At 71.7% G+C, this 226,069-nt stretch carries 206 protein-coding genes, 4 tRNA genes, 11 pseudogenes and 1 riboswitch (2 of these 222 only partly in view); of the genes and pseudogenes, 126 read left to right on the forward strand and 95 right to left on the reverse strand.

The genetic code is table 11. The features are described from left to right. Positions 1-528: the 3' portion of a response regulator gene (locus tag ACQP0N_RS00820; RefSeq protein ID WP_433116763.1), read on the forward strand. The gene continues 114 nt to the left of window position 1, outside the view; the window shows 528 of its 642 coding nt (coding positions 115-642); its start codon lies beyond the left edge, outside the window; it ends in the stop codon at positions 526-528. Between the two features lie 22 nt (positions 529-550). Here the strand turns inward: ACQP0N_RS00820 and ACQP0N_RS00825 are convergent, their stop codons facing one another. The 3 genes from ACQP0N_RS00825 to ACQP0N_RS00835 all read right to left on the reverse strand — a co-directional run bounded on the left by ACQP0N_RS00825 (position 551) and on the right by ACQP0N_RS00835 (position 4,031). Then, positions 551-2,113 carry an AMP-binding protein gene (locus ACQP0N_RS00825; RefSeq protein WP_433116765.1) on the reverse strand — a complete coding sequence of 521 codons (1,563 nt, stop codon included), beginning with the start codon at positions 2,111-2,113 and terminating at the stop codon, positions 551-553. A 249-nt stretch (positions 2,114-2,362) separates the two neighbouring features. Next, positions 2,363-3,577, reverse strand: a complete 1,215-nt coding sequence (locus ACQP0N_RS00830; protein ID WP_433116767.1) for an acyl-CoA dehydrogenase family protein — start codon at positions 3,575-3,577, stop codon at positions 2,363-2,365. Position 3,578: 1 nt separating this feature from the next. Further along, positions 3,579-4,031, reverse strand: coding sequence for an SCP2 sterol-binding domain-containing protein (locus ACQP0N_RS00835; protein ID WP_355048433.1), 453 nt, complete (start codon positions 4,029-4,031; stop codon positions 3,579-3,581). 68 nt (positions 4,032-4,099) lie between these two features. Between ACQP0N_RS00835 and ACQP0N_RS00840 the strand changes: the two genes are divergently transcribed. Further along, complete coding sequence (locus ACQP0N_RS00840) at positions 4,100-4,738, forward strand: TetR/AcrR family transcriptional regulator (protein ID WP_355048432.1); 639 nt, start codon at positions 4,100-4,102, stop codon at positions 4,736-4,738. Here the strand turns inward: ACQP0N_RS00840 and ACQP0N_RS00845 are convergent. Then, positions 4,713-5,366 carry a DedA family protein gene (locus ACQP0N_RS00845; RefSeq protein ID WP_433116771.1) on the reverse strand — a complete coding sequence of 218 codons (654 nt, stop codon included), beginning with the start codon at positions 5,364-5,366 and terminating at the stop codon, positions 4,713-4,715. The genes ACQP0N_RS00840 and ACQP0N_RS00845 overlap by 26 nt on opposite strands. A 170-nt stretch (positions 5,367-5,536) precedes the next feature. Between ACQP0N_RS00845 and ACQP0N_RS00850 the strand changes: the two genes are divergently transcribed. Both ACQP0N_RS00850 and ACQP0N_RS00855 read left to right on the forward strand, forming a co-directional pair. Further along, the gene (locus tag ACQP0N_RS00850; protein WP_433116773.1) at positions 5,537-6,718 is read left to right on the forward strand and encodes a sensor histidine kinase; all 1,182 of its coding nucleotides are present in this window, start codon (positions 5,537-5,539) and stop codon (positions 6,716-6,718) included. Beyond that, on the forward strand, positions 6,715-7,356 hold the full coding sequence (locus ACQP0N_RS00855) for a response regulator (RefSeq protein WP_433116775.1): 642 nt from the start codon (positions 6,715-6,717) through the stop codon (positions 7,354-7,356). The genes ACQP0N_RS00850 and ACQP0N_RS00855 overlap by 4 nt, the downstream gene beginning before the upstream one ends. Before the next feature lie 21 nt (positions 7,357-7,377). On the opposite strand, the gene ACQP0N_RS00860 is transcribed toward ACQP0N_RS00855, so the two are convergent. The 7 genes and pseudogenes from ACQP0N_RS00860 to ACQP0N_RS00890 form a co-directional block, all read right to left on the reverse strand. After that, a complete protein-coding gene (locus ACQP0N_RS00860; RefSeq protein ID WP_355048429.1) occupies positions 7,378-7,998 on the reverse strand; it encodes a DedA family protein in 621 nt (206 codons plus the stop codon). Between the two features lie 56 nt (positions 7,999-8,054). After that, positions 8,055-9,316: pseudogene (locus ACQP0N_RS00865) on the reverse strand (adenylosuccinate synthetase). Continuing rightward, positions 9,313-10,272, reverse strand: a complete 960-nt coding sequence (locus tag ACQP0N_RS00870; protein WP_433116777.1) for a hypothetical protein — start codon at positions 10,270-10,272, stop codon at positions 9,313-9,315. The pseudogene ACQP0N_RS00865 and the gene ACQP0N_RS00870 overlap by 4 nt, the downstream one beginning before the upstream one ends. A 10-nt stretch (positions 10,273-10,282) precedes the next feature. Beyond that, complete coding sequence (locus ACQP0N_RS00875; protein WP_433116779.1) at positions 10,283-11,248, reverse strand: serine/threonine protein kinase; 966 nt, start codon at positions 11,246-11,248, stop codon at positions 10,283-10,285. Next, a complete protein-coding gene (locus ACQP0N_RS00880; protein WP_433116781.1) occupies positions 11,245-12,000 on the reverse strand; it encodes an NUDIX hydrolase in 756 nt (251 codons plus the stop codon). The genes ACQP0N_RS00875 and ACQP0N_RS00880 overlap by 4 nt, the downstream gene beginning before the upstream one ends. An 88-nt stretch (positions 12,001-12,088) precedes the next feature. After that, positions 12,089-13,138, reverse strand: coding sequence for a MaoC/PaaZ C-terminal domain-containing protein (locus tag ACQP0N_RS00885; RefSeq protein WP_433116783.1), 1,050 nt, complete (start codon positions 13,136-13,138; stop codon positions 12,089-12,091). After that, positions 13,138-14,484: a 3-oxoacyl-ACP reductase gene (locus ACQP0N_RS00890; RefSeq protein WP_433116785.1), complete on the reverse strand. Its 1,347-nt coding sequence runs from the start codon at positions 14,482-14,484 to the stop codon at positions 13,138-13,140. Before ACQP0N_RS00890 ends, ACQP0N_RS00885 begins: the two co-directional genes overlap by 1 nt. Positions 14,485-14,539: 55 nt before the next feature. Here ACQP0N_RS00890 and ACQP0N_RS00895 point away from each other — a divergent pair, with 55 nt between their 5' ends. From ACQP0N_RS00895 to purB, 6 genes and pseudogenes are all read left to right on the forward strand, one after another. Then, a complete protein-coding gene (locus tag ACQP0N_RS00895) occupies positions 14,540-15,832 on the forward strand; it encodes an acetyl-CoA C-acetyltransferase (protein WP_355048422.1) in 1,293 nt (430 codons plus the stop codon). A gap of 15 nt (positions 15,833-15,847) precedes the next feature. Then, positions 15,848-15,991 (forward strand): annotated as a pseudogene (locus ACQP0N_RS00900) (AsnC family transcriptional regulator); the annotation flags it as partial. A 405-nt stretch (positions 15,992-16,396) separates the two neighbouring features. Then, complete coding sequence (locus ACQP0N_RS00905) at positions 16,397-17,395, forward strand: glycosyltransferase family 2 protein (protein WP_433116787.1); 999 nt, start codon at positions 16,397-16,399, stop codon at positions 17,393-17,395. Positions 17,396-17,423: 28 nt separating this feature from the next. Further along, positions 17,424-19,478, forward strand: coding sequence for a hypothetical protein (locus ACQP0N_RS00910; RefSeq protein ID WP_433116789.1), 2,055 nt, complete (start codon positions 17,424-17,426; stop codon positions 19,476-19,478). Then, on the forward strand, positions 19,436-19,780 hold the full coding sequence (locus ACQP0N_RS00915; RefSeq protein WP_433116791.1) for a hypothetical protein: 345 nt from the start codon (positions 19,436-19,438) through the stop codon (positions 19,778-19,780). The genes ACQP0N_RS00910 and ACQP0N_RS00915 overlap by 43 nt, the downstream gene beginning before the upstream one ends. A 74-nt stretch (positions 19,781-19,854) precedes the next feature. Beyond that, positions 19,855-21,279: an adenylosuccinate lyase gene (gene purB, locus ACQP0N_RS00920; protein ID WP_433116793.1), complete on the forward strand. Its 1,425-nt coding sequence runs from the start codon at positions 19,855-19,857 to the stop codon at positions 21,277-21,279. Between the two features lie 163 nt (positions 21,280-21,442). On the opposite strand, the gene ACQP0N_RS00925 is transcribed toward purB, so the two are convergent. Both ACQP0N_RS00925 and ACQP0N_RS00930 read right to left on the reverse strand, forming a co-directional pair. Further along, entirely contained in the window at positions 21,443-22,006 is a 564-nt protein-coding gene (locus ACQP0N_RS00925; RefSeq protein ID WP_355048415.1) for a YbjQ family protein, read from the reverse strand. 23 nt (positions 22,007-22,029) lie between these two features. After that, the gene (locus ACQP0N_RS00930) at positions 22,030-22,713 is read right to left on the reverse strand and encodes a S1 family peptidase (protein ID WP_355245595.1); all 684 of its coding nucleotides are present in this window, start codon (positions 22,711-22,713) and stop codon (positions 22,030-22,032) included. Between the two features lie 356 nt (positions 22,714-23,069). Here ACQP0N_RS00930 and purS point away from each other — a divergent pair, with 356 nt between their 5' ends. Genes purS through ACQP0N_RS00950 form a run of 4 tightly spaced genes read left to right on the forward strand, consistent with a single transcriptional unit; the run spans position 23,070 to position 27,534 of the window. Continuing rightward, positions 23,070-23,333, forward strand: coding sequence for a phosphoribosylformylglycinamidine synthase subunit PurS (gene purS / locus ACQP0N_RS00935; protein ID WP_007454310.1), 264 nt, complete (start codon positions 23,070-23,072; stop codon positions 23,331-23,333). Continuing rightward, the gene (gene purQ, locus ACQP0N_RS00940) at positions 23,330-24,013 is read left to right on the forward strand and encodes a phosphoribosylformylglycinamidine synthase subunit PurQ (RefSeq protein WP_355048413.1); all 684 of its coding nucleotides are present in this window, start codon (positions 23,330-23,332) and stop codon (positions 24,011-24,013) included. The genes purS and purQ overlap by 4 nt, the downstream gene beginning before the upstream one ends. A gap of 55 nt (positions 24,014-24,068) precedes the next feature. Further along, positions 24,069-26,774 (forward strand): phosphoribosylformylglycinamidine synthase subunit PurL, encoded by a 2,706-nt coding sequence (gene purL / locus ACQP0N_RS00945; protein WP_433116796.1) that lies wholly within the window; start codon positions 24,069-24,071, stop codon positions 26,772-26,774. 4 nt (positions 26,775-26,778) lie between these two features. Continuing rightward, entirely contained in the window at positions 26,779-27,534 is a 756-nt protein-coding gene (locus tag ACQP0N_RS00950; RefSeq protein ID WP_433121342.1) for a 2-phosphosulfolactate phosphatase, read from the forward strand. Between the two features lie 258 nt (positions 27,535-27,792). Here ACQP0N_RS00950 and ACQP0N_RS00955 read toward each other — a convergent pair whose 3' ends face one another. Continuing rightward, positions 27,793-29,847: a carboxypeptidase-like regulatory domain-containing protein gene (locus ACQP0N_RS00955; RefSeq protein WP_433116798.1), complete on the reverse strand. Its 2,055-nt coding sequence runs from the start codon at positions 29,845-29,847 to the stop codon at positions 27,793-27,795. Positions 29,848-30,007: 160 nt separating this feature from the next. Here ACQP0N_RS00955 and ACQP0N_RS00960 point away from each other — a divergent pair, with 160 nt between their 5' ends. From ACQP0N_RS00960 to amcA, 5 genes are all read left to right on the forward strand, one after another. Next, the gene (locus ACQP0N_RS00960; protein ID WP_357132134.1) at positions 30,008-30,361 is read left to right on the forward strand and encodes a sterol carrier family protein; all 354 of its coding nucleotides are present in this window, start codon (positions 30,008-30,010) and stop codon (positions 30,359-30,361) included. A gap of 168 nt (positions 30,362-30,529) precedes the next feature. Further along, positions 30,530-32,068 carry an amidophosphoribosyltransferase gene (gene purF, locus ACQP0N_RS00965; RefSeq protein WP_433116800.1) on the forward strand — a complete coding sequence of 513 codons (1,539 nt, stop codon included), beginning with the start codon at positions 30,530-30,532 and terminating at the stop codon, positions 32,066-32,068. Positions 32,069-32,130: 62 nt separating this feature from the next. Then, entirely contained in the window at positions 32,131-33,285 is a 1,155-nt protein-coding gene (purM, locus tag ACQP0N_RS00970) for a phosphoribosylformylglycinamidine cyclo-ligase (RefSeq protein ID WP_355048408.1), read from the forward strand. Positions 33,286-33,411: 126 nt separating this feature from the next. Continuing rightward, a complete protein-coding gene (gene amcB / locus ACQP0N_RS00975) occupies positions 33,412-34,515 on the forward strand; it encodes a cyclophane-forming radical SAM peptide maturase AmcB (protein ID WP_433121344.1) in 1,104 nt (367 codons plus the stop codon). After that, positions 34,484-34,723, forward strand: coding sequence for a multiple cyclophane-containing RiPP AmcA (gene amcA, locus ACQP0N_RS00980; RefSeq protein ID WP_355048407.1), 240 nt, complete (start codon positions 34,484-34,486; stop codon positions 34,721-34,723). Before amcB ends, amcA begins: the two co-directional genes overlap by 32 nt. Positions 34,724-34,865: 142 nt before the next feature. On the opposite strand, the gene ACQP0N_RS00985 is transcribed toward amcA, so the two are convergent. Both ACQP0N_RS00985 and ACQP0N_RS00990 read right to left on the reverse strand, forming a co-directional pair. After that, the gene (locus ACQP0N_RS00985; protein WP_007454329.1) at positions 34,866-35,081 is read right to left on the reverse strand and encodes a DUF3073 domain-containing protein; all 216 of its coding nucleotides are present in this window, start codon (positions 35,079-35,081) and stop codon (positions 34,866-34,868) included. A gap of 302 nt (positions 35,082-35,383) precedes the next feature. Beyond that, entirely contained in the window at positions 35,384-36,466 is a 1,083-nt protein-coding gene (locus ACQP0N_RS00990) for a Glu/Leu/Phe/Val family dehydrogenase (protein WP_433116802.1), read from the reverse strand. Between the two features lie 194 nt (positions 36,467-36,660). On the opposite strand from ACQP0N_RS00990, the gene ACQP0N_RS00995 reads away from it, so the two are divergent. Together ACQP0N_RS00995 and ACQP0N_RS01000 are read left to right on the forward strand one after the other, a co-directional pair. Further along, a complete protein-coding gene (locus tag ACQP0N_RS00995) occupies positions 36,661-37,500 on the forward strand; it encodes a hypothetical protein (protein WP_355048405.1) in 840 nt (279 codons plus the stop codon). 251 nt (positions 37,501-37,751) lie between these two features. After that, positions 37,752-37,961: a BldC family transcriptional regulator gene (locus ACQP0N_RS01000; protein WP_007073996.1), complete on the forward strand. Its 210-nt coding sequence runs from the start codon at positions 37,752-37,754 to the stop codon at positions 37,959-37,961. Between the two features lie 80 nt (positions 37,962-38,041). Here ACQP0N_RS01000 and ACQP0N_RS01005 read toward each other — a convergent pair whose 3' ends face one another. After that, complete coding sequence (locus tag ACQP0N_RS01005) at positions 38,042-38,434, reverse strand: PPOX class F420-dependent oxidoreductase (protein WP_355048404.1); 393 nt, start codon at positions 38,432-38,434, stop codon at positions 38,042-38,044. Positions 38,435-38,487: 53 nt separating this feature from the next. Between ACQP0N_RS01005 and ACQP0N_RS01010 the strand changes: the two genes are divergently transcribed. Then, positions 38,488-39,267 (forward strand): class I SAM-dependent methyltransferase, encoded by a 780-nt coding sequence (locus ACQP0N_RS01010; protein WP_433116804.1) that lies wholly within the window; start codon positions 38,488-38,490, stop codon positions 39,265-39,267. A 45-nt stretch (positions 39,268-39,312) separates the two neighbouring features. Here ACQP0N_RS01010 and ACQP0N_RS01015 read toward each other — a convergent pair whose 3' ends face one another. Continuing rightward, positions 39,313-39,603 (reverse strand): hypothetical protein, encoded by a 291-nt coding sequence (locus ACQP0N_RS01015; RefSeq protein WP_355048402.1) that lies wholly within the window; start codon positions 39,601-39,603, stop codon positions 39,313-39,315. A gap of 177 nt (positions 39,604-39,780) precedes the next feature. On the opposite strand from ACQP0N_RS01015, the gene ACQP0N_RS01020 reads away from it, so the two are divergent. Both ACQP0N_RS01020 and ACQP0N_RS01025 read left to right on the forward strand, forming a co-directional pair. Beyond that, the gene (locus ACQP0N_RS01020; protein ID WP_433116806.1) at positions 39,781-40,638 is read left to right on the forward strand and encodes a 3-hydroxyacyl-CoA dehydrogenase family protein; all 858 of its coding nucleotides are present in this window, start codon (positions 39,781-39,783) and stop codon (positions 40,636-40,638) included. Next, positions 40,635-41,378, forward strand: a complete 744-nt coding sequence (locus ACQP0N_RS01025) for an enoyl-CoA hydratase/isomerase family protein (protein WP_433116808.1) — start codon at positions 40,635-40,637, stop codon at positions 41,376-41,378. The genes ACQP0N_RS01020 and ACQP0N_RS01025 overlap by 4 nt, the downstream gene beginning before the upstream one ends. Positions 41,379-41,444: 66 nt before the next feature. Here the strand turns inward: ACQP0N_RS01025 and ACQP0N_RS01030 are convergent, their stop codons facing one another. Beyond that, the gene (locus ACQP0N_RS01030; protein ID WP_433116810.1) at positions 41,445-42,788 is read right to left on the reverse strand and encodes an ABC transporter substrate-binding protein; all 1,344 of its coding nucleotides are present in this window, start codon (positions 42,786-42,788) and stop codon (positions 41,445-41,447) included. Positions 42,789-42,943: 155 nt separating this feature from the next. Here ACQP0N_RS01030 and ACQP0N_RS01035 point away from each other — a divergent pair, with 155 nt between their 5' ends. Beyond that, positions 42,944-43,333, forward strand: coding sequence for a hypothetical protein (locus ACQP0N_RS01035; protein WP_357132105.1), 390 nt, complete (start codon positions 42,944-42,946; stop codon positions 43,331-43,333). 39 nt (positions 43,334-43,372) lie between these two features. Here ACQP0N_RS01035 and ACQP0N_RS01040 read toward each other — a convergent pair whose 3' ends face one another. Then, on the reverse strand, positions 43,373-43,822 hold the full coding sequence (locus ACQP0N_RS01040) for a hypothetical protein (RefSeq protein ID WP_433116812.1): 450 nt from the start codon (positions 43,820-43,822) through the stop codon (positions 43,373-43,375). Positions 43,823-43,950: 128 nt separating this feature from the next. Here ACQP0N_RS01040 and ACQP0N_RS01045 point away from each other — a divergent pair, with 128 nt between their 5' ends. After that, complete coding sequence (locus tag ACQP0N_RS01045; protein WP_433116814.1) at positions 43,951-44,655, forward strand: DUF2786 domain-containing protein; 705 nt, start codon at positions 43,951-43,953, stop codon at positions 44,653-44,655. A 93-nt stretch (positions 44,656-44,748) separates the two neighbouring features. Here ACQP0N_RS01045 and ACQP0N_RS01050 read toward each other — a convergent pair whose 3' ends face one another. Further along, complete coding sequence (locus tag ACQP0N_RS01050; RefSeq protein ID WP_355048395.1) at positions 44,749-45,273, reverse strand: SRPBCC family protein; 525 nt, start codon at positions 45,271-45,273, stop codon at positions 44,749-44,751. A gap of 164 nt (positions 45,274-45,437) precedes the next feature. Between ACQP0N_RS01050 and ACQP0N_RS01055 the strand changes: the two genes are divergently transcribed. Together ACQP0N_RS01055 and ACQP0N_RS01060 are read left to right on the forward strand one after the other, a co-directional pair. Continuing rightward, on the forward strand, positions 45,438-46,607 hold the full coding sequence (locus ACQP0N_RS01055) for a hypothetical protein (protein ID WP_433116816.1): 1,170 nt from the start codon (positions 45,438-45,440) through the stop codon (positions 46,605-46,607). Positions 46,608-46,806: 199 nt separating this feature from the next. Continuing rightward, a complete protein-coding gene (locus tag ACQP0N_RS01060) occupies positions 46,807-47,133 on the forward strand; it encodes a hypothetical protein (protein WP_433116818.1) in 327 nt (108 codons plus the stop codon). Positions 47,134-47,470: 337 nt separating this feature from the next. On the opposite strand, the gene ACQP0N_RS01065 is transcribed toward ACQP0N_RS01060, so the two are convergent. The 8 genes from ACQP0N_RS01065 to ACQP0N_RS01100 all read right to left on the reverse strand — a co-directional run bounded on the left by ACQP0N_RS01065 (position 47,471) and on the right by ACQP0N_RS01100 (position 53,053). Then, positions 47,471-47,544 (reverse strand) — tRNA-Phe (locus ACQP0N_RS01065). A 99-nt stretch (positions 47,545-47,643) separates the two neighbouring features. Then, positions 47,644-47,717, reverse strand: a tRNA-Asp gene (locus tag ACQP0N_RS01070). A 31-nt stretch (positions 47,718-47,748) separates the two neighbouring features. Beyond that, positions 47,749-47,821: transfer RNA gene (locus ACQP0N_RS01075), tRNA-Glu, on the reverse strand. A gap of 143 nt (positions 47,822-47,964) precedes the next feature. Continuing rightward, the gene (locus ACQP0N_RS01080; protein WP_433116819.1) at positions 47,965-48,771 is read right to left on the reverse strand and encodes a polysaccharide deacetylase family protein; all 807 of its coding nucleotides are present in this window, start codon (positions 48,769-48,771) and stop codon (positions 47,965-47,967) included. Between the two features lie 75 nt (positions 48,772-48,846). Beyond that, positions 48,847-49,791 (reverse strand): MerR family transcriptional regulator, encoded by a 945-nt coding sequence (locus ACQP0N_RS01085; RefSeq protein ID WP_433116821.1) that lies wholly within the window; start codon positions 49,789-49,791, stop codon positions 48,847-48,849. Next, positions 49,781-50,404 carry an isopentenyl-diphosphate Delta-isomerase gene (idi, locus tag ACQP0N_RS01090; protein WP_433116823.1) on the reverse strand — a complete coding sequence of 208 codons (624 nt, stop codon included), beginning with the start codon at positions 50,402-50,404 and terminating at the stop codon, positions 49,781-49,783. The genes ACQP0N_RS01085 and idi overlap by 11 nt, the downstream gene beginning before the upstream one ends. Beyond that, a complete protein-coding gene (crtI, locus tag ACQP0N_RS01095) occupies positions 50,401-51,882 on the reverse strand; it encodes a phytoene desaturase family protein (RefSeq protein ID WP_433116825.1) in 1,482 nt (493 codons plus the stop codon). Before crtI ends, idi begins: the two co-directional genes overlap by 4 nt. A 28-nt stretch (positions 51,883-51,910) precedes the next feature. After that, positions 51,911-53,053, reverse strand: a complete 1,143-nt coding sequence (locus tag ACQP0N_RS01100; protein WP_433116827.1) for a polyprenyl synthetase family protein — start codon at positions 53,051-53,053, stop codon at positions 51,911-51,913. A 64-nt stretch (positions 53,054-53,117) separates the two neighbouring features. Between ACQP0N_RS01100 and ACQP0N_RS01105 the strand changes: the two genes are divergently transcribed. Together ACQP0N_RS01105 and ACQP0N_RS01110 are read left to right on the forward strand one after the other, a co-directional pair. Then, positions 53,118-54,041, forward strand: a complete 924-nt coding sequence (locus ACQP0N_RS01105; protein ID WP_433116829.1) for a phytoene/squalene synthase family protein — start codon at positions 53,118-53,120, stop codon at positions 54,039-54,041. Then, positions 54,038-55,363 carry a cryptochrome/photolyase family protein gene (locus ACQP0N_RS01110; RefSeq protein WP_433116831.1) on the forward strand — a complete coding sequence of 442 codons (1,326 nt, stop codon included), beginning with the start codon at positions 54,038-54,040 and terminating at the stop codon, positions 55,361-55,363. Before ACQP0N_RS01105 ends, ACQP0N_RS01110 begins: the two co-directional genes overlap by 4 nt. Here the strand turns inward: ACQP0N_RS01110 and ACQP0N_RS01115 are convergent, their stop codons facing one another. After that, entirely contained in the window at positions 55,364-56,440 is a 1,077-nt protein-coding gene (locus ACQP0N_RS01115) for a serine hydrolase domain-containing protein (protein WP_433116833.1), read from the reverse strand. It abuts the gene before it with no gap. 89 nt (positions 56,441-56,529) lie between these two features. On the opposite strand from ACQP0N_RS01115, the pseudogene ACQP0N_RS01120 reads away from it, so the two are divergent. The 9 genes and pseudogenes from ACQP0N_RS01120 to ACQP0N_RS01160 form a co-directional block, all read left to right on the forward strand. Beyond that, positions 56,530-57,514 (forward strand): annotated as a pseudogene (locus ACQP0N_RS01120) (dihydrolipoyl dehydrogenase family protein); the annotation flags it as partial. Positions 57,515-57,627: 113 nt separating this feature from the next. Next, positions 57,628-58,005: pseudogene (locus ACQP0N_RS01125) on the forward strand (NAD(P)/FAD-dependent oxidoreductase); the annotation flags it as partial. A 101-nt stretch (positions 58,006-58,106) separates the two neighbouring features. Continuing rightward, positions 58,107-59,111: a LacI family DNA-binding transcriptional regulator gene (locus tag ACQP0N_RS01130; protein ID WP_433116835.1), complete on the forward strand. Its 1,005-nt coding sequence runs from the start codon at positions 58,107-58,109 to the stop codon at positions 59,109-59,111. Positions 59,112-59,405: 294 nt separating this feature from the next. Beyond that, positions 59,406-60,785 (forward strand): ABC transporter substrate-binding protein, encoded by a 1,380-nt coding sequence (locus ACQP0N_RS01135; protein WP_433116837.1) that lies wholly within the window; start codon positions 59,406-59,408, stop codon positions 60,783-60,785. Positions 60,786-60,868: 83 nt separating this feature from the next. Next, complete coding sequence (locus tag ACQP0N_RS01140) at positions 60,869-61,828, forward strand: carbohydrate ABC transporter permease (protein WP_355048381.1); 960 nt, start codon at positions 60,869-60,871, stop codon at positions 61,826-61,828. A gap of 11 nt (positions 61,829-61,839) precedes the next feature. Continuing rightward, the gene (locus ACQP0N_RS01145) at positions 61,840-62,727 is read left to right on the forward strand and encodes a carbohydrate ABC transporter permease (RefSeq protein WP_433116839.1); all 888 of its coding nucleotides are present in this window, start codon (positions 61,840-61,842) and stop codon (positions 62,725-62,727) included. A gap of 149 nt (positions 62,728-62,876) precedes the next feature. After that, positions 62,877-64,487 carry a glycoside hydrolase family 13 protein gene (locus ACQP0N_RS01150; RefSeq protein WP_433116841.1) on the forward strand — a complete coding sequence of 537 codons (1,611 nt, stop codon included), beginning with the start codon at positions 62,877-62,879 and terminating at the stop codon, positions 64,485-64,487. Between the two features lie 147 nt (positions 64,488-64,634). Then, on the forward strand, positions 64,635-67,556 hold the full coding sequence (locus ACQP0N_RS01155) for a discoidin domain-containing protein (RefSeq protein WP_433116843.1): 2,922 nt from the start codon (positions 64,635-64,637) through the stop codon (positions 67,554-67,556). A gap of 134 nt (positions 67,557-67,690) precedes the next feature. After that, positions 67,691-71,395: a discoidin domain-containing protein gene (locus ACQP0N_RS01160; RefSeq protein WP_433116845.1), complete on the forward strand. Its 3,705-nt coding sequence runs from the start codon at positions 67,691-67,693 to the stop codon at positions 71,393-71,395. Between the two features lies 1 nt (position 71,396). Here ACQP0N_RS01160 and ACQP0N_RS01165 read toward each other — a convergent pair whose 3' ends face one another. Beyond that, a complete protein-coding gene (locus ACQP0N_RS01165) occupies positions 71,397-72,197 on the reverse strand; it encodes a crotonase/enoyl-CoA hydratase family protein (protein WP_433116847.1) in 801 nt (266 codons plus the stop codon). Between the two features lie 183 nt (positions 72,198-72,380). Between ACQP0N_RS01165 and ACQP0N_RS01170 the strand changes: the two genes are divergently transcribed. Then, positions 72,381-73,235, forward strand: coding sequence for a DUF2231 domain-containing protein (locus tag ACQP0N_RS01170; protein WP_433116849.1), 855 nt, complete (start codon positions 72,381-72,383; stop codon positions 73,233-73,235). A gap of 477 nt (positions 73,236-73,712) precedes the next feature. Here the strand turns inward: ACQP0N_RS01170 and ACQP0N_RS01175 are convergent, their stop codons facing one another. From ACQP0N_RS01175 to ACQP0N_RS01230, 12 genes and pseudogenes are all read right to left on the reverse strand, one after another. Further along, positions 73,713-75,080, reverse strand: a complete 1,368-nt coding sequence (locus tag ACQP0N_RS01175) for a LysM peptidoglycan-binding domain-containing protein (protein ID WP_433116851.1) — start codon at positions 75,078-75,080, stop codon at positions 73,713-73,715. Between the two features lie 14 nt (positions 75,081-75,094). After that, positions 75,095-75,541 carry a pilus assembly protein TadG-related protein gene (locus ACQP0N_RS01180; protein WP_433116853.1) on the reverse strand — a complete coding sequence of 149 codons (447 nt, stop codon included), beginning with the start codon at positions 75,539-75,541 and terminating at the stop codon, positions 75,095-75,097. Then, positions 75,538-76,005, reverse strand: coding sequence for a TadE/TadG family type IV pilus assembly protein (locus ACQP0N_RS01185; RefSeq protein ID WP_433116855.1), 468 nt, complete (start codon positions 76,003-76,005; stop codon positions 75,538-75,540). The genes ACQP0N_RS01180 and ACQP0N_RS01185 overlap by 4 nt, the downstream gene beginning before the upstream one ends. Then, entirely contained in the window at positions 76,002-76,448 is a 447-nt protein-coding gene (locus ACQP0N_RS01190) for a TadE family protein (RefSeq protein WP_433116856.1), read from the reverse strand. The genes ACQP0N_RS01185 and ACQP0N_RS01190 overlap by 4 nt, the downstream gene beginning before the upstream one ends. Positions 76,449-76,453: 5 nt before the next feature. Beyond that, positions 76,454-76,657 (reverse strand): hypothetical protein, encoded by a 204-nt coding sequence (locus tag ACQP0N_RS01195; RefSeq protein ID WP_357132005.1) that lies wholly within the window; start codon positions 76,655-76,657, stop codon positions 76,454-76,456. Positions 76,658-76,681: 24 nt separating this feature from the next. Further along, positions 76,682-77,551 (reverse strand): type II secretion system F family protein, encoded by an 870-nt coding sequence (locus tag ACQP0N_RS01200; RefSeq protein ID WP_433121346.1) that lies wholly within the window; start codon positions 77,549-77,551, stop codon positions 76,682-76,684. Positions 77,552-77,588: 37 nt separating this feature from the next. Further along, positions 77,589-78,535 (reverse strand): annotated as a pseudogene (locus ACQP0N_RS01205) (type II secretion system F family protein). Further along, a complete protein-coding gene (locus ACQP0N_RS01210) occupies positions 78,496-80,037 on the reverse strand; it encodes a CpaF family protein (protein ID WP_433116859.1) in 1,542 nt (513 codons plus the stop codon). Before ACQP0N_RS01210 ends, ACQP0N_RS01205 begins: the two are co-directional and overlap by 40 nt. Beyond that, a pseudogene (locus ACQP0N_RS01215) lies at positions 80,027-80,826 on the reverse strand (ParA family protein). The gene ACQP0N_RS01210 and the pseudogene ACQP0N_RS01215 overlap by 11 nt, the downstream one beginning before the upstream one ends. 2 nt (positions 80,827-80,828) lie before the next feature. Beyond that, positions 80,829-81,486, reverse strand: a pseudogene (locus ACQP0N_RS01220) (SAF domain-containing protein). Between the two features lie 34 nt (positions 81,487-81,520). Continuing rightward, complete coding sequence (locus tag ACQP0N_RS01225; RefSeq protein WP_433121348.1) at positions 81,521-82,396, reverse strand: hypothetical protein; 876 nt, start codon at positions 82,394-82,396, stop codon at positions 81,521-81,523. Positions 82,397-82,428: 32 nt separating this feature from the next. Beyond that, positions 82,429-82,995, reverse strand: coding sequence for a hypothetical protein (locus ACQP0N_RS01230; protein ID WP_433116861.1), 567 nt, complete (start codon positions 82,993-82,995; stop codon positions 82,429-82,431). 631 nt (positions 82,996-83,626) lie between these two features. Here ACQP0N_RS01230 and ACQP0N_RS01235 point away from each other — a divergent pair. Beyond that, entirely contained in the window at positions 83,627-84,376 is a 750-nt protein-coding gene (locus ACQP0N_RS01235; protein WP_433121350.1) for a prepilin peptidase, read from the forward strand. A gap of 4 nt (positions 84,377-84,380) precedes the next feature. Here ACQP0N_RS01235 and ACQP0N_RS01240 read toward each other — a convergent pair whose 3' ends face one another. Next, positions 84,381-85,007, reverse strand: coding sequence for a phosphatase PAP2 family protein (locus ACQP0N_RS01240; protein ID WP_433116863.1), 627 nt, complete (start codon positions 85,005-85,007; stop codon positions 84,381-84,383). Between the two features lie 101 nt (positions 85,008-85,108). Continuing rightward, complete coding sequence (locus ACQP0N_RS01245) at positions 85,109-85,603, reverse strand: hypothetical protein (RefSeq protein WP_433116865.1); 495 nt, start codon at positions 85,601-85,603, stop codon at positions 85,109-85,111. A 143-nt stretch (positions 85,604-85,746) separates the two neighbouring features. On the opposite strand from ACQP0N_RS01245, the gene ACQP0N_RS01250 reads away from it, so the two are divergent. From ACQP0N_RS01250 to ACQP0N_RS01260, 3 genes are all read left to right on the forward strand, one after another. Then, the gene (locus tag ACQP0N_RS01250) at positions 85,747-86,544 is read left to right on the forward strand and encodes an SAM-dependent methyltransferase (protein ID WP_433116867.1); all 798 of its coding nucleotides are present in this window, start codon (positions 85,747-85,749) and stop codon (positions 86,542-86,544) included. A 74-nt stretch (positions 86,545-86,618) separates the two neighbouring features. Continuing rightward, positions 86,619-87,515: a bifunctional helix-turn-helix transcriptional regulator/GNAT family N-acetyltransferase gene (locus ACQP0N_RS01255; protein WP_433116869.1), complete on the forward strand. Its 897-nt coding sequence runs from the start codon at positions 86,619-86,621 to the stop codon at positions 87,513-87,515. 161 nt (positions 87,516-87,676) lie between these two features. Beyond that, positions 87,677-88,576, forward strand: coding sequence for a CDP-diacylglycerol diphosphatase (locus ACQP0N_RS01260; protein WP_433116871.1), 900 nt, complete (start codon positions 87,677-87,679; stop codon positions 88,574-88,576). Between the two features lie 10 nt (positions 88,577-88,586). Here ACQP0N_RS01260 and ACQP0N_RS01265 read toward each other — a convergent pair whose 3' ends face one another. From ACQP0N_RS01265 to ACQP0N_RS01275, 3 genes are all read right to left on the reverse strand, one after another. After that, positions 88,587-90,503, reverse strand: a complete 1,917-nt coding sequence (locus ACQP0N_RS01265; protein ID WP_433116873.1) for an ABC transporter permease subunit — start codon at positions 90,501-90,503, stop codon at positions 88,587-88,589. Between the two features lie 101 nt (positions 90,504-90,604). Next, entirely contained in the window at positions 90,605-92,035 is a 1,431-nt protein-coding gene (locus ACQP0N_RS01270; RefSeq protein ID WP_433116875.1) for an extracellular solute-binding protein, read from the reverse strand. Positions 92,036-92,476: 441 nt separating this feature from the next. Continuing rightward, a complete protein-coding gene (locus ACQP0N_RS01275) occupies positions 92,477-93,247 on the reverse strand; it encodes an IclR family transcriptional regulator (RefSeq protein ID WP_433116876.1) in 771 nt (256 codons plus the stop codon). A gap of 144 nt (positions 93,248-93,391) precedes the next feature. Between ACQP0N_RS01275 and ACQP0N_RS01280 the strand changes: the two genes are divergently transcribed. The 7 genes from ACQP0N_RS01280 to ACQP0N_RS01310 all read left to right on the forward strand — a co-directional run bounded on the left by ACQP0N_RS01280 (position 93,392) and on the right by ACQP0N_RS01310 (position 98,857). Next, the gene (locus ACQP0N_RS01280) at positions 93,392-93,961 is read left to right on the forward strand and encodes an NADAR family protein (RefSeq protein ID WP_433116878.1); all 570 of its coding nucleotides are present in this window, start codon (positions 93,392-93,394) and stop codon (positions 93,959-93,961) included. A gap of 67 nt (positions 93,962-94,028) precedes the next feature. Continuing rightward, entirely contained in the window at positions 94,029-94,493 is a 465-nt protein-coding gene (locus ACQP0N_RS01285) for a DIP1984 family protein (RefSeq protein WP_433116879.1), read from the forward strand. 312 nt (positions 94,494-94,805) lie between these two features. Next, the gene (locus ACQP0N_RS01290) at positions 94,806-95,357 is read left to right on the forward strand and encodes an RNA polymerase sigma factor (RefSeq protein WP_433116881.1); all 552 of its coding nucleotides are present in this window, start codon (positions 94,806-94,808) and stop codon (positions 95,355-95,357) included. Beyond that, positions 95,354-96,160 (forward strand): hypothetical protein, encoded by an 807-nt coding sequence (locus tag ACQP0N_RS01295; protein ID WP_433116883.1) that lies wholly within the window; start codon positions 95,354-95,356, stop codon positions 96,158-96,160. Before ACQP0N_RS01290 ends, ACQP0N_RS01295 begins: the two co-directional genes overlap by 4 nt. A gap of 11 nt (positions 96,161-96,171) precedes the next feature. Further along, positions 96,172-96,969, forward strand: coding sequence for an ATP-binding cassette domain-containing protein (locus ACQP0N_RS01300; RefSeq protein WP_433116885.1), 798 nt, complete (start codon positions 96,172-96,174; stop codon positions 96,967-96,969). Continuing rightward, positions 96,966-98,288 (forward strand): hypothetical protein, encoded by a 1,323-nt coding sequence (locus tag ACQP0N_RS01305; RefSeq protein WP_433116887.1) that lies wholly within the window; start codon positions 96,966-96,968, stop codon positions 98,286-98,288. Before ACQP0N_RS01300 ends, ACQP0N_RS01305 begins: the two co-directional genes overlap by 4 nt. Then, the gene (locus ACQP0N_RS01310) at positions 98,285-98,857 is read left to right on the forward strand and encodes a hypothetical protein (protein WP_433116889.1); all 573 of its coding nucleotides are present in this window, start codon (positions 98,285-98,287) and stop codon (positions 98,855-98,857) included. Before ACQP0N_RS01305 ends, ACQP0N_RS01310 begins: the two co-directional genes overlap by 4 nt. A gap of 39 nt (positions 98,858-98,896) precedes the next feature. Here the strand turns inward: ACQP0N_RS01310 and ACQP0N_RS01315 are convergent, their stop codons facing one another. After that, positions 98,897-99,223 carry a hypothetical protein gene (locus ACQP0N_RS01315; RefSeq protein WP_433116891.1) on the reverse strand — a complete coding sequence of 109 codons (327 nt, stop codon included), beginning with the start codon at positions 99,221-99,223 and terminating at the stop codon, positions 98,897-98,899. Positions 99,224-99,469: 246 nt separating this feature from the next. Here ACQP0N_RS01315 and ACQP0N_RS01320 point away from each other — a divergent pair, with 246 nt between their 5' ends. Beyond that, the gene (locus ACQP0N_RS01320) at positions 99,470-99,982 is read left to right on the forward strand and encodes a hypothetical protein (protein WP_433116893.1); all 513 of its coding nucleotides are present in this window, start codon (positions 99,470-99,472) and stop codon (positions 99,980-99,982) included. 87 nt (positions 99,983-100,069) lie between these two features. Then, on the forward strand, positions 100,070-100,576 hold the full coding sequence (locus tag ACQP0N_RS01325) for a DUF4760 domain-containing protein (protein WP_433116894.1): 507 nt from the start codon (positions 100,070-100,072) through the stop codon (positions 100,574-100,576). 85 nt (positions 100,577-100,661) lie between these two features. Here the strand turns inward: ACQP0N_RS01325 and ACQP0N_RS01330 are convergent, their stop codons facing one another. Both ACQP0N_RS01330 and ACQP0N_RS01335 read right to left on the reverse strand, forming a co-directional pair. Continuing rightward, positions 100,662-101,129, reverse strand: a complete 468-nt coding sequence (locus ACQP0N_RS01330) for a hypothetical protein (RefSeq protein WP_433116896.1) — start codon at positions 101,127-101,129, stop codon at positions 100,662-100,664. A gap of 268 nt (positions 101,130-101,397) precedes the next feature. Continuing rightward, positions 101,398-101,469 (reverse strand) — tRNA-Lys (locus tag ACQP0N_RS01335). Positions 101,470-101,690: 221 nt separating this feature from the next. On the opposite strand from ACQP0N_RS01335, the gene ACQP0N_RS01340 reads away from it, so the two are divergent. Then, positions 101,691-102,773, forward strand: coding sequence for an NAD-dependent epimerase/dehydratase family protein (locus tag ACQP0N_RS01340; RefSeq protein WP_433121352.1), 1,083 nt, complete (start codon positions 101,691-101,693; stop codon positions 102,771-102,773). Between the two features lie 79 nt (positions 102,774-102,852). Here ACQP0N_RS01340 and ACQP0N_RS01345 read toward each other — a convergent pair whose 3' ends face one another. The 7 genes from ACQP0N_RS01345 to ACQP0N_RS01375 all read right to left on the reverse strand — a co-directional run bounded on the left by ACQP0N_RS01345 (position 102,853) and on the right by ACQP0N_RS01375 (position 108,904). Next, entirely contained in the window at positions 102,853-104,007 is a 1,155-nt protein-coding gene (locus ACQP0N_RS01345; protein ID WP_433121354.1) for a hypothetical protein, read from the reverse strand. Between the two features lie 168 nt (positions 104,008-104,175). Then, on the reverse strand, positions 104,176-104,925 hold the full coding sequence (locus tag ACQP0N_RS01350) for a ZIP family metal transporter (protein WP_433116898.1): 750 nt from the start codon (positions 104,923-104,925) through the stop codon (positions 104,176-104,178). A gap of 42 nt (positions 104,926-104,967) precedes the next feature. Continuing rightward, positions 104,968-106,158 (reverse strand): GNAT family N-acetyltransferase, encoded by a 1,191-nt coding sequence (locus ACQP0N_RS01355; protein ID WP_433116899.1) that lies wholly within the window; start codon positions 106,156-106,158, stop codon positions 104,968-104,970. Between the two features lie 54 nt (positions 106,159-106,212). After that, entirely contained in the window at positions 106,213-106,905 is a 693-nt protein-coding gene (locus ACQP0N_RS01360) for an ABC transporter permease (protein ID WP_433116901.1), read from the reverse strand. Further along, positions 106,902-107,747, reverse strand: a complete 846-nt coding sequence (locus ACQP0N_RS01365) for an ATP-binding cassette domain-containing protein (RefSeq protein WP_433116903.1) — start codon at positions 107,745-107,747, stop codon at positions 106,902-106,904. Before ACQP0N_RS01365 ends, ACQP0N_RS01360 begins: the two co-directional genes overlap by 4 nt. After that, positions 107,744-108,082 (reverse strand): PadR family transcriptional regulator, encoded by a 339-nt coding sequence (locus tag ACQP0N_RS01370; protein WP_422737777.1) that lies wholly within the window; start codon positions 108,080-108,082, stop codon positions 107,744-107,746. The genes ACQP0N_RS01365 and ACQP0N_RS01370 overlap by 4 nt, the downstream gene beginning before the upstream one ends. 102 nt (positions 108,083-108,184) lie before the next feature. Continuing rightward, entirely contained in the window at positions 108,185-108,904 is a 720-nt protein-coding gene (locus ACQP0N_RS01375; RefSeq protein WP_355048343.1) for a PP2C family protein-serine/threonine phosphatase, read from the reverse strand. Positions 108,905-108,966: 62 nt separating this feature from the next. On the opposite strand from ACQP0N_RS01375, the gene ACQP0N_RS01380 reads away from it, so the two are divergent. Beyond that, the gene (locus tag ACQP0N_RS01380; protein ID WP_433116905.1) at positions 108,967-109,989 is read left to right on the forward strand and encodes a LuxR C-terminal-related transcriptional regulator; all 1,023 of its coding nucleotides are present in this window, start codon (positions 108,967-108,969) and stop codon (positions 109,987-109,989) included. A 7-nt stretch (positions 109,990-109,996) separates the two neighbouring features. Here the strand turns inward: ACQP0N_RS01380 and ACQP0N_RS01385 are convergent, their stop codons facing one another. Next, a complete protein-coding gene (locus ACQP0N_RS01385; protein WP_433116907.1) occupies positions 109,997-110,557 on the reverse strand; it encodes a helix-turn-helix domain-containing protein in 561 nt (186 codons plus the stop codon). Between the two features lie 57 nt (positions 110,558-110,614). On the opposite strand from ACQP0N_RS01385, the pseudogene ACQP0N_RS01390 reads away from it, so the two are divergent. Continuing rightward, positions 110,615-111,861: pseudogene (locus ACQP0N_RS01390) on the forward strand (benzoate/H(+) symporter BenE family transporter). Between the two features lie 85 nt (positions 111,862-111,946). On the opposite strand, the gene ACQP0N_RS01395 reads toward ACQP0N_RS01390, so the two are convergent. The 4 genes from ACQP0N_RS01395 to ACQP0N_RS01410 all read right to left on the reverse strand — a co-directional run bounded on the left by ACQP0N_RS01395 (position 111,947) and on the right by ACQP0N_RS01410 (position 113,913). Then, positions 111,947-112,315, reverse strand: a complete 369-nt coding sequence (locus ACQP0N_RS01395; RefSeq protein WP_433116909.1) for a hypothetical protein — start codon at positions 112,313-112,315, stop codon at positions 111,947-111,949. Positions 112,316-112,371: 56 nt separating this feature from the next. After that, positions 112,372-112,623 carry a hypothetical protein gene (locus ACQP0N_RS01400; RefSeq protein ID WP_355048337.1) on the reverse strand — a complete coding sequence of 84 codons (252 nt, stop codon included), beginning with the start codon at positions 112,621-112,623 and terminating at the stop codon, positions 112,372-112,374. Positions 112,624-112,704: 81 nt separating this feature from the next. Further along, a complete protein-coding gene (mscL, locus tag ACQP0N_RS01405) occupies positions 112,705-113,178 on the reverse strand; it encodes a large conductance mechanosensitive channel protein MscL (RefSeq protein WP_433116911.1) in 474 nt (157 codons plus the stop codon). A 39-nt stretch (positions 113,179-113,217) separates the two neighbouring features. Then, positions 113,218-113,913 carry a FadR/GntR family transcriptional regulator gene (locus tag ACQP0N_RS01410; protein ID WP_433116913.1) on the reverse strand — a complete coding sequence of 232 codons (696 nt, stop codon included), beginning with the start codon at positions 113,911-113,913 and terminating at the stop codon, positions 113,218-113,220. Positions 113,914-113,963: 50 nt separating this feature from the next. On the opposite strand from ACQP0N_RS01410, the gene ACQP0N_RS01415 reads away from it, so the two are divergent. After that, positions 113,964-115,238 (forward strand): MFS transporter, encoded by a 1,275-nt coding sequence (locus tag ACQP0N_RS01415; RefSeq protein WP_433116915.1) that lies wholly within the window; start codon positions 113,964-113,966, stop codon positions 115,236-115,238. Positions 115,239-115,251: 13 nt separating this feature from the next. Here the strand turns inward: ACQP0N_RS01415 and ACQP0N_RS01420 are convergent, their stop codons facing one another. Beyond that, complete coding sequence (locus ACQP0N_RS01420) at positions 115,252-115,608, reverse strand: STAS domain-containing protein (protein ID WP_007454464.1); 357 nt, start codon at positions 115,606-115,608, stop codon at positions 115,252-115,254. 166 nt (positions 115,609-115,774) lie between these two features. On the opposite strand from ACQP0N_RS01420, the gene ACQP0N_RS01425 reads away from it, so the two are divergent. The 11 genes from ACQP0N_RS01425 to ACQP0N_RS01475 all read left to right on the forward strand — a co-directional run bounded on the left by ACQP0N_RS01425 (position 115,775) and on the right by ACQP0N_RS01475 (position 127,022). After that, complete coding sequence (locus ACQP0N_RS01425) at positions 115,775-116,635, forward strand: STAS domain-containing protein (protein ID WP_433116917.1); 861 nt, start codon at positions 115,775-115,777, stop codon at positions 116,633-116,635. Further along, positions 116,635-117,045, forward strand: coding sequence for an STAS domain-containing protein (locus ACQP0N_RS01430; protein ID WP_355048333.1), 411 nt, complete (start codon positions 116,635-116,637; stop codon positions 117,043-117,045). Before ACQP0N_RS01425 ends, ACQP0N_RS01430 begins: the two co-directional genes overlap by 1 nt. After that, a complete protein-coding gene (locus ACQP0N_RS01435) occupies positions 117,042-117,461 on the forward strand; it encodes an anti-sigma regulatory factor (protein WP_425729187.1) in 420 nt (139 codons plus the stop codon). The genes ACQP0N_RS01430 and ACQP0N_RS01435 overlap by 4 nt, the downstream gene beginning before the upstream one ends. Then, a complete protein-coding gene (locus ACQP0N_RS01440; protein WP_433121356.1) occupies positions 117,458-118,465 on the forward strand; it encodes a SpoIIE family protein phosphatase in 1,008 nt (335 codons plus the stop codon). The genes ACQP0N_RS01435 and ACQP0N_RS01440 overlap by 4 nt, the downstream gene beginning before the upstream one ends. Continuing rightward, on the forward strand, positions 118,462-119,832 hold the full coding sequence (locus ACQP0N_RS01445) for a sensor histidine kinase (protein WP_433116920.1): 1,371 nt from the start codon (positions 118,462-118,464) through the stop codon (positions 119,830-119,832). The genes ACQP0N_RS01440 and ACQP0N_RS01445 overlap by 4 nt, the downstream gene beginning before the upstream one ends. Positions 119,833-119,834: 2 nt before the next feature. Then, positions 119,835-121,373 carry a SpoIIE family protein phosphatase gene (locus ACQP0N_RS01450; protein WP_433116922.1) on the forward strand — a complete coding sequence of 513 codons (1,539 nt, stop codon included), beginning with the start codon at positions 119,835-119,837 and terminating at the stop codon, positions 121,371-121,373. 222 nt (positions 121,374-121,595) lie between these two features. After that, the gene (locus ACQP0N_RS01455; protein WP_433116924.1) at positions 121,596-122,132 is read left to right on the forward strand and encodes a PadR family transcriptional regulator; all 537 of its coding nucleotides are present in this window, start codon (positions 121,596-121,598) and stop codon (positions 122,130-122,132) included. Next, on the forward strand, positions 122,129-122,830 hold the full coding sequence (locus ACQP0N_RS01460; protein ID WP_433116926.1) for an ABC transporter ATP-binding protein: 702 nt from the start codon (positions 122,129-122,131) through the stop codon (positions 122,828-122,830). The genes ACQP0N_RS01455 and ACQP0N_RS01460 overlap by 4 nt, the downstream gene beginning before the upstream one ends. After that, a complete protein-coding gene (locus ACQP0N_RS01465) occupies positions 122,827-124,353 on the forward strand; it encodes an FtsX-like permease family protein (protein WP_433116928.1) in 1,527 nt (508 codons plus the stop codon). The genes ACQP0N_RS01460 and ACQP0N_RS01465 overlap by 4 nt, the downstream gene beginning before the upstream one ends. Before the next feature lie 114 nt (positions 124,354-124,467). Beyond that, on the forward strand, positions 124,468-124,899 hold the full coding sequence (locus ACQP0N_RS01470) for a hypothetical protein (protein WP_433116930.1): 432 nt from the start codon (positions 124,468-124,470) through the stop codon (positions 124,897-124,899). 14 nt (positions 124,900-124,913) lie between these two features. After that, a complete protein-coding gene (locus ACQP0N_RS01475) occupies positions 124,914-127,022 on the forward strand; it encodes a bifunctional polysaccharide deacetylase/glycosyltransferase family 2 protein (protein ID WP_433116932.1) in 2,109 nt (702 codons plus the stop codon). A gap of 55 nt (positions 127,023-127,077) precedes the next feature. On the opposite strand, the gene ACQP0N_RS01480 is transcribed toward ACQP0N_RS01475, so the two are convergent. Further along, the gene (locus ACQP0N_RS01480; protein ID WP_433116934.1) at positions 127,078-129,174 is read right to left on the reverse strand and encodes a S9 family peptidase; all 2,097 of its coding nucleotides are present in this window, start codon (positions 129,172-129,174) and stop codon (positions 127,078-127,080) included. Between the two features lie 96 nt (positions 129,175-129,270). Here ACQP0N_RS01480 and ACQP0N_RS01485 point away from each other — a divergent pair. Further along, a pseudogene (locus tag ACQP0N_RS01485) lies at positions 129,271-129,750 on the forward strand (FAD-binding oxidoreductase); the annotation flags it as partial. 942 nt (positions 129,751-130,692) lie between these two features. Here the strand turns inward: ACQP0N_RS01485 and ACQP0N_RS01490 are convergent. Continuing rightward, entirely contained in the window at positions 130,693-132,762 is a 2,070-nt protein-coding gene (locus ACQP0N_RS01490) for a SpoIIE family protein phosphatase (protein WP_433116936.1), read from the reverse strand. 252 nt (positions 132,763-133,014) lie between these two features. On the opposite strand from ACQP0N_RS01490, the gene ACQP0N_RS01495 reads away from it, so the two are divergent. Together ACQP0N_RS01495 and ACQP0N_RS01500 are read left to right on the forward strand one after the other, a co-directional pair. After that, the gene (locus ACQP0N_RS01495; RefSeq protein ID WP_433116938.1) at positions 133,015-137,382 is read left to right on the forward strand and encodes a HAMP domain-containing protein; all 4,368 of its coding nucleotides are present in this window, start codon (positions 133,015-133,017) and stop codon (positions 137,380-137,382) included. Continuing rightward, entirely contained in the window at positions 137,379-137,933 is a 555-nt protein-coding gene (locus ACQP0N_RS01500; RefSeq protein ID WP_355048322.1) for a response regulator, read from the forward strand. Before ACQP0N_RS01495 ends, ACQP0N_RS01500 begins: the two co-directional genes overlap by 4 nt. On the opposite strand, the gene ACQP0N_RS01505 is transcribed toward ACQP0N_RS01500, so the two are convergent. Beyond that, a complete protein-coding gene (locus ACQP0N_RS01505) occupies positions 137,925-138,422 on the reverse strand; it encodes a GbsR/MarR family transcriptional regulator (protein ID WP_433116940.1) in 498 nt (165 codons plus the stop codon). The genes ACQP0N_RS01500 and ACQP0N_RS01505 overlap by 9 nt on opposite strands. A gap of 90 nt (positions 138,423-138,512) precedes the next feature. Here ACQP0N_RS01505 and ACQP0N_RS01510 point away from each other — a divergent pair, with 90 nt between their 5' ends. Together ACQP0N_RS01510 and ACQP0N_RS01515 are read left to right on the forward strand one after the other, a co-directional pair. Continuing rightward, positions 138,513-139,409, forward strand: a complete 897-nt coding sequence (locus ACQP0N_RS01510; protein ID WP_433116942.1) for an ABC transporter ATP-binding protein — start codon at positions 138,513-138,515, stop codon at positions 139,407-139,409. A gap of 86 nt (positions 139,410-139,495) precedes the next feature. Beyond that, positions 139,496-141,079: an ABC transporter permease gene (locus ACQP0N_RS01515; RefSeq protein WP_433116944.1), complete on the forward strand. Its 1,584-nt coding sequence runs from the start codon at positions 139,496-139,498 to the stop codon at positions 141,077-141,079. Between the two features lie 136 nt (positions 141,080-141,215). On the opposite strand, the gene ACQP0N_RS01520 is transcribed toward ACQP0N_RS01515, so the two are convergent. Next, entirely contained in the window at positions 141,216-141,551 is a 336-nt protein-coding gene (locus ACQP0N_RS01520) for an STAS domain-containing protein (protein WP_357133747.1), read from the reverse strand. Between the two features lie 143 nt (positions 141,552-141,694). Between ACQP0N_RS01520 and hemL the strand changes: the two genes are divergently transcribed. From hemL to ccsB, 6 genes are read left to right on the forward strand one after another with little or no spacing between them, the layout of a single operon-like run. Further along, positions 141,695-143,032, forward strand: coding sequence for a glutamate-1-semialdehyde 2,1-aminomutase (gene hemL / locus ACQP0N_RS01525; protein WP_433116946.1), 1,338 nt, complete (start codon positions 141,695-141,697; stop codon positions 143,030-143,032). 6 nt (positions 143,033-143,038) lie between these two features. Beyond that, complete coding sequence (locus tag ACQP0N_RS01530; protein WP_355048316.1) at positions 143,039-143,686, forward strand: histidine phosphatase family protein; 648 nt, start codon at positions 143,039-143,041, stop codon at positions 143,684-143,686. Then, positions 143,686-144,255 carry a TlpA family protein disulfide reductase gene (locus tag ACQP0N_RS01535; protein ID WP_433116948.1) on the forward strand — a complete coding sequence of 190 codons (570 nt, stop codon included), beginning with the start codon at positions 143,686-143,688 and terminating at the stop codon, positions 144,253-144,255. The genes ACQP0N_RS01530 and ACQP0N_RS01535 overlap by 1 nt, the downstream gene beginning before the upstream one ends. Beyond that, positions 144,255-145,082 (forward strand): cytochrome c biogenesis CcdA family protein, encoded by an 828-nt coding sequence (locus ACQP0N_RS01540; protein WP_433116950.1) that lies wholly within the window; start codon positions 144,255-144,257, stop codon positions 145,080-145,082. Before ACQP0N_RS01535 ends, ACQP0N_RS01540 begins: the two co-directional genes overlap by 1 nt. Beyond that, positions 145,079-146,734, forward strand: a complete 1,656-nt coding sequence (gene resB, locus ACQP0N_RS01545) for a cytochrome c biogenesis protein ResB (protein ID WP_433116952.1) — start codon at positions 145,079-145,081, stop codon at positions 146,732-146,734. Before ACQP0N_RS01540 ends, resB begins: the two co-directional genes overlap by 4 nt. Beyond that, positions 146,734-147,708 (forward strand): c-type cytochrome biogenesis protein CcsB, encoded by a 975-nt coding sequence (gene ccsB / locus ACQP0N_RS01550; RefSeq protein ID WP_433116954.1) that lies wholly within the window; start codon positions 146,734-146,736, stop codon positions 147,706-147,708. Before resB ends, ccsB begins: the two co-directional genes overlap by 1 nt. Positions 147,709-147,777: 69 nt before the next feature. Here the strand turns inward: ccsB and ACQP0N_RS01555 are convergent, their stop codons facing one another. Both ACQP0N_RS01555 and ACQP0N_RS01560 read right to left on the reverse strand, forming a co-directional pair. Then, the gene (locus tag ACQP0N_RS01555) at positions 147,778-149,145 is read right to left on the reverse strand and encodes a hypothetical protein (protein WP_433116956.1); all 1,368 of its coding nucleotides are present in this window, start codon (positions 149,143-149,145) and stop codon (positions 147,778-147,780) included. Positions 149,146-149,408: 263 nt separating this feature from the next. Next, the gene (locus ACQP0N_RS01560; protein ID WP_433116958.1) at positions 149,409-149,885 is read right to left on the reverse strand and encodes a MarR family winged helix-turn-helix transcriptional regulator; all 477 of its coding nucleotides are present in this window, start codon (positions 149,883-149,885) and stop codon (positions 149,409-149,411) included. Positions 149,886-149,944: 59 nt separating this feature from the next. Between ACQP0N_RS01560 and ACQP0N_RS01565 the strand changes: the two genes are divergently transcribed. The 3 genes from ACQP0N_RS01565 to ACQP0N_RS01575 all read left to right on the forward strand — a co-directional run bounded on the left by ACQP0N_RS01565 (position 149,945) and on the right by ACQP0N_RS01575 (position 151,598). Next, complete coding sequence (locus ACQP0N_RS01565) at positions 149,945-150,499, forward strand: carboxymuconolactone decarboxylase family protein (RefSeq protein WP_433116960.1); 555 nt, start codon at positions 149,945-149,947, stop codon at positions 150,497-150,499. A gap of 140 nt (positions 150,500-150,639) precedes the next feature. Then, positions 150,640-151,419, forward strand: coding sequence for a helix-turn-helix domain-containing protein (locus ACQP0N_RS01570; protein ID WP_433121358.1), 780 nt, complete (start codon positions 150,640-150,642; stop codon positions 151,417-151,419). Continuing rightward, on the forward strand, positions 151,410-151,598 hold the full coding sequence (locus ACQP0N_RS01575) for a DUF397 domain-containing protein (RefSeq protein ID WP_433116962.1): 189 nt from the start codon (positions 151,410-151,412) through the stop codon (positions 151,596-151,598). Before ACQP0N_RS01570 ends, ACQP0N_RS01575 begins: the two co-directional genes overlap by 10 nt. 108 nt (positions 151,599-151,706) lie before the next feature. Here the strand turns inward: ACQP0N_RS01575 and ACQP0N_RS01580 are convergent, their stop codons facing one another. Continuing rightward, positions 151,707-152,525 (reverse strand): alpha/beta fold hydrolase, encoded by an 819-nt coding sequence (locus ACQP0N_RS01580; protein WP_433116964.1) that lies wholly within the window; start codon positions 152,523-152,525, stop codon positions 151,707-151,709. A 464-nt stretch (positions 152,526-152,989) separates the two neighbouring features. Here ACQP0N_RS01580 and ACQP0N_RS01585 point away from each other — a divergent pair, with 464 nt between their 5' ends. Then, on the forward strand, positions 152,990-154,447 hold the full coding sequence (locus tag ACQP0N_RS01585) for a menaquinone biosynthesis decarboxylase (RefSeq protein WP_422737811.1): 1,458 nt from the start codon (positions 152,990-152,992) through the stop codon (positions 154,445-154,447). Continuing rightward, positions 154,447-155,358 carry a menaquinone biosynthesis prenyltransferase MqnP gene (gene mqnP, locus ACQP0N_RS01590; protein ID WP_433116966.1) on the forward strand — a complete coding sequence of 304 codons (912 nt, stop codon included), beginning with the start codon at positions 154,447-154,449 and terminating at the stop codon, positions 155,356-155,358. Before ACQP0N_RS01585 ends, mqnP begins: the two co-directional genes overlap by 1 nt. On the opposite strand, the gene ACQP0N_RS01595 is transcribed toward mqnP, so the two are convergent. Continuing rightward, the gene (locus tag ACQP0N_RS01595; protein WP_433116968.1) at positions 155,355-156,323 is read right to left on the reverse strand and encodes a terpene synthase family protein; all 969 of its coding nucleotides are present in this window, start codon (positions 156,321-156,323) and stop codon (positions 155,355-155,357) included. The two genes, mqnP and ACQP0N_RS01595, sit on opposite strands and share 4 nt — an antisense overlap. Before the next feature lie 160 nt (positions 156,324-156,483). Between ACQP0N_RS01595 and ACQP0N_RS01600 the strand changes: the two genes are divergently transcribed. Further along, the gene (locus ACQP0N_RS01600; protein ID WP_355048303.1) at positions 156,484-157,113 is read left to right on the forward strand and encodes a UbiX family flavin prenyltransferase; all 630 of its coding nucleotides are present in this window, start codon (positions 156,484-156,486) and stop codon (positions 157,111-157,113) included. Positions 157,114-157,184: 71 nt separating this feature from the next. Here the strand turns inward: ACQP0N_RS01600 and ACQP0N_RS01605 are convergent, their stop codons facing one another. After that, a complete protein-coding gene (locus ACQP0N_RS01605; RefSeq protein ID WP_007454516.1) occupies positions 157,185-157,451 on the reverse strand; it encodes a BldC family transcriptional regulator in 267 nt (88 codons plus the stop codon). A 269-nt stretch (positions 157,452-157,720) separates the two neighbouring features. On the opposite strand from ACQP0N_RS01605, the gene ACQP0N_RS01610 reads away from it, so the two are divergent. Together ACQP0N_RS01610 and ACQP0N_RS01615 are read left to right on the forward strand one after the other, a co-directional pair. Continuing rightward, a complete protein-coding gene (locus ACQP0N_RS01610) occupies positions 157,721-158,179 on the forward strand; it encodes an Lrp/AsnC family transcriptional regulator (protein WP_357133716.1) in 459 nt (152 codons plus the stop codon). A gap of 22 nt (positions 158,180-158,201) precedes the next feature. Further along, on the forward strand, positions 158,202-159,293 hold the full coding sequence (locus ACQP0N_RS01615; protein WP_357133714.1) for a PLP-dependent cysteine synthase family protein: 1,092 nt from the start codon (positions 158,202-158,204) through the stop codon (positions 159,291-159,293). Positions 159,294-159,306: 13 nt separating this feature from the next. Here ACQP0N_RS01615 and ACQP0N_RS01620 read toward each other — a convergent pair whose 3' ends face one another. The 5 genes and pseudogenes from ACQP0N_RS01620 to ACQP0N_RS01640 form a co-directional block, all read right to left on the reverse strand. Continuing rightward, a complete protein-coding gene (locus tag ACQP0N_RS01620; RefSeq protein WP_433121362.1) occupies positions 159,307-159,927 on the reverse strand; it encodes a putative glycolipid-binding domain-containing protein in 621 nt (206 codons plus the stop codon). Continuing rightward, on the reverse strand, positions 159,924-162,092 hold the full coding sequence (locus ACQP0N_RS01625) for a DEAD/DEAH box helicase (RefSeq protein ID WP_433116972.1): 2,169 nt from the start codon (positions 162,090-162,092) through the stop codon (positions 159,924-159,926). Before ACQP0N_RS01625 ends, ACQP0N_RS01620 begins: the two co-directional genes overlap by 4 nt. 269 nt (positions 162,093-162,361) lie before the next feature. Continuing rightward, a complete protein-coding gene (locus tag ACQP0N_RS01630) occupies positions 162,362-162,760 on the reverse strand; it encodes a hypothetical protein (protein ID WP_433116974.1) in 399 nt (132 codons plus the stop codon). Further along, positions 162,733-164,070 (reverse strand): hypothetical protein, encoded by a 1,338-nt coding sequence (locus ACQP0N_RS01635; protein WP_433116976.1) that lies wholly within the window; start codon positions 164,068-164,070, stop codon positions 162,733-162,735. Before ACQP0N_RS01635 ends, ACQP0N_RS01630 begins: the two co-directional genes overlap by 28 nt. 112 nt (positions 164,071-164,182) lie before the next feature. Beyond that, positions 164,183-165,735: pseudogene (locus ACQP0N_RS01640) on the reverse strand (C40 family peptidase). Positions 165,736-165,972: 237 nt separating this feature from the next. Between ACQP0N_RS01640 and mqnE the strand changes: the two are divergent. The 4 genes from mqnE (at position 165,973) to ACQP0N_RS01660 (ending at position 168,472) form a co-directional block, all read left to right on the forward strand. Next, the gene (gene mqnE, locus ACQP0N_RS01645; RefSeq protein ID WP_433116978.1) at positions 165,973-167,142 is read left to right on the forward strand and encodes an aminofutalosine synthase MqnE; all 1,170 of its coding nucleotides are present in this window, start codon (positions 165,973-165,975) and stop codon (positions 167,140-167,142) included. Positions 167,143-167,165: 23 nt separating this feature from the next. Further along, a complete protein-coding gene (locus ACQP0N_RS01650; protein WP_433116980.1) occupies positions 167,166-167,603 on the forward strand; it encodes a hypothetical protein in 438 nt (145 codons plus the stop codon). 38 nt (positions 167,604-167,641) lie between these two features. After that, positions 167,642-167,920 (forward strand): DUF4229 domain-containing protein, encoded by a 279-nt coding sequence (locus ACQP0N_RS01655; RefSeq protein ID WP_357133704.1) that lies wholly within the window; start codon positions 167,642-167,644, stop codon positions 167,918-167,920. Positions 167,921-167,998: 78 nt separating this feature from the next. Further along, positions 167,999-168,472: a hypothetical protein gene (locus ACQP0N_RS01660; RefSeq protein ID WP_433116982.1), complete on the forward strand. Its 474-nt coding sequence runs from the start codon at positions 167,999-168,001 to the stop codon at positions 168,470-168,472. 120 nt (positions 168,473-168,592) lie between these two features. On the opposite strand, the gene ACQP0N_RS01665 is transcribed toward ACQP0N_RS01660, so the two are convergent. Beyond that, on the reverse strand, positions 168,593-169,930 hold the full coding sequence (locus ACQP0N_RS01665; protein ID WP_433116984.1) for a C39 family peptidase: 1,338 nt from the start codon (positions 169,928-169,930) through the stop codon (positions 168,593-168,595). A gap of 212 nt (positions 169,931-170,142) precedes the next feature. Here ACQP0N_RS01665 and ACQP0N_RS01670 point away from each other — a divergent pair, with 212 nt between their 5' ends. From ACQP0N_RS01670 to ACQP0N_RS01685, 4 genes are all read left to right on the forward strand, one after another. After that, positions 170,143-172,023 carry a M14 family zinc carboxypeptidase gene (locus ACQP0N_RS01670; RefSeq protein WP_433116986.1) on the forward strand — a complete coding sequence of 627 codons (1,881 nt, stop codon included), beginning with the start codon at positions 170,143-170,145 and terminating at the stop codon, positions 172,021-172,023. Positions 172,024-172,110: 87 nt separating this feature from the next. Beyond that, a riboswitch (cobalamin riboswitch) is annotated at positions 172,111-172,175 on the forward strand. A 110-nt stretch (positions 172,176-172,285) separates the two neighbouring features. Continuing rightward, the gene (locus tag ACQP0N_RS01675) at positions 172,286-173,215 is read left to right on the forward strand and encodes an ABC transporter substrate-binding protein (protein ID WP_433116988.1); all 930 of its coding nucleotides are present in this window, start codon (positions 172,286-172,288) and stop codon (positions 173,213-173,215) included. Positions 173,216-173,369: 154 nt separating this feature from the next. Further along, positions 173,370-174,404, forward strand: coding sequence for a FecCD family ABC transporter permease (locus tag ACQP0N_RS01680; protein WP_355048767.1), 1,035 nt, complete (start codon positions 173,370-173,372; stop codon positions 174,402-174,404). Then, positions 174,401-175,189 carry an ABC transporter ATP-binding protein gene (locus ACQP0N_RS01685; RefSeq protein ID WP_433116990.1) on the forward strand — a complete coding sequence of 263 codons (789 nt, stop codon included), beginning with the start codon at positions 174,401-174,403 and terminating at the stop codon, positions 175,187-175,189. The genes ACQP0N_RS01680 and ACQP0N_RS01685 overlap by 4 nt, the downstream gene beginning before the upstream one ends. A 115-nt stretch (positions 175,190-175,304) precedes the next feature. Here ACQP0N_RS01685 and ACQP0N_RS01690 read toward each other — a convergent pair whose 3' ends face one another. The 7 genes from ACQP0N_RS01690 to ACQP0N_RS01720 form a co-directional block, all read right to left on the reverse strand. After that, a complete protein-coding gene (locus tag ACQP0N_RS01690; RefSeq protein WP_433116992.1) occupies positions 175,305-176,069 on the reverse strand; it encodes a VOC family protein in 765 nt (254 codons plus the stop codon). A 95-nt stretch (positions 176,070-176,164) separates the two neighbouring features. Then, positions 176,165-176,902 (reverse strand): ABC transporter permease, encoded by a 738-nt coding sequence (locus tag ACQP0N_RS01695; protein ID WP_355048290.1) that lies wholly within the window; start codon positions 176,900-176,902, stop codon positions 176,165-176,167. An 11-nt stretch (positions 176,903-176,913) separates the two neighbouring features. Further along, a complete protein-coding gene (locus tag ACQP0N_RS01700) occupies positions 176,914-177,861 on the reverse strand; it encodes an ABC transporter ATP-binding protein (protein ID WP_433116994.1) in 948 nt (315 codons plus the stop codon). Then, positions 177,858-178,184: a transcriptional regulator gene (locus ACQP0N_RS01705; RefSeq protein ID WP_433116996.1), complete on the reverse strand. Its 327-nt coding sequence runs from the start codon at positions 178,182-178,184 to the stop codon at positions 177,858-177,860. Before ACQP0N_RS01705 ends, ACQP0N_RS01700 begins: the two co-directional genes overlap by 4 nt. After that, positions 178,181-178,822, reverse strand: coding sequence for a transporter (locus ACQP0N_RS01710; protein ID WP_433116998.1), 642 nt, complete (start codon positions 178,820-178,822; stop codon positions 178,181-178,183). The genes ACQP0N_RS01705 and ACQP0N_RS01710 overlap by 4 nt, the downstream gene beginning before the upstream one ends. Before the next feature lie 232 nt (positions 178,823-179,054). Next, on the reverse strand, positions 179,055-181,400 hold the full coding sequence (locus ACQP0N_RS01715; RefSeq protein WP_433117000.1) for a HelD family protein: 2,346 nt from the start codon (positions 181,398-181,400) through the stop codon (positions 179,055-179,057). Between the two features lie 362 nt (positions 181,401-181,762). Then, on the reverse strand, positions 181,763-183,013 hold the full coding sequence (locus ACQP0N_RS01720; protein WP_433117002.1) for a DUF222 domain-containing protein: 1,251 nt from the start codon (positions 183,011-183,013) through the stop codon (positions 181,763-181,765). 390 nt (positions 183,014-183,403) lie between these two features. On the opposite strand from ACQP0N_RS01720, the gene ACQP0N_RS01725 reads away from it, so the two are divergent. Continuing rightward, on the forward strand, positions 183,404-184,255 hold the full coding sequence (locus ACQP0N_RS01725) for a menaquinone biosynthetic enzyme MqnA/MqnD family protein (RefSeq protein ID WP_433117004.1): 852 nt from the start codon (positions 183,404-183,406) through the stop codon (positions 184,253-184,255). A 294-nt stretch (positions 184,256-184,549) separates the two neighbouring features. On the opposite strand, the gene ACQP0N_RS01730 is transcribed toward ACQP0N_RS01725, so the two are convergent. Beyond that, positions 184,550-185,512 (reverse strand): hypothetical protein, encoded by a 963-nt coding sequence (locus ACQP0N_RS01730; protein WP_433117006.1) that lies wholly within the window; start codon positions 185,510-185,512, stop codon positions 184,550-184,552. Further along, positions 185,512-186,498, reverse strand: a complete 987-nt coding sequence (locus ACQP0N_RS01735; protein ID WP_433117008.1) for a hypothetical protein — start codon at positions 186,496-186,498, stop codon at positions 185,512-185,514. Before ACQP0N_RS01735 ends, ACQP0N_RS01730 begins: the two co-directional genes overlap by 1 nt. Before the next feature lie 371 nt (positions 186,499-186,869). On the opposite strand from ACQP0N_RS01735, the gene paaA reads away from it, so the two are divergent. From paaA to ACQP0N_RS01860, 25 genes and pseudogenes are all read left to right on the forward strand, one after another. Beyond that, the gene (paaA, locus tag ACQP0N_RS01740; protein WP_433117010.1) at positions 186,870-187,946 is read left to right on the forward strand and encodes a 1,2-phenylacetyl-CoA epoxidase subunit PaaA; all 1,077 of its coding nucleotides are present in this window, start codon (positions 186,870-186,872) and stop codon (positions 187,944-187,946) included. Beyond that, positions 187,943-188,230: a 1,2-phenylacetyl-CoA epoxidase subunit PaaB gene (gene paaB / locus ACQP0N_RS01745; protein ID WP_433117012.1), complete on the forward strand. Its 288-nt coding sequence runs from the start codon at positions 187,943-187,945 to the stop codon at positions 188,228-188,230. The genes paaA and paaB overlap by 4 nt, the downstream gene beginning before the upstream one ends. Beyond that, positions 188,227-188,952 carry a 1,2-phenylacetyl-CoA epoxidase subunit PaaC gene (gene paaC, locus ACQP0N_RS01750; protein ID WP_433117014.1) on the forward strand — a complete coding sequence of 242 codons (726 nt, stop codon included), beginning with the start codon at positions 188,227-188,229 and terminating at the stop codon, positions 188,950-188,952. The genes paaB and paaC overlap by 4 nt, the downstream gene beginning before the upstream one ends. Then, a complete protein-coding gene (gene paaD / locus ACQP0N_RS01755) occupies positions 188,949-189,455 on the forward strand; it encodes a 1,2-phenylacetyl-CoA epoxidase subunit PaaD (RefSeq protein WP_357123493.1) in 507 nt (168 codons plus the stop codon). Before paaC ends, paaD begins: the two co-directional genes overlap by 4 nt. Next, complete coding sequence (gene paaE / locus ACQP0N_RS01760) at positions 189,452-190,561, forward strand: 1,2-phenylacetyl-CoA epoxidase subunit PaaE (protein WP_433117016.1); 1,110 nt, start codon at positions 189,452-189,454, stop codon at positions 190,559-190,561. Before paaD ends, paaE begins: the two co-directional genes overlap by 4 nt. A 184-nt stretch (positions 190,562-190,745) precedes the next feature. Next, entirely contained in the window at positions 190,746-191,936 is a 1,191-nt protein-coding gene (gene mqnC / locus ACQP0N_RS01765; RefSeq protein ID WP_355048277.1) for a cyclic dehypoxanthinyl futalosine synthase, read from the forward strand. A gap of 364 nt (positions 191,937-192,300) precedes the next feature. Continuing rightward, complete coding sequence (locus tag ACQP0N_RS01770) at positions 192,301-193,548, forward strand: LPXTG cell wall anchor domain-containing protein (protein WP_433117019.1); 1,248 nt, start codon at positions 192,301-192,303, stop codon at positions 193,546-193,548. 189 nt (positions 193,549-193,737) lie between these two features. Further along, complete coding sequence (locus tag ACQP0N_RS01775; protein WP_433121364.1) at positions 193,738-194,385, forward strand: demethylmenaquinone methyltransferase; 648 nt, start codon at positions 193,738-193,740, stop codon at positions 194,383-194,385. Positions 194,386-194,476: 91 nt separating this feature from the next. Beyond that, a complete protein-coding gene (locus ACQP0N_RS01780) occupies positions 194,477-194,701 on the forward strand; it encodes a hypothetical protein (protein WP_355048274.1) in 225 nt (74 codons plus the stop codon). Between the two features lie 139 nt (positions 194,702-194,840). After that, positions 194,841-196,118, forward strand: a complete 1,278-nt coding sequence (locus tag ACQP0N_RS01785) for a geranylgeranyl reductase family protein (RefSeq protein WP_433117021.1) — start codon at positions 194,841-194,843, stop codon at positions 196,116-196,118. Between the two features lie 135 nt (positions 196,119-196,253). Beyond that, a complete protein-coding gene (locus ACQP0N_RS01790) occupies positions 196,254-196,619 on the forward strand; it encodes an NADH-quinone oxidoreductase subunit A (RefSeq protein WP_007454588.1) in 366 nt (121 codons plus the stop codon). A 14-nt stretch (positions 196,620-196,633) separates the two neighbouring features. After that, positions 196,634-197,311: a NuoB/complex I 20 kDa subunit family protein gene (locus ACQP0N_RS01795; protein ID WP_007454590.1), complete on the forward strand. Its 678-nt coding sequence runs from the start codon at positions 196,634-196,636 to the stop codon at positions 197,309-197,311. Beyond that, the gene (locus ACQP0N_RS01800) at positions 197,308-198,045 is read left to right on the forward strand and encodes an NADH-quinone oxidoreductase subunit C (RefSeq protein WP_355048272.1); all 738 of its coding nucleotides are present in this window, start codon (positions 197,308-197,310) and stop codon (positions 198,043-198,045) included. The genes ACQP0N_RS01795 and ACQP0N_RS01800 overlap by 4 nt, the downstream gene beginning before the upstream one ends. 55 nt (positions 198,046-198,100) lie before the next feature. Continuing rightward, positions 198,101-199,426, forward strand: coding sequence for an NADH-quinone oxidoreductase subunit D (locus ACQP0N_RS01805; RefSeq protein ID WP_355048271.1), 1,326 nt, complete (start codon positions 198,101-198,103; stop codon positions 199,424-199,426). Further along, on the forward strand, positions 199,423-200,634 hold the full coding sequence (gene nuoE, locus ACQP0N_RS01810) for an NADH-quinone oxidoreductase subunit NuoE (protein ID WP_433117024.1): 1,212 nt from the start codon (positions 199,423-199,425) through the stop codon (positions 200,632-200,634). Before ACQP0N_RS01805 ends, nuoE begins: the two co-directional genes overlap by 4 nt. After that, positions 200,631-201,947, forward strand: coding sequence for an NADH-quinone oxidoreductase subunit NuoF (gene nuoF, locus ACQP0N_RS01815; RefSeq protein WP_433117026.1), 1,317 nt, complete (start codon positions 200,631-200,633; stop codon positions 201,945-201,947). Before nuoE ends, nuoF begins: the two co-directional genes overlap by 4 nt. Positions 201,948-202,002: 55 nt before the next feature. Next, positions 202,003-204,494, forward strand: a pseudogene (locus ACQP0N_RS01820) (NADH-quinone oxidoreductase subunit G). Next, entirely contained in the window at positions 204,491-205,843 is a 1,353-nt protein-coding gene (gene nuoH, locus ACQP0N_RS01825) for an NADH-quinone oxidoreductase subunit NuoH (RefSeq protein ID WP_433117028.1), read from the forward strand. The pseudogene ACQP0N_RS01820 and the gene nuoH overlap by 4 nt, the downstream one beginning before the upstream one ends. 1 nt (position 205,844) lies before the next feature. Continuing rightward, positions 205,845-206,486 carry an NADH-quinone oxidoreductase subunit NuoI gene (gene nuoI, locus ACQP0N_RS01830; RefSeq protein ID WP_355048266.1) on the forward strand — a complete coding sequence of 214 codons (642 nt, stop codon included), beginning with the start codon at positions 205,845-205,847 and terminating at the stop codon, positions 206,484-206,486. Continuing rightward, a complete protein-coding gene (locus ACQP0N_RS01835) occupies positions 206,483-207,253 on the forward strand; it encodes an NADH-quinone oxidoreductase subunit J (RefSeq protein ID WP_433117030.1) in 771 nt (256 codons plus the stop codon). Before nuoI ends, ACQP0N_RS01835 begins: the two co-directional genes overlap by 4 nt. Continuing rightward, positions 207,250-207,549 (forward strand): NADH-quinone oxidoreductase subunit NuoK, encoded by a 300-nt coding sequence (nuoK, locus tag ACQP0N_RS01840; RefSeq protein WP_355048264.1) that lies wholly within the window; start codon positions 207,250-207,252, stop codon positions 207,547-207,549. Before ACQP0N_RS01835 ends, nuoK begins: the two co-directional genes overlap by 4 nt. Before the next feature lie 12 nt (positions 207,550-207,561). Further along, complete coding sequence (gene nuoL / locus ACQP0N_RS01845; RefSeq protein ID WP_355048263.1) at positions 207,562-209,487, forward strand: NADH-quinone oxidoreductase subunit L; 1,926 nt, start codon at positions 207,562-207,564, stop codon at positions 209,485-209,487. Between the two features lie 64 nt (positions 209,488-209,551). Beyond that, on the forward strand, positions 209,552-211,087 hold the full coding sequence (locus tag ACQP0N_RS01850) for an NADH-quinone oxidoreductase subunit M (protein ID WP_433117033.1): 1,536 nt from the start codon (positions 209,552-209,554) through the stop codon (positions 211,085-211,087). After that, positions 211,084-212,637, forward strand: a complete 1,554-nt coding sequence (gene nuoN, locus ACQP0N_RS01855) for an NADH-quinone oxidoreductase subunit NuoN (protein ID WP_433117035.1) — start codon at positions 211,084-211,086, stop codon at positions 212,635-212,637. The genes ACQP0N_RS01850 and nuoN overlap by 4 nt, the downstream gene beginning before the upstream one ends. Positions 212,638-212,727: 90 nt before the next feature. Continuing rightward, a complete protein-coding gene (locus tag ACQP0N_RS01860) occupies positions 212,728-213,813 on the forward strand; it encodes a polyprenyl synthetase family protein (protein WP_433117037.1) in 1,086 nt (361 codons plus the stop codon). A 109-nt stretch (positions 213,814-213,922) separates the two neighbouring features. On the opposite strand, the gene ACQP0N_RS01865 is transcribed toward ACQP0N_RS01860, so the two are convergent. Beyond that, complete coding sequence (locus ACQP0N_RS01865; protein ID WP_433117039.1) at positions 213,923-215,104, reverse strand: MFS transporter; 1,182 nt, start codon at positions 215,102-215,104, stop codon at positions 213,923-213,925. 154 nt (positions 215,105-215,258) lie between these two features. Here ACQP0N_RS01865 and ACQP0N_RS01870 point away from each other — a divergent pair, with 154 nt between their 5' ends. Then, positions 215,259-216,041 (forward strand): IclR family transcriptional regulator, encoded by a 783-nt coding sequence (locus ACQP0N_RS01870; RefSeq protein WP_357123556.1) that lies wholly within the window; start codon positions 215,259-215,261, stop codon positions 216,039-216,041. A gap of 80 nt (positions 216,042-216,121) precedes the next feature. Here ACQP0N_RS01870 and ACQP0N_RS01875 read toward each other — a convergent pair whose 3' ends face one another. After that, entirely contained in the window at positions 216,122-218,248 is a 2,127-nt protein-coding gene (locus ACQP0N_RS01875; protein ID WP_433117041.1) for a PhoX family protein, read from the reverse strand. A gap of 236 nt (positions 218,249-218,484) precedes the next feature. Between ACQP0N_RS01875 and ACQP0N_RS01880 the strand changes: the two genes are divergently transcribed. After that, positions 218,485-218,979 (forward strand): sigma-70 family RNA polymerase sigma factor, encoded by a 495-nt coding sequence (locus ACQP0N_RS01880; RefSeq protein WP_433121366.1) that lies wholly within the window; start codon positions 218,485-218,487, stop codon positions 218,977-218,979. Continuing rightward, the gene (locus ACQP0N_RS01885) at positions 218,976-219,698 is read left to right on the forward strand and encodes an anti-sigma factor family protein (RefSeq protein ID WP_355048256.1); all 723 of its coding nucleotides are present in this window, start codon (positions 218,976-218,978) and stop codon (positions 219,696-219,698) included. The genes ACQP0N_RS01880 and ACQP0N_RS01885 overlap by 4 nt, the downstream gene beginning before the upstream one ends. 168 nt (positions 219,699-219,866) lie before the next feature. Here ACQP0N_RS01885 and rarD read toward each other — a convergent pair whose 3' ends face one another. The 4 genes from rarD to eccE form a co-directional block, all read right to left on the reverse strand. Beyond that, entirely contained in the window at positions 219,867-220,784 is a 918-nt protein-coding gene (rarD, locus tag ACQP0N_RS01890) for an EamA family transporter RarD (RefSeq protein WP_433117043.1), read from the reverse strand. A gap of 17 nt (positions 220,785-220,801) precedes the next feature. Further along, complete coding sequence (locus ACQP0N_RS01895) at positions 220,802-221,278, reverse strand: GNAT family N-acetyltransferase (RefSeq protein WP_433117045.1); 477 nt, start codon at positions 221,276-221,278, stop codon at positions 220,802-220,804. A 108-nt stretch (positions 221,279-221,386) separates the two neighbouring features. Further along, positions 221,387-221,773, reverse strand: coding sequence for a phage holin family protein (locus tag ACQP0N_RS01900; RefSeq protein ID WP_355049298.1), 387 nt, complete (start codon positions 221,771-221,773; stop codon positions 221,387-221,389). Positions 221,774-221,927: 154 nt separating this feature from the next. Then, positions 221,928-223,640 carry a type VII secretion protein EccE gene (gene eccE / locus ACQP0N_RS01905; RefSeq protein WP_433117048.1) on the reverse strand — a complete coding sequence of 571 codons (1,713 nt, stop codon included), beginning with the start codon at positions 223,638-223,640 and terminating at the stop codon, positions 221,928-221,930. Positions 223,641-224,175: 535 nt separating this feature from the next. On the opposite strand from eccE, the gene ACQP0N_RS01910 reads away from it, so the two are divergent. Both ACQP0N_RS01910 and ACQP0N_RS01915 read left to right on the forward strand, forming a co-directional pair. After that, on the forward strand, positions 224,176-224,496 hold the full coding sequence (locus ACQP0N_RS01910; RefSeq protein ID WP_355049296.1) for a WXG100 family type VII secretion target: 321 nt from the start codon (positions 224,176-224,178) through the stop codon (positions 224,494-224,496). Between the two features lie 20 nt (positions 224,497-224,516). Continuing rightward, positions 224,517-224,810 carry a WXG100 family type VII secretion target gene (locus ACQP0N_RS01915; protein ID WP_357123578.1) on the forward strand — a complete coding sequence of 98 codons (294 nt, stop codon included), beginning with the start codon at positions 224,517-224,519 and terminating at the stop codon, positions 224,808-224,810. An 85-nt stretch (positions 224,811-224,895) separates the two neighbouring features. Here the strand turns inward: ACQP0N_RS01915 and mycP are convergent, their stop codons facing one another. Beyond that, positions 224,896-226,069 carry the 3' portion of a type VII secretion-associated serine protease mycosin gene (gene mycP, locus ACQP0N_RS01920; RefSeq protein WP_355049294.1) on the reverse strand. It continues 44 nt past the right edge of the window, so the window shows 1,174 of its 1,218 coding nt (coding positions 45-1,218); its start codon lies off the right edge, out of view — the gene reads right to left on this strand; it ends in the stop codon at positions 224,896-224,898.

Genomic DNA, 226,069 nt, shown 5'->3' on the forward strand with positions numbered 1-226,069 from the left:
GCGGTGGAGGCCTCGGTCCGACTACGCCCCGACGTGGTGCTGATGGACCTGCGGATGCCGGGCGTCGACGGGATCAGCGCCACCGAGCGGATCATGACGCTGCCGTCGCCGCCACGGGTTCTGGCCCTCACCACGTTCGACCTGGACGACTACGTGACCGGCGCGCTCCGGGCCGGCGCGGTCGGCTTCCTGCTCAAGTCGACGTCGCCCGACGATCTGCTCGCCCTGGTACGGGTGGCGGCGGCCGGGCACACGGTGCTCTCCGCGGTGGCGGCTGACCGCCTCGTCGCGCAGACGGCGCGGAGCCAGCGTGCCCGTGACCTGCTTCTGTCGCTCACCGAGCGCGAGGTGGAAGTGCTGGAGAGCCTCGGGGCCGGCCGATCGAACCAGCAGATCGCCCGCCGCCTGCACCTGTCCGAGGCCACCGTCAAGGGCTACGTCTCCCGGCTCCTGGTCAAGCTCGGTTGCGCCAACCGGACCCAGGCGGCGCTGCTGGCGCAGGAGGCGGGTCTGGGCCCACGTCGGTGAGGCCGTCGGCGCACCCGGCTGATCAGCCGTAGTAGCGGCGCAGCTCGCGCGCGAGGACCTTGCCGGTGGCGTTGCGGGGCAGGTACTTCACGTAGACCACGTCCCGGGGTACGGAGTAGCGGGCCAGGTAGTGCCGGACGTACTCGCGGACCGCCTCGGGGTCGAGCGTCTCGCCGGGGTGCAGGGCGAGGAACGCGGCCAGTCGCTGGCCGTACTCGGGGTCGGGTACGCCGATCACGGCGGCCTCGCGTACCTGCGGTAGCTGGGCGAGCAGGTCCTCCACCTCGGACGGGAACACGTTCTCGCCCCCGGAGACGATCATGTCGTCGGCCCGGCCGTCCACGAAGAGCAGCCCGTCGGGGTTGAGCCGGCCGAGGTCGCCGGTGTCGAGCAACCCGTCGCGGGTCTCCCGGGTGGCACCCGAGGTGTAACCCTCGAAGAGCATCTCGTTGCCGACGAAGATGCGCCCGACCTGCCCCTGCGGCACCGGTTGGCCGGCGTTGTCGAGCAGTTCCAGTCGGGTGCCGTGCGGTGGCCGGCCGGCCGTGGTGGGTGCCTGGCGCAGGTCCGCCGGGTTCGCGATGGACGCCCAGGAGACCTCGGTGGATCCGTACAGGTTGTAGAGGACGTCCCCGTACGCGTCCATGAACTTCGGTGCGAGCCCGCCGGGCAGGGCCGATCCGCTGACCGCGACGACCTTGAGCGTGGGGCGCGGGTCCGGCGGGGGCACCTCCAGCAGCCGCTGGAGCATCACGGGTACGGCGAAGAGGGCGTCGCAGCGGTGGGTGACCAGGGCGGCGAGCGTGGCGGCCGGGTCGAAGCGGCGGTGTAGCACGATGGTGGCCCGCAGCGCGAAGCACACCTGGAGCGCGGCGAATCCCCAGGTGTGGAAGATCGGGGCGGCGATCAGCACCCGGTCCTTCGTGTGCAGGGGTATGCGGTCGATGATGGACACGAGCGGCCCGAAGCCGCTGGGTGTGGGACGGCGGGCGCCCTTGGGAGCGCCGGTGGTGCCCGAGGTCAGCACGATGATCCGGCCGTCGCGTTCCGGCGGGTGCAGCTCGCCCGGTAGCGCCCCGGCCACCAGTTCCTCACGGGCACGCTCGTCGAGGCGGGGCAGTTCGGCGGGCAGGCCGAGGACCCGTTCGGCGAACTCGTCGTCGTGCACCAACAGCCGCAGCCGTTGTTCCTCGGCGACGGTCGCCAGTTGGGCGGCGGAGAGGCCCGTGTTGACGAGCACCGCGTCGACGCCGAGCAGCGTCGCCGCGACGATCGTCTCGATGAGTCCGTGGTGGTTGCGGCAGAGGACGCCGATCCGGTCGCCGGGTTGTACGCCGAGCCCGGCCCGCATCGACCGGGCCATCCGCTCAGCCCGGTCGAGGAGTGCCTGGTAGGTCAGCTCGCCGCCGTCCTCGTCGATGATCGCCGGTCGTCCGGGGTCGCGGGCGGCCGCCTGGCGTAGTTCGCCGGCGAGGCTCCATCCCCAGGTACGCAACGCGTTGAGCTGCGAGGCGATCCGGACCGGGCGGCCCGGGGTGAGCAGACCGCGACGGGTCAGCGTGGTGACGACGAACGGCAGGTCCATGCCGCAGACCTCCTTGGGGGTGGTACGCGGACAGCCCCATCCGGCGGGGCGTCTTCCTTGATCATGCACCCGACGCGCCGGGCGGCCCAGCCGACGTCGGCGTGGGGTGACGTAGTCGGCACGGTTAGGCAGGAGCAAGATCGCCGGGTACGGGTCTGGCGGCACCGACCTGGGCACGCGCCGACCGGTCGGGCCGCCGGCCGGAGCGGCCGCCGACCCGACGCTGGTCGGGGCGCGAGGAGCGGAGGGTCAGCGGATCTGCATGCCGGAGATCGCTCGGGAGATGACCAGTCGCTGGATCTCGGACGTACCCTCGAAAATGGTGTAGATCTTGGCGTCGCGGTACCAGCGCTCGACCGGGTGGTCGCGCAGGAACCCGGCGCCGCCGAGCAGTTGTACGGCCTTCTCGGTGACGGACACCGCGACCTCGCCGGCCTTGAGCTTCGACATCGAGCCCTCGCCCGCGGTGAACGGGCGGTTGTTGCGGCCCATCCAGGAGGCCCGCCAGACCAGCAGTCGCGCGGCGTCGATCTCCATCCGCATGTCGGCCAGCGCGAACGCGACGGCCTGGTTCTCGATGATCGGCCGTCCGAACTGGACCCGGTCCTTGGCGTAGTCGAGGGCGTACTCGTAGGCGGCGCGCGCCACGCCGAGTGCCTGCGCGCCAACGGTGGGTCGGGTCAGCTCGAAGGTACGCATCGCGGCCTGCCCGGTGGCGCGTTGCCCGGAGCGGGCCCGGGCCAGGCGTTCGTCCAGGGCGTCCTTGCCGCCGAGCAGGCAGCGGCCGGGCACGCGTACCTCGTCGAGGAAGACGTCGGCGGTGTGTGACGCGCGCAGGCCGAGCTTGCGCAGCTTGCGGGTCGCGGCCAGGCCGGGCGTGCCCGGCGGTACGACGAACGCCGCCTGACCGCGCGAGCCGAGCGTGGGATCCACGGAGGCGGTGACCACGTGCACTCCGGCGATGCCGCCGTTGGTGGCGTACGCCTTCTGGCCGGTGAGCACCCACTCGTCGGTGGCCTCGTCGTGGACGGCCCGGGTGCGCATCGCGCTGACGTCGGAACCGGCCTCGGGTTCGCTGCTGCAGAACGCGGCGACGGCGGGCGAGTCGACGTCGCCGAAGCACTGCGGCACCCACTCGACCAGCTGGTCCGGGGTGCCGGTGCCGTAGATGGCGGCGACGGCGAGCGAGGTGCCGAAGATGCTCAGGCCGATGCCGGCGTCACCCCAGAAGAGTTCCTCGCTGGCGATGGGCAGGGACAGTCCGGTCGGGTCGGCCCAGCAGGTGGCGAGGAACTCGAAGCCGTAGAGGCCGACCTTGGCGGCCTCCTGGATCACCGGCCACGGGGTTTCCTCGCGTTCGTCCCACTCGGCGGCGGCCGGGCGCACGACCTCGGCGGCGAAGCCGTGCACCCAGTCGCGTAGATCCCGCTGTTCCTCGTTCAGGTCGAGCGAGAACTCGGCCATGTCAGGCCTTGGGGATGTCGAACAGGTTGGCGATGTTGGCGGCGAGGCCGAGGTCGCCCTTCGCCTTCAGCTTGCCGGTCATGAACATCATGACCGGGTTGGCGCCGCCGGAGACGATCTTCAGGAACTCGACCGGGCCCATGGTGAGGCTGAGCTTCGGGTCGTGCTGCGGGGTCTCGTTCACCTCGCACTTGCCGTCGGCGATGGCCACCTCGTAGGTGTCGCTGCCGCCGTCCGGGCGACCGGTGATGATCCAGTGGATGACCGCGTTGGTGGAGCCGGCCCGGTCCGCGCGGAACAGCGACGGCATCCGGCCGAACACCTCACCGAGGACCTTGCCGCGCAGCTCGCCGGCCATCACCTGGGCGATCTTGTCGTCCGGGGTGGACTTGACCAGCTGGGCGAACTCCTTGGGCCCGACGTTGGCGAAGTTGGCCGGGTCGAAGTCAGTCATGAGACGCGCCTTCCGGAAGATTTGGCTACTCGTGCGTAACCCTACGCACGAGTAGGTATGCTCGCAAGGTGTCCACGCCTCCCGCGTTCAAGCGCCTGCCGCGCGCCGTACGCGAGCAACAGATGCTCGACGCGGCCGTGAAGGTCTTCTCCCGGCGCGGCTTCCACGCCGCCAGCATGGACGAGATCGCGGAGGACGCCGGCATCTCCAAACCCATGGTGTACGCGTACCTCGGCACCAAGGAGGAGCTCTTCGTCGCCTGCCTGCACCGGGAGGGGACCCGGATGATGCAGGCCATCGCCGGTGCCGCCGCCCCCGACCTGCCGGCCGACGAGCGGCTGTGGCGTGGGCTGAAGGCGTTCTTCGGCTTCGTGGGCGCACACCGCGACGGCTGGGCGGTGCTCTACCGGCAGGCCCGCGGCGAACAGCCGTTCGCCGGTGAACTGGCCACCATGCGCGCCCGGCTGGTCGAGGTGGTCGCCGGGATGCTCGACCACGCGCTGCGCGAGGAGGGTCGCGAGATCGCGCCCACCGACCTGGAGGTCGTCGCGTACGCCCTGGTCGGCGCGACCGAGTCGCTGGCCGACTGGCTCGCCGACCACCCGGAGGCCGACCCGGAGAAGACGGCCACCCGGATGATGAACGTGGCCTGGCTCGGCGCCGCCCAGCTTCTGCACGGCGTCACCTGGCGTCCGCCGGTCGACTGACGGCCTCGGCGGAGAAAGCCTCGGTGTCCGGCGTCGCACGGCGGCGGTTGCGCAGCCAGCGGGCCACCTCGACCACCACCGTCACCGTCAGGGCCAGGCCCAGACCGAGCAGGAGACCCCGGAGAGGGTCCTGCTCGAACGCCAGCCCGCCGACGTAGCCGACGAGCGCCGAGTAGAGCCCCCACGAGCCGGCGGCGAGCGCGTCGAAGGCCAGGAAACGTCGCCGGGGGAACCGCACCGCACCCATGGTGAGGGTGACTGCGGTCCGGCCGCCCGGTACGTAGCGGGCCACGGTGAGGATCAGACCACCGCGCGTCGCGATGCCCCGACGGGCCCGGTCGATGGCCCTTGCGCGTCGGCCGTCGGGCGGCAGCCGGCCGAGCAGTCGCGCTCCGCCGCCCCGCCCGATGGCGTACGAGACGTGGTCGCCGACGAGCGCCCCGGCGGCGGCCACCAGGATGACCGCGGGCAGGTACGGCGTTCCCGAGGCGGCGAACACCCCGGCCGTGATCACCGCCGTCTCGCTCGGCACCACCGGAAAGAAGCCGTCGAGCACCGCGATCGCGAAGAGCGCCAGGTACACCCAGGGCGAGGACATCGTGTCGTGCAGCAGGTCGAGCAGATCCATGATCCTGATGCTGCTGTCCGGGGCGGCCCCCGCCATCGGCCAGTGGTCAGGCGGGCGACACTACTTAGGTAGCTGTCGGCCCGGACGACGACTCAGGGTGTTCCCCCACCGCACCCCCGTCCTGTGCCGTGAGGCGGGCCGGCCCGTCCACCAAGCCCTACGCTCGCTGCGTGGCATCCACCACCGTCACCGTCCGGCGGGCCCTCCAGCGGTACGCCCCGGTGCGGCTCGCCGTCCGGCGGTACGCCTCGCTGCTGCTCGCGGTCGTGGTCGGGGGAGCGGTGTGGGCCAGCGCCGCGGGTGACCTCGGGGTCCGCTCGCCCCTGCCGGGCGTCGTCACGCTGGTCCTCGCCGTCGCCTCCGGCTGGGCCAGCGGCGCCGTCCGTACCCGTCGCTGGCCGTTGTTCCTGGTCGCGGCGGTCGGTTGGCTGGTGCTCGCGGCCGCGGCGGCCGGGGTGGTCGCCTCGTACCAGGCGGGGGTGCGGCTGCGGGGCCGCCGACTCGCCGGCTACCTCGTCGGCGTCGCCGTGGTGCTCGGCGGTGGGGTCGTCGTCGGGCAGCAGGTGGGCGGCGTACGCCGGATCACCACCGCCACCACCGGCAACGTGCTTCTGCTCGCCGTCTGCCTGGTCGGGCTCCCGTTGCTCTTCGGCCTCTGGATCCGTGCGCGTCGGGACACTCTCGCCGCTCTGCGGGACCGGGCCGAACGGCTGGAGCGCGAGCGGGAGGCCCACGCCGACCGGGTCCGCGCCGAGGAGCGGACCCGGATCGCGCGGGAGATGCACGACGTGGTGGCGCACCGGGTCTCGCTCATGGTCGTGCACGCCGGGGCCCTGGAGGTGACCGCCGCGAACCCGGCGACCGTCGAGACCGCCGCGCTCATCAGGACGACCGGCCGGGCGGCGCTCACCGACCTGCGTGAGGTGCTGGGTGTCCTCCGACAGGCCGAGGCAGCGGTGTTGCCGGAGCGAGGGCTCGACGCGCTGGACGAGCTGATCGGGGAGTCCCGTGCCGCCGGTCTGCGGGTGTCCCGGGAGGACGAGGGCGCGCCGACCGCACTACCCGCGACGTTGGGGCGCACCGCGTACCGGGTCGTCCGCGAGGCGTTGACGAACGTGCGCAAGCACGCGGCCGACGCGGAAACGGTCGTTCGCCTGCGCTTCCTCCCCGACGGGCTGGAGGTCGTCGTGCGCAACGGTCCGTCGGCGGGCGGGCCGGAGCTGCCCGGTGCCGGGCAGGGCCTGCTCGGGCTGCGGGAGCGGGTGGAACTGCTCGGCGGGCGGCTGGACGCGACGCCCGTCGACGGCGGTTTCCTGGTCCGGGCCCTGCTCCCGCTGGTGGGTGTGGCGTGATCCGGGTGCTGGTCGTCGACGACGAGCAGCTCGTCCGCACCGGGCTGCGGCTGATCCTCGAGGCGGCGAAGGACATCACCGTGGTCGGCGAGGCGGCGAACGGGGCCGGCGCGCTGGAGCAGGCCCACCGGTTACGCCCCGACGTGGTGCTGCTCGACGTGCGGATGCCGGGCGTGGACGGGCTGACCGTCGCGCCGGAGATGGTCGCCGCCGGCCCGAAGGTGATCATGCTGACCACCTTCGACCTCGACGAGTACGTGCACGGGGCGCTGCGTGCCGGTGCGGTCGGCTTCCTGCTCAAGGACACTCCGCCCCACGAGTTGGCCGCCGCCGTCCGTACGGTGGCCGCCGGGCACGCGATGCTGGCCCCGACGGTGACCCGGCGGCTGATCAGCTCGTTCGCCGAGCGAGGGCCGGCCCGTCGGGACGCGGCTCGCGAACGGCTCGCCGCGCTCACCGGACGGGAGCTGGAGATCGTGCGGGAGGTGGCACGCGGGCACGGCAACGCGGAGATCGCCAGGCGGCTGACGATGAGCGAGGCCACCGTGAAGGCGCATGTCAGCCGGGCGCTGGCGAAACTGCACGTGGGCAATCGAGTGCGGTTGGCGATCCTGGTGCACGACGCCGACCTGCTGTGACGTCCGGAGGACGGGCGGCGATCACCGGCGGGAGGCCGCGCGCCGGTGTGCCTGGCGGCGCAGCCACCGGATCCCCTCCAGGCCGAAGGTGATGACGAGGGAGACCCCCACCCCGACCAGTACGCCCTTCACCGGATCCCGCTCGAAGGCCAGCCCGCCGAAGTATCCGAGCAGGCCGCAGTACACGGCCCAGGTGAACGCCCCGATGCTGTCGTAGAGCAGGAACGCGCGGCGGGAGTAGCCCACCGCGCCCATGGTGAGGGTGACGGCGGTCCGGCCGCCCGGGACGTACCGGCTGGTGGTCAGGATCATTCCGCCCCGGCGGTCCACCGCGCGGCGGGCCCAGTCGGAGCTGGCCCGCCGACGGCTGCCGTCGGGCAGCCGGGCCAGCCGGCTCGCACCGCCGCCGCGCCCGATGGCGTACGAGATGTGGTCGCCGACCAGCGCGCCCACGCCGGCGCTGACGATCACGAGGGTCAGGCTGGGGTGACCGCCGCTGGCGGACAGCACCCCGGCGGTGATCACGGCGGCCTCGCCGGGCACCGCCGGAAAGAACGCGTCGACCGCGGTGAGGCCGAAGATCACCAGGTACACCCATGGCGAGGTGACCGTCCCACGGAGGAGGTCGAGCAGGGCGTCCATCCCCCCATGCTCGCCGGGTACGACCGGCCCGGTGGCCGAGTCGCCGGAAGACGCCCTCAGCGCGTGCCGATCAGTGCCGGGCGGTTGAGCAGCGGACCGCACGGGATCTTGTCGTCGGCGGTGGGCCCGTGCGAGGTCAGCACCACCGGCGTGGCCAACTCCGCGCCCACCGCCCCGGCCCAGTCGGCCGGAGCCTCGTCGTACACCGGGCGGGACCGCAGCAGCCGGTCGGTGAGCGCGGCCTGCCGGTCCAGGTCGCCGGGCGGGCCGGGGTGAGCCGGTCGCCGGTGTCGTAGCGGCGGCAGATCCGCAGGTCGGGGCCGGCGAGGTCGAGGTGGGTCAGCGCGAGGCCGTCGACCCCGCCGGCCGCCGCGAGGGCGTACCGGTGGGCGACGGCGTCGAAGTGGCCGAACCGGAACCGACCCTGCCACGGGTTCGTCGGGTTGTGCCGGTCGACGAAGGGCAGTGCCGGGTCCTCGGTCACCAGCGGGCCGGGACCGTGCCGGGTGGTGACGGTCCGCAGCACGCCGATCCGGGTCAGCTCGCCCGCCTGTCCCGCCTCGGCGAGCAGACGGTCGGCGTTGGTGAACGTGGTGGTGCTCCACGTCGTGTACGGGTGGAAGCCGTGCCACTCGTCGAGCAGCGCGCCCTGCGCGCCCTCGAAGACGCAGGTCCCCGAGCGCAGCGCCCCGGCGAGCCAGGTCCGGTCGACGATGGCGACCCGCTCCGCGAACCCGGTGTACGCGGGCAGGCAGTCGTCGACCGGCGGCGCGTCCAGCGGGCCGAGTTCGGCGGTCAGCCGGTCCCGCAGAATCGTCAACCGGCGGCGCAGCAGGGCGGGATGCCGGCAGTCGCCGACCCGGGGCGCGTCGTCCGGGTGGGCGAGGCCGTACGCGACGGTCTCGCCCACCCCCAGCCCGCAGGAGCCGTGCCGGTCGGCGCCCCGGGCGATCTCGCGGGCCCGGTTGGCGGCCCGGTGGTACGGGGTGGCGAGCAGCGCCTCGGAGTCGACGGTCAGCCGGTCCAGCGCGTCGGGCACCCCGACCGTGGCGAGATGGTCGGCCTCGGCGGCCAGGGCCAGCGGGTCCACCACCACGTGCCGGGAGAGGTGCGTCCCGACGCCGGGGTGGAACGTACCGGCCCCGAACTGGGCGAACGTGTGGTGCCGCCCATCGCGCAGGACGACGTTGTGTGCCGCCTGCGCGCCCCCGTTGAAGCGGACCACCGTGTGCACCGGGCGGGTGGCGCAGAGCCAGTCCACGACGGTGCCCTTGCCCGCGTCGCCGTACCCGAGGTCGACCACCGCCACGTGTCTCACAGCCTCCTCACCCCGGTGGTGGTGTCGCGGAACGCCGGCAGCGTCGACACCTCGGCCCGCCGACCCCGGCCGAGGCGGGCCAGCGCCTTGGAGACCGTCCCGGTGGCACCGGAGCCGGCGCGGTCCAGGTGGCGCAGGCCCTCGTCCAGGTCGATGGCCTGCTCACCGAGGCCGATGGTGACCGCGATGGTCTCGCAGACCGCGTCCAGGTCGTCGAGCACGACGGCGTTCTGCCCGAGCAGGTCCCGCCAGAAGTCGAGCACCTTCGTGTTGCCGGCGTAGCTGCTGCCGGCGGGGAGCAGGTAGTAGGTGTCCCACCGCCGGGTCACCTCGTCGACGATCTGGCGCAGCGCCACGTCCTCGCCGAGGTCGTCACCGATCAGCCCGGCCACCTCCCGCGCCTTGACCCGCTGGTACGCCAGTTCGTCGCCGATGACGAACAGGTAGCCGCGCCGGCCGCGCTTCTCCCAGTTGTCGGTGACGGTGTGCCGGGCCATGAAGTACAGGGCCAACTCGTACGACTCGCTCATCTGCCCGCCGCCACCACCTTCGAGGACGATCCGGCCGAGGTCGTCGTCCATCCGGTTGTCCGACTCGAACTGGCCCACCTGCAACGGCACCCGGTCGCAGGTGGCGTCGCCGATCGCGCCGAACATGATCTGCGGGTCGCTGGCGTAGCCCTGCCGTTGCAGCAGCCCGAGCAGTTGCGGCAGCTTGGTCTGCAGGACACGCGGCACCATGCGCATCGAGCCGGTCACGTCGAAGAGCACCGCGACGGGCGTCGAGTGGGGGTGTTCGGCGGAGTCGCGGCTCTCCCGGGTCGCGTCGCGGGGGTCGAGCGCGGGGTGCACGGTCCGTGCCCCGCTGTCGCTGTAGGAGAACGCGCTGCGGCCGGTGGAGCGCCGGTAGCGGTCGGCGGCGTCGTACACGTCGGTGGACCAGGTTCCACTGCCCATGACAGCTCCTCTAGAGGGTGAAGGGTCGGAAGGTGCGTGGGCCGTAGAGCCGGTCCAGCACCTGGTCGAGTTCGCGCAGCAGGACCCAGGCGTCGTCGGGCCGGCCGCGCAGGGAGGTCTGCCGGCAGCCCTGCGCGAAGGCGTCCAGCTCACGAGGCACGCGCGGTCCCATCAGCCAGCTCATGCATCCGCTGGCCATCGCGAGGTCGGTGCCCGGACCGCAGGGCCGCCTGCGCAGGACCTCCTGCGGGTACCAGTCCTCGTGGTCCGGCACCAGCGCCGGGACCCTGCTGCCGGCCGGGGCCGAGAAGCACCAGTCGACGAGCACCACGCCGTGGGCGTCCGGTTCGATCAGCACGTGTCGCGGCAGCACCGCTCCGTGCACGATGCCCGCGCGGTGGGCCAGGCCGAGCGCCACCAGCAGCCGCCGCCACATCCAGGCCGCGTCCCGGGCGTCCAACCCGTCGGGGTACGCGCGCCGCACCGCGTCGAGGTCGTGCAGGCCGGGCGCGGTGGCGAGCACGTTGATCCGGCGTTCCGCGCCGGTCGCGGTGTCGCGGTGCGCGAATTCGTCGACGAGCCGGGGCACGTACGGCAGGTAGCGCGGGTCGCCGCGCTCGGCGATGGTGTGCAGGGCGTGTGCCTCACGCGCCATCAGGTCGTTGTCGGTGGGCCGCCGGGGGAGCTTGAGCAGCCGGTTGTCGCCGACGTCGTACAGGTCGGCCAGGTCGCCCGAGTGCGCCGGCGTGCCGAGCCGGTAGTCGCCGAGGACGGTCGTCCGCCGGGCCTGCCACCGGGTCGTGACGTGGACGAACGCGTCGAGGGCGTCGGCGCGTACCCCCGGGTCTGTCGGCAGCCGGTCGGGGTGCAGGGCCGCGACCAGCTCGCGGTAGCGGCGGGCCGGCTGGTCGGCGCCGAACAGCTCGGCGTCGGTGCGGGCGGCCGTGACCAGGTCGATGGCCTCGGCGGTCCTCATCGCACCGTCTCCTCGCGGGCCGGTCGCAGCAGCGCCGGGTGCAGCAGCCGGGCGTCGCCGGCCCGGTAGAGCCGGGCGCGGGGGCCGCCCCGGGCACCGCCGCGCTCGGTGCTCGCGCCGGTGCTCTCCACGAAGCCCGGCACGGAGAGCACCTTGCGGTGGAAGTTGCCGGCGTGCAGCGGGTGACCCCAGACCGTCTCGTAGACGGCCCGCAGCTCGCTGATGGTGAACTCGGCGGCGAGGAAGCGCGTGGCGAGCGGGGTGTACTCCAGCTTGGACCGGGCCCGCTCCAGCGCGTCGTCGATGATCCGGCCGTGGTCGAAGGCGAGCTGCCGGCTGGTCAGCGCCGTGACCGGCAGCCAGATCGCCTCGTCGGCGTCCGAGCCGGCGGCGGCGTCCGGCAGGTCGGGGGCGAACGCGAGGTGGGCGATCGAGACGACGCGCATCCGCGGGTCGCGGTCGGGAGCGCCGTAACTGCCCAACTGCTCCAGGTGTACGCGGCGCAGCTCCTCGCCGCCGAGCCCGGTCTCCTCGGCCAGCTCCCGTCGCGCGCCGGCGGTCAGGTCCTCCTCGGGGCGGACGAACCCGCCGGGCAGCGCCCAGTGCCCCGCGAAGGGTGCCTGGCCACGCCGGATGAGCAGCAGGTGCAGTTGGCCGTCGCGAATGGTCAGTGCCACCACGTCGACGGTCACGGCGACCGCCGGGTAGTCCCGGGGGTCGTACGCGGCCAGGAATTGCTGCTCGTCAACCATGTCTCTCTCAATCTGAGAACATCTCGCTGTGAGAACAACTTAGCGCAGACGTGTGCCCCTGCCAACCCCTTGGATCGGCAGGGGCGCGTCAGCGCACGAGACCCACCAGGTGCGGCCGGCCGCCCGAGTCGTGCAGGGCGAACCCGTCGTCCGGCAGGAGGGCGAAGTTCACCGTGCTCGGCAGCGGTACGGGCAGCTTGAAGGCCACCTCGACGGTGTATTCGTCCGGCAGCCGCGTCTCGAGCGCGGCCAGGCATCGCGCCTTGCTCCACATGCCGTGCGCGATCGGTTGGCGGAAGCCGAACAGTCGCGCGCCGAGCCGGGAGGTGTGGATCGGGTTGTGGTCCCCGGAGACGCGCGCGTACTCGGTGCCCACCCGGGGCTCGACCCGCCACCGGGCGGTGGCCGTGGGCGGTGTCGGACGTTCGCCCCGCTCGCGGCCGCCGGGTGTGCGCTCGCGGCCCAGGTACGTCGAGACGCCGCGCCAGACCTCCTCCCCGTCGACCGAGCCGACCAGCACCACGTCCACCTGCCGCCCCCGGTCGTGCGGGCGCAGGTCCTGGGCGTACGTGGTGAAGTCGAGGGTCTCGTCGGCGGTGATCGGGCGATGGATGGTGATCCGGTTGCCGACGTGCACCACGCCGGTCAGCGCGATGGGGAAGCCGGGCGTGGTCATCAGCCGCAGGGCCAGCGGAAAGCCCAGGATGTGCGGGTACGTCCCGGGCAGCCGGTCGGTGAGCCGGAACCCGCACACCCGGTCGTAGTCGGCCAGGTGGGCCCGGTCGACCCGCACGCCGCGAACGGCGAGCTCGACCGCCGGCAGGTCGTTGCTCTTCCGCCCCCGGCCCAGGCCCGGCAGCGCGCCGAGCGCAGCCCGCCGGTAGAGCGCCCCGGCGGCCGGCATCCGGGCCAGCTCGACGAGCTCGCGGCCACCCGTGCCGGCCGGCCCGTGGCCGCTCAGGTCGGTGGTCACCTCGGTTGCCGACGCGCTCAGGTCGTGTGTCTGCTCGACGCTCGGGTCGGCGTCGGTGGACTCCGGCCGGCGGATCGCGTCCAGGGTCTCCCGCGACAGGATCTCGGTCGGGCCCTCGATCAGCTCGTGGACCGACAGGTCGTCCGGCTCTCTCTTGCGGCCCATCACGCCCCCAGCAGGCTCTGGCCGCAGACCCGGACCACGTTGCCGCTGATCGCGCCGCTGGCCGGCCAGGCCAACCAGCCAATCGTCTCGGCCACGTCCACCGGCAGCCCGCCCTGGGCCAGGCTGTTCATCCGTCGGCCCGCCTCGCGGACGACCAGCGGGATGCGGGCGGTCAGCCGGGTCTCGATGAAGCCGGGCGCCACGGCGTTGACGCTGATCCCCCGGTCGCGCAGGGCCGGGGCGAGAGAGTCGACCAGGCCGATCACGCCGGCCTTGCTGGTGGCGTAGTTGGTCTGACCCCGGTTGCCGGCGATCCCGGCGATCGAGGACACCCCGATGATCCGCCCGCCGGCCGGGATCAACTCCCGTTCCAGCAGTACGTCGTTGATCCGCTCCTGACTGGACAGGTTGACGTCGATGACCTGGTCCCACCGGTCGGCGTCCATCCGGCCGAGCGTCTTGTCGCGGGTGATGCCGGCGTTGTGCACCACCGCGTCGACGCGCCCGTGCCGGCTGGCCAGGTAGTCGGCGAGCCGGGTCGGCGCGTCCGGGGCGGTCAGGTCGAGTTGGAGCGCCGTACCGCCGATGTCGTTCGCCACGGCGGCGAGGGCGTCGCCGGCCGCCGGTACGTCCAACGCGACCACCTGGGCGCCGTCGCGGGCGAGGACCCGGGCCAGGGCCGCGCCGATTCCCCGGGCGGCCCCGGTGACCAGCACGACCTGCCCGTCCAGCGGGCGGTTCCAGTCGGCCGGGGCGGTCGCCGTGCCGGTGCCGACCCGGACGACCTGCCCCGAGACGTACGCGGACCGGCCGGACAGCAGGAACCGGAGGGTCGCTTCGAGGCTGGTGGCGTCACCGTCGCGAGCCACCTGGACGAGCTGGGCCGTGCTGCCCCGGCCGAACTCCTTGCCGATGCTGCGGACCAGCCCTTCCAGGGCCCGCTGGGCGGTCGCCTCGCGCGGGGTCGGGCACTCACCGGGCGGGGTGCCGAGCACGATCACCCGGCCGCTGGGCAGCAGGGTGCGGGCGTGCGGGTGGAAGAAGTCGTAGAGCTGGCGCAGTTGCGTCGAGTCGGTGATGCCGGTCGCGTCGTACACGAGAGCGCCGAAGCGGTCCTCGGCAGCGGCCGTGCCGGTGTCGCGCAGCTCGACCCCGGCGGCGGTCAGGATCGTCCGGACCGGCTCGGCGAGTCGGCCGCCGTCGGCCGCGCCGAGCAGCGCCGGGCCGGTCAGCAGCGGGTCGCCGGTCTGGTGCCGGCGCAGTCGCGGCGGATCGGGCAGCCCGAGACGCTTCACCAGCGTGCGGCCGGCGGCCGATTGGACGAAGCTCGCGTACCTGTCGGTCATGGGCGTAGCCTACTGGCGAGTAAGGTTCGAGCAACACTTGGCGAGGAGGCGGATCGTGCAGAGCATCCGGAGGGTCGCGGTCATCGGGGGCAACCGCATCCCCTTCGCCCGTTCCAACTCCCGCTACGCCGACGCGTCCAACGCCGACCTGCTCGGCGCGGCGCTGGACGGTCTGATCGCCCGGTACGGGCTGGCCGGGCAGCGGGTCGGCGAGGTGGTCACCGGAGCGGTGCTCAAGCACTCCCGCGACTTCAACCTCACCCGCGAGGTGGTCCTCGGGTCCCGGCTCGACCCGCACACCCCGGCGTACGACATCCAGCAGGCGTGCGGCACCGGCCTGGAGGCCGCGATCCTCGTCGCCAACAAGATCGCCCTCGGTCAGCTCGACGTGGGCATCGCGGGCGGCGTCGACACCACCTCCGACGCGCCCCTCGCGGTCAACGAGGACATGCGCCGTACGCTGCTCAAACTCAACTCCGCCCGCACGGTCGGCCAGCGGCTGAAGATCGCCGCGAAGCTGCGCCCGCTCCAGCCGTTCAAGCCGGACATCCCCCGCAACGCCGAACCGCGTACCGGCCTGTCCATGGGGGACCACGCCGCCCAGACCGCGCTGCGCTGGCAGATCGACCGGCGCTCCCAGGACGAGCTGGCACTGCGCTCGCACCAGCGGCTCGCCGCCGCGTACGACAAGGGCTTCTTCGACGACCTGATGACGCCGTACCTGGGCCTGACCCGCGATCAGAACCTCCGCCCGGACACGAGCGTGGAGAAGCTCGGCGCGCTCAAGCCGGTCTTCGGCACCCGCGGCCCGGACGCCGAGCAGGCCACCATGACCGCCGGTAACTCGTCGCCGCTCACCGACGGCGCGTCCACCGTGCTGCTGGCCAGCGAGGAGTGGGCTGCCGCGCACAACCTGCCGGTGCTGGCCTGGTTCAGCTGGTCCGAGACGGCGGCCGTCGACTTCGTACACGGCGACGAGGGGCTGCTGATGGCCCCCGCGTACGCGGTGCCCCGGATGCTGGCCCGCGCCGGGCTCACGTTGCAGGATTTCGACTACTACGAGATCCACGAGGCGTTCGCCTCGCAGGTGCTGGCCACCCTCGCCGCCTGGGAGTCGCCGGAGTTCTGCAAGGACCGGCTCGGCCTGGACGCCCCGCTGGGCGCGATCGACACCGACCGGCTCAACGTCAACGGATCGTCGCTGGCCGCCGGGCACCCGTTCGCCGCCACCGGAGGGCGGATCGTCGCCACGCTGGCCAAGCTGCTCGCGGAGAAGGGCAGCGGACGCGGGCTGATCTCCATCTGCGCGGCCGGCGGCCAGGGCGTGACGGCGATCCTGGAGCGCTGAGCCAGCCCCGCCGCGATGTCCCAATGTCTCTTGTCAAGAGGCATTGGGACATGCGCCCCGTCCGTGCTCGGTCACTGGGCGCTGCTGCGCGAGTTGCAGGCCGACGCCCGGCTCTCCTTCAGCGAGCTGTCCCGCCGGGTGCACCTGTCGCCACCTGCGCCCCACCCGCGCCCATCCGCGCCGATCTTGCACTTCCTGTTGCCGAAATACGAGGAATGCCCCCGTGTGCCGCGACAGCAAGTGCAAGATCGCGGGGGTCCAGCCGCAGCCCGGGCCGATCATGGAGTCGTGGTGGGTAGATGGTTCCTGAGTGCACCTTTTGTGAGGCACCACAACTCCATGATCGACACGCGGGGGCGGGCGGGGGCGAGCGGCGGGGGCGTGGCCCGCCATTTTGGAGCGTGGGGCGCTCGATCGTCCCTTACCGGGGTGACCGCCAGCAGGCGTTAACGGACTGTTCAGCAGGCCGTCCGCAGGCGGTGGGTTTACCACGCGACGGTGATCGCTGCCGCGTCCTCGACGCGGCGCTGATCACTCCTGCGTGCGGAACGGGGCCGTATCTCCATGGAGTCCGTCGTCCCCGGGACGACCACCCTGTCGGTGGTCATCCCGATGTTCAACGAGACCGCTGTCATTCCGGCCCTGGTGGCCCGACTGCGGCCGGTGCTCGACGCGCTCGGCGTCGACTACGAGGTGGTCGCCGTCGACGACGGCAGCGCCGATGACACCGTGTCGGTGCTCTTCGACCACGGCCGGGACTGGCCGCAGTTGCGGGTGCTCCGGCTGCGGCGCAACAGCGGTCACCAGGCGGCGTTGACGGCGGGCCTGCACCGGGCCGTCGGCCGGTGGATCGTGAGTCTCGACGCCGACCTCCAGGACCCGCCCGAGGCCATCGCCGAGATGCTGCGGGTGGCCCGGACGGACGGTGTGGACGTGGTCTACGGCGTCCGGGCAGATCGCAGCACCGACACCATCTTCAAGCGCAACACCGCCCGCGCCTATTACTGGGTGATGCGGCGGATCGTGGGCGCCGACCTGCCGGCCCAGGCCGGTGACTTCCGGCTGCTCAGCCGGGACGTCGTCGAGGTGCTGCGGCGGCTGCCGGAACGTGCGCCGGTCTACCGCCTGCTGGTGCCGTCGCTGGGCTTCCCGAGCGCCGAGGTGCGCTACACCCGCGCGGCGCGGGCCGCCGGGGAGACGAAGTACCCGCTGCGCCGGATGGTCGCCCTGGCCTGGGAGAGCACGGCGAACTTCTCCGCCGCCCCGCTGCGCCTGGCCACCTGGCTGGGGATGTCGAGCTTCCTGCTGTGCCTCGCGCTGATCGCGTTCGGAATGGTCGCGCACGTGTCCGGCACCACCATTCCCGGCTGGACGTCGATGTTCGTCGCGGTGCTGCTGCTCAGCGGGGTGCAGTTGGTCTGCCTCGGCCTGCTCGGCGAGTACGTGGGGCGCATCTACGCCACCGTGCAGAACCGTCCCGCGTTCCACGTCGGGTTCGACTCGGCGCAGACCGCGGCGGAGGCCCTGACCAACCTGCCCACCGTCGCTACCCGCCGTGACTGAGCGCGCCGCCGTGACTGAGCCGGTCGCCGTGACTGAGCCCGTCGTCGTGGCTGACCGGGAGACGTCCCCGGCACCGGACGCTCCCGCCAGACCGTCCCGCCAGATCGCCGGCCGTGCCCTGGCGGCGCTGCCCTGGCTGGTCGTCCTGGCCCTGCTGCCCGTCGCGTGGTGGCGGGTCGGCGTCGGGGTCCACGACATCGCCGGCTACGTCGCGTACTGGGCGGGCGCTCTCGTGCTGCCCGGCACGCTGGTACACCGGGCGTTGCGCGGCAGCCGGGGCAACCTGCCCGAGGACCTCGGGTTCGGCGCCGCCACCGGTCTCGTGCTGGAACTCGCCGCCTGGGCCCTGGCGGCGGCCACCGGCCAGCAGCACCTGCTGCGCTGGTGGGCGGCACCCGTGGTGCTGCTCTTCCTCGCCGTGCCGCGCCTGCGTCGGCACTGGCGGATCGAGCGGCGAAGCCCTCTGCCGCTGGCCTGGCACGTGGCGATGGCGGCGGTGCTGCTGCTGGTGCTGGCCTGGGCCGCCGTGCAGTGGCCGGGCAACCCGGTGCCACCGTCTGCCGACCACACCTACTATCCGGACCTCTTCTACCACCTGTCGCTGGTGCAGGAACTCACCCGCGACATGCCGTTCGTGCTGCCGCACGTGGCCGGGGAGCCGCTGCGCTACCACTACCTCTCCGACGCGCACATGGCCAGCGCCAGCATGATCACCGGCAGTTCGCCCGCGCTGGTGCTCCTGCGCCTGTGGCTGGTGCCGGTGGCGGCCACGGCCGTGCTGGTCAGCGCCGGGGTGGCCCGGGACCTGAGCCGGGTCTGGTGGACCGGGCCGGTCGTCGCCGCCGTGACGTACCTCGGGCTCCCGGTGGCGCTCGGCTCGGCGTTGACCGACGCGGCCGGCGTCCTGTCCGTGGCCAGCCCGTCGCAGACGTACGTGCTGGCGCTCTTCGTCGTGCTCGTGGGGCTCTGCCTGGACGCCGTGCGCGGCCGGGCGCTCGGGCCCGGCTGGGCGCTGGTGCCGGCGTTCGGCCTGGCGTGCGCCGGGTCGAAGTCCAGCGCGCTGCCGGCGCTGCTCGCCGGCCTGCTGATCACCGCCGCGGTGACCGGGTGGCGGCGGCGTCGGGTGCCGTGGCCCACCGTCGTGGCGCTGGCCCTCCTGCTGGTGGCGACGGCCGTGGGCTACCGGCTCTTCGCCGGTGGTGGCGCGGGAACGCTGCGGGTGCAGGTGTTCGGGCTGCTGCGCTTCATGCTGCCGTACGGGCAGACCTTCGGCGGCAGCGACGGCACCCGGGCGGGCGGTCTCGCGCCACCCGGGCTGGCCGCCGGTGGCTGGCCGGCCGGGCTCTTCGCCGGCGGCATCCTCGGCTGGTGGCTGCTGATGCAGGCGCCCCGGCTGGCCGGCACGCTGCTGCTGTTCTCCCGGCGGCACCGCGCCGACCCGGCGACCTGGCTGCTCAGCGGCACCGTTCTCGCCGGAGTGGGCGCCACCTGGGTGTTCCACCACCCGTCGGCCAGTCAGGTCTACTTCTGGCTGGCGGTGCTGCCGATCGGAGTGCTGCTCTCCGGTCACCTGCTCGCGGCCACGCGCCCCCGCTGGCCGGTGCTGGCCGTCGGAGCGCTGGCCGGCGTCGCGGTCGCCCTGGCCGTTCCGAAGGCCGGCAACCCGGCCGCGTCGCTGCGCGGCTGGTGGGGGCGTTGGCGGCGTCGGCGGGACGGTTCGCGGCGCTGGTGCTGCTCGCGGGCGTACTCGGTGTCCTGGTCCTTGTCCTGCTGCGTCACCGGGACGGCGGTCGGTGGTGGGCGGCGGCGGTGGCGGCGGCCACCGCGGCGATCCTCGCGGCCAGCATCGCGGTCGGCGTCCAGGGGACGGTGTCGGCGGCGCTGCGGCTGCGCGACACCCGGTCCACGGTGGCCGGCGTGCCGCCCACGCCGAGCGACACGCGCTACGTGCTCACCCGAGCGGAGGCGCGGGCCGCCCTCTGGCTCGACGCGCACGCCGCCGCCGCCGACGTCGTCGCCACCAACGTGCACTGCCGACCGGTGCGGACGACGCGGCACTGCGACGCCCGCGCGTTCTGGGTGACCGGGCTGGGCGGGCACCGGGCCGTGGTGGAGAGCTGGGGTTACACCGACGCGGCGCTCGCCACGCACGGTCGCTACGGACTGGGGTACGCCCGGCAGGACCCACCCGACGCGGCACTGTTCGCGCTCAACGAGCGGGTGTTCAGCGCGCCCGTGGCGGAGGATCTGGACCGGCTGCGCCGGGAGTACGGCGTCCGGTGGCTGTTCGCCGACACCCGGGCGGCCCGCGTGTCGCCGGCCCTGGCCGAGCTGGCCCCGATCCGCCTGGTCTCCGGCCCGGTGATCATCTACGAGCTGCCCTGACCTGGGGCGGGCGGACTCCCGCCCGAGCCGGCCCGGTCCCGGCCGGCTCGGGCGGGTGACGGACAATGAGGTACGTGACGACGATCCCGAACGTGCTCGCCAACCGGTACGCCTCGCCCGAGTTGGTCGCCCTCTGGTCGCCCGAGGAGAAGGTCCGGATGGAACGGCGGCTGTGGCTCGCCGTGCTCCGCGCACAGCGTGACCTGGGCGTGGCGGTCCCGGACGGCGTGGTCGAGGCGTACGAGCGGGTGCTCGACCAGGTCGACCTCGCGTCGATCGCCGAGCGGGAGCGGGTCACCCGGCACGACGTGAAGGCCCGCATCGAGGAGTTCAGCGCGCTGGCCGGGCACGAGCACGTGCACAAGGGGATGACCTCGCGGGACCTCACCGAGAACGTCGAGCAGCTTCAGGTGCGTGCCTCGCTGGAGCTGATCCGGGACCGGGTGGTGGCGACCCTGGCCCGGCTGGCGTGGCTCGCGTACGAGCACTCCGAGCTGGTCATGACCGGCCGCTCGCACAATGTGGCGGCGCAGGCCACCACGCTGGGCAAGCGCTTCGCGTCGGCGGCGGAGGAGTTGCTCATCGCGTACGACCGGCTGGAGGAGCTGATCGCCCGCTACCCGCTGCGCGGCATCAAGGGCCCGGTGGGCACGGCCGCCGACCAGCTCGACCTCTTCGACGGCGACGCCGACAAGGTGGCCGAGCTGGAGCGACGGGTCGCCGAGCACCTGGGCTTCTCGCGGGTGCTGGACAGCGTCGGGCAGGTCTACCCGCGCTCGTTGGACTTCGACGTGCTGGCCGCGTTGGCGCAGACCGCCGCCGCGCCGTCGTCGCTGGCCACCACGATCCGGCTGATGGTCGGCCAGGAGCTGGTCACCGAGGGCTTCAAGCCGGGTCAGGTCGGTTCCAGCGCGATGCCGCACAAGATGAACACCCGTTCGTCGGAGCGCGTGAACGGCTTCGCGGTCATCATCCGGGGTTACCTGTCGATGGTCGGCGAGCTGGCCGGCGACCAGTGGAACGAGGGGGACGTGTCCTGCTCGGTGGTCCGTCGGGTGGCGTTGCCGGACGCGTTCTTCGCCGCCGACGGGCTGTTCCAGACGTTCCTCACCGTGCTGGACGAGTTCGGCGCGTACCCGGCGGTGATCAACCGGGAGCTGGAGCGCTTCCTGCCGTTCCTGGCCACCACCAAGATCCTGGTGGCGGCGGTCCGGCGGGGCGTCGGCCGGGAGGTCGCCCACGAGGTGATCAAGGAGCACGCGGTCGCGGTGGCGCTGGCCATGCGCGAGAAGGGCGCCCCGGAGAACGACCTCTTCGACCGCCTGGCCGCCGACGGCCGCCTCGGCCTGTCCCGAGCCGACATCGACACCCTGGTAGCCGACCGCACCGCCTTCGTAGGAGCGGCAAAGTCCCAGGTGGAGTCGGTAACCCGCAGAATCACCAAGGTGGTGGAAACCCACCCCAACGCCGCCACCTACACCCCACCCCCCATCCTCTAACCCCCCCCCGGGACCCCTCCCGACCCCTCTCCCCGTGCCCCCTTCTGGCCCGGTGATCAAGAGGTTTGCGTCAACTTTGATCTCCCTGGTGACGCAAACCTCTTGATCACCCGAGGTGGAGGTGGAGGTGGAGGTGGAGGTGGAGGTGGAGGGTTTCGGGCGGTCAGTCGCCGGTGGGGGTTTCGGCGGCTGTTCGCAGGGTTGGGGCGCTTGCTGGTTCGGCGATGCCGCCGAGGGACTCGGCGAAGGCGGGGTCGGTGGCGGTGTCCGCCGCCACCGCCGGCTGGTCCGGCGGCATGACCTCGGGCATCGTCGGTACGGCGACGACTGCCGTGCCGTACGCGCAGATCTCCATCCACATCTCGCCGCAGTCCCGGCTGTCGAAGCGCATGCCGATCACGGCGTTCGCGCCGAGCCGCAGGGCCTCCTCGCCGAGGCGGGTCACCGAGTCGGTACGCCACCGGGTCAGATTGTCCGGCGCCATCGGGTCGTACGCGCCACCGCGCAGGTTCTTGACCCCCTCGCGGTACGGGTTGCGCGTCCTGGCCATCGATGACACCACCTCACCGAGAATCTGGCGGATCTCGTAGCCGGGCAGTTGCTCTGTCGTCACGACCAGCACGTTTCCGATGCTGTCAGGAGTTGCGCGACCCGATCGGGTGCCGTGTTCACCTGATCGGATGCTGCAAAACGGCGCGGCGCGGACGGCCGGCGCGCGGCCGACCATCCGCGCCCCGCGGGCGCTAACCGTCAGACACCGGCCACCGAGGTGATCCAGGCCCGGTTGTACGCGACGCTGCCGTAGTTCTGGATGTTGTAGCCGTCGGCCGTGGAGGCGACGCCGACCTGCTGGCCGTTGTAGAACTGCGGGCCGCCCGAGTCGCCCCGCCAGGCGTTGCCGTTGATCCGGGTGCTGCGGATGGCCTGGCCGCCGTACGCGTCGGTGACGTTGGTGCTGGTCACCTGGACGGTGGCGGTCTTGAGCTGGCTGGACGCGGAGCAGCCGCTGTAGCAGGTCATGCCCCACCCGTAGATCGAGTTGGTCGAGCCGACCGGCGGGTTGCTGCTCGCCAGGGAGACCGTCGAGGTGCTCACGGTACTGGAGAGGCGCATGAGGGCCAGGTCGTTACGGGTGTAGGTGGCGCTGACGGTGCGGGTGACCCCACCCGAGGCGCGGTAGACGCTGCCGACCCGGACGGACATCGTGCCGCTGATGCAGTGCCGGGCGGTGAGCACCCACTGCGCGGCGATCACGCTGCCCGAGCAGGTGAACGAGCCGTTGCTCAGTACGGCGGCGGCCCAGGGGGCGGACGACACGGTGCCGCCGCCGATGATGGGCTGGGGGCCGGCCGGGGCAGCGGACGCGCCGGACGCGGCGGCGAGGGCGCCGACCAGCGCCGTGCTGATCAGGGCGAGCAGGGGACGAACGCGCATCGGTGGACTCCTTGGGGCGGGTGGGGCCCGGGGTCGCCGGGTGCCCGGGGGCGACGACGGGAGGTCCCCATCGCCGCTGGCATCGAGCCATGTCGATGTACTGTAGGGCCGGCGAGCATCGTTTTCAAGAAGCCGATCGAGATCGTCCAATGTAACGATTCGGCTACCCCGCGCGCTGTATATCCCCTGGTGAGGCGGCCTGTCCCGCGCTGCCGGGCCCCCTTGCCGCCCGTTATGTGGATCACTGCCTGGACTGCGCCCGGCCGGTGCGTCCGCAGCGGAATCTGCCAGGTAGGCTGGCTGCGCTCGCCCGTTGTGGGTAGGCACCCAACTGCGTACACAGTCAGGAGTGCCCAGTGCCTCGCGTCGTCGTCGACGTCATGCTCAAGCCCGAGATCCTCGATCCGCAGGGCCAGGCCGTCGCAAACGCGCTGCCCCGGCTCGGCGTCAGCGACGTCGCCTCAGTCCGGATCGGCAGGCGGATCGAGATCGACTTCACCGGTGAACCGGACCTGGACCGGGCCCGGGAAATCGCCGACAAGCTGCTCGCCAACCCGGTCATCGAGGACTTCACCGTCCGCCTGGTCGAGACCGACGAGACCGCGGACGCCCGCTCGTGACCGCCCGGGTCGGTGTGGTCACGTTCCCCGGCTCGCTCGATGACGGGGACGCGGCCCGCGCCGTCCGGATCGCCGGCGCCGAGCCGGTCCGGCTCTGGCACGGCGACGAGAACCTGCACGGGGTGGACGCCGTCGTCCTGCCCGGCGGGTTCTCCTACGGCGACTACCTGCGCTGCGGGGCCATCGCCCGGTTCGCCCCGGTGATGGAGACGATCGTGGACGCCGCCCAGGGCGGTCTGCCGGTGCTCGGCATCTGCAACGGCTTCCAGATCCTCTGCGAGGCGCACCTGCTGCCGGGCGCGCTCACCCGCAACCAGCACCTGCACTTCCGCAACCGGGACCAGGTGCTGCGCATCGAGTCGGCCGGCACCGCGTGGACCAACGCGTTCCAGGCCGGCCAGGAGGTGCTGATCCCGGTCAAGAACGGCGAGGGCTGCTACGTCGCCGACACCGCGACGCTGGACCAGCTCGAAGCCGAGGGCCGGGTCGTCGCCCGCTACGTCGGCGGTAACCCGAACGGGTCGCAGCGCGACATCGCCGCGATCACCAACGCCGCCGGCAACGTGGTCGGCATCATGCCGCACCCGGAGCACGCGGTGGAGGCGCTCACCGGCCCCTCGCTGGACGGTCTCGGGTTCTTCACCTCGGTCCTCAAGCACCTGGTGGGGACCCCAGCGTGAGCATCGGTCAGCTCAACCGCCGGCCCGGCGGGTACGAGCGCAGCGAGGAGAGGTCATGACCACCCATCCGGACCCGGTACGGGACACTCCGGAGGCGTACTCCGCCCCGGCGCAGCCGACCGAGCCGCTGGCGCAGCCCACCGCCCCGGCGGCCGCTCCCGCGCAGCCGGCGAGCGCCGACTGGACCGACGGCGTGGACACCGTGCCGCGTGCCGGTGGCACCCCGGGCGAGCTTCAGCCGTACACCGAGCTGGGCCTGCGCGACGACGAGTACGACCGGATCCGGCAGATCCTCGGCCGTCGGCCCACCCAGTCCGAGCTGGCGATGTACTCGATCATGTGGAGCGAGCACTGCTCCTACAAGTCGAGCAAGGTGCACCTGCGTCAGTTCGGTGAGAAGGCCCCGCAGAGCGACCGTCTGCTCGCCGGCATCGGTGAGAACGCCGGTGTCGTGCAGGTCTCCGACAAGCTGGCGGTGACCTTCAAGGTCGAGTCGCACAACCACCCGAGCTTCGTCGAGCCGTACCAGGGCGCGGCGACGGGTGTCGGCGGCATCGTCCGGGACATCCTCGCCATGGGTGCCCGCCCGATCGCGGTCATGGACCCGCTGCGCTTCGGCGCGGCGGATCACCCGGACACCGCCCGGGTGCTCACCGGCGTGGTCGCCGGTGTCGGCGGCTACGGCAACTGCCTCGGCCTGCCCAACATCGGCGGCGAGCTGGTCTTCGACCCGTCCTACCAGGGCAACCCGCTGCTCAACGCGCTCTGCCTGGGCGTACTGCCGGTCGACCGCCTGCAGAACAAGGCCGCCGCCGGCCCCGGCAACGTGGTCGTGCTGATGGGCGCGAAGACCGGCCGGGACGGCATCGGCGGCGTGTCGGTGCTGGCCAGCGCCACCTTCGACGAGGGCAGCGAGGCCCGGCGCCCGGCCGTGCAGGTCGGCGACCCGTTCACCGAGAAGCTGCTGATCGAGGCGTGCCTGGAGCTGTACGACGGCCAGCTCGTCGTCGGCATCCAGGACCTCGGTGGTGCCGGCCTGACCTGCGCGCTCACCGAGACCGCCGCCGCTGCCGGCACCGGCATGCGGGTCTGGCTGGAGCGGGTGCCGCTGCGGGAGCCCTCGATGGACCCGCACGAGATCCTGGCCAGCGAGTCCCAGGAGCGGATGCTGCTGGTTGTCGAGCCGGACAAGCTCGACGCGGTGCTCAAGACCTGCGAGAAGTGGGGCGTGCTGGGCACCGCGATCGGTGAGGTCACCGCTCCGGAGCCGGACGGCCGCCCCGGTCGCCTGCTGATCACCTGGCGGGACCACCTGGTCGTCGACGTGCCGCCGGGTTCGCTGGTGGACGACGGCCCGGTGTACGCCCGACCGATGCGTGAGCCGGCCGACCTGATCCTGCTCCAGGCCGACCGCGCCGAGACGCTGCCCCGCCCGGCCGACCCGGACGCGCTGCGGGAGACCGTGCTGCGCATGATCGCGTCGCCGAACCTGGCCGACAAGACCTGGGTCACCGAGCAGTACGACCGTTACGTGCTGGGCAACACCGTGCTCGCCCAGCCGGAGGACGGCGGCGTGATCCGGATCGACGAGCAGACCGGGCTCGGCGTGGCGCTGTCGGTCGACGGCAATGGCCGGTACGCCCGGCTCGACCCGTACCAGGGCACCAAGCTGGCCCTCGCCGAGGCTTACCGGAACGTGGCGGTGACCGGCGCGAAGCCGATCGCCGTCACCAACTGCCTCAACTTCGGCTCGCCGGAGGACCCGGGCGTGATGTGGCAGTTCGCCGAGGCCGTGCGCGGCCTGGCGGACGGCTGCCTGGAGCTGGGCATCCCGGTGACCGGCGGCAACGTCAGTTTCTACAACCAGACCGGCGCGGCGGCCATCCACCCGACCCCGGTGGTCGGGGTGCTGGGCGTGCTGGACAACGTGGCCGACCGGGTGCCGATGGGCTTCGTCCCGCGTCCCGGTGGCGACCACGACCAGCTCTACCTGCTCGGTGAGACCAACGTCGAGCTGTCCGGCTCGGAGTGGGCCTGGGTGACGCACGAGCACCTCGGTGGCATCCCGCCGCAGGTCGACCTTCTCCGTGAGAAGGCGCTGGCCGACCTGCTGGCCGAGGCGGCCCGGGTGGGCCACCTCAGCTCGGCGCACGACCTGTCCGACGGTGGTCTCGCCCAGAGCCTGGTCGAGTCCTGCCTGCGGCGTGGCGTCGGCGCCCGGATCGCCGTGCCGGAGCAGTTCGCCGAGGGCTCGATGCCCTTCGTCTACCTGTTCAGCGAGTCCGCGACGCGGGCGCTGGTGTCGGTGCCGCGTGGCCACGACAAGGCGTTCGCGGCGCTCTGCGCCGAGCGGGGCGTGCCGTTCGAGCTGATCGGTGTCACCGACCCGTCCGGCGGGGCGCTCGAGGTGCACGGGCAGTTCCGGATCGGCCTGGACGAGCTGCGGGCCGCGCACACCGAGACGCTTCCGCGCCTCTTCGGTGGCACCGCCGCCGTCGAGGCGTCCGAGCCGGCCGCTGCCGCGACCGTGGAGCCCGCCGTTGCCGAGGTGCCCGCCCCGGCCGCCGGTGTGGCGGGCGCGGTCGAGGCCGTGCCGCTGCCGGCCGCCCCGGCCGAGCCGGTGGACGCGTCGGAGGTGCTCTCCGAGCCGATCGCCTCGGCCGGCCCGTCCCCGCAGACCGGGGCTGTCGACCCGATCGGGTCGGAGCAGCCGTCCGAGTCTGGTTCCGGTGTCACCGAGCCGTCGCCTGACGAGCGCTGAGGCGTTGACGGCGGCCGTCTACGGCCAGCCCGGGTCAGGCGCCAGGTTCGACTGGGGCCTGACCGGGGCGGCCGAACTCGGCCGGGTCTGCGCGGCGCTGGTGGTGGTGGACGTGCTCTCGTTCACCACCGCCGTGGAGGTGGCGGTCGCCCGGGGTATGCGGGTGCACCCCTTCCCCTGGGGTGAGCAGGCCGCCGAGTACGCGCTGCGGGTCGGCGCGGTGGCGGCGGTCGGCCGCCGTCGGGTGACGGCCGACCATCCGTGGTCACTCTCACCCGCCGCGCTGAGCACCGCGCCGATCGTCGCGGACCTGGTGCTGCCCTCGCCGAACGGCTCGGCCATCAGCGCCGCCGCCAGCGCCACCGGACTGCCGGTGGTCGCGGCGTGCCTGCGTAACGCGCGCGCCGTCGGGCGTTGGCTGCGCCGCCAGGGGTACGGCACGACGGACGCCCCGATCGGCGTCATCGCCTCCGGAGAGCGCTGGCCGGACGCGTCGCTACGCCCCTGCGTCGAAGACCAACTCGGTGCGGCGAGCGTGCTGGACGCCCTGTCCGGGGTGCCGGGCGGTCTCTCCGTGGAGGCGGCCATGGCCCTCGCAGCGCTGGCCAGCACTCCGGACGTACCCGCCGCGGTACGCGGCAGCGTCTCCGGTCGGGAGTTGACCGAGGGCGGCTTCGAAGCCGACGTCGACGTCGCCGTCCAGGTCGGCGTGTCCGACGTCGTACCGGTCCTCCGCCAGGGCGTCTTCTCCGCCGCCTGACCGACCCGGCCCACCCGCCGCCCGCAGCCCCGTGGCGGCACCCACCTCGCCGGCCACCCGCCGCGCCCCCCGGTGATCATGAAGTTATTGCCCACGCACGCGGCGTGTCGGGGCATTAACTTCATGATCGACGGGGCGGGGTGCGGCGGGGCGGGGTGGGGTGGGGTGGGGCGGGGTGCGGTGGGTGGGGTGGGGACAGCGGAACGGCCGCCCGGTTTCCGGGCGGCCGTTCCGCTTGTGCTGTGGGTGGTGCCGGTGTCAGTCGTCCAGCCAGTCGAGGCGGCGGCCGCCTCGCTCGGTGGGCGGGGGATTGTCCGGACGGGCCCGGCCACCCTGCTGCTGGCCGTAACCGCCCTGGTCGTAGCCCCGGTCGTCGTAGCCGCCGCGTTGCTGCGGGGGCTCCTGGCCGTAGCCGCCCTGGTCGTACCCGCCGCCGGTCTGGCCGTAGCCGCCCTGGTCGTAGCCCCGGTCGTCGTAGCCGCCGCGTTGCTGCGGGGGTTCCTGGCTGTAGCCGCCCTGGTCGTACCCGCCGCCGGTCTGGCCGTAGCCACCCTGGTCGTACGCGTTGGTCTGCTGGCCGTAGCCGCCCGTCGGCTCCGCCCCACGACCGCCGCCGTACGGGGCGGTCGGGTCGGGCTGGCCGTAGCCCTGGCCCTGCTCCGGCTGGTACACGCCGGTGGCGTACGGGTCGGCCGGCGCCGGGTACTGGGTGCTGTCGCCGGTGTACCGGCCGGTCGGCTCGTCGAAGCGCTCGCCGTAGCCGCCGGCCGCCCCACCGGTGGGAGCCGGCGGGTAGCCGCCCGCGCCGGCCGGCGCGGTGTAGTCACGGCTGCCGTAGCCGCCGCCCGAGGAGGGTGCGCCGCCGTAACCGCCATCGGGGGCCGCAGCGCCGCCGTAACCGCCATCGGGGGCCGCAGCGCCGCCGTAGCCCGCGCCGGAGCCGGGTGCGGCGCCGTAGCCGTCCGCGCCACCGCCGTAGCCGCCGTCCGGCGTCGCCCCGGTGCCGTAGCCGCCACCCGAGGCGGGGGCGTTGCCGTAGCCGCCGTAGCCGCCCTGGCCGGGCTCGTCGTCGTAGCCGGTCCCGCCCCAGCCCTGCTGGCCCGCCGCGCCGTAGGGCTGCGCTGGCGCGCCGTACGGGTCCGGCGGGACGTCGTCGACGACCGGGCGGTGCATCATGGTCGGCGCCTCGCTCAGCGCCGCGCCGCCGACCATGGTCGGGTCGGGCGCGCCACCGGGGCGGTTGACCACCCGGGTCTGGTCGTCGGCCCCGCGGAAGGCCCCACGGGCCGCCGGAACCGCGCCGCCGGCACCGGCAGCGCCGGCCGCCGCCGGCTCGTCATCGTCGTCGCCGCTCTCGCGGCGCTTCATCCACAGCAGGACGATCGTGCCGACGCCGGCCGCGACGAGCAGGCCGCCGAGCAGGATGATCAGGTACGAGCCGAAGCCGCCGCCGTCGTCCTCCTTGCTGGCGTTCGCCGGGGCGCCTGGGCTGGCCTCCTCGGAGGGCTGCTCCTCGGCACCCTCCTCGGTCGCCTCGTCGCTGGGGGTGGCCTCGGCGGTGGGCGACGGGGTGGCGCTCGGCGTCACCTCGACCTTGATCTCCAAGCTGATCCGCTGGCCGGTGATCGACTGCCCGGCGTTGGCGGTGAAGCTCTTGAACGCCTGGATGCTGTTGGCCGACGCGCCCACGTCGATCCGACCGGGCGTGATCGGGTTTTGACTGCTGCCGGTGAAGCTGAAGTTGCCGCTGCCGTTGCTGATCGTGTCGTACCGGTGGCCGCCGGTGTCCTGGAGGATCACGATCGCGTTCGGCACCGGCTCGCCGTCAGCCTTCTTGACCACCTTGCCGGAGATGGACTTCACCGTCTGGTTCTGCGGCGGAGGCGGCGGTGCGGCCTTGCCCTTGACGGTCAGCGACACGTTGGCGGTGTCTGGGCCCGAAGCGGCCTCGACCGCCACCGTGATGTTCGTGGTCGCGTCACCGGCGTTGTCGTTGGCCGCGATCCGGACCAGCACCGACCCCTTCGGGCCGCCCAGGCCGCCGCCGGAGAGTTTGACGTCGCCACAACCACTGGCGCAGCTGACCCCGGAGGGCAGCCCGGAGAGGCTGACCTTCGCCGATTCGTCATCGTCACCGCCAGTGATGCGCACGGTGATCGTGGCATCGCTGCCGGCGTTCACGGTGACCGAGCCGGGGGAGACCTCGACCTCTGCGGCCATTGCTGGTGTGGCGGGGACGGCGAGCAGAGCGCCGGCAACCAGCGCTGCGACCACACCGGCCCGCTGCTTCCAGGCACGTCGGTGTGTTGACACGTCCACCGCCTTCCGGGCTGACGTCCCTCGACCGGCGGGGCGCCGGGCCGGGGATCATCACGGTACGAATACGCCGTCGGCCACTATGCCTTGTCTCACTGGATCGGCGCGACCCAGGGCCAACGTCAGGTGCTCCACCTGTGGGTCGTATCGTCCCGTCGTGTCCTCTCCGCACAGTAAGTCCGCCGCCGTCGTGGCGGCTCTGTCGGCGCTTGACGAGGGGCGTACGCCCGAACGGCCGGTACTCCGGGAGGCGGTCCGGTCCTTGTTGGCCGTCCTCACGGAGCGCGCCCCCGGCCGATCGGTGGAGGTGCGCGTCCCACCATACGGTGCGATCCAGTGCGTCCCCGGTCCTCGACACACCAGGGGAAACCCGCCGAACGTGGTCGAGATGTCGCCGCAGACCTGGTTGGAGCTCGCCACCGGCCGGCTCGGGTGGGCCGACGCGGTCACCGATGGTCGTGTTCAGGTGAGCGGCATTCGGGCGGACATCTCGGCCTATCTGCCCCTCTAGCTTCGCCGATGTCCGAGTGATCGTGACTCTCGGCAGGGAAACCGTGACTATCTGTATTGACGTTGACTCGCGTACACTGTCAGGCGACGAGAGTGGTCCCGGCCGAGAAGTGTGGATCCGACCCGTGATCCCCGCCAGGCCGGTCCAGACCAGCATGAGGGAGCGGTAGTGCCCCGAGGCGACGGCCGGCTGAGCCACGACCTTGACCCCCAACGACCTGGCCCCCAGGATGCCTGCGGCGTCTTCGGCGTGTGGGCCCCCGGCGAAGAGGTCGCGAATCTGACCTACTTCGGCCTCTACGCCCTACAGCACCGCGGCCAGGAGGCGGCGGGCATCGCGGTCAGCGACGGCTCGGGCGTGGTGGTCTACAAGGATCTCGGCCTGGTGGCCCAGGTCTTCGACGAGCCCACCCTGGCCAGCCTGCGCGGCCACCTGGCGATCGGGCACGCCCGATACTCCACGACCGGCGCGTCCAACTGGGAGAACGCCCAGCCGACCATCCGGTCGACCGATTCCGGCACGACCATCGCGCTGGCCCACAACGGCAACCTGGTCAACACCGCCGAGTTGGAGAAGGAGGTCGCCGAGCGCGGCCTGGTCGCGGACGGCTCGACCAACGACACCTCACTGGTCACCATGCTGCTGGCCAGCCGCCCCGACCTGTCGGTCGAGGCTGCCGCGCTCGAGGTGCTGCCGCAGCTCCGCGGGGCGTTCAGCTTCGTCTTCATGGACGAGTCGACGCTGTACGCGGCCCGCGACCCGCACGGCGTACGCCCGCTGGTGCTCGGCCGGCTGGAGCGTGGCTGGGTGGTGGCGAGCGAGACCGCCGCGCTGGACATCGTCGGTGCGAGCGTGGTGCGCGAGATCGAGCCCGGCGAGCTGATCGCGATCGACGAGGAGGGGCTGCGGTCCACCCGCTTCGCCGCGCCCGAGCCGAAGGGCTGCCTCTTCGAGTACGTCTACATCGCCCGTCCCGACGCGACCATCGCCGGGCGAAACGTGCACGCGGCGCGGGTGCAGATCGGTCGCCAGTTGGCCAAGGAGCACCCGGTCGAGGCCGACCTGGTCATCCCGGTGCCCGAGTCCGGCACCCCGGCCGCGATCGGGTACGCGGAGGCGTCCGGCATCACCTACGGCGCGGGCCTCATGAAGAACCCGTACGTGGGGCGGACCTTCATCCAGCCGTCGCAGACCCTGCGTCAGCTCGGCATCCGACTCAAGCTCAACCCCCTGCGGCAGAACGTGCGTGGCAAGCGGCTGGTGGTCGTGGACGACTCGATCGTGCGCGGCAACACGCAGCGGGCCATCGTCCGGATGTTGCGCGAGGCGGGGGCGCTCGAGGTGCACGTCCGGATCTCGTCCCCGCCGGTGAGTTGGCCGTGTTTCTACGGCATCGACTTCGCCACCCGGGCGGAGCTGCTGGCCAACGGGTTGGACAACGACGGCATCCGGCGTTCCATCGGCGCCGACACGCTGGGTTACGTATCGCTTCCCGGCCTGATCGCCGCGACCGAGCAGCCGAAGACCCGGCTGTGTCGGGCGTGTTTCGATGGTGAGTACCCGATCGAGCTGCCAGCTGGCAACCTGATCGGCAAGCATGTGCTCGAAGGGATGGGCCGCCGGGGCGCCAACGCGACGCCGGAGGCTCCGGAGAGCTTCGGCTCGCTCGTCGCCACTCCGGGTGGCGTGACCGCAAACCGCCCGTAGCACCAACCGGCGCGGCCCGGCCACCGCCGGCGCGGCACCGAGAACCACAAAAGGGGAGAACCGTGACGCACGTGTCCGAGCGCAGCGGCGCAGGAAGCAGCCCGAACGGCGCTGGCAGCGACCACCAGCCGTGGACGGGCGGTGCCGGCCGCCAGCGGGGCAAGCGCTCCGTCTCGTACGCCGACGCCGGGGTCTCCATCGACGCGGGCGACCGCGCGGTCGAGCTGCTGAAGTCGAAGGTGCGCGAGACCCGGCGTCCCGAGGTGCTGGGTGACCTCGGCGGCTTCGCCGGCCTGTTCCGCCTGGACACGAAGAAGTACAAGAACCCGATCCTGGCGTCCTCGACCGACGGTGTGGGCACCAAGCTGGTCATCGCCCAGCAGATGGACATCCACGACACGGTCGGCATCGACCTGGTCGCGATGGTCGTCGACGACCTGGTGGCGTGCGGCGCCGAGCCGCTGTTCCTGCTCGACTACATCGCCACCGGCGAGGTCGTTCCGGACAAGGTGGCCGAGATCGGCGCGGGCATCGCCGACGGCTGCCGGTACGCGGGCTGCGCGCTGCTGGGCGGGGAGACCGCCGAGCACCCCGGTGTGCTGCGCCCCGACGAGTACGACATCTCCGCGACCGGCGTCGGCGTGGTCGAGGAGGCCGACATCCTCAGCCCGGAGCGCGTCGAGGTGGGTGACGTCGTCATCGCCATGCGCTCCTCCGGCCTGCACTCCAACGGCTACTCGCTGGTCCGGCACGTGCTGCTCGGCGCCGCCCGGATGCGGCTGGACATCGTGATCGACGACTTCGGCCGGCAGCGGACCCTCGGTGAGGAGTTGCTGACCCCGACCAAGATCTACGCCAAGGACTGCCTCAAGCTGATCGAGGAGGCCGAGGTGCGGGCGCTGTCGCACATCACCGGCGGCGGCATCCCGGGCAACCTGGTGCGGGTGCTTCCCGAGCACGTCGACGCGGTGGTCAACCGGTCCACCTGGAAGCCGCAGCCCATCTTCGACCTGATCCAGTCGAAGGGTCGGATCGACGACCAGGACATGGAGTCGACGTTCAACATGGGCGTCGGCATGTTCGCGATCGTCTCGGCCGAGGACGCCGACCGCGCCCTGGCCACGCTGACCGGCCGTGGGGTCGAGGCCTGGCAGGCGGGCGAGATCATCGAGGGCACCGGCAACGTGCAGATGGTGGGTCAGCACACTCGCGGCTGATCACGCTCCGGTGACCGTACGGGCACCTGATCAGGGCTTCACCCGAGTGGCCGGCGCCGCCTAGCCTGAAAGGCTCGGGCTGGGCGGAGGAGGGTGATGGCTGCTGGGGAACCAACGTTCAGCGGGATGCGCGGGCTGGCCGCCGTCCCGTCGTACGTCGTCATGCAGCCCACCACGCTGTGCAACCTCGATTGCGCGTACTGCTACCTGCCGTTCCGGGCCGCCGACCGGCGGATGTCGGTGCCGGTGGCCGAGGCGGTGGCGGCGGCGGTAAACCCGTGGGCAGCGTCCGGGCGCTTCTCCGTCGTGTGGCACGGCGGCGAGCCGTTGGCGGCCGGTCGGGAGCACCTGGCCGCCCTGATCGCGCCCTTCGGGCCCGAGGTCGAACACCACGTGCAGACGAACGCCACGTTGATCGACGACGAGTGGTGCGAGTTCTTCGCCCGGCACGAGATGCGGGTGAGCGTGAGCGTGGACGGGCCGCGCGAGCGCAACGGCGACCGGGTCAACCGTGGCGGTCAGCCGGCGTACGATCGGATCCTGCGGGGTGTGGCCGCGCTGCGCCGGCACGACCTGCCCTTCTCCGCGCTGGCCGTGGTGTCCCGGCCGACGCCGGGCCTCGCCGCGGAGCTGTACGACTACTTCCTCGATCTGGGCTGCGATGTGCTGGGTATCAACATCGAGGAGACCGAAGGGGTCAACACCCGCGACAACAGCCACGACCCGGCGGCGGTGACGACGTTCTGGGCCGAACTGGTGGCGGCCTGGCGGCGGGCGCCCCGGGTCCACCTGCGCGAGGTCGAGTGGTCGCTGCGGTACGCGGCGGCGGTCCTCGACGGCACGGCGGACGGTGTGCTGCCCCGCCGGCTGGATCCGATTCCGACCATCGGCCACGACGGCTCGGTGACGGTGCTCTCCCCGGAGCTGGCCGGCTTCACCGACCCGCGCTACGGCGACTTCAGCAGTGGGAACGTGCTGACCACTCCGCTGGCCCGGATCCTGGCCGGTGCCGCGTCGACCTCGTGGGTCGGCGAGTTCCTGACCGGGGTGGAAGCGTGTCGGGTGTCATGCCCGTACTTCGGCTTCTGTGGCGGCGGCCACGCTGCCAACCGTTACTTCGAGCTGGGGCGTTTTGACGGTACGGAGACCGAGCACTGCCGCAACAGCAAGATCCGCCTATTGGAGGGAGTGTTGGAGCATGCCCGAGATCACCAGTCACCGGCGGCCTGAGCGCGAAGCGGACGATGCCCCGGACGACGACGTCACCGAGCGCGTACGGGAGGCCGCCCCCGGGCTTGTCGCGCTGTTGCAGGAGGCTGCGGACGCACGGCGGCTACGGGCCGAGGTGGCGGGCGGAGACGGCGTCAGCGCGGTCTGCGCCTGGAACCACTTCGAGAACATCCCGACCTTCTACAACTGGAACAACCGGCCGCGCTAGGGCGGCCGTGATCAGGGGCCTGTCGGCCAGACGGGGTAGTCCCCGGCCAGGGCAGGCCCCTGATGATCGGCACCGATCTCGCTCCCGAAGGACACATGCGTGAGCACGCGGGGGTTACCGCGTGCTCAACTACGTCGAGAGGTCAGCGGGTCGGACGGACCCAGGGATCGGGGTCGTCGTCCGCGTGATTCTCATCATCGTCGTCGACGAACTCTTTTGAGTCGTCGTCGAAGTGGTGCTCAGACTTACCAGCACCCGCCAGTTCGCGCTGCAAGGCGGTGAGGTCGGTGTTCGGGGAGTGGTACTTCAACTCCCGGGCCACCTTCGTCTGCTTGGCCTTAGCACGGCCGCGCCCCATGGCTCGACCCCCTCGCACAGAATGCGGGGCAGCCCGAAGGCGGGCCCCGATGACGTCAGGCATCTCTCGTGGCTCTTACGGTACATGGGGATGCCATCGTTCGGCACCTCGGGTTACCGTCAGCCGGCTCTGCGCGTCGCGGCGATCCGGCCGTCACCCAGTGTACCTGGTAAGGAGCGGAACGGAGAGCACCCGTGACACCGGGCAAAACACGCCAAACTTGACCCGGGCCTCAGCCTACCGAGTCGGGGCGGTACGGGAGGCCCGGAGGCGGATCCCGGTCGATCCGCCTCCGGGATGCGTCAGCGAAGGTGGATCGTGCGCAGCCGACCGACCTCGGCCATCCGCCGCTCGGCCAGCCGGTCCGCGGCGACCGCGGGCGGCACGCCCTCGGCGTCCGCCAGGCGCAGGATCTCCCGGGTGGTGTCGTAGATCCGGGTGGCCCGCAGCTTCGCCCGGTCGAAGTTGAAGCCCTCGATCTCGTCGGCCACCTGGATCACACCGCCGGCGTTGACCACGTAGTCCGGCGTGTAGAGGATGCCCCGATCGGCCAGCAGCTTCTCGATCCCCGGGTGCGCGAGCTGATTGTTGGCCGCACCGGCCACCACCTTGGCGCGCAGCGCCGGAACGGTGTCGTCGTTCAGCGCGCCGCCCAGCGCGCAGGGGGCGTACACGTCGATGTCCGCAGCGACCAGCGCGCTTGCGTCGTCCACCAGAGTGACCTGCGGGTGGTTGGCGCGTACCCAGGCCAGGGCCTTCGGGTTGACGTCCGTGGCGACCACCTCGGCGCCGTCGTCCAGCAGGTGCCCGGTCAGGTACTTGCCGACCTTGCCCAGGCCCGCCACGCCGACCCGGCGGCCGTTCAGGCTCGGCGTGCCCCAGACGTGCTCGGCGGCCGCCCGCATCCCCTGGAACACGCCCCAGGCGGTGAGGATCGACGAGTCGCCGGCGCCGCCGTGCTCCACGCTGCGGCCGGTCACGTAGCGGGTCTCGCGGGCGATGATGTCCATGTCGGGCACGTAGGTGCCGACGTCGCAGGCGGTGTAGTAGCGGCCCGCCAGCGACTCCACGAAGCGGCCGTACGCGCGCAGCAGCGCCTCGCTCTTGATCTGCTCCGGGTCGCCCCAGATGACGGCCTTGCCGCCGCCGAGGTCCAGGCCGGCGAGCGCGTTCTTGTACGCCATCCCGCGGGACAGGTCGAGCACGTCGGCGAGGGCGTCGTCCTCGCTGGCGTACGGGTAGAAGCGGGTGCCGCCGAGCGCGGGCCCCAGCGCGGTGGAGTAGATCCCGATGATCGCCTTGAGGCCGCTCTGCTTGTCCTGGCAGAAGACGACCTGTTCGTGACCGGTCGATATCGGGTCGTCGGTGCTCGCGAATACGCCCATGACTGGCTCCTACGATGGTGTGCGTTCCTTGTGGGACGCGGACCTGGTGGACCCCGGCGGGGATGCTGCCGGTGTGATCGAGCCTAGTATCGGCCGCCGTACGACCGCCCGACGCGCCGCCGCCGTCCCACGGTGCGGGGCGCGCGGTCCGGCCGCTGGCCCTGCGGGGGTGGGGTTCATGGGAGGATCGCGCGGTGCCGTCGCTCTTCGCTTCTTACCTGCGCGTGTACGAGCCGCTGACCGCCTTCGACCGGGACCGGCAGAGTTACTGGCGTCGCTATGTCTCGGAGGGACGGGCGATCGCTCCCGTCGAGGGGCCCGGCCGTCAACGGACGGCGGTGATCGAGGCGCTGGGCGCGGGCTGGACCCGCCTACCCGACCTGCCCGAGGAGGCGTACGTCCTGGAGACGGACGACAGCCTGCTGGTCTGCCCCTGGAACCTGCGTATCCGGGTCGCTGAGGCGGCGCTCAACGCCCGGGACGGGGTGCCCCCGGTGCTTGCCGACGCCTTCGTGCCGCCGGTGCTCGCCGGGCAGGCCCGGGCGGTCGTCGACGACTGGCGCAGCGGCGCACGGGTTCTGGAGCACGGGGTGCCCCGGGTGCACGAGCAGATCGCCACCTGGGGCGTACCCCTGCGGTGGTTCGTGCTCTTCGACCCGACGGAGCGGGACTTCGTCACCCAGCCGGGCCGGCGGGCGCTGCGCTACCGGACGGAGATCTCCAAGGCTCGTCGTCGTTCGTCCCGGGCGCTGTCGGTGCTGCGTAAGTCGGTGGGCGAGGCGCCGATCACCGAGGCGGTCCAGGAGGCCGCGCGTTGGCTGGAGGAGTTCCACCCGGGCTCGGTGGTGGAGCTGGACTACGGCGGCCTTGTCGACCTTCTCTCCGATGAGACTCTCGCCGCCGACGACTCGCCGGAGTTGGTCGCCGGTGGCCTCGCGGGCCTGTCGCGGGGGGAGGCGGACGAGGCGTCGGCCGCGTACGACAAGTTGGTGGCCCGCTGGCGCGCGGTGCAGCTCCTGGAGCGGTGCAACTAAGGCAAATCGCCCCTAGGAGCGCTCCCAAAGCGAGGGTGTCTCGTAGTTGACGCATCACGAACCGTGATCATGAGTCCGAATAAGGTACTTTCTGCCGTGTAAAAGTCGTAAAAATCGGGCATGGTTCATCCGTCCGTCTAGGGACCTTCATCCGTTCGGCCCATGTCGGACATCGGGGACTAGCCGGACCATGGGAGACGCGTCGGCCGGCGGGACCCCGGCCGATGTCTATACATGTGGAGGAGTGACCGATGGCATCGCGAACGCACGAACCAGAGCCGCTGCTCACACCGGCCGAGGTGGCGTCGATGTTCCGTGTCGACCCGAAGACGGTGACCCGGTGGGCGAAGGCGGGCAAGCTCAGTGCCATCCGCACCCTGGGTGGCCACCGTCGATACCGCGAGTCGGAGGTCAGGGCGCTGCTACAGGGCCAGATCCCGCAGCAGCGGCAGGGCGACTGACCCGATAGAGGTTTCCAAAGGGGCGGTGGATCTCGATCCACCGCCCCTTTTCATGTCCGCTCGGCTCCCACGGTGGCGCATCAGTCCGTGTCGGGGCCGGTCAACGTCAACCGGATGCCGACCGTGCCGCCCTCGCCGTGACGGAACCGGCTGCCGAGCAGGCTCAGCCGACCGATCAGGCGGTACTTGTGCTTGAGCAGGTCGCGGACCCGGCCCGTGTCGCGGCCTCCGTAGAGGGTCGCGTGGGCGGGCACCTCCGCGCCGTGCGGTCGGCCCCGCACGTCGCACGGTGCCACGGTCACCTCGCCGTTGTGGCGGATCCGCTTGACCTTCCCCGAGTCGGCACGGGTCCACACCGCCAACGCGTCCCCGTCGCGGACGGCCCAGACCGGGGTCGGCACCGCCCGACCGTCCCTGCGGAAGGTCGTGAGCAGGATGTACTTCTCGGCCGACAGCCGGTCCAGGGTGGTCACGCCGCCAGGATAGGCCGCCACGGGCCACTGAGCGGCCAGATAGCGTGAACGGCGTGACGGGGGAGCCTGCAATTGGTGACGTGGTCGGCGAGCTGCTGCGGGACGCGCTCGCCGTGGCTACCGGGGTCGGCCCCCGGCCGATGGTCGGCGGCCGACTGCCCCGGCCGGTCATCGAGATCATCGAACGGGACGACGGTCTGATCAACGGCGCTCCGGCGGCGCACTACCTCGACGGGCCGGCCGACTGGCAGCCGTACGACCACCGGGCCGTCGACCGGGCCCGGGGCGAGACGCTTGACGTCGGCACCGGCGCCGGCCGGATCGCGCTGCTGCTCCAGGAGCGGGGCGTACCCGTCACCGGCCTCGACACGTCGGCGGGCGCGCTCGACGTGAGCCGGCGTCGCGGCGTACGGCGGCTGGTGCACGGAACGGTGGACACCCACGTCGCCGACGGCCGGCGCTACGACACGTTCCTGCTGCTCGGCAACAACCTCGGGCTGTTCGAGGGGCGCGAGCGGGCCCCGGTGTTCCTCGCCGCACTCGCCGCGCTGGCCCGACCGGGGGCGCAGATCATCGCGCACGGCACCAACCCGTACGGCACCCGCGACCCCGTGCACACCGGCTACCACGAGCGCAACCGACGCCGGGGGCGGCTCGGAGGCCAGCTCCGGCTCCGGCTGCGCTACCGGGAACTCGGCACCGAATGGTTCGACTACCTGGTCTGCTCGCCGGACGAGTTCGCCGAGCTGGTGCACGGCAGCGGCTGGCAGTTGACCGATGTGGACGACCGTGACGCCCCCTACTACCTGGCCACCCTGCGCCTCGCCGGCTGAGCGACGGCTCCCGCGCCGCCTCGGACGCGGGAGCCGTCGTACGGCTCAGACCTGAACGGTCGGGGGCAGCGGCTCGGGCGGGAGACCGCCGTCGCCGTCGACGACCTCGTCGGGGGTGCCGTCCTCGTCGATGTCGACCATGGTGATGTCCACCTTGCCGTCACCGTCGGTGTCGAACTGGAACAGGTCGGCCTTGCCGTCGCCGTCGGTGTCCACCACCCACACGTCGGTCTTGCCGTCGTTGTTGGTGTCGGCGCGCAGCAGGTCGACCCGTTCGTCGCCCCGGGTCTCCACGGTCTCGGAGTCGGTCGTGACGCTCTCCGGTGCCTGGCTCATCTCGATGCGGTCCTTCCGTTGAGTTGACGGGCCGTACGTACCCGATCCCGCGCTCCCCCAAGCTTCGGCGGGGTCCCGGGCTGTCTAGGGTCGCACCATGAGCGAGCGCAGCGGGCCGGGCACCCGGGCCGGCGTGGCGGAGACCCCGCGCGCCACCGGGACGGACAGGGAGGCGTGATGAACGATCGTTTCGTGGTCGTCGGTGCGGGCACGATGGGGCTCGGTATCGCGTACGTGGCGGCCGGCGCCGGCCACGCCGTCGAGCTGGTCGAGGTGGACGCGGACCGGGGCGCGACGGCGCTGACCCGGCTCGCCGACCTGTGGGAGCGCGCGGTGCAGCGCGGCAAGCTGACCGCCGACGAGGCCGCCGTGAACCGGGAACGGGTGATCCTGCGGCCGAGCCTCGCCGACGTCGCCCCCGCCCCGGGAGTGGTCGTGGAGGCGGTGCCGGAGCGGCTGGACCTGAAGCGGGCGGTGCTGCGCGACGCCGCCGCCCTGGACCCGGCCCTGCTCGGCAGCAACACGTCCAGCATCGCCATCGGCGAGCTGGCCGCGGGTCTGGGCGCGCCCGAGCGCTTCCTCGGCCTGCACTTCTTCAACCCCGTCTGGGCGATGACGCTGCTGGAGATCGTGGTCGGCCCGGCCACCGCCGAGGAGACCACCACCGCGGCCGTCGCGCTCGCCGGCCGGTTGGGCAAGGACCCCGTCGTGGTACGCGACCTGCCCGGCTTCGCGACCTCCCGCCTCGGGGTCACCCTCGGGCTGGAGGCGATCCGGATGGTCGCCGACCAGGTGGCCAGCCCCGCCGACATCGACAAGGCGATGGTGCTCGGCTACCGGCACCCCGTCGGGCCGCTGGAACTCACCGACCTGGTGGGCCTCGACGTGCGCCTCGACATCGCCCGTACCCTCCAGGCCGCGTACGGGGACCGCTTCGCGCCGCCGGAGCTGCTGGTGGAGATGGTGGCCGCCGGACGGCTGGGCAAGAAGTCCGGGCACGGCTTCTACCGCTGGGAAGGTGGCGTCAAGCAATGAGTGGTCTGCGGATCGAGGAGCGGTCGGACCGGCTCGTGGTGACGCTGGCCCGACCGGAGAAGCGCAACGCCATCGACGCCGACCTGATCGCCGAGCTGCACGAGGTCTGCGCCGAGTTGGAGGCCCGTCCCCGGCTGCTGCTCCTGACCGGCGGCGCGGACGGCATCTTCGCCGGTGGCGCCGACATCGGCCAGCTCCGCGAGCGGGGCCGCACGGACGCCCTGGCCGCGATCAACTCGGCGGCCTTCGCGCGGATCAGGGCACTGCCCATGCCGAGCGTGGCCGCCGTGGACGGGCCGGCGCTGGGCGGCGGCGCGGAACTGGCGTACGCCTGCGATCTTCGGGTGTGCACGGCCCGGGCGGTGTTCGGTCAGCCGGAGGTGCGGTTGGGCATCCTGGCCGGCGCCGGCGCGACCCACCGACTGCCCGCCCTCGTCGGCGAAGGTCGGGCCAAGGAACTGCTGTTCACCGGCCGTCGGGTGGACGCGGCGGAGGCCCTGCGGATCGGTCTGGTGAACCGGGTGGTGGACGAACCCGGTGAGCTGCTGACGACGGCACACGGGCTGCTGGACGAGATGGCCCAGGCCTCGCCCCTGGCGTTGCGGCTCACCAAACTGGCCGTCGACGCGCCCCCCGCCGCACACCCGCAGCTCGACCTGGTGAGTCAGGCGGTGCTCTTCGAGGACGAGGAGAAGCACCGCCGCATGACCGAGTTCCTGGAACGCCGCCGGGCCCGCTGACCCGGCAACGGGAACGGCCGCACCGGCTGTCGAGCCGGTGCGGCCGTCGCGGTCCGCGGGTACTGCTCAGTGCCGGATCTGCACCCCGGTGTCGGCGAGGGCCCGGATCACCTGGGCCGACTCACCGAAGCCGATGATCAGGACGGCGTCCGCGCCGAATTCCTTGATCTCCTTCGCGCCGCCGGAGAAGTCCACCGGCGCGGCCTTGGCGTCGGCCGGCGGGTCGTACGTGAGCAGCTTGAGTCGGTCACCGGGGATGCCGGCCTTCTCCAGCTCGTCACGGACGGTGGCCTGCAGACCCTCACCGTAGGAGTCCTTACGGGCGACGATGACGATCTTCTGCGACCCGTCGCGGAGGACCACGTCGGCCAGCGCCCGGCCCTGGAGGCTGTCCGGTGGGGCGGTACGGAAGTAGAGGCCCTTGTCCTCGACGTCGGTCAGGCCCGCGTCGGTGTTCGACGGCGAGAAGAGGATCTTCCCGGCCCTGACCACGTCCGGCAGCACCTCGCGGGAGATTCCCGAGGCACCCGCGCCGATGATGATGCTGACCCCGTCCGCCACGTGCTTGGCGACGGTCGCCTTCGCCACCGCCGGGTTGGTGCCGTCGTCGCCGTCCTTCCACGTCACCGGCTTGCCCAGCACGCCACCGGCGGCGTTGATCTCCTGGATGGCCAGCGCCGCGCCGGCCGCCATCGGCGGGTACGCGATCGCCAGGTCACCGGTCTTCGGCAGCAGACCGCCCACGATCAGCGGCTTCTGGTCGTCGGCGTCACCGGCGCGCGGCTTCCTGCCCTTCGGCGGCGTCTTGGTGCTCGCCGCCGACTCGGAGCCCGCGCCGACGAACTCGGTCTTGCCGTCGTTGAGCTGCTGGCCGTCGAAGGTCAGCGTGGCGTAGCTCGCGGTGGCCGGCTCACCCTTGTCGGTGAAGCCGGCGCGGGTCAGCGAGACGCTGCGGTACTCGATGTCCTGCCCGGCCCGGGCCAGCGTGAGGCAGCTGGCCGGGGTCTCGCAGCGCTGTCCGTTGTTGGTCACGCCGACGATCTGCTTGGCGATGGCCGCCGGGTCGGTGCTGCCGGCCAGTTGGGCCGCGAGCACACCGATGACCACCGCGTCGTACGTCTCGGCGGAGTAGAGGTAGTCCGTCAGCGCCGGATTGACGGACCGTAGCCGGCCCTTGAAGTCTTCGGGCAGTGGGGTGAGTGGCGTGGTCCCCTTCATTCCGTCGACGAGGTCGGCGCGTTCCTTCAACTCCGCTGGGTAGGAGTTGAGCATGTTGCCGTCCGTGCCGTAGAGGCGCACCTGTTGGGCGCTCCCCTCCTGGGCCTTGTCATCCCCGCAAGCGCTTGTGGCGAGCAGGATCGTCGCGCAGGCAGCCAGTGTGGCCACCCGCGAGCGGCGTGATACGAGCATGGTCGTCCTTCCTCCGGCGAAGGTCCGCTGCGCACATTAGCGTGCCGAGGCCGGTCGCGGGACCGTGGAGGCGGCGCAATGCGTAGGTAGCTCACTGGGAATACGCAGAGTGACGAAAGCGCCGTGGCTTGACCCCCAGTCCTACTGTGCGCTGCGTGACGGACCTACCACAGCAAACGTTCGACGACGCGACCGCCGTGCTCCGATCGGCGCTGGCCGGGGACGGGGACGCCGTGACAGGTACGTTCGACGCCGTCGTCGACCGGGCCGGCCTGTCCGGGGCGTACGGGGTCGCCTGGTGCCTGGCCGCGACGATGGTCGGTGACGCGCCGACGAGCACCGGATGCGCGCTGGAGTTCCCGGGCATCGAGCAGGCGGACTACGACACCCGTTGGGTGGCCCGCTTCGTGAGCGCCTACGCCAACCGGGACGTATCGACCGGCGAGGCCCTGTTCGGCGCGGCGGCGGCCGACGGGCTGCTCTCCGACTGCCTGCTCACGCTCGCCGGCTCGACGATCGCCACCCTGCGCAGCCGCGCCGAGTGAACGCGGCACCCGCTTCGGGCGCCGCGTCCCCCGGGCCGTTCAGAAGGCGTGGTACGCGACCAGCGGCTCGTACTCGTAGCGCAGGTTGTCGAAGCGGACCCGGAAGTTGACCCCGTCCCGGACGTTGGTCGCGACGACGGTCCAGCCGGAGTTGGCCGGCAGGTAGGTCCAGTAGTTGCAGTTGCTCGTCTTGTCGATGAAGATCACGCAGGCTTCGGTGGCGTACGCGCTGGTGTTGCGGACGTTGATGTCGCGGCACCGGGTCGTGGTGCGGTACGGGCCGGCCTGGCCGCCGTATCCGCCGGTCTGGAAGAACGAGCGGACCGCGCCGCCGTAGCAGGTGGCGAGCGGCGCGAAGAGGTTCGGCCCCGAGGTGAAATCGGTGGAGTCGGCGCCCGGGGTGACCGTGGCGGCCTGGGCGGGTGCGCCGGTGGCGAGCAGCGCGGCGGCCGTGGCGACGGCGAGCAGGCGAGCGGTCGGGGATGACATGCAGGCGGCCTCCGAAAACAGTTAACTGACTGTCCGTATTGGACGGACGAGCTGACCGTGACGATGATACTGATCGATCAATAGTGGTGTGATCCCGGATCGTCGGTCCGGTGTGATAGCTCTGGGGCATGTCCGAGGCCATGCTCAGCAAGGTGCGCAAGCTGCTCGCCCAGGCCGAGGATCCGGCCTGCACGCCCGCCGAGTCGGCGGCGTTCACCGCCAAGGCGACCGAGCTGATCGCCCGGTACGGCGTCGACAGGGCGCTGCTCGCGGTCCGCGACCCGACCACCGACCCGGTCGGCGACCGCGTGCTCGACATCGTCGCTCCGTACGCGCGGGACAAGGTCGGCCTGCTCGCGGCGGTCGCCGAGCCGCTGCGCTGCCGCTGCGTCCGGCGTAAGCAGGGCAACGGCTTCGTCGCCCACCTGTTCGGCTTCGCCAGCGACCTCGAACGCGTGGATCTGCTCTTCACGTCGCTGCTCGTACAGGCCGCACACGGTCTGGCGGCCACGGCGGTGCCGGCGGACGACCATCCGGCCGCCTTCCGACGCTCCTGGCTCGCGGGCTTCGCGGAGGTGATCGGGGGACGGCTCTGGGCGGCCGAGTCCGCGGCGGCCAGCGAGTCAGGCGCCCCGTCGATGGCGTTGGTGCTGGCCGACCGCTCCGACCGGGTGCAGCGACGGCTCACCGAGGAGTACCCGCGACTGCGTACCGCCCCGGCTCGTCGCCTCGGCGGCACGGGCTTCGGCTCCGGCGCCGAGGCGGGCAGCCGCGCTCACCTGGGCGGCCGGAATCTCGACACCGGCGGGGTCGGTCGACAACTCGGCCACTGACCCCGGTTTGGCCTGGCTCGGCCTGGCCTCGGCCCGGCCTGGCTCGGCCCGGCCCGGCCCGGCCCGGCTCGGCCCGGCGCGGCTCAGCTCGGCTCAGGCGGTGTGCGGGCCGCCGCGCGACACCGTGGCGAGATAGCGGGTGAGCAACTCGTGCCAGCCCGCCGTGAGCGCCTTGCGATAGCCCTCGGCCGCCTCACCGTGCCGGTCGAAGTGCCGGTGCTCCAGCTCGACCCGGGTCCGTTCGGGTCCGTCCGGCAGGAACAGCACCTCCACCTCGCTCGCCTTCGCCGGATCCGGCACCGGCACCCGGTCCGGCCCGAGCTGCCAGGCGAAGACCAGCCGTCGAGGCGGATCCCAGGTGAGCACCCGACCCCAGTCGGCGCGGAAGCCGTACGGGCCGATCTCGTAGAGCATTCCGCCCGCCCGGGGCTCCATGCCCAGCTCGGCGAGAGCTTCCGGACCGGACCACGTGTACTCGGTGACCCACCACTCGGTCAGCTCGTCGGTGAACACGGCGAACGCCCGTTCGGCGGACCCGGGGACGAGGAGACTGCACCGTAAGGAGAAGCGTTCCAGGTCCTGCCGAATGTCGGCCGGATCAGCCATCCCCTGTCCCATAGGCCCGGACCATACCGGCTGATGCCCGGCTGTGCAGCTTCCGCAGTGCCCTTTTCCAGACAGTGGGTTGCCGAGTCGTCACGCACGGGATGGCCCGCCGGAAAGCGGGTAACCGCGCCGGACGGCCCGGACCACGGGCCGGCGCACGGGCGGAGCGGGAGAGCATGAGCGAGAACGCGCAGCAGCGACGGCCGGAGCGGGACGCCGACGCCGGAGACCCGGACGTCCTCCTCGACATCCCGAAGGTCTCGGTCGACTCGATCCGGCTGGCCGTGGACGGGCTGGACGCCGACATCTCGCTGCGTGCCCGGCTGGCCAACCTGCTTCAACTCGACGCGGGCGTACGGGTCCACCTGCACGGCGTCGAACTGGACATCGACGGGGTGCACGCCGAGGCGCAGCTACGGGTACGACTGGAGCAGTTGGTGTCGCTCCTGGGCCGCGCGCTCGACACCATCGACAACAACCCTCAGATCATCGAGTCTCTCTCCCGCGCGGGTACCGGCGCGCTCGACGACGTGAACCGCAGTAGCGAGCAGTTGGCGGCCCGCGCTGCCGAGATCACCGCCCGGGCAGAACATGCCGGGGTAGGCGACGAACCGGTCGGGCGGAGGGGTGTGCCCGTCGGCGACCAACCGCCGGCACGACCCGCACGCCCGGAGAGTCCGGCCGGTCCGCCCGCTCCCACCTCCGCTCCTGGCCCGCCCGGGCCTCCCGCGACCGGTGGCGGTCGGGCTGATGCGGGTCCTGCTGGCGGCGGTGGCGGCCCGACCGGCGGCGGTGCGACCGGTGGCGGTCCGGGCGCAGGCCGTCCGGCTGGTGGCCCGACCGGCGGCGGTCCGACCGGCGGCGGTCCGACCGGCGGTGGTCGGGCTGATGCGGGTCCGGCCGACGGTGGTGGCGGTCCGGCCGGTGGCGGTCCGGCCGGTGGCGGTCCGACCGGCGGCGGTGCGACTGGTGGCGGCCCGGGCGCAGGCCGTCCGGCTGGTGGCCCGACCGGCGGCAGCCCGGCCGACGGTGGTGCGACTGGTGGCGGTGCGACTGGTGGCGGCCCGAGGAGTCGAGGCGAGGACGGTCGGCCCGACGGAGGCCCGAGCGGCGAGCAGCGGCGCGGAGGTCAGCAGGGCGGTGGCCAGCAGCCAGGTGGTGGTCACCAGCGAGGTGGTGAGCAGCATGGCGGCGGTGTCGCGGGCGGGGCGCAGGCAGCGGCCCAGAACGCGGCGCAGCTCGCCGAGCAGGCGAGCGAAAGCATCCGCCAGGCCGGACGCAGCGTGTGGGAGGCGATCCAGGGTGGGATCGCCCAGCACCGCCAACAGGGCCGCGGGGACCAGTGACACCACATCGAGATCTTGGACAGTTTCCGTTCGGCCCGAACGGAAACTGTCCAAGATCTCGTACCCGCCGCGATCAGGCTGTGGAAGGACGTAGCCGGATATAGCAAGATCCCGTGCATCCGCACGTCAGAGCGTTACGTGACGCCGCCGTGCGATCTGTCGGCGATCGCGGCCTTGACGTGCAATCGATGATGGCCGTATGAGCCTGGATGACGGTGACCCGGTCCTGATCGCCGTGAGCCTTGCGGCCGTGGTCCTCGGCCTCGCCTGGGCTGTGCTGGGCGTGCGTGTGGCCGCCTCACGACGGTTTCCCGCAGCCTGGATTCGACTGGTACGCCCGACGCCGATTCAGCGGGCCCGACCCGTGCGGATGGGCTGCGCCCAGGTCATGAGCGGCGCGGGCCTGGTCGCGTATGGCGCAACGTTCCTCATTCCTATGCCCTATCCAGTGGGAGTTGCACTGATCGGGGTGTTCCTGTTGCTTCTGCTGACTGCGGCGGGATCGGTGGCGCTGCTCCGCCGCTAGGGCCGGTTTCATAAGAACTGGCCGGTCGTCGTCCGGACTCCGCCTCGGCTCGACCGCCCTTATGAAACCGGCCCTAGCCCCGCATGGCGATGGGCCGGGCAGTCGCGCGACATCACCGTGGCCCCGGCGTACTCGGCCGAGTTCCCGAAGCTGGCAGCGGCGACGGGATGGCGGCAGAGGCGGAGCGGCGTGCGATCTGCGTGCGACAAGTGGCGGTGATCACTAGCCAGAACGGGTCAACCAGGGGCATCGGCGACTGACGCAGCGAAGGCAAAAAGCAAGATCCCCACCTGCGTATTCGCTGGTGGGGACCTCTGTAGCCCGGCGAAAGGCTATGTGGCCAGGGGCGGGGTCGAACCGCCGACCTTCCGATTTTCAGTCGGACGCTCGTACCAACTGAGCTACCTGGCCGTGTTGCTCGGCTCATGCTACCCGTCAGCAGATCGAGCTGCTGACAGGATCACACGCTCCGATACGCAGAACGCCGCGCGAGGCGCGGCGTCAGCGCTGCGGTCCTGACGGGACTTGAACCCGCGACCTCCGCCTTGACAGGGCGGCGAGCACTCCAACTGCTCCACAGGACCTAGCTTGTGTTGCTCCGGCTTGCGCCGGTCGTGCCCCCAACGGGATTCGAACCCGTGCTACCGCCTTGAAAGGGCGGCGTCCTGGGCCGCTAGACGATGAGGGCGGCCCCGCCATCATTGCACATTCGCAACTTCAAGCGGACTTGCTCCCATCCGGCCCCGCCGGAGGCTTGGAAAGCATACGTGATGCCTGGCCGGTCGACAAAACCGGTATGGCCGGGGCCGTCGGTGAGCGCATAACCGCAGTTCAGGGTCCATCTACCTTGAGTCGGGTGATGCCGTAGCGGTGCTTCAGGTCGGCGATCAGGTGCGGGCAGGCGGCGAGCGTCGCGGCCCGGTTTCCGCCCCCGTCGTGCAGCAACACGATGGAGCCGGGACGTGCCGCGTTGTGGACCCGCTTGGCGATCGTGGCGGCGGTGGGCTTGTCCCAGTCCTGCGGGTCAACGGCCCAGTGCAGGGGGCGCATGCCGAGTTCCTTGGCCACGGCGAGGACCTCCGAGGTCCACCGACCGCCGGGCTGGCGGTAGAAGGACACCGGTGTGCCCGGGGCGGCCGTCTGGATGACCTTGTTGGTCCGGGCCAGGTCCGCCTTGATGTCGGCGACCGGTCGGCGGGCGAGGTCGAGGTCGTGCTGCCAACTGTGGTTGCACAGTTGGTGACCCTCCCGGACGATCCGCCGGATCAGCTCCGGATGCCGCTGGGCTTCACGGCCCACCACGCAGAAGGTGGCCGTCACGTGGGCCGCCTTCAACTGGTCGAGCACCTTCGGCGTCCAGGCCGGGCTGGGCCCGTCGTCGAAGGTCAGCGCCACGGGCCGTACGCCGGTGTTGCGCCGGAGCCCGGCCGGGAGCTTCGCCGGCAGCGGTCGCAGCGGCGGTTTCGGCGGCTTGGTGCGGGTGGCGCTCGGCGAGGGGGTGGGTTTCGGCGTGGGGCCGGTGGTCGACTCGACGGGCTGCGGCGGCCCGGCGACGTGGATGGCAGTGTCTGGCTGGGCGCAACCGGACAAGACCAGCACCACGGCGAGGACGGACGCCAGGGCGGCGCGGGCTTGCATCTGTTCGCTCCCGGAGGGTCGGGGTGGGCGGACCACTCGACGGTAGTGGAAGCGTCCGGGGAGCCGACAGGTCGGTCAGGCCTCTTGCGACTGGTCCAGCGAGTCGCGGACCGCCACCGCCAGCGAGACCGCCTCGGCCAGGTCGACCGGCCGGACCACTCCGGCGGGCAGCCCGTCAGCCCGCCAGCCCGGGCCGGCGGCGAGGATCAGCAGCGGGCGGCGGGGCGCGGCGAGGAGCGCGCTGAGCTGGGCCGGGTCGGCGGTGGCCCGGGTGTGTGACCAGAGGACCACGGCGGCCGGTCCGGTCCGGCTGACCGCTTCGACGAGGGCGGCCACCGGCACCCGGGCGCCCAGCATCCGGTAGCCCACCCCGGCCTCGGCGAGCGCGGCGGCCAGTGCTTCCAGGGGCAGGGTGTGCTGCTCCTCGTCGGCGCAGGAGAGCAGGATCCGGGCGGGCCCGGCGGGCGGATTGGCCCGGCTGGCCGCGGCGAACGCCTCCGACACGCACCGGGAGACCAAGTGCTCCACCTCGATGAGGCCGGAGGTGGCGACATGCCGGTCACCGATGCCGGCGAGCACCGGTCGCAGCAGGGTCTCCCAGGTGGCGACGACCCCGCTGGCGGCGATCGTGTGCGCGATCGTCTCGTTGATCACCGCCGCGTCCAGGCGCATGGCAGCGCGGGCCAGGCCCCGGGCCGCCGGTCCGGCGCGGCCCACCCCGATGGCGCCGCCACCGTCGCGGCTCGTCGGACGGATCCGATCCCGGGCGACGGTGTCCAGGTGCGCGCGGTCCGGTGCCTGCCGGGCCCATCGAGCCGCCTCGGCCGGGCTGACGCCCTCGGCGGTCAGTCGCCGCATGGTTTCGAGACGGGCCAGGTCGGCCGGTGTGTACCGGCGGTGATGGCCGGGCACGTGCTCGCTGGGCCCGAGCCCGTAGCGCTGGTGCCAGGTACGCAGCGTGGTGACCGCGACCCCCAGCCGGCGCGCGACGGCGCCCGCGCTCAACGCCTCATCGGCCACCCGACCGCTCCACCGCGTCGTCCGCCGGCGATCCGGGCGGGGTCGTGCTGGTGGAGCCGGGGGTGTCCGACGAGGACCCCGAGGGGCGCAACAGGCGGTTCACCACCCCGCCCAGCCAGGGCGCGTACGAACGAGGGTCCCGGTCGAGGTCGGCTTCCAGGGCGGCCGGGTCGGCCCAGCGCAGCTCGGCCACCTCGTCCGGGTCGGGGCGCAGTGGTGCGACGGGCCGGAACTCGCCGCGCAGCACGTGGTCGTACTCGAACTCGACCCGACCGGTGGTGGGGTCCTCGGCGTAGTAGACGTAGACGCCCACCTGGGTCAGTTCGACCGGACCGGTGCCCAGCTCCTCACGCAGCCGCCGGTTGGCCGCCTCGGTGAGCGACTCGCCCGGCCGGGGGTGGCCGCAGCAGGAGTTCGCCCACCGCAGCGGAAAGCGGGTCTTGACCGCGGCCCGTCGTTGCAACAGCACCTGACCGTCCGGGTCGACGAGCATCACCGAGAACGCCCGGTGCAGTTGCCCCGGCGGTTGGTGTGCGGCGGCGACGGTGGTGTCGCCGTGGGCTCGCCCGGCGTCGTCGACCAGCTCGACGAGATGGTCCTCGCGACTGCTCATCGTCCCTCCCCCGTGATCCGGCCGGCGGCCAGCTTGCCAGAGATCAGCACCATCGGTACGCCCACGCCGGGTTGGGTGCCGGAGCCGACGAAGACGACGTTCGACAGGTGTCGGTGCAGGTTCGACGGGCGGAACGGACCGGTCTGGAAGAGGGTGTGCGCGGCGGCGAACGGCGTGCCGGCGGCCATGCCCTGCTCGGCCCACTCGGCGGGGGTGACCGCCCGCAGCACCTCGACGCCGTCACCGAACCCGACGTAGCCTCGCTCCTCCAGCGTCGCGATGAGCTGGTCGCCGTACCGCTGGGTCAGGTCGCCACGCCACTCGAACTGCGCCCGGTCGAGGTTCGGCACGGGCGCGAGCACGTAGTAGGTGTGCCGATCCGCCGGTGCCACCGACGGGTCGGTCCGGCTGGGATTCGTGACGAGCAGCGACGGGTCGGTCATCAGCTCACCCCTGCGGATGACCTCATCGAAGGTGCCCTTCCACGCGCGTCCGAAGTGGATGTTGTGGTGGGCGATCTTCGCATAGCCCTGCCGCGAGCCGACGTGCAGGACGACGCAGGACGGCGAGTAGGTGAGGCGTCGCGCGGGCGCGGCGGGCAGCAGGTCCCGGTAGGCGACCGGCAGGTCCGGGTTGAGCACCACCACGTCCGCCGGCACCAGCTCGCCGTCGGCGGTCAGCACGCCGGTGGCCCGGCCGTTCGCGGTCTCCACCCGGGTCACCGTGGTGTCGTACCGGATCTGCACGCCGTGCTTCTCGGCCGCGCCGGCCATCGCGCGGGAGACCGCGTGGATGCCGCCCCGGGGGAAGTAGACCCCGGCCACCGAGTCGAGGTACGCGATGACCGCGTAGATGGCCAGCGCGTCGTGCGGGGCGAGCCCGGCGTACATCGCCTGGAAGGAGAAGATCCGCTGGGTACGTGGGTCCCGGAAGAACTGGTTGATCTTGGTCTGGAGGCGGCGGAAGGCCCCTCCGGTGAGTAGCTTGAGCAGGTTGCCGGTGAGCAGGTCGGTCGGCGCGTCCAGGTTGCGCTCGATGAAGTCGGCCCGCTCCAGCCGCCACAGCTCGCGCGAGTAGTCGACGAAGCGCAGGTAGCCGTCGGCCTCACGGGGACCGCAGACCCGGGAGATCTCGGCCGCCATCCGGGTGGTGTCGGTGCGTACATCGAGGGTCGACCCGTCCGGGTAGTACGCCCGGTACGCCGGGTCCAGCGGGGTCAGGTCGAGCCAGTCGCGCAGCTCCTCGCCGACGGCCCCGAGCGCCTCGGCGATGAGGTCGGGCATGGTGAGCACGGTCGGGCCGGTGTCGAACTCGTAGCCGTCGACCGTGAGCCGGCCGGCCCGTCCGCCGGGGACCGACTCGCGCTCCAGCACCGTCACCTGCCGGCCGCTGCCGGCGAGGTGCAGCGCGCAGGCGAGCCCACCCAGCCCGGCGCCCACGACCACCACCCGGTCCGTCCGTCCCGTCACCGTCCGCACGTGACCACCTCCTCGAGATCCTCGGTCATCAGGCCCGCCGACTGGTGGCAGCGGTGGCCAACCCGGTCAGCGCGGTACGCGCCGTCCGGTCCACGGGCGCGCTGTCGAGCGCGGCCAGGGCATCGCCCACCCGCTCGGCGATCATCCGTTCGACCCGGGCCACCGCACCGGTCGCGGCGACCACGTCGGCGAGCCGTTCGACGGGTTCGCCGTCGGTCTGCTCCAGCGCCCGGAGCTGGCTCGGCGTGGCCAGTTGGCGGGCCAGCATGAGCAGCGTGGTGGGCTTGCCGACGCGCAGGTCGTCGCCGGCCGGTTTACCGGTCGACTCCGGGTCGCCGTAGACGCCGAGCAGGTCGTCGCGGAGCTGGAACGCCTCGCCGACGGCCAGCCCGTAGCGGGTGTACGCGGTGACCAGCGCGTCGTCGGCCGTCACCGCGGCCAGGCGGGCGCCGAACAGCAGTGGTCGCTGCACCGTGTAGCTGGCGGTCTTGTAGCGGGCCACCCGCAGCGCCCGGTCGACCGACCAGCTGTCCGGGTCGTTCTCGCCGAGCACGTCCAGGTACTGCCCGGCGACCGTCTCGACCCGCATCTGGTCGTAGCAGCGGCGGACCTCGAACAGCCGGGCCGGGGTGATGGTGGCGCGGGCGAGCAGCTTGTCGGCCCAGACCATGCAGAGGTCGCCGATCAGTACGGCGGCGGCCTCGCCGAACCGGTCCGGGTCGCCCCGGTGGCCGGCGGCGACGTGCTGGGCCGCGAGGGCGACGTGCGCGGTGGGCCGGCCGCGACGGGTGGTGGAGGCGTCCATCACGTCGTCGTGGACGAGCGCGAAGGTGTGCAGCAGTTCGAGGGCGGCGAGCGCGGGTAGGACCGCGGTGAGCCGTTCGTCGCCACCGACGGTCCCGCGCCAGCCCCAGTAGCCGAACGTGGACCGGATCCGTTTTCCCCCGGACAGCACGGCCGCGCGTGCGGCGGACGCGAATCTGCCCATGGCCGCGTCGATCTCGGTGAGTGCGTCGACCTCGGCGGTGAGGAAGGTCGACAGGGTCTCGTCGACCGCCGTGATCAGGTCCTGGGTGTATGCGGCCAGGACAGCGCGGACCGGGTCGTCCCGCTCGCCTGGCTCCGCTGGCGCCACACGTACCGCGTTGCCCGCAACTGCGTCGTTGGCCATGTGGGCGAGCGTACCCTAGGGTACGAGTTGCGTCGATTGGTGCGTCGATATCTGAGGAGGGCCGGTGGAAACGGATCTCGCCGCTGCCTATGACCGGTGCCGTGAGCTGCACAAACGCCATGGCCGCACCTACTATCTCGCCACCCGGCTGCTTCCCGCGTGGAAACGACGACATGTGCACGCTCTCTACGGATTCACGCGGTACGCCGACGAGATCGTCGACAGCACCGAGGCTCTCCCACCTGCCGAGCGGGCCGCCCTGCTCGACGACTGGGCCAGCAGGTTCGTGGCCGGCCTGCACGGCGCGTCGGTTGACGACCCGCTGCTGCCGGCCGTGCTGCACACGATCGCCATCTTCGATCTCGACCGGGACGACTTCGCGTCGTTTCTCAAGAGCATGGCGATGGACCTGACGGTCACCTCGTACCCGACGTACGACCACCTGCTCGACTACATGGAGGGTTCGGCGGCGGTGATCGGCACGATGATGTTGCCGATCCTGGGCAGCTCCGACCCGGCGGCGGCCCGCGAGCCGGCCCGGCAGCTCGGCTTCGCCTTCCAGCTCACCAACTTCATCCGGGACGTCGCCGAGGACCTCGATCGGGGCCGCACCTACCTCCCCGACGAGGATCTGGCGAAGTTCGGCGTCACCCGCGAGGAGCTGATCGAGGCCCGCGACCGGGGGCAGGGCACGCCCCGCACCCGCGAGTTGATCGAGTACGAGGTGACCCGGGCCCAGGCGCACTATGCCGCCGCCGCGCCGGGCATCACCATGCTCGCTCCCGCCTCGCAGGCGTGCATGCGCACGGCGTACGCGCTCTACGGCGGCATCCTCGACGAGGTGGCCGCGCAGGACTACGACGTCTTCGCCCGCCGCGCCCTGGTGCCGCGGCGGCGACGGATGGCGGTGGCCGCGCGTGCTCTGCTGACGTCGACGGGTACCCCGGTCACGATCCCGGGCCCGACGGCCCAGCCGGCGGCCCGGTGAGCGGGGGCACCGCGGTCGTGCTCTTCACCCGCGACCTGCGGGTGCACGACCACCCGGCGCTGGCGACGACCTGTGCGGCGTTCGACCGGGTGGTGCCGTTGTACGTGCTCGACCCGGCCCTGGCCGACTTGTCGGCCAACCGCACCCGGTTCCTGCACCAGGCGCTCGCCGACCTGCGCGAGGCGTTGCGCGAGCGCGGCGGCGACCTGGTGGTGCGGCGCGGCGACCCGGTGGCCGAGACGATCGGGCTGGCCGGCAAGGTCGGTGCCACCGCCGTCGCGCTCTCCGCCGACGTCAGTCACTACGCGCGCCGCCGGGAGCGCCGGCTGCGCGACGAGTGCGAACGGCACCGGCTGCACCTGCGGCTCTTCCCGGGGCTGACGGTCGTCGAGCCGGGTGCGCTGCGTCCCGGCGGCGGAGGCGACCACTACCGGGTGTTCAGCCCGTACCACCGGGCGTGGGCCGCCGCGCGTTGGCGCGAGGAGTTGGCCGCGCCCCGGCGGATCGTGCTGCCCGACGGGGTGAGCGTGGGCCGGTTGCCGGCGCTGCCGGCGGGGGAGTCACCGGACGCGGCCGTCGGCGGCGAACGCGTCGCCCGGCAGCGGCTCACCGACTGGCTGCCCGAGCTGGGCCGGTACGACGACCAGCACGACGACATGGCCGGCGACGACACCTCCCGCCTCAGCCCGTACCTGCGCTTCGGTTGCGTGTCGCCGCTGTCGGTGGCGAACCGGGCCGGCGACCGCTCCGGGCCGTTCGTGCGGCAGATCTGCTGGCGCGACTTCTACTACCAGGTCACCGCCGCGTTCCCGGCGATCTCGACGGCCGCCTACCGGCGGGGCGCCACCGAAGAGTGGCGCTACGGCGACGACGCCCTCGCCGCCTGGACCGAGGGCCGGACGGGCCTGCCGATCGTGGACGCCGGGATGCGACAGATGCGGGCCCAGGGTTGGCAGCACAACCGGGCCCGGCTGATCACCGCCGGCTACCTGACCAAGCACCTGGGGCAGGACTGGCGGGCCGGCGTGCAGGTCTTCTTCCGCTGGCTCCTCGACGGCGACGTGGCCAACAACTCCGGCAACTGGCAGTGGGTCGCCGGCACCGGTAACGACACCAAGCCGTACCGGGGGTTCAACCCGGTCCGGCAGGCCGAGCGGTACGACCCGGCCGGCGACTACGTACGCCGGTGGGTGCCGGAGTTGGCGAAGGTGTCGGGTAAGGCCATCCACCAGCCGTGGAAGCTGCCCGACGACCTCCGCCGCACGCTTGACTATCCGCCGCCGCTCACCGTGCCCGGCGCCGATCCGGTCTGGCTGCGCTGATCAGAGGCAGGAGTGCAGTGCCTCGGCCAACTCGTCGACCCGGTCGTGCTCGGCGAGCTGTGCCGTGACGTATGCGAGCGTGTAGCCCCGCACCGGGTCGGCCCAGGCGCTGCTGCCCCCGAGCCCGCCCATGCCCCAACTGAGGTCGGGCTCCCACTGCATGCCCAGCGTCCACCGGGCCCGGCGGTCCAGCACCAGGTCCGGGCCGTCGTACTGGACCCGGGTCGCCTCGTCGAGAAGGGCCGGGCTGAACAGCCGTACGCCGTCCAGGACGCCGCCGGCCAGCAGGCCCGCGTAGAGCCGGCCCAGGCCCACGGAGGTGGCGTGCAGGTTGACCGCCGGCATCTCGGCACCCCGCCACAGCGGACTGTTCAGCACGGCGAGGTCCAGCCCACCGGCCGGGTTGCCCATCGCCCTCGCCCGGAGTGTCTCCGGCTCGCCCAGTTTGCGGATCGGCCACTCCGGGTCGCCGTAGCGCAGGTCCGCGCAGCGCCGTTGGTCCGTCTCGGCCAGCCCGAACCCGAGGTCGAGCTGCCACGGGCCGGCGATCTCGTCGGCGAGGAAGCGGCCCACGCTGCGGCCGTCCACCCGGCGGACCAGCTCGCCCACCAGGTGGCCGTACGTCCAGGCGTGCTCGCCGGCCAACGACCCGGGCGGCCATTCGGGGTCGGCGGCGGCCAGGTCGCCGGCGAGCAGCGCCCAGTCCGCGATCGCGCTGGCCGGTCGGGGCACGGGGAACGCCGGCAGACCGGCGGTGTGCGACAACACGTGCCGCACGGTGGCCGGGGTATGGAACTCCGGCCAGTACCGCTGCACGGGGGAGTCCAGGTCGACCCGTCCCCGGTCGACGAGCAGCAGCAGGCACAGCGCGGCCACCGGCTTGCCGACCGAGTAGACGTTGACCAGCGTGTCCGGCCGCCACGGTTGGCCGGACGGCCCGTCACCGGCGCGGAACCCGCCCACCAGGTCGACCACCGGCTGGCCGTCGTACCAGATGGTGAGGCTGGCGCCGGTCTCCCGACCGGCGGTCAGCAGGTCGTGGAAGCAGTCCCGGACGGGGGCGAAGCGTGCGTGCATCGGATCACCGTAGGCGCTCCGGCGCGGTACGCCCGCCGACTTTCCGGACCCCGGTGGTCCGGACGGCACCGCTGGGGGATGCTGTTCCGGTGGCGGAGCCGGAGCTGGTGGACGTTGTCGTGGTGGGCCTCGGAGTCGGCGGCGAGGAGGTGGCCGAGCGACTCGCCGAGGCCGGCCTGAGTGTCGTCGGTGTCGAGCGGGACCTCGTCGGCGGCGAGTGCCCGTACTGGGGCTGCATCCCGAGCAAGATGATGATCAGGGCCGCGAACGCGCTGGCCGAGGCGCGTCGGGTCGACGGGCTGGCGGGTACGGCGCAGGTCCAGCCGGACTGGGCGCCGGTGGCGAAGCGGATCCGCGAGGAGGCCACCGACACCTGGGACGACAAGGTCGCGGTCGACCGGTTCACCGGCAAGGGTGGCCGGTTCGTCCGGGGCAGTGGCCGGCTCGACGGCCCGGGGCGCGTCCGCGTCGGCGACCAGGTGTTCCAGGCCCGGCACGGCATCGTCCTGGGCACCGGTACCCGGCCCTCGGTGCCGCCGATCGACGGCTTGGCCGACACGCCGTACTGGACCAACCACCAGGCGATCGAGGTCGAGGAACTGCCGGAGTCGATGCTGGTGCTCGGTGGTGGCGCGATCGGGCTGGAACTGGCCCAGGTCTTCGCGCGCTTCGGCGTCCGCGTCACCGTGGTGGAGGCGTTGGACCGGGTGCTGGCCGTGGAGGAGCCGGAGGCCTCCGACGTGGCCGCCGCCGCGCTGCGCGCCGACGGCGTCGAGATCCACACCGGGGTACGCGCCGAACGGGTCGACCATGACGGCGACCGTTTCACGCTGCACGGCGGTGGTGGGACGGAGTTCACCGCCGAGCGCCTGCTCGTCGTCACCGGGCGTCGGGCGCACCTGGAGGAGTTGGGGCTGGACACCGTCGGTGTCGACGCCGAGCAGCGTTACCTGCCGGTGGACGACCGGATGCACGTCACCGAGGGCATCTGGGCGGTGGGTGACCTGACCGGCGAGGGGGCGTTCACGCACATCGCCATGTACCAGGCGGCCATCGTGGTGTCCGACGTCCTCGCCCACTACCGACAGGCGACGGCCGGCCCGGACGCGAGCGGGACCGCCAGCGTCGTCGGCGGCGCGATGGGCTCCTCCAGTTCGCTGGCCGCCAGCGGATCGAGCGGTTCGGCCGGCACCGTCCCGCGCGCCGACTACCGCGCGCTGCCCCGGGTGACCTTCACCGATCCCGAGGTCGGCGCCGTCGGGCTGACCGAGCGGCAGGCCCGCGAACGCGGCATCAACGTGCAGGTCGGATTCACCAAACTGGGCAGCTCGACCCGGGGTTGGATCCACCGGGTCGGCGACGAGGGCTTCATCAAGCTCGTCGCGGACGCCGACCAGGGCGTGCTGATCGGCGCGACGTCGGTCGGCCCGGCCGGTGGTGAGGTGCTGTCGGCGCTCGTGGTGGCGGTGCACGCGGCCGTGCCGCTGAGCCAACTGCGGCACATGATCTACGCGTACCCGACGTTCCACCGTGCCATCGAGGACGCGCTGCGCGATCTGTCCTGACGACGAACCGGTTGAAGCCTGGCAAGCTGCGACAGTTGCTTAGCAAAATCCGACCGTCTTGCGGTTCATTTCTTTCATTTCTGTGACGTACGATTGCGGCCGTGACCAAGCGGTTGACTGAAGTTGCCAAGAAGGCGGGCGTCAGCGAGGCCACCGTCAGCCGGGTGCTCAACGGTCGGGACGGTGTCTCCGAGGCGACCCGGACGGCGGTGCTGACCGCGCTCGACGTGCTCGGCTACGAGCGGCCAACCAAGCTGCGCGGTGAGCGTGCCCGGCTGGTCGGGCTGGTGCTGCCCGAGTTGCAGAACCCGATCTTCCCGGCGCTCGCCGAGGTGGTGACCGGGACGCTCGCCCAGCGCGGTTACACGCCGGCCCTGTGCGCCCGCACCATCGGCGGCGTGTCCGAGATGGACTACGTCGAGATGCTCCTCGACCACCAGGTGTCCGGCGTGATCTTCGCCGGCGGCTCGTACGCGCTCGCCGACGCCAAGCACGACCACTACCGACGGCTGACCGACCGGGGCCTCCCGGTGGTGCTGGTCAACGCCGGTGTGGACGAGCTGGGCTTTCCCCGGGTCTCGACCGACGACGCGGTGGCGGTGGAGCAGGCGTACGGGCATCTGCGCTCGCTCGGCCACGAGCGGATCGGCATGGTGCTCGGCCCGGAGGGGCACGTACCGTCCCGCCGCAAGCTGGACGCGATGGTGCAGGCCGCCGACTGGGGTGCCGCCGAACAGGAGTGCGTCGAGCGTTCCAGCTTCTCGATGGAGGGCGCCCGGGTCGCCGCCACGAAACTGGTCGAGCGGGGCGTCACCGGCATCATCTGCGCCAGCGACGTCCTTGCTCTGGGGACGATCCGGGCCGCCCGGCGTCTGGGTCGTGCGGTGCCGACGGACATCTCGGTGGTGGGCTTCGACGACTCCGCGTTCATGACGTGCACCGATCCGCCGTTGACCACCGTCCGGCAGCCGATCGAGACGATGGGGCAGGCGGCGGTGGACCTGCTGGTGACCCAGATCGAGGGTGCCGGCGTCCTCCAGGACGAGCTGCTGTTCGAGCCGGAGCTGGTGGTCCGCGGCTCGACCGCGCCCGCACCCCGCCGGTGATCGCGCTCCTGGCCTACTGACCGCCCCTTCCCGAAGGCCGTTGACCGCTCTCGCGGTCGACGGCCTTTTTGGTGCCCAAGTAGCCGCATAACGGGCGCAATCCCGCATCCTGTCGCCGTCTGTCGCCCTGATGTCGCGTCCTTTCAAAACATCGTCGACACCTTGCTGAAATGAGTCGTGCTCGTTACAGTGACTCCACTCACACCTGGCTCCGGCACAGCTACAGGGCGTCAGGTCGCATCACCGCAGATAAGCGCACCTCACGGAGACACCCGTTCCCGAAGGGATGGACAGATGTCCGTACCGCAATACCGAAGGGCTGCGACCCTGGCGCTCGTGGCCGGCCTGGGGTTCAGCCTCACGGCATGCTCCACGAAGAGTGACGACAAGGACTCGACCGCCGGCGGCAAGGTCACCATCACCGTCGACTGCCAGCCGGTCGGCGCGCAGAAAGAGCTGTTGAAGAACTGGAACGACGACGTCGCCGAGTTCCAGAAGCAGAACCCGGACATCGTCATCAAGAGCGTGAGCGTCGGCGAGCAGTGCAACAACCCGCCGGACTTCACCGCCCGCCTGGCCGGCGGCACCGTCACCGACGTGTTCTACGGATACATGACGGATCTTCAGCAGGTGCTCGACTCCGGTCAGGCGATGGACATCTCCCAGTACGTCAACAAGGACACGATCTCCACCTGGGACAGCGTCGACCCGGCGCTCAAGGAGGTCTTCACCGACAACGGCAAGCTCTACGCCGTACCGGTGAAGAACTACTCGATGGGCCTGGTCTACAACAAGGTCCTGTTCCAGCAGGCGGGGTTGGACGTCAACAACCCGCCCAAGACGTGGGGCGAGGTCCGGGCCGCCGCCAAGAAGATCTCGGCGCTCGGCAACGGCATCGCCGGCTACTCGGAGTACAGCGCCGGCAACACCGGCGGCTGGCACTTCACCTCGCTGCTCTACTCGCAGGGCGGCCAGGTGCTCACGGCCGACGGCAAGAAGGCCGACTTCAACAACCCGATGGGCAAGCAGGTCCTGCAGAACATCAAGGACATGCGGTACGGCGACAACAGCATGGGCTCCCGTCAGCTGCTCCAGTGGGGTGACCTGCTCACCAACGCCGGCGCGGGCAAGGTCGGCATGTTCATCGGCGCGCCGGACGCCACCCAGGCGATCGTCAGCCAGTTCCAGGGCAAGTTCCAGGACTGGGCGATGAGCCCGCTGCCCGGCCAGGACGGCCCGGCGAAGGGCACGCTCGGCGGCGGTGAGGGCTACTTCTTCAAGAAGGACCTCTCTCCCGAGCAGGTCAAGGCCGGTCTGAAGTGGGTCGCGTACCAGAAGTTGACCCCGGGCAAGGGCCAGTTCGACTACGTGCGCGCCAAGCCGCAGAACTACCCGGTGGGTCTGCCGCAGCCGCTGCTGTTCGCCAACGGCAGTGAGGTGCAGAAGCAGGAACTCGAGCTGCGCAAGGCCAACGCCAACGTCGACACCACGAACTTCGCCCTCTTCGAGGCGACCCCGGTGCCGATCAAGGGCGAGCCGCGTAACGCCCAGGCGATCTACGCGGTGCTCGACGCCGCGATGTCCGGGGTGTTGACGAACCCGAACGCGAACATCGACGCGCTGCTCAAGACGGCCGAAGACAAGGTCAACCAGCTCCTCGCCGCGGAGAGCTGATCCGCAGGTGTGGGGGCCGTCGCACCGGCCCCCACACCCCGGCGCCGTACCGTCCGCCTCACCGATCTCCGCAGGAGTGTGCCGTGGCGATCACCGCCGCCCCCCAGGCCCCCGGGAAACCGGGCCGCCCGATGCCGTCGTACGCGGCAGGGCCGAAGCAGCGTACGAGCCTCGGCCGCAAGGTACGGGACAACCTCACCGGGCACGCCTTCCTGATCGGCGCCGTGCTCTGCTTCCTGGTCTTCTCCTGGTACCCGATGGTCCGTGGCGTCGTCATGAGCTTCCAGCGGACCAGGCGCGGCGAGACGACCTGGGTGGGCTGGGACAACTACACCCGTCTCCTCGCCGACCCCAGTTTCTGGCCGGCGTGGAAGAACACCTTCTACTTCACGCTGCTCGCGCTCGTGCTCGGGTACGCGGTGCCGTTCTTCGTGGCGATCCTGCTCAACGAGTTCCGGCACGCCAAGGGCTACCTGCGGATCCTGGTCTACCTGCCGGTGATGCTGCCGCCGGCCTCGGCCCTGTACCTCTTCAAGTTCTACGCGTACGACCCGAGCGAGGCCGGGCTCTTCAACGCGATCCTCAAGGCGCTGCACCTGCCGACGTCGCAGTGGATGCAGTCGCCGGAGATGACGATGCCGGCCATGGTGATCGCGTCCACCTGGATGAACATGGGTGGCGCCGTCCTGATCTACCTGGCGTCGCTACAGAACATCCCCGGCGAGCTGTACGAGGCCGCCGAGCTCGACGGCGCCGGGATCCTCAAGCGGATCCGCCACGTGACGATCCCGCAGACCCGGCTCATCCTCGCGCTCCTGGCGATGATCCAGATCGTCGCCACGATGCAGCTCTTCATCGAGCCACTGATCCTCGCCAACGGCGCGGGCGCGGAGGATTCCGCGACCACCGTGGCGTACCTCATCTACCAGCACGGGTTCTTCCAGAACGACCTCAACGGCGCTGCCGCCCTCGGCGTGCTCATGCTCGTGGTGCTGGCCGGCTTCTCCGCCGTGTACGTGCGGCTGACTGCGAAACAGGACTAGGACGGCGCGCAATGGCACAGGATTCCGGCACCCGGACCCTCATCTCCCATGCCCAGATCAGTCGGGGACGCGGGCGGGTCATCTACTGGACGCTGCTGGTGGTCGTCGTGACGGCGTTCACGCTCGTCTTCCTCGGGCCCCTCTACTGGATGGTCACCGGCGCGCTCAAGTCCGGCCAGGAGATCGCGCAGACCCCACCCACGCTGTTTCCGAAGGACCCGCAGCCGCAGAACTACATCGACGCCTGGAACAATCTGGAACTCGCCAAGCTGCTGTTCAACACGTTCTACTACGCGATCGGCGCGGTGCTGTTCCAGCTCGTCCTCGACGCGGCCGCCGCGTACTCGTTGTCGAAACTGCGACCGATCTTCGGCAACGTGATTCTCGGGCTGATGCTCGCCACGCTGATGATCCCGGCGATGGTGCTCATCGTCCCCCAGTACGTGACCGTGATCGACCTGCCGATCCTGCACATCAACCTGCTCGACTCGCCGTTCGCCATCTGGCTGCCGCTGGTGGCGAACGCATTCAACATCTTTCTGCTGAAGCGATTCTTCGACTCGATTCCCGAGGAGTTGATGGCGGCGGCCCTGGTCGACGGGGCGACGTCGTTGCGGACGCTCTGGTCGATCATCCTGCCGATGTCCCGCCCGATCCTCGGCGTCGTCGCGATCCTGGCCATGACGGCGGTCTGGAAGGACTTCCTCTGGCCGAAGCTGGTCATGCCCTCTCCGGAGACCCGGACGGTCAGTGTCGGCATCTACTCCTTCGCGGGCGGTACGCCCATGAACATCGTGATCGCCGCGTCGGTCATCGCCGCCATCCCGACCGTTATCGTCTTCCTGATCTTCCAGCGGAACATCATGTCTGGCCTGACCGCCGGCAGCATCAAGGGATAGCCACCACCGAAGACAGCGGAGCGAACAACGGCCGTTCGTTCGACACACAATCGCCACCGGCGTACCCGGCGACGTACTGACGCAGAAAGCAGGTGCTCGTGTCCACAGCAGACAGCAGTCCGTGGTGGCGTGGAGCCGTTATCTATCAGGTGTACCCACGCAGCTTCGCCGACGGCAACGGTGACGGCATCGGTGACATCGCAGGTATCCGCTCCCGCCTGAACCACCTGTCCGCGCTTGGCATCGACGCGATCTGGTTCAGTCCCTGGTATCCGTCGCCGATGGCCGACGCCGGGTACGACGTGTCCGACTACCGCGACATCGATCCGGTCTTCGGCACGCTCGCCGAGGTCGAGGCGCTGATCGCGGAGGCGCACGACCTGGGCATCCGCACGATCGTCGACGTGGTGCCCAACCACTGCTCCGACGCGCACCCGTGGTTCCAGGCCGCGCTGGCCGGGGGCCCGGGGGCGCCCGAGCGGGACCTGTTCTGGTTCCGTCCCGGGCGGGGCCCGAACGGTGACCAGCGACCCACCGACTGGGTGGGCGAGTTCGGCGGCGAGACGTGGACCCGCACCACCAACCCGGACGGCACGCCCGGCGACTGGTACCTGCACCTCTTCGCGCCCCAGCAGCCGGACTTCAACTGGGACCACCCCCGGGTACGGGCCGAGTTCGAGGACATCCTCCGGTTCTGGTTCGACCGGGGCGTCGACGGCATCCGGATCGACTCGGCCGGTCTGCTCGTGAAGGACGGGACGCTGCCCGAGGTCGAGCCGGACCGGCCGCACCCGTTCCACGACCTCGACGGAGTGCACGACATCTACCGGGGCTGGCGGCGGGTCGCCGACTCGTACGCCGACCGCGCGCTGATCGGCGAGGTGTGGCTGCCGGACCGGCAGCGGTTCGCCAACTACCTGCGCCCCGACGAACTGCACGCCGCGTTCAACTTCGACTTCCTCGGCTGCGCCTGGGACGCCTCCGCGCTGCGGGAGAGCATCGACGGCACGCTGAGCGCGCACGCGCCGGTCGGCGCGCCCGCCACCTGGGTGCTCTCCAACCACGACGTGACCCGGCACGTCACCCGCTACGGCCGGGCGGACACCACCTTCAGCTTCGCCGCGAAGCGCGAGGGGATCCCCACCGACCTGGAGCTGGGCACCCGGCGGGCGCGGGCCGCCGCGCTGCTGTCGCTGTCGCTGCCCGGCGCCGCCTACGTCTACCAGGGCGAGGAGCTGGGGCTCTGGGAGGTCGAGGACATCCCGTACGCGATGCGGCAGGACCCGATGTGGGAGCGCTCCGGACGGATCGACCCCGGGCGGGACGGCTGCCGGGTTCCGCTGCCCTGGGCCGGTGACGAGCCGCCCTTCGAGTTCAGCCCGGAAGGCTCGGCGGCGCCCTGGTTGCCCCAGCCGGCCGACTGGAAGGACCGGACGGCGCTGGCGCAGACCGGCGACGCGGCCTCGATGCTGGAGCTGTACCGGGAGGCCATCCACGTCCGACGCGCCGAAGCGGCGCTCGGCGACGGCGAGTTGACCTGGCTGCCCGCCCCGGACGGCGTGCTGGCCTTCAGCCGCGGCGGCGGTTTCCACTGCCTCGTCAACCTCACCGACGCGGCCGTGCCGATGCCCGTCGACGGGGAGGTGCTGCTGGCCAGCGGCCCACTCGACGACGGGCTGCTGCCGTCGGACACCGCCGTCTGGCTGCGTACCCCCGACGAGGCCGACGGACCGCGCGCGGACGCCGCCGCCCTGACCTGACCCGACCCGCCGTGGTGCCGGCGGTCCCGTCCCGACCGCCGGCACCACACCACCCGCGCGCCGCGCCCACGAAGGGAGTACGAGGGACCGCCACACCGCACCGACACGGGGGAACTGGCCTGCCTGACGAAAGGGAGAGCGCAGCTCATGGCCGACCACACCACCGGCACTCCGCACCACCTTCGACACCCGGCCCGGGCAGGGTTGGCCGCCATCGCCGCCACCCTGCTCGCGGCCACCAGCCTGACCGCCCTCGCGGTCACCGGCAGTGCCACCCCGGCCTCGGCGGCCGGGTTGTCCCCCTTCGACATCTCCGGCCGAGGCGCCACCGTCCCCTTCCTCGAGCAGGAGGCGGAGAAGGCCGCGCACAACGGCACGAAGATCGGCCCGGACCGGCGCTACGGCACGCTGCCGTCGGAGGCGTCCGGCCGGGAGGCGGTCACCCTCGACGCCGTCGGTGAGTACGTCGAGTTCACGCTCACCGCTCCGGCCAACGCGGTCACCTTCCGGTACAGCCTGCCGGACAACTCCTCGGGCACGGGCCGGGACGCCACCATCGACCTGCGGGCCAACGGCAACCTGCTGAAGTCGGTCCCGGTCACGTCGAAGTACGGCTGGTACTACGGCGGCTACCCGTTCAACAACAACCCGGGCGACACCAACCCGCACCACTTCTACGACGAGACCCGGGCGTTGTTCGGCAGCACCCAGCCGGCCGGTACGAAGATCCGGTTGCAGGTCTCCTCGACCGCCCAGTCACCCACCTTCACGATCGACCTGGCCGACTTCGAGGTGGTCGCGCCGATCGCCAAGCCCTCCGGTGTCATCGACGTGGTCACCGACTTCGGCGCGGACCCGACCGGCGCGACCGACTCGACCGCGAAGTTCCAGGCGGCGGTCGACGCCGGCAAGGCCCAGGGCCGGGCGGTCTGGATCCCGACCGGCACCTTCACCCTCTGGGACCACGTGGTGGTCGACGGGGTGACCCTGCGCGGCGCCGGTCCCTGGTACTCGGTGCTCGGCGGCCGGCACCCCACCGACCGCAAGCGGGCGGCCGGCATCTACGGCAAGTACGTCCCCGGCGGCGGCTACACCGGTGAGATCCGGTCGCACGAGGCGAACGGGCCGAGCCGCAACGTCACCCTGCGGGACTTCGCCATCATCGGCGACATCCGCGAGCGGATGGACGACGACCAGGTCAACGCGCTGGGCGGGGCGATGACCAACTCGGTGGTGGACAACCTCTGGTTGGAGAACACCAAGGTCGGCGCGTGGATGGACGGTCCGATGGACAACTTCACCATCCGCAACAGCCGGATCCTGGACCAGACCGCGGACGGGGTGAACTTCCACACCGGCGTCACCAATTCGACGGTGACCAACACGTTCGTCCGCAACACCGGCGACGACGCCCTCGCCATGTGGGCGCAGAGCGTGCCGAACGTCAACAACTCGTTCACGCACAACACCATCGGCGTGACGCTGCTGGCGAACCACCTGGTCAGCTACGGCGGCCGGGACATCAAGATCACTGACAACGTGACGGCCGACTCGCTGACCAACGGCGGCGGCATCCACGTCGCCAACCGCTACCCCGGCGTGCAGGGCGACACCGCGGTCCGGGGCACCTGGACGATCGCCCGGAACACGTTGATCCGCAACGGCAACTCGGACTACAACTGGAACTTCGGCGTCGGGGCGATCTGGTTCTCCGCCCTCAACGAGGCGTTCCAGCAGGCCACCATCAACATCACCGACACCGACATCCTGGACAGCTCGTACGCGGCGCTGCACTGGATCGAGGGCCAGACCAGCGGCATCAACCTCACCAACGTCCGCATCGACGGCGCCGGCACGTACGCGCTCCAGGTGCAGGCGCCCAGCCAGGTGTCGTTCACCAACGTGCGGGCCACCAACATCGCGCAGAGCAACCCGATGCACAACTGCGTGGGTGGTGGCTTCCAGATCACCCAGGGCTCGGGCAACTCGGGCTGGTACACGTCGACCCCGTACTGCGGCCCGTGGCCGGAGCCGCAGTGGGGTGGTGGGCCCAGCACCCCGCCGACCACCGGCCCGACCACCGCGCCGCCCACTACCGCGCCGCCGACCACCGCGCCGCCGACCACCGCGCCGCCGACCACCGCGCCTCCGACGACCCCGCCGCCGACCGGTGGCAACCTGGCGCTGAACCGGTCGACGACCGCGACCAGCACGAACCAGAACTACGGACCGGGCAACGTGGTGGACGGCAACGCCTCGACCTACTGGGAGAGCACCAACAACGCCTTCCCGCAGTCGGTCACCGTCGACCTGGGCGCGGTCCGCTCGGTCGACCGGGTGGTGCTCAAACTGCCCCCCGGCTGGGAGCAGCGCACCGAGACGCTGTCGGTGCTCGGCTCCACCGACGGCTCGTCGTACGGCACGCTGGCGTCGTCCGCCGGTCGGGTCTTCGCACCCGGCTCGGGCAACACCGTGTCGATCGGGCTGCCCTCCGGTAGCCGCCGCTACATCCGGGTCACCGTGACCGGCAACACCGGCTGGCCGGCCGCGCAGCTCAGCGAGGTCGAGGTGTACGGCGGCACGCAGACCACGGCCCCGCCCACCACCGCGCCCCCGACGACCACCCCGCCCCCGACCACGCCCGCCCCCACCGGCAACCTGGCGGCGGGACGGTCGATCACCGAGACCAGCCACTCCGACGTGTACGCCGCGCCCAACGCGGTGGACGGCAACGCCAACACCTACTGGGAGAGCGCCAACAACGCCTTCCCGCAGTCGCTGACCGTCGACCTGGGCGCCGCCCGAACGGTGTCCCGGGTCGTACTGAAGCTGCCGCCGTCGTCGGCCTGGCAGACGCGCACGCAGACCCTGGCGGTGCTCGGCTCCACCGACGGTTCGTCGTTCAACACCCTCAAGGCGTCCGCCGGCTACACCTTCAACCCGTCCAGCGGCAACACGGTCACCGTGACCTTCACGGCGACCAGCCAGCGATACCTGCGCCTGACCGTCACCGGCAACACGGGTTGGCCCGCCGGTCAGCTCAGCGAGTTCGAGGTCTACTCCAGCTAGGCCGACGGCCCCCGCCCCGACCAGGGCGGGGGCCACCGCACCGTCCCCCACCTGTCGCGGCACGACGGGCGTACCCCTGCGCCCGTCACCGGGCAACGCACCCCACACCACCCCCGAAAGAGGTGTAGCGACCGATGTCCAGAAACGGCCCCACCCGAGGCACCCCGCGAACCGGCTCGCCCGGTTCGACCGTCCGAGCCGACCGAGCGCCGGCCCGCCGCCGACTGCTCGCCGGCACGCTCGCCGGACTGCTCCTCGCCGCCGCTCCCGCCGTCACCCCGGCGACCGCGGCACCGGCGGCGACGCCCGCCTCCGCACCGGCGGGCTCCGCCCGCGCGGCTCTGCTCGCGGGGCTCTCGGCCACCATGAGCGCCAGCAGCTACAACCAGAACTACGTGGCGAGCAACGCGAACGACGGCAACGCCTCGACCTACTGGGAGAGCGCCAACAACGCGTTCCCGCAGTGGATCCAGGCCGACCTGGGCGCGACGGTCGGCGTGGACCGGGTCGTGCTGAAGCTGCCGCCGTCGTCGGACTGGCAGACGCGTACGCAGACCCTGTCGGTTCTCGGCTCCACCAACGGCTCGACCTTCAGCACCCTGAAGTCGTCGGCCGACTACACGTTCAACCCGAGCAGCGGCAACACCGCGACCGTCAGCTTCACCGCCGCCAGCACCCGCTACGTCCGGGTGCAGGTCACCGGCAACACCGGCTGGCCGGCCGCGCAGCTCTCCGAGGTTGAGGTGTACGGCTCCAGCGGCAGCACCGACACTCAGGCCCCCAGCGCCCCCGGCAACCTGGCCTACACCCAGCCGGCCAGCGGTCAGATCCGGCTCACCTGGTCGGCGTCGAGCGACAACGTCGGGGTGACCGGGTACGACGTCTACGCCAACGGCGCGCTGCGCGGCAGCGTCGGCGGCTCGACGCTGACGTACACCGACAGCCAGGCGGACAGCGCCACGGTCTCGTACTACGTGCGGGCCAAGGACGCGGCCGGCAACCAGTCGTCGAACAGCAACACGGTGACCCGTACCGGCACCGGCAACCCGCCCACCGGGAGCAACCTGGCGGTCGGCAAGCCGATCACCGCCTCCGGGTACGTGCACACGTTCGTGGCGACCAACGCCAACGACAACAACGTGGCCACCTACTGGGAGGGCAACGGCAACCCGAGCACGCTGACCGTGCAGCTCGGCGCGAACGCCAGCCTCAGCCAGATCGTGCTGAAGCTCAACCCGGACTCGGCGTGGGGTACCCGTACCCAGAACATCACCGTCCTCGGCCGGGACCAGAACTCGTCGAGCTTCACCACGCTGGTCGGCGCGACGAACTACACGTTCAACCCGGGCAGCGGCAACACGGTGACCATCCCGGTCTCCGGGGCGGCGGCCGACGTACGCCTCTCGATCGCCTCGAACACCGGCGCCCCGGCCGGTCAGGTGGCCGAGTTCCAGGTCTTCGGCACCCCCGCGCCGAACCCGGACCTCACCGTCACCGGCATGTCGTTCAGCCCGTCCGCGCCCGTCGAGACCAGCACCGTCACGCTCTCGGCGACCGTGCGGAACGCCGGTTCGGCGGCCTCCGCCGCGACCAACGTCAACTTCTACCTGGGCTCCACCCGGGTCGGCACCGCGTCGGTCGGTGCCCTCGCGGCCGGCGCGTCGACCACGGTCAGCGCCAGCATCGGCACCCGCGACGCGGGCAGTTACCCGCTCAGCGCGAAGGTCGACGAGTCGAACACCGTCGTCGAGCAGGACGACACCAACAACAGCTACTCCAACCCCAGCCCGCTGGTCGTGAGCCCGGTCGCCACCAGTGACCTGGTCGCCTCCTCGGTCGCCTGGTCGCCGGGGAACCCGTCGGCCGGTAACACCGTCACGTTCTCGGTGTCGATCCGCAACGCCGGCAGCGTGGCGTCCGCGTCCGGTTCGCACGGCATCACGCTGACCGTTCTCAACGAGTCCGGCACCGTGGTCCGTACCCTGACCGGCTCGTACTCCGGTGTCATCAACGCCGGGGCCACCGTCGGCCCGGTCAACCTGGGCACCTGGACGGCCGCGAACGGCAAGTACACCGTCCGGGTCGTGCTCGCCGCCGACGCCAACGAGCTGCCGGTCAAGCAGACCAACAACACCAGCGACCGGCCGCTCTTCGTCGGGCGCGGCGCCAACATGCCGTACGACATGTACGAGGCCGAGGACGGCGTGGTCGGCGGCGGCGCGAACGTCGTGGGCCCGAACCGGACCGTCGGAGACGTCGCCGGTGAGGCGTCCGGCCGCCGTGCGGTGACCCTGAACTCGACCGGCGCCTACGTCGAGTTCACCACCCGGGCCAGCACCAACACGCTTGTCACCCGCTTCTCCATTCCGGACGCGGCGGGTGGCGGGGGCATCAACTCGACGCTCAACGTCTACGTCAACGGCACGTTCCACAAGGCCATCGACCTGACGTCCCGCTACGCCTGGCTGTACGGCAACGAGACCAGCCCGGGGAACACTCCGAGCGCGGGCGGACCGCGGCACATCTACGACGAAGCCAACGTCATGCTCAACTCGACCGTGCCGGCCGGCAGCAAGATCCGGCTGCAGAAGGACGCGGCCAACACCACCACCTACGCGATCGACTTCATCAACACCGAGCAGGTCTCGCCGATCGCCAACCCGGACTCGGCGCGGTACGCCACGCCGACCGGCTTCACCCACCAGGACGTGCAGAACGCGCTGGACCGGGTCCGGATGGACACCACCGGCAACCTGATCGGTGTCTACCTGCCGGCCGGCAACTACTCCACCTCGTCGAAGTTCCAGGTGTACGGCAAGGCGGTCCAGGTGACCGGTGCCGGCCCCTGGTACACCCGGTTCAACGCGCCGTCCGGCCAGGAGAACACCGACATCGGCTTCCGGGCCGAGAACTCGGCGGCCGGTTCGTCGTTCAAGAACTTCGCGTACTTCGGCAACTACACCTCGCGGATCGACGGCCCGGGCAAGGTGTTCGACTTCTCCAACGTGTCGAACATCGTGATCGACAACATCTGGGCCGAACACCAGGTCTGCCTCTACTGGGGCGCCAACACCGACTACATGACGATCAGGAACTCGCGGATCCGCAACCTGTTCGCCGACGGCGTCAACATGACCAACGGCAGCACCAACAACCTGGTCAGCAACAACGACGCCCGGGCCACCGGTGACGACAGCTTCGCGCTGTTCTCGGCGATCGACGCGGGCGGCGCCGACATGAAGGACAACATCTACGAGAACCTGACGTCGACCCTGACCTGGCGGGCCGCCGGTGTGGCCGTCTACGGCGGCTACGGCAACACGTTCCGCAACATCTACATCGCGGACACGCTCGTCTACTCCGGCATCACCATCAGCTCGCTGGACTTCGGCTACCCGATGAACGGCTTCGGCGCGAGCCCGCCCACGAAGTTCGAGAACATCTCGATCGTCCGGGCCGGTGGGCACTTCTGGGGCGGGCAGACCTTCCCGGCGATCTGGGTGTTCTCCGCCTCGAAGGTGTTCCAGGGCATCCGCGTCAGCGACGTGGACATCGTCGATCCGACCTACAGCGGCATCATGTTCCAGACCAACTACGTCGGTGGGCAGCCGCAGAACCCGATCACCGACACGGTCTTCACCAACATCTCCATCAGCGGCGCCCGCAAGAGCGGTGACGCCTACGACGCCAAGTCCGGCTTCGGCATCTGGGCCAACCCCATGCCGGAGGCCGGGCAGGGTCCCGCCGTCGGGTCGGTCACCTTCACCAACCTGCGCCTGAGCAACAACGCGGTGGACATCCAGAACCCCACGACGACCTTCACCATCAACCGCAACTGATTCACCCGGTAGCCGACGCCGTCGGGAGGTCCCACCCTCCCGGCGGCGTCGTGCCGTGCCGGCCCTCACCCGCCGCGAACCGGGCCGCGCCGGCCAGCGCGTCGGTGGCCAGCGAATCCATCCCGTACGCCAGTTCGGTCGCCAGCGCCTCCGCCTCGGGCCGCCCGACGCCGGCCAGCAGGGCCGCCCGATCGTTGCGCAGGCAGGTCTGCGGATGCCGGGCGATCGCCGCCGCCAGTTCCTCGGCCGCCGCCCGCGCCCGACCCGGCGGCACCACCCGGTTGACCAACCCCATGGCGTACGCCTCGTCGGCCGGCACCGCCCGCCCGGTGAGGATCAGGTCCATCGCGCGGCTCTCCCCGATCAGCCGGGGCAGCCGAACCGTGCCGCCGTCGATCAGCGGTACTCCCCAGCGGCGGCAGAACACTCCGAGCGTGGCGTCGGATTCGGCGACCCGCAGGTCGCACCAGAGCGCCAGCTCCAGGCCGCCGGCCACCGCGTACCCCGAGATGGCCGCGATCACCGGCTTGCTCAGCACCATCCGGGTGGGACCCATCGGGCCGTCCCCCTCCGGCTCCACCCGGTTACCCCTCGGCGTGCCGACGGCCTTCAGGTCGGCCCCGGCGCAGAACGTGCCACCCGCACCCCACAGCACGGCGACCGCCGCGCCCGGATCAGCCTCGAAGGCGCGGAAGGCATCCGCCAACGCCCGAGCGGTAGCCCCATCGACAGCGTTCCGAGCCTCCGGCCGATCCAGAATCACCGTAGTGACGACCCCGCGACGCTCCACCCGCACACCCATCCCGCCAGCATGCCGCCTGCCCCGCGCCCCCACAATCTCGTCGATCTTGCACTTTGGGTTGTCGATTTACTCCTCAGGGGCTGTTTTGTCGCAGCAGAAACTGCAAGATCGGCGGGAGAGCGGCGTGGCAGGTTTGTCGTCGGCGACCGGTTTGGGAGGGGGATCGCCGGGAAGTCGGTACTCGTGCGAGCGCTATTGACGAAAGTTGAGCAGGACTCCCGGCTGGACCGCGCGGGTGACCGGTTGCAGAAGGCTGTCCTGGGGACGCTGCGACCGCGGCGACTGCGGGACCTGCTGCACGGCGTGACGCTGGGGCACCCGCTGCACCCGGCCATGGTGCAGGTGCCGGTCGGGGCGTGGATCAGTGCCGCCGTGCTGGACCTGATGCCAGGGCAGCGCCGACCGGCGACCGTGCTGGTCGGTCTGGGGACGGTCAGCGCCCTGCCGGCGGCGGTCGCCGGTTTGAACGACTGGGCGGCGCTCTCCCGGGACCAGCGCCGGGTCGGCCTCGTGCACGCCGCCGCGAACACCGTCGGTGTCGGCCTCTACGCCGGCTCACTGGCGGCGCGGCTCTCCGGGCGGAGCGGCGTCGGCAAGGCGCTCGGGTTCCTCGGCCTCTCGGCCGTCAGCCTCGGCGCGTACATCGGTGGGCACCTGGCGTACAAGCAGGGCGCCCAGGTCAACCAGAGCGTGTCCGAGCTGCACCGGATGAGCGACGGGTGGCACTCGCTGGCCGACATGGCCACCCTGCCGCAGCGCACGCTGATCACCCGAGAGGTGGACGACGACATCTCGGTGATCCTCTACCGCCACGGCGACGAGGTCACGGTGATGCTGGAGCGGTGCCCGCACCAGAGCGGGCCGCTGGGCGAGGGCGAGGTCCAGGAGATCGACGGCCACGCGTGCGTGGTCTGCCCCTGGCACGGCAGCGCATTCCGCCTCAACGGCGGCGAGGTCGTGCAGGGACCCTCCGGCAACGACCAGCAGATCCTGCCCACCCGCATCCAGGACGGCGTGCTCCAGACCCGTCTCCCCTGACAAGGGTGCTGCCGGGCCGACGAGGACGACCGGCCGCCCTCGACGCGCTGATGCCACATAGTCATCTTGATGACTATGTGGCATCAGTCTGTGTGGGGTGCCCGCTCCCGGCCGCGTCGGCCGTGCGTGGCACGGCGTTTGCGCTCGGCCGTGCGTGGGCCACGGCGCTCACGCGTCGGCCGTGTGCGCCACGGCGCTCGGGCGTCGACCGCGCGTGGGCCACGGCGCTCGGCGTTGGCCGTGTGTGGGGCCGCGGCGCTCGGGCATCGGCCGTGTGGGGAACATGGCGCTAGGGCATCGGCCGTGTGTGGGGCCACGGCGCTCGGGCGTCGGCCGCGCGTGCGCCACGGCGCTCACGTGCGCCGGCCGCGTGGGCCACGGCTTCCACGCGTCGGCCGCGGGTGGGCCGCAGCTCCCGGGCGTCGTTCGTGCGGAACTCGGCGAACTGGGCCGCGACCTACGCGTGCGGGTGCCGGCTCAACCCCGCCGGTGCCGACCGCCCTGGACGTCGTCGTCGTTCCATTCGCCGACCGTTCCGGCACTACGACCGGGCAGGGCCAGCGGCCTGCCGGTCGGCGGGCCAGTGGGCGGCGCGGGCGTCTCGGTGGCCGCCGCCGCACGACGGGCGGCCCAGGCGGCGCCACTGCCCGCTCGACCCGCGTCGCCACTCCGACCGGAGCTGCCGCTCAGGCCAGGGCTGCCACTCCGACCGGAGCCGCCGCTCCGAGAGGCGCGGCTCCCGGTGGTGGAGCTGCCGCCGACCCCGGTCGACCGGCGTCGCGGGGTACGGGCGGCCGCGGTCAGCCGGGGTGCGGCGCCGGCCGTGGCCGGCCGACGACGGAGACCGAGAACCGCGCCGATCTGGGCGCCGACGATGCTCGCCACGGCCAGGACGGCGGACACCGCCAGCGGTCGATTCACCCGGTCGGTGGTTCCGGCCCGGGCCGCGCCGACGGTCATCGTGGGCGCCTGACCCGTCGACTCCGTACCGCTGGGTGGTGCCTGCTCCGCGCGCTCCGGGGCCGACCGCTCCGGCGTCGGTCGCGGCGCGGGCGGTGTGGGCGCGGCGGGTCGACCGACGAGTTTGCCGGTCGCGTGCGAGCGTGCGCCCTGGTCGGTGGCCTCCGCCGGAAGCCGGAGCAGTTGCCCGGGACGAATCCGGTCCGGGTCGTCCAGCCGGTTCAGCTTGGCGAGTTGCCGGTAATCGTCGAACTCGTCGAGGTATCGCTCGGCCACCTCGCCGAGGTAGTCGCCCCGGGCCACGCGGTACACCGGCGCAGCCTGGTCGCCCGGGCTCGGCCCGCCCGGCGCGACAAGTCCGAGCGGCCCGCTTCCCAGCGCGTCCCGGGGCCCGCTCGCGGCCAGGCCCAGCGGCTGGCCCTCGGTGAGCCGCGTGGTGGTGGCCGACGCGCTCGGCTGGGCGTACGTCGGGCCGGCGTAGACCGCGGCGGCGCTGGCGGCGGCCGGGCTGGCCGCGAGGATCAGGGCGACCGAACCGACCAGTGCGGCGGCGGCCTTCTGCTGGCGGCTCATCCCGGGCAGCTTCGGCGCCGGCCGGCGCAGGGTCTGCGCGCCCAACTCGACGAGGACGGAGAAGGTGAACGTGGCCCAGCCGAACCACCCGGCCAGCGCCAGGGCCCGCAGGAAGAGTTGCCCGTCGTCCCGGCTGGTCAGGGTGGTGCCCACCTCGGCGAGGGTGGGCAGATGGTCGGGCAGGGGATTGCCGGCGAAGGCGAGCAGCGCGACCGGCGCGCCCGCCACCAGGGCGCAGAGCACGACGAGCGCGCCGAGGCCGGTGAGGACACGTCCCGTCCGCCGTACGACGGACCGACCCGATGCGGACATGGCTGCCTTCCTTCCTATGGGGGCGGGGCTGGGGCTGTGGTGATGGCCCGTGCGGTCGCCTCGCCGGTGATGGTGACCTGGTCGGCGAAGCCGAACAGGCCGAGCATCGAGCGGCGGTACGTGATCGTGAGGCGTACCCGGACGACGACCTCTCCGGCGATCTGCGGGAAGCTCACGGTGTGGCTGTTGGTGGAGCCGACGGCGGTGAGGTATTCGGCGACCGCCACGCGGGCCTGCGGCTGGTCGATCCGCGTCGGCCCACCCTCGATCGCGGTGGCCCGGTCGATGGCCTGTCCGCCCGCGCGGGCCGCCTCGGCGGCCAGGTTGTCGGCGCGTTGCAGCGTGCGGAGCTGGCCCGCGCCGTCGAACGAGAGTCCCACGATGGCCAGTACGCCGATCATCGCCACGGCCAGGAAGATGCTGACCCGTCCGTGGTCGCCGGAGAGCGTACGGAGGTTCATCGTCGGCTCCGGTAACGGTCCAGTGGCGAGGTGAAGCTGGCCTCGATCTTGTTCTCGGTGGGCATGCCTGGTAGGGCGTTGAGTCGTAGGTCGCGGAACGACACGCGGCACTCGACCGTGACGGTGACCGTCGCGTTCTGGCCGAGCGCGCTGCGGTAGGCGTCATCGAATCCGGTGTCGCTGTTGCCGACCCTGCCGCGGAACGTCAGCTTCGGAGCGGCTCCGCAATCCAGTCCGTGCCAGTCCAACTGCTCCTGGGCCGCCTTGCGGGCCTGTTCCTTGGCGTCAGTGGGGTTGCGGGAGATCGAGGCGGCGCGGGCCGCGTCGTGCGCGGCGGCGTCGAGGGCCTCTGCCGCCACCGCGCTGCGTCCGGCAACGCCCGCCAGCACCATCAGCGCGATGAACGCGGGCGCGAGCACCGCCACCTCGATGGAGACCGAGCCACGCTCGGTGGTCCGGCTCACGGCGCTGTCACCCGCTCCACCGGCCCGTGCGCGGTCTGCCCGATCTCGAAGTCCACGCCGGGTACGACCGACAGGGACCGGCCGGTCACCGTGCAGGTCACGTCCACCTCGCTGGTCACACAGCTCGGACCGCCGGCCTTGTCCCAGCCCAGCAGCCAGCTGCCGCTGGTGGACAGGAACTGCTTGGCGCTGGCTGTCCCGGCACCGTCGGACGCGTTGTACCGCCGTTCGGCGTTGACCCCGCTCTGGGCGGCGTTCAACGCCGTGGCACGAGCCAGGAAGACGGCCGCCACCTGGAGCGACGCGAACAGCAGCACCAGGATCAGCGGCATCACCACGGCCAGCTCCACCGGGTTCGCGCCCCGCTCCCGGTCGCCGGTCACGAGACGACGCCGAGCGGCGGAAACCGCCCGGCGCCACCTCGGGTACGTGACTCGGCGCATGCCGGCTACTTCGGGTTCGTGTGGCCCGGGATGGCCTTCATCCAGTCGTTGGCCTTGCCGAGGGCCAGGCCGGTGACGATGGTGGCCACGAAGACCAGGCCGAAGATGATCACCGCGGTCGGTACCGGGCTGTCGCCCCGCTCGCCGTCCCGGCGTAGCTCGGCGAAGCGCGTCGTCACCACGACGTGCAGGTAGGTGAGGATGGACATGGCGTACTCCTTCTCGGGGTCGGATCAGACACGGGCGATGAACGGGTAGACGACGAAGCCGAGCAGCACGAAGACGAGGAGCGCGCCCGGGATGTCGAGCTTGCTGGTCACGCCCTCGGCGCGGGCCAGGTTGTCGGTGCGGATCTGGTCGCGCAGCGAGTCGGCCCGGCTGCGCAGGGTCTCGTGCACCTGCGCGCCCTCACTGCCGGAGGAACGCATGATCGCGCCGACGTCGCCCAACTCCGGGATACCGATCTTGTCGGCGAGGTCGCGCAGCTCGTCCCAGGGGGCGTGCATCTGCATCTGGGCGATCCGCAGCGACTCCTGAAGGCGGTCGAACACCCAGCCGTCGCAGACCGCCGCGGCCCGCTCCAACGACTGCACCGGCCCGTGCGCGGCGGAGAGCTGCAAGGCCACCAGATCCAGGTACGTGCACACGGCCTGGCGGAACTCGTCGCGGGCGGCGTCCGCCTTGGTCAGGACCGACCGGTGCGCCAGCAGGCCGGCGACGAACGCCATGCCGAGGCCCCCGAGCACCGGTACGACCAGCGGCAGCGAGATGCCGAGGACGAACAGCGCCACCCCGAGCAGGGTCGGCGTGGCCAGTCCGATCAGCGCGGACAGCAGCACCGACAGCGCGTACTGCTCAGGGGTCTGGCCGATCAGGGCGAGTTGCCGGTGCGGCGGTCGCAGCCAGCGGGACAGCCCGGTCAGCCAGTCCAACCGCCGGGAGGCGGGAGTGGCCACCCGGCCGGTACCCGGCGGCTGGTGCAGGCGGCGCAGCGCCGGACCGAGCGCGGGAGTGGCCGGCACCAGCTCGCGGATCACCAGGAACAGGCCCAACCCGATCGCCGCCCCGCCGGTGACGGCGACGCCGAGGAGCCAGTTGACGATCATCGCGGGCCTCTTGCCGGCACCGTGGCGCTCGCGCTCACGCGACGACCTCCTGTGGGTCGGGCGCCGGCAGGAACCGGGCCGGTCGCTGCGGCTGACTCATCGAGCGGACCCAGGCCAGCAGGCCGATGAAGGCGATGCCGAGCGCGGCCATCACCACCTGACCCGTCGGGGTGCCGTACGGCTCGATGTACTCGGTGTTGACCAGCCCGTACGCCAGCGTCGCCAGCGTCATTCCGGTCAGGAAGCGGACCGCGAACCGGGGCTGGGTGCGCTTGGCCTCGATCTCCCGGCGGGTCGCCACCTCGGCGGACGCCGCGCCGGCGATCGAACCGAGTACGTCGCCCAACCGCTCGCCCCGGTCGGTGAGGTGCAGGATCAGGGCTGCCACCACCTGGTCGCAGACCGGGTCGCCGATCTCGTCGGCGAACGCCAGCAGCGCGGAGCGGGCCAGCCAGCCGGCCTGCAACCGGGCGGCGAGCAGTCGTACCTCGTCCTCGATGCCGGGTGGCACGCTGCCGATCGTGCTGATGATCGCCTGTTGGAGGCCCTGGCCCGTACCGGAGACGTCCTTGAGCCGGCGGGTCCACTCGCCGACGGCCTCGATCCGGGCGATCGCCCGCTGCTCGGCCTTGCCCACCGCGAACAGCCACGGTGTACCGGGTACCGCCACCGCGACGAGCAGGCCCACCACCGGTAGCCCGGTCAGCAGGAAGGCCAACGCCCCGGCGACCACCGCGGCGAGCAGCAGTGCCTGGTAGGACCGCCGCTCGGCGGGCGTGGCGCCGGAGCCCCGCCAGAGGCGACTCAGGCCGGGCCCCTCTCCCGGGCCGGGGCCCGGGGGTCGACGGGTGCCGACCAGCGCGACCACCGCCAGCAGGAGCCCCGCCACGCACGCGGCTCCGGAGACCACCGCGATCAACTCCAGACTGTTCCCCATCAGGTCACCGCCGGGCCAGTCGGGTCTGTCGGGGCCGCCGCCACGCGCCCGTACCGGCCTCGATCCAGCGGGTCAGCAGTCGGGAGTCGTACCCCACGCGGAGCAACTGGTCGCGGACCCGTTCCGGCAGGTGCCGGGGGACCGCGCGGCCGTCCGGACCGGGACCGAAGACGGTGGTGGTGGTGATCCGTCCGGCCTCGCCGGCCCCGATCACCTCCTCCACGTGCGAGACGAACCGGTGCTTACGTCCGCCGATCGCGCTCTCGTCCTCGACGGTGACGTAGACGATCAGGTCGAGGGCGTTGCCGGCCATCCGGCGCGCCTGGTCGACGGTCATCTCGCGGCCGTGCGCCAACGCCAGCTCCACGATCCGCTCGCCGACACCGGCGGCCGTACGGGCGTGGATCGTGCACATCGACCCCCGGCTGGTGGTCATCGCCTGGAGCATCGGCACGATCTCGCGGGACCGCACCTCGCCCACGATGATCCGCAGGACGCCCATCCGCAGCGACAGCGGGATCAGGTCGGCGATCGTCACCTCGCCCGCCGGTCGGCCGTCGAAGCCGCGCTCGCCGTGCCCCTCCCGCGCCTCGAAGCTCATCACCGCCCGGTGCCGCTCGCGGCGGCGCGCCGGCAGCAGTTCCCGACTCTCCTCCAGCAGCACGTACGGCTCGTCGGGCGGGATCTCGTTCATCAAGGCCCGGATGATTGTGGTCTTTCCGGCGCCGGCCAGCCCGGCGACCATGATGTTCAACCCGGCGCGCATGGCGGCGCGCAGGAAGTCACGCAGCAGCGGGTCGATCATCTCGTCCAGGTCGCCCCGGCTACCGGCGACGTCGTCGAGGCTCACGTCCAGGGTGTTGTGTTTGCGGATCACCGCGTACGGGCGGTGGCTGACCAGGAACACCGCCGCCAACCGGCTGCCGTCGGGCAGTTGCAGGTCGAGGGTGGGCTTCACGGTGGACAGCGACCGCTCGGTCGCGCCGGCCCGCCGCGCCGCCGCCTGGAGGATCTCCACCAGTTCGGCGTCGCTGTCGGCGATCGGCTCGCCCCAGTCCACCCCGCCGCCGTGTCGGGTGATGCGCACCTGGTCGCAGCCGAGGATGTGCACCTCCTCGATGGTGTCGTCGACCAGCAGCGTCTGGAGCCGGCCGAGCCCGACCAGTTCGGCGGTCACCTGGTCGAGCAGCAGACGCTCCTCGCCGGCGGCCATCGGCGTGCCGGCCCGGCGGACCGCGTCCGCGTACTCGGCGACCACCTGGACGGCCAGCCGCGCCCGCTCGGTGTCCTCCTCGTCGACGGTGAACTCCCGGCCGCGCTGCCACAGGGTGAGTCGTTCGGTGAGTTCCCGGCGCAGCTCCCGGACCACCTGGAAGTCCATCCGGGGTCGAGGGGCCGTCTCGGGCGGCGGCGTGGCCGTGGGCGTCGCCTGCGGCATCGGCGTCACGTGGTGGTGCCGGCCGTTCGCGGGGTTCAGCGGTGGCGCGGTGGACGTCGCGCCCGGCGGCTGCTGGCGCGGGTCGGCCGAGACGGGTTCAAACCGCATCCGGCACCCCTGCTGTACCGGCCAGGCCAGCCGTGCCCGTCGGCGTTCCAGCAACGCCCCGACCGGCACCTCAAGCGCGGTCGCCGCGCGCAGCAGCGGCCGTCCGGCCCGCACGGTCCCGCCGAGGCCGAGCACCCCCGCGGTACGCGGGTCGTGCGGCAGCCGGGCGATCACCGGCAGCTTCAGCCCGCGACTGATCTCGGCGCGCCCGTGCCCGTCGCCGACCAGCAGCAGCCGCAGGGTGCCCGGCGGTACCCGGTGTTCGGCGAAGTCCCGCTCGATCGTGGTCACCGCCGCCCGCGTCCCGGACAGGTCGGGCAGGTTCGCCCGGGTCACCAGCAGCACCACCGAGGCGGCCCGCAGCAGTGGCCACGGTGGACCGTTCACGTGCAGTCGGCCGCAGTCGACGAGCACGTCGTAGCCGGGGGTGCCCCGGTCCAGGGCGTTGAAGTAGTCGGCGAAGCGCTGCCAGAGCGGCGTGACGCTGCCGGCCTGCGTCGGGTCGACCAGACCGGGCAGCAGCAGCCGTTCCCGGCGCGGCGCGTCCAGGTCGACCAACTGGGACCAGAACGCGGTCTCCAGGTTGCCGTCGCGCAGCTCGCCGACGGCCAGCTCCCCGATGCCGCGCGGACCGTCCAACTGGCCGCCCAGATAGCCGGCGAGGATCGACCCGCCCGCCGGGTCGCACTCGGCGAGGACCAGCCGGCGATGCCAGGTGAGGGCGCAGGCCAACGCCGAGGTGGTCACGCCGGGCGAACCCTTCGCGGACACCAACGCGATGATCGCCATCGTCAGGCCGCCTCGATCAGCACGACGGCGACCCGTTCCTGGGCGGCGAGCGCCACCACGGCGGGTACGTCCCGGATGAGGAGCGCCAGGTACAGCACCTTCTCGTCGTCCGTCGGGCTGACCATGTCGATGACGGTGGCCGTGAACCGGGTGCCGGCCGTGGCGGCCGCCCCGGTAGCGTCGTCGTCCGGGGTGCTGACCAGCAGCACCTTGTCGCCGGGGTGCAGCGCGCGGGCGGGCACCTGGGCGGTCTTCAGGCCGAGCGCGATCTGCTGCTGCCCCGGGCCGAGCAGCGGGTCGTCGGTGACCTGCCCGAGGGTGAGCAGGGTGCCCGGCACCAGCGCCACGGCGGCCCGCTTGCCGACCACCTCGTCCAGCCGGCCCGCCGGCACGGGCGTAGCCCTGGCCGCCGGCGACCTGCACGGTGATCAGGTCGGCGGCGGTGACCTCCCGGCCCACCTCCACCGGCCGGGCCACCGCGAGGTAGCTGCCGGTGGCCCGCACCGAGGTGACCGCGAACGCGGCCCCCAGCCCACCGAGGGCGATCAGGAGGACGGCGAGACCCAGCAGGCCTGGACGGACGCGGCGCTGCCGGACCACCTTGGGCGGGCTGACCGGCGCGTCCACCGGTCCCGTCGCGTTACGCGTCGCCACACTCACCGTTCGATCTCCATTCGCGCCTGGGGTGCTCTCATTACCTGGTCACCACCTGGAGTTCATTGATCCGTACCGGCACCGTGCCGCTGGTGCGGGTCTGCGCGATCGGGTCGCCCTCGACGCCGTTGTTGGTCCACCAGCGGACGGTCCAGTACGTGGTGGCGCCCACCCGGTACGTGCCGGCCTTCGGATAGCCGTGGTCGTAACCGCAGTCCGGCGAGGTGCTGCCGGCTCGCGCGCCCTTCGGGTCGTACGGGGTGCCGGGCTTGGTGCAGGTGACCGTGTCGCCGTTGCCCATGTTCCAGACGGTCCGGCTGACCTTCGCCTCGATCGAGACGCGCAGACCACGGTCCTCCGCCGAGGCGTGCAGCGGCCCGAAGTAGTCGGCGCTCGGCGTCGCCCACATCCAGACCGGCAGGCCGACCAGGCCGGGTCCGATGTCCTTGCGCGGGGCCACCTTGAGCCGCGCGGGCAGCAGCTTGATCGACGCGAGGGCCCGGCGGGCCAGTTCCTCCGGGTCCGGCGGAGCGCCGAAGCCGGGCGGCGGCCCGTTGCGCAGCACGGTGTCCTGCGCGCCGAGATCGCCGCCGTTGCAGGTCTGGACGTACCACTGCTGGCCCTCTTCCGCCGGCTTCTGCGGCACGGCGAGCTTGTAGTAGCAGCCGTCGCCGTTGTTGAACCAACCCAGCACGTCGTCGTAGCAGGGGATCGTCCGGCCGCCCCACTGGCAGACGCCGCCACCCCCACCGCCGCCGGAGTCTCCGCCGCCGTTGTTCCCGCCGCCCCCCGGGTCGCCGGGATGGCCCGGCTCGTCGTCCCAGACGTTGCAGTCCGGTTGGCTGGGCGGGCACTCCACCCCCGGGCCGGCCCGGCGGGCGGCGGCCGGCAGGGTCGTGCCGACCACCAGCAGCATCGCCACACCGACCCCGGCGAGGAGCCGGCGGGTCAGCACGGCTGGTCCTGGTGCGCGACGCCGGAGCTGATCAGCCAGCGGCCGTCCGGATAGCGGGTGGCGGTGGCCGTGGCCAGGTGCTTGCCGCCACCGCTGCCCGGCACCGTCCGCTGGTCCTTGGTGTAGACGAGCCGGTAGCCGGTCGCGTCCAGGCAGTCCTGGATCTCCACGGTGGCCGGGTCCGAGTCGAGGTCGACGGCGATCACGGTGGGATCGGATCTCAAGGTCCCGGTACGCATCGCGCCGTGCTCCTTAGCGTCGCGAATGGACAATTGCACCCGGGTCAACAGTGGATCAGCGAGATATCTGGACAGTTCCGGCGCGTGCGGATCGCCGCGCCGACTCGCCGTGCGCGAGGCCGTGAGATATCCGGAGTACGCCCCGAGCGCCGCCTTTTCCGCAGCCCCACGTTCGACATCCGAATCCGCCCGTACCCCGTCGGGACGCTCCGACGTCGGGCGCTCGACCGCCTCCGGCCCGCCGCCGCAGGCGGTGAGCGCCACCGTCGCCACGATCGCCAGCAGGCAGGTTGTCGCTCGCCTGAGCTGCCGTTCGACCACCGCCGAACCCTCCTTGTGACAGCCCGACGTGGCGACGAAGCGCCGGTGTCGAGCATGCGAAAGCGCGCCCGGATCACTTCATCCGGCCGTTCATTGCGCTTCTGCATTCACCGTTGCGGATCTTCTACAAATGCAAGGTCCTGTGCTGTCCGGTCATCGATGTGAGGCTTGCGTCACACTCAAGGGGCGAGCATAAGCTCACGATCGCCGATGCAACAGAGGCAATTCAAGCGAACACTCTGAGTGATGATGGGTGGTGGTGGCAGGTGTCCGTGCCGCGCTCGGGATGGCTGTCGGTCCAGGGGTCGTCGGTGGCCCGGCCTCGCTGGCGCGGGCCGATCCGTCCCGACCCCTACGCCCCTTACGAGAGTGGGGCATCGCGCCCGCATTCCGACATCCGGCCCGTGTCGCGGGTCGGCGGCGAGCGCACGTCGTGCGGGCCGATCCGGGGCGGACGTCGTCGGTGGGGGGCGTCGCTTTCCGCGCCATCCGCTACACCCGAGCGAACGTTCAGTCACGATCCGTGTTCACCTTTTGCGACGGCGGCCGGACGATCGGTGGAGTCGACGTGGCGCTGACGACCGAACCGACCGACCAACCGTCCGCCTCCGACCGCCCTGCGGTCACCGAGGTGGGGCCGGTCGCGGGTGCTGCCCGACCCCGGCTCGCCACGGTGTTGGCGTCCCTGCTCGTCGTGCCGCCGCTGCGGTTGGCCGTCGTGCGTCACGCCGTACCGTCGGACGCTCCCAGCCGGACCGGGTGCGACGCCTGCGGGGCCGCGATCAGCCTGACCAGGCCGTGGCCGGCGCTCGGCCCGGCGGCCCGGTGCGGCCGGTGCGGCGGCCGGGTCGGGCCGCCGCCCGGCACGATCGAGGTGGCGGCACTGGCCGCCGTGGCGCTGCTCGTGCTCGTCGGCCCGCCGCTGGGCGCGTTGCCGGCCGTGGCCTGGTGGCTGGGCTGGACGCTACCGGCGGTCTTCGTCGACCTGGCCGTGCACCGGCTACCCGACCGGCTCACCCTGCCCGCCGCCGGCGGGACCTGGCTGCTGCTCGGCGTTGCGGCGCTGGCCGGTGCCGGGGCTGGTCCGTGGGTGCGGGCCGTCGCCGCCGGGACGGGTCTGGCCCTGCTCTTCGCCGCCAGCACGTTGCTGCTCGGTCGCCGGGGCTTCGGGCTGGGCGACGCCAAGCTGGCGCTCGGCGTGGGCGCGCTGCTCGGCTGGTACGGCTGGCCCGTCCTCGTGCTCGGGCTGCTGCTCACGTTCGGGCTGTCCGCGCTGGTGAGCCTGGTACTGCTGGTGGCCCGACGGGTCCGCTGGACCACCCACCTGCCGTTCGGCCCGTTCCTGCTCCTCGGCACGGCGGGTGCACTCCTGGCGACCTGAGGGGTTACGGGTGGGGTCGGCCGGCCAGATCGGGTATCCGCCGGCGGGCGTCGGTACGGCGACGTAGCGCCTCGGCGGCCGGGCGGGCCAGCAGCGGAGTCGCGACGAGGGCGACCAGGGCGCCGAGCAGCAGGCCCGCGGCCACGTCGTGCGGGTAGTGCACGCCCACGAAGACCCGGGAGAACGCGGCTAGCAGGGCCAGCGGCAGGGCGAGTAGCCCGAGCCGCCGGGAGAGCAGCAGGGTGGTGACCGCCAGCGCCCCGGCGAGCGTCGCGTGGTTGCTCGGGAACGAGTAGTCACCCGGCGGTGGGCAGGTGCCGGCGATGATCGCCCGGCCCACTGTCCGGCACGGCCGGTCCTCGTCCACCACGGTCTTGAGCAGTTCACTGCCCGCGTACGCCAGGAGAGTCGGCAGCGGCGCGACGAGGGCGAGGGCCCGGTCGTGTGGGCCACCGGCCAGGCGGCGCAGCGCGGCAACCACCAGGAGCGCGCCGAGGAGCAGGATCACCCCCTCGGTGGCGTGCCCGACGAACCACTGCACCGGGTGCGGGGTGCCGGCGGCGGCATCGACGATGTCGCGGTACCACTCGGCGCTGATCTCTGGGACGTCCGTACTGCCGTTGTCGGCCATGAATCACCTCTCCACACGTTCATACCGCGTTCACCTTGGAGACGTCTTGGAAACGCGAACGTGGGGCAGGTCGGTCCAGCACGCGATGGGCTGGCCGGGGCTCAGGTCGAGGCGGCTCCCTCGGCCGCGCGCTGGGTCGGGCCGGGGCCGCCGGCCATGCGCTCCCGGACGGCCTCCAGCGCCTCGAAGGCGTACGCCCAGTTGTGGCACTTGAAGCTGCGCAGGCCCTCGATGGCGGTGTGGCAGTCGGCGCAGTGCACCCCCGCGATGGCGTCCGGGACCTCGGTGTTGACGTACTTGTGGTCGCCGAGGATGACCTCGGCGATCATGCCCTTGTCGTGCAGCCCGGTGACCGCCGAGGAGACGATGTCGTACCAGGTGATCCGCCGGCCGCACTTCGGGCAGTCCGGCTCGTCGCCGCTGACCCAGAGCGGGGCGCCGATGGTGCGCGTCGGCATGCCGAGCAGCTTCTCCAGACGGCGCACGTCCGACTCCGGCGTGGTCCACCGGTGTCGGCCGGGCAGTGACGCGGGCGAGTCGTACACGGCGCGGAACAGGTCTTTCTCGACCCGTACGGTCTCCCGTTGACTGGTCATCGGCGTCCCTCCTCGTGCGTGGGTGCACCCACCGTGGTCGGCGCTGACCAGGGGCGCAGCCGGATCAACGACACGAGGGGGCGGCGGGTCGTCGGCTCAGCTGCTACACATCGAGATCCGACCGTGCGTCGAAGGGATCCCTCGTGACCGAGCAGCCGGCACCCGACAACACCGACGTCACCGCCCGCCCCAACGTCGCCCGGATGTACGACTACTTTCTGGGTGGCAGCAACAACTTCGCCGCCGACCGGGCCGCCGCCCAGCGGGTGCTGGAGATCTTCCCGGACACCGGGGCGGCCGCCCAGATGAACAGGCAGTTCCTGCGCCGGGCCGTCCGGTACGCCGTCGAGCAGGGCGTACACCAGTTCCTGGACATCGGCGCGGGGCTCCCCACCCAGGGCACGGTGCACGAGGTGGTGCGTGCGGTGACGCCGGACGCCCAGGTGGTCTACGTGGACTACGACGAGGTGGCTGTCGCGTACGCCAGGCGGTTGTTGACGGACGTGCCCGGCACCGCCGTCGTGCAGGGTGACCTGCGACGGCCCGACGACCTGCTGGCCGACCCGGGCGTGCGGGGCACGCTCGACCTGGACCGCCCGGTTGCCGTCCTGCTGCTCGCGGTGCTGCACTTCGTTCCGGACGGGGACGACCCGTGGAGGGCCGTCGCCCGGCTGCGCGACGCGACCGTGCCCGGCAGCCACCTGGCGTTGTCGCACCTGACGCTGGACGGCATCCCGCCCGAGTTGGCCGAGCGCGGTCAGGCGGTGTACCGCAACAGCAGTGCGCCGTTGGTGCCCCGCACGCACGCCGAGACGCTGCGCTTCTTCGCCGGGTACGACCTGGTGGAGCCCGGTCTGGTGGAGACCACCCGGTGGCGCCCGGACGGGGAGTCCGAGATCGTGGAATCGCACGGGTATGCCGGGGTCGGCGTCCGCCGCTGACCCGCTTTCGCCTTCGGCGGCCGGCTCCGGGCGGTACGACGGCGTCGGCAGAAAACCTGACTAAAGTCAGGGGTATGGACTCCGCGCTCATCGCCGCCGTGCGGCGGTTCAACCGGACGGTGACCCAGCGGGTGGGTGCGCTGGACGACGAGTACATGGCCCAGGGGCGCCCGCTCGGGCAGGCGCGCCTGCTGTGGGAGATCGGCCCGGCGGGTGCCGAGGTTGCGGCGCTGCGAGCCCGGCTGGGCCTCGACTCGGGATACCTCAGCCGGCTCCTGCGCGCCCTGGAGAACGACGGGCTCGTCACCGTGGGGCCGGCGGACCAGGCAGGCGGCGACGGCCGGGTCCGCACCGCCACCCTCACCGACGCCGGACGTACGGAGTGGGCCGAACTCGACCGGCGGTCCGACGACCTGGCCGCCTCGATCCTCGAACCGCTCACCGCGCACCGCCGGGACCGACTCGTCACCGCCATGGCGGAGGTCGAACGGCTGCTCGTCGGGTCGATGGTGGTCGTCGAACCGTGCCCGCCCGCCGACCCGCGGGCCCGCGCCTGCCTGCGTGCGTACGCCCGGGAGGTCGGACGGCGATTCGACGACGGCTTCGACCCGGCACTGAGCAACCCGGTCGACGACGAGGCGCTCGTCCCGCCGGCCGGCGTACTCCTGCTCGCCACCCTCAACACCGAGCCCGTCGGCTGCGGCGCGGTCAAACTGCACGGCGACGGTCCCGCCGAGATCAAGCGCGTCTGGGTCGCGGACACCGTGCGCGGGCTGGGCGTCGGGCGGCGGCTGCTCGGCGAGCTGGAGCGGTACGCCGCCGAGCGCGGCGCGACCGCCGTGCGGCTGGACACCAACCGCAACCTCACCGAGGCGATCGCCCTGTACCGCTCGGCCGGTTACCGGGAGATCCCGCCGTACAACACCGAGCGCTACGCCCACCACTGGTTCGAGAAGCCGCTCGCGCGGTGAGCCGAGCTCGTCCGGACACGATCAGGGGACTCCGCCACCGGCGACCCTCTAGGTGTGAAAGTTTGTCCTAATCTCGGCACGTTCCGACCTTCTCGTCCGAACCCTGACCAGGGACTTCGGGTCGGGCAGCGTCCTCGGACCGTCCTGGGTGGAGAGTGGCGATGAGCGGCAGCAGGCGGATCGATCAGATGGCCCGACGTCAGTTCGTCAAGTTGTCCGGGGCCGCCAGCGCGGGCGGGCTTCTCACCCTGGCCGGGGCGGACGGCGGAATGGCCGACGGTGGTTACGGCACACCGCAACCCCCGCCACCGCCGGACCCGGGCGGCACCGCCTGCCCGACGCCGTCGGCCCTGTGCGGCTATCCCACCGACACCGGCGGCCGGTTCGATCTCTGGGACCGGGTCCAGGTCTGCCTGGGTACGCGGACCTCACCGCCGACCAACTGCCTGCGCACCACGTCCACCTACGTGGTGCTCAACGGCGCGCCGCCGAACACCCACAACTATCTGCTCGTGCCGACCTGCCGCGTGAAGGGCATCGAGTGCCCGTTCATCGCCAACGCCGCCGCGCCGAACTACTGGTTGGACGCCTGGATCAACGCGCAGCCCGGGCAGCCCTCGCACGTGGTGTACCCGAACATCGGGCTCGGGATCAACTCGGCCGACGCCCGCCAGCAGGACCAACTGCACATCCACCTGGCCGGCATCCACAGTGGAATTCAGACTCAGCTCAACTCGTACGACAACGTGATCAGCAACAATCCGGCGAACTGGCGGAACCAGATCGTCCCGATCTGGGGCCTGACGAGCGGGGGCGCCCCGGCCCCCCGCTCCTACCGCGTGCTGCACGTGTCGAATCTGAACGACAACCTGTTCACGCTGCTGCGCGACTTCGTCGTACGCCCGACCGGGGCGAACATGGCGAACCAGGCGATGGCGGTCACCCCTCGCCTGGTCGGCAACGGCGGGTTCTACGTCATCAACAGCGAGCCCGCACTCCAGACCCCGCAGGGCCAGCCCGGCGGTACGGGCACCATCGACTTCCTGCTCGCGTACACCTGATTTCCGCCGGTCAGCCCTTCACCGCCCCGGCGGTGAGTCCTTCGGTCAGGAAGCGCTGGCCGAGTGCGTACATGATCACCACGGGGATGCTGACGAGCAGCGAGGCCGCGGCGAGCTGTCCCTGCGGTACGACATCACCGGCGATCATCGACTGCATCCCCACCGGCAACGTCTTGTACTCGTCCTTGGTGATGAACACGAAGGCGAAGAGGAACTCGTTCCAGGCGTTGGTCAGGGTGAAGAGCGCGACCGCCAGCAGTCCGGGCTTGGCCAGCGGCAACACCACCCGGCCGAACGCCTGTAGGCGGGTGCAGCCGTCGACGAGCGCGGCCTCCTCCAGCTCCACCGGGATCGAGGAGAAGTAGCCGACCAGCAGCCACGTGGCGAACGGCAGCGTGAACGTCGGGTACGTCACCACCAGCGACCACAACGAGTCGGTGAGTCGCACGCCGATGAGCATCTGGTAGAGCGGGATGAACAGCAGCGCGCCCGGCATCACGTAGGTGAGCAGCACGGTGACGGTGAACCCCTGCGCGCCACGGAACCGCAGCCGGGCCAGCGCGTAACCCGCGAGAGCGGCGCAGACCAGCGCCACCGCCGTGGACGCCGCGGACACCAGCAGGGTGTTGAGGTACCAGCGACCGAACGGCTGGTTGGCGAAGAGCCCGGTGAACTGCTCCGTGGTCCACGGCGTCGGCCACAGGTCGTCCGTACGCATGACGACCTGGCCCTCGGACTTGAAGGCCGTGACGCCGATCCAGTACAGCGGACCGAGCACGAAGAAGAGCAGCCCGGCGAGCGCGACCCAGGAGCCGAAGCCCGACACCGCCGAGGATGCCCGGCGACCGCCGCGCGACTGGAGGGTCGACACCACCCGGCCGACCGCCGCCGCGATGAGCAGGATCACCCCGAGGACGACCGCCGCCTTCCAGAAGATCTGCGGCGACGCCCAGATCAGCAGCCCGGTGACCACCGCCGTGATCACCCACGGCAGGGCCTTGCGCACCCGCGTACCGACCCGCAGCGCCGTTCGTCGTGCCCGGGGCAGTTTCGCCCCCGAATCCTGGCGCAGCAGCCGGACCAGGAAGAACACCAGCCCGCCGATGACCGGCAGCATGACGAGCGTGACCGCCGCGCCCGCGCCGTACTGCAACTGCAGGATCGCCTTCGAGTACGCGACGAGCACGTACGGCGCGGTCACGTCGCCCGGGCCACCCTGGGTGAGCAGCCAGACGAGGTCGAAGTTGTTGAACGTCCAGATCGACGACAGGGTCACCGTCACGGTGATCACGTGGCGCAGGCCGGGCAAAGTCACGTTGGCGAACCGCTGCCACGCCGAGGCGCCGTCGATGGTCGCCGCCTCGTACAGGTCGGCCGGGATGGCCTTCAGGCCGGCGAGGAAGCACACGGTGAAGAAGGGCACCCCCTTCCAGACGTTCACCATGATCACCGACGGCATCGCCAGCGACGGGTCGGACAACCAGCCCGCCGGCCAGCTGTCCACCAGGTGCAGGTCGACCAGCAGCGGCCCGATTCCGGTGGCGGTGAGCAGGTTGTTGACGCTGCCGAAGATCGGGTCGAGCAGCGCGCGCCAGCTGAACGCCGTCACCACGGTCGGCACCACCCACGGCACCAGGAGCAACCCCGCCAGCACCGCCCGCCCGCGGCGTCGGTGGTGCAGCAGCAGGGCCGCGGCCAGCCCGAGCACGACCTTGAAGATCTCGGCGTACGCGGTGAAGACGAACGAGTTCACCACACCCGTGTGGAACTGGTCGTCGCCGACGAGGTGCAGGTAGTTGTCCAGGCCGACGAACACGGACTCCTGCCCGTGCCGTTCGGTGGTGCTGGTGACGATCGACCGGGCGATCGGTACGAGCACAAGGCCGCCGACCAGCACGGCCATCGGCGTCAGGAACAGCGCCGCCATTCGCCAGTCACGACCCAGCCGGCGCTGGGTCGGCGTGAGGGAGCCGGATCCCGGCGGCGAGGAAGCCCTCGCCGCCGGGACCCGCGCGGGACGGAGCGTCCTCACTGCGGCAGCCCCTGCTGGTTGAAGATCTGCACCATCTTCGTGTGGGCCGCCTTCACGGCCTGCGCGGGCGCGGTGCCCTGCACGACCTGCTGCATCATGTCGGTCAGGACGTAGGCCGAGCCGACGGCCTGCTGGCCGGCGCTGGCCTTCTGCGGGAAGGTCAGGCCGTTCTTCGTGTTCAACGGCAGCTGCAACTGGGTGATCTTGCGCAGCATGGGGAACGCCGGGTCGCCGCTGGTGAAGAACGGGTCCGCGTCCCAGACCTTCTCCCAGGCGGGCATCACCAGGCCGGGTGCCTCCTTGGCCACTCCGAGCAGCGCGGGCGCGCTGACCAGGTACTGCGCCAGGAGCTTGGCGAGCGCGGGGTTCTTGGCGCCCTTGAAGACGACGAAGCCCTGTGACTGGCCGAGCAGCAGGGGGTTGTTGGTGGCCGGTCCGATGCAGTCGGAGAACACGTGGGTGTTGGCGTGCACCGGGTTCTTCTTGGTCCGCGAGTCCGCGTAGACGCTGAACTGGTTGCGGGTGTAGCCGAGGATGCCGGCGAGCCAGTTCTCGTTGTTGCTGGTGTCGGTCCAGCTCGCGATTCCCGGCGGCAGCATCGGCTTGTACTTCGAGTTCGTGTAGATGTCGCCGAGGAAGGTCACCGCCTGCACCGTCTCCGGCGACTCGAACGTGACCTTCCGGCCGTCGTTGGAGGCGATCGACCCGCCGTACGCGTTGATCAGCGCCTCGATCATGCCGTTGGCGTCACCGGACCGGTTGATCGTCATGCCCCAGCCGAACCGGCGCTTGCTCGGATCGGAGATCTCCAGGCAGACGTCCCGCAGCTCCTCCCAGCTGTAGATGTCCTTGGGCGTGATGCCCTTGTCCTGCATCCAGTCCTTGCGCAGGAACGACCCGATCCCGATGAAGTGGTACGGGATCGCGAACCACTTGCCGTCGAAGACGCAGTAGTTCTTGGCCTCCGCGCACGGCTCGCCGTACTTGGCGGTCAGCGCCTGGACTACGTCCGTGACGTCCTCCAGGTCGCCCAGCGCCTGGAACTGCGCGACGAACCGGGAGTCGGTCATGAACGCCAGGTCACGTGCCACCCCGCCCTTGACCTCGGCATCGATCTTGGCGACCACGTCACCCGCGTCGGCCTGGACCAGGCTGTTCTCGATCTTCGTGCCGGTGGTGTCGGCGAACTTCTTGATCGAGCTGTCGAGCGCGTCGTTCGCCGCCGTCGAGTACAGCTTCTGCGACAACATTCCCATCGAGGAGCCCTTCATCGACGCGGCGGCGTCGATCAGCTCCTGCGGGACCTCGGCCTGCACCTTGGTCGGCGATTCGGAAGTGCCTCCACACGCGGCAAGACCCGCCGCGCCGAGCACTCCCACCCCCATCCCCAGCACGCCGCGTCGAGACCAACCCGATTTGTCCTCCATGGACACCCGCCTCCTTCATCTCGCCGCGCACGGCTGCACGCCGAAGGCGTACCCGGCGAACGCCGCGATCGTCGTGTTTCCAGTTGGGCTTCTGTGGTGGCGACCGGGGAGGGTCGCCGGTCGAGATCAGTTCGCTCGTCGGTCGCCGTCACGGCGAGCGGGCCAGCCGGCCGCCGCGGGACGTCCGCTCACGCATGCTCCGTCCGAGCCACCCGAGATCTGTCGGGTGCCGCACCTCGGATGGCGCGACGTGGTCGAGGCGGTCGGCGACAGGGCCGAGACAGTGACGCTGACGTTCCGGTTCGGTCGTGTCACGGGACCACCGCCGTTCGAGATTTCGAACTAGGTTCGATATACCGCATCGAGTGGTGCGACGCTAGAGCAGCCCGGTCAGCGATGTCAATGTTTCGATGCTGTTTCGAACCAAAAGCGGGAGGTTTGCTACCGGGACTGGGCCCGGTAGCCCATGCGCGCCGACAGCGCTGTCGCGCCCTCGCGAACCAGCCCGGTCCACTCCACCTGCACCTGCGGTGTCCACCGGATGATCGGCGCGGACAGGCTCATCGCGGCGATGACGGCCCCGGAGTGATCCCGGATCGCCGCCGCGACGCATCGCATCGCGCTGTCCGACTCGCCGACGTCGACCGCGACGCCCTCCGCCCGGACCTGGTCGAGATGCTCCCGCAGGAGGTCCGGATCGGTGATGCTGTCCGGCGTCATGCCCGGCAGGGGATCCTTCAACAGGACCGCGTCCAGGTCCTCCGGATCGAGGGCCGACAGCAGCACCTTGCCGACCGCCGTGCAGTGGGCGGGCAGCCGCAACCCGACTCCGGACACCATCCGAACGGGGTGGATGCTGTCGAACTTGACGAGGTAGACGACGTCGGCGCCGTCCAGCACCGCCACGTGAACCGCCTCGTCACAGGCGGCGGCCACGTCCCGCGCGACACCCTGCGCCTCGCGTACCAGATCGAGCCGACCCGCGAACGCCGCGCCCAGCTGGAACAGCGGCATCCCGAGCCGATACTGCACCGGTTGACCCGGCACGGAGATCAGGTACGAGCGGGCTTCGAGCGTCACGAGCAGCTCGTGGACGGTAGTGCGCGGCAGGTCGAGCCGCTCCATCACCTGGCGGGCCGACAGTTGGGGGCAGTCCAGGAACAGTTCGAGGACGTCGAGTGCGCGGATAACTGCCGGTACCACACGGGCCATGTCGCTAGTCCCTTCGAAATGCCGGACCCGCGTCAACGATCTCCACACGGACCAGCACCTGAAGAGGATAGCCACGTGAGCCGTCCGCGCCAGGCGCAGAGCGCCCAGCGCCCGATGTCGCACCGGCCTGGCACCCTGCCGAACATGACCACGACCGATCCGTTGCCGGGCGACCTCACCGAGCTGCGCGCCCATGTCGCTGAGGGCGGGCGTCCCAAGTACCTGTTCTTCTGGGGTCACCGGCCGCAGGCCGACGGCAGCATCGGTCCAGGGTGCCTGAGCCAGTGGTGGCCGGCGCCATTCACCGTGGACGGCGAGCGTTATCTGACCGCTGAGCATTACATGATGGTCGGCAAGGCCCGCCTGTTCGGTGACGAGGCGATCGCCGCACAGATTTTGACGGCTTCACATCCGGGCGCGGTCAAGGCCCTGGGCCGGCAGGTACGCGGATTCGATCAGGCCAGCTGGGACGAGCACGGCCTCGGTCTGGTCGTCGCCGGCAACGTGGCGAAGTTCAGCCAGCACCCCGACCTCGGGCGGTATCTGTCCGGCACGGCCAACCGGATCTTGGTGGAAGCCAGCCCCATGGACCGGGTGTGGGGCATCGGACTGGCGGCCACGGACCCGCGCGCCGAGGATCCGGCCCAGTGGCGCGGCCGGAATCTTCTCGGGTTCGCCTTGATGCGCGCCCGCGCGCAGCTCGACAAGCGATGACCTTGCCGCATTCGCGCGCCGGAAAATGAGGCGCGGGCAATGATCTTCGCTGGCGATACTGGTGCCCATGAAGCTCGCTGAGGCCTTGGCGGTGCGCGCGGACGCGGCGCGCCGCGCCGAACAACTCCGTGCCCGCATCACCGCCAGCGCTCGCTTCCAGGAGGGCGAGAATCCCGCCGAGGACGCCTCGGCTCTGCTCGTCGAGGTGGGCGAGACGCTCGACGAGTTGGAGTCGTTGATCCGGCGGATCAACCGCACGAACGCCGCCACCGTCGTGGACGGCGGCACGCTCACCGACGCGCTCGCCCGGCGCGACGTACTCCGTCTGCGGCACAACGTCGTCACGTCGGCCGCGGCGGCCGCCGCCGGTGAAGGCCAGCGTGGGTACCGGCAGTTGCGGTCGGAATTGAAGATGATCCCGGCGCTGCCGGTGGCCGAGCTGCGCCGACAGGCCGACGACCTGGCGCGGCAGCTTCGTGAGGTGGACACGCTGATCCAGCGTACGAACTGGGAGGTCGACCTGTTGGACTAGGAGTTGCGGAGCAGGTAGCCGACGTGGAGGCGTGCACGAACCCGCAAGCCGGCGGGCAATCCGGCTACCTCCTGGCGCGCCGGGGGCAGGCGCAGGGGTTCGATTCCCCACCACACATCGCATGCCCAGCACATCGCACAGGTGACGGCGCACAGGGCACGGCACACCACCATGTGCAGATCCACGACGGTGAGGGTGGGACAGGGGACTTCCGCAACCTGATGCAACAGAGCACCAAAGGATCCGGCCGCCCGTGACGGCGGTCACAGTTGCGAGGCACCCGATCGCGCGGAGACGGTCGTCTTACCTCACGTGAGACGAAGCCTGGACGCGACGGACGAGCAGGAACTCGTCCGTCGCGTGGCCCGCGGTGACCGGCGGGCCTTCGACGAGCTGTACCGGCGTACCGCGCCCTGGTTGGAGGTGCGCCTGCGTCGCCGGTGCGCGGACCCGGACGTGGTCGCCGACGTCCTCCAGGAGACCTACCTCGCGGTCTGGCGGGCGGCCGGCAGCTTCACCGGCGACCAGGTCAGCGGCAGCGCGGTCGGCTGGCTGTGGACCATCGCCGCGCACCGCCTGGTGGACGCGTTCCGGCGTCGTTCGCGGCAGGCCCGGGTGCCGCAGGTGCATCCGGTCGAGACGGTCGTGCCCGCCGCCGAGGACGAGGCGCTCGCCGGTCGGGTCGGGCAGGAACTCGAACAGGCCCTCGCCGTGCTGCCGCCCGAGGTCCGCGCGGTGCTGCGCGCCACCGTCCTGGACGGATTCACCGTCCGCGAGACGTCCGTGCTGCTGGGCGTACCCGAGAACACCGTCAAGTCCCGGATCCGCCGCGCCCGGATCGTCCTGCGGGAGGCATTGTCATGACCACGCATCCCACCCTGAACGACATCGACCGCTACGCCGACGGCGATGCCGGCCTCGACGAGGCGACCGTCTGGACGATCGAGGTGCACCTGGAGAGCTGCGCCGACTGTCGCGCACGCCTCGCGGGCAGCACCACGGCCGAGTCGCGCGCCCTGGTCGCCGAGGTCGCGGCGGTCGTCGACCGCACGATCGCCGCCGGCCCCGCCCCACGATCAAGGGCCTTTCTCCGTACGCCGCTGCGGCAGCGCTGGTTCGTGGCGGCGCTGCTGCCCTGGGTGGCCATGACCGCCGGCGTGCTCGGCACCGCGGCCCTGCTCACGTACTTCCTGTCCGAGCTGCCGTCGATCGTGCTGCTGCTCGCGCCCCTCGCGCCGCTGCCCGGGGTCGCGGCGGCCTGGAGCAGACGCGGGGACCCGGCCTGGGAACTGGTCGTCGGCACCCCCTCGGCCGGTCTGACGATGCTCCTGCGCCGTACCGCCGGGGTGCTCGTCCTCGTCATCCCGGTGCTCGCCGTGCTCGCCGCCTACGGGGCCAGCCGGGTGAACCCCGCGCTGATGCTGCTGCCGTGCCTGGCCTTCACCGCCGCCACGCTGCTGCTCGGCTCCCTCGTCGGCGTCCGCCGCGCCGCGGTCGGGCTGATGGCCGCCTGGGCCGCCGCCGTGGTCGCACCCAGCCTCGCCGCCGCCGAGTTGCCGGTGCTCCTGGAACCGGCGGCCATCGGTGGGTGGGCCGTCGTCACGGTCGTGCTGGCCGCCCTGACCCTCCTGCGCGCCAACAGCTTCCGGCGCCTCACCTCGTTCTGAAGGGACCAACCATGCGAGCGGTGAGCCTGGCCGAGACGGCCACCACCATCCACCCCTGGGCCATCCACGCCGAGGCGCTGAAGGTGCGGGCCGGCCGGCACCTGGCCGTCGACGGGCTCGACCTGAGCCTCGGCACCGGCGTCCACGGCCTGCTGGGGCGCAACGGCGCGGGCAAGACGACGTTGATGCGTGCCCTGGCCACGGTGCTCAAGCCGTCCGGCGGCCGGCTCACCCTGCTCGGCAGTTCGGTGGACGGTCGCGCCGACCTGCGCCAGGCCCGGCGTTCGCTGGGCTACCTGCCGCAGCACTTCGGCTACTACCCGCGGTTCACGGTGCGCGAGTTCGTGTCGTACCTGGCCTGGCTTAAGGAGATGCCGAAGCCCGACATCCCGGCGGCCACACAGCGCGCGATCGATCGCGTCGGGCTCAGCGCCAAGGCCGACGCCAAGCTCCGCACCCTCTCCGGCGGGATGCTGCGCCGGGCCGGCGTCGCCCAGGCCATCGTCAACGATCCGCGGGTGCTGCTGCTGGACGAGCCGACCGTCGGCCTCGACCCCGAGCAGCGCCTCGACCTGCGCGAACTGCTGCGCGACCTGGGTACGGACGCCTGCGTGCTGGTCTCCACCCACCTCGTCGAGGACGTGGTCGCCGCCTGCACCGAGGTGGTGCTGATCAACGAGGGTCGGTTGGTGTGGCAGGGCACGCCCGCCGGTCTGGCCGCCGAGGGCGACGAGCGCCACCCGGGCGACAGCCCCGCCGAACGCGGCTACTCGGCGCTGCTCCGCCGTCACGAGGAGGCCAGCCGATGAGCGTCCTGGGGATCGAACTCCGGCGCTCCGCCGCAGCCGGCGCCGCGCTCCTCGCGGTGGCGGTCGGCGTCGCCGCCCTCTACCTCGCCCCGGGCCGCTGGTCGGAGGGGTGGATGTCCCTCACACTCGCCGTCAAGGAGTACCTGCTCCTGCTCTGGCCGGTCGCCCTCGCCGCCGGAGCGTGGCAGGGCCGCCGCGAACACCGGGCCAAGGTCGGGGAACTCTTCGCCACCACACCCCGGTCCCGCGCCCGCCGGATGATTCCGGTCCTCGTCGCGATGGGCGCCGCGCTCGGGCTCGCCTTCCTGCTGGTGCTCGGCGCGGGCGGCGTGCGGATCGCGTCCACCGCCGCGTACTTCCCGCCGGACGTCGTCGCCATCACACTGGTCGGCGCGTTCTCCCTGGTCGCGGCGGCCTGGCTCGGCCTGGGCGTCGGGCGGCTGCTACCCGCTCTGGTGACCGCGCCCGTGCTCGCCGTGGCCGGTGTGCTGCTGGTCTTCTTCACCGCGATCATGCGGCCGGAATGGATGGGCGCGATCCTGTCTCCCGCGTACGGCAGCAGCACGTTCTACCCGTTCCAGACCATCGACCCCCGGGTTACCGCCGCGCTCGCCATCTTCCTGGGCGGGCTGGCGCTGACCGGCGTACTCCTGCTGGTCGCGCACGGTCCCCGTACGTCGGTGGCCGCCGTGCTGCCGGTGTTGCTCGGCTTCGGCGTCGCGGCGGCGCTCGTCCCCCGTGACGAGGCAACCCTCGTCGCGCCGATCGACCCCGTGGCCCGCGAACTCGTCTGCACCGACGACGCCCCGAAGGTCTGCGTCACCCGGGTCAACGCCAACGTGCTGGACACGCTGACCCCGCTCGCCCGCCAGGGCCTGGCCGCCCTCGCCAAGATGCCGAACGCCCCCACCCAGGCGCACGAGGACACGCGGGCCTATCTCATCGGGGACGTGCCCGTCCGCGACGGCGACACCGTCACGATCGACGTCCGGATCGACGACCACGGCGGCCTGGCCCATCCCGACGCCGTGGTCCCCGAGATGGTGTTCGGCCTGGGCACCGGATACGGCGGCCCGGACTGCGAGCGCAACGGCGCGGTCGAACGAGCCGCCGCATACCACCTGCTCGGCCGCGAGCCGGTCTCCGACGTCGGCGTCATCCCCGAAATGATCGAGGAGGATCCGCAGCTCAACGCCGAGGCGGTCACCCTGTGGCGGGACCTTCAGAAGCTGCCCGCGCCGGAGGCGCTCTCCCGCGTGACGGCGGTACGCGACGCCATCCTGACCTGCCAGGACCCCACCGGACTGCTGTCGCGATGATCCTGCACCTACGCGCACGACGCGTACCCGTGGCACTGGCCGCGTCCGTCAGCGCCGCCGCCCTGATCTGGGCGCTGTGGCTGACCCTCTCCACCGAGCGCGACGTCATCCTCCTGCTCGTCGTCCTGACGGTCACGCTGATGGTGGCGGCCCTGTCGACCACCCTGGCCGCCCCCGACGAGGACCTCGAACGCACCGCCGCACTGCGCTGGCCGTGGCGGCGAGCCGGGCACCTGCTGGCCGCGCTGGCGCTCGTACTCGTCGTGTTGCTCGCCACCCAACCCACCGGCGCCCGTTTCGGCCCCACCGCGCTGCTGGTCCGCGACGCCGCCGGCCTGCTGGGCCTGACCGCGCTCTGCGCGACGGTCGCGGGCGCGGCCCGCGCCTGGTTCCTCCCCGTGGGCTGGGCGGTCGCCGCCGCCATGTTCCCCCAACCGGGCACCTGGGGCACGCTCGCCACCTGGCCCGGCCAACCCCACGACAGTCGGCCGGCGGCCGTGGTCGCGGCCGTCCTGGCGGTCACGGGCGTCATGGCGTACGCGATGCGCGGCGCCGCCCGACGCGAGTGACGGAAGCGCCGACCTGCGCCGTAGTGGTCTCGCGGTCACTCAGCGGTCGGCGATGCGTCGCCACCACCACTGGCTGTCCTGCGGCCAGCTCGGATCGTGCAGCGTGCGGGCGCGGTACCGCTCAGCAAGGGGATCCACGATCGCCTGGATCTCGCGCCTGCCGGTCGGAGGGACCGCCCTGGCGATCCTGTGCAGGGTGTCCATCGCCTGACGCGGGTCACAGCAGGGGCAGTCGGCGTCCTGATCGAGCGTCAACACCGCGCCGGATCGCCGGAGAAACCGCTTCAAGGTGGCAACCGCTGAGGCCATCGACTCGACGTCCTGACAGCGCCCCGCCTGTGCGGCATCGGTGATCTGCCGCAGCACCTTGGCCGAGATCCCGTCGGGAACACGTGGGGAGGCGTCGGCGTGCCTGGTATACCGGGGCACTCGTAGCTGGCTGGGAGGCCTACGGCTCATGATCCATTCTCTGGGGTTGCCATCTCGCCATGATGGCATCGTGCGCCGTACCCGGACATCCGAAAAAGTCCCGGACCGGCTGCGGTACGTCGCCGCTGACCTGAGTAGGAGTGGGCTGTCAGCCGGGTTTATGTCGTCGAGCATGCTGGCCACATGCACAACCCTTGGCGGACCAGCCCTGACGTGTTCGCGCAGATCCTGCGGCGTCACGGCTTCGAGCCGGAATCGGTGACCGATGTCGAGGCGGCATGGTGTGCATTCGTCGAGTTCATGCAGGTGGAGATCGACGGCGTCGACCCGACTCCGGACTCCGACGCCGATGGATTCATCGTCCAGTGGGGACGGTACTCCTGGAACGAGGGCCGCCCGAGCCTGACGTTCACCCGCCAGTTGGCCATCGCCGACATCGGTGACCGCGACGACCCGCACTGGCAGCCCGAGCTGTGGCAGATCGACCTGGAGATGGTCTTCGACGACGAGGCCGATCTGATCGGCCTTGACCAGATCGACGCCCACGACACGGGGTTCAGGTTCCCTCCCGTCGGGCCGCTGCGCGCCGCAGCGCTGACGGACGCCCGGGCGCAGGCGCATCGCTACGCACCGGTGCGGTCGGCCTGGATCGCGGTCCCGGCGAGCAGTGGCCTGTCGTTCGAGTGCGTCTGCTGAGGGCCCAGACTGCCGCCGTCGACAAAGGTCCGCCTGCCGAGTAGAGCGCACTCGATCTATTGCCGGGTTTGGGCAATGATCAGCGGCGTGGACACTGTCATCGCCATCTCCCAGGTCGTTTCCACTCTGATCGTCGCCCTGGCGTTGCTGGTCGGAGCTCGCCAGGCCCGGCACGCTGGGCGGCAGGTCGAGGCGGCGTACCGTTCACAAGAGGTTCAAGGAACGATGGAAGTGGTCAAGTTGATCACCTCGCCCGAAATGCGGTCCGCCGCCCGGGTGCTGCCGTCGGTCCTCGAAGTGCCTTACGGCCAGTGGACCGAGGAGCAGAAGACGGCAGTCATGGTCCGTTGTAACGGCTTCGATGTGGCGGGCATGTTCGTTCGTGCCAACATGGCCGACGAGAAATTCATCGTCGAAAACTGGGGAGCGTCCATCCTGGAGATCCGCGAGATAGCGAGCCCACTCATCGCCGAACTGCGGAACAGGTACCGGGTCGAAAGCTACTGGGGAAACCTGGTGTGGCTGGCAGGTCGGTGGGAGTCCCGACGGGCACTGCGGTCAACGAGCGATTCGGCCGTCGCCGACGCGGCTTGATTTCCCAATTGAGTTGTAGCGATCATTATTCGGGCGGCCGCACCTGTCATTTACGGGCGTGGCTGGTGCATCGTGGCCTGACCGCTCAGTCCACGGCCGTCCGAGCGGCGTCGAGGAAGGCCAGCCGATGATCTTCCAAATAGTCCCTTACGCTTTGCCCGTCAGGTAGCCCTTCCCATACAACCCGGTTGAGGTCAAGGAAGTAGGCCCGGGCCGCTGTATGAACCGGAAGTGGAAACGTCAGGCGGATCATCCGCTCAGCCACCCATACACGGTTCATGATCGCTTGCGTTTGGACTTGCCACTCATCGCCGTCCTGCCAGCTGAATGGACGCGTGAATGCGCATCGCTCAGCCTCGGCCGTGACCTCGATAAAGCTTTGCAACTGGGCCAGCCGTTCCGTTCGGCGGCTCTCGGAAAGAGCCATGGCCTGCCGGCGTTCCTCTGCTCGCTCGGCCGACCGCTGGGTGATGCGTTGGACCCAGAACGACAAGCCCCCGCCCAATGCCACCCCGCCCAGGGAGGTCAACGACACCCAGACCTCGCTCGGCATGGCCCCATCATGGCACCGACCCTCGTGGGCTGTCGATCAAGCGTGACCTCGACAAACGTCGTCGCCAAGGGTCGTCCCTGGTCGCTGTTGTTCAGCGCCTGACGGCCTGGCGTGCATCGGGCCGTTGAAAGAGCGGTTGGGCGGACGGCATGAGCGACACGGCAGCTCGCGGCCAGGACCGCCATCGAAGTCGGCACGATTGGCATCTGCCGTACCGGCCCGACGCGCGGCCACAGCGGTCCCTAAGTGTCGCTGACCTGCGTGTGAGTGGGCCGCCAGGGACTCGAACCCTGAACCTATGGATTAAAAGTCCACAGCTCTGCCATTGAGCTAGCGGCCCGCGCGCTCAGGTTACCTGACAGTCAGCGATGCCGGCTCTCGGCTTCCGGCCGGCCGTCGATGCCTCGTCAGAGCACTTCGCCCTTGATCGACTCGACTTCCGGGAAGGCGGGGCATCAGGGCGCCCGGGACACCCCGGTTTCCCGGAAGCCGAGTCGATCAAGCAGCCCGCGCCGGGACACTCGGTGGTTGAGCTGGTCCTGGACGGGTACGGGGTCGGACATGCGGATCGTGGTGGTGGGGGCGAGCGGCAACGTCGGTACGGCGGTGCTGCGGCGGTTGCGCCGGGAGCGCGGTGTGGAGCTGGCCGGGGTGGCCCGGCGGCTGCCCGGACCGGATGCCGGTACGCCGTACGACCAGGTGGAGTGGCACTCCTGCGACATCGGCGCGCCGACTGCTCCGGCCCAGTTGGCCGAGATCTTCGCGGGCGCGGACGCGGTGGTGCACCTGGCCTGGCAGATCCAACCCAGCCACGATCAACGGATCCTGCGGCGGACGAACGTCGACGGCAGCCGGGCGGTGTTCGACGCGGTGGCACGGGCCGGGGTGCCGGCGCTGGTGTACGCGTCGTCGGTCGGCACGTACGCGCCCGGACCGAAGGACCACCCGATCAGCGAGCGGTGGCCGGCCACCGGGGTGTCCGGCTCGTCGTACAGCGAGCACAAAGCCGAGGTCGAGGCACTGCTGAACGGGTTGGAGCGGGAGCATCCGGCCCTGCGGGTGGTGCGGCTGCGACCCGGTTTGATCTTCCAGAGGGACGCCGGCATGGAGATCACCCGGTACTTTCTCGGCCCGTTCGCGCCGGTACGACTGTTGCGCTTCGGCCGAATTCCTCTCGTACCCACGAACCGGCGGCTGCGGATGCAGGCGGTGCATGCCGACGATGTGGCTGACGCGTACGCCAGGGCGGTTCTGGGTGATGCGCGCGGCGCTTTCAATGTCGCCGCGGACCCGGTGCTGACTCCGGAGCTGGTGGCTCGGCACTTCCATGGTTGGACGGTGCCGGTCGCGGCGCCGGTGCTGCGGGTGGCGGCGGCCCTGACGTGGCGGGCGCGGCTGCAACCGGTCGACGCGGGCTGGGTCGAGCTGGGGCTGAACGCGCCGCTGATGTCCAGCGAGCGGGCGGAGACCGAACTGGGCTGGACTCCCAAGATCGACGCGTTGACCGCGCTGAAGGAGCTGTTCGCCGGCATGGCCGGTGGCGAACACACCCCCAGCCCGCCCCTGTCCGCCGCAGCCCAGCAGTCCGGCCGCCCCACCGGCCTCCTGGCGGGCCGTCCGCCGGGCCAGGGGAATCCCTACTGAGGTGATCAAGAGGTTCGCGTCACCAGACGGACGGAATCTGACGCAAACCTCTTGATCACCGCACCAAAAAGACCGGGAGTCAGCTCAGCGCCGCGCCCAGGAAGAAGATGCCGGGGTGGCCGGGGGTCTCGAACTTGCCGCTGGGGTTGCGGCGCAGGGTCGAACTCTCGATCTTCATGGTGCCGGTGCGGTTGTTGCTGACGAAGAAGATCGCACCGCCGCCCTCGTTGGCCCTGTTGTTCTCAATGATCGTGCCGGCGATGCGGACGGCGAACTCGTTGCCGTCGCAGTAGATCGCGCCGCCGCTGCCACCGCCGGGCGTCCCCGACTTGGCCGGGTTGGCGCCGTTGCCGATGGCCTCGTTGTTCCGCAGCAGGCTGTTCAGCACCGTCCACGACACGCCGATGCTGCTCAGCGCCCCTCCGTTCGAGCAGGAGCCGCCGTCGAAGGTACTGCTCACGACGTACACCGGCTTGTTCTCGTACTGGCTCAGCACCCGCACGGCCGCGCCGCCCAGGTCCGGGCCGGTACGGTCGCAGCGGTTCCGGACGAAGCGTGAGTTGACGATCTTCAGTCGCCCGCCACGGACGAAGATCGCGCCCCCGCCGCCACCTTCGGCCCTGTCGCCCGTGGAGTTGCCGTCGGCGAAGGTCAGGTTCTGCACGGTGAGCTGCGGGTGGTCCTGGTTCTGGCAGTGCGAGGTGGTCCAGCCCTGGGCCTCGTCACAGGTGTTCAGGTAGAGGATGCGGCGTTGTCCCTGGCCGCTGAGCGTGACCTTCCCGCCGCCGTCAAGCACGACCTTCGGCCCGTTGGCGTTGCGGACCTTCGCGGTCGCGGCCATCTTGATCGTCACCGGGGCGGGTCCACAGTCGAAGGTGATGACCCCGCCGGCGGCGACCGCCTTCACCACGGCCGCTGAGGTGCAGCTCGCGGGGGTGCCGGTGCCGATGGTCCGGGTCGGCTTCGAGGTGTCCACGGCACGGGCCTCGGTGGGCACGCTCGCGTGGCCGTTCGGATTGCCGGCCGGGGCGACCTTCGCGACGGGCTTCGGGCTGGCGCTGGCCCCCGGACCGCCGAGACCGTCGCGTCCCGCCGGCACGACGTCCTGGTCGCCGGTCGCCACGGCCTGCGGCGAGGCGGACGGCGTGACGGTCGGCGTCGGCTCGCCGGACGCGCACGCGGGCAGGGTCGCGGTGGCGACACCGAGGACGAGCAGGGCGGCAAGCGACGTCATGCGCACGCCGATGACTCTAGGAGCCGTGACGCCGCGCCGCCGAATCCGCCGTGCCGGTTTAATGCGCTGCTAAGCAACGCCCCGCAGGACAGCGCCGCTGAGCAACGCCCCGCACGCCAACACCGCTCAGCAACGCCGGCGGTCGCTGGGCGACGCGGCGTGTGGTGGTCAGCTGTGGGAGAGGGCGAACGCGGTCAGGAAGCCGGCGACCGTGATGAGACCGACCAGCAGGTGGGCGTTCTCGAACGCCTCCGGGACCATCGTGTCGGTGATCATGGCGAGGATCGCCCCGGCGGCCAACGCCGTGATGGCGGCCAGCACCTCCGGTGGCGCGCCACCCAGCAGCGTGTTGCCGACCAGCGCGGCGAGCCCGCTGATCAGGGCGATCCCGGTCCACAGCAGGAACACGTACCGGCGGGTCCGGCCGGCCTGGCGCATGCCGGCCGCGCTGGACAGCCCCTCCGGGATGTTGCTGAGGAACACCGCCACGACCGTGACCAGGCTGACCGCACCGCCGGCCAGCAGGCTCGCGCCGATCACGACCGATTCGGGTACGCCGTCCAGCAGCGCCCCCACGGCGATGGCCGATCCGGAGCCGGGTTGCTCGCCCTCGGAGGGCTGCTGACCGCCCGAGCGCTTGCGGTTCCGCGCGCCGCGCCGGGCGAGGCCCACGTTGGCGAGGGTGTACGCGCACGTGCCGCCGGCCGCGCCGATCACGGTGGGCAGCATGCCGCCCTGGTCGTGCGCGACCTCGATCAGCTCGTACGAGACGGCGGAGAGCAGCACGCCCGCGCCGAACGCCATGACCGACGCGATGAGTCGCTGGGGCACCCGCGCGAACCAGCCGACCGCCGCCCCGATCAGCAGCGCCGACCCGGCCAGCAGTCCCCATCCGCCCGCCTGCAACCACTCCGGCATTCCCGGGACCGTACCCCGGGTGGTGGGGGCGGCAAACCGTGCTCAGAAGTCGGCGAAGAGGTACGGCACCGCGCGCGGGAAGATGCCACGCAGCTCGGCGGCGGCGTCGACCGGCACCTCGCCCAGCCCTCGCAACGGCAGCTCGGACGGGTCCAGCACCCCGTACGCCAGGGCGGAGAGCCCGGCCGCGGTGAGCGTCGCCGTCGCCGCCGGCCCGCTGTCGCCGGCAACGATCTCCAGGATGCCGGTCGTGCCGTCCAGCAGGTGGTTGCCGGCCAGCCACCGGTCGCCGGTCAGCTCGACGCGGACCCGACCCGGCCCGGCGGGCAGCCCGCGCAGCGCGTCCAGCGACAGGAGCCGGGCCATCGGCGCGGACGCCCCGGGGCGGCCCGCCCGTACCTCGACGTGCACGTCCAGGTCGGTGAGCCACAGCTCGGGCAGCTCGTCCGGCGGCACCTGGACGCTGACCCGTCCGACCTGGTCGACGTGCCGGGCGAGGAACTGCAACAGCAGCATCCGGGCGAGCGGGTCGGTGGCGAGCAGTTCGTTGCCGTGCAGCGTGCCGCCGTACTCGTCGATCCGGTAGGTGACCGCGCCGGTGACCTCGCCGTCCACCCGGGCGGTGAGGAGCCAGTGCTCGTCGCGGTCCCGCAGCCCGACCGCCCGGTAGTCCGGGAAGAGCGAGAAGCCGTGCCGGTCCCGCAGACAGCGCTCGGTGAACGCGCGCCACGCCGGGTAGCCCGCCCCGATCCGCTCCCAGCCCACCTCGCCGGGGAGTTCGGCGCGCAGCAGCGGCCCGAGGTCGGCCGGGGTGAAGGTGACCGTGCGCGGCTTGGGGAGCCCCACATAGCCGAACCGGGCGTAGAAGCTGGGTCGGAACGGGTAGAGCGCGCTGAGCGGGTGCCCCTCGTCGCGCATCTCGTCGAGCAGTTGGTGCAGCAGCGTCCGTACGTGCCCCTGCCGGCGGGCCAGCGGATGGGTGGCCACACTGGCGACGCCGGCCATCGGCAGGACCACCCCGCGCAGGTTCTGCCGCATGGGGATGGCCGAGGTGGCGGCGAGCGTGACGCCGTCCTCCTCGACGGTGAGCGTCGTGTTGCCCTCGTTGTAGGGCAGGTAGTCACGGAACTGCTCGACCCGGGCGGCGCCCAGCGGTGACGACTCGAACGCGTACGCGGCCAGCGGGAAGCTGGTGGTGAGACGGTCGTCGGCGGTCACCCGGCGGATGGTCATCCGCTCATCTCAACCCGCACGGCCTGCGACAGCAACCGGATTGACCAGATCCGCTCAGCCGACGGGCAGGTGGCGCAGGTGCCGGCGGCGGCGCAGTCGCACACTCGCCACGGTGGCCACGCCCACGACCAGCAGGGCGGTGACGGCCAGGCCGTGCAGCACACCCCGGGTCAGGTAACCGTCGTCGGTGTGGTCCACCGCCCAGGTCGCGATCTCCCGGCTCGACCAGAACGGCGTCAACCTCGCCCCCGACTCGGCCGGGTCGATGAGCATCTGCACGGTCACCACCGTGAGGAGCAGCAGCGTGCCCTCCATCTCGCGGGGCAGCAGCGTGCCGATCAGCACCCCGAACGGCGCGGCCACCGCGACGCAGCACAGCAGCGCCGCGACCAGGCCGCCGTAGCGCAGGTCCGCGCCGTCGAGCATCGGCAGGAGGAAGAAGGGTACGGAGATGACGAGCCCCACCGCCCACAGGCCGAGCATCCGGCCCAGGTAGAGGTGGTGCGGACGGTAGCCGGCCAGTCGGAGCCTCGGCTCCAACTCCCGCGCCGCGGTGGTCGCGAAGAGCGCCGCGGTGCTCACCGCCCAGCAGACGCCGAGCAGCAGCGACCGGACCGACTGACCGAGGTACGCGTCCCGTCGGATCAGGTAGAAGGTCAACGGCATCAACAACAGCAGCAGGAGTACGCCCCGACGCCGCAGCAGCTCCCGTAGCGTCATCTCGGCGACGGTGACGAGCCTGTTCACGGGCGGCCTCCTCGAACACCGGGCGCGACCCGCCCGGACTGGTGTGCCGGGGTCAGGTCGAGCACGGTGTCCACCCGGTCGAGTTGGTTGAGCAGGTGGGTCACCACGACGATCGCCGCGCCCCCGTCCCGCAACCGGCTGAGCTGATCCCAGAAGTTGACGTAGGTGCCCTGGTCGAAGCCCTGGTACGGCTCGTCGAGCAACAGGACGTCCGGCTCGCTGAGGGTGGAGATGGTCAGGTTGAGCTTCTGCCGTGTGCCGCCGGAGAGGTGCCGGGCCTGCACGGTGCCGCCCGCCTCCCAGCCGAGCTGTCGGGCCGCCGCACGGCCGGCGCGGCGGGCCGGTCCACGGGCGACGCCCTGGCCGGCGCCGACCAGCACGAAGTGCTCGTCGGCGAGCAGGAAGTCGGAGGTGCCGCCGGACTGCGGGCAGAAGCCGAGCCGACCGCTGACGGTCACCTCGCCGTCGTCGGGCGACATCAGCCCGGCGCAGATCCGTAGGAAGGTGCTCTTGCCGCAGCCGTTCGCGCCGACCACCGCCGCGATCTGTCCGGCCCGGACGGTCAGCGAGACGTCCCGCAGCACCGTCTGCCGGCCGTACCGTTTGGTGATGCCCGCCGCGTGCAGCCGGACCGGTCCGGGGCGTGGCCCGGGCGCGGTGCCGATGCTCTCCACGATCGCGCCCGCGTACTGCTGGGGTGGACCGAAGACGACCCAGGGATCACCGCCGGAGTCGCGCAGGTGTGTGGCGGCCTCGGCGACCACGTGCCGGGCGGCGTCCGCCGCGACCCGGCGCTGGTGCAGCTCGGCGGCGAATGTCCGGAGCCAGTCGTTGGCGTTCACCCGGCAACCCCCTTCGTGACGATGTCGTTCACCGGCCGCACGAAGGTGAGCCAGGCGCTGCCGCCTTCGCGCAGCGCCACCTGTCCGTCGTCGGTGAGCCGGTAGTACTTGCGGGCCGGCCCGGCGGTGCCCTCCCGCCACTGGGCGGTCACCAGACCGGTCTTCTGGAGGCGCAGCAGGACGGGGTAGAGCGTGCCGCCCTGGATCGGCCCGACGCCCGCCGCATCGAGCGCCTGGGCGAGTTGGTAGCCGTAGGACTCGCGTTCGGCCAACAGGGCCAGGACGCAGATGTCGAGCACCCCCCGCAGCCACTGCCCGCGCCGGTCGGAATCCACAGCCGGGACACTAGCGCCGCAACCTAGATGGCACAACCACCTAGTTAAGGCGACCGGACCCGATCGGGCGGCCTCGTGGAACCGTCGAGCGGGCCGGATCGGTCAGCGGGTGGTGACGTCCGAGACGACGACCGTCACATTGTCCGGAGCGCCGGCATGGTGGGCCAGCTTCACCAACTGCTCGCCGCACTGCTGGCGATCGGAGTACATGCCCAACGCCGCCGCGATGTCGTTCTCCTCGACGTAGTCGGAGAGCCCGTCGCTGCACAGAAGCAGCCGGTCGCCGGGGACCACGGTGAGCACACCGACCGCCGGCGGGGTGTCCGCGCCCTGCACGGCCCGGGTCACCAGGGAGCGCTGCGGGTGGTGCCGGGCCTGGTCGGGGGAGAGGGTGCCCTGGTCGACGAGCGCCTGCACGAACGTGTCGTCCCGGGTGAGCTGGGTCAGCTCCCCGTCGCGCAGCAGGTAGCAGCGGGAGTCACCGACCTGGGCCAGCACCAGCGTCTCGCCGGCCAGCAGCGCGGCGGTGAGCGTGGTGCCCATCCCCTCCCGCGCCGGGTCCACGGTGATCGCGGCGTGGATGCGCTGGTTGGCGGTGCTGACCACGGCACGCAGGGCGTCCGCGGCCGCGTCCGGTTCGGTGGGTGGCGTCAGCTCGTCCAGGATCCGGATCACGATCTCGCTCGCCACCTCACCCGCGGGCAGGCCACCCATGCCGTCGGCGACGGCGATCAGGCGGTCACCGGCGAGGGCGGAGTCCTCGTTGTTGGTGCGGACCAGGCCGATGTCGTTGAGGATGGCCGAGCGGAGGATCAGCGTCATGGTGTCAGCTTGCCAAGAACACCCCGCCTTCGTCTCTACGCACTACTGCGTAGGGTTGAGAAATGATGCCGGTGTCCATGGTCGGACGCGCCGGCGAGCTCGCCGAGCTCGACCGGGCGTGGTCGTCCGTGGCAGCCGCCGAGCGGCGCGCGCCGACCGTCGCGGTGCTCACCGGCGCGGCCGGCGTGGGCAAGAGTCTGCTGGTCGCCGCCGCGGTGGACGCCCTCACGCCGCGTCCGTCCGTGGTGCTCTCGGGCGCCGCCCGGGTGCACGGCCCGGCCCCGTACGACTGGTTGGCGGCGGTGCTCACCGGCCGCGACACCGGCTCGCTCGCCCTTCCGCCGGACGCGCTGGCGTGGCTCGCCCAGCAGCCCACCGCGCCGCGCGAGCGGTACGCGCCGGGCACCCTGCTGCGCCTCGCCGTCCGTACCGTCCAGTTGCTGGTCGGCGCCGGCCCGGCGGTGCTGGTCGTGGACGACCTGCACGCACTCGACCCGGCCAGCGTCAACCTGGTCGGTGAGCTGGCCACCGTGGCCGAGCTGCCGGCGCTGCTGATCGTCGCCAGCCGGCCGGCCGCCGACGCGGTGGCCCCGGACCTCACCCGCCGCGCGTTGGCCCGCCTCTGCGGGGTACGCGGCGTCGTCCGCCAGCATCTGGGTCCGCTGCGCCCGGCCGAGGTCGCCGAGGTGCTGGCCCAGGTGTACGAGGGCGCGCGGCCGTCGGACCGGCTGGTCACCTCGGTCTGGCGACACACCGGCGGCAATCCGTACGCGTTGACCGAGCTGCTGGCCGCGTACGCCGGTGAGGGGCCGGACGCGTTGCTGCGACGGTTGCCCGGACCGCGTACGCCGCTCGGCCCGGTCGAGGCGGTCGACGTGGAGTTGACCGCCCGGGAGGTCGAGGTGCTGGGCTGCCTGGTCAGCGGTATGTCGAACAAGCAGGTCGCGAAGGCGCTCGGCATCTCGGTGCGGACGGTCACCGTGCACGTGTCGAACCTGCTGCGCAAGACCGGCTCGGCGTCGCGGACCGAGGTGGCGCTCTGGGCGGTACGCCGGCGGATGCCGGTCCCCGCCCCGGTGGACTGAGTCAGGCTCAGCGGCGGGGGTAGCGCAGCAGCAGGCTCGCGGCGACCTCCTCGTCGCCCACCGCCGCGTATGTGTGCGGCACGTCGGAGACCCAGCGGAGGTGACCGCCGGCCGGGGCGGTCAGTGGCGCGTCGGCCGGGCCGGCCCGCAGCACTCCGCCGAAGACGGTGATGTGTTCGGTGACGCCCGGCTGGTGGGCGGGGGACGTCTGCACGACGCCCGGTGCGACGCGCATCCGGTACAGCTCGTAGGTCGCGTCGGTGTCGGTGAACACCTCCAGCAGGGTGGCGGTGACGGCGGTGCCGTGCGCGACGGGCCCGGGGGCCGGATCGGCGAGCAGGGCGGTGAACGGTACGCCGAGCTGCGCGGTGACGGCCCAGAGCGTCTCCAGGGTCGGGTTGCGGGTGCCGTTCTCCAGGCCGGACAGGGTCGCCTTTCCGATGCCGGCGCGCCGGGCCAGTGTGGACAGCGAGATCTCCCGCTCCTCGCGCAGGGCGCGTACGCGCCGACCGACGATGGCGGGGTCCACGTCGAGGCCCGGTCGGCCCACTGGTGGTTGCTGCGGCATCCGGCTATCGTGCTACACGCTGCCGTTCCGTAAACGGAACGCTCGGAGGGTGGTGGCATGGGCGGGCGTGCGCAACCGGTGCTGGCCGGCGTGGTGACCGCGCTGGTCGGCTTCGCCAGCTCGTTCACCGTCGTGCTGGCCGGGCTCCGCGCGGTCGGCGCGTCGGACGCGCAGGCCGCCTCCGGCCTGCTCGCCCTCTGCGTGGCGTGCGGGCTCGCCGCCGCCTGGCTGGGTTGGCGGCACCGCATCCCGATGAGCGTCGCCTGGTCGACGCCGGGCGCGGCCCTGCTGGTGGCGACCGGGCCGCCGCCCGGAGGCTGGCCGGTCGCGGTGGGCGCGTTCCTCGTCTCCGGGCTGCTGATCGTCGCGGCCGGTCTCTTCCCGCCGCTGAGCCGGGCGGTGGCCGCCATCCCCAAGCCGGTGGCCGGCGCGATGCTCGCCGGAGTGCTGCTGCCACTGTGCACCGCACCGGTCCGGGCGCTCGTCGAGCTGCCCCTGGTGGCCGGTCCGGTGGTGGCCGGCTGGCTGCTGCTGCACCGGTTCGCCCGCCGCTGGGCGGTGCCCGGGGCGCTGCTGGTGGCCGTGGTGGCGCTCGCGCTGACCGCGCCGCCGGACGGGCTGATCGGCAGCACCGCGCTGATCCCGTCGGTCACCCTGACCGTGCCGGCCTGGAACGTGTCCGCGCTGGTCGGGTTGGCCCTTCCGCTGTTCCTGGTCACGATGGCGGCGCAGAACGTACCGGGCATGGCGGTGCTGGTCGGCTACGGCTACCGGCCGCCGTTCGGCGCCGCCCTGCGCGCCACCGGGCTCGCCAGCCTGCTGGCCGCCCCGCCGGCGGACACGCCGTGAACCTCGCGGCGATCACCGCCGCGCTGGCCGCCGGCCCCGACGCGCACCCGGACCGGGAGCGTCGGTGGGTCGCCTCGGTCACCGCCGGCGTCGGGCTCGCCCTGCTCGGGCTGGGCGCGGGCGTCGCCACGGCCCTGGTCGCGGTCGCGCCGCCGATCCTCATCGAGGCCGTCGCGGGGTTGGCCCTGCTGGGCGCGCTCGCTACCGCGCTCGCGGCGGCGGTGACCGATCCGCAGACCCGCGAGGCCGCCGTGGTCACCTTCGTGGTGACCGCGTCCGGAGTGACGCTGGTCGGCGTGGGAGGCGCGTTCTGGGGGCTGATCGCCGGCTGCCTGATGCTGCTGCTCTTCCGCCGCCGCCCGGCCGCGGCCGTCCCGCCCGCGCCAGTCCCGCCCGCGCCAGTCCCGCCCTCGTCGGAGAGTTCGACCGAGCCAGCACCACGGCTCCCGGCTTGATCCACTCGCGTTCGTGAAAGGCGGGGTGTCCGGGCCGCGGTGATGCCGCTGTTTGCATGAAGCCGAGTCGATCAGGGTGACGGGGTCACTCCTCGCGAGGCAGGTCGGCCATGCCCACGGCGAGGAGGACCCGGCCGTCGGCCACCGAGCCGATCCGGTCGGCCGGGACGTACACGGCCCCGTCGGCCGACTCGGTGGCGACCTTCAGGTAGCCGGTGTGCAGCAGACGCGCCGCCAGGTCGGCCGGCACGTCCGGCTCCTCGACCGCCGTCGCCTCGATCAGCTCGTCCAGGCTGCTGCCCGGGTCGGCGGTGGGCGTCTGCACGGTCACCGCGTTCGGGTCGCCCCGCTGGACGAGGTCCACGGTGCCGACCTCGGTGCCGGCCACGTCGATCACCGGCATCCCGGTGGTGATCCGCGAGATGGTCGCCTGCTGCGCGTCCTGCTGGTCCATCTCTCAGCGGTTCCCGAGGCGGCCCGCCGCTAAACGCCGCCTCCGGAGCCGCGCGCTCAGCCGTTCGGGAGGGTCCAGCCGCCCGGTGGGCGGGGAGACAGCTCCCGCCAGGTGTCCGTGCCGTCGAGCAGCGCCCGCACCGTCTCCTCGGCCTCGTCCGCGCTGCCGTACTCGTAGAACCGGGAAATGCCCTCGGCGCCGCCGGCCCGCTGCTCGACGTGCCACCGATCGGCGTCCACCCGGAGGAAGACGTCCCGCCGGGCCAGCCGCCCCCACTTCCCGTTCCACCAGTGCTTCCGCTGCTCCATGGCCGGACTCTATCGAACACACGTACGAGAAGATGCGGCCCCTGCGGGAATCCCGCAGGGGCCGATGTGCATCCGTGTGGGTCAGCGCTGCGTCGGCGGTTCCGTCCGGCGACCCAGCACGTCGTCAAGCGCCCCACGCTGCTGGCCCGGGGTCGTGTGACCGGCGGAGACCAGGGCGTCCCGGATCTCGGTGAGCAGCTTGACCTCCTCGCTGGGGGCCGAGGGCGGCGGCTCCTCGCCCCGCTTACGCCGCTCGGCCAGCCGGTTCATCGGGTAGACGACCAGGAAGTAGAGCGCCGCAGCGGTCAGCAGGAAGGTGATCACCGCGTTGACGAAGGCGATCCAGTCGAACTCGATGCCACGGAACTTCGGGGCCGTCCCGGCGAGGCCCTTGTCGCTGCCGGTGATGAGAAGCACGAAGACCCGGATCAGCGGGTCGAGGAACGACTTGGTCAGCTGGGTGACCACGCCCGTGAACGCGGCGCCGATGACGACACCGACCGCCAGATCGACGACGTTGCCGCGCATGATGAAGTCTTTGAAGCCCTTGAGCATCCGTACTCCCGAGGTGTCCGGTTTTCCGTCGCGGACAACCTATGCCCCGTCGGCCGGCTCCAGAAAAGCACCGGCCTCGATCGCCGCCCGGCCCGCGTCGCCGGCCCGGATCGCCTCGACCAGCCGGGTGTGGTCGACGTAGCGCTCGGGCGTGAGCGCGTCACCCATCGCCTGGGCGACGGTGCTGCGCAGGGCGGCACCGAAGGAGGCATACAGCTCGGCGAGCATCGCGTTGTGCGCGGCGGCGACCACCGCGACGTGCAGCGCCGCGTCGGCCTCCACGAACGCGTCGACCCGGCCGCCGCGCCAGGCCGCCTCGCGGTCGGCGAGCGCGCCGTCCAGCGCCGCCAGGTCCTGCGGTGTACGCCTCAGCGCGGCGAGTCGGGCCGCCTCCACCTCGAACGCACGGCGTACCTCGATGACCTCGGTCATCCGGTCGTCGCCCAGTCGACGGGCCACCACCGGGGCCAGTTCGTCGGTGGACACCACGTAGGTGCCCGAGCCCTGCCGGCACTCCAGCACCCCGGCGTGCACGAGGGCGCGGACGGCCTCGCGGACCGTGTTGCGACCGACGCCCAGCGCGGCGACCAACTGTGGCTCGGTGGGGATGCGGCCGCCCACCGGCCACTCGCCGCCGAGGATCCGGGCCCGGAGCTGCTCGATGGTCTGGCGGACCCGGTGCCCCCGGGGAGGCACGGCTGGCTGCGCGGCGGGGGAATCGACCGACGGTGGCACTGGTTACATCACCGGCCCATAATTCATCCCATGATTGTAGGTTAGAGGTCATGACCCCGCCAGCCGCCGCCGCTCCGGCCCTGCCCGCACCCGTCCTCGCCGTCGACACCCACCCGACGCGCGAATCCACGGCCCGGCGGACGCACCCGTTGACCGGTGGCGCGCTGGTGCTGGTCGGGATGCTGCTGGTCGCGCTGAACCTGCGCATGGCGGTCACCAGCCTCGGTGCCCTGCTCGACGAGATCCGTGCCGGGTTGGGGCTCTCCGGCGTCATGGCCGGGCTGGTCACCACCCTGCCGACCATCGCGTTCGCCGGCCTCGGCGCGCTCACCCCGTGGTTGGTCCGCCGGGTCGCCCCGGCGCGGGTACTGGTGGTCGCCATGATCGTCCTGGCCGTCGGCCAGGTGCTCCGGGCCGCCACCGACTCGGCCTGGATCTTCGTGCTCACCAGCGCGTTGGCACTGGCCGGCATCGCGGTCGCCAACATCCTGCTGCCCATGCTCGTCAAGCAGCACTTCGGCCACCGGACCGGCCTCGTCACCGGGGCGTACACCATGGCGTTGACCCTGGGCACGACGGTGGCCGCGGCCTCCGCCGTGCCGATCGCGCACGCCTTCGGGTCCTGGCGGGCCGGGCTGGGCGTCTGGGCCGGGCTGGCCGCGGTGGCCGTACTCCCGTGGGTGCCGCTGGCGCTGCGGACCCGCCGGGGCGCGCGGCGCGCGACCCCGACGGCGGCCGTCGCCGCGCGGGTCCGGCCGGCGCGGACGCGGCTGGGTTGGGCCATGGCGATCTACTTCGGGGCGCAGTCGCTCAGCGGGTACGCCATCATGGGTTGGTTGGCCCAACTGTTCCGCGACGCCGGCTACCGGCCCGAGTCGGCCGGGCTGCTGCTCGCCGGGGTGACCGCGCTCGGCGTGCCGATCGCGCTGCTGATGCCCACCCTCGCCGGCCGGCTCGCCACCCTGCGCCCGCTGGTGTTCGGCCTGACCGGCGCGTCGGCGTTGGCCTACCTGGGGCTGGCGTTGGCACCGCACGGCGGCGCGCTGCTCTGGGTGACCCTGCTGGCGCTCGGCCAGGGCGCGTTCCCGCTGATCCTCACGACGATCGGTCTGCGCGCGCGTACCGCCGACGGGACCGTCGCGCTCTCGGCCTTCGCGCAGAGCACCGGGTACGTGATCGCCGCCCTCGGCCCGCTGTCGGTCGGCATCCTCTACGAGATCACCGGCGGCTGGACGGCGCCGATCGGATTCCTGCTGGCCGCGCTCGCCGTGCAGACGGCGGCGGGCATGGCAATCGCCCGTCCCCGCTACGTCGAGGACGAGTAGGTCGAAACAGCGGTCAGGAGGACGCCGGAGTCGGTTCGCCGGCGACGGCCTCGTCCACCGTCGGATAGGTGTGCAGCACCTCGACGAGCCCGCTCACCTCGAGGATGCGCAGCACGCCACGCTGCGGAGCGGCCAACCGCACCACACCGCCGGCCTCGTCACAGCTGTTCTTGGCGCGAACGAACACCGACAGACCGGTCGAGTCGCAGAACGAGACGTCCGCCAGGTCGAACACCAGCCGGTTGCGGCCCTTGTCGAGCAGGTCGGTGATCTGGTCCTGCAACTGCGGTGCGGTTGCCATGTCCAGCTCGCCCGCCACCGACACGACGACCACGTCGCCGCGTTGTTCCGTGTGCACCGTCAGGGACATTCGCCAGACCTCCTGTTATCGGGGGAACGGTATCCCACGACCGGGGTCGTACGCAGAACGGGAGCCGTCATCCGGTGGTCCCCGTCATTCCATTGCTACGGAGCAAGTAGTTGTGCAGGCCCCGGTGATAGAGTCCGGCCGGTCCAGGTCGAGGGGGGTTTTCGCGATGGCGTTGAACGCCGAGGAAAGTGGTCGGCTGGCCGCGCTGCTGGGCGGCCACGCCGAGCAGATCACGCAGCGGTGGACCGACATCGTCGCCGGCTCGCTGCGGGGCCGGCTGAGCCACGCCGAGCTGCGCCGACAGGTCGAGGACCTGCATCAGGCCATCGTCGGCGTCGCCCAGCAGGGCAGCTTCGACCTGTCCGCCGAGAGCACGGGCGAACTACGCGCCACGCTCTCCGAGTTGTCCCGGGGGCGGGCCCGGCAGGGCTTCTCCGCCACCGAGACGACGATCAGCGTATTCGCGCTCAAGGACGTGCTGGCCGAGCTGCTCCAAAATTCCGGCACCGCCGATGCGCTGCACGACTTCGTCGCCTACTCCAAGCTGGTCGACGAGCTGGGCCTGTTCACCTTCGAGAGCTTCGTGCGCACCCGCGAGAGCCTCATCGCCGACCAGGCCGAGCAGTTGCTCGAACTCTCCACCCCGGTGGTGAAGCTGTGGGAGGGCGTGGTCGCCGTCCCGCTGGTCGGCACCCTGGACTCCGCCCGGGCCCAGGTGGTCATGGAGCGGCTGCTGCAGACCCTGGTCGACACCGGCTCCCCGTACGCGATCATCGACATCACCGGCGTCCCCGCCGTGGACACCCAGGTCGCCCAGCACATCCTGAAGACCGTGGTGGCCGCCCGGCTGATGGGCGCCGACTGCATCATCTCCGGCATCCGGCCGCAGATCGCGCAGACCATCGTGGCGCTCGGCATCGAGTTCGGCGACATCGCCACCAAGGCCAGCCTCGCCGACGCGCTGCGCCACGTGCTGCGGCTCACCGGGATCGAGTCCGCCCGTCGCCAGTCCCGCAGGGACGCCTGATGGAACGCGTACCGATCCTCAAGATCGGTGACATCCTGCTGGTCTCCATCCAGCTCGACATGTCCGACCAGACGGCGGTCCAGCTCCAGGACGATCTCGCCGAGCGGATCGTGGCCACCGGCTGCCACGGCGTCATCATCGACATCACCGCGCTGGACATCGTCGACTCGTTCGTCGGCCGGATGCTCTCCACCATCGCGTCGATCTCGAAGGTCCTCGACGCCGAGACGGTGGTGGTCGGCATGCGCCCCGCCGTCGCCATCACACTTGTCGAACTGGGGCTGTCGCTGAACGGCATCCGTACCGCGCTGAACGTCGAGCGCGGCATGGAGCTGATCGCGGCGGCCAACGCCGACGAGCTCGATCACCAGCTCGACGACGATCCGGACGCCGAGACGGCCACGCCGTGACCACGGGCATCGACCTGGGCCACCCGCAGGCGCAGTCGGTCCGCAGCGACGAGGACGTGGTCCGCGTCCGGCAACTGGTCCGGTCGGTGGCGGTCGCCGTCAAGCTGTCGCTTGTCGACCAGACCAAGGTGGTCACGGCGGCGAGCGAGCTGGCCCGCAACACCCTGGTGTACGGCGGCGGCGGTACCGTCGAGGTGGCGACCGTGGACAACGGCCGACGCAAGGGCCTGCGGATCGTCTTCGCCGACTCCGGCCCCGGCATCGCCGACCTCGACCTGGCCCTGACCGACGGGTATACCACCGGCGGCGGCCTCGGCCTCGGCCTCAGCGGGTCCCGCCGGCTGGTCGACGAGTTCGAGATCGAGACATCGGCGGAGACCGGCACCCGGATCACGGTCACCAAGTGGGCCAGGTGAACGGGGACCCGGTCACTGACAGCGGCATCTGGTTCCGGGTGGAGGCGGGCAGTACCGCCAGCGCCGTACGACGCGCCGCGGAACGCCTCGGCGAGCAGATCGAGTTGGGTGCGGCCCGCATCGCGGACCTGGCCATCGTGGCCGCCGAACTGACCAGCAACCTCGTCAAGCACGCCGACAACGGCGTCCTGCTGCTGCGCCCGGTCCGCCGCGCCGGGCAGGCCGGCGTGGAGATGGTCGCCATCGACTCCGGGCCCGGCATGGCCGACCTCACCGTCTCCTCCCGGGACGGGCACTCCACCACCGGCACGCTCGGCATCGGTCTCGGCGCCATCGTCCGGCAGGCGAGCTGGTTCGACGGCTACTCCCTGCCCGGCAAGGGGACCGTCTTCGCCGTCCAGGTCTGGCCGGCCGAACCGGCGACACCGTCCTGGGCCGGTGGTCTCACCCGGCCGATCCCCGGCGAGACGGTCAGCGGTGACGGGTACGCCGTCCGGCTCGTCGACGGCCGGCACCAGGTGCTCGTCAGCGACGGTCTGGGGCACGGCCCGCTGGCCGCCGCCGCCACCGAGGCCGCGCTCGCCGCCTTCCGCAACGCTCCGGCCGGCGCCCCGGCGGCGGTGGTGAGCCACCTGCACCGGAGCATGTCGCACACCCGCGGCGCGGCGCTCGCGGTCGCCGAACTGGCGTCCGGCGTGCTGCACTACGCGGGGCTCGGCAACATCTCCGGCGTGATCGTCGACGATGATGGCCAACGCCGCGGGCTCGTGTCGCTGCCCGGCATCGCCGGGCACCAGCGGCCGACGGTACGCGGCTACGACTACCCGTTCGGGCCGGGTGCCCGACTCGTCATGCACAGCGACGGCGTCGTCGACCGCTGGCGGATGGCCGACTACCCGGGCATCGTCGAACGGTCCCCACTGGTGATGGCGGCCACCCTGCTGCGCGACGCCGGTGTGCGGCGCGACGACGCCTGCGTCCTGGTGGCGAGGTCCTGGGCATGAGCGTCGACCCGACCCTGCCGACCACCACGCCGCTGCTGCAGATGGCGCTCCGCGTCGAACAGGACATCTTCGTCATCCGCCAGCGTGGCCGCGAGGTGGCCGCCGTGGTGGGCCTCGAACACCAGGACCAGGTGCGGATCGCCACTGCCCTCAGCGAGGTCGCCCGGGACCTGCTCCGGATGACCGGCGGCGCGGACGTCACCTTCCACCTCGAGGGGCGGCCCGACGGCCGCTTCCACCTGCGCGCAGACCTGGCACCGGTGGGGCCGCTGCCCGACGGCCGGTACGAGCCGCAGTCCGGCGCGGTGTCCCGCCTGGTCGACACCCTGAGCGTGACGACCGCCGAGGGGGTTACGGTCGTAAGGATGTCCCGCAGAGTCCCGGCGAGCGCGCCGATCCCGACCCCGGAGCGGCTGGCCGAGTTCCATGCCGAACTCGGCCGTACCGCTCCGGGCAGCGCGCTGGATGAGCTGACCGTGCAGAACGGCCAGCTCATCGCGGCGCTCGACGAGGTGCGCAGCCAGCGCGACGAACTGGCCGTGCTCAACGAGGAACTGGCCGAGACCAACCGTGGCGTGGTGGCGCTCTACAACCAGCTCACCGAGGAGCTGGAGGAGACCAACCGGGGGGTCGTCGCCCTCTACGCCGAACTGGACGAGAAGTCGGCCCAACTGCGTGCCGCGAGCGAATCGAAGAGCCGGTTCCTGGCGAACGTGAGCCACGAGCTGCGCGCCCCGGTGACCGCGATCATCGGGCTGGGTCGCCTGCTCGCGGACTCCTCGTCCGACCCTCTCACCAGCGAACAGGTCCGTCAGGTCGGCCTCATCCGCTCGTCGGCGGAGGACCTGCTCGGGCTCGTCAACGAACTGCTGGACCTCGCCAAGGCCGAATCGGGCCGGATCGAGCCGGACTGGGCGGACGTGGACCTGCGACCGGTCTTCGGTCAACTGCGCGGCACCATGCGGGCGCTGGCCACCCGACCCGGGGTGGAGCTGACGGTGGAGGAGCCGACCGTGCCGGCCGTGCTGCGCACCGACGAGGTGCTGCTCGGCCAGGTGCTGCGCAACCTGCTGCACAACGGGCTGAAGTTCACCGAGCGCGGCGAGGTGCGGCTGAGCGTCCGACGCCGCGACGACTGGTGGCGCTTCGAGGTCACCGACACCGGCCCGGGCATCGCCCCCGAGCTGCACGACCGGATCTTCGAGGAGTTCTACCAGGTGCCCGGCGCGACCCGGGTCGGCGGCACCGGCCTCGGCCTGCCGTACGCCCGGCGGCTGGTGACCCTGCTCGGTGGCACGCTGCAGCTGTCCAGCGAGCCCGGCCGGGGCAGCACCTTCACCGTCTCCCTGCCCGCCGGCGGAGCGTGACGGTGGACGCCGGGCCGACGACCGTCCTGGTGGTCGATGACAGCCGTACCAAGCGTTACCTGCTGGTCAGCTGGCTCACCCGGGCCGGGTACACCGTGCTCGAAGCGGAGAACGGCGCCGACGCGCTGGCCCGGGTCGAGACGGACCGGATCGACCTCGTGGTGCTCGACGTCCGGTTGCCCGACCTGAGCGGCTACGAGGTGTGCGAGCGGATCAAGGCGGCCCACCCGGCGATGCCGGTGATCCACGTCTCCGCGCACGCCGTGGACGTGGCCGACCGCGCCCAGGGGCTCACCCGGGGGGCGGACGCGTACCTGGCCGAGCCGATCGAGCCGGAGGAGCTGATCGCCACCTCCCGGGCGGTCCTGCGCTACTACCAGGCCCGGCAGCGTGCCGAACTGCTCGCCGAGCGACTGCTCGGCCTCGCCGACACCACCGTCGCGGTGCACGCCGCGTCGACCTTCGCGCGGCTGCTCGAGGTCGCCGCGGAGGGTGCCGCACAGATCTTCAAGAGCCCCGCCGCGGTGATCGCCGAGACGTTCGACGGTGACTGCATCGCCGGTGTCTGCGCCGGCCCCGGCGCCGAAGCCGCCGTCGTGCCGTGGGTCGTCGACGACACCGGAGTGCCCACCGGTGCCACCGTGCGGGTGGAGCCTCCGGAGAACTGGGAGCTGATCACCTGGCCCGCGGACGACACGGTGACCGTGGCCGCGGCCCGGCTGCGGGAGGACCGCGCGCCGCTCTACGTGGTCGTACCCACCGCCACCCAGACCGCCCGGACGCCGGTGCTCGTGCAGCTCGCCCAGGCCGTCGCGGCGGCCGTCGAGGCCCAGCGCTCCTTCGACGAGGAGCACCGGATCGCCGTCACCCTCCAGCGCAGTCTGCTCCCGCGCAGCCTGCCCACGGTCGCCGGACTGGACTTCGCGGTGCGGTACGAGCCGGCCAGCGCGCAGACCGAGGTGGGCGGCGACTTCTACGAGCTGGTGATGCTCGACGGGCACCTCCTGCTGGCCATCGGGGACGTGGCCGGCCACTCGCTGCACGCGGCCACCGTGATGGCCGAGCTACGGCACGCGGTGCGGGCGTACGCCGTCGAGGGGCACCAACCCGGCGAGATCCTGCACCGGGTCAACGAGCTGATGCGTACCCTGCTGCCGGACGAACTGGCCACGCTCTGCGTCCTGCTGCTGCACCCGCCGAGCGGCCACGTCCGGTTGGCCAGCGCCGGTCATCTGCCGCCGCTGCTGCACCGCGACGGCAAGGTCGAGTTCGTGCAGCACTCGGCGCCCCTGCTCGGCGTCCGCGCGCCCCGACCGGCCGACCTGGAGTTCGTCCTGCCGACCGGTGCCACGCTGGTGTTCTACACCGACGGGCTGATCGAGCGCCGGGACGCCACCATCGACGAGGGGCTGGCCGCGCTGGCCGCGGTGTCGGCCACGGTGGACGAGAACCTGGACGACTTCTGCGCCCGCCTCCTGGTCGAACTCGCCCCCGACAAGATCCAGGACGACGTGGCCGTGGTCGTCCTCCGCCGCCGCTAAACCCCCCACCCCCCACCCCCCACCCCCCAGGGCCCCCCGGGCCCTCCGGCCCCCTCTCTGCTCCGGTGATCAAGAGGTTTGCGTCAAATTTCGCTCTGTCGATGACGCGAACCTCTTGATCACGCGGGTGAAGGGGTGCGGTGGAGGTGGGCGGGGCGGGTGGGGCGGGCGGGGTGGGCGGGGGTGTTGACCCTGGGTATTCGCTGGGTGAATAGTGGGGTGGTGTCTACGCCGCATGTTCTGCTTGGGTTGCTGGCTGGGGGGAGTCGGCACGGGTATGAACTCAAGCGTGCGCATGACCAGCGGCTGCCCCGGGCTCGACCACTGGCCTTCGGGCAGGTCTACGCGACCCTCGGTCGCCTCGAACGGGACGGGCTCGTGGCCACCGCTGGTCAGGACCGCGCCTCCGGGCCGGACCGCACGGCGTACGCGCTGACCGACGAGGGGCGCTCCACCCTGGATCGTTGGCTGTCCACCGTGGAGTCACCGATGCCGTACGTGGCCAGCACGCTCTTCGCCAAGGTCGTCGTGGCGCTGCTGGTCGCCGACGTCGACCGGGCACGGTCGTACCTGGTCGCCCAGCGCGCCGCGCACACCGCGCGGCTGCGGGAGCTGACGGCGGTCAAGACCGACCCGGCCGCCACCCTCAACGACGTGGTCGCGGCCGACTTCGCGATCGCCCATCTCGACGCCGACCTGCGCTGGCTGCACGCCACGCTGGGCCGGGTCGCCGACTGGCACCGGGAGGTGCACGCGTGACGCAACTCCAGGCTCGCGGCGTGGTTCGGGCGTACGGCCCGACGCCCGCCCTGCGCGGTGTGACGCTCGACGTGGCCGAGGGCGAGATCGTCGCGGTCACCGGGCCGAGTGGCTGCGGCAAGTCGACCCTGCTGCACTGCCTGGCCGGGATCCTCCGGCCCGACGCGGGCGACGTCACCTGGCGCGGCCACCGGATCGACACCTGGTCGGAGGCCGCCCGGTCCCGGCTACGGCGTACCGAGTTCGGGGTGCTGTTCCAGTTCGGGCAGTTGGTGGCCGAGCTGACGGCGGCCGAGAACGTGGCGCTGCCCCTGCTCCTCGCCGGCACGGGGCGGCGAGAGGCGCGGACGGCCGCCCTCACCTGGCTGGACCGGTTCGGGGTGGTCGACCTGGCCGACCTGCGTCCCGGCGAGATGTCCGGCGGTCAGCAGCAGCGGTGTGCGACGGCGCGCGCTCTGGTCACCGAGCCGCGGGTGCTCTTCGCCGACGAGCCGACCGGCGCGCTCGACACGCTCACCGGCGAGCAGGTGCTCACCCAACTGGTCCGGCTCGCCCGTGAGCAACGCACCTCCGTCGTGCTGGTCACCCACGAGCCGCGGATCGCCGCGTACGCCGATCGGGAGATCGTGCTGCGCGACGGCCTGGTGGACCACACCGGCCTGGGGCTGGACGTGCCGTTGGCGGGCGGCGCACGGTGAGGCCGGCGACGCTGGTACGGCTCGCGCTGGCCGGCAACCGCACCGACACGGCACGCGTCGTGCTGACCGCGCTCAGTGCCCTGCTGGCGACGCTGGCCGGACTGGCGGCGCTCACCGTGCTCGCGATTCAGAAACCGGCCGGCGACGCCTGGGCGCAGTCCGAGCAGTACCGCAACGCGCTGCTGCGTGAGCCGGGACTGCGCGGCGGGACCGCGTTCGCGCTGGTGATGCTGGCCGTCCCGGTGCTGGCACTTGCCGGTCAGTGCGCCCGGCTCGGCGCGCCGGCCCGGGACCGGCGACTCGCCGCGCTCCGGTTGGCCGGCGCGACCCCCGGTCAGGTCACCCGACTGGCGGTGCTGGAGACCGGCCTGGCCAGCCTCCTCGGTACCCTCGCCGGGCTGGGCGTCTACCTGCTCGGCCGCGAGCTGCTGCACCGGCCCGACGACCAGGGCCGGCTGGCGCTGCCCACCGACGTGCTGCCGTCGACCGGCGCGCTGGTCGCGGTGGTGCTGGGACTGCCGGTGGTCGCGGCACTGTCCACCGCCCTGATGCTGCGTACGGTCACGACCACCCCGCTGGGCGTCAGTCGCAAAGCCGCCCGCGAGCGGGGTCCACGTCCGTGGGCCGGGCTGCTGATCGGCCTCGGTCTGGCCTGCTTCGCGGCCACGCGCCCGATGCTCCAGTGGGTTGACGGCAACGAGGTGGTGCGGGGCTGGCTGGTGCCGCTGCTTTTCCTGGCGGGCGGGCTCGCCGCGATGATCGGGGTGGTCCTCGGCGTCGGCTGGATCTCGTACACCTGCGGACGTCTGCTGCGCCGACATGCCCGCGGCGCGGCGGCGCTGCTCGCGGCGGGCCGGCTGATGGCCGACCCGTGGGCGGGCAGTCGGACCTTCGCGGCCTTGCTGGCCGCCATGATCTTCGGTGCCGGGGCGGCGGCCCAGCGCGCCTATTTCGTCGCGCAGGACGCGCTGGAACGGGAGCAGAACCGCCTCGCCGGGGTGGACGACGGCGGTGCCAACCCGTTCTACCTGTCGACCATGGACCTGGTCGACGCCGCGGTGGCCGTCGCGGTGGTGATCGCGGCGGGCGGTCTGATCGTCGCGCTGGTCGAGGGAATCGTGGCCCGTCGACGCGCGTACGCGGCGCTGGTCGCCACCGGCGTGCCCCGCGCGACGCTCAGCGGATCGGTGGCCTGGCAGGCGCTCACCCCCGCGGTGCCGGCGATTCTGCTGGCGCTCACCGTCGGAGCGTTGCTCGGCAGAGGGCTCTTCCCCAGCATCACCACGAGCGCGTCGTCGACGACGGTGTGCGATGCCACGGCGGCGCTCTGCGACGACCCGGCCACCCGCGACCAGTACACCCACCTCGTGCAGACCGCTGCGCAGGAGCGGACTGTCGCCGTACCGCTGGAGCACCTGGCCTGGCTCGGCGCCGGCGCCCTGGCGGCGGTGCTGGTGACGGTCGGTGTCGGCCTGCTCTTCCTGCGGGTGAGCACGGCGGTGGAGGAGTTGCGGACGGCCTGAGCGATGTAACGCCGTCGCCTGCGGTGCCGCTGTCCGCATCGGGAGCCCGGCCATCGGGTTCCCGGTGACGGGCCGGACGGTCCGTGACGCGGGTGACGGTGGGAGTTACGCCAGATGCACAACCAACCCGGGTCCGCCCCGCCGGTGTTCGTCGACGGGACCGGCCGCCGCCGTCGGCTGACCGTCGTCGCCGGTACCGCGATGGGCCTCGGCCTGCTCACCAGCCTTGGGCTGATCGCGGCGGGGCTCTTCATGGACACGTCCGTGCCGCTGCCGGGCTGGTCCGACGACGGCCGGGTGCCCCGGCCGGTGGAGGCTGGCGTGGACGGGGTCGACCAGCCACGGGCGTCCATCGGTCCGGCCGCGCCCTCGGAAGTGACCCGTACGTCGCCGCCGGTCCCCGGCCCCACGGCGACCGTCGGCGCGCGACGGTCCTCGCCGCCCTCCGCCGTCACCGTGACACCGTCCGCCAGCGCCCAGCCGGGCCGGGGCGACGAGCATCGCAACACCGTGAAGCCGAGCCGGCCGCCGGGTAAGCCGCAGTGACGAGGGCGCGACACGTGGCCCGGCGCGACCCTCGGGCCCACTGGCTGCTGCTCCTGCTCGGGCTGCTCCTGCTGCTCGCGGCGCTCACCGTGAACGGCCTGGTGACCGGAATCGCCGGTGGATCCGGCGTGGCGTCCGCCGAGGGCTCCGGCGCGGGCGTGCCTCCCGGGGTCAGCACGGGTGGGCCGGTGCTGCGGCTGGACGGGGACGAGCCGGTCAGCCGTGCCCTGCCGGATCGGACCATCGCGCTGACGTTCGACGACGGGCCGGACCCGCGCTGGACCCCGCAGGTGCTCGACCTGCTGCGCCGCCACGGCGCGCACGCCACGTTCTTCGTGGTCGGGGCCCGGGTCAACGAACATCCGGAGTTGGTCCGGCGGATACTCGCCGAGGGCCACGAGATCGGGTCGCACACCTTCACCCACGCGGACCTCGCCGCGGTCCCACCGTGGCGTCGTGACCTCGAACTCTCGCTGACCCGCAAGGCGATCGCCGGCGCCACCGGTCGGGAGGTCACCCTCCTGCGTCCGCCGTTCTCGTCGCTGCCGACGGCGCTGACCGGGCCGGAGTACGACGCGTTGCGCGCCGCCGCCGGTGTCGGACACGTCGCGGTCCTCGCCGACCAGGACACCAGGGACTGGCAGCGCCCCGGCGTCGACCAGATCGCGCGGGCCGCCACCCCGAAACGGGGGCGGGGCGCGGTGGTGCTGATGCACGACGGCGGCGGGGACCGGGCGCAGACGGTGGCCGCGCTGGACGGACTGCTACCGGCGCTGACGGATCAGGGCTACCGGTTCACCACCGTCTCGGCCGGCATCGACGCCGCGCCGTCGATGGTCGCGGCCCCCGCCGGTAGCCGCCTCAGCGGTACGGCGCTGCGGTGGACCCAGCGCGCCGCACACTGGTCAGCGCAGGTGATGAACCTGCTGCTGGCCGTCGCCCTGGTGCTCGGCGTGGCCCGCCTGGTGGTGCAGGTGGTCTGCGCGCGGCGGCACGTGCGCCGGGTACGCCGCCAGCGGCACACCCGCCCCGAGGTTCGCGCCCCGGTGTCGGTGATCGTGCCGGCGTACAACGAGGCCGCGAACATCGCCGCCACGGTCCGCTCGCTGATGGCCAGCGCGTACCCGGCGCTGGAGGTGATCGTGGTCGACGACGGGTCGGACGACGGCACCGCCGAGATCGTCGAGCGGATGCGGCTCCGCGGGGTACGCGTGATCCGGCAGGCCAACGCCGGCAAGCCGGCGGCGCTGAACACCGGCATCCGGGCCGCGCGGGCGAACCTGCTGGTGCTGGTGGACGGGGACACCGTCTTCCAGCCGGACACCGTGTACCGGTTGGTGCAGGGGTTCGCCGATCCGTCGGTCGGCGCGATCAGCGGCAACACGAAGGTCGCCAACCGCCGTCGCCTGCTCGGTCGCTGGCAACACCTGGAGTACGTCATCGGCTTCAACCTCGACCGGCGGATGTACGACGTCCTGGAGTGCATGCCGACCATCCCCGGCGCGATCGGCGCTTTCCGGCGTGAGGTGCTGCTGCGGGTGGGCGGCGTGCCGTCGGACACCCTGGCCGAGGACACCGACCTGACGATGAAGGTCCTCCGGGCCGGCTGGCGTGTGGTGTACGAGGAGTCCGCGATCGCCTGGACCGAGGCGCCCTCGTCGCTACGCCAGCTCTGGCGGCAGCGCTACCGCTGGTGCTACGGCACCATGCAGGCGATGTGGAAGCACCGGCATGCCCTGCGCGAGTCGGGCGGCGGCGGCAAGCTCGGCCGACGCGGCCTGCCGTACCTCACGGTCTTCCAGGTCGTGTTGCCGCTGACCGCGCCGGCCGTCGACGTGTTCGCCGTGTACGGCCTGCTCTTCCTGCCGTGGTCGACCCTGGCTCTGGCCTGGGCCGGTCTGCTCGTGCTCCAGGCGGCCACCGCCGGGTACGCGCTGCGCCTGGACCGGGAGCGGTACGGACCACTGTGGGCGCTGCCGTTCCAGCAGGTGATCTATCGACAGCTGATGTATCTGGTGGTGGTGCAGTCGGTGGTGACGGCGCTGATCGGCAATCGGCTGCGCTGGCAGCGCATGGTGCGTACCGGTGAGGTCGCCGCGCTGGTCGGCGCCGGCCAGCGGTAGGCCGCTGCTCCCCGGATGTGGTGGCGCGTCGGGCCACCACATCCGGGATCGAGCGTCAGGCGCGGCCCAGGAGGTCCAGGATCCAGGCGTTGATGAACGCCTCCTCGCGCCAGGCGTCGTAACGACCGCTCGGGCCGCCGTGCCCGGCGCCCATCTCGGTCTTGAGCAGGTAGTCGCCCTGCGGTGCGGTCGCCCGCAGCCGCGCGATCCACTTCGCCGGCTCGGAGTAGAGCACCCGGGTGTCGTTGAGGCTGGTCACCGCGAGGATCGCCGGGTAGTCCACCGCCGTGACGTTCTCGTACGGCGTGTACGACTTCATGTACGCGTACACCTCGGGGTCTTCGAGGGGGTTGCCCCACTCCTCCCACTCCGTGACCGTCAGCGGCAGCGACGGGTCGAGGATCGAGGTGAGCGCGTCCACGAACGGCACCTGCGCCACGATCCCCGTGAAGGCGTCCGGAGCGAGGTTGGCGACCGCGCCCATCAGCAGGCCGCCGGCCGACGCGCCCCGGGCCACCAGCCGGTCGCTGGCCGTCCAACCGGCCTTGACCAGGTGCCGGGCGCAGGCCACGAAGTCGGTGAAGGTGTTCTTCTTGGCCAGCATCTTGCCCTGGTCGTACCAGCGTCGGCCCAGCTCGCCGCCGCCCCGGGTGTGCGCCACGGCGAAGACCACGCCCCGGTCCAGCAGGGACAGTCGGGCCACCGAGAACCACGGGTCCATGCTGGCCTCGTACGAGCCGTAGCCGTACAGCTCGCAGGGCGCCGAGCCGTCCCGGGGCGTGCCGACCCGGCAGACCAGCGAGATCGGTACCCGGGTGCCGTCGTCGGCGAGCGCCCAGTCGCGGTGCTGCTCGTACTCGGCCGGGTCGTACGGTCGGCCGTCCGGCCCGGGCAGCACCGGCTTCTGCTTGCGCAGCACCATCTGCCGGGTGACCAGGTCGTAGTCGTACACCGAGTCGGGTGTGACGAGCGAGGAGTAGCGCAGGCGGACCTGCCCGGTGCGGTACTCCGGGTTGGCGTCCAGACCCACGCTGTAGAGCGGCTCGGGGAAGTCGATGTCGTACGAGTCGTCGCTGCCGATCGGCAGCACCCGCAGGCCGGTGAGGCCGTCGGTGCGCAGCGACACCACCAGGTGGTTCGCGAACGCGTCGACCGCCTCCAGGCGGGTGCCCGGGGTGTGCTCGATCAGCGGCACCCAGTCGCCCGGGGTGTCCGCCGAGGTGAACGCCAGCGCGAAGTCCTCCGCGCCGTCGTTGTGCAGGATCAGGAAGCGGTGGCCGTGGTGCTCCACCGCGTACTCGACGCCCTGCCGGCGTGGCGCGATCACGGCCGGCGCACCGGTGGGGTTGCCGGCCGGGATCACCAGCACCTCGCTGGTGATCTTGCTGTGGATGTCGATGAGGATGAACTTCTCCGAGCGGGTCAGCTCGACGCCCACCCAGAACCGCTCGTCGTCCTCCTGGTGCACCACCACGTCGTCGGACGCGGCGGAGCCGATGGAGTGCCGCCAGACCCGGTTCGGCCGCCAGGCGTCGTCGACCGTCACGTAGAACAGCGCCGACGCGTCGGCCGACCAGGCGGTGCCGTAGAACGTGTCGGGCACCTCGTCGGGCAGCAGCTCGCCGGTGTCCAGGTCCTTCACGCGCAGGGTGAAGCGCTCGTCGCCGGAGAAGTCCGTCGAGTACGCCAGCCAGCGCCCGTCCGGGCTGACGTCGAACGCGCCCAGCGAGAAAAAGTCGTGCCCCTCGGCCAGCAGGTTGCCGTCGAGCAGCACCTCCTCGCCGTCGAGCGGGGCGCCGTCCGCGCTGACCGGCGGCTCGGACTCGCCGTCGCGGACCGCGCGGCGGCAGTGCACCCCGTACTGCTGGCCCTCGATCGTGCGGGTGTAGTACCAGTACCCGCCCTTGCGGGTGGGCACCGACAGGTCCGTCTCGCGGGTGCGCTGGCGGGTCTCCTCGAACAGCTCCGCGCGCAGGGCGGCCAGGTGCGCGGTGCGCTCCTCGGTGTACGCGTTCTCGGCGGTCAGGTAGGCGATCGTCTCCGGGTCGTCCTTGGCGGCGAGCCAGGCGTACTCGTCGACGACGGTGTCGCCGTGGTGGGTGCGCTCGGTGGGCACCCGCTTCGCCGCGGGCGGGGCAGTCTCGGTGGTCACGGCGGCCACGTTACCGGCCGACTCACCCTCCGTGCCGGACCGGCGGCATCCCGAACATCCCCACCCGGTCTTTCGAACACATGTACGATGGCCGGCATGGCGGCAGCAGCGAGTTCCCTCGGCCGGTCCGGAGCCCTCGAGATCACCCGGCGATTGACCGCGATCTGCGGTCCCCCGTTCGCCCGACTCGCCGGCCCGGCCGACGAGGTGGCCGGGCGGCCCGCCCGCTGGGTGGCGGTGCCCGGCGGTCCGCACGCCGCGGCCGAGGTGCTGCGGCTGGCCGCCGCCCACGATCTCGCGGTGGTTCCCCGGGGCGCCGGCACGAAGATCGACTGGGGTGCCACCCCGACGCAGGTCGACATCCTGCTCGACACGGGTCGGCTGGCCGGCATCGGCCACGAGCCGGTCGGCGCGTCGGTGGTCGAGGTGGGCGCGGGCACTCCGGTGCGGGCGGTACAGGCCACTCTGGAACGCACCGGGCAGCGGCTCGCGATGGACACCCCCTCGCCCGGCGCGACCCTCGGCGGGGTGCTCGCCGCCGGGGAGGCCGGTCCACTGCGGCACCGCCACGGCAGTCCGTGCGACCAGCTCGTCGGCGTCCGCTATCTGGCCGCCGACGGTGAGCTGGTCAGCGCCGGCGGCGGCGCGCCGGGGCTCGACCTGGCCCGCCTGCTGTGTGGTTCGCAGGGCGCGCTCGGCGTGCTGGTCTCGGCGAGCCTGCGGGTGCAGTCGGTGCCCGCCAGCCGGCTGTGGGTCTCCCGGCCGGTGTGGACCCCGCTGGAGGTCCACGAGCTGATCCGGTCGATCCTCGCCGCCCGCCTCGACCCGGCGGCCATCGAGCTGGACCTGCCCGGTGGCCTGCCCCGGCCACGCAGCGTGTACCCGCCGGGCCATCCGTCCGCCACCGCCCGCGAGCGCCACCCGTCGATGTCCGGCCGGTCCGGGGCACCGTCCCGGGCGGGCAGCCTCGTCGTGCTGCTCGAAGGCGGCCCGGCCGAGGTGAACGAACGCGCCGAACGCCTGGTCGGCCTGCTGCACGGCGAGGCGACCGTGACCCACTCGGCACCGCCGTGGTGGCGTCGTTACCCCTTCGCGCCCGGCGACACGGCACTACGGCTGGAGGTGCCGATCAGCGATCTGCACGCCGCCGTGTACGCGCTGCGCGACGCGGCCGGCGCTCCCGTGCCGGTGCGGGGCTCGGCCGGTCTGGGCGTGGTGCACGCGGCCCTGCCCGGCGCGGTGCCACCCGACCGGGTGGCGTCCATCCTGGCCGCCGTCCGGGGTGCTGCTGGCCCGGCAGGGTCGCTGCGTGGTCGTCTCCGCCCCGGCCGCCGTCCGACAGGCCGTCGACCTGTGGGGCGAGCTGGCCGGCCTGGTCCAGCTCCGCGCCGCGAAAGAACACCTCGACCCGGAGCGACGCCTCGCCCCCGGCCGCCTCCCCGGCGGCCTGTGAGGCCGCACCGGCTTGTTGCGCGGTACCGGCTTGTTGCGCGGTGTCGGCCTGGGCGGCTGGGCCGGTCAGACCGCGTCGTTGCGGAGCACCAGGACGGCGATGTCGTCCCGGGGTGGCTCGACCGAGAAGTTGATGGCGGCGGCGCGCAGGCGCGCCGCGACCACGTCGGCGGAGTAGCCGGCCAGCGGCGCGGCCGCGTCGCGCAGCCGGTCGGTGCCGAACAGCTCCCGACCGTGCCGCCGCTCGGTGACCCCGTCGGTATAGAAGATCAGCGAGTCGCCGGGGGTGAGCGTGATCTCCGTCGTCGGTGAGGTGATGGTGTCGAGCAGGCCCAGCGCCGTGCCCCCGGCACCGACGAACCGGGCGCCACCCGCGCCGGCCAGCAGCACCGGCCGGTCGTGCCCGGCCAGGTGCAGCGACACGTCGAGGTGGTCGCCGTCGCCCGGCCCGACCGCGGCCAGGGCCAACGTGCAGTACCGGCCGCCGCCCCGCTCGACGAGCGTCTCGTTGAGCCGGGCCAGCGCCTCCGGCAACGGCTTGCCGTCACCCACCAGCACCCGGATCACGTCCCGGACGAGCCCGGTGACCGCCGCCGCCTGGACGCCCTTGCCCGACACGTCGCCGATCACCACGAGCCAGCGCCCGTCGGGCAGCGGCACCACGTCGTAGAAGTCGCCCCCCACCTCGGCGTCGTCGCCGGTGGGCACGTACTCGGCGGCGAAGCCGATGCCCTCCACGACCGGCAGCACGGGCGGTAGCAGGGACTTCTGGAGCGTCTGCGCCACCCGTCGGCGCTCGGCGTGGATCCGGGCGTTCTCGATCGCCAGCGCGGCCCGCCGGGCCACGTCCTCCAGGACGGCCACCTCGTCCGGGTCGTGCCGGTGCCGTTGGTGCCGGCCCACCGCGAGGGTGCCGAGTCGCTGGCCGCGGGCGATCAGCGGGACCGCGAAGCCCTCCATCGGGCCGCCGAGCGGGATCTGCGCCGCACTGCGGGACGCCTCGCGCAGCCGGGCCTGGATGGAATCCGGGCCGGTCTCCGCCAGCACCCGGTGCAGTTGTGGCAGCACCGACTCGTCGGCGTGGCTGGTCGCGGCCAGCCGCAGCCGGCCCCACTCGTCGGTCGTGTGCACGGCGCACCACTGGCCGAGGCGGGGCACCACCAACTGCGGAATCAACGCCATGGTCAGCTCGACGTCCAGCGACTGGGCCAGCAGCTCGCTCGCCTCGGCGAGGAACGTCAGCCACGCCTGCCGGCGGACGTCCGCCCGGCGCAGCCGGTCGTTCTCCAGGTGCAGCGACAGCCGCTCCGCGGTGAGCACCGCCAACGGGCGGGCGTACGCCGATGGAGCGGCGTCCAGCTCCAACTCCCCGGCGTACGGGCGGTGCACGGTCAGCGGCACCCGGAGCAGTTCGCTGTCGGGGCGGGGTTGCCGGCCGAAGCGTGCCAACAACTGTCGGCCCTGCCCGTCGCCCCGGTCCAGGCGGACGGCCCCACCGGCCGCGCCGACCATCTCGGCGACCCGGCTGAGCAGGCTGGCGGCGAAGTCGGGCAGCGGGTCGTCCGCGTACATGTCGGGGGCGGTCTGCATGAGTTCGCTCATCGCGCCCGCGCTCGGCGCCGAGCCGTCGCCGGCCCAGGGGCCGCCGGCCATCGACGTGCCGCCGGCGCTGACGCCGGCGGCCGGCTCGGTGCCGGGCCGGTCCAGGCGGAACCAGACGCCCTTGCCGGTCGGCAGGTACGTGGTGCCCCAGCGGCTGGCGAAGTGGTCGACGAGCAGCAGTCCGCGACCTCGCTCGGAGACCTCGTCGATCTCCGCCGTGTCGTTGCGGACGCCGACGGTCAGCTCGTCGTTGCCCGAGCTGGGCGCGAAGTCGGAGACGGTCACGGAGAGCCCGACACCGTCCGCCACGACCTCGATGTCCAGTTCGGTGCCGGCGTGCTCGACGGCGTTGGTGGTCAGCTCGGTGGTGAGCAGCAGCGCCTCGTTGACCAGGTCGTCGAGGTGCGCCTCGGCGAGGACGGAGCGGACGACCGCGCGGGCGGCGGCGGGCGTACGACGGTCGGCGGGCAGACGCACACGCCGGACGGCCCCGTTCCGGGCCCCGGCCGTCGCGGGCCCCGCCTCGGCTGACACCCCCGTATCCTCTACCGTTCCCCGGCCAGGTGCCAAGCCGATCCGTGATCGGTGGGGGGCAGCGCGGCGTCACTCATGTGACGAGCGCCACTCGGTGACTTCTGTGTCCGGTTGGGTACGGCCGCGAGGATCCCGGGGGCCGACGGGTTCGATCGGCGGGTCGCGCACCCTGGCACTACGGCCGACGCGGGCACAATATGGGGTGCCGGTGTGTCTGTACGGGCACGGACCCCCCCAGGTGAGCGAGGCATCATGACCACGGCGAAGCAGTCGTACGCGGATCCGTCCGTGCCCGACCAGGACGCGCTTCTCGATGAGCTGACCGAGGCGCTGCGACGGGTTCGTCGCGGTGATCTGAAGGTCCGGTTGCCCCGTCGCGCCGGCAAGGCGGGCGAGGTGGCGGACGCCTTCAACGAGGTGGTCTCGGTCCAGGAGCGTCAGTACCTGGACCTGCGGCGGATCAGCCGGATCGTCGGTCGGGACGGTCGGCTCACCGAGCGGCTCGATGACGAAGGGCTGGACGGCTCCTGGGCGGAGGGGCAGCGGGCGATCAACTCGCTGATCGACGACCTGGGCCGGCCGACGACCGAGATCGCCCGCGTCATCGTGGCGGTGGCCGACGGCGACCTGTCCCAGCACATGGCGTTGGAGATCGACGGTCGGCCGCTGCGCGGTGAGTACCTGCGGATCGGGCGCACCGTGAACACGATGGTCGACCAGCTCTCGTCGTTCTCCAACGAGGTGACCCGGGTGGCCCGTGAGGTGGGCACCGAGGGCAAGCTGGGCGGCCAGGCCGACGTACGGGGTGTCGCCGGCACGTGGAAGGACCTCACCGACTCGGTGAACACCATGGCGTCCAACCTGACCGGCCAGGTGCGGTCGATCTCGCAGGTGGCGACGGCGGTGGCCAAGGGCGACCTGTCGCAGAAGATCACGGTCAGCGCTCGTGGTGAGGTGGCCGAGCTGGCCGCCACCATGAACTACCTCACGGACACGCTGCGGCTCTTCGCCGAGCAGGTGACCCGGGTGGCCCGCGAGGTGGGCACCGAGGGCAAGTTGGGCGGGCAGGCCGAGGTGCCGAACGTGGCGGGCACCTGGAAGGACCTGACCGACAGCGTCAACTCGATGGCGTCGAACCTGACCGCCCAGGTCCGCAACATCGCGCAGGTCTCCACGGCGGTGGCGCGGGGTGACCTGTCGCAGAAGATCACCGTGGCGGCGCAGGGCGAGATCCTGGAGCTGAAGGACACCGTCAACACGATGGTGGACCAGCTGTCGTCGTTCGCCGACGAGGTCACGCGGGTGGCCCGTGAGGTGGGCATCGAGGGCAAGTTGGGTGGTCAGGCGCAGGTACGCGGCGTCTCCGGCACGTGGCGTGACCTCACCGAGAACGTCAACCAGTTGGCCGGCAACCTGACCAGCCAGGTCCGCAACATCTCCCAGGTCTCCACGGCCGTGGCGAAGGGCGACCTGAGCCAGAAGATCACCGTCGACGCGCAGGGCGAGATCCTGGAGCTGAAGAACACCGTCAACACGATGGTGGACCAGCTCTCGTCGTTCGCGGACGAGGTGACCCGGGTGGCCCGCGAGGTGGGCACCGAGGGCAACCTGGGCGGTCAGGCGCAGGTCAAGGGCGTCTCCGGTACGTGGCGGGACCTGACGGACAACGTGAACTCGATGGCGTCGAACCTGACCAGCCAGGTCCGCAACATCGCCTCGGTGACCACGGCGGTGGCGAAGGGCGACCTGTCGCAGAAGATCACGGTGGACGCGCGGGGCGAGATCCTGGAGTTGAAGTCGACGGTCAACACGATGGTGGACCAGCTCTCGTCGTTCGCCGACGAGGTCACGCGGGTGGCCCGCGAGGTGGGCACCGAGGGCAAGCTCGGCGGTCAGGCCCAGGTGCGGGGGGTCGCCGGCACCTGGCGCGACCTGACCGACAACGTGAACTCGATGGCGTCGAACCTGACGGCCCAGGTCCGCAACATCGCCCAGGTCTCGACGGCGGTGGCGAAGGGCGACCTGTCGCAGAAGATCACGGTGGACGCGCGGGGCGAGATCCTGGAGCTGAAGTCGACGGTCAACACGATGGTCGACCAGCTCTCGTCGTTCGCGGACGAGGTGACCCGGGTGGCCCGTGAGGTGGGCACCGAGGGCAAGCTCGGCGGTCAGGCGCAGGTCAAGGGCGTCTCCGGTACGTGGCGGGACCTGACGGACAACGTGAACTCGATGGCGTCGAACCTGACCAGCCAGGTCCGCAACATCGCCTCGGTGACCACGGCCGTGGCGAAGGGCGACCTGTCGCAGAAGATCACCGTGGACGCCCAGGGCGAGATCCTGGAGCTGAAGTCGACCGTCAACACGATGGTGGACCAGCTCTCGTCGTTCGCCGACGAGGTCACGCGGGTGGCCCGCGAGGTCGGCATTGAGGGCAAGTTGGGTGGTCAGGCGCAGGTCAAGGGCGTCTCCGGCACCTGGCGCGACCTCACCGAGAACGTCAACCAGCTCGCCTCGACGTTGACCACCCAGCTACGGGCCATCGCCCAGGTGTCCACGTCGGTGACCCGGGGCGACCTGACCCAGCGGATCGCCGTCAAGGCGCAGGGCGAGGTCGCCGAGCTGAAGGACAACATCAACCAGATGATCGTCACCCTCCGGGAGACGACCAAGAAGAACGCCGAGCAGGGCTGGCTGGACTCCAACCTGGCCCGCATCGGCGGCCTGTTGCAGGGCCAGCGCGACCTCGGCGAGGTCTGCCGGATGATCATGACCGAGGTGACGCCGCTGGTCGACGCGCAACTCGGCGCGTTCTTCCTGGCCGACGACACCGACGGCAGCATGCGGCTGCGGTTGACCTCGTCGTACGGCTATGTGGCGCGGGGGCACGACGTGACCTTCGGCCCGGGTGAGGGGCTGGTCGGGCAGACCGCCCTGTCGCGCCGGACGATCCGGGTCAGCGCCCCACCGAACAGCCGCCTCACGCTGCGCTCCGGTCTGGCCGAGACACCCCCGACCGACCTGGTGGTGCTCCCCGTGCTGTTCGAGGGGGAGCTGCTCGGGGTGATCGAGTTCGCCAGCGTGTCCGCCTTCTCCGAGCTGCACCTGTCGTTCCTGGAGCGGCTGGTGCTCACCATCGGCATCGCGGTCAACACCATCCAGGCCAACCGGCGTACGGAGGAGCTGCTGGCCCAGTCGCAGCGGCTGGCGCACGAGATGCAGGAGCAGTCGGCGGAGTTGCAGCGCACCAACGCCGAGCTGGAGGAGAAGGCCACCCTACTCTCCGAGCAGAAGGGCAACATCGAGACCAAGAACCGGGAGATCGAGCTGGCCCGCCTCGGCCTGGAGGAGAAGGCGCAGCAGCTCACCCGGGCGTCGGCGTACAAGTCGGAGTTCCTGGCCAACATGAGCCACGAGCTGCGTACGCCGCTGAACTCGTTGCTGCTGCTGGCCCGCCTGCTCGCGGAGAACTCGGAGCAGAACCTCAGCCCGAAGCAGATCGAGTTCGCCCGGACGATCCACGGCTCCGGCTCCGACCTCCTGCGGCTGATCGACGACATCCTCGACCTGTCCAAGATCGAGGCGGGCCGGATGGACGTCGAGCCCACCGAGATCCGCTTCACCGAGCTGCGCGGTTTCGTCGAGCAGGCGTTCGCGCCGCAGGCCGAGGAGAAGAATCTCGACTTCCAGGTACGCGTCAGCAAGGATCTGCCGCCGGCACTGGTGACCGACGCGCAGCGGTTGCAGCAGATCCTGCGCAACCTGCTCTCCAACGCGGTGAAGTTCACCGACAACGGTGCGGTGACGTTGCGGATCGCCCCGGCCGCGCCGAACGCGGTGTTCGACGTGCCGGCGCTGACGAACGCCCAGCAGGTGATCGCGTTCACCGTCATCGACACCGGGATCGGCATCTCCGACGACAAGCTGTCGATCATCTTCGAGGCGTTCCAGCAGGCGGACGGCACGACCAGCCGCCGCTACGGCGGCACCGGTCTGGGTCTGTCGATCAGCCGGGACCTGGCGCGACTGATCGGCGGCACGATCACCGTTTCGTCGGCGCCCGGGCAGGGCTCGACGTTCACGTTGTTCGTACCCCAGGTCCTCGCTCCGGACGCGGTCGTCGCGCCGCAGCCGCCGTCGCCACAGCGCGCCGGCCTCCCGTCGTCGCTGCTCATGCCGCCGCTGGAGCTGTTGCCGGAGCGGCCGGAGGCGCCGGCCACCCGGCAGCTGGACGGGGCCACGGTGTTGATCGTGGACGACGACGTACGCAACGTCTTCGCTCTGACCAGCGCGTTGGAGCTGCACGGCATGACCGTGTTGTACTCGGACAACGGGGCGGACGGCGTCCGCCTGCTGGCCGAGCATCCGGAGGTGGACATCGTGCTGATGGACGCCATGATGCCCGACCAGGACGGGTACGAGACGACCCGTCAGATCCGGCGTAACCACCGGTTCGCCGACCTCCCCGTCGTCTTCCTGACCGCGAAGGCGATGCCGGGCGACCGCGAGTCGGCGCTCGCGGCCGGAGGAAGCGACTACATCACCAAGCCGGTCGACCTCGACGACCTGATCGAGCTGATGTCGTCCTGGATCAGCGGCAGCCGTACCGAGGAGACTTCGTGACCCAGATGGCCAAGGCGCTGCTCGTGGACGACCGCCGGGAGAACCTGATGGCCCTGGAGGCGATCCTCCAGGGCCTGCCGGTCCAGTCGGTGGCCGTGGAGAGTGGCGAGGCGGCGCTCAAGCAGTTGCTGGTGGACGACTTCGCGGTGATCCTGTTGGACGCGCAGATGCCGGACATGGACGGCTTCGAGACGGCCAGTCACATCAAGCGCCGGGAGCGCACCCGGCACGTGCCGATCATCTTCCTCACCGCCGCCGACCGGGACGCCCAGCTCGCTCTGCGGGGCTACCAGGTGGGCGCCGTGGACTACCTGACCAAGCCGTTCGATCCGTGGGTGCTGCGGGCCAAGGTGTCGGTCTTCGTCGAGCTGTGGGTGAAGACCCGGCAGTTGGCCGCCCAGTCGGACCTGGTGCGGGAGCGTGACGCGCAGTGGCGGCGACTCACCGACGCGGTGGACGAGGCCACCACCCTGCTGCGCTCCGACGACTCCGAGGCGCGGGACCGGGCGGTGGAGCTGTTGGAGCAGGCCCGCTGGGGTAGCTCAGCCTGACTCGCCGGGGCGCAGGTGGCCGGTCTGGGCTCGGCGGACGCGCCAGCGTTCGCCCAGTGAGTCGATCTCTTCCTGGACGAAGATGAAGAAGTCGCGCATCTCGGCCACCCGTTCACCGGCCGGCGTCTCCGCGCCGAGCGCCCCGATGCCGCCCTCGGCCACGTCGATGAACGTCTTGTAGATCGCGGTCTTCGTGATGGTCCCCTCGTACCAGGGGTTCTCCGGCATCCGGTAACGGTCGCGGCGGGAGCGGGGGACCGGCTCGCGGATCAGAATGCCGAACTGGGTGAGGTACCGGACCGCGCCGCTGACCGCCGCCGCGCTGACTCCGAGCCGTTCGCCGATCTCGGCGGCCGTCAGCGGATCGTCCGCGCTCATCACGGTGAACAGCACCCGAGCGGCCATCCGCGGGAAGCCGACCTCGGCGAACGTGAGGGCCATCCGTTCGACGAAGAGGTGCACCGGGTCGTGGCCGTCGGCCGCTGCCATCTCTGCCCCTCCCGCATGGTTCGTGGGCACCGATGGTGCCCCGCTCACACTGGCTTCACAACTTTGTGAAACGAGTGTAGCTTCCGATATATGGAAACTCCGATTGAAGTGTCCGGCCTGGTCAAGACCTTCGGCCGCGTCCGGGCGCTCGACGGTCTCGACCTGACTGTCCGCGCCGGCGAGGTGCACGGGTTCCTCGGGCCGAACGGCGCCGGCAAGTCGACGGCCATTCGGGCGCTCCTCGGTCTGCTGCGGACGGACGCGGGGGTCGTCCGCCTGCTCGGGGGCGATCCGTGGCGCGACGCGGTGGCCCTGCACCGCCGGCTGGCGTACGTGCCGGGCGACGTGACGCTCTGGCCCAACCTCTCCGGCGGCGAGGTCATCGACCTGCTCGGCCGGATGCGCGGCGGGCTCGACCCGGCCCGCCGAGCCGAACTGCTCGACTCCTTCGAGCTGGATCCCCGCAAGAAGGGCCGGACGTACTCCAAGGGCAACCGGCAGAAGGTCGGCCTGGTGGCCGCCCTCGCCTCGGACGCCGAACTCCTCATCCTGGACGAGCCGACGTCCGGCCTGGACCCCCTCATGGAGGAGGTCTTCCAGCACTGGGTACGCCGGGCGAAGGCCGACGGCCGCACCGTGCTGCTCTCCAGCCACATCCTGGCCGAGGTGGAGGCGCTCTGCGACCGGGTGACGATCATCCGCAACGGGCGGGACGTGGAGACCGGCACCCTGAGCGAGCTGCGGCACCTGCGGCGCACCTCGATCGAGGCCGAGCTGACCGGTCCGGTGGACGGGCTGGGTCAGCTCAGCGGCGTGCACGACCTGCGGGTGGACGGGCAGCGGGTGCGCTTCGACGTGGAGGACGCCGCGCTGGACAGCGCGCTCCGTCGACTCACCGAGATCGGCGTACGCAGCCTCGTCAGCCAACCGCCGACGCTTGAGGAGTTGTTCCTGCGGCACTACCAGGGCGAGCAGGTGCGCTCGTGAGCGCGAGGAGTGAGCCGGGTTTGCGAGCCCCGCAGTCGCGATCGCAAGGCAGCTCGACGACCGCGTTCACCGGTACCCGACACCTGGTGCGCCTGATCCTGCGGCGGGACCGGATCGTGCTGCCCATCTGGATCCTTCCGCTGGCCGTGCTGCCGGCCAGCTACGCCGGCGCGTTCACCGGCCTCTATCCGACCGCCGCCGAGCGGGCCGCCTACCTGGCCAGCACGGCGAGCAACCCGTCGATCGTCGCGCTGCTCGGTCCGGTGTACGGCGACAGCACCGGCGCGCTCACCGTCCAGCGGGCCGGGCTGTTCGCCCTGATCGCCGCCCTGGCGAGCGTGCTGACGGTGGTACGACACACCCGCACCGAGGAGGAGGCCGGCCGGCGGGAGTTGCTCGGCGCATCGGTCCTCGGCCGGTACGCCGGGCTGACCGCGGCGCTGCTGGTCACGTACGCCGCGAATCTGCTGCTCGGCCTGCTCATCGCCGGCGGCCTGGTCGCGGCGGGCCTGCCTGGTGCCGGATCGCTGGTCTTCGGCGCCGGCGTGGCCCTGACCGGCATCGCGTTCGCCACGGTCGGCGGCCTGGCCGCGCAGCTCACCCAGAGCGCCGGCGGGGCGCGCGGCATCGGGCTCGGCGTGCTCGGGTTGGCGTTCGCGCTGCGCCTCGGCGGCGACGCCGGAGGTTCCGGTGGCAGCGGCGGACGTGCCGAATGGTTGAGCTGGATCTCCCCGCTCGGCTGGGCGCCCCGGGGGCGGGCCTTCGCCGACGAGCGTTGGTGGGTGCTGCTGCTGCCGGTGCTGTTCAGTGTGGCGGTGGCGCTCGTCGCGTACCCCGTCTCGGTACGCCGGGACGTGGGCGCCGGCGTGCTGCCGCCCCGGCTCGGTCCGGCGACCGCGGGCGGCGCCCTGGCCGGACCGTTCGGCCTGGCCTGGCGGCTGCACCGGGGCCAGTTGCTCGGCTGGGCGATCGGCTTCGGGCTGCTCGGTCTGGTGCTCGGCGGCGCGGCGGACGCGGCCGGCGACGCGGTGCAGGGCAACGAGCAGGTCGCCGAGCTGCTGGCCCGGCTGGGTGGGTCGTCGACGTTGGCGGAGGCGTACCTCGGCAGCACGTTGAGCCTGACCGCGCTGGCCGCCGCCGGCTACGGCATCCAGGCCGCGCTGCGGGCGCGGGCGGAGGAGACGGCCGGGCGGGCCGAACCGCTGCTCGCCACGGCGGTGAGCAGGGTCCGCTGGCTGGCGGCGCACCTGGTCTTCGCGCTGCTCGGCCCGGTGGTGGTGCTGGCCGTGACGGGGGCGGCGACGGGACTGACGTACGGCATCAGTGTCGGTGACGTCGGCGGTGAGGTGCCCCGGCTGCTCGGCGTGGGGCTGGCCCAGGTCCCGGCGGCGTGGGTCCTCGCGGGGCTGGCGGCGCTGCTGGTGGGCTGGCTGCCCCGCTTTTCCTGGGCCGCCTGGGCGGTGCTCGCCGGCTGCCTGCTGCTGGGTCAGATCGGCGCGATCCTGGACCTGAGCCAGTGGGTCCTGGACATCTCCCCGTTCACCCACACCCCCCAGGTCCTGAACGACAACTGGACAGCCCTACCCCTGGTGGCCCTGACGGCAGCAGCAGCAACCCTGTCAACCCTGGCCCTGAAGACCTTCCACACCCGAGACGTCCCCACCCCCTAACGCACGCGTTGATCACGGGGCTGCTGGAAGCGGGTTGATCATGATGTTATTGCCGACAAATGGGACAGAATTTGGCAATAACTTCATGATCGACGCCGGGAGTCGGCGGCCGGGCGCGGGGTGGGAGGGGTTGGGGTTAACCCGTGGGTTGGTCGTTTTTGATCATCAGGGCGCTGCGCAGGCCGGTGATGTCCAGGACGCGGATCAGGAAGTCACCGACGTGGGTGAGCATCAGCAGGCTCTGCGCGTGGCTGGCCTTGCGGCTGAGCACCACGAGCGTGCCCAGGCCCTGCGAGTCGCAGAAGGTGACGCCGCCGAGGTCGAGCACGATCCGCGGGGGCGGATCGGTCAACACCTCGTTGACCACGGTGCTGAGCTGGGCGGCCGTGAGCATGTCGATCTCACCGGCCAGGCGAAGCACTGCTTCGTCACCCGTCCGGTGTAGCGTGATGGACAGTTCGGCACGATCCACTCGGTCAGCCTAGCGCGATCCAGCCGACCCGGCCTGTCGAGGCGACGAGCCGGCCCATTGGGCACCGGAGCTGGGTGAGCCCGGTAACCCTCGCCCGGGGTGGCTGCTGGTTGACCGTCCGGCGCTGACACAATGGCGGCATCGTGACCGACATCGTTTCCGCCGGATCTGGCCGCTACCCGGCCGACGCGCCGGCCTCCGAGGCCCTGTTCGACCGCGCCCGCGCCATCGTGCCCGGCGGGGTCAATTCTCCCGTGCGCGCCTTCCAGGCCGTTGGCGGCACCCCGCGCTTCATGGTCCGTGGCGAGGGTCCGTGGCTGTACGACGCCGACGGTCGCCGTTACGTCGACCTGGTGTGCTCGTGGGGTCCGCTGATCCTCGGGCACGCCCACCCGGCGGTGGTGGACGCCGTGCAGACGGCTGCCGCCCGGGGCACCAGCTTCGGCACGCCCACGCCGGGCGAGGTGGAGTTGGCCGCCGAGATCGTCGACCGGACGCCGGTGGAGCAGGTCCGCCTGGTCAACTCCGGCACCGAGGCGACCATGTCGGCGATCCGGCTGGCCCGTGGCTTCACCGGCCGCTCCAAGATCGTCAAGTTCGCGGGTTGCTATCACGGTCACGTCGACGCGCTGCTCGCCTCCGCCGGTTCCGGTGTGGCGACCCTCGGCCTGCCCGACTCGCCGGGCGTCACCGGCGCGGCGGCCAGCGAGACGATCGTGCTGCCGTACAACGACATCCGGGCCGTCGAGGAGGCGTTCGCCGCCGAGGGCCCGCACATCGCCGCCGTGATCACCGAGGCCGCCGCCGGCAACATGGGCGTGGTCGCGCCCCGCGACGGCTTCAACCAGCAGTTGGCCCGCATCGCCCACGCGCACGGCGCACTGCTCGTCGTGGACGAGGTGATGACCGGGTTCCGGGTCTCCCGCGCCGGGTGGCACGGCCTCGACGCCTCCGACGCGGACCTGTGGACGTACGGCAAGGTCATGGGTGGTGGCCTGCCCGCCGCGGCGTTCGGCGGGCGCGCGGACATCATGGCGCGTCTCGCGCCGGCCGGCCCGGTCTACCAGGCCGGGACGCTCTCCGGTAACCCGCTGGCGTGCGCCGCCGGTCTGACGACCCTGCGGCTCGCCGACGACGCGCTCTACCGCAAGCTCGACGACACGGCCGCCGTCGTGGGCAAGCTGGCGTCCGACGCGCTGGCCGCCGTCGGGGTCCCGCACCGCCTGTCGTACGCGGGCAGCATGTTCTCGATCTTCTTCACGGACGCCGACGTGGTCGACTACGACAGCGCGCGCACCCAGCAGGTGCCGGCGTTCAAGGCGTTCTTCCACTCGATGCTCGCCTCCGGCGTCTACCTGCCGCCGAGCGCGTTCGAGTCGTGGTTCGTGTCGGCGGCGATCGACGACGCCGCTCTGGAGCACATCGCCGCCGCGCTGCCGACGGCGGCGAACGCGGCGGCAGCCGCTGGTCACGGGGGGTAACAAGCAGTGGCGAAGACGGTGGTCCACGTGCTCCGGCACGGCGAGGTGCACAACCCCGACCAGATCCTGTACGGGCGGCTGCCCGGTTTCCGCCTCTCCGAGCTGGGCGTGCAGATGGCCAAGGCCGCCGCGCAGGGTCTCGCCGAGCGGGAGATCGTGCACGTGGTGGCCAGTCCGTTGGAGCGCGCCCAGCAGACCGCCGAGCCGATCGCCGCCCAGTTCGGCCTGCCGGTCGGGGTGGACGAGCGGCTGATCGAGAGCGCCAACTGGTTCGAGGGCAAGAAGGTCTCCCCGGGCGACGGGTCCTTCCGCGACCCGCGCAACTGGTGGGTGCTGCGCGACCCGGTGACGCCGTCCTGGGGGGAGGCGTACCGGGTGATCGCCGAGCGGATGTTCGCGGCCGTGCACGCCGCCCGGGTCGCCGCCGAGGGGCGCGAGGCCGTGCTGGTGTCGCACCAGCTCCCGATCTGGACCCTGCGTCGTTACGTCGAGCGCAAGCGGCTCTGGCACGACCCGCGCAAGCGCCAGTGCGGGCTCGCGAGCCTCACGTCGTTCCACTTCGACGACGCGAAGGTGGTGGGCATCGGCTACAGCGAGCCGGCCGCTCACCTCGTCGCTCTCTCCGCGACAGCCCGGACGGCCAAGGGGGCCTGATGACCGCCCGGAGGTGGACCGCCGCTCTGCTCGCTGCCGTCGCCACGGTGGCGCTGGCCGGCTGCACGTCGGCGAAGGGGCAGGAGAAGACCTGCTCGACCACCTCCGACGGCATCATCGAATGTGCGCCGGACCAGCGCTCGGCTCCGCCGAAGCTCGCCGGTGAGCTGCTCCTCGGCGGCAACTATGACGTCACCCAGGCCCGGGGTCAGGTCGTGGTGGTCAACTTCTGGGGCTCCTGGTGCCCGCCCTGCCGGGCCGAGGCGGACGACCTGGAAGCCGTCTACCAGGCCACCAAGGGCTCCGGGGTGACCTTCCTCGGCATCAACGTGCAGGATTCGCGGGACAAGGCCAAGGCGTTCGAAGAGGGCCGGGTCACCTATCCGAGCCTGTTCGACCCGGCCAGCCGGTTGGCGCTCGGCCTGGACATCCCGCCGAACACCGTCCCCGCGACGGTGGTGCTCGACCGGGAGGGCCGGGTCGCCTCGGTGATCCGCCGTGCGGTGACCCAGGACGAGCTGCGGCCGATCGTGGACGAGATCGCGGCCGAGAAGCCGGCGTCGAACTGATGGGCGAGACGTTCAAGGAGCTGGCCCAGAGCGGGCCGCTGGTGCTCGCCATCGGCGCGGCGGCGCTCGCCGGTTTGGTGAGCTTCCTGTCCCCGTGCGTGTTGCCGCTGGTGCCCGGCTACCTGTCGTACGTCACCGGGTTGGCCGGCGCCGACCTCGAAGGCCGGCGGCCGACGACGGCCCCGACGCCCGACGGTGCTGAGACGGGCGGCGGCGTCGCGGTCCGGGAGCGGACCGCGACGGTCGCCGTCAAGGGCCGGGTGCTCGCCGGGACGCTGCTCTTCATCGCCGGCTTCACCGTGGTCTTCGTGGCCACCGCGATCCTGTTCGCCGGCATCGGTCGGGTCTTCTTCGACTACGAGCGGCAGTTGGAGATCGTCGTCGGCGTGCTGATCATCGTGCTCGGCCTGGGCTACCTGGGGATGATTCCGGCGCTGCAACGCGAGTTCCGGATCTCCCGGCTGCCGTCGGCCGGCCTGCTCGGCGCACCGGTCTTCGGCGCGGTGTTCGCGCTCAGCTGGGTGCCGTGCACCGGCCCGACGCTCGGCGCGGTGATGGGCATGGCGGCCACCAGCGGTCAGAGCGACCGGGCCGTGGTGCTCGCCGTGGCGTACTGCCTCGGGTTGGGGATACCGTTCGTCGTCTTCGGGCTGGGCTTCGAACGCCTGCTCGGGGTCTTCCGCGCCATCCGGCGCAACAGCCGCTGGGTCACCCGGGTCGGCGGCGCTCTGCTCATCCTGATCGGCCTGGCGCTGGTCACCGGTGGATGGCAGAGCTTCGTGATCTGGTTGCAGACCACCGTCGGGGTGGGCGAGGTGAGCATATGACGGTCGTCGACGAGCGTCCGGAGGCCGAGGCCCCGGCGCCGCGCCGCCGGCCCAGCCGGCTGCTGGCCCTGCTGCGCAACTCGTGGCGGCAGCTCACCAGCATGCGTACGGCCCTGATCCTGCTCTTCCTGCTGGCGATCGCCGCGATCCCCGGATCGGTGCTGCCGCAGCGCGGGATCAGCCCGGAGAAGGTCAACCAGTACTTCGTCGATCACCCCGACTGGGCGCCTCGGCTCGACCGGATCGGCGCGTTCGAGGTCTTCGGTTCGGTCTGGTTCTCCGCCATCTACCTGCTGCTGTTCACGTCGCTGATCGGCTGCATCACGCCCCGCCTGCGCGACCACTTCCGGGCGCTGCGGTCCCGGCCACCGGTCGCGCCCAGGCGGATGGCCCGGCTGCCGCAGCACACCACGCTGCCCGCCCCGGCCGGCGGCGTGGACGCCGTCGCCGAGGTGCTGCGCAAGCGCCGTTGGCGGGTCGAGGTACGCGGGAACGAGGTCTCCGCCGAGAAGGGCTACCTCAAGGAGACCGGCAACCTGCTGTTCCACACCTCGCTCATCGCGGTGCTGATCGGCGTCGCGCTCGGCTCCTGGTACGGGTGGAGCGGCAACCGCCTGCTGGTGGCGGGCGCGGACAACGCGTTCTGCAACACCCGCCAGCAGTACGCCGAGGCCAAGCTCGGCCCTCGCGTCGACACCGCCGACCTGCCCCGCTTCTGCCTGCGGCTGGACGACTTCCAGGCCCGGTTCCTGCCGTCCGGTCAGCCGGAGTTCTTCAACGCCCGGGTGACCGTGGACGGCCCCGACGAGCCGACCCGCAGCGCGGACTTCTCGGTCAACTCGCCGCTGCGCCTCGCCGACGCGAGCGTCTACCTGCTCGGCCACGGGTACGCCCCGGTGATCCGCTACACCGACCGGTACGGCAACAGCCAGGTCAGTGACGAACCGTTCCTGACCACCGGTGACATGGGCCTGACCAGCGAAGGGCTGGCCGCCTTCCCGGACGCGAACGTCGATCCGGCGACCGGCAAGCGGGTGCCGGGTGAGCAGATGGCGTTCACCGGCATCTACCTGCCCACGGCGCCGCAGCAGCCGCCGTTCGTCCGCTCCGAGTACCCGACCGAGCGCAACCCGGCGCTGAACCTGGTCGCCTACCGGGGCAACCTCGGCCTGGACGCCGGCATCCCCGGCTCGGTCTACCAGCTCGACCAGCGGCAGGTGCGCAACGGCAAGGTCAAGGAAGTCGGCAGCAAGCTGCTCCGCAAGGGCGAGAAGTGGACGCTTGACGACGGCACCACGGTCGAGTTCCTGGGCACCGAGCGGTACGTGACGCTCTCCGTCCGGCACGACCCCGGCTCGACGCCGCTGCTGGTGAGCTGCGGTGTGCTGCTGGTCGGGCTGATGGGCTCGCTGTTCGGTAGGCGTCGCCGGGTGTTCTTCCGGGTGGCACCGGCCGACCCGGCGGATGGATCTCCGACGGGCGGTAGTAGCTTGATGGAGGCCGGTGGGTTGCCGCGCACCGACTATCCAGGGTTCGCCGACGAGTTCGCCCAGCTCGTCACCGCCGTGGGCGGTGCCGATCGGGCTGCCGAGCAGGCCGACACCAACGCTGACTCCAGCGACCGGGCCGGTGTGCGAGAAGGGACCGAGTGATGTCCGCGCTCTCCGACAATCTGGTGACCTTCGCGATCCTGACGTACCTGATCGCGATGATCAGTCACGCCGTCGAGTACGCGCTGGGCAACGCGCGTACCCGGGCTGTCGTGGCGTCGCCCGCCCGCGAGCTGGTGGGGGCGGGGGTCGGCGGTGGCGGTGGCGTCATCCCCGAGCCGCCCGCGCCGGTCCCGCCGACGGCCGACGGCGCGGCGCGTGCCCGGATCGCCGGCCTGGTCGCGGTGGCTGCCACCGCGCTGGCCGCCGTACTGCACCTCGCGGCGCTGGTCACCCGTGGTCTCGCGGCGGACCGCATGCCCTGGGGCAACATGTACGAGTTCGTGCTCACCGTGACGTTCATCGGGGTCGCGGCCTGGCTGGTGGTGCTCTGGAAGCGGCCGTCGCTGCGCAAGCTCGGCCTGTTCCTCACCCTGGTCATGGTGCTGCTGGTGGCCACCGCCGAGCTGGTCCTGTACGTGCCGATCGTGCCGCTGGTGCCGGCGCTGAACTCGTACTGGTTCGTCATCCACGTCTCGACCATCGTCTTCGCGTCCGGCATCTTCCTGCTCGGCGCGGTGCCGGCCGTCGGCTTCCTCATGCGCAACGGGTACGAGCAGGGCAAGCGGAGCTTCCCGTACACCCTCGCCAAGCGGCTGCCCGCCGCGGTGAGCCTGGAGCGGCTGACGTTCGCGCTGCACGCGTTCGCCTTCCCGATCTTCACGTTCGCGGTGATCGCCGGCGCGATCTGGGCCGAGGCGGCCTGGGGTCGGCCGTGGGGCTGGGATCCGAAGGAGACCTGGGCGTTCATCTCCTGGGTGGTCTACGCCGGCTACCTGCACGCGCGGGCCACGCCCAGCGTGAAGCGCAACGTGGCCACCTGGATCGCCGTGCTCGGCTTCCTCACCATGCTGATGAACCTGTTCGGCGTGAACATCTTCTTCACCGGCCTGCACTCGTACGGCGGGCTGAACTGACCTGACAACGCAGCGCGGGCCGGCCACGGAATCGTCCGTGACCGGCCCGCGTCGTCATGGTGCGTGTGATCAGCTCACGCTGACCGGGGCGACGTCGTTGGTCGGGTTGTCGTCCACCCGCGGGAAGCTGCCGTATCGCTGGATCTCGCCCGGCGTCCCGGAGAGGCTGTCGATGCGCAGGTCGAAGGTGACCGTGTTGCTGGTCCCGGCGGTGAACACGGCCCTCCCTCCGTCGCAGTACCAGGTCTTCGGGGCGTCGTCGCCGTTCTCCTCCTCCTCCTCACTGCCGGTCTGCCAGCAGCGCGGGCTGCCCACCACGGTGACGCCGGCGGGCGGGGTGAAGTAGAACGCGCCGACCGTGTCGCCAGAGATCGTGCCGTCCGGCACGCCCGGCCCCTCGTTACGGAGGCCCACGGTGACCTGGACGGTGTCGCCGACCGCACCGGTGACGGCGGCGCCCTGGGCGACGACGTCGAAGGCGCCGTGCACCGCACGCAGGTAGGTCTCCCCGCCAGCGCCGTCCACCTCGACCGGGATCACGCCGAGCGGCTTTCCGACCGGCCGGAGCCGCAGTGCCTGATCGCCCTCGCGGTGCGTGAGTCGCACACCGCTCGGAAGGGGCCCGGCGGTCGCCAGCGGCTCCACGATCTGGGTGATCCGCTTGTCGCCGAGGGTGGCCGGGCTGACCGTGGTGGCGAGTCCGCCGCGCAGCTCGTGCCGCTGGCCGGGCGCGAACGTGCCCCGTACGGTGCAGACGACCACGGTGGCGAGCACCTGGTCGGTGCCGTAGCGGCAGTTGCGGTAGCTGGCCGGGACGAGGCCCACCGGGAAGCGCATGGTGAGCCGCAGGTCGACGGCCGGTTGGTCGCCGGCGTTGACCACGGCCACCGGGGCGGCGTGCGTGTCACCCACGTCGACGCCGTCGACGTGCTCGTCGACCATGTCGAGCAGGTCGGGCCCGGACCGCACGGTGATCGTCGCCTGCTGGGTGGACGGCTCGGTCTGCTCGCCGAGCGCCGTGTAGGCGAGGGTGCCGGCTGCCCCGTCGGCCGCCCCGGGCGCGGCCCGGAACACGACTGGCACGGTGCCGGTGACGGTGCCGAACTCCTCGGTGGCGTCGGCCGGCATCGGGCAGGTGACCGAGGTGCCCTCGGTGACACAGGCGGCGGGGAAGGTGGCGGTGGCGACGCCGGCCAGGCCGCCCAGGTCGAGGGTCACCCGCGGTTGGGTCGCGCCGGTGCTGGTCAGGGTCAGCGGAACCGTCCGAGCGGGAGCGCCCGGGCTGCCGACGGTGGCGTCGTAGAGCTGGGCCTCGACCCAACCGGGATCGTCCTGCGCCAGGGCCGGGGTGGCGGCAACACCGACCGTCGCGGCGCCCACGACCAGCGCGGTGAAGCCGCGCAGGAGCCTGCCCCGTGATACACGCACAGATCTCATCGATCTCCTTGGTGAGGGGGACCGGTCGGCGTTACTCCAGCCCGACCGGCACCCCTGATCCTAGAGATCACCTATGACAGTTTTCGATCAGTCGATCGGTGCGCGGACACCGTCGGATGGCCTTGATCCACTCCAGATCGCCGACGTGGGGGCAATGCCGGGCGTCGGATGCCGCCACATCGGCGAGCTGGTGTCGATCACGATCGCCGGCCCACCCGCGCCCGTCCGCGTCGCCCCCGCCTGCGGGGCGGGCTCGGTCGCGGTCAGCCGCCGAACCAGCCCGGCATGTCGAGGCGGAACCAGTTGGTGGCGGCCATCGTGCTCAGGTCGTCCTCGATCGCGGCCACGCGCTCCTCGCCCAGGGTCGCGGCCCACCGTCGCCGTAGCCGATCGAAGATCTCGGCCGAGCGACGGAGCCCGTCGACGCCGCGCGGTGTCATCCGGACCAGCCGTCGGCGGGCGTCGGCGGGGTCGTCGACCCGTTCCAGATAGCCGACGGCGACCAGCCGGTCGACGGTCTTGCCGGCGGCCTGCTTGGAGATGCCCAGGCGCTGCCCCAGCTCGCTGGCGGTGGTGCCGTCGATGCCCACGGCCTGGAGCACGAACCCATGGAGCGGGCGCAGGTCGGGATGCCCCTCGCGGGCCAGTTCGGCGTGCAGGTCGTCGATCAGGGTGCGGAAGCCGGCCAGCAGCAGCAGCGGGAGCTGGAAGCCGGGCCGGGACGGCTCAGGGGTTGCCATGTTCGACAACCACGTTTACTATTTCGTCAACCACGTTGACTATCTTAGGGCAGGCAACCATGTCCGTCTTCACCACCCACGCCGTCGAGACCGCACCCGCCGCCGCACGTCGGGCCATCGAGGGAGTACGCGGCCGCTTCGGCTACCTTCCCACCCCGGTGGCCCTGATGGCCGAGTCGCCACAGCTACTCAACGGCTTCCTCGCCGCCAGTGCGGGATTCGAACAGACCAGCCTCGCGCCCGTCGAGCGGGAGGTGGTCATCCTGGCCCTCTCCACCTCCCACGAATGCCACTTCTGCGTGGCCCTGCACACCGGCAAGATCACTGAGATCGGCGCGAGCGCCGCGCTGATCACCGCGCTGCGCGCCGGCACGGAGTTGCCCGAGCCGCGACTGGAAGCGCTGCGCCAGTTCACGCTGGCCGTGCTCAAGCACCGGGGCGCGGTGCCCGACGAGGAGCTGGAGGCCTTCCTGACCGCCGGCTACCAGCCCCGGCAGGCGCTGGACGTGGTGCTCGGCGTCGGGGCGTACACCATGTCCACCTTCGCCAACCGGCTCACCCGCGCGCCGCTCGACCCGCCACTGGCCGCTCACGCCTGGACCCCCGCCGCCTGACCAAACCGCGTTACCGCAACATGCCGGTAGAGGGCTGACTCAGGGTCGTGGTTTCGCTACCTTGCGCCAGAAGGGCCGGTGTGGCCCTGTTCGGCAGCGGAAGGTGAGGCGCGGTGACCACGACACTGTCCACAGCGGAAATGATCAGAGACCAGCTCCGGCGGTCCCGGCTCGCGGCCGGGCTCAGCCAGGAGGAGTACGGCAAACGGGCGCACTACTCACCGTCCATGGTGTCCTCGGTCGAGGTGGGCTCGACGGTGCCCAACCTGGCGTACCTGACCCGGGCCGACGAGGTGCTCGACACCGGCGGCCTGCTGGTCTCGCTACGCGAGCTGGGTCGCCGGCACGCCGAGCCGGTCTGGTTCCGCCCCTGGTTGGAGGTCGAGCGGGTGGCCACCCAGTTGCGGTGCTTCGAAGCGACGATGGTTCCCGGCCTGTTGCAGACCGCCGACTACGCCCGCACGGTGTTCCGGCTCGACCTGGGGCTCACCGCCGAGCGGGTGGAGGAGTTGGTGGCCGCCCGGCTGGAACGGCAGACGATCCTCGACCGGGAGCACCCGCCGCAGCTCACCGCCGTGATCGACGAGGCCGCCCTGCAACGCTTCGCGGAGGGCAACGCCGGGGTGCTGGCCGGCCAGCTCCGGCACCTGGTGGCGTGCGCCCGCCGCCCGCACATCCGGGTGCACGTGCTGCCCCAGAAGGTCGGGCTGCACGCCGGCCTGTTCGGGCCGTTCATCCTGGGCCGCACCGCCGACGGCAGTTGGCTCGGCTTTCTCGACAACCAGACCGGCGGCACCGCCGTCGACGAGAACAACGAGGTGGCGACCCTGCTCGGAAGGTGGGAGAGTCTGCGCAGCGACGCGCTGCCCCGGCAGCAGTCCATCGACCTGCTCGAGGAGATCGTGAAGCCATGGATCTGACCGGAGCTCAGTGGCGCAAGTCCACCCGCAGCGGCAACAACAGCGGCGCCTGCGTCGAGGTCGCCGACAACCTGCCCGGCCGGGTGCACGTCCGCGATTCGAAGGACCGCGACGGCGGCGTGCTGACCTTCAGCCCGGCCGCGTGGCGCTCCTTCGTCGAGCTGGCCCGCACCCCCTGACCCCAGGGGCTCCTGCTCAGGCCGCCTGGCCCGCACCCCTGACCTACCCCCGGGGCTCCTGCTCAGGCCGCGTGGCCCGCACCCACTGAACTACCCCGGGGCTCCTGCTCAGGCCGCCCCGAGAAAGTCGCGCAGCAGGGCGAGCATCACGTCCGGGCGCTCCTCGTACAGCCAGTGCCCGCAGTCGTCGATCACCTCGCCGCGAACGGTGTCGGCGTACCGGCGTACCTGCTCGGCGACCTGGCCGCCGAGGCTGGCCGACGCGCCGACGGCCAGCACCGGCATGGTGAGCTTCGTGGCCCGGTACGTCGCGTTGTCGGCGATGTCCCGATCGAACGCCCGGAAGTGGGCGAAGCTCGCCCGCAGGTGCGCCGGGTCGCGCAGGTGGCCGGCGAACTCCTCGATGTCCGGCGCGGCGATGCTGCCCTTGTGCACCATCAGGGCGTCGGTGAACCGGTCCACCCAGAGGGACTCCCGCCCACGGACCAGCTCCTCCGGCAGCCCGTTGTCGAGCGTGAAGAAGCCGAAGTTCCACACCGCCGGCCCGGCCGCGGTGAGCGCCGGGAACGTGTAGATGCTCTCGTCGGGGATCGGCGCCTCGGTGAGCGCCAACCGGCTCACCCGGTCGGGATGGGCGGCGGCGTACGCGTACGCCACCATCGTCCCCAGGTCGTGCCCGACCACTCGCAGGTCACCGACCAGGCCGAGTTGGTCGAGCAGGCCGTGCAGGTCGGCGGCGACGGTCTTCTTGTCGTACCCGTCGGCCGGAGCGTCGCTGTCCCCGAAACCGCGCAGGTCGGGCGCGACCACCTCGAAGGATCGCCCCAACTCGGGCAGCAGGTGCCGCCACATGTACCAGCACTGTGGGTACCCGTGCAGCAGCACCAGCGGTGGGCCGCTGCCACCCCGGACATAGTTCATGGTCATCCGACCGACCCGTGCTCGTTGCTCGGTGAACCCCGCCGGAACCCGATCGCCAGCCATCCGCCGCCCCCGTCTGCCGGCTGCCCGGCTACCCGCTCGGCCGACGGCCATGCCTGCGCGCGCTGCGCATGCCTGTGGCGCGGCGCTCGAACGTTGATCGACTCGGGTTTCCGGAAGTCGGGCCGTCCCAGGCCGCCGGACACCCCGACTTCCGGAAACAGGAGTGGATCAAGGCCGGGCTCGCCGGGCAGGCCGGGCTCGCCGGGCAGGCCGGGCTCGCCGGGCAGGCCGGGCTCGCCGGGCTCGCCGGGCTCGCCGGGCTCGCCGGGCTCGCCGGGCTCGCCGGGCTCGCCGGGCTCGCCGGGCTCGCCGGGCTCGCCGGGCTCGCCGGGCTCGCCGCGGGTCGTCGCGGGTCTCACAGCACCCGGCGTGGGCCGCGCCGCACCCCGTGCGGGAGACTGGGCGACATGGCTCGTGGCTTCCCGTACACCGATCTCAAGGACTTCCTCGCGGCGCTGGAGCGCGCGGGGGAGTTGCGTCGCGTCGACGTCCCCGTCGACCCGACCCTGGAGATCAGCGAGGTGGTCACCCGCACGGTGCGCGCCGGTGGTCCGGCGCTGCTGTTCGAGCACCCCACCCGGGGCGAGATGCCGGTGGCGATCAACCTCTTCGGCACCGAGAAGCGGATGGCGATGGCCCTCGGCGTCGACTCGCTGGACGAGGTCGGCGCGCGGATCGGCGCGTTGATCAAGCCGGAGCTACCGGTCGGCTGGTCCGGCATCCGCGAGGGCCTGGGCAAGGTCATGCAGCTCAAGTCGGTGCCCCCGCGCAAGGTCAAGACCGCGCCCTGCCAGGAGGTCGTCTACCGGGGCGACGACGTCGACCTGGGCCGGCTGCCGGGGTTGCAGGTGTGGCCCGGCGACGGCGGGATCTTCCACAACTACGGGCTGACCCACACCAAGCACCCGGAGACCGGCAAGCGCAACCTGGGCCTCTACCGGCTTCAGCAGCACGGCCGCAACACCCTCGGCATGCACTGGCAGATCCACAAGGACTCCACCGCCCACCACGCGGTCGCCGAGCGGCTCGGGCAGCGCCTGCCGGTCGCGGTCGCGATCGGCTGCGACCCCGTCGTCTCGTACGCGGCCAGCGCGCCGCTGCCCAGCGACATCGACGAGTACCTGTTCGCCGGGTTCCTGCGCGGCGAGCGGGTGGAGATGGTCGACTGCCTCACCGTGCCGTTGCAGGTGCCGGCGCACGCCCAGATCGTGCTGGAGGGCTACCTCGAGCCCGGCGAGCGACTGCCCGAGGGGCCGTTCGGCGACCACACCGGCTTCTACACGCCGGTCGAGCCGTTCCCGGTGCTGCACATCGAGGCCATGACCATGCAGCGGAACCCGGTCTACCACTCGATCATCACCTCGAAGCCGCCGCAGGAGGACCACGGCCTCGGCAAGGCCACTGAGCGGATCTTCCAGCCGCTGCTCAAGTTGCTGATCCCGGACATCGTCGACTACGACCTGCCGGCCGCCGGGGTGTTCCACAACTGCGCGATCGTGTCGATCCGCAAGCGCTACCCGAAGCACGCGCAGAAGGTCATGAACGCGATCTGGGGCGCACACCTCATGTCGCTCACCAAGCTCATCGTGATCGTCGACGAGGACTGCGACGTGCACGACTACAACGAGGTGGCCTTCCGCGCCTTCGGCAACGTGGATTACGCGAGGGACCTGCTGCTCACCGAGGGCCCGGTGGACCACCTCGACCACTCGTCGTACCAGCAGTTCTGGGGCGGCAAGGTGGGCGTGGACGCGACCCGCAAGCTGCCGGCAGAGGGCTACACCCGCGGCTGGCCGGAGGAGATGACCATGGCCCCCGAGGTCACCGCCCTGGTCGACAAGCGCTGGAAGGAGTACGGGATCTGATGGCCGTTCTCGACGCACCGGTGGAGAAGCCGGGCCGGGTCAAGTCCTTCCTCAAGCTCGTCACCATCGAGCACTCCGTGTTCGCCCTGCCGTTCGCGTACCTGTCCGCGCTGACCGCCATGCAGGTCGACGGTGGCGGGGTTCGCTGGCTCGACCTGCTGCTGATCACCGTGGCGATGGTCGGGGCGCGGACGTTCGCGATGGCCGCCAACCGCATCCTCGACCGGCGGATCGACGCGCGGAACCCCCGTACCGCCGGACGGGAACTGGTCACCGGGGCGGTGAGCGTGCGGACGGCCTGGACCGGCGCGGCCGTCGCGCTCGTGGTGTTCCTCGCCGCCGCCGCGCTGCTCAACCCGCTCTGCCTGGTGCTCGCGCCGCTCGCCGTGGTGCCGCTGGTCGTCTACCCGTACGGCAAGCGGTTCACCAACTGGCCGCACGCCATCCTCGCCATCGCCCAGGCGGTCGGCCCGGTCGGCGCCTGGCTCGCGGTCACCGGCACCCTGGACGGCTCCGGGCCGGCCTGGGTGCTCGGCGCGGCGGTCGGGCTCTGGATCGGCGGCTTCGACCTGATCTACGCCTGCCAGGACTCCGAGATCGACCAGCAGATCGGCGTGCACAGCGTGCCCGCCCGGTACGGGCGTCGCTTCGCGCTGCACGCCTCGACGCTCGCGCACGTGGTGACCTTCGGGCTGTTCGTGTGGTTCGGGGCCTTGATCGGGTTCGGCTGGCTGTGGTGGGTCGGCCTGGCGCTGACCGCCGTGGCGTTCGCCTACCAGCACCTGGTGGTCAGCCCGACCGACCTCAGCAAGGTCAACCGGGCGTTCTTCACCGCCAACGGGTTCGTCGGCATCGCGCTGTTCGTGTTCGCCCTGCTCGACCTGGTGATCCGCCTCGACCTGCGCCCCTAGGGTCGGGCGGCCGTCGGGTAGCGGCCGCTCTCCAGGGTCCAGTCGATGGTGCCGCGCACGGCGTACGCGACCCCGTCGAGGTGGTCGGTGACGGCCTCGTCCAACGCCGGCCCGAACGACGGCACGGCGGCGCGGAGCGCCACGAACCGTCGCATCGACTCGCGCCAGCGCTCGGCGACCCGCCGCACCGCCTCGTCCGACGACACGCCCCACTCGGCCTGTGTCGCCAGGACCAGGTTGTGCCCGCCCGAGGTGGCCTGGTCCTTCTCCAGCGAGGCCAGGTCGTTGTACCAGGAGAGCAGGTCGTTGCCGGTGCGGGCGATCTGGCGCAGCAGCGGATGGTGGTAGACGGGATCGGGCAGGGGCCGGCCGCCGACGAACTCCACCAGCGGATACGACACCTCGGCCGCCGAGGTGGCCCGCCGCAGCTCGACGTACTCGTCCACGCCGGGTCGGACGGTGGCCTCCTTGTTGGCCGCCTCCCGCCAGGTGCCGTCGAGGTGCCGGCCCACCGCGTCGGCGAAGCGCAGCCGCCACCGGAACGGCATCCGTCTGCGCGGTTCCCGCCACGCCAGCACCAGCAGTCGCCGCAGCGGCCCGGTCAACCCGGCGTGCCGGAGGCGGGGACCGTCGTGCAGCAGCGCCAACGTCCCGTCGCGCAGCGCCCGGATCTGCGCCGGGCTGAGCCGGCGTGGGCCGTCGCAGGCGTCGTCGACGAGGAAGAACCAGGTGAAGAGGGCCGTCAGCACCCGCAGGTCGGCCTCGCTGGCATCCGGGTAGAGCCGCCCCGCGTACCGGGCGAAGCCGCCCCGGGCCAGCCGGTGCAGCGCGGCGTCGTCCAGCGGCATGCCCAGCTCGGGCAGGATGCCGACGAGCCACTGCTGGACCCGGTCGGCGTGCGGCGAGAGTCGGGGTGGGATCGGGCACTCGGCGCGCAGCGCCCAGAGAACCTCGCCGGTCGTCACCGATGCCTCCCGTGCGAACCGCTCCCGGTGCGAATCGCCATCGGCAGCATCGCAGGTCGGCGGGACAACCACCTACCCGGCCGGACAAGTCGGACGGCTGCGGCGCGGCGGATCGTGGGGTGCCCAGCGGCGCGCGGCGACGACCAGGCAGGCTGGGGGCATGCGGGAACCATGGGTGGTCGGTGTCTCCGGGGCCTCCGGTACGCCGTACGCGGCGGCCGTCGTCGGCGGGCTGCTCGACGCGGGCGAGCCGGTGGACCTCATCGTGTCCCGGGCGGCCCGGCTCACCCTGCTGGACGAGACCGGGCGCTCGTTCCGCGACGCGCACTGGGCCGAAGACCTCGCGGCCTGGCTGGGGCGGGACCTGACCGGAGCGGACGTACGCCACTGGCCGGCCGGCGACCTGGCCGCCGGGCCCAGCAGCGGTTCCTACCGGGTACGCGGAATGGCCGTCGTACCCGCCAGCACCGCGGCCTGCGCCGGCATCGCGATCGGGCTCTCCAAGGACCTGCTGCAGCGTGCCGCAGAGGTGAACCTGAAGGAGCGCCGACCGGTCGTGGTGGTGCCCCGGGAGACCCCGGTGACCCGTAGCCACCTGGAGCACCTGATCGCGTTGCACGACGCCGGCGCGGTCGTGCTGCCGGCCAGCCCCGGCTTCTACGGCGCGGGCGCGGCGGCCAGCGCGCAGCAACTGGTCGACTTCGTGGCCGGCAAGGTGTTGGACGCGCTCGGCGTCCCACACACCCTGTTCCGCCGGTGGTCCGGCCAACTCGGCGCGGCCCGGAGCTGAACCGTCAACTGGGTTCCAGTGGTGTGCGGACCGGACGGGTGTCCGGTCCGCCTGACATTGTCCGCACCAGTTCAGTACATGCCGGCGTTGGCCGGACCCGGCCCGGTGGAGGCGGCCGGACCCACGTTGCGTGGCTTTCCGACCTCGTCCACCTCGTCCAGCATGCCCTCCCCCTCAAGCAGGGCTCGCACCTCGGATTCCCGAAACCGGCGATGCCCGCCTGGAGTCCGGATGCTTCCTATCCGGCCGGCCGCCGCCCATCTCGTCACAGTCTTCGGGTCTACCCGAAACAGCGCGGCGACCTCACCCGGTGTCAGCAGGCGATCTCCAGTGTCCACAGCCCCCTCCTCGCGTCGACGAAGCCCCTGGCTGAACACACTGCCCCCGGCTGGTGCGAGCCCAGAGCCGTCATGAGGGACGTATGGCAATTACAGCACCAGGGAACTGGCCTGTCCGCCAAACGCGAAAAATGCACTGACTGGGAAGTTAGTAAATGGTACTGGTGCAACCCCTACCTAGACCGTCAGTTTATGAACAGTTACTCACTGTTCTGACCAACGGATGCCGAAGGCCTCGCGTTACGCCCAACGCGTTAAGGTCACTCTCCGTGGACGCCATCGACCTGAGCCTCGTCGACCTGCTGCGCGGCAACGCCCGCCTGTCGTACGCCGAGCTGGCCCGGCAGGTGGGCCTCTCCGCCCCGGCCGTGCACGAACGCGTCGGCAAGCTGGAGAGCAGCGGGGTGGTGCTGGGCTACCGCGCGGACGTCGCGCCCGAGGCGATCGGGCTGGGCGTCACCGCGCTGATCGGGATCGTCGAGGACTCCGGCGCGGACTCCGACGACATGCTTGAGTCGCTGCGGGTGCTGCCCGAGATCGAGTCCTGCTACTTCATGGCGGGCGTCGAGTCGTTCCTGCTCAAGGCCCGGGTCGGCACGATCGCCGAGCTGGAGCAGCTCATCGTGCGGCTCAACCGGACCCCCGGGGTCGCCTCCACGCGCACCGCCATCGCCCTCTCCACCAAGTGGGAGAACCGCCCCCAGGCGGTCGGTCCGCAGCCCACCTGACCTGGTTGCTAGGTTTCCGAGCGTGACTCATCTCGACCGGTGCGACGAGGCCAGCCGTAGCTGGGTGACCGAGGCGATCGCTGCCGTCGAGGCCGACGCGAACCGCTCGGCCGACACCCACCTGCTGCCCTTCCCGCTGCCCCGGGCGTGGGGGATCGACCTCTACCTCAAGGACGAGTCGTCCCACCCGACCGGCTCGCTGAAGCACCGGCTGGCCCGCTCGCTGTTCCTCTACGGCCTGTGCAACGGCTGGATCGGACCGCAGACCACGATCGTCGAGGCGTCCTCGGGCTCCACGGCGGTCTCCGAGGCGTACTTCGCCCGCATGCTCGGCCTGCCGTTCATCGCCGTGATGCCCGCCTCCACCTCGCCCGAGAAGATCGCGCAGATCGAGTTCCAGGGCGGCCGGTGCCACCTGGTGGACGACCCGGCGGGCGTGGTGGTCGAGGCCCGCTGGCTGGCCGAGGACTCCGGCGGCCACTTCATGGACCAGTTCACGTACGCCGAGCGGGCCACCGACTGGCGGGGTAACAACAACATCGCCGAGTCGATCTACGCGCAGTTGGAGCTGGAACGACACCCCATCCCGGCCTGGATCGTGGTCGGTGCCGGCACCGGCGGCACCAGCGCCACCATCGGCCGGTACGCCCGCTACCGCCGCCTGGCCACCAAGCTCTGCGTCGTGGACCCGGAGAACTCCGCCTTCTACCCCGCCTGGGTGGCCGCCGACTGGTCCGTACGCACCGGCAAGGGCTCCCGCATCGAGGGGATCGGCCGGCCCACGGTCGAGGCGTCCTTCCTGCCCTCGGTCGTGGACCGGATGGTCCAGGTCCCGGACGCGGCCTCGCTGGCCGCCATGCGCGCCGGCTCGACGGTGCTCGGTCGTCGGGTGGGCGGCTCCACCGGCACCAACCTGTGGGGCGCGTTCAGCCTCATCGCCGGCATGCTGGCCGAGGGGCGGACCGGCTCGGTGGTCAGCCTGATCTGCGACGCCGGTGACCGGTACGCCGACACGTACTACTCCGACGACTGGGTCGCCGCCCAGGGCCTCGACCTGACGCCGCACGCCGCGACCGTCGAGCGCTTCCTGAGCAGCGGGGACTGGCCCGCCTGAGCGGGATGCGCCTTCAGCGGGGGTCGATCCGTTCGGCCAGGCCGGGATAGCGCACCACGTACCCGTCGGCGTCCAGGTCGATGTCGGCCGTGAAGGTGCCGCTGGCGAACCGTACCCGGCCCGGACCGAGCCCGGTGTAGATCTGCTCGGCCGCCACCACCTCCAGACCCGGCAGCAGCACCCACGCGACCGTGATCCGGCGCGGCATGTCCGCCGGTCCGCCGGTCAGCCCGAGCCGGCGTACCGGAAGGGCGTTGAACAGCGGCGAGCCACTCAGATCGACGTCGAGCGCGTCGGCGAGGCGATCCGGGTCGTCGGTGCCGGGCAGTCCGGCCCGCGGGTGCCCGGCCCCGACCAGCGCGGCATCCAGGTCGCCCTGCTCGGCGGTGGTCACCCGCCACCGGGACGTGGCCCGCTCCAGGGTCACGCGCCGAAGCCAACCCGACCCCTCGGCCTCGACCTCGACCCGGGCCGTGCTCCCGTCGGGCGCGGTCGTCAGCCGGTAGCGGGCGGTGAACGGAATCGGATCGACGGCGAGCACGGTGCCGCGCGCCGACAACGCGTCGCCGTCGTCGAGCAGGGCATGTTCGCTGCCGGCGGTGTCCGTCCGGGACCAGAAGATCGACTTGCTCATGGTCGCCATGAGCCGGACGTTACGCGACCCGAACGCCGTCGGCAGCGCATGCGCGAACGCCGCCGCGGAGCACAAGCTCCGCGACGGCGTTCGGCGTGGATCAGAAGATCAGTGGGTACGCGCCGGCGGCCGCCCGCCGAAGCCCTGCCGATCGTCGCGCGGCCGGTCGTCCCGACCACGACCCTCGGAGCGGTAGCCGCCCCGGCTGTCGCGGTCCGCGAAGCGCCGCTCACCCCGGTCAGCCTGCGGCCGGTCACCGTACTGCCGGTCGCCCTGCGGCCGGTCGCCGTAGCGGCGCTCGCCGGTCGGCCGGTCGCCGAAGCGACGCTCACCCTGCGGCCGGTCGCCGTACTGCCGGTCCCCCTGGGGACGGTCGCCGAAGCGGCGCTCGCCGGCCGGTCGGTCACCCCGGTCGGTCTGCGGGCGGTCGCCGTAACCGCGACTGTCCCGGTCGGCGTAGCGGCGCTCGCCGGGGGCCGGTCGCTGTAGCGGCGCTCGCCCTGGGGACGGTCGCCGTACTGCCGGTCGCCCTGCGGCCGGTCGCCGTACTGCCGGTCGCCCTGCGGGCGGTCGCCGAAGCGGCGCTCGCCGGCCGGTCGGTCACCCCGGTCGGTCTGCGGGCGGTCGCCGTAACCGCGACTGTCCCGGTCGGCGTAGCGGCGCTCGCCGGTGGGCCGGTCGCTGTAGCGGCGCTCGCCCTGGGGACGGTCGCCGTACTGCCGGTCGCCCTGCGGGCGGTCGCCGAAGCGCCGCTCGCCGGTCGGGCGGTCGCCGTAGCGGCGCTCGCCCTGCGGGCGGTCGCCGTACCGGCGTTCGCCGGTGGGCCGGTCGCCGAACCGGCGCGGGCCGCCGGAGCGGTCGTCGAACCGTCGTCCACCGCCGGAGCGGTCACCGAAGCCGCGCGGCTCCGCCTCGACCCGAACCGGAACGCCGCTGGGCTGGCGGGCGCCGATCAGCTCCGCCAACACCGGGTCGCCGACCCGGACGCGGGTCTCGGCCGGCGCGACGCCGGCCTTCTCCATCATCGCGAGGGTGGTACGGCGCTGCTTGGGCAGCACCAGCGTGGCGACCGCGCCGGACTCGCCCGCCCGGGCGGTACGACCGGCACGGTGCAGGTAGTCCTTCGGGTCCTTCGGCGGGTCGACGTGCAGCACCAGCGTGACCCCGTCGACGTGGATGCCCCGGGCCGCCACGTCGGTGGCGACCAGGACGTTCATCCGACCCTCACGGAACTCGGCGAGGGTCTTGGTCCGCATCCGCTGGGTCTTGCCGCCGTGCAGTCCACCGGCCCGCACGCCGACCGCGGCCAGCTGCTCGACCAGCCGGTCGACGCCCATCTGCGTACGTGCGAACACCATGGTCCGTCCGTCCCGCGCCGCGATCGAGGCGGCCACCGGGAACTTGTCGTGCGGCGGGATCAGCAGCACGTGGTGGTCCATGGTGGACACCGAGGCGGTGGACGGCGCGGTGGAGTGGGTCACCGGGTCGTTCATGAATCGCTTGACCAGCGCGTCGACGTCGCCGTCCAGAGTTGCGGAGAAGAGCAGGCGCTGACCACCGGCCGGCGTCTTCGCCAGCAGCTCGGTCACCTCGGGAAGGAAACCCATGTCGGCCATCTGGTCGGCCTCGTCGAGCACCGTCACCTCGACGTCGTCGAGCTGGCAGACACCCCGCTCGATCAGGTCGCCGAGCCGCCCCGGGGTCGCCACGATGATCTCCACACCGCGGCGGAGCGCGTCGATCTGGCGGTCGTACGGAACACCGCCGACGGCGGTCTTCAGGAACACGTTGAGCGCCTTGCCCAACGGCAGGAGCGCGTCGTTGACCTGCATGGCCAGCTCGCGGGTCGGTACCAGGACCAGGGCGCGCGGCCGCAGGGGACGCGCCGGACGCCCGGCGGCGACCCGGGCCAGCAGCGGGAGGCCGAACGCGAGGGTCTTGCCCGACCCGGTCTGCCCACGACCGAGCACGTCCCGGCCGGCGAGGGCGTCGGGGACGGTGGCCTGCTGGATCGGGAAGGGGGCGGTGATGCCCTGTCGGGCCAGAGCGCGAACCAGCGGCTCGGGCAGGCCCAGACCGGCGAAGTCGATCGACTCGGCGGTCTCGGCCGGAACGGCGTCGGGCGTCTCGGGGGCGTCGATCGTCTCGGGAGCGTCAGACGTCACAGGGGCGTCGACCGCCGCCGGGGCGGAATCGAAAACGGACGGAACGGTGCTGGGGTCAGCAGAGGTGGTCAACAAATGCCCTTCAAGCGGGGCGCATCTTCGCGATGGCCTGCCGCGGCTGTGCCGCCGGATCGCCCGCAAGATCGCCCATGGGCGCACATCGGGCGCGCCAGGTCAGTGATCCTGACCAGTGTACGGCGATTCGGCGGAGTCGCCAGCCGGTTGACCGACCGTAGTGGGCGGACTCACCCTCGCAGCCGTGGTGTCGATCAGCCGTTCAGCATGCCGCCCATCAGGCCGTCCAGGGCGTTGTTGGCGAGCAGGACGACCAGCACGCTGATCCCGATCAGGAGCCCCAACGCGGCGATCAGGACGATCACCACGCGGGTGTTCCGGGAGCGCTCGGCCGGGGTGTCCGACCAGCCCTGGGCGAGGATGTGCCCGGTCAGCGAGCCGGAATTCTCCACCGCAGCGTTCGCCGGTAGGGCGATCGTGGTGAAGCCCGGCCCGTCGCCGCTGGCGTAGACGGTGCCCGCCTGGTCGGCGCCGCCGGCACGGGCTCCGGTACGACCACCGGCCGTCGTGCTCCGCCGCTCGGGCCCGCCGTGCGGGGTGGTTGCCCGGTGGTCCGTACCGCCGGTCAGGGGGTGGTGGTGGACGGCGGCCACGTCGGCAGCGCGGGCGCGGGAACCACCGGCGGGGCGGACCCGGGTGTTCCGGCCCAGGCGCTGCCCGGGGCGGGCGGCGGGGCGGTCCATCCGGAGAAGGTGGCCGGCGGCGCGGAGACCGACCCCGTGGCGGGCGCGCCCGGCATGCCGGGCGTCGCCGGTGGCGGCGGGAACGGTGGCGCCGGCATCGGCCCGGGCTGCGGCGGTGGCGCGGGCACCGGCGGGCCGGGCGGCGGCATCGGCGGCCCGGGGACGGGTGGCGTCGGCGGCCCCGGGACCGGCGGCACCGGCGAGGGTGGCGGTACGGGCGGTCCCGGAACCGGCGGCACCGGGTCCGGTCGGGGCGTGGGGAAGGGGCCCGGCGTCGGCGTCGGACCGGGCGGGTATGGCCCCGGGCTCGGTGCGGGCTCCGGCTCGCCCGGCCCCGGCGGTGTCGGTTCCGGGACCGGACGCGCGGGTGGCTGCGCCGGCTCCGGGGATTGCGCCGGCTCGGGCGGTTCGGGATTCACCGGTCCCGACCGGTAGACGGCGGACGTGCTCGCCCGGGTCTCCGGCGCGGCCTCGCCGCCGGCCGCGACCCGGCTGCTGCCGGGGACCGTGACGCTGGCCCGCGCCGGCGCCGGGCCGGTGGCCTGTGCCGGCGTCCGGCCGGTGGCGGTGGCGGGCGCTGGCGTCGGGGCGGTGGCCGGCGGCGGCGTCGGGCCCGGGGCGGTGGCGCTGGTCGGCGCGGTGGCGCTGGCGGCCACCGACGCCGTCGCGCTGGCGCGCGCCGGGGCGGTCGACGCGTCGGCCGATGCCGGTGCGGGCGAGCTGTCCCGCTGTGCGGGCAGTGGGCTGGCCGAGCCGGTCGCTCGGTAGGTGGTCGCGGTGGCTGGAGCGCTCACCGGAAGATCATCGGGGCGGGAGTGGGTTGTCGCGACGCTGGCCCGCGCCCGCACCGGGGCGGCGGCCGGATCGGCGGCTGCGTTCTCCGACGGCTCGACGTCCGCCCCGCCGCCGTGCACGGCGTCGTCGACCGGGTCGCCTGTGGCGTCGTCCCCGGCAGTGGCGTCGTACGTGCCGACGGCCTTCCCGCCAGGCGCTGCGACCCCGTCGCCGGTGTCGCCGTCGAGCGTGGCGTTCCCGTCCCGCACCGCGGCGTCGGTGGGCGCGGCGTCCCGGTCGGCTCTGCTCAGCGTGGCGCTCGGAGCACCGGCCGGCGAGCCGGTGTCGGCGTCGGTCGTCGGATCAGCGGTCGTCGGATCTGCGGTCGTCAGCCTCGCGGCCCGGCCGACGTCGACACTCTCCGCCGGATCTCTCTGCTCGGCCATCTCCGCCCTCCGCGCCACGCTCGCACCCGGCCCGTGACATCGGACCGGGTGTGCCTGGTTGTCACCGTGCCACAGATCGTCCCGGGCGGACAGCCGGAGCCCCGGTGGCGGATCAGCGTCCCGCGCTCGGGCTGTCGCTGGTCGTCCCGCTCCGGCTGGTGGACGGCGTGCTGGCGGCGGAGGCCGATGAGCTGGCCGGCGCCGTGGTGGGGGGGGCGGCAGCGTCGTCGGCGTGTTGGTCGGGCTGTCCGTCGGGGTCGGCGAGGTGCCGCCGGTCGGCTCCGGCGTACCGGTCGGCGTACCGGTGGGCTTCGGCGTACCCGTGCCGGTCGGCGGGGTCGGCGGCTTCGTGGTCGGCTTGCCGGTGGGGGTCGGCTTGGGGGTGGGCGTCGGCTTCGCGGGCGGCGTCGGCTTGCTGGTGGCCGGCGGCGGCACCGGCGGAAGGGGCACGTTCGGGGTCGGCACCGCCCCGATCACCCGGGTGACGGCGTAGAGCCGGGACCAGTTGACCGTCGAGACCTTGACCACGTCGCCGGTCGTGGGTGCCTGCACCATCTTGCCGTTGCCGATGTACATGGTGACGTGGTGGATCGTGGTGTAGCTGCTGCCGGAGGCGAAGAACATCAGGTCGCCGGGGAGCGCCTCGGTGGGCCGTACGGTGCGGGACCGGGTGGCGGCGTACTGGTCGCGGGAGACCCGGGGCAGATCGAAGTAGTCGGCGCCCGGGGACCGGTACGCGGCCCACATCAGCCCGGAACAGTCGAACTGGTCCGGCCCCTCCTCGGACCACTTGTACGGGTCACCGAGCTGGGCGAGCGCGTACCGGACGGCGGCCAGCGCCCGCGGGTGGGCGGACATGCCGCTGGTGCTCTGGCCCGCGACGTAGCCCGATCCGAACTGCTGCTCGGCGGCCTCCTGCTGTCGTTCGAGCAGGATCAGCTGGGCGGCGTTGTCCTTGCGGAGCTTGAGCAGGCTGGTCTCGGCGGTGCGCAGGGCGTTCTCGCCGGTGGCGAACTCCGCCTCGGCGGCGTCGACGGCCGCCTTGGCCGCGGAGTGTGCCTGGTAGGCGGTCTGTTCGCTGGCCCGGGCCCGCGCCAACTCGCCGGTCACGGCGGTGGTGGCGCCCTCGACCTTCTCGCCGCGGTTGATGCGCTGGAGCCGGCTCAGCCCCTGGATGTCGTCGACGAAGTCACCCGGCGGCAGGGCGGCGGCCGCCTTGACCGCGTCCGAGGCTGCGGAGTCGGCTGCCTGCTGGGCGCGGAGGACGGCGTCCTGCGTGGTCGCCAGCACCTTGCCGGCCGCGACGAGCTGTGCCTGCGCGTCGGTACGTTTCTGCCGGGTCAGCAGTAGCTGGTCGCCGAGCAGGCCGACCTGACTCTCGGCGGCGGCGATCTGGGCGGCCAGCGGGCCGTTGCCGAGGTTGACCGGGGGAGCCGGGATGCCGCCGACGGGCGGGCTGCCGGGCACCTGCGGGGCGCCGATGGCCGGCGGACGCGAGCCGGTGTCCGGCACGGTCGAGGGCACGGTGGGATCGGCGTACGCAGGGGTGGCCAGCACGGCGGCGGCGATCGCGCCGAGCAGGGCGGCCCAGAGCTTCGGCCGCAGCACCGGCGAGATCACCGGGCTCCGTCGTCGCTGCCGTCGCCCGCGCCCGCTGTCGACCATTCCGCTCCCCGTCCGGTGCTCGTCGTCGCGCTCGGTGGGCGCGACCGTCGGGACGGTACCAGTGTGTGAGTTCCGCCCCACCTTGTCTTACCGCACAGCGGCAACGATGTCGATGCGTCGGCAGGTTACGGGAGGCTGAGAGTCCGGTGAACCGGATCGCTGTGGCCGACCGTGCCGCCCGGCCCACCCGGACCCCGACGTACCCTCGGGAAAGACCGCAGGTGGAAGGGACGTGCCATGGACGCCGGACTCAAGCGTGAGCTCGAAGCGAAGGTGTACGCCGGTGAGCGGCTGACCCGCGAGGACGGCGTCGCCCTCTACGAGAGCGACGACCTGACCTGGTTGGGGCGGCTGGCCCACCACAAGCGCACCGAGCTGAACGGTGAGCGGGTGATGTTCAACGTCAACCGGCACCTCAACCTGACGAACGTCTGCTCGGCGTCCTGCGCGTACTGCTCGTTCCAGCGCAAGCCGGGCGAGAAGGACGCGTACACGATGCGCATCGACGAGGCGGTCCGCAAGGCCAAGGAGATGGAGGATGAGCAGCTCACCGAGCTGCACATCGTCAACGGCCTGCACCCGACGCTGCCGTGGCGCTACTACCCGAAGGTGCTGCGCGAGCTGAAGGCGGCGCTGCCGAACGTCAAGCTCAAGTGCTTCACCGCGACCGAGGTGCAGTGGTTCGAGAAGATCAGCGGCCTGAGCGCCGACGAGATCCTCGACGAGCTGATGGACGCCGGTCTGGAGTCGCTGACCGGCGGCGGCGCGGAGATCTTCGACTGGGAGGTCCGCCAGCACATCGTCGACCACGAGTGCCACTGGGAGGACTGGTCGCGCATCCACGCCCTGGCCCACAGCAAGGGCATGAAGACCCCGGCGACGATGCTGTACGGCCACATCGAGGAGCCCCGGCACCGCGTCGACCACGTGCTGCGCCTGCGGGAGTTGCAGGACGAGACCGGCGGTTTCGCGGTCTTCATCCCGCTGCGCTACCAGCACGACTTCGTCGACTCGGCGGACGGCAAGATCCGTAACCGGATCCAGGCGCGGACGACGATGGCCTCGCCGGCCGAGTCGCTGAAGACGTTCGCCGTGTCCCGGCTGCTGTTCGACAACGTGCCGCACGTCAAGAACTTCTGGGTGATGCACGGCCTGTCGGTGGCCCAGCTCTCGTTGAACTTCGGCGTGGACGACCTGGACGGCTCGGTGGTCGAATACAAGATCACCCACGACGCCGACTCGTACGGCACCCCGAACACCATGCACCGCGACGACCTGCTGCACCTGATCTGGGACGCCGGCTTCCAGCCGGTCGAGCGGGACACCCGCTACAACGTCGTCCGGGAGTACGACAGGGCGCCGTCGCTGGCCGAGCGCCGCGCCGAGCCGCAGCAGGTCTGGGCCTGAGACACCACGTACCCTCGCAGTCGATGACCGAACAGCGCAGCGCCGAGCAGCAGGGCGGCTTTCCCCGACGGGACGCCGAGGGACGCGTCCGTACGCTTGGTGACCTGCTCGGGGTGTGCCTGGCCGGCCTGGTCATCGGGGTGCTGGCGCTCGTGCTGTTCGAGTGGGCGTTCGCCTCGTTCGGTGCCGGCGACTTCGGGCACACCAACGGTTGGCTCGCGGTGATCCTGCCGGCCTGGCTGTTCTGGGACGACTTCCGCGCCTGGGGGTTCGGGGCTGCCCGGGTGGTGGCGGCGCTCGTCGCGGCGGCGGTCGCGGTGTTCGTGGGGCTGTTGGTCGCCGGGCTGAGCGCGGGATTGGCACCACTGCTGTCCGGCGCGTTGGCGGCGGCGGCGTTCACCGTGGCGTACGCGACGATCTGGTTTCCCGGCGTCCGTTGGCTGGCCCGCCGGACGGGCTGAGTGACCCGCCCACCGGGCGCGGAGAAGGAGTACATGAGGTGAGCGCGGCGCTCAAGTACACGCTGGGCCGGATCGGGCTGTTCGTCGCCGTACTGGCGGCCCTCTGGCTGGTCGACGTGGACATCTTCCTGAAGCTGATCCTGGCGCTGGCGTTCTCCGCCGCGCTCTCCTTCTTTCTGCTGCGCGGCTGGCGCGACGAGATGGCCCACGAGATGGCCGAGGCCACGGCTCGTCGCAAGGCGGAGAAGGAGCGCCTCCGCTCCGCCCTGGCCGGCGAGGACGAGCAGTCCGACGAGGGTGAGCGGCGGCAGCCGTAGGTCCTGCGGACGCGCGCCGCGCGGGACCCGTCGAAACGGGGCAGCGGCAGCGGCTGCCTGCCGTTAGTGTCTCCCGCCGTGGAAATCTTCAACAAGATCAACGACTGGCGGGCCAAGCTCTTCGTCTGGATCGGCCTGCCTGTCATCGCCGGCATCGGTCTGCTGCTGGGCGTTGGTGACCTCGGACCGGCCTGGCAGGCCAAGGGCGGTGGTGGCACCGCGGGCACCTTCACGGCCGTGTCGGAGGAGTGCTCCCGTCGAAGCTGCACCTGGCACGGCGACTTCGTGGCCGACGACGGTGCCAAGCGGGCGGACGTGATCCTCTACGACGCCCCGGACACCCTGTCGACGGGCGAGACCGCCCCGGCACTGGACAGCGGCGCGCGCAAGGGCGTCTTCGCCGCCGCCGGGGGTTCCACCTGGCTGCTGGTAACCGCGCTGACCCTCGCCGGAGTGGTGGCCGCCGTAGCCTGGGTGCTCTTCCTCGCCTGGAAGATCCGCCGCCACCGCACCCAAAACGAACCCCTCCCCGAGTCGATCGACCAGCACTAACCCCCTCCCAGAAGTGCGTTGATCATGAAGTTATTGCCGCGACACGCCGAGCGGCCGGGCAATAACTTCATGATCAACGGGGACCGGCCGGGCCGGGTGGGGCCGGGTGGGGGTGGGGGGTTACCAGTTGGTGGAGCCGGGGACGTTGGGCCAGGGCTTGGACTCGGGCTTGATGAGGTAGGCGACGCCGCCGGAGCCGCCGGAGACTCCGCCGCTGGCGTTGGTGCGCTTGGTACGAAGCCAGATCTGCTCGAACTGGGTGCGCTTGTAGACGTTGCGGACGACGTCGTTGCTGGACGAGGCCGGGTCGTTGACGATCACGTCGCCGTCGGCGGTGAAGCCGACCACCACGAAGAGGTGCCCGGAGGTGCCGTAGTTCGCCCCGTCCAGCTCACTGGCGAGGAAGGACTGGCTGGTCACCACGGGGATGCCGGCGGCGATGAAACGCTCCAGCTCGTCCAGTGAGTGCAGCCGGGTGACCCGCCCCTCCAGGTGCGGGAAGCTGGCCGCGTACGCGGTGTTGAACGGCCAGTTGCCCGCGCCGTCGTACGCGTAGTCGAAGGTCATCCGGGCGGCGTGGTTGACGGTCGGGTCGGGGTAGGTCGGGTCCACCCAGGACGTGTCGGCGGCCGAGGGCTTGCGCCCCCAGTACTCGACGACCATCTCGGTGGAGGTGGGTGAGCACCAAGCCTCGCCGCCGCCGTCGTACTCGGGGTAGTGCCCCTTGTGGACGTTCTGCGAGTAGCGGGGCACCGGCAGCTCGACGCCCCAGGCGATGTGCCCGGCGCTCGGCGGCACGGTGAACCGGTCCGGCACGGCGGAGCTCATCGCGCCGAGCATCCGTACCACCGGGGCGGCGGTCTGCCCGGGTGTCCGGTAGAGGGTCAGCCGCAGCTGGTACGACCGCAGCAGCACCCCGGCGTCGGCGTCGTCGATGCTGAAGGTGTCGGTCCAGACCGTCGACCAGGGATCGCCCTGCCCGTCGACGCTGGTCCGCTTGATGTCGGTGTCGCCGGAGGCCCAGCGGCCCAGGACGTACCAGGGGGTCTGGTCGCCGTTGGTGTAGCCGCCCTGCATCTCCACCTGGATCCAGGTGCCGGTGGGGGTCTGGGCGTTCCAGGAGGCGATCAGTTCGGTGGCGTCGAACCCGATCCGGGTCACGGGCGAGGTCCAGGTGCCGTACTCCCAGGTGCGGGTGACGCCGGTGTGCGGGTCGGCGTACTCCGTGGTGCCGGTCGGGCGGGCCAGGGTGACGCCGGCACGCGGGCCGGGCACGACGCGGGTGCCGGCCTGGCTGCCACGGTGCCAGTCGGCGGGCCCGGACCAGTCCTGGAAGGTGATCTGCTCGTCGTGGGCGGGTGCGGGTGGCCGGGCCGCCGCGGCGGGGGCCGCGGTGGCGAGCAGGGTGAGCGCGCTGACGCCGGCGAGGGCGGCCGCGTGCAGGCGGGAGGGGGCCATGGGTGCTCCGCGGTGTCGAGTGGGGGCATCGTCGCTGGTCAGTTTTCCGCTTGGAAGGAAGTTTCGCCAGATGTTCAGCGGCAGAAAATCATTGCCGCAGCGATGGTCAACCTGGGATGGATTTCGTGGCGATCGATATTGAGATGACCATGTGACTGATGGTGAAGTGTGCATCACCGAGCGGGATCTTCCGCCCTTCGAGGAGGTAGTCCATGGCCCTCCGCCCACCTCACTCTCTCCGCCGCGTCCTGGTGCTCGCCGTCGTCACCGGACTGGGAATCGTCACCGTCGCCGCCGGACCGGTCGCCGCCAAGCCGGCGCCGGACCGCACCACCGAGTCGACCGCCGCCACCGGCTACCGGGTGCTCGGGCCCCGGACCTTCGCCGACCGCAACGCGGTGGCCCGCACCGGGGCCGCCATCGACTACTCCGAGCACGGCGTCCTGCACGTCTCGGCCACCGCCGCCGAGGCCGCCGCGATCGGCAAGCTCGGCTTCCGGCTGGAACCGCTCGCCCCGCCACCGAGCGCCGAACGCGGCGCGGGCGAGGTGGGCACGCTGGCGTTCCCGCCCGCCGACTCCAACTACCACGACTACGCGGAACTGACCGCCGTCGTGAACCAGGCCGTCGCCGACCACCCGGCCATCGCCCGCAAGATCAGCATTGGTACGTCGTACGAGGGCCGCGACCTGATGGCCGTGAAGATCTCCGACAACGTCGGCACCGACGAGGACGAGCCGGAGATCCTCTTCAACGCCCAGCAGCACGCCCGTGAGCACCTGACCGTCGAGATGGCGATCTACCTGCTCAACCTCTTCACCGACAGCTACGGCAGTGACTCCCGGATCACGAACATCGTCAACAGCCGGGAGATCTGGATCGTGCCGACGGTCAACCCGGACGGCAGCGAGTACGACATCGCCACCGGGTCGTACCGGTCCTGGCGCAAGAACCGCCAGCCGAACAGCGGCTCGTCGAACGTCGGCACCGACCTGAACCGCAACTGGTCCTACCAGTGGGGCTGCTGCGGTGGGTCGTCCGGCACCACCTCGTCGGAGACGTACCGCGGCCCGTCGGCGTTCTCCGCGCCGGAGACGCAGGCGCTGCGCAACTTCGTGAACAGCCGCGTCGTCGGTGGCGTCCAGCAGATCAAGGCCAACATCGACTTCCACACGTACTCGCAACTGGTGCTCTGGCCGTACGGCTACACCACGGCGAACACCGCCACCGGGATGAGCGCGGACCAGTACAACACCTTCGCCACCATCGGTCAGCAGATGGCGGCCACCAACAGCTACACGCCGGAGCAGTCCAGCGACCTGTACATCGCCGACGGCACCAGCATCGACTGGATGTGGGCCACCCACGGCATCTGGGCGTACACCTTCGAGATGTACCCGGGCTCCGCCGGCGGTGGCGGCTTCTACCCGCCCGACGAGGTGATCCCCGCACAGACCACCCGTAACCGCGAGGCCGTACTCATGCTCAGCGAGTACGCCGACTGCCCGTACCGGGCCATCGGCAAGCAGTCGCAGTACTGCGGTGGCGGTGGGGGCACCACGGTCTGGTCGGACACCTTCGAGACCGCCACCGGCTGGACGATCAACCCGTCCGGCACCGACACCGCGACCCTCGGGGCGTGGGAGCGGGGTGCCGCCCAGGCGACCACCTCGTCCGGGGCGAAGCAGCTCACCCCGTACGCCGGCTCCAACGACCTGGTCACCGGGCGGCTCGCCGGGTCGGCGGCCGGTGACTACGACGTCGACGGCGGTGTGACGAGCGCCCGGTCGCCGGCGGTGACCCTGCCGTCGTCCGGCACGCTGACCCTCTCGCTGGCCTGGTACCTGGCGCACGGCTCGAACGCCTCGTCGGCCGACTACCTGCGGGTGAGCGTCGTGCACAACGGCGGAACGACGGCGCTGCTCACCCAGTCCGGCGCGGCCAGCAACCGGAACGGGAGCTGGGCGGTGGCGAACCTCAACCTGAGTCCGTACGCCGGGCAGTCCGTCCGCATCCTCGTCGAGGCGGCGGACGCTTCCGGCGCGAGCCTGGTCGAGGCGGCTGTGGACAACGTCACCATCACGGCCTCCTGAGCGGGTGGGGCCCCGTACCGCCCCTGCGGGGCCCCACCACCTGCCGCTGAGCCTGCGCTACCGTCTTAGCGACCACTCCGCAGCGAAGCCGGTGTGAAACCGGCGCTGTCCCGCAACTGTGATGCCCCGCCCGACGGCGGGGACGAGCCAGGTCGCCTGCGGAGGGGTCGCGACACGCGCTCTCGAGGAAGGGCGCCTCGTGGGCGGGGGTACGGAAGTCCTGTCGGCGAAGCACCACACTCCTCGACCGACAGGAGGCCCCATGTTCAGACGTACCCCTCGGCTCTTCGCCGCGACCCTCGCGGTCGCCGCGCTCGCCCTCGGCGCGTGCGCGGAGAAGACCGACGACAAGCCGGCCGCCGGCACCGCGGCCGCCAACTACCCGGTGACGGTCGGCTCGCTCACGCTCGACAAGCGTCCCGAGAAGATCGTGTCGCTGTCGCCCAGCGCCACCGAGATGCTCTTCGCGATCGGCGCCGGCTCGCAGGTGAGCGCCGTCGACGACCAGTCCAACTACCCGGCTGAGGCGCCCAAGAGCGACCTGTCCGGCTTCCAGCCGAACGCCGAGGCGATCGCCGGCAAGAACCCCGACCTGGTGGTGCTCTCCAACGACACCAACAAGATCGTCGACCAGCTCGGCAAGCTCAAGATCCCGGTGTACCTGACCCCGGCGGCGACCACGCTCGACGACTCGTACCAGCAGATCACCGACCTGGGCTCCCTGACCGGGCACGCCGACCAGGCCGCCGACGTCGCCAAGCGGATGAAGGACGACATCGCCAAGCTGGTCAAGGACCTGCCGCAGCGCGCCGAGAAGCTCACCTACTACCACGAGCTGGGCCCGGAGCTGTACAGCGCGACCAGCAAGACGTTCATCGGCTCGATCTACAGCCTCGTCGGCCTGACCAACATCGCCGACCCGGCCGACGCCGACGGCAAGAACGGCGGCTACCCGCAGCTGTCGCAGGAGGTCATCGTCAAGGCCGACCCGGACTTCGTCTTCCTGGCCGACTCCAAGTGCTGCCAGCAGAACGGCGACTCGGTCAAGGCCCGCAGCGGCTGGGCCGGGCTCACCGCCGTCAAGAACAACCAGGTCGTCACGTTGGACGACGACATCGCGTCCCGCTGGGGCCCGCGCGTCGTGGACCTGCTGCGGACGATCATCGACGCGGTCGCCAAGGTGCCCGCGTGACCGTCGTCCGTTGGTGATCGGAACGCCACCGGTGGCCACCCCGACACCTGAGAACCCGCCGGCCGGGACGCGATCCGCGCCCCGGCCCGGCGGGCGCTTCCCGGCTGCTCGTCAGCCCGGTGGACTAACCTCGGCGGCGTCCCGGCCCGCCGGGCTGCGTGCGCGCTGGCTGGTCATCGGTGTCCTCGCGGTGCTCGTCGCGCTCATCGCCGGGGTGTCGCTCGGACCGGTCAGCCTGCCACCGGGCAGCGTCGCCGCCGAGCTGCTCAACCTGATCCCCGGCGTGCACCTCGACAGTGGACTGAACGAGCGGGAAATCGCCATCGTCACCGAACTGCGGCTGCCCCGGGTCGTGCTGGGCCTGCTCGTCGGCGGGCTGCTCGCCCTCGCCGGTGGCTGCTACCAGGGCGTCTTCCGCAACCCGCTGGCCGACCCGTACCTGCTCGGGGTGGCCGCCGGCGCGGGTCTCGCGGTCACTGCGGTGATCGCCCTCGGCGGCGTCGGTCGGCAGGGCGCGATCTCGGGGCTGCCGCTGACCATCCCGCTGGCCGCGTTCGTCGGCTCGCTGCTCGCCGTCACGATGACCTACCTGCTCGGCGCGGCCGGCGGGCGGAGCCGGTCACCGGCGATGCTGATCCTGGCCGGGGTCGCGGTCTCGGCGTTCCTCTCCGCCGGGCAGACGTACCTGCTCCAGCGCCACGCCGACAGCATCCAACCGGTCTACTCCTGGCTGCTCGGACGGCTGGCCACGGCGGGCTGGCACGACGTGCTGCTCGTGCTGCCGTACGCCGCGGTGACCACGGTCGTGGTGCTGCTGCACCGCCGCGAGCTGGACGTCCTCGCGCTCGGCGACGACGAGGCGACGAGCCTCGGCCTGCACCCGCAGCGCTCTCGGTACCTGCTGATCGCCGCCGCGTCCCTGGGCACCGCCGCGGCGGTCTCGGCGACCGGCCTCATCGGCTTCGTCGGCATCATCGTGCCGCACACCGTCCGGCTGCTCGCCGGGTCGAGCTACCGGGTGATCCTGCCACTGTCGCTGCTGTTCGGCGCCGCGTTCCTGGCCCTGACCGACGTGGTCGCCCGTACCGCCGCGGCCCCGGCCGAGGTGCCCATCGGCGTGGTCACCGCCCTGCTCGGCGGCCCGTTCTTCGTCCTCGTGCTGCGGACCGCCCGCCGGGTGCTCACGTGACTCCGGAGGCACCTGCCGTCGAGGTCCGCGCGCTGCACGTCAGCCTGGACGGCACGCCGATCCTCACCGGCGTCGACCTCACCGTCGCCGTCGGCGAGTGGGTCACCGTGATCGGTCCGAACGGCGCCGGCAAGTCGACCCTGTTGCGCGCCGTCGGCGGCCTGCTGCCCGCGCCGGACGCCATCTCCCTCTTCGGTACGCCGAGCGGCGCGCTGCACCGCCGCGAACGGGCCCGGGTGGTGGCGACGGTGACGCAGTCCCCGGTCGTACCGCCCGGCATGTCGGTCCTGGACTACGTGCTGCTCGGGCGCACCCCGTACATCCCGCCGCTCGGCCGGGAGTCGGCCGCCGACGTGACCGCCGTCCACGACGTGCTGGACCGCCTGGACCTCGGCGGCTTCCACCGCCGCGAGCTGGCCACCCTGTCCGGGGGAGAGCGACAGCGCGTCTTCCTGGCCCGGGCGCTCGCCCAGGGCGCGACGCTGCTGCTGCTCGACGAGCCGACCAGCGCGTTGGACATCGGCCATCAGCAGGAGGTCCTGGAACTGGTCGACCAGTTGCGCCGGGCACACGGCCTGACGGTGCTCGCCACCATGCACGACCTCTCCCTCGCCGGCGAGTACGCCGACCGGATGGTCATGCTCGCCGAGGGTCGGGTGGTGGCGACCGGTACGCCGCACGAGGTGCTGACCGAACACCTCCTCGCCACCCACTACCGGGCGAGCGTCCGGGTGCTCCCCGGCACCAACGGCCCCCTGGTGGTCCCCGTCCGCCCCCGCCCCTAACCCGCCTTCCTCCCGCGATCTTGCACTTTCTGTCGTGACACAAGGGGCATTCCCGCTCATGTCGACATTCGAAAGTGCAAGATCGGCGCGATCTCGGGCGTGGCGGCTTGAGGGGTCAGGGGCCCAGGTCGATGACCGAGAAGAGGGCGCCCTGGGGGTCCCGGAGGGCGGCGAACCGGCCGGTCGGGATGTCGCGCGGTGGCACCAGGATGGTACCGCCCAGTTCGGCGGCGCGGGCGGCGGCGGCGTCCGCGTCGGCCACCGCGAAGTACACCGTCCAGTACGCGGGCAGGTCGGCCGGGTAGCCGTCACCGAGCGGCGGCATCATCCCGGCGACGATCCGCGCTCCGAGCCGCCACCCCGTGTACGTCATGCCGCCGACCGGCTGCTCGTCCGGCTGCCAGCCGAACACCAGTTCGTAGAAGGCCTTCGCGCCCTCCGGGTCGGGTGTGACCAGCTCGTTCCAGCTCATCGCGCCGGGCACGTTGAACACCTCGGCCCCGGGCATCGCCAGCGGCTGCCAGACGCTGAACGTCGCGCCCGCCGGGTCCGAGAACACGGCCATCCAGCCCCGGTCGAAGACCTCGAACGGCGGTACGACGACCTGCCCGCCGGCCCGTTCGACCCGTCCGGCGGCCAGTTCCGCGTCATCGGTGGCGATGTACGTCGACCAGATCGGCACCTGGTCCTCGATGGCGGGCGGGCCGACGCCGGCCACCGGCCTGCCGTCGAGCAGGAAGACCGTGTAGCCGCCCGCCTCGGGCTCCGGTGTCACCCGTCCGGTCCAGCCGAACAGTTCGGGGTAGAAGCGCCGCGCGTCGGTCAGGTCCGGGGTGGCCAGGTCGGCCCAGCACGGCGTGCCCGGCGGGACGGTGCTCACGTCAAGACCCCTCTCGGCCGGCGGCCACCTGGCGGGCCCCCTGCGGGAATCCTGGCACCGTCCCGCCGTGGCACGGGGCGGAAACAGACGAATCGTCAGCTGAACCGGCGACCCTCGTCCCGCCGGTACGCCCACGCGGCGAGCGCGGCGAGGAGCACGATCCAGACGGCGAGCATGATCATCGCGAGTGGCTGGACGGGATAGTCGCCGACCGCCGACCACATCAGTTCGGCCGCGCCCCGAGTGGGCAGGAACGGCGCGATGGTCTCGATGAACCCGGGCGCGTCGCCCGGTGCGGAGAGCAGCCCGCCGCCGAACGCGAGCGGCAGGAAGACGACCTGCGCCACCACGATCGCCGCCTTGCTGGGCAGCGAGTATCCGATGGCGAGACCCATCAGCGTGAACGGCACCGAGATGACGGCCACGGTGACGGCGGTCAGCAGGAACGCCGGCAGGGTGATCCGGGCCGGGGTGAGCGTCGCGCCGATCACCACGACCGGGATCAACGACAGGTACGTCAACGCGAGGCCGGCCAGCACGCGGCCCGCGAACCGGGGTGCGGGCCCGGCCGGCAGGGTTCGGGTGTACGGACTCCACGGCTGGTCGCGGTCCTCGGCGACGCCGACGCCGTACTGGAAGATGTTCGCGCTCATCACCGAGAAGGTGATCATCGACGCGGTGGCGAAGGTGGCGCCGACCGCGTCGTCGCCGGTGAACGGCACCACGAAGAAGATCATGGCGGCGGCGGGGAAGAAGGCGCTGCCGAAGACGGCCACCGGAATCCGGATGGTCTCCAGAAGCTGGTAGCGGGCGTGGACCAGGGCGAGCTGCACGGTGCGCCTCCTCAGACGGCGGTGGGTTGGCCGCTGGTGGCGGCAGCGGGTGGAGCCTGCGACGGCGTGTCCGTCCCGCCGGTGAGGGCCGTGTCCGTCCCGCCGGTGAGGGCGAGGAACGCCTCCTCCAGCGACGTGGGCCGGACCTCCAGGTCGGTGAAGGCGGCCTGGGAGCGGACCAGCGCCCGGACCAGCTCGTCGGCGTCGGTGGTGAGCAGGTGCAGGCGTCCGTCGACCCGCTCGGCGCGGACGACGCCGGGCAGGTCGGGCAGCTCGTCGGTGACCAGGCTGACCCGCCGTACGCCGACGATGCCGCGTACGGCGTCCACGGTGTCGTCGGCGAGCACCCGGCCCTGCCCGATCACCACCACGCGGCGGGCGAGCGCCTCCACCTCCTCCAGGTAGTGGCTGCTCAACAGCACCGTCCCGCCGTCGTCGTGGAAGGCCCGGATCGCGTCCCACAGGGTGTGCCGGGCGGTGACGTCCAGGCCGGTGGTCGGCTCGTCGAGCAGGACGAGTCGGGGCCGGCCGACGAAGGCCAGCGCCACGGCCAGCCGGCGACGCTGGCCGCCGGACAGTCCGCCGGTCTGCCGCCGGGTGAGGTCGCCCAGGCCGAAACGGTCGAGCAGTTCGCCTCGGGGCACCGGGTCGGGGTAGTGGGCGGAGACGAAGTCGACGACCTCGCCGACCCGCAGCGTGCCTGGGAGGCCGGTCTCCTGCGGGGTGACGCCGATCTGCCGTCGGGCCGCCGGATCGCGTGGATCGCGACCGTTCAACTCGACCCGCCCGGAGGTGGGTCGGCGCAGACCGACCAGCAGGTTCATCAGGGTGCTCTTGCCGGCTCCGTTGGGGCCGAGCAGGCCGACCAGTTCGCCGGCCCGGACCTCCAGGTCGACGCGGTCGAGGGCGAGGACGTCGCCGTACCGGCGGCTGACCTGGTCGGCGCGGGCGAGGGTCATGACTGCTCCTTCGACGCTGTGGAGTCCAGAGGGGAGGGATCGAGCAGGCTGCGGATCGCTTCGGTGTACTCCTCGAACGCCAGCCGACCGCGCCGGCTGAGCCGGATCAGGGTGGCCGGCGTACGTCCACGGTGGGTCTTGCAGATCTCGACGTAGCCGGCGTCCTCCAGCTTGCGCAGGTGGACGGAGAGGTTGCCGGCGGTCATCGCGAGCAGTTCCTGGAGCCGGGGGAACGTGATTCGGTCGCCGTCGCCGAGCGCGGAGAGCGCGGCGACCACCCGCAGCCGTGCCTGGGCGTGGATGACCGGATCGAGGTCGGTCACGAGCGCCCTCGCTGGCGCAGTCGGGCGATCGCCCCGGCGACCAGGATTCCGACGCCGCCGGCCACCGAGATGACCAGCGCGTGCCAACCCGGCCCGGCGATCGCGCCGACCACGTTGATGACGCTGATCCACACGCCGAGACGGAACAGGTCCCGGTCCAGCCAGATCGCACCGCCGGCCATGTGCAGCGCGCCGGTCAGCCCCACCGCAGCGGCCGACCAGAGCAGACCGGCCAGGTCGTGCGGCAGGTGCTCGGACACCCGGCCGACCGCCGCGTAGACGCTCACCGAGCCCAGCGCCCAGGCGCACCCGTACCAGCGGCCACGCACCGCCGAGTCGCCGGACACCTGCCCGTACGCTCGCGCGCCCGCCACCGCCTGGATCACCCCGGCGACGATCAGCAGGGCGAAGAGCATGGTCAGGGGCAGCCAGTCGGGCAGGGCGACCAGCACCCGACCACCCGGGGAGAAGCGCAGGAAGAACAGCCCGAAGCCGACCAACCAGGCCACGCCCCACGGCCAGTAGAGCAGCCGGGCGTCGGGCTGTAGGTGGCGAACGGTGGCCGCCCGCTGGTCGTCGATCAGCCGGAGAGCGGTGGCGGCGTCGGAGGGTGGAAGATCGTCGTCGTCGGGCCCCATGCAAACTACTTTACGATGCAAAGTCGAACCCGTGTGCCCCGCGCGACTGCCCGGTTGCCGACAGAGACGCCGCGCGCTGGCCCGCCGACCGTGCCTGAGGACGCGTTCGGTGTTTGGGGGCGTGCGGCAGGTGTCGACGGTGCCTGAGGACGCGTTCGGTGCTTGGGGGCGTGCGGCAGGTGTCGACGGTGCCTGAGGACGCGCCCGACGCCGGGCATCTGCGAGAGACGGTCTACAGCGGTGCGGGTGCCAGCGGTGTGGCCTGCGGCGCGGTCAGCAACGGCGCGGGCAGCGGTTCGGTGTGCAGCACCGACAACCGGGACACCGCGCGGGTGAGCACCACGTACAGCCGGTGCAGCCCGCGCGGCTCGGCCGCGACGATCGCGGCCGGCTCGACCACCACCACGTGGTCGTACTCCAGGCCCTTGACCAGCGTCGCGGGCACCACGGTGACCCGCTGGGCGGCCGTGACGTCGTCGGCGGTCGCGCTGGCGACGCCGACGGCGGCCAGCGCCGCGCGCAGCCCGTCGACCGCGTCGTCCGCGGCGATCACGCCGACCGACCCGTCGTGCGCGAGCGCCGCGCGCACCTCGGCCACCGTGGCGGCGGTCAGGTCGGCCACGGTACGCACGTCCAGGCCGCCGTCGTGACGCAGCGACTCCGCCGGGGGTACGTCCACCGCGAGCACCGGCAACAGCAGGTTGGCGAAGGCCACGACCGCGGCGGGCACCCGGAAGCCGACCGTCAGCGGGACCACCACTGCGTTCGGTTTGCCCAGGTGTGTCAGGGACTCCCGCCAGTCGGTCGCCGCCCACGGCGCGGTGCCCTGCGCGAGGTCACCGAGGAGCGTGATCGACCCGTGCTCACTGCGCCGGGCGATGGCCCGACACTGCATGGGGGACAGGTCCTGCGCCTCGTCCACCACCACGTGCCCGAACCCGGAAGGCCGCTCCAACAGCCCCGAGGCCTCGTCGACGAGCACCGCGTCCGCGGCGGTCCAGCGGGTGGCCTTCGGGGTACGCGCCGGCTTCGCCCAGACCAGCAGCTCCTGCTCGGCGTCGCTGAGCAGCCCGTCGGCGGCGGCGGCGAGGCGGACCGGGTCGGCGAGCAGGCCGTGCACCAGACCTTCCGGGGTGAGCGCCGGCCAGACCGCGTCCAGGAAGTCCACCACCGGCTGACACCGGCCCATCCGGCGCAGCCACGCGTCGCCCGGCGACTCGGCCCGCCGCGCCTCGGCCTGCCGTTGCAGCAGACTCACGACCCGCGCCCGGACCCGCTCCCGACCGGTGCCGTACGGCAGCCCCTCCCGTCGGGTCTCCTCGACGATCCGGTGCAGCGGCTCCAGCCCGATCCGCCACCGGAACGAGCCGTCGGAGACGGTGATCGAGTCGGTCGGCGTACCAATGTGGGCCTGCACCGCCCTGCGCAGCACGGTCGCCATCCGCGCGTCGTGCTTCAGCGCGGCGGCGGCCGGCGTCTCCACCGCCCGCACCGCAACCCGCGAGATCAGCTCCTCCACGGTGGCCTGCTCGACCTCGACCTCGCCGAGGGCCGGCAGCACCGCCGCGATGTACGACAGGAACGCCCGGTTCGGCCCCACGATCAGCACACCCGCCCGACGCAACCGTTCCCGGTGCAGGTAGAGCAGGTACGCGGCCCGGTGCAGGCCGACGGCCGTCTTCCCGGTGCCCGGTGCCCCCTGCACACAGATCGAGTCGGCCAGGTCGGCCCGGACCAGCTCGTCCTGCTCCGGCTGGATGGTGGCGACGATGTCGCGCATCGGCCCCACGCGCGGTCGCTCGATCTCGGCCGTGAGGATCCGGCTGGCCGTACCCAGCTCCTCGCCCCGATCCAGCCGCTCGTCCTCGAAGCTGGTCAACACCCCGTTGCTGAACCCGAACCGCCGCCGCACCGCGACACCCTGCGGGTCGCGAGCGCTGGCCCGGTAGAACGAGCGGGAGACCGGCGCCCGCCAGTCCAGCACCAGCGGTTCGCCAAGCTCATCGGTGACATGCCGTCGCCCCACGTGGTACCGCCGACCAGCATGCCCGCTGCCGCTGCCGCTGGCGCTGGCGCTGGCGCTGCCGCTGCCGCTGCTGCCGCTGCCGCCGCTGCCGCTAACGCTGCCGCTGCTGCCGCTGGCGCTGCTGGCGCTGCTGGCGCTGCTGGCGCTGCCGGCGCTCCTGGCGCTGCTGCCGCTGTCGCTGCGGCGGTCGCCGGGGCTGCCGGCACTCCTGCTTGCGCTGCTGCCGCTGGCCGGGTTGCTGGTGGTCGGGCTGTTGCTGGTTGCCTGCGTCGGGCCGGTTGCGGTGTCCTCGTCTGGTGCTTGTCCGCCGAATTCGAGGCGGCCGAAGAACAGTGGAGTGGTGGGGTCGTCGGCCAGTTCGGCGACCCGGCGGGCGAGTGTGCGGCCGAGGGTCTCCGCCGCGTAGGGGTCGCCGGCGACCTGGGCGCCGGTGGAGAAGAGGGCTTCGGCCCGCTCCCGCATCCGCCGCAGGGCCGCGCGCGAGGTGGCCAGGTGAGTGCGTTCGGCCGCGAGATCCGTGTCGAGATCCGTGTCGAGGTCAGGTGCGGGCATGCTGACGTCCCATCGTTCACATCTGCTGCTCGCTCGCGTTTCCGGGGGCGGATGGCCGACCTCCCGGCGCGACGACGTCCGTTGCGGTGCAGCTCACCTCGGCCGTCAAGCGGGCTGCAACCCTATGCCTTTCTCGCCACCCCTTCCACCGAATTACCGAGCCAACCACCCGGACGAGTCGGCGCGTCGTGGACTTGAGTGACAGCTACGCCCGAGCCCGCGCTACAGCGGGGCCGCGTGTCGGGGTCGAGCTCTGAGCGGGAGCGTCGCCTTGTCGTGGCGTTCCCCGAACACGTGCTCACGAAGGACGAGCACGTCGTGCTGTGGGTGCCGTGACGGGTGGCGGGATGAACCGCTTGTGCTCAGCAGCGCCGGTGGTAAAGGTTGCGGCGTGGGGCGCGCAGCGGGTCCAGCCAGGCGGGCGGGAGGAATTCGGGCTGGCCGTCCGACGCGATGCGGACGGCCCAGTCGCCCTGATGCAGAAGCCGGTGATGATGCCCGCAGAGCAGGACCGCGTTGCCCAGGGTCGTGGTGCCGCCGTCGGCCCAGTGGCGCACATGGTGGCCGTCGCACCAACGGGATGGCCGGTCGCAGCCGGGAAAGGCGCAGCCGCCGTCGCGTAGCACCAGCGCGCGCCGCAGCGGACCGGTGAAGAGTCGGCGCTGACGCCCGACGTCCAGGATCTGGCTGTTGCCGTTCAAGACTGCCGGCAGCACGGCGGCATCGCAGGCCAGGCGGCGGACCGCGCCCGGCGTGAGACGCACCCCGGTGTCCAGGGTGCCCGCGCCGACCTCGTTGACCAGCGCGTCGAGTGCCATGGTGACGACCAGTTGCGGCCGGTCTCCACCGTTGTCGGGCAGGTGGCCGGTGCGCAGTGCCAGCCGGCAGATCTCGCCGAGTGCGTCGGCTCTGCGTTGGCCCGGGCTGCGGTCGTCGTGCTCACCGGCCGGAGCGCAGAGCGGATCGATGGCCTCCCGCAGCAGGCTCGCGGTCTCGGTGTCGAGGTTGCCGGTGAGGCGTACCTGCCCGTCCTTCGGCTCCGAGAGGGTGACGTGCCGGCGAGCCTCGGCCCGTTCGGCGGCCCGGTCGAGGGCCGCCAGCTCGGCCTCGTCGGCCAGGTCGGGCGCGACGTGCGCGAGGACGCGTTCGCCGAGGCGACTCAGGGTGGTCGGATCGAAGCGGTCGGCCCAGGCGAGCAGCAACTCGGTGGCTTTGTCCGCCACCTCCGGGCCGGCCTCGACGGGGAGATCCGCGATCGTCTCCGCCACGACCTTGCCCTGTTCAACGGTGAGGCTGCCGTCGAGCAGGGCGGTGCGGACCGTCGGCGGCGCCGCGTCGATGGTGGCGGCGAGCTGGACCAACTGGCGGGCCGACCGCCCGGACAACCGCAGCCGCTCCCGTAACCAGACGGCGGTCGACGATGCGCCCTGGGCGACCGCGAGACCACGGCCGTCGAGCTCGCGCACGAGAGCGAGCTGGATGGTTGCCAGGCGCTGCGCCAGGGCGTGCGACGCCTCCAGCGCCGCGAGCAGTTCGTCGTCGGGAAGGGCCCACGGCGCGGTATCGGCGCAGGCGTCGACACCGCCACCCGCCTGCGCCAACGCCCTCAACATGGACCAACACTAGAACAGGTGTACGACACTTTCGTTCCGAAGGGCCGCCCTGTGGACAACCTTTTTCGGCGGCACCGCATCTCCGCCGCGCGGTCCTGCGCCGCGCGGCCATGACGCCCCATATGCCCCGTGACGCGTGGCGGCACGGCCTCACCCTGTGTGGCGGACGCGGCGGTGCGGCGTTTCGGTCGTCGCGCGGGCGACCCGCCGGCCCGACGGTGACGTGGCTGGCCGAGGCCCGTAGGGCGGGTGAACGCGCAGCCCACCGAACGTGGGTGGCCGGCTGTGACGTCGTCGGAGCGCCCGCGATCGGGTGGGGTCGGGTGCGGGGTTGGCCACTCCGGGCCGGCCCGCCGGGCTGGATCCCGAGGCCGGGGATACGGTCGGGTCATGGTTGAGCGCGTCGCACGCCCGCGGGTCGGGCACATCCAGTTCCTGAACTGCCTGCCGATCTACTGGGGCCTGATGCGCTCGGGCAGCCTGCTCGACGTCGACCTGCACAAGGACTCCCCGGACCGGCTGAGCGCGGCGCTGGTGGCCGGCGACCTCGACATCGGTCCGATCACGCTGATGGAGTACCTGAAGCACACCGACGAGCTGCTCCTCCTGCCGGACCTGGCGGTCGGCAGCGACGGGCCGGTGCTCTCGGTCAACATGGTCTCCACGCGGCCCCTCGCCGAGCTGGACGGCGCCCGCGTGGCGCTCGGCTCGACGTCGCGGACCGGCGTGATGCTGGCGCAGTTGCTGCTCACCGAGCGGTACGAGGTGCGGCCCGAGTACTTCCGCTGCCCTCCGGACCTCACCCAGATGCTGCTGGAGGCCGACGCCGGGGTCCTGATCGGGGACGTGGCGCTGCGGGCGTACTACGAGGCTCCGTTGCGGGGCCTCACCGTGACCGATCTGGGGCAGGCCTGGCGGGACTGGAGCGGGCTGCCGATGGTCTTCGCCGTCTGGGCGGTCCGCCGCGACTTCGCGGCCGCGCACCCGGGCCTGGTCAAGGAGGTGCACGAGGCGTTCCTGCGCTCGCGCGACCTCTGCCTCTCCGAGCTGGACCAGGTCGCCGAGGCGGCGGCGCGTTGGGAGGCGTTCGACGCCGCGACGCTGGCCACGTACTTCCGGGCCCTGGACTTCTCGCTCGGCGAACGGCAGGTCGCCGGGCTGCGCGAGTTCGCCCGGCGGGTCGCCGCGCTCGGCGAGGTCCCGGCACTGCCCGCCGACGGCCCGGAGTTCTTCGCCGGCTGATCACCCGGCGGGTCCGAGAGGAAGCCGCCGTGCCGCGAAGCCGCCGTGCCGCGAAGTCGTCGCGCCGCGAAGTCGCCGTGCCGCGAAGTCGCCGTGCCGCAAAGCCGCCGTGCCGTGGAAGCTTCGTGCCGCGAAGCCGTCGCGCCGCGAAGCCGTCGCGCCGCGAAGCCGTCGCGCCGCGAAGCCGTCGCGCCGCGAAGTCGCCGTGCCGCGAAGGACGCTGAGCGCCGCGAAATGGACGGAGCGCCGCTCTGCAGGACAGAGCGGCGCTCGGATGCGGAAGGGCAGCCGCCGTCAGGTGCCGGGGCGCAGCAGCGCCTCGGTGATCTTCTGGCAGTTCTTCATGCCGTACTCGTAGCCCATGTTGATCGGGTAGCGGACCATCACGCCCATCGTCCAGGTGTCGCCGATGGCCAGGCAGTTGATGTGCATCTCCTGCTCGGCGGTCCGGTCGATCCACCCGTTCTTGATGGCGATCTGCTTCTGCTGCGCGGGCGGGAACGCCTTACGGATGCCGAAGTCTCCCGCGCCCCGGACCAGCTTCATCTCGTTGAGCAGCCACTTGGTCCACTTCGGCCCGGCGGCGGTGCCGGTGGCGATGCAGTTGCCCAGTCGCGCGGTGTCGCGGGGGGAGAGCGCGGTACGGGACCAACCCTTGTCCGGGGCGACGCTGCTGTCGGTCAGCTTGCACATGGAGAGCAGCCGCCGGATCGAGGCGTCCCGGCCGACCGAGTTGTAGAACTGCTCGGCCCGCGTGTTGTCGCTGTCCCGGATGATGCGGGTGGCGTCGGCGAGCTTCGCGTCGCTCGGTGTCTGGCCGGCCTCGGCGGTGCGGCGCAGGTAGTCGGCGACGATCCAGGACTTGATCAGCGAGGCGGTGGTGCTGGTCTCGCCCATGTTCTTCGAACCGATGATCTTTCCGGTCCGGCGGTCGAGGACGCTCCAGGAGTACCAGCCCTCGATGTCGAGGTCGAGGTTCTTGGCCTGGAACGGCAGCGGCGTCAGCGAAGGGCTGGGGCTGGGGCTCGGCGGGGCCGGCTGGCGGGCGCTGCGGTCGGTGGCCGCGTTGGTGGACCGGTCGCTGGTCGTCGCGTCGGAGTCACCCCACTTGGCGGCGGCGGCCGACTCGAACGGCGACCCGGGCAGCAGGCGTAGCGAGACCAGCACCAACCCGATGAGGATGACCGCGACGGCGATCAGGCGCAGCGGCGAGGTCTCGCCCCCACCGCGTCGATCGGCCCGCCGGTTCCCGGCCATCAGAGCTTCCCGACCGGTTGCTGCGGCACCTTGAGCGCGGCGCCGGGCTGCGGGGTGACCAGTTGGGTGGCGACGCTGGCGCAGACCTTCGCGCCGTAGCTCAGCCCTAGCTTGATCGAGTAGCGCAGCATCACCGCGAGACTCCACTTTCCGTTGACCGCGAGGCAGTTGACGTGCCAGTTTCCGTCGGAGGCAATCGGTGTCCAGCCGTTCTTCATGCTGACCGGCCCCTGCGCGGTGATCGACTTGGGTAGACCGTCGATGATCCCCCAGCGGCCGCCACCGGAACTGGCCTTCTGTGCGTCGGTGGTGCCCCGGACCTTGGCCATCTGGTCCAGCACCCACTTGGTCCACTTCGGGCCGGCGGCCTTACCGTCGGCGATGCAGTCGCCGAGCCGGACGGCGTCGCGCGGGGACATCCGGGTGAAGCTCCAGTAGCCGGTGTAGGGCTCGGTGTTGCCGCGCTTGGTGTCGGTCAGGCCGCAGATTTTGATCGCCCGCTGGATCACCGGGTCCGGGATGCTGCTCTTCGACGGCTTGTACGACCCGCCTGCGGCGGCGTAGACCTTGTTGGCCGCGGCGTCGTTGCTGTCGATGATGGCGAGGCTGGCCGCCTGCTTCAGCCCGGCCGGCGGCTCCCGGTCCTTGAGCTGGCGCAGGTAGTCGGAGACGATCCACGCCTTGATCATCGATTCGGTGGAGCTGGTCGCGCTCATGTTCGACGATCCGGAGACCTTGCCGGTCTTCCGGTCGAGCAGCGCCCACGAGAAGAATTCGCCCTTGAACGCCACCGACACGCGGCTCGCGGCCAGCGTCGGAGGTGGTGGCGGGGCCGGCGCGGGCGCGGCGACACTGCTGGTGGTGCCGCCACCACCGCCGCCTTCGCCGGCGTCGCTGGACAGTCGGGCGTACGCGGTGGGGACCAGTAGGACGCCACCGAGAATCACCGCCACGACGGCGAACACCATGGTCACGCGAGATCGCATGAGTTGGGTGAGCTCCAGATGTCAGGGCCGGGGGGACCGGCTTCGTTGTCCGGGGCGACCGGTGCGTGCGCCGAGGCCGGGGGAGATGGCCTCTGTGGAGCCGGCGTGGGGGCAGCCGATCGTGTGACCGGCAGAAGTCTACGTCCGGACGCGCCGATCGCCAGAGGTCGACACCAGGCAACGTGCGAAATCGGGAGAAAGTCCCGATGCTTTGCGGCTTATGAGAGGTTTGACCTCCTTTCCGTGAGCCACGTCATAAACGCCGACGTCGCGGTGGGTAGCGGAGACCCGCCCATCGGTGACGGAACGTCACTCGGGTTTCCTGTTACACCCCCTAGTGCATTCGGGCGCAAGCTGTAACACTTGTCCTCATGTATGGCAACGACTTCTCCGCACCCGGCGACGCACCGGACGCGCCCGGCGCGGGCCTGCTCGGCGAGGTCGAAGCGGCCGAGGCCGAGCTGCGCGCCGCCGCCGCTCGTCAACGGCGTGGCGGCCCGGCGCCGGACGAGGATCTGGCGGCCTACTTCACCGAGGTGGTCGACGCGGAGCAGAAGATCGAGCCGCGCGACTGGATGCCCGAGGCGTACCGGCGGACGCTGATCCGGCAGATCGCGCAGCACGCCCACTCCGAGATCATCGGCATGCAGCCCGAGGGCAACTGGATCAGTCGGGCGCCCTCGCTCAAGCGCAAGGCGATCCTGCTGGCCAAGGTGCAGGACGAGGCGGGCCACGGCCTCTACCTCTACGCCGCCGCCGAGACTCTCGGCATCAGCCGCGACGAACTGGTCCGGCTGCTGCTCGACGGCCGGCAGAAGTACAGCTCGATCTTCAACTACCCCACCCTGACCTGGGCCGACGTGGGTGCGATCGGTTGGCTGGTGGACGGTGCGGCAATCGTCAACCAGGTGCCCCTGTGCCGCTGCTCCTACGGGCCGTACGCCCGGGCGATGATCCGGGTCTGCAAGGAGGAGTCGTTCCACCAGCGCCAGGGGTACGAGATCCTGCACACCCTCGCGCACGGCACCCCGGCGCAGAAGGCCATGGCCCAGGACGCGGTCGACCGCTGGTGGTACCCGTCGCTGGCCATGTTCGGTCCGCCGGACGGTGACTCCACCCACTCCGCCCAGTCGATGGCCTGGAAGATCAAGCGCTTCTCCAACGACGACCTGCGCCAGCGCTTCGTCGACATGTGCGTCGGGCAGGCGGAGATCCTCGGGCTGCGCATCCCCGACGACGACCTGCGCTGGAACGAGGAGCGGCAGGCGTACGACTACACGCAGCCCGACTATGACGAGCTGATGCAGGTCATCAAGGGCAACGGGCCGTGCAACCGGGAGCGGATGGCGCACCGCCGGGCCGCCCACGCCGACGGCGCATGGGTACGCGAGGCCGCCGCGGCGTACGCCGCCAAGCGAGCCGACACGAGGGAGAAGGTGGCCGCGTGAGCAACGAACACTCGCCTCTGTGGGAGGTCTTCGTCCGGGCGCGGCGGGGCCTGTCGCACACGCACGTCGGCAGCCTGCACGCCCCGGACGCCGAGCTCGCCCTGCGCAACGCCCGTGACCTCTACACCCGCCGCCAGGAGGGCGTGTCGGTCTGGGTGGTGCCGGCGGGCGCGATCACCGCGTCCAGCCCGGACGAGAAGGACGCCTTCTTCGACCCGGCCGCCGACAAGGTCTACCGCCACCCCACCTTCTACGAGGTACCGGACGGGGTGGCGCACCTGTGAACGGGCCCTTCGCCTTCACTCTCGGCCTGGGTGACGACGCGCTGGTCGCCGCGCAGCGGCTGGCCGAGTGGGCGACCCGCGCGCCGGAGATGGAAGAGGACGTCGCGCTCGCCAACATCGCCCTCGACCAGCTCGGCGCGGCCCGGCTGCTGCTGTCGTACGCGGGTGAGCTGGAAGCCGCGGGTCGGGACGAGGACGCGCTCGCGTACCTGCGCGACGACCGCGAGTTCCACAACGTGCTCCTGGTCGAGCTGCCCAACGGCGACTTCGCGGTGACCATGGCGAAGCTGTTCTTCCTGGCGGCGTACCAGGTGCCGCTCTACACCGCGCTCGCCGGCTGCGCCGACGAGCGGCTGGCCGCGATCGGCGCGAAGGCGCGCAAGGAGTCCGCGTACCACCTGGACCACGGCGCGCTGTGGGTGAAGCGGCTCGGTGACGGCACCGAGGAGTCGCACCGCCGGATGCAGGAGGCCGTGGACCACGTCTGGCCGTACACCCACGAGCTGTTCGCGGCGGACCCGGCGGCGCCGGTCGATCCGGCGGGTCTGCGGCCGGCGTTCGACGAGGTCGTCGGTCCGGTGTTGGCCGAGGCGACGCTCACCCGTCCCGAGCGCGGCTGGGCGCCGACCGGCGGGCGGGCCGGTGTGCACACCGAGCACCTGTCCTACCTGCTGGCCGAGATGCAGGTGCTGCACCGCGCCCACCCGGGGGCGCAGTGGTGAGCGCGGGAGCGACCGCACAGCGGAGTCGGACCGACGCGTGGACGGCGGCGGCGAGCGTGGTGGACCCGGAGATCCGGGTGATCACCATCGACGAGCTGGGGATCCTCCGCGAGGTCGAGCAGGATCGGATCACCGGTCGGGTCGTCGTCACCATCACCCCGACCTACACCGGCTGCCCCGCCATGGACGTCATCCGGGCCGACGTGCGCCGTGCCCTGGCGAAGGCCGGTTACCCGGACGTCGACGTGCGAACGGTCTACAGCCCACCGTGGAGCACCGACTGGATCTCCGACACCGGGCGGGCCAAGCTCGCGTCCGCCGGGATCGCCCCGCCCGCCCCGGCGTCCGCCCCGGGCGTGGTGGCGCTGACCCTCGCGGTCCGCTGCCCGCTCTGCGGCTCGCCGGAGACCGAGCAGGTCAGCCGGTTCGGCTCGACGGCCTGCAAGGCGTTGTGGCGCTGCCGCTCCTGCTCCGAACCCTTCGACCACCTGAAGGCGCTGTGACAGTCACCATCACCCGGCCGGTCCGTCGTCGGCCGGCCTTCCACCCGCTGCCGGTCGCGGCCGTCGACCGGCTCACCGACGACTCCGTGGCGGTCACCTTCGCCGTACCCGAGGAGTTGCGGGAGACCTTCGCCTTCCAGGCGGGGCAGCACCTGACGGTGCGGCGGGTGACCGACGACGGCGAGGACGTGCGCCGGTCGTACTCCATCTGCTCCACCCCCGACGACCTGGCCCGGCGCGGCCGGCTGCGGATCGGGGTGCGGGAGGTTCCCGGCGGCGCCTTCTCGGCCTTCGCGTGCGGCGCGCTGCGCGGCGGCGACACGGTCGAGGTGCTGCCCCCGCTTGGCGCCTTCACCACGGCGTTCGCGCCGGACCGGGTCCGCCACTACGGCGCGGTCGTCGCCGGCTCCGGCATCACGCCGGTGCTCGGGCTGGTCGCGACGGCCCTGGCCGTCGAGCCGGCCAGCACCTTCACCCTGGTGTACGGCAACCGCACGGCGAACACCGTGATGTTCGCCGAGGAGTTGGCCGACCTGAAGGACCGGTTCCCGGCCCGGCTGCATCTGGTGCACGTGCTGTCCCGGGAGCAGGGCGAGTCGCCGTTGCTGTCCGGACGGATCGACGCCGAACGGTTGGGGCGCCTGCTGGGCACCATCGTCCCGGGCGAACTGATCGAGGAGTGGTTCCTCTGCGGGCCGTACGGCATGGTGGTCGACGCCCGGGAGGTGCTGGCCGCGCGGGGTCTGCCGGAGTCGGCCGTGCACACCGAACTGTTCCACGTCGACGCGCCGCCCGAGCCGGTGGCGCGTCCCGCCGAGCAGTCGGGCGTCGGGACGGACGTCACCATCGTGCTGGACGGCCGCTCGTCGAGCTTCACGATGGGCCGGGAGCAGCGGGTGCTGGACGCCGCGTTGAAGGTGCGCGGCGAACTGCCGTACGCCTGCAAGGGCGGGGTCTGCTCGACCTGCAAGGCGAAGGTCGTCGACGGGTCGGTCACGATGGCCCGCAACTACGCCCTGGAGCCGGACGAGGTGGCCGCCGGCTACGTGCTGACCTGCCAGTCCAGCCCGACCACCGACAAGCTCACGGTCGACTACGACGCATAATCCCCGCGCCCCGCCCCCGCCCCCGTCCGCGTCGATCTTGCGGTTTCGGTCGTCGAGATGCGTGGAATGCCCTGTGTGTTGCGACAGAAAGTGCAAGATCGCGGTGAGGGGCGGTTTGCGGAGCGAATCACAACCATGAACACCCCTCCCGGAAGGGGCGCGTCGGCGACGTAGGCTCGGGGTTGTGACGGTGAGCCGGGAGATCGACGACATCCTGCAGCGTGGCGCGGACGGCGGGCGGATCACGCCCGAGGAAGCCCTGCTGCTCTACACCGAGGCGCCCTTCCACGCGTTGGGCGAGGCGGCGGACGCGGTGCGCCGGCGGCGCTATCCGGACAACGTCGTCACCTACCTGATCGATCGCAACATCAACTACACCAACGTCTGCGTGACGGCGTGCAAGTTCTGCGCGTTCTACCGCGCCCCCAAGCACTCCGAGGGGTGGACGCACCCGACGGAGGAGATCCTGCGTCGCTGCGGCGAGGCGGTCGAGCTGGGCGCGACCCAGGTGATGCTCCAGGGCGGGCACCACCCGGACTACGGCGTCGAGTACTACGAGGAGCTGTTCTCCTCGGTCAAGCAGGCGTACCCGCAGCTCGCGATCCACTCGATCGGGCCGAGCGAGATCCTGCACATGGCCAAGGTCTCCGGCGTCAGCCTGGACGAGGCCATCGCCCGCATCAAGGCCGCCGGCCTCGACTCGATCGCCGGCGCCGGCGCGGAGATGCTGCCCGAGCGCCCGCGCCGGGCCATCGCCCCCCTCAAGGAGTCGGGCGAGCGCTGGCTGGAGGTCATGGAGCTGGCCCACCGGCAGGGTGTCGAGTCGACCGCGACCATGATGATGGGCACCGGCGAGACGCACGCCGAGCGGATCGAGCACCTGCGGATGATCCGCGACGTGCAGGACCGTACGGGCGGGTTCCGGTCGTTCATCCCGTGGACGTACCAGCCGGAGAACAACCATCTCAAGGGTCGTACGCAGGCGACCACGCTGGAGTACCTGCGGCTGGTCGCGGTGGCCCGGCTCTTCTTCGAGACCGTGCCGCACCTCCAGGCGTCCTGGCTGACCACCGGCAAGGACGTCGGGCAGCTCGCCCTGCACATGGGCGTGGACGACCTCGGCTCGATCATGCTGGAGGAGAACGTGATCTCCTCCGCCGGTGCCCGGCACCGCTCCAACCTGCACGAGCTGATCGGCATGATCCGCTCTGCCGACCGGATCCCGGCCCAGCGCGACACCCTCTACAACCGGCTGGCGGTGCACCACACGCCGGCCGACGACCCGACCGACGAGCGGGTGGTCTCGCACTTCTCCTCGATCGCGCTGCCGGGCGGCGGCGCGGGCCGGTCGCTGCCGCTCGTCGAGGTCAACTGAGGTACGTCGCGGCCGGCCGTTCGGCTGACCGGGGATCCTGCTTCCGCTTGCGTCCACTCGGCGGTACGGATCCTCCCGGTGGGCTCGCCGGCGCATAGCCCGGTGTGGGTCTGGTGGAGATGATCGCCGACGGATAGCGTGCGGCCGTCTGGCTGAGGCGCGTCCTCCATCGGCCCATGAGGGTCGTTCACATAACGCACGGCGGTACGGGCGGGATGGGTGACCATCCCGCCCGATCCGTGTGCCGGGTCCAGGCCGGACGGTTGAAAACCCGCCGCCACGCTGGCGTGGGAGATCGACCTCCGATAACGTCCGCTCGTTCGGCGCAACCGATCCAATTTTCTTCCCTACCCCCGGGGGACTGATGACAGCGTTCCACCGCTCGGCCCTGGTCCGTGCCGGCGTCGTGGCCCTGCTCGCGGCCGGTGGCGTGGCCACCGTCGCCGCCCCGGCGCAGGCCGCCGACCAGGCCGACCTGGCCCTGGTGCCGCTCAGCTACGAGCTGGCTCAGGGCGTCAAGGCGGCCAAGGCCAAGCCGTTCAAGTTCCAGGTCGACAACACCCGAAGCACGGTCGACGCCAAGGACGTCCGGGTCACCGTGGAGACGAAGGGCCTGAAGAACCGCAAGGTCGGTGTCATCGCGCCGGACGGCTGCGACCTCAAGGGCACGACGTTCACCTGCCTGCTCGGCGACCTGGCCGCCGGCACCACGGAGGACTTCGGTATTCCGATCTTCTCGACCGGCGGTCGTGGCGACGCCGGCACGCTGGTGGTCAGCATCAGCTCGGCCACCGCCGACCCGAACCCGCAGGACAACAAGGTGCGGCACGACATCACCGTCGCCAAGCCGGGTTACGACCTGACGACCTGGGTGCAGGACGTCTACGCCGACGTGACGGTGGACGGCGACGAGGCGGGCGAGTCCGGCCTCAAGCCGGTCAAGCGGGGCGACACCGCGCCGCTGGACTGGGCGCTCTACAACGACGGCAGCAAGAAGGCGACCGGCGTGGCGTACGGGATCACGCTGCCGGCCGGCGTCACCTTCGCCAAGCTGCCGGACGGCTGCGTCGAGCAGCCGCTGGGCGGGTTCGCCAACGCCTACTGCGAGGACAGTGGCGTCGTGCTGAAGCCCGGGCAGTTCTACACGGGCGACGTCCGGGTGAAGATCGGCGAGGACGTGACCGAGCCGGTGCTCCGGCCCGGATTCGTCTGGGCCGCTGGTCTCGAGGCCACCCAGGGCAGCCCCGAGGAGGAGCCGCGGGAGGCTTCCGGCGCGCAGCGCCGGGCGTTCACCGAGACCGACGAGGTGGACAACACCGCGCAGTTCGACGTGTTCGTCGACCTGAGCGCGCAGCCGACCCCGACTCCGACCGTCACGCCGACGCCGACCGCGACTCCGACTCCGGGCGGCACGACGACGCCGGGCACGAGCACGTCGCCGACCGCGGGCGGTGGCTCCGGCGGCGGTGGATTGCCGGTCACCGGTGTGCAGGCCGGCCTGATCGGCGGCATCGGTGGTCTGATCCTGCTCGCGGGCGGGGCGCTGCTGGTGCTCTCCCGCCGCCGCAAGGTCGTCATGGTCGCTCCCGGCGACGAGAAGTCGACCGACTGACACGGGTATGACACGAGGGCGGGGTGGGCGACCACCCCGCCCTCGCGCATGTCGGCGGCGCCGAACATCGTGGGGTACGCGGACCCAGCGGCCGAGGGCTCGCGCGGGGCTGGCAGAGTGGACGGGGTGAGCCGTACCCCGCAGGGCCAGCGCGCCAGTCTCGACAAGCAGCCGCACGAGGTCGCCGCGATGTTCGACGGCGTGGCCGAGCGCTACGACCTGACCAACACCGTGCTCGCCTTCGGGCAGGACCGCTCCTGGCGGCGGGCCACCCGCGCGGCCCTGGGGCTGCGACCGGGTGAGCGGGTGCTGGACGTGGGAGCGGGCACCGGTGTGTCGACCCGTGAGCTGGCCCAGTCCGGGGCGTACGCGGTCGGGGCGGACCTGTCGCTGGGCATGCTCCAGGTCGGCAAGCGGGTGCGTCCCGAGGTGCCGTTGCTGGCCGGCGACGCGCTGCGGCTGCCGTTCGCCGACGCGAGCTTCGACGCGGTGACCATCTCCTTCGCCCTGCGGAACGTCAACGACACCGACGCGGCGCTGCGCGAGCTGGCCCGGGTCACCCGGCCGGGAGGCCGGCTGGTGGTGTGCGAGTTCAGCACCCCGGTCAATCCGGTCTTCCGGACGGTGTACCTGTCGTACCTGATGCGGTCGCTGCCGGTGGTGGCCCGCGCGGTGTCGAGCAACCCCGACGCGTACGTCTATCTGGCCGAGTCGGTCCGGGCGTGGCCGGACCAGGCGGCGCTGGCCGGGCGGGTGGCCGCGGCGGGGTGGGGTCGGGTGGCGTGGCGCAACCTGACCGGCGGCGTGGTCGCGCTGCACCGGGCCGTCCGCGCGTAGCCCGGCGAGACGTCCGCGCGTGGCACGCGAGACGTTTGCGCGTTTCAGGAATATCCGACTTTAGTCCACTTTGCGCCGTACGCTCGTCCGCATGACCGGAGCAGACCCGGCGAGCCCGGTGGCCGCCACCGACGACGACGCGGCCGAACTCATCACGCAGTTGCGCGCGCTGGCCGGCGCGGACCCGGCGGACGTCCGGCAGGTGGTCGCGGAGGTGCTGGCCGCCCTGGACCGCGCGGCGGGCGGCGCGCTCCGGGAGCATCTGCCGGAGACGATCCGGGTCGACGCCGGCCTGGACGCGCCCAGCCCGGCCTGACAGTCGGCTGCTGTGGACGGTCGTCGGCTGTCACATCGGCGAGTTAGGTACCCCTGATCCTGCGCAGGTATGACGCCGGTCATACACTCGTCCCGTCTGGCTTGTGAAGCATTTCACGAGCGTGCGGGAGGAGGCGCGAATGACCGCGGTGGAACACGACGCCGATGTCATCGTCGTTGGCGCCGGTCCCGGTGGATCGGCAACTGCGTACCACCTGGCCCGGCACGGCGTACGGGTCCTGGTGTTGGAGAAGACCGAGTTCCCCCGGGAAAAGGTCTGCGGTGATGGACTGACCCCGCGTGCGGTGCGCCAGCTCATCCGGATGGGCGTGGACACCTCGCCCGAGGCCGGCTGGCTGCACAACAAGGGTCTGCGGGTCATCGGCGGCGGCGTACGCCTGGAACTGGACTGGCCGGAGCTGGCGAGCTTCCCGAACTACGGGCTGGTCCGTACCCGGCTGGACTTCGACGACCTGCTCGCCCAGCGCGCGGTCGCGGCCGGCGCCAAGCTGCGGACCAACGTCAACGTGCTGGGCCCGGTGCTCGACGACGACGGTCGGGTGACCGGCGTCGAGGCCGAGGTGGGCCCCGGCAAGGAACCCACCACCTTCCACGCCCCGCTGGTCGTGGCCGCCGACGGTGTCTCCGGCCGGTTCCCGCTCGCGCTCGGGCTGGCCAAGCGGGAGGACCGGCCGATCGGCGTGGCCGTCCGCCGCTACTACCACTCGCCGGCCAAGCACGACGACGACTACCTGGAGTCGTGGTTGGAGCTGCGCAGCAAGGACAGCGGCGACAACCTGCTGCCCGGGTACGGCTGGATCTTCGGGCTCGGCGACGGGCGGGTCAACGTCGGCCTCGGCGTGCTCAACTCGTCGTCCGCGTTCGGCAAGACCAACTACCGCCGGCTGCTCACCGACTGGCTGGCCAACACCCCCGCCGAGTGGGGGATGACCGACGAGACCAACGCGGACGGCCCGATCCTCGGCGCCGCCCTGCCGATGGGCTTCAACCGGGTGCCGCACTACACCCGCGGCGTCCTGCTGGTCGGCGACTCCGGCGGCATGGTCAACCCGTTCAACGGCGAGGGCATCGCGTACGCGATGGAGTCCGGCGAACTGGCCGCGGAGGTGGCGGTGCAGGCGCTCGCGCGTCCGGCCGGACCGGAGCGGGAGCGGGCGCTGCTGGCGTACCCGAACGAGCTGAAGGCCCGCCTCGGTGGCTACTACCGGCTCGGCGGCATCTTCGTGAAACTGATCGGCCGTCCGGAGATCATGCGGATCGCCACCAAACACGGCATGCCCCATCCGACGCTGATGCGTTTCGTGCTCAAGTTGCTGGCCAACCTGACCGACCCCCGGGGTGGGGACGCGATGGACCGGGTCATCAATGCGATGACGAAGGCGGCGCCAGCCGTCTAGTTGGGACGGCATCGGTGCTGGTCACAGCCTCGACGCCGACAAAGATCGACCCCCGCCGGCAGCCACCGCGAGGGACGTGAATAGTGTGATTTTCGTCAAGCACTGACGGCAGGGAAGGACGAGCAGGAGAAAACGATGTCGCTCTCGCCTTACGCACCGATCATCGGGCTGTTCGCCCTCGCCGCGGCGTTCTCGCTGTTCTCCGTCGGCGCCGCCCGCTTCGCCGGTCCCCGTCGTTACAACAAGGCCAAACTCGAGGCGTACGAGTGCGGCATCGAGCCCAGCCCGCAGCCGGTCGGCGGTGGGCGGTTCCCGATCAAGTTCTACCTGACGGCGATGCTCTTCATCGTCTTCGACATCGAGATCATCTTCCTCTACCCCTGGGCGGTCTCGTTCGACGCTCTGCCGATCTTCGGCTTCGTGGAGATGGTCCTGTTCATCGTCGCGGTCTTCGTCGCGTACGCCTACGTGTGGCGTCGCGGCGGCCTGGACTGGGACTGAGGAAGGAACGTCAGATGGGCATCGAGGAGAAGCTCCCCGCCGGCGTCCTGCTCACCTCGGTGGAGAAGCTGGTCAACTGGTCCCGGAAGTCGTCCGTGTGGGGCGCGACCTTCGGCCTGGCCTGCTGCGCCATCGAGATGATGGCGGCCGGTGGTCCGCACTACGACATGGGCCGCTGGGGCATGGAGGTCTTCCGGGCCTCGCCCCGGCAGGCCGATCTCATGATCGTGGCCGGCCGGGTGAGCCAGAAGATGGCGCCGGTGCTGCGCCAGATCTACGACCAGATGGCCGAGCCCCGCTGGGTGCTCTCGATGGGCGTCTGCGCCAGCAGCGGCGGCATGTTCAACAACTACGCCATCGTGCAGGGCGTCGACCACGTCGTACCCGTCGACATGTACCTGCCCGGCTGCCCGCCCCGGCCGGAGATGCTCATCGACGCGATCCTCAAGCTCCGCGAGAAGATCATGTATGAGCCGCTGGGCCCGAACGGTCGCAAGATGCTGGCGGCCCGCCAGGAGCGCGGCGACGTCCCGGTGGTGCCGTACGGCTCGATGCCGTCCTCCTACCGCAACGACAAGGCCCGGCGTGCCGAGTGGACCCAGGCGGTCCGCGAGGGGCGCGAGGAGCAGTTGCGGATCGAGAACTGGATGAACGCCCAGAACCATCTCCACCCGCAGGCAGGCCCGAAATGACGTCTCCCACGGACAAGACCAACGACGGCGGTGTGCCGGTGCCGGTGACGCCGCCCGGCGCCAGCGCGACCGCCCCGGCCGAGTACCCGCCGGCCAGCCCGGCCGGTCGCGGGATGTTCGGCAACCAGGGCACCGGTGACGTGTCCGGCTACGGCGGCCTGGTCCGCCCGCGCCAGCCGATCGAGGAGGCCGCCCGGCCGTACGGCGGGTACTTCGACGAGGTCCGCGACGCGCTGGAGGAGGCGTACCCGGCCTTCGGCGACGCGATCGAGAAGGTGGTCGTCGACCGGGGCGAGCTGACCCTGCACGTCCGCCCCGAGCGGATCGCCGAGGTCTGCCAGGTGCTGCGCGACGACATGGCGCTGCGGTTCGAGCTGTGCTCCTCGGTGTCCGGGGTGGACTACCTCGGCGCGGATGAGCGCCGGCTGCACGTGGTCTACCTGCTCACCTCGATGACCTATCGGCGTCGGATCCGGCTGGAGGCCGCCGTCTCCGCCGAGTCGCCGCACCTTCCCAGCGTCACCGCCGTCTACCCGACGGCCGACTGGCAGGAGCGGGAGGCGTACGACATGTTCGGCATCGTCTTCGACGGCCACCCCAACCTGACCCGGATCCTCATGCCGGACGACTGGGAGGGCCACCCGCAGCGCAAGGACTACCCGCTCGGTGGTGTGCCCGTCGAGTACAAGGGCGCCGAGATTCCGCCGCCGGACCGGAGGAGGTCCTACCAGTGAGCGCGAGGAGTGCAGCGAAGCGGAGCCCCGCAGTCGCGAACGGAGGGCCAGCACTGTGACCACGTCGAACTACGCGACCGAACGCGAGACCACCGAGGGCCGGGTCTTCACCGTCACGGGTGGGGACTGGGACACGGTCGTCTCGGGCACCGACCCGATCAACGACGAGCGCATCGTGGTCAACATGGGTCCGCAGCACCCGTCCACCCACGGGGTGCTCCGTCTGATCCTCGAACTGGAGGGCGAGACGGTCCGCGAGGCCCGCTCGGTCGTCGGCTACCTGCACACGGGCATCGAGAAGAACCTCGAGTACCGCAACTGGGTCCAGGGCTCGACGTTCGTGACCCGGATGGACTACCTCTCCCCGATCTTCAACGAGACGGCGTACGCGCTGGCCGTGGAGAAGCTGCTCGGCATCACCGACGACGTCACCGAGCGGGCCACCACCATCCGCGTGCTGATGATGGAGCTCAACCGGATCTCGTCGCACCTGGTCTGGCTGGCCACCACCGGCATGGAGCTGGGCGCCATCTCGATCATGCTGTACGGCTTCCGTGAGCGGGAGTACATCCTCGACATCTTCGAGACCATCACCGGCCTGCGGATGAACCACGCGTACGTCCGGCCGGGCGGTGTGGCGCAGGACGTGCCGGACGACGCGGTCCGCAAGATCCGCGAGTTCCTCAAGATGATGCCGAAGAAGCTCAAGGAGTACGAGGACCTGCTCTCCGGCCAGCCCATCTGGACCGAGCGGACGAAGGGCGTCGCGGTGCTGGACGTCACCGGCTGCGTGGCGCTCGGCATCACCGGTCCGGTGCTGCGCTCGGCCGGGCTCGCCTGGGACCTGCGCAAGACCATGCCGTACTGCGGCTACGAGACGTACGAGTTCGACGTGCCGACCCACCCCGACGGCGACGTGTGGGGCCGCTACCAGGTCCGGCTCGCCGAGATCCGCGAGTCGATGAAGCTGGTCGAGCAGGCGCTGGACCGGCTGCGCCCGGGCCCGGTGATGGTCGCCGACCGCAAGATCGCGTGGCCCGCGCAGCTCGCCATCGGCGTCGACGGCATGGGTAACTCGCTGGAGCACGTCGCGAAGATCATGGGTCAGTCGATGGAGTCGCTGATCCACCACTTCAAGCTGGTCACCGAGGGCTTCCGGGTCCCGCCCGGCCAGGTGTACGTCGGCATCGAGTCGCCGCGCGGCGAGCTGGGCGTGCACGCCGTCTCCGACGGTGGCACCCGGCCCTACCGGGTGCACTACCGGGAGCCGAGCTTCGTCAACCTCCAGGCCCTCCCGGCGATGGCCGAGGGTGGCCTGATCGCCGACGTGATCGCCGGCGGCGCCTCGCTGGATCCCGTGATGGGTGGTTGTGACCGATGACGACGACGTTCACTGACGAGACGCGGGAGCGGGCACGCGAGATCATCGCCCGCTACCCGGCGGACCGGTCCCGCTCGGCCCTGCTGCCGCTGCTGCACCTGGTCCAGTCCGAGGAGGGGTACGTCTCTCCGGCCGGCGTGACGTTCTGCGCCGAGGTGCTCGGGCTGAACAAGGCCCAGGTCGGCGCGGTCGCCACCTTCTACACCATGTACAAGCGCAAGCCCACCGGCGACTTCCTGGTCAGCGTCTGCACCAACACCATGTGCAACGTGCTGGGCGGCCAGGAGGTCTACGACACCCTCTCCGAGCACCTGGGTGTCGGGCACGACGAGACGACCGCCGACGGCACCATCACGTTGGAGCACGCCGAGTGCCTGGCGGCCTGCGACTACGGCCCGGTGATGACCGTCAACTACGACTTCTTCGACGGGGTCGACCCGTCCACGGCGGTCGGTGTGGTCGACGAGCTGCGCGCGGGCGGACGGCCGATGCCGACGCGCGGCGCGCGGCTGTGCACGCTGAAGGAGATGGCTGTGCAGCTCGCCGGTTTCGCCGACGAGCGCGACGGCGCGGTCGGCGACGGTGGGCCGGGCGAGCCGACCCTGCGGGGTCTGCGGTTGGCGCAGGAGCACGGCGTCTCGGTGCCGGGCTTCGACCCGAACACCCCGATCCGCAGCAAGGCCGAGGCCGACAAGGCAGCCGCCGAGGCGAAGGCGAAGGCGGAGGCCGCCAAGCCGGCGCCCGTCGAGGCCACCACCGCGCCGGTCAAGGGCGGCGACGGCGCGGCCACCCCGGCCGCGGCCCCTGCCACTGAAGTCACCAGCGGCGACGGCGCGGCCACCCCCACGGGTACGGCCGGCAACGCCGAGCGGGTCGAGCCGGAGGCGGCCACCGGCAGCACCGCACCGGACGTGAAGGCCCCGGACGACAAGTCGCCGCAGGTGCGTACCGCCGAGACCCGGCAGCCCGACGCGGAGACGGCCGTGCCGGACGCGCCCGGCACGAAGGCGCCGGCGGAGACCTCGCCGCCGGCCCCGCGCGACGCGCAGGCGGCCCAGGCCGCCGGCGCGGCGGCCAACGCCCCGGCCGGCGACGGTAAGCCCGCCGGTGACTCGACCGGCGCGCAGGAGCGCAACCTCACCGAAGCGTCGGCGGACGCGGATGGCACGGACCCCGCCGCCGCGAGCGAAACGGGGGCCCACAAGTGACCACTCCCCGCCCGGAGACGCTGGCCAAGCTGACGCCGGTGCTGACCAAGCGCTGGTTGTCACCGGACGCCTGGCGGATCGGCACCTACGAGCAGCTCGACGGCTACGCCGCGCTGCGCAAGGCCCTCAAGGCCCACCCGGACGACCTGATCCAGCTGATCAAGGACTCCGGGCTGCGCGGTCGTGGCGGCGCCGGCTTCCCCACCGGTCTCAAGTGGGGCTTCATCCCGCAGGGTGACGGCAAGCCGCACTACCTGGTGGTCAACGCCGACGAGGGCGAGCCGGGCACCTGCAAGGACCTCCCGCTGATGACCCACGATCCGCACGCGCTGGTCGAAGGCGTGATCATCGCGTCGTACGCGATCCGGGCCAGCCGCGCCTACATCTACATCCGGGGCGAGGCCGTGCACGCCGCCCGGCGGCTGCGCAACGCCGTCCAGGAGGCATACGACAAGGGCTACCTGGGTCGCAACATCCTGCGCAGCGGCTTCGACCTGGAGCTGGTCGTGCACTCCGGCGCCGGGGCGTACATCTGCGGCGAGGAGACGGCGCTGCTCGACTCGCTGGAGGGGTTCCGGGGGCAGCCCCGGCTGCGCCCGCCGTTCCCGGCCACCCACGGCCTGTACGCCAGCCCGACGGTGGTGAACAACGTCGGCACCATCGCCAGCGTCCCGCCGATCGTGCTCGGTGGGGCCGACTGGTGGAAGTCCATGGGCACCGAGAAGTCCTCCGGACCGATGATCTACTCGCTCTCCGGGCGGATCGCCAACCCGGGCCAGTACGAGTGCTCGATGGGCGTCACGCTGCGGGAGCTGCTGGAACTTGCCGGCGGCATGCAGCCCGGTCACAACCTGCGGTTCTGGACCCCGGGTGGATCGTCGACCCCGCTGCTCGCCGCCGAGCACCTGGACGTCCCGCTGGACTTCGAGGGCGTGGCGGCGGCCGGCTCGATCCTGGGCACCACGGCCACGCAGATCTTCTCCGACCAGGACTGCCCGGTCTACGCGACGTACCGGTGGCTGGAGTTCTACCACCACGAGTCGTGCGGCAAGTGCACCCCGTGTCGGGAGGGCAACTACTGGATGGTCCGGGTCTACCGGCGGATCCTCTCCGGCCAGGGCACCCACGAGGACCTGGACACCCTCCTGGACACCTGCGACAACATCCTCGGCCGCTCGTTCTGCGGCCTGGGTGACGGCGCGACCAGCTCGGTGACCTCGTCCCTGAAGTACTTCAAGCAGGACTACCTCGACTACATCGAGGGTCGCAAAGCTCCCATGCTGTCGGAGAAGAGCTTGGTGGGTGCGCACTGATGAGCGCGAGGAACGAGCTTGCGAGTCCCGCAGTCGCGAATGAAAGGCGACTCTGATGACCGACGTAGCCAAGCAGACCGAGACCGTCACCCTCACCATCGACGGCGTCGAGGTCACCGCCCCGAAGGGGGCGCTGCTGATCCGGGTCGCCGAGCAGATGGGCACCGAGATCCCCCGGTTCTGCGACCACCCGCTGCTGGCCCCGGCCGGCGCGTGCCGGCAGTGCCTGGTCGAGGTGGAGGGGCAGCGCAAGCCGGTCGCCTCCTGCACCCAGACCGTCGCCGACGGCATGGTCGTCCGGACCCAGCTCACCTCCCCGGTGGCCCAGAAGGCGCAGGAGGGGGTGATGGAGCTGCTGCTCCTCAACCACCCGCTCGACTGCCCGATGTGCGACAAGGGCGGCGAGTGCCCGCTGCAGAACCAGGCGATGTCCACCGGCCGCACCGACTCGCGCTTCCACGAGCACAAGCGGGAGTACGAGAAGCCGATGGCGATCAGCAGCCAGGTGCTGCTGGACCGCGAGCGCTGCGTGCTCTGCCAGCGCTGCACCCGGTTCTCCGAGGAGATCGCCGGCGACAAGTTCATCGACCTGATGGGCCGGTCGTCCGCCGAGGAAATCAACATCTACCGGGACGACGCGTACGGCGAGCAGGGCGACGACGGTGATGTGCCGTTCAACTCCTACTTCTCCGGCAACACGGTGCAGATCTGCCCGGTGGGGGCGCTGACCGGCGCGCAGTACCGGTTCCGGGCCCGTCCGTTCGACCTGGTGTCCAGCCCGAGCGTCTGCGAGCACTGCTCGGCCGGCTGCGGGCAGCGCACCGACTGGCGGCGCGGCAAGGTGCTGCGCCGGCTCGCCGGTGACGAGCCGGCCGTGAACGAGGAGTGGAACTGCGACAAGGGCCGCTGGGGTTTCCAGTACACCCGGTCCACCGAGCGGTTGACCACCCCGCTGGTCCGCGACGAGCACACCGGTGAGCTGCGGGAGGCGTCCTGGAGTGAGGCGCTGACCCGGGCCGCCGAGGGGCTGCACGCGGCCCGCGAGGGCGGCCAGGGCACGGCGGTGCTCACCGGCGGTCGGCTGACCGTCGAGGACGCCTACGCGTACGCGAAGTTCGCCCGGGTCGCGCTGAACACCAACGACATCGACTTCCGGGCCCGGCCGGTCTCCCGTGAGGAGGCCGACTTCCTGGCCAGCTCGGTCGCCGGGGTCACCGACGTCACCTACACCGACGTGGAGAACGCGCCGGCCGTGGTGCTGGTGGGCCTGGAGCCGGAGGAGGAGTGCCCGATCCTCTTCCTGCGGCTGCGCAAGGCGTACCTCAAGAAGACCCTGACGGTGTACGCGCTGGCGCCGTTCGCCACGCGCGGCCTGGAGAAGCTCGGCACCAAGCTGGCCCGGGTCGTGCCGGGCGAGGAGGCGAGCGTGCTCGCCGAGCACGCCACGGTCACCGAGGCGCTCAGCGCGCCCGGCGCGATCCTCATCGTCGGCGAGCGGCTGGCCACCGTGCCGGGCGGGCTCTCCGCGGCGGCGGACGTGGCCCGGCGTACCGGCGCGAAGCTGGCCTGGGTGCCGCGGCGCGCGGGTGACCGTGGCGCGGTCGACGCGGGCTGCCTGCCCAACCTGCTCCCCGGGGCCGGCTGGTCACCGAGCCGGCCGCGCGGGCCGAGCTGGGCGAGGCGTGGGACATTCCGGCCGGGGTGATCCCCAGCCAGGCCGGTCGGGACACCGACGGCATCCTGGCGGCGGCGGCCAACGGACAGCTCGGCGCGCTGCTGGTCGGCGGCGTCGACCCGGCCGACCTGGCCGACCCGCGACTGGCCGAGGCCGCGCTGGACGCGGTGCCGTTCCTGGTGAGCCTGGAACTGCGCGCCAGCGCGGTGACCCGGCGGGCCGACGTGGTGCTGCCGGTCGCCCCGGTGGTCGAGAAGGCCGGCAGCTTCCTCGACTGGGAGGGCCGGCTGCGTCCGTTCGAGGCGGTGCTGAACACCGCCGCGATGACCGACGGGCGGGTGCTCGACGCGCTGGCCGCGCTCCTCGACGTAAGCCTCGGCACCGCCGACGTGCCGAGTGTCCGCCGCGAGCTGGGCTCGCTGCCGGCCACGCGCACGACCCGGCCGTCCGCGCCGTCGGTGTCGCCGGGCACGGTGCCGCACCCGGGCGCCGGGGAGGCCGTGCTGGCGACCTGGCACCAGCTCGTCGACAACGGCACCCTGACCGAGGGCGACGAGAACCTCGCCGGGACCGCCCGCCCGCCGGTGGTCCGGCTGGGCAAGGGCACCGCCGAGGCGCTCGGTGTCGCCGACGGTGACGCGGTCACGGTCGGCACCGACCGGGGTGCGCTGACCCTGCCGGCGGAGATCACCGAGATGCCGGACGGCGTGGTCTGGCTGCCCACGAACTCACCCGGTTCGACCGTGCGACGCAGCCTCGGGGCGACGTCCGGCACGGTCGTCCGGATCTCCGTCCCCGCATCGGGTACGGCCATCCCGGCCGGACGCGTGGCGGCCGACGAGACCATCCTCAGTTCTGGGGGTAACCAGTGAACTCGATCGTCCTGGCTCAGGACCCGACGCTCGCCGACTTCGGTCGGGATCCGTGGTGGCTGGTTCTCGGCAAGATTGTCTTCGCCTTCGCGTTCGGTCTGCTGGCCACCCTGCTCGGTGTCTGGTTCGAACGGCGCGTGGTCGGTTACATGCAGGTGCGGCCCGGCCCGAACCAGGTCGGCCCGCTCGGCCTGCTGCAGACCCTCGCCGACGGCCTGAAGATGGCCTTCAAGGAGGACATCCTCCCGAAGGCGGCCGACAAGGTCGTCTACTTCTTCGCACCGACGATCTCGGTGATCTGCGCGGTCACCGCGCTGTCGGTGGTGCCGTTCGGCCCGATGGTGAGCATCTTCGGCCACCACACGCCGTTGCAGGTCACCGACGTGCCGGTGGCCGTGCTCCTGCTGCTGGCCTGCTCCTCCATGGGCGTCTACGGCATCGTGCTGGGCGGCTGGGCCTCCGGCTCGACGTACCCGCTACTCGGCGGTCTCCGGTCGAGCGCCCAGATGATCTCGTACGAGGTCGCGATGGGCCTGAGCATCGTGGCGGTCTTCATGACCGCCGGCACGATGAGCACCAGCGGGATCGTCGCCGCACAGGGTGACGCCACCCGGCTGACCATCTTCGGCACCGAGATCCCGGCCCCGGGCTGGTACGCGATCCTGCTGCTGCCCAGCTTCGTCATCTTCTTCATCGCCACCGTGGGTGAGACCAACCGGGCGCCGTTCGACCTGCCCGAGGCCGAGTCCGAGCTGGTCGCCGGCTTCATGACCGAGTACAGCTCGCTGAAGTTCGCGCTCTTCATGCTCAGCGAGTACGTCGCGATGGTGACCATGTCCGCGGTCACCACCACGCTGTTCCTCGGCGGCTGGCGGGCACCCTGGCCGATCACGCTGTGGGAGGGCGCCAACTCCGGTTGGTGGCCGATGCTCTGGTTCTTCGGCAAGGTGATCGCGCTGGTCTTCGTCTTCGTGTGGCTGCGCGGCACGCTGCCCCGACTGCGCTACGACCAGTTCATGCGCTTCGGCTGGAAGGTGCTGCTGCCGATCAACCTGGTCTGGATCCTGGTCCTGTCGGGCCTGCGCTCGATCGAGGACTGGGACACGCGCGGCAAGGTCATCGCCGTCAGCATTCCGGCCGGCATCCTGCTGCTCGCCACGCTCTTCTGGCCGAGCCGCAAGCCGCAGCCGCAGCCGACCACGCAGGAGCAGGTCGACAGCCGGCCGTACGGGAGCTTCCCGCTGCCGCCGATGGATCTACAGGTACCACCGAGCCCGCGTATCACGCGCGTGGTCGCCGAGCGGGAGCCGGCCAACATCGTCGCCGGCTCGGACTCCAGGGAGGTGTGACGTGGGCGCGATCACCGGAACGTTCAAGGGATTCGGTGTCACCTTCTCGCACATGTTCAGGAAGGTCGTCACCACCGACTACCCGTTCAAGCCGCCGGTGTCGGCGCCGCGCTACCACGGGCGGCACATCCTCAACCGGCACCCGGACGGCCTGGAGAAGTGCATCGGCTGCGAGCTGTGCGCCTGGGCCTGCCCGGCGGACGCGATCTACGTCGAGGGCGGCGACAACACCGACGAGCAGCGCTTCTCGCCGGGTGAGCGGTACGCCAGCACCTACCAGATCAACTACGCGCGGTGCATCTTCTGCGGACTGTGCATCGAGGCCTGCCCGACCCGTTCGCTCACCATGAGCAACGAGTACGAGCTGGCCCGGGACAACCGACAGGACCTGATCTTCACCAAGGAGCAGTTGCTCGCCCCGCTGTTGGAGGGCATGGAGCAGCCGCCGCACCCGATGCGGCTGGGTGACAGCGAGAAGGACTACTACGTCGGCGCGCTGGACAACCCGGGCACCTCCGCCGGTGCCGAGACGTCGCCGATGGGCCCCGGCCGCTACCAGGTCGAGGAGCACCCCGGCGTGACGTTCCCGGGCGCCGAGCAGGCCGCCCAGCGTGCGGCGGTCGGCAAGGGAGAGAACGCATGACCACGTCTACGGTGCTCGCCGCGGCGGGCGGGGTGTCCGGCGGCGAGCAGGTCACCTTCTGGATCCTCGCGCCGCTCGCGCTGATCGGCGCGATCGGCATGGTGGCGGCCCGCAACGCGGTGCACTCGGCGCTCTGGCTGGTGCTGACCATGCTCTGCCTGGGCGTGTTCTACGTGCTCCAGGCCGGGCCCTTCATCGGCATGGTGCAGATCATCGTCTACACCGGCGCGATCATGATGCTCTTCCTGTTCGTGCTGATGCTCGTCGGCCGGGACGCGTCCGACTCGCTGATCGAGACCCTGCGCGGTCAGCGGGTCGCGGCGATCGTGCTGGGGCTGGGCTTCGCCGGCCTCGTCGGCGGCGCCCTCTACCGGGCCGTCGGGGGTACCACCGCCGTCGGCCTGGACGAGGCCAACGCGGAGGGGAACGTGCAGGGCATCGCCCGCCTGCTGTTCACGAAGTACGTCTTCGCGTTCGAGCTGACCTCGGCGCTGCTGATCACCGCGGCGGTCGGCGCCATGGTGCTCGCGCACGTCGAGCGGCGCAAGCAGGACAAGATGGACCAGCCGGCGACCATGCGGGCCCGCTTCGCGCCGGGCAACTACCCGGGCCCCAAGCCGGGCCCCGGCGTCTTCGCGACCTCCTCCTCGGTGGCCACCCCGGCGCGACTGCCGGACGGCCGGCTCACCGAGCGGAGCACGCCGGACATCCTGCCGGTGCGTGAGCTGACCGCGCAGGAGACCACTCTGAAGGGGACCGACCGGTGACTCCTGATTACTACCTGGTGCTGGCCGCGGTGCTGTTCACCATCGGCGCCGCCGGGGTGCTCGTCCGGCGCAACGCGCTCGTGCTGTTCATGTGTGTCGAGCTGATGCTCAACGCGGCCAACCTGACGCTGGTCACCTTCAGCCGGATCAACGGTGACCTCAACGGCCAGATCATGGCGTTCTTCGTGATGGTGGTGGCCGCCGCCGAGGTCGTGGTCGGCCTCGCGATCATCATGGCCATCTTCCGGACGCGACGCTCGGCGAGCGTCGACGACGCCAACCTGCTGAAGTACTAAAGGGGTCCACCGGTGGAAGAGACTGTGGAATACGCCCAGGCCACGGGGCTGCTCGGGGGCGTCTGGCTGCTGGTGGCGATCCCGCTGGTCAGCGCGGCCATCCTGCTGCTGCTCGGTCGGCGGGCCGACCGCTGGGGGCACTGGTTGGGCGTCGCGGCCATCGGCGCCGCGTTCGTGCTCGGGCTGGCGTCCTTCTTCCAGCTGCGGGGCCTGGAGAACAAGTCGGTCGAGCTGAGCCTGTGGGACTTCATCGCGGTCGGTGACCTGCGGGTCGACTTCGGCCTGCTGTTCGACCCGCTGGCCGCCGTCTTCGTGCTCCTCATCACCGGCGTCGGCTTCCTGATCCACCTGTACGCCGTCGAGTACATGGCGCACGACGCGGGTCGCCGCCGGTTCTTCGCGTACTTCAACCTGTTCGTCGCCGCCATGCTGCTGCTGGTGCTCGGCAACAACTACGTGATGCTCTACTTCGGCTGGGAGGGCGTCGGTCTGGCGTCGTACCTGCTGATCTCCTTCTGGTACGGACGGCCGAGCGCCGCCACGGCCGGCAAGAAGGCGTTCCTGATGAACCGGGTCGGTGACACCGGCCTCGCCATCGGCATCTTCATCATGTTCGCGACCCTGGGCACCACCCAGTACGACGAGGTCTTCAACGGCGTCGGCTCGCTGACCGGCACCACCGTGCTGGTCCTCGGCCTGTTGCTGCTGCTCGGCGCGGCCGGTAAGTCCGGCCAGTTCCCGTTGCAGGCGTGGCTGCCGGACGCGATGGAGGGCCCCACCCCGGTGTCGGCGCTCATCCACGCCGCCACCATGGTCACCGCCGGCGTGTACCTGATCGCCCGCTCCAACCCGATCTTCTCCGCGAACTCGACGCTCCAGCTCGTGGTGGTCAGCGTCGGCGCGCTCACCCTGCTGATGGGCTGCATCATCGGCGCGGCCAAGGACGACATCAAGCGGGTGCTCGCCTGGTCGACGGTGAGCCAGATCGGCTACATGTTCCTCGGCGTCGGCCTCGGCGGTGGGGCGTACGCGCTGGCCATCGTGCACCTGCTGGCGCACGGCTTCTTCAAGGCCAACATGTTCCTGGGCGCCGGCTCGGTCATGCACGGCATGAAGGACCAGGTGGACATCCGCCGCTTCGGTGGGCTGTCGTCGTACATGAAGGTCACCTGGTTGACGTTCATGATGGGCTGGCTGGCCATCATCGGCATGTTCCCGTTCTCCGGCTTCTTCTCCAAGGAGCCGATCATCGTGGCCGCCTTCGAGCGGGAGGACTGGACCGCCTGGCTCTACGGCGGTGCGGCGCTGCTCGGTGCGGGCCTGACCGCGTTCTACATGACGCGGCTGTTCGTGCTCACCTTCCACGGCCCGAAGCGGTGGACCGAGGACATCGAGCACCCGCACGAGTCGCCGAAGCTGATGACGGTCCCGCTGATCCTGCTGGCGATCGGCTCGGTCGGCGCCGGCTTCCTGCTCTCCACCTCCGTGCCGGACTGGCTGACGTCCACCGCCGGTCTGGGCGGCGAGCACGCGGAGCACGAGCCGGTCCTCTCGCACCTCGTGATCACCACGCTGTCGCTGTTGGTCACCGTGCTCGGCGCCGGCCTGGCCTGGTTCCTGTTCCGGGCCGGCACGGCCACCGCGCCGCAGCCGGCCGGGATCCTGGTCACCGCCGCCCGACGCAACCTCTACACCGACGCCGTCAACGAGGCGGTCTTCGAGAAGCCGGGCATCTTCCTCACCCGGGCGCTGGTCTTCCTCGACAACCGGGGCATCGACGGTCTCGTCAACGGGCTGGCCGCCGCCGTCGGCGGTGGTTCGGGTCGGCTCCGGCGGATGCAGACCGGCTTCGTCCGCTCGTACGCCACCTCGATCCTGGCCGGCGCGCTGCTGGTGATGGCGGCGTTCCTCGCGGTGCAGGCGGGGTGGTTGGCGTGATCGACCTCAATGCGCCCGCCCCCGCCGGCGGACCAGGCATCCACGACGGAGGTAAGGCCGCATAATGTCCAACTTCAGGTTCCTCTCGGTGCTCACCGTGGCGCCACTGGTGGGCGCTCTGGTGGTGGCCTTCCTGCCGCGCCGCAGGCCCGAGCTGGCCAAGCAGGTGGCGTTCGCCTGGTCGCTGCTGGTGCTGGTGCTCTCGGTGGTGATGTGGGTCAGCTTCAAGGCCGGCGGTGACCGGTTCCAGTTCCGTGAGTCGTACACCTGGATCCCGAACTGGGGTGTCAGCTTCACGTTCGCCGCCGACGGCATCGCGCTGGTGATGCTGATGCTGATCGCGGTCCTGGTGCCGCTGGTGATCCTGGCGTCCTGGCACGACGCCGAGTCGTCCAAGCGGTCCATCCCGGTCTACTTCGCGCTGCTGCTGATCCTCGAGAGCACGATGATCGGCGTCTTCGCGGCCGCCGACGTCTTCCTGTTCTACGTGTTCTTCGAGGTCATGCTCGTGCCGATGTACTTCCTGATCGGCAGCTACGGCGGCCACCAGCGGCAGTACGCGGCGGTGAAGTTCTTCCTCTACTCGCTGGTCGGCGGCCTGTTCATGCTGGCCGCGGTGATCGGCCTGTGGGTGGTCGGTGGCAAGACGTTCGACTGGCAGGCTCTCTCGCAGGTCGACATCAGCACCGGCACCGAGCGGTGGCTGTTCCTCGGCTTCTTCCTCGCGTTCGCGATCAAGGCCCCGTTCTTCCCCTTCCACACCTGGCTGCCGGACGCCGGTGGCGCCGCCCCGGCGGGTGCCGCCGCGCTGCTGGTCGGTGTGCTGGACAAGGTCGGCACGTTCGGCATCCTGCGCTACTGCCTGCCGCTGTTCCCCGAGGCGTCGAAGTGGTTCGCGCCCTGGGCGCTGGCGTTGGGCGTGATCGGCATCATCTACGCGGCGCTGCTGGCGGTCGGTCAGAACGATCTCAAGCGGCTGGTGTCGTACACCTCGATCGCGCACTTCGGGTTCATCGGGGTGGGCATCTTCGCGTTCACCACCCAGGCCGGCACCGGCGCGGTGCTCTACATGCTCAACCACGGCCTGGCCACCGGCCTGCTCTTCCTCGTGGTGGGCATGCTCGTCGCCCGGCGTGGCTCGGCGTTGATCAGTGACTTCGGTGGGGCCGGCAAGCTGGTCCCGGTGCTCGCCGGTGTGCTGTTCTTCGCCGGTCTGGCCTCGCTCGCCCTGCCGGGGACCGCGCCGTTCATCTCCGAGTTCCTGGTGCTGATCGGCACGTTCACGGTGAACAAGCCGGTGGCGGTCATCGCCACGCTCGGCATCATCCTGGCGGCGGCGTACGTGCTGTGGATGGTGCAACGCACCACGCAGGGCACGCTCAACCCGGCGCTGACCGAGGTCGACGGTATGCGCCGGGACCTCAGCCTGCGGGAGAAGGTCGTGGTCGCCCCGCTGATCGCGCTGATCGTGCTGCTCGGCTTCTACCCCAAGCCGGTCACCGACGTGATCAACCCGGCCGTCCAGGCGACCATGGACGACATCGGCAGGACCGACCCCCCGCCGTCCGTGGGCGGCACCGTCCAGGAGGCGGCAAAGTGACCGAGTTGAAACTGCCGTCGCTCGACTACGCGGCGCTCGCCCCGATCCTGATCATGCTGGGCACCGCGTTGCTCGGCGTGCTGGTCGAGGCCTTCGTGCCCCGGCGCTCGCGACACCTGGTGCAGCTGACGCTGGCACTGCTGGCCGTGCTCGCCGCGCTGACCATGGTGGTCCTCAACGCCGACGACCGGCTCATCACGGCCGGTCAGGCCATCGCGGTGGACGGACCGACGCTGTTCCTCCAGGGCGCGATCCTGGTGCTGGCGGCCATGGCGCTGCTCCTGATCGGCGACCGCTCCGTCGAGCGGGGCGGCGCGTTCGTCGCCCAGGCCGCCGTGACTGCCGAGTCGGCCGACGACCGGAAGCAGGCTGAGGGCCGCAACGGCCTCACCGAGGTGTACCCGCTCGTCACGTTCGCCATCGGCGGCATGCTGATCTTCGTGGCGGCGAACGACCTGCTGACCATGTTCATCGCGCTGGAAGTCTTCTCCCTCCCGCTGTACCTGCTCTGCGCGCTGGCTCGCCGCCGGCGGCTGCTGAGCCAGGAAGCGGCGATGAAGTACTTCCTGCTCGGCGCGTACGCGTCGGCGTTCTTCCTGTTCGGTGTGGCCCTGATCTACGGCTTCACCGCCGGTGTTCCGGGCCGTTCCGCCGGTGTCGACTTCGCGACCGTCAACGCGGCGGTGAGTGAGTCTCCGGCCAGCCCGGTGCTGCTCTTCGCCGGTATGGCGCTGCTCGCCATCGGTCTGCTCTTCAAGGCCGCCGCGGCCCCGTTCCACGTCTGGACCCCGGACGTCTACCAGGGCGCGCCGACCCCGGTCACCGGCTTCATGGCGGCCTGCACCAAGGTCGCCGCGTTCGGCGCCCTGCTGCGCGTCTTCCACGTCGCGTTCGAGGGCGGGGGTTGGGACTTCACCCCGGTTCTCGGCGCGGTGGCGGTGCTGACCATGCTGATCGGCGCGGTGCTCGCGGTCACCCAGACGGACATCAAGCGGCTGCTCGCGTACTCCTCGATCGCGAACGCCGGCTACCTGCTGGTCGGCGTGCTGGCCCCGAGCAAGGACGGGCTGTCCGGCACGATGTTCTACCTGGTCGCGTACGGCTTCTCGGTGCTCGCCGCGTTCGCCGTGGTGACCCTGGTCCGGGACGCGGACGGCGAGGCCACCCACCTGTCCCGGTGGGCGGGGTTGGGCCGGCGCTCGCCGTTCTTCGCCGCGCTGTTCACGTTCATCCTGCTGGCCTTCGCCGGTATCCCGCTGACCAGCGGATTCACCAGCAAGTTCGCCATCTTCGGGCCGGCCCTGGAGGGCGGTCAGGCGTGGCTGGTGATCGCCGGTGTGCTGACCAGCATGGTGCTCGCGTTCCCGTACCTGCGGGTCGTGGTGATGATGTGGCTGTCCGAGCCGGGCGAGTCCACCCCGACCGTGACCGTGCCGGGCGGGCTCACCTCCGCCGCCCTGATGATCGGCGTGTTGGCCACCCTGGCGCTGGGTGTCGCCCCGTCGCCGCTGCTCGACCTGGCTACCGGAGCCGCCGAATTCGTGCGGTGAGACGTGGCTCGACCACCGGGGGCCGGCGCGCGACAGCGTGCCGGCCCCCGGTGCGTATCCCCGAGCCGGAGCAGGTAGAACGGGTGTGGCATGGTTGATGGTGTGGTGATTCCGGCTGGCGAGCGTTCAGGTGCCACCGGTTCCGGCGGTCGCCGGGGTCGGGCGAGCATGAGTCAGTTCGGCGCGCTCGGCCTTCATCTCGCCGATCCCCGCGTCGAGGCATCCGTGCTGGGTCTGCTGGAAGCGGTCGAGGTCGAGCTGAGTGCCAGTGTGGCCAGCGCCGACCCGTTCGTCTCCGAGGCGGCCCGGCACCTTCTCGACGCCGGGGGCAAGCGGTTCCGGCCGCTGCTGGTGGCGCTCGGCGCCCAGTTCGGCGATCCCACGGGCGCGCAGGTGGTCCCGGCGGCCGTGGTGATGGAGCTCACGCACCTGGCCACCCTCTACCACGACGACGTGATGGACGAGGCGGACGTGCGGCGGGGCGCGCCGAGCGCCAACTCGCGTTGGACGAACTCGCTCGCCATCCTGGTCGGCGACTACCTCTTCGCCCGCGCCGCGGACATCGCGGCGGACCTGGGCCCGGAGGCCGTCCGGTTGCAGGCGCGCACCTTCGCCCGGCTCGTGCACGGGCAGATCGCCGAGACGGTGGGGCCGCGTGCCGGCGACGACCCGGTCGTGCACTACCTGAACGTGATCGCCGAGAAGACCGGCTCCCTGATCGCCACGTCGGCCCGCTTCGGCGGCATGTTCAGTGGCGCTCCAGCGGAGTACGTCGAGGCGCTCGCCGGGTACGGCGAGACGATCGGTGTCGCCTTCCAGCTCTCCGACGACCTGCTCGACATCGCGTCCGAGTCGGTGCAGTCGGGCAAGACGCCCGGCACGGACCTGCGCGAGGGAGTCCCGACGCTCCCGGTGCTCTACGCCCGTGCGGCCGACGACTCCGACGCCTCCTCGGTGCGGCTGCGGGAGATCCTGGCGACCGGTCCGTTGACCGACGACGCGCTGCACGCCGAGGCGCTGGGGCTGCTGCGGGAGAGCCCGGCGCTCAAGCGTGCCCGGGAGACGGTGCGCAGCTACGCCGAGGAAGCCCGCGCCTGTCTGGCCCCGCTCCCCGCGAACTCGTCCCGCCAGGCTCTGGAGTCGCTCTGCGACTACATAGCCGACCGCACAAGCTGACCCACCCTCTCCCTCCTTCCCGGCTGGGGCCCACCTCCAGCTCCGGTGATCATGAAGTTATTGCCCCGACACGCCGTGTGATCGGGCAACAACTTCATGATCAACGAGTTCAGGGGTGCGGGGTTCTCAGGAGGCGGCTGCCCGTCAGCATCAGGGCGGCGGCCAGCAGCATCGACACCGAGGCCGTGGCCCACATCGTCGGGTAGCCCAGGTGGGCGGCGAGCGGGCCGAGGCTCAATGGGCCGAGGCAGCCGCCCGCGTACACCCCGGTCTGTGTGATCGAGGTGGCGGCGGCCGGAGCCTGCGGGTGCAGCCGGACCACCGCGAAGGTCATGAGGCCGGGCCACGCCCAGCCCAGGCCGAACCCGAGCACCACGCCCGCCACCAGCGGCACCGGGCCGGCCACCGCGAGCAGGCCCAGCCCGACCGCCCCGATCACCAGCATCGCGGCGATGAGCGCGACGTGACCGTTGGCCCGCCGGTCGGCCAGTCCGCCGGTGCCCACCCGGGCGACGACACAGACCGCGCTGCCCAGGGTCAGGGTGAGACCGGCGAGACCCGGCGAGAGGCCCCGGGCGGCGGCCGAGTCGACCAGGAAGGTGCCGAGCGCGTTGGCCGCGCCCGCCGCCAACGTCGCCGCCGCGCCGACGACCACCAGGGCCGTCGTGGCCCGGCCTCCGCCCGTCCCGTCGGCCCGACGCGCACGACCGGACACCTCCCGGGGTACGGCCGGCAGCGTGGTCAGCGCCGCGACTGCCGCCACCACGAACGCCCAACGCCAGCCGGCGGTGAGCGCGATGGTGGGCACCGCCGCGCCGGCCAGCAGCGTCGAGACCGGGATCGCCGCCTGCTTGACGCCGAACGACAGGCCCTGCCTCCTCGGCGGAACGTGCTCGGCGAGCGCCGCGTTGCTGGCCAGCTGCCCGAGGGCGTTAGCGGCGGCGCTGAGCGCAAGCAGGGCGAGCAGCACCTCGTACGAGCGGGCGAGCGCTGCCACGGCCAGCATCGACCCGGAGGCCAGCACGATGCCGCAGCGGGCCACCAGCGCCGGCCCGTACCGCTCGACGAGGCGTCCGGAGGGCACCGAGGCCAGCGCGCTCACGCCGAAGTAGACGGAGACGGCCAGGCCCAGCCCGGCAGGGGAGAAGCTCAGATCCGTACCCATCTGGACGGCGAGGCCGCCGAGCAGGAAGACGGGCAGTACGCAGGCCACGGTGGTGACCACGGCTCCGGCGCTGGCCCGGATGGGGCGGGTGCTGACGCGCGCGGGGGTGAGGACGGTGTCGGTCATCGTGCGGCAAACCTACGCGAGTCGCGCTCAGGCAACTCCTCGTGACCACTGGTGTACGAGGAGTGGATGGTGATCTGGCATCCTCGACCCGAACAGGCATTTCGCACGCGGCCTGTTTTTCATATGGTGTAAGTCCCCGGCGGCGGAGGTGGTTGTGCGCGACCCCTTGGCAGAACCTTCGGACCTGATCCGCAGCGTGTCCCGAGCACTGCGGGTGCTCGAGTCGGTCGGTCGTGCCCCGAAGGGCCTGACCGTCAAGCAGATCGCCCGACGGTGTGAGCTGACCGTGGCCACCACCTACCACCTCGTCCGCACCCTCGCGTACGAGGGTTACGTGATCCGTCGCGAGGACGGCACGTACATCGTGGGTCTCGAGGTGGCTGACCGTTACCGCGAGTTGGTGACCGCGTTCCGTGGGCCGCCGGTGGTCGGCGAGACGTTGCGACGCGCGGCAGTCGACACCGGTTACAGCCACTTTCTGGGTCGCTTCGTCGGCGGTCAGGTCGCCATCACGGCGGTGGCCGAGGGGCACCGTTCGCCGTACCTGGAGGATCTCGTTCCCGGCTTCGACGAGGGGGCCCACGCGACCGCTCTCGGCAAGTCCCTGCTCGCCACCCTGACCGCCGAGCAGCGTTTCCGCTATCTCCGCGAGTACGGCATGCGTCCCTTCACCAGCGCCACGCTGACCGCCACCGAGACGTTCGAGGCCGACCTGGCCGCCGGTGATCGCCGGGGGATGCAGTTGGAGTTGGGACAGTTCCGCCAGGGGGTGGCGTGCGCGGCGGTGCTCGTGGCACCCGACAAGGACATGGAACGTCGGGTCGTGCTGGCCTGCGCCCTGCCCGCGAGCGAGATGATGACCTCGGCCCGTGTCGTACGCGCGAAGCTGCTCACCGTCGCCCGTACGGTCGCCGACGGGATCGCCGCCGACCACTGACCCGCGATGCGCCAGAGGCCCTCTCCCGGGCTGGGAGAGGGCCTCTCGGGGCGGTCCAGCGCCGAACCGCCAGGGGAACGTCAGCTGCCCACCGGGCCGCCGTCGAGGCGCCAGGTGACCACCACGCCCGGCTTGGCGTAGTCGCCGTCGGGCCAGTTCGAGGCCGGGTTCTCCACCGAGGCGCCGGTGATCTCGCCCGGGTGCTGCACGGCGACGAACACCGAGCGGTTGTCGCCGGTGATGAACGGGCCGCAGGTCTCCGCGCCGATCGGCACGGTCAGGAACTGCTTGAGGTGGCCCTTCTCCGGACCCTCGACCGCGGTGGCGAAGAGGCCGTCGTTGCTGCCCAGCGCATTGCCGTCGGTGGAGATCCACAGGTTGCCGGTGGCGTCGAAGGCGACGTTGTCCGGGCAGGAGATCGGGGAGACCTGGTTCTTGTCGTACCCGGAGAAGAAGGTCGACGGGTCGGTCGGGTCGCCGCAGACGATCGGCAGCGACCAGGCGAACGTCTCCGACGTGTTGTCGTTGCGGTCCTCGACCAACTCCAGGATCTGCCCGTGCTTGTTGGCGTTGCGCGGGTTGGCCTCGTCCGCCGCCGCCTTGCCGGCCTTGCCGCGGTCGGTGTTGTTCGTCAGCGCCACGTACACCTTGCCGGTCAGCAGGCTCGGCTCGACGTCCTCGGGACGGTCCATTTTGGTCGCGCCGACCTTGTCACCGGCGAGCCGGGTGAAGGTGAGCACGTCCGCGGCGGTCATCCCGTCGACGAACGAGCGGTTGCCGCTGACCAGCTTGATCCAGCGGCCCCGACCGTTGAACGCTCCATCGGTGGGGAGCGTGCCGGAGCCGTCGATCTCGGCGGCGCTGGTCTGGTCGAGCTTCGCCACGTAGAGCGTGCCGGACTCCAGCAGGGTCAGGTTGTGCTTGCGGGCGGCCCAGGAGTTGCCCTTGAGGAACTTCTTGTCCGAGACGAACTTGTACAGGTAGTCGAACCGCTCGTCGTCGCCCATGTACGCGACCACGTGCCCGTCCTTGGCGACGATGACGTTCGCGCCCTCGTGCTTGAAGCGACCCATGGCGGTGTGCTTGCGCGGACGGCTCTCCGGGTCGAACGGGTCGATCTCGACGACCCACCCGAACCGGTGCGCCTCGTTGGGGTGCTTGGCCAGGTCGAAACGCTCGTCGGCGCGTTCCCACTTGCGGCTCCCGCTGGGATAGCGGCTTGCGGTGCTGATGCCGTACCGGTCGAGTTTCGGCTTCAGCTCGGCCGGGGCGGCGTCCGCGCCGACGAAGTACTGGTTGAAGTTCTCCTCACCGGAGAGCACGGTCCCCCACGGGGTGACGCCACCGGAGCAGTTGTTCAGCGTGCCGACGACCGTACGACCCTTGGGGTCGGCGGCGGTCTTCAGCCAGGCCGAGCCGGCGGCCGGGCCGGTCAGGTCGAACTTGGTGCTCAGCGCGGTCACCCGCCGGTTGTACGGCCGGCGGCCGTTGCCCACGGGCTTCCACTGCCCGGTGCCGCCGACCCGCTCCAGCTCCACCACGGACATGCCGTGCGCGGCCATGGCGGTGCGCAGCTGCTCCACGGAGAGTCCGTCCAGGCCGGGGAACCCGGGGAACATGAGGTCCTCGTTGGTGTACTCGTGGTTGACCACGAGCAGCGCCCGCCGGCCCTGCTTGTCCAGCGGCAGCACACCCACGAAGTCGTTGTTGTAGCCGAACTGCTTCGACTGCGCGGCGGCGCTCTGGTGGTGCAGGTCGAACGTCGGCGCGCCCGGCAGCACCGGGTCACCCCACTTGATCACCACGGCGTGGTCGTAGCCGTTCGGCACCACCAGGGTGTCCAGCTTGTTCGGCGGAATGGGCTTGAAGGTCAGCGCGCCGCTGCCGACACCCGTGGTGGGACGGCCGAAGCCGAAGTTCTCCGGCACGTCCGGGGTGGTGGGGGCCGCGCTGGCGGGGGCCGCGCCGGCCAGCGCGCCGACCGCCGCGCCGCCGAAGCCGAGCACCAGGGCGCCGACCGCGCCGGCCCGGACCACGCCGCGCCGGGAGACCTCCGCGTCCACCACGTCACCGAAGTACGCGTTCTCGGACGTGTTCGGTACGGGGTGGTCACAGGCGTTGCCGCAGCGGTAGAGGCAGGTCATGGCGTCACGGGTGCCGTGGCGCTTGCCGGTCAACAGCGGGAGCAGCCGGGGACGGTCGCTCATGGGGGAGGCCTCCAGGTGAGTGGGTGGCGCGACAGGCGGCGTACCAGCCGGACGCTAGGAGGACGCGGTGAGCGGTCGTCGGCCGCGATGTGAACCAGGCGTGAACACCTGCCCGGCCGCCAGTGGTCTGACCTCGGGCTGAACCGTTCGGCGTCACCACACGTATTCCCGGGCGGACGCACCGCCGGACCCGCGCCGGAAGTGAGGAGACCGCCATCAGCGACCATGACGCCCAACTGCTGCGGGCGCTGCACGACGAGCACGCGGAGGCGCTGTACGCACACGCCCTGCGGCTGGTCAACGGCGACCGGCAGCGGGCCGAGGACCTGGTGCAGGAGACGCTGCTGCGGGCCTGGCGGCATCCCGAGTCCCTCGACCCACGACGCGGCTCCGTGCGGGCCTGGCTGTTCACGACCGCTCGCAACCTGGCCATCGACGCCTGGCGTCGACGCTCGACGCGGGTCGGCGAGGTGTTCACCGACGAGATTCCCGAGCCGCCGGAGGTCGTCGACGAGGCCGAGCGCGCCGTCGAGGCGTGGACCGTCGCCGAGGCGTTGAACCGGCTCAGCCCGACCCACCGTGAAGTCCTGGTGGAGTGCTTCTACCAGGGGCGGTCGGTGGCGGAGGCGGCGTCGCGGCTGGGAGTGCCGCCCGGCACCGTCAAGTCACGCACCCACTATGCGCTGCGCTCACTACGGTTGGTCCTGGCCGAAATGGGGGTGACGGGATGACCCGGTGCGAGTTCGCGCACGACGACGGCGCGTACGTGCTGGGCGCCCTGGCCCCCGCCGAGCGGGCCGCCTACGAGCGGCATCTTGCCGGCTGCGCCTCGTGCCGGGATGCCGTCGCCGAGATCGCCGTCCTACCGGGACTGCTCGGCCGCCTCGACCCGGCGGGCCTGGAACAGTTCCTGCCACCGCCGACCGCGCCCCGGGCGCCCGCGCTGCTCGAGGAGGCCCGGGCGCGCCGACGCCGCGAACGGACCAGAACCCGTCGCCGGTACGCCCTGACGACGCTGGCCGCCGCCGCATTGGCCCTGGTGGTCGGCGTGGGAACGGCCGCCGTGCTGCCCCGACCGGTCGCCCCGCCGCCGGACCCGGGGGCGCAGGGCACCTCCCGGCCCGCTCCGCAGGTGTCGATGGTCGCCATGCGGCCGGTGGCACTCGCCGGTCCGGTGCACGCGGACATCGGTCTGACCGGCAGCAAGTGGGGCACCGAGATCACCATGCACTGTGGGTACGACGCGCGGACGAGCTACGGCAAGGCGTACCCGTTCCGGCTGGTGGCGAAGGGCCCGAGCGGCGCGAGCGAACAGATCGGCTCCTGGCTCGCCGCACCCGGCGACGACCTGGTGTTCACCGGCATGACCCGCTTCACCGACGCGGAGCTGGTCAGCGTGGAACTCCAGAGAGCCGACGGCACCCCCCTGCTCACCTACGCAGTCCCCTAACCCGCCCCCTTGCCCCGCTCCCCGCCCCGCCGCCCCCGCTCCCGCCCCCGCCGATCTTGCACTTTCTGTGGCCCCATAAGGGGTGTAGGGCCACAAATTGACGACAGAAACTGCAAGATCGCCGAGCGCGGGCGGTCGCGGAGCGTGTGCCGAGGCGGGCGTGGTGGTTCAGGGGGTTGGGACCGGGGTGGGGACGCGGGACGTGTTGCGGGACTGGTGTGCGGCGCGGATGGCGTCGGCGGTGAAGACCACCAGGGCGAGCCAGACCAGCGCGAAGCCGGCGAGGCGGGCCGGTGGCATCGGCTCGTGGAAGATCAGCACACCGCAGGCGAGCTGGAGGATCGGCGCCAGGTATTGGATCATGCCGAGGCCGGTCAGCGGCAGTCGGTTGGCGGCCCCGGCGAAGAGCAGCAGCGGGATCGCGGTGGCCGCGCCGGCCAGCACCAGCAGCGCGGTGTGCCCGGCCGAGACGTGCCCGAAGGTCAGTCCGTCGTGCCGGGACAACCAGGCCAGGTAACCCAGTGCGGGCAGCGCCAGCACCGCCGACTCGACGAAGAGCCCTTCGGCGGCGGGCAGCCCGAGCCGCTTCTTGATCAGGCCGTAACCGGCGAAGCTGAACGCCAGGGTCAGCGCCAGCCAGGGCAGCCGCCCGTAGTCGACCGCGAGCACCGCGACGGCCGAGCCGCCGATGCCCAGGGCCACCCACTGCGCGGCGCGCAGCCGCTCCCGCAGCACCGTCACCCCGAGCAGCACCACCACCAGGGGGTTGATGAAGTAGCCGAGCGCGGTCTCCACCACCCGGTCGGAGCTGACGCCGTAGATGTACATGCCCCAGTTGACGGCGATGAGCGCCGCCGCGGCGACGATTCCGGCGAGCGCCGCGCGTCGGCGCAGCAGCGCCCGCAGGAAGCCGACGTTGCGCAGCGCGCCGAGCAGCAGGGCCACGAAGAGCACCGACCACACGATCCGGTGGGCCAGGATCTCCAACGGGCCGGTGGGCCGCAGCACCTTGAAGTAGAGCGGGAAGAAACCCCAGAGCAGGTACGCGCCGATGCCGTAGAGGTATCCCAGGCGCAGTGGCGTCACGCCTTCACCGTAAGGGGTCAGCCTCCGCTCTGTTCCTTTCCGGTGATGGGGGTCACCGGCGGTCGCCGGTCGAGGTTCATCCACCGTCCGGGAACGTCCAACGGGGTGAAGCCCACCCGCGCGTACACCTCGTGCGCGTCGTTGGTGATCAGCAGGATCCGTCGTACGCCCAGCTCGTCCAGGTGGTCACGGACCGCGCCCACCAGCCAGGTGCCCAGGCCGAGCCCTCGCGCGGCCCGGTCGACGTACACGTCACAGAGCCAGGCGAAGGTGGCGCGGTCGGTGACGACGCGGGCCACCGCGACCTGGCTGTCGTCGTCCGTCCGGTAGATGCCGAACGGCAGCGACCCGGCGAACGCCCGCACGACGCTGTCCCGGTCGCGTCCCAGTGCCCAGTACGCGTCGGTGGACAGCCAGTGGTGTACGCGGTCCAGGTCGAGTCGGGCGGGATCGGTGCTGAGCAGGTGACCGTCGGGCCGGGTCAGGGTGAACACGTCGGCGACGCTAACCGACCCGAGGGGGCCGTCAGCCGGCCAATTCCCGAACTCTGGTCACCGGACCGCCCTGCCCGTCGGGGCCGGGCGGTCCGGGACGGTGGTTGGTCAGTCGCGGTCGAGGACGGCCCCGAGGATCCACGTCACGATGCTCACGAACAGGGCGCCGAGAACGGCGGCCGGCCAGAACCCGTCCACCGAGAACGGCAGCCCGGCCTGGTCGGCGATCCAACTCGTGAGAAGGAACAGCAGCCCGTTCACCACCAGCGCGATGAGGCCGAGCGTGAGCAGGTAGAAGCCGCAGCCAACGGTCTTGATGACCGGCTGGAGCACCGCGTTGACGATGCCGAAGATCGCCGCCACCAGGATCAGCGTGGTGACCGTCTGGACGGCGGAGGTCGATTCCAGGTCGATGCCCGGAATGAGCAGCGTGGCCAGCCAGAAGGCCAGTGCCGTGGTGGCCAGCCGAATCAGCAACCCTTTCAGAAAACCCATGGCGGGGATCGTGCCACGGACCATCCACGGGCGTAACCCGGCAGTTGACCATCGAGGGTGACCGGCCCGCCTCGCGCGGCCACGCTCAAGCCCCGAGCGTGGCCACGCTCAAGCCCCGAGCGTGGCCGCGCTCAAGCCCCGAGCGCGGGTGCGCTCAGGCCCGTGCCGGCCGGCCGATCAGCTGAGCCTCGATCGGGGTCGGGGAGAGCAGCGCCCAGCGCAACGCGCGGCGGTTCACCACCGCCACCATGTCGTCGCGGATGCGGGTCAGCCAGTCGGCCGAGGCGCCCAGGCCCAGCGCCGCGCCGGCCAGCGTCGCCTCCGCCGGGTGCAGCCGCTGGAGCACCGCCAGGTCGGCGCGACTCAACGTGTCCAGGTCGGCCGGTGTCAGTTCGTCGCGCACCACGAGGGTGGCCCGCCACGCCGGACCGGGTTCGGTCTCGGCCGGCACCGGTCCGGTGTCGACGATCAGCAGCAACGGCCGCAGTGCTCCGCCGGCCGATTCGGCGACCGGCCGGCCCGGCGGGATGAGCGGAATCGTTCCCCCCGGCGCGCCCACCCCCCGTACGAACGGCTCCCACGCGCGGGGTCGGGCCGTCTGCACCACCACCAGCGCCCCCAGGGCCATCGCACGCAATGCGACGAGCTGCGCGGTACGCACCCCGCCCAGCAACAGCACCCGCGTGCCCTCCGGCCGGAACAGCCGCACGGTGACCGCGCCACCGTGCCGGTTGGTGCCGACCATCATCCCCGCCTCGCCGAGGGTCAGCTCCCAGTCGTCAAGCGCCGCCTCGGGCCGTCCGGCCGAGAGGAGCGCCAGCGGCAGCGTGCCGGCCAGGCCGTCCAGGTGCGCGCCGTCGAGCCGCCGCAGATCCCCGCCCGCGCCGTCGACGAGGCGGCCCAACGCGTCGACGGCCACGGTCAGTTCGGCCGTCGACGTGGCAGCCAGGCGTACGGTCAGCTCGGTCACCGCGTCCGCGCCCGCGGCCGGCCCCACGCAGAGCGACACGGTCGTCGCGGTCACCGGCAGCGTCAGCAGCCGGGGCACCAGCTGCCGCGCCGCCGCCGCACCGGCCTGCGGCCAGCGGACCAGCCGGAACGTCGCCTGGACCAGAGCGCCGGTGCGCAGCGACGGCCAGCCCTGGACTATCGGCTCACCGTCGTGATGGGCCAGCTCGCCCAGGACCCGCAGCGCCGCGGGTACGCCGAGCGGCCGGGCGGTCAGCGGGCCGAGTCGACGGATGATCCGGCGGGTGGTGCCGGCGAGCGCCCGGCGCAGCGCCTCCGGCGTCCAGCCGTCCGCCCGCAGCACCCGGACCGCCAGCACCGCCCGCTCCCGCCCGACGAGGCGGCCGTCGGTGAGCTGCCGGTACGAGGTCCCGACCGTGCCACCCGCCGTCGGTACGGGCGCCGGTGTGCCGGTGAGCAGCAGTTGGATCCGTACCGGTGGCACGTCCGGCCCCGGCGTCGGCAGCAGCGTGGACGGCGCGGGGATCGCCCGGGACGCGTCGCCGAGGAGGTCGCCGGGGTCGCCGAGTTCCAGCACCACCACCATGCCGCCGGTGTCCTCCAGCACCGCCGCCGGCCCGCTGGACAACTCGGTCGAGCCGACGACGGCTCCGGGCGCGACCAGGTCGAGCAGTTCGACCGCACCGGCCCGCTCGCCCAGTTTGCGACGACGGGTCACGTGCCCGGCGGCGGTGCCCAGCCACTCGAAGAGCCACCGGCCCCGGAACCGGACGCAGGCGGCCGTCACCAGAAGCGTCGCCACCAACAGCGCGGCGATCATGACCGGGGCGCCCTGGCCCGAGGCGGCGAGGACGACCGCCACGGCGACCTGCCCGGTGACCAGTTGGCCCGCGCGCATCCCCGCACCGAGCCGACCGATGGCGGCCCACCGCGCGGGGTTCGTCGAGCGGGTACGCCGCCTCGGGGAGCGGTGCCGACGAGAGTGCCCCGCGCGCTGCCGCCGATCGTGGTCGGTCCGACGTCCGGTGCGGTGTCGACCGACGAGAGGGCGGGGATGTCCGGCCCGGCTGTCGGGGAAGCTGCGGTCGGGCCCCACCCGGCGTCGCTCGCCGGTTGCGCGCCTGAAGTGGTGATCGGCGGCACCGCGCCTCCTCGACCCGGTCTGGACGTGCCCGGCGGCCGACCGCCCCCGGATGCCCGTCACGCGCCGCGACGGGGCTGCCGCACATCGTAGGCGACCGATGGCTGTCGTAGTTGTCCACAGGGGAGAGCCGGGGGGTAGCAGAACCGCTACCAGGCCGCTACCGTCAGCCACGAAGTTCATCGCTGACCCGTGTCCGACCGTGTTCGTCGAGCGGGCCACGCGAGCGGTGCGCTCCCACCGCGGGCGCATTGACAGCCAGGCACGACCGAGGAGACGAGGTGACGTCCGGGTGTCCCAGACCCAGGCAGAAGCAGCGGTGATGAAGCAGACCGCCGCGAGGTTCGAGCAGGTGGACCAGTCGTTGCAGTCCATGCTGACCGGCCTGCTGGCCGAGTTGGAGGTGTTGCAGCAGGCCTGGCGCGGCGCCGGCGGGCGGTCGTTCGAGCAGGTCAAGCGACAGTGGGCAGACGATCAGGCGGCGTTGCACCGCGCGCTGCGGGAGACCGCCGGTGCCATTCGCACCGCGGGTCGACAGTACGACGTCTCGGACGACGAGGCGGCCAGCCGGGTGGCCGGCACCAACCGCGGCGGCATCCAGCTGCCGCTCTGACCTGCCGGGAGGGCATTCCGATGGACAACGGTGTGCTGGTCGTCAACTTTGCCGCGCTGCAACAGGCCGGCGCGGACATCCAGCGGGCGCTGAACACGCTCGACTCGCAGCTCGGCCAGCTCGAACGTGACGCTGCGCCGCTGGTGTCGGCCTGGTCCGGTGACGCCCGCGAGGCGTACGAGCAGCGCCAGGCGCGGTGGCGCTCCGCCTCTCAGGACCTGCAGGCGATGCTGCGGGCCATCAAGTTGGCGGTGGACGACTCCGCTGCCGACTACCTCGACACCGAGAAGAAGAACACCGGGCTGTTCCAGTGACTTCGGTGGGCCGGGAGCGCTGACCATGACCGCGTCGGCGTCCCGGCCGCCCTCGGGCGAGGGCCACGGCGGCGACCGGGTCGGGTCAGGCCGGCTCGGCCGGTCGCCAACGCCGGCGCGCGCCCCGGGGCAGCACGAGGGCCAGCACCACCACGGCGATCGCTGTCACGCCGATCACCGCGCCGGCCACCAGGGCCCGGTCCCGGGCGGTCGCGCGACGCGCCTGGCGGGCCAGCGCGGCCTGATCGGCCCGGTCATCGGCGAGCGCGGCGGCCGATCGGGGTCCGCCCGGCCGGCCGCCGGTCTCGGTGACCGCCCGGTAGGGGTTCAACACGCCGGCCCCGTACCCGCCGCCGTGTCCCGGGCCGGGCGCCGGATCGGCCGTGGCGACGATCCGCTCCACCACCTCGGTGGCGGTCAGCTCGGGTCGGTACGCGCGCAGCAGCGCCGCGGTGGCGGCCACGAAGGGCGCGGCGTAGCTGGTGCCCTCCACCCGCTGGTGGCCCTGAGCGGGCGCGGCGACGAGCACCTCGCTGCCGGGGGCGACCAGATCGACGTACGCGCCGGTCTGCGAGAAGGTGGCCCGCGCCCCGTCCGCCCCGATCGCGCCCACCCCGAGCACCCCGTCGTACGCGGCGGGGAACGGGCGCGGGTCACCGTTGTCGTGCAGATTGCCCACGGCGGCCACCAGCACCACGTCCCGCTCGACGGCGTACCGGACGGCGGAACGGACCTGCGGGTCGTCGGCGTACAGGACCACGGAGAGGTTTACCACGTCGGCGTCGTGGTCGACGGCCCAGCGGATGGCGCGGGCGAACTCGCCGGCGCTGACCGTGCGCCCCGATTCCCGGCCCTGCACCACCTGCTGCTCACTCACGCGTACCGGCAGGATCCGGGCGGCCGGCGCCAGGCCGTGGAAGGCGACGTCGGGCTGCGGCGCCGCCGCGATGATGCTCGCCACACCGGTGCCGTGCCCGGCACAGTCCTGGCCGCCGTCCCCACCCGGTTCGAGCAGGTCGGCGCCGGGCAGCACCCGACCGGCCAGTTGGGGGTGTGCCCGGTCGACGCCGGAGTCGACCACCGCGACCGTCACCCCCGCGCCGGTGGTCAGCGGCGCGAGCCGCGCGGGGTCGTACCGCTGCTGGGGCCACGGTGTGGCCTCGACCGGTCGAACGGGCGTCAGTGGGGTCGCGCAGACCGGAGCCGATCGGCGCGGGCCGGCGGCGACGGCCGGACCTGTCGCGCCGGTCAGCAGTGCG

The sequence above is a fragment of the Micromonospora sp. CA-246542 genome, from assembly GCF_050942905.1.
Lineage (GTDB): Bacteria > Actinomycetota > Actinomycetes > Mycobacteriales > Micromonosporaceae > Micromonospora.

Bases quoted from the DNA above. Each gene is read 5' to 3' on its own strand.
- ACQP0N_RS00825 (WP_433116765.1), bottom strand. From the start codon at position 2,113: ATGGACCTGCCGTTCGTCGTCACCACGCTGACCCGTCGCGGTCTGCTC.
- ACQP0N_RS00830 (WP_433116767.1), bottom strand. From the start codon at position 3,577: ATGGCCGAGTTCTCGCTCGACCTGAACGAGGAACAGCGGGATCTACGC.
- ACQP0N_RS00835 (WP_355048433.1), bottom strand. From the start codon at position 4,031: ATGACTGACTTCGACCCGGCCAACTTCGCCAACGTCGGGCCCAAGGAG.
- ACQP0N_RS00845 (WP_433116771.1), bottom strand. From the start codon at position 5,366: ATGGATCTGCTCGACCTGCTGCACGACACGATGTCCTCGCCCTGGGTG.
- ACQP0N_RS00860 (WP_355048429.1), bottom strand. From the start codon at position 7,998: ATGGACGCCCTGCTCGACCTCCTCCGTGGGACGGTCACCTCGCCATGG.
- ACQP0N_RS00870 (WP_433116777.1), bottom strand. From the start codon at position 10,272: ATGGGCAGTGGAACCTGGTCCACCGACGTGTACGACGCCGCCGACCGC.
- ACQP0N_RS00875 (WP_433116779.1), bottom strand. From the start codon at position 11,248: ATGAGGACCGCCGAGGCCATCGACCTGGTCACGGCCGCCCGCACCGAC.
- ACQP0N_RS00880 (WP_433116781.1), bottom strand. From the start codon at position 12,000: ATGGTTGACGAGCAGCAATTCCTGGCCGCGTACGACCCCCGGGACTAC.
- ACQP0N_RS00885 (WP_433116783.1), bottom strand. From the start codon at position 13,138: ATGGGCCGCAAGAGAGAGCCGGACGACCTGTCGGTCCACGAGCTGATC.
- ACQP0N_RS00890 (WP_433116785.1), bottom strand. From the start codon at position 14,484: ATGACCGACAGGTACGCGAGCTTCGTCCAATCGGCCGCCGGCCGCACG.
- ACQP0N_RS00905 (WP_433116787.1), top strand. From the start codon at position 16,397: ATGGAGTCCGTCGTCCCCGGGACGACCACCCTGTCGGTGGTCATCCCG.
- ACQP0N_RS00925 (WP_355048415.1), bottom strand. From the start codon at position 22,006: ATGGTCGGCCGCGCGCCGGCCGTCCGCGCCGCGCCGTTTTGCAGCATC.
- ACQP0N_RS00930 (WP_355245595.1), bottom strand. From the start codon at position 22,713: ATGCGCGTTCGTCCCCTGCTCGCCCTGATCAGCACGGCGCTGGTCGGC.
- purL (WP_433116796.1), top strand. From the start codon at position 24,069: ATGACCACCCATCCGGACCCGGTACGGGACACTCCGGAGGCGTACTCC.
- amcB (WP_433121344.1), top strand. From the start codon at position 33,412: ATGCGCGGGCTGGCCGCCGTCCCGTCGTACGTCGTCATGCAGCCCACC.
- amcA (WP_355048407.1), top strand. From the start codon at position 34,484: ATGCCCGAGATCACCAGTCACCGGCGGCCTGAGCGCGAAGCGGACGAT.
- ACQP0N_RS00985 (WP_007454329.1), bottom strand. From the start codon at position 35,081: ATGGGGCGCGGCCGTGCTAAGGCCAAGCAGACGAAGGTGGCCCGGGAG.
- ACQP0N_RS00990 (WP_433116802.1), bottom strand. From the start codon at position 36,466: ATGGGCGTATTCGCGAGCACCGACGACCCGATATCGACCGGTCACGAA.
- ACQP0N_RS01000 (WP_007073996.1), top strand. From the start codon at position 37,752: ATGGCATCGCGAACGCACGAACCAGAGCCGCTGCTCACACCGGCCGAG.
- ACQP0N_RS01015 (WP_355048402.1), bottom strand. From the start codon at position 39,603: ATGAGCCAGGCACCGGAGAGCGTCACGACCGACTCCGAGACCGTGGAG.
- ACQP0N_RS01020 (WP_433116806.1), top strand. From the start codon at position 39,781: ATGAACGATCGTTTCGTGGTCGTCGGTGCGGGCACGATGGGGCTCGGT.
- ACQP0N_RS01025 (WP_433116808.1), top strand. From the start codon at position 40,635: ATGAGTGGTCTGCGGATCGAGGAGCGGTCGGACCGGCTCGTGGTGACG.
- ACQP0N_RS01030 (WP_433116810.1), bottom strand. From the start codon at position 42,788: ATGCTCGTATCACGCCGCTCGCGGGTGGCCACACTGGCTGCCTGCGCG.
- ACQP0N_RS01040 (WP_433116812.1), bottom strand. From the start codon at position 43,822: ATGTCATCCCCGACCGCTCGCCTGCTCGCCGTCGCCACGGCCGCCGCG.
- ACQP0N_RS01045 (WP_433116814.1), top strand. From the start codon at position 43,951: ATGTCCGAGGCCATGCTCAGCAAGGTGCGCAAGCTGCTCGCCCAGGCC.
- ACQP0N_RS01050 (WP_355048395.1), bottom strand. From the start codon at position 45,273: ATGGGACAGGGGATGGCTGATCCGGCCGACATTCGGCAGGACCTGGAA.
- ACQP0N_RS01055 (WP_433116816.1), top strand. From the start codon at position 45,438: ATGAGCGAGAACGCGCAGCAGCGACGGCCGGAGCGGGACGCCGACGCC.
- ACQP0N_RS01060 (WP_433116818.1), top strand. From the start codon at position 46,807: ATGAGCCTGGATGACGGTGACCCGGTCCTGATCGCCGTGAGCCTTGCG.
- ACQP0N_RS01080 (WP_433116819.1), bottom strand. From the start codon at position 48,771: ATGCAAGCCCGCGCCGCCCTGGCGTCCGTCCTCGCCGTGGTGCTGGTC.
- idi (WP_433116823.1), bottom strand. From the start codon at position 50,404: ATGAGCAGTCGCGAGGACCATCTCGTCGAGCTGGTCGACGACGCCGGG.
- ACQP0N_RS01100 (WP_433116827.1), bottom strand. From the start codon at position 53,053: ATGGCCAACGACGCAGTTGCGGGCAACGCGGTACGTGTGGCGCCAGCG.
- ACQP0N_RS01115 (WP_433116833.1), bottom strand. From the start codon at position 56,440: ATGCACGCACGCTTCGCCCCCGTCCGGGACTGCTTCCACGACCTGCTG.
- ACQP0N_RS01135 (WP_433116837.1), top strand. From the start codon at position 59,406: ATGTCCGTACCGCAATACCGAAGGGCTGCGACCCTGGCGCTCGTGGCC.
- ACQP0N_RS01145 (WP_433116839.1), top strand. From the start codon at position 61,840: ATGGCACAGGATTCCGGCACCCGGACCCTCATCTCCCATGCCCAGATC.
- ACQP0N_RS01155 (WP_433116843.1), top strand. From the start codon at position 64,635: ATGGCCGACCACACCACCGGCACTCCGCACCACCTTCGACACCCGGCC.
- ACQP0N_RS01160 (WP_433116845.1), top strand. From the start codon at position 67,691: ATGTCCAGAAACGGCCCCACCCGAGGCACCCCGCGAACCGGCTCGCCC.
- ACQP0N_RS01165 (WP_433116847.1), bottom strand. From the start codon at position 72,197: ATGGGTGTGCGGGTGGAGCGTCGCGGGGTCGTCACTACGGTGATTCTG.
- ACQP0N_RS01175 (WP_433116851.1), bottom strand. From the start codon at position 75,080: ATGTCCGCATCGGGTCGGTCCGTCGTACGGCGGACGGGACGTGTCCTC.
- ACQP0N_RS01180 (WP_433116853.1), bottom strand. From the start codon at position 75,541: ATGAACCTCCGTACGCTCTCCGGCGACCACGGACGGGTCAGCATCTTC.
- ACQP0N_RS01190 (WP_433116856.1), bottom strand. From the start codon at position 76,448: ATGCGCCGAGTCACGTACCCGAGGTGGCGCCGGGCGGTTTCCGCCGCT.
- ACQP0N_RS01195 (WP_357132005.1), bottom strand. From the start codon at position 76,657: ATGTCCATCCTCACCTACCTGCACGTCGTGGTGACGACGCGCTTCGCC.
- ACQP0N_RS01210 (WP_433116859.1), bottom strand. From the start codon at position 80,037: ATGCGGTTTGAACCCGTCTCGGCCGACCCGCGCCAGCAGCCGCCGGGC.
- ACQP0N_RS01225 (WP_433121348.1), bottom strand. From the start codon at position 82,396: ATGCTGCTGGTGGTCGGCACGACCCTGCCGGCCGCCGCCCGCCGGGCC.
- ACQP0N_RS01240 (WP_433116863.1), bottom strand. From the start codon at position 85,007: ATGGCCGACAACGGCAGTACGGACGTCCCAGAGATCAGCGCCGAGTGG.
- ACQP0N_RS01245 (WP_433116865.1), bottom strand. From the start codon at position 85,603: ATGACCAGTCAACGGGAGACCGTACGGGTCGAGAAAGACCTGTTCCGC.
- ACQP0N_RS01255 (WP_433116869.1), top strand. From the start codon at position 86,619: ATGGACTCCGCGCTCATCGCCGCCGTGCGGCGGTTCAACCGGACGGTG.
- ACQP0N_RS01260 (WP_433116871.1), top strand. From the start codon at position 87,677: ATGAGCGGCAGCAGGCGGATCGATCAGATGGCCCGACGTCAGTTCGTC.
- ACQP0N_RS01265 (WP_433116873.1), bottom strand. From the start codon at position 90,503: ATGGCGGCGCTGTTCCTGACGCCGATGGCCGTGCTGGTCGGCGGCCTT.
- ACQP0N_RS01270 (WP_433116875.1), bottom strand. From the start codon at position 92,035: ATGGAGGACAAATCGGGTTGGTCTCGACGCGGCGTGCTGGGGATGGGG.
- ACQP0N_RS01275 (WP_433116876.1), bottom strand. From the start codon at position 93,247: ATGGCCCGTGTGGTACCGGCAGTTATCCGCGCACTCGACGTCCTCGAA.
- ACQP0N_RS01280 (WP_433116878.1), top strand. From the start codon at position 93,392: ATGACCACGACCGATCCGTTGCCGGGCGACCTCACCGAGCTGCGCGCC.
- ACQP0N_RS01285 (WP_433116879.1), top strand. From the start codon at position 94,029: ATGAAGCTCGCTGAGGCCTTGGCGGTGCGCGCGGACGCGGCGCGCCGC.
- ACQP0N_RS01295 (WP_433116883.1), top strand. From the start codon at position 95,354: ATGACCACGCATCCCACCCTGAACGACATCGACCGCTACGCCGACGGC.
- ACQP0N_RS01300 (WP_433116885.1), top strand. From the start codon at position 96,172: ATGCGAGCGGTGAGCCTGGCCGAGACGGCCACCACCATCCACCCCTGG.
- ACQP0N_RS01305 (WP_433116887.1), top strand. From the start codon at position 96,966: ATGAGCGTCCTGGGGATCGAACTCCGGCGCTCCGCCGCAGCCGGCGCC.
- ACQP0N_RS01310 (WP_433116889.1), top strand. From the start codon at position 98,285: ATGATCCTGCACCTACGCGCACGACGCGTACCCGTGGCACTGGCCGCG.
- ACQP0N_RS01320 (WP_433116893.1), top strand. From the start codon at position 99,470: ATGCACAACCCTTGGCGGACCAGCCCTGACGTGTTCGCGCAGATCCTG.
- ACQP0N_RS01330 (WP_433116896.1), bottom strand. From the start codon at position 101,129: ATGCCGAGCGAGGTCTGGGTGTCGTTGACCTCCCTGGGCGGGGTGGCA.
- ACQP0N_RS01340 (WP_433121352.1), top strand. From the start codon at position 101,691: ATGCGGATCGTGGTGGTGGGGGCGAGCGGCAACGTCGGTACGGCGGTG.
- ACQP0N_RS01345 (WP_433121354.1), bottom strand. From the start codon at position 104,007: ATGACGTCGCTTGCCGCCCTGCTCGTCCTCGGTGTCGCCACCGCGACC.
- ACQP0N_RS01350 (WP_433116898.1), bottom strand. From the start codon at position 104,925: ATGCCGGAGTGGTTGCAGGCGGGCGGATGGGGACTGCTGGCCGGGTCG.
- ACQP0N_RS01355 (WP_433116899.1), bottom strand. From the start codon at position 106,158: ATGACCATCCGCCGGGTGACCGCCGACGACCGTCTCACCACCAGCTTC.
- ACQP0N_RS01375 (WP_355048343.1), bottom strand. From the start codon at position 108,904: ATGACGCTGATCCTCCGCTCGGCCATCCTCAACGACATCGGCCTGGTC.
- ACQP0N_RS01380 (WP_433116905.1), top strand. From the start codon at position 108,967: ATGATGCCGGTGTCCATGGTCGGACGCGCCGGCGAGCTCGCCGAGCTC.
- ACQP0N_RS01385 (WP_433116907.1), bottom strand. From the start codon at position 110,557: ATGCCGCAGCAACCACCAGTGGGCCGACCGGGCCTCGACGTGGACCCC.
- ACQP0N_RS01395 (WP_433116909.1), bottom strand. From the start codon at position 112,315: ATGGACCAGCAGGACGCGCAGCAGGCGACCATCTCGCGGATCACCACC.
- ACQP0N_RS01400 (WP_355048337.1), bottom strand. From the start codon at position 112,623: ATGGAGCAGCGGAAGCACTGGTGGAACGGGAAGTGGGGGCGGCTGGCC.
- mscL (WP_433116911.1), bottom strand. From the start codon at position 113,178: ATGCTCAAGGGCTTCAAAGACTTCATCATGCGCGGCAACGTCGTCGAT.
- ACQP0N_RS01415 (WP_433116915.1), top strand. From the start codon at position 113,964: ATGACCCCGCCAGCCGCCGCCGCTCCGGCCCTGCCCGCACCCGTCCTC.
- ACQP0N_RS01420 (WP_007454464.1), bottom strand. From the start codon at position 115,608: ATGTCCCTGACGGTGCACACGGAACAACGCGGCGACGTGGTCGTCGTG.
- ACQP0N_RS01425 (WP_433116917.1), top strand. From the start codon at position 115,775: ATGGCGTTGAACGCCGAGGAAAGTGGTCGGCTGGCCGCGCTGCTGGGC.
- ACQP0N_RS01430 (WP_355048333.1), top strand. From the start codon at position 116,635: ATGGAACGCGTACCGATCCTCAAGATCGGTGACATCCTGCTGGTCTCC.
- ACQP0N_RS01445 (WP_433116920.1), top strand. From the start codon at position 118,462: ATGAGCGTCGACCCGACCCTGCCGACCACCACGCCGCTGCTGCAGATG.
- ACQP0N_RS01470 (WP_433116930.1), top strand. From the start codon at position 124,468: ATGCACAACCAACCCGGGTCCGCCCCGCCGGTGTTCGTCGACGGGACC.
- ACQP0N_RS01495 (WP_433116938.1), top strand. From the start codon at position 133,015: ATGACCACGGCGAAGCAGTCGTACGCGGATCCGTCCGTGCCCGACCAG.
- ACQP0N_RS01505 (WP_433116940.1), bottom strand. From the start codon at position 138,422: ATGGCAGCGGCCGACGGCCACGACCCGGTGCACCTCTTCGTCGAACGG.
- ACQP0N_RS01510 (WP_433116942.1), top strand. From the start codon at position 138,513: ATGGAAACTCCGATTGAAGTGTCCGGCCTGGTCAAGACCTTCGGCCGC.
- ACQP0N_RS01535 (WP_433116948.1), top strand. From the start codon at position 143,686: ATGACCGCCCGGAGGTGGACCGCCGCTCTGCTCGCTGCCGTCGCCACG.
- ACQP0N_RS01540 (WP_433116950.1), top strand. From the start codon at position 144,255: ATGGGCGAGACGTTCAAGGAGCTGGCCCAGAGCGGGCCGCTGGTGCTC.
- resB (WP_433116952.1), top strand. From the start codon at position 145,079: ATGACGGTCGTCGACGAGCGTCCGGAGGCCGAGGCCCCGGCGCCGCGC.
- ccsB (WP_433116954.1), top strand. From the start codon at position 146,734: ATGTCCGCGCTCTCCGACAATCTGGTGACCTTCGCGATCCTGACGTAC.
- ACQP0N_RS01555 (WP_433116956.1), bottom strand. From the start codon at position 149,145: ATGAGATCTGTGCGTGTATCACGGGGCAGGCTCCTGCGCGGCTTCACC.
- ACQP0N_RS01560 (WP_433116958.1), bottom strand. From the start codon at position 149,885: ATGGCAACCCCTGAGCCGTCCCGGCCCGGCTTCCAGCTCCCGCTGCTG.
- ACQP0N_RS01565 (WP_433116960.1), top strand. From the start codon at position 149,945: ATGTCCGTCTTCACCACCCACGCCGTCGAGACCGCACCCGCCGCCGCA.
- ACQP0N_RS01570 (WP_433121358.1), top strand. From the start codon at position 150,640: ATGATCAGAGACCAGCTCCGGCGGTCCCGGCTCGCGGCCGGGCTCAGC.
- ACQP0N_RS01575 (WP_433116962.1), top strand. From the start codon at position 151,410: ATGGATCTGACCGGAGCTCAGTGGCGCAAGTCCACCCGCAGCGGCAAC.
- ACQP0N_RS01580 (WP_433116964.1), bottom strand. From the start codon at position 152,525: ATGACCATGAACTATGTCCGGGGTGGCAGCGGCCCACCGCTGGTGCTG.
- ACQP0N_RS01585 (WP_422737811.1), top strand. From the start codon at position 152,990: ATGGCTCGTGGCTTCCCGTACACCGATCTCAAGGACTTCCTCGCGGCG.
- mqnP (WP_433116966.1), top strand. From the start codon at position 154,447: ATGGCCGTTCTCGACGCACCGGTGGAGAAGCCGGGCCGGGTCAAGTCC.
- ACQP0N_RS01600 (WP_355048303.1), top strand. From the start codon at position 156,484: ATGCGGGAACCATGGGTGGTCGGTGTCTCCGGGGCCTCCGGTACGCCG.
- ACQP0N_RS01620 (WP_433121362.1), bottom strand. From the start codon at position 159,927: ATGAGCAAGTCGATCTTCTGGTCCCGGACGGACACCGCCGGCAGCGAA.
- ACQP0N_RS01635 (WP_433116976.1), bottom strand. From the start codon at position 164,070: ATGGCCGAGCAGAGAGATCCGGCGGAGAGTGTCGACGTCGGCCGGGCC.
- mqnE (WP_433116978.1), top strand. From the start codon at position 165,973: ATGGACGCCGGACTCAAGCGTGAGCTCGAAGCGAAGGTGTACGCCGGT.
- ACQP0N_RS01650 (WP_433116980.1), top strand. From the start codon at position 167,166: ATGACCGAACAGCGCAGCGCCGAGCAGCAGGGCGGCTTTCCCCGACGG.
- ACQP0N_RS01665 (WP_433116984.1), bottom strand. From the start codon at position 169,930: ATGGCCCCCTCCCGCCTGCACGCGGCCGCCCTCGCCGGCGTCAGCGCG.
- ACQP0N_RS01670 (WP_433116986.1), top strand. From the start codon at position 170,143: ATGGCCCTCCGCCCACCTCACTCTCTCCGCCGCGTCCTGGTGCTCGCC.
- ACQP0N_RS01675 (WP_433116988.1), top strand. From the start codon at position 172,286: ATGTTCAGACGTACCCCTCGGCTCTTCGCCGCGACCCTCGCGGTCGCC.
- ACQP0N_RS01700 (WP_433116994.1), bottom strand. From the start codon at position 177,861: ATGACCCTCGCCCGCGCCGACCAGGTCAGCCGCCGGTACGGCGACGTC.
- ACQP0N_RS01710 (WP_433116998.1), bottom strand. From the start codon at position 178,822: ATGGGGCCCGACGACGACGATCTTCCACCCTCCGACGCCGCCACCGCT.
- ACQP0N_RS01715 (WP_433117000.1), bottom strand. From the start codon at position 181,400: ATGCCCGCACCTGACCTCGACACGGATCTCGACACGGATCTCGCGGCC.
- ACQP0N_RS01720 (WP_433117002.1), bottom strand. From the start codon at position 183,013: ATGTTGAGGGCGTTGGCGCAGGCGGGTGGCGGTGTCGACGCCTGCGCC.
- ACQP0N_RS01725 (WP_433117004.1), top strand. From the start codon at position 183,404: ATGGTTGAGCGCGTCGCACGCCCGCGGGTCGGGCACATCCAGTTCCTG.
- ACQP0N_RS01730 (WP_433117006.1), bottom strand. From the start codon at position 185,512: ATGGCCGGGAACCGGCGGGCCGATCGACGCGGTGGGGGCGAGACCTCG.
- ACQP0N_RS01735 (WP_433117008.1), bottom strand. From the start codon at position 186,498: ATGCGATCTCGCGTGACCATGGTGTTCGCCGTCGTGGCGGTGATTCTC.
- paaA (WP_433117010.1), top strand. From the start codon at position 186,870: ATGTATGGCAACGACTTCTCCGCACCCGGCGACGCACCGGACGCGCCC.
- ACQP0N_RS01770 (WP_433117019.1), top strand. From the start codon at position 192,301: ATGACAGCGTTCCACCGCTCGGCCCTGGTCCGTGCCGGCGTCGTGGCC.
- ACQP0N_RS01775 (WP_433121364.1), top strand. From the start codon at position 193,738: ATGTTCGACGGCGTGGCCGAGCGCTACGACCTGACCAACACCGTGCTC.
- ACQP0N_RS01780 (WP_355048274.1), top strand. From the start codon at position 194,477: ATGACCGGAGCAGACCCGGCGAGCCCGGTGGCCGCCACCGACGACGAC.
- ACQP0N_RS01785 (WP_433117021.1), top strand. From the start codon at position 194,841: ATGACCGCGGTGGAACACGACGCCGATGTCATCGTCGTTGGCGCCGGT.
- ACQP0N_RS01790 (WP_007454588.1), top strand. From the start codon at position 196,254: ATGTCGCTCTCGCCTTACGCACCGATCATCGGGCTGTTCGCCCTCGCC.
- ACQP0N_RS01795 (WP_007454590.1), top strand. From the start codon at position 196,634: ATGGGCATCGAGGAGAAGCTCCCCGCCGGCGTCCTGCTCACCTCGGTG.
- ACQP0N_RS01800 (WP_355048272.1), top strand. From the start codon at position 197,308: ATGACGTCTCCCACGGACAAGACCAACGACGGCGGTGTGCCGGTGCCG.
- nuoE (WP_433117024.1), top strand. From the start codon at position 199,423: ATGACGACGACGTTCACTGACGAGACGCGGGAGCGGGCACGCGAGATC.
- ACQP0N_RS01835 (WP_433117030.1), top strand. From the start codon at position 206,483: ATGACCACGTCTACGGTGCTCGCCGCGGCGGGCGGGGTGTCCGGCGGC.
- ACQP0N_RS01850 (WP_433117033.1), top strand. From the start codon at position 209,552: ATGTCCAACTTCAGGTTCCTCTCGGTGCTCACCGTGGCGCCACTGGTG.
- ACQP0N_RS01860 (WP_433117037.1), top strand. From the start codon at position 212,728: ATGGTTGATGGTGTGGTGATTCCGGCTGGCGAGCGTTCAGGTGCCACC.
- ACQP0N_RS01865 (WP_433117039.1), bottom strand. From the start codon at position 215,104: ATGACCGACACCGTCCTCACCCCCGCGCGCGTCAGCACCCGCCCCATC.
- ACQP0N_RS01875 (WP_433117041.1), bottom strand. From the start codon at position 218,248: ATGAGCGACCGTCCCCGGCTGCTCCCGCTGTTGACCGGCAAGCGCCAC.
- ACQP0N_RS01885 (WP_355048256.1), top strand. From the start codon at position 218,976: ATGACCCGGTGCGAGTTCGCGCACGACGACGGCGCGTACGTGCTGGGC.
- ACQP0N_RS01900 (WP_355049298.1), bottom strand. From the start codon at position 221,773: ATGGGTTTTCTGAAAGGGTTGCTGATTCGGCTGGCCACCACGGCACTG.
- eccE (WP_433117048.1), bottom strand. From the start codon at position 223,640: ATGCGCGCGGGCCAACTGGTCACCGGGCAGGTCGCCGTGGCGGTCGTC.
- ACQP0N_RS01915 (WP_357123578.1), top strand. From the start codon at position 224,517: ATGGACAACGGTGTGCTGGTCGTCAACTTTGCCGCGCTGCAACAGGCC.